196 protein-coding genes, 7 tRNA genes, 3 rRNA genes, 2 pseudogenes and 1 riboswitch (2 of these 209 only partly in view) are annotated in these 230,686 nt (G+C 53.9%); of the genes and pseudogenes, 111 read left to right on the forward strand and 97 right to left on the reverse strand.

From position 1 onward, the window contains the following. The 8 genes from ACJ9Y9_RS00290 to ACJ9Y9_RS00325 form a co-directional block, all read left to right on the forward strand. Nucleotides 1-39: the 3' portion of a GNAT family N-acetyltransferase gene (locus ACJ9Y9_RS00290; RefSeq protein WP_028017816.1), read on the forward strand. Its footprint begins 381 nt before the window's first position; 39 of the gene's 420 nt are visible here — the last part of the coding sequence; its start codon lies beyond the left edge, outside the window; the stop codon is at nt 37-39. A 138-nt stretch (nt 40-177) separates the two neighbouring features. Then, the gene (nlpA, locus tag ACJ9Y9_RS00295; protein WP_028017817.1) at nt 178-978 is read left to right on the forward strand and encodes a lipoprotein NlpA; all 801 of its coding nucleotides are present in this window, start codon (nt 178-180) and stop codon (nt 976-978) included. Nucleotides 979-1,102: 124 nt separating this feature from the next. Continuing rightward, the gene (locus ACJ9Y9_RS00300; protein ID WP_028017818.1) at nt 1,103-1,882 is read left to right on the forward strand and encodes an MBL fold metallo-hydrolase; all 780 of its coding nucleotides are present in this window, start codon (nt 1,103-1,105) and stop codon (nt 1,880-1,882) included. Between the two features lie 26 nt (nt 1,883-1,908). Beyond that, nucleotides 1,909-2,862 carry a GlxA family transcriptional regulator gene (locus tag ACJ9Y9_RS00305; RefSeq protein ID WP_028017819.1) on the forward strand — a complete coding sequence of 318 codons (954 nt, stop codon included), beginning with the start codon at nt 1,909-1,911 and terminating at the stop codon, nt 2,860-2,862. Between the two features lie 182 nt (nt 2,863-3,044). Further along, nucleotides 3,045-4,742 (forward strand): ShlB/FhaC/HecB family hemolysin secretion/activation protein, encoded by a 1,698-nt coding sequence (locus ACJ9Y9_RS00310; protein ID WP_152546597.1) that lies wholly within the window; start codon nt 3,045-3,047, stop codon nt 4,740-4,742. A gap of 14 nt (nt 4,743-4,756) precedes the next feature. Beyond that, the gene (cdiA, locus tag ACJ9Y9_RS00315; protein ID WP_032666854.1) at nt 4,757-16,891 is read left to right on the forward strand and encodes a contact-dependent inhibition toxin CdiA; all 12,135 of its coding nucleotides are present in this window, start codon (nt 4,757-4,759) and stop codon (nt 16,889-16,891) included. Between the two features lie 8 nt (nt 16,892-16,899). Continuing rightward, nucleotides 16,900-17,526: an SMI1/KNR4 family protein gene (locus ACJ9Y9_RS00320; RefSeq protein WP_200871038.1), complete on the forward strand. Its 627-nt coding sequence runs from the start codon at nt 16,900-16,902 to the stop codon at nt 17,524-17,526. 460 nt (nt 17,527-17,986) lie between these two features. Then, nucleotides 17,987-18,265, forward strand: a complete 279-nt coding sequence (locus ACJ9Y9_RS00325) for a hypothetical protein (RefSeq protein WP_154231559.1) — start codon at nt 17,987-17,989, stop codon at nt 18,263-18,265. Nucleotides 18,266-18,305: 40 nt separating this feature from the next. Here the strand turns inward: ACJ9Y9_RS00325 and ACJ9Y9_RS00330 are convergent, their stop codons facing one another. The 4 genes from ACJ9Y9_RS00330 to ACJ9Y9_RS00345 all read right to left on the reverse strand — a co-directional run bounded on the left by ACJ9Y9_RS00330 (nt 18,306) and on the right by ACJ9Y9_RS00345 (nt 21,836). Continuing rightward, the gene (locus ACJ9Y9_RS00330) at nt 18,306-19,394 is read right to left on the reverse strand and encodes an AAA family ATPase (RefSeq protein WP_028017823.1); all 1,089 of its coding nucleotides are present in this window, start codon (nt 19,392-19,394) and stop codon (nt 18,306-18,308) included. 145 nt (nt 19,395-19,539) lie between these two features. Next, the gene (locus tag ACJ9Y9_RS00335) at nt 19,540-20,499 is read right to left on the reverse strand and encodes a DUF523 and DUF1722 domain-containing protein (protein ID WP_028017824.1); all 960 of its coding nucleotides are present in this window, start codon (nt 20,497-20,499) and stop codon (nt 19,540-19,542) included. A 101-nt stretch (nt 20,500-20,600) separates the two neighbouring features. After that, nucleotides 20,601-21,011, reverse strand: a complete 411-nt coding sequence (uraH, locus tag ACJ9Y9_RS00340; RefSeq protein ID WP_028017825.1) for a hydroxyisourate hydrolase — start codon at nt 21,009-21,011, stop codon at nt 20,601-20,603. A 99-nt stretch (nt 21,012-21,110) separates the two neighbouring features. After that, nucleotides 21,111-21,836, reverse strand: a complete 726-nt coding sequence (locus tag ACJ9Y9_RS00345; RefSeq protein WP_028017826.1) for a MerR family transcriptional regulator — start codon at nt 21,834-21,836, stop codon at nt 21,111-21,113. 117 nt (nt 21,837-21,953) lie between these two features. Between ACJ9Y9_RS00345 and ACJ9Y9_RS00350 the strand changes: the two genes are divergently transcribed. The 3 genes from ACJ9Y9_RS00350 (at nt 21,954) to ACJ9Y9_RS00360 (ending at nt 24,098) form a co-directional block, all read left to right on the forward strand. After that, the gene (locus ACJ9Y9_RS00350) at nt 21,954-22,478 is read left to right on the forward strand and encodes a lipocalin family protein (protein WP_028017827.1); all 525 of its coding nucleotides are present in this window, start codon (nt 21,954-21,956) and stop codon (nt 22,476-22,478) included. Between the two features lie 77 nt (nt 22,479-22,555). Then, nucleotides 22,556-23,554 carry a class I SAM-dependent methyltransferase gene (locus ACJ9Y9_RS00355; RefSeq protein ID WP_028017828.1) on the forward strand — a complete coding sequence of 333 codons (999 nt, stop codon included), beginning with the start codon at nt 22,556-22,558 and terminating at the stop codon, nt 23,552-23,554. Nucleotides 23,555-23,654: 100 nt separating this feature from the next. Beyond that, entirely contained in the window at nt 23,655-24,098 is a 444-nt protein-coding gene (locus ACJ9Y9_RS00360) for an acetyltransferase (protein WP_028017829.1), read from the forward strand. A gap of 33 nt (nt 24,099-24,131) precedes the next feature. Here ACJ9Y9_RS00360 and ACJ9Y9_RS00365 read toward each other — a convergent pair whose 3' ends face one another. The 5 genes from ACJ9Y9_RS00365 to ACJ9Y9_RS00385 form a co-directional block, all read right to left on the reverse strand. Continuing rightward, nucleotides 24,132-24,719: a hypothetical protein gene (locus ACJ9Y9_RS00365; protein WP_229255535.1), complete on the reverse strand. Its 588-nt coding sequence runs from the start codon at nt 24,717-24,719 to the stop codon at nt 24,132-24,134. Then, nucleotides 24,716-25,081: a tlde1 domain-containing protein gene (locus ACJ9Y9_RS00370; protein ID WP_072032702.1), complete on the reverse strand. Its 366-nt coding sequence runs from the start codon at nt 25,079-25,081 to the stop codon at nt 24,716-24,718. Before ACJ9Y9_RS00370 ends, ACJ9Y9_RS00365 begins: the two co-directional genes overlap by 4 nt. Nucleotides 25,082-25,090: 9 nt before the next feature. Continuing rightward, complete coding sequence (locus ACJ9Y9_RS00375) at nt 25,091-25,576, reverse strand: type VI secretion system tube protein TssD (RefSeq protein WP_028017831.1); 486 nt, start codon at nt 25,574-25,576, stop codon at nt 25,091-25,093. A gap of 244 nt (nt 25,577-25,820) precedes the next feature. Further along, entirely contained in the window at nt 25,821-26,849 is a 1,029-nt protein-coding gene (locus ACJ9Y9_RS00380) for a virulence RhuM family protein (RefSeq protein WP_028017832.1), read from the reverse strand. Between the two features lie 58 nt (nt 26,850-26,907). Beyond that, the gene (locus ACJ9Y9_RS00385) at nt 26,908-27,249 is read right to left on the reverse strand and encodes a SymE family type I addiction module toxin (RefSeq protein ID WP_028017833.1); all 342 of its coding nucleotides are present in this window, start codon (nt 27,247-27,249) and stop codon (nt 26,908-26,910) included. A 128-nt stretch (nt 27,250-27,377) separates the two neighbouring features. On the opposite strand from ACJ9Y9_RS00385, the gene ACJ9Y9_RS00390 reads away from it, so the two are divergent. From ACJ9Y9_RS00390 to ACJ9Y9_RS00400, 3 genes are all read left to right on the forward strand, one after another. Then, nucleotides 27,378-27,539: a YlcI/YnfO family protein gene (locus ACJ9Y9_RS00390; RefSeq protein WP_072032703.1), complete on the forward strand. Its 162-nt coding sequence runs from the start codon at nt 27,378-27,380 to the stop codon at nt 27,537-27,539. A 182-nt stretch (nt 27,540-27,721) separates the two neighbouring features. Further along, entirely contained in the window at nt 27,722-28,462 is a 741-nt protein-coding gene (locus ACJ9Y9_RS00395; protein ID WP_407226044.1) for a hypothetical protein, read from the forward strand. Further along, complete coding sequence (locus tag ACJ9Y9_RS00400) at nt 28,459-30,744, forward strand: DEAD/DEAH box helicase (protein WP_028017835.1); 2,286 nt, start codon at nt 28,459-28,461, stop codon at nt 30,742-30,744. The genes ACJ9Y9_RS00395 and ACJ9Y9_RS00400 overlap by 4 nt, the downstream gene beginning before the upstream one ends. A 198-nt stretch (nt 30,745-30,942) precedes the next feature. On the opposite strand, the gene ACJ9Y9_RS00405 is transcribed toward ACJ9Y9_RS00400, so the two are convergent. From ACJ9Y9_RS00405 to ACJ9Y9_RS00430, 6 genes are all read right to left on the reverse strand, one after another. Beyond that, on the reverse strand, nt 30,943-31,755 hold the full coding sequence (locus tag ACJ9Y9_RS00405; protein WP_003844494.1) for a hypothetical protein: 813 nt from the start codon (nt 31,753-31,755) through the stop codon (nt 30,943-30,945). Nucleotides 31,756-32,248: 493 nt separating this feature from the next. After that, on the reverse strand, nt 32,249-34,582 hold the full coding sequence (locus tag ACJ9Y9_RS00410) for a primase-helicase zinc-binding domain-containing protein (protein WP_407226045.1): 2,334 nt from the start codon (nt 34,580-34,582) through the stop codon (nt 32,249-32,251). Between the two features lie 13 nt (nt 34,583-34,595). Next, complete coding sequence (locus tag ACJ9Y9_RS00415; RefSeq protein ID WP_023338730.1) at nt 34,596-34,916, reverse strand: DUF5375 domain-containing protein; 321 nt, start codon at nt 34,914-34,916, stop codon at nt 34,596-34,598. Beyond that, nucleotides 34,913-35,140, reverse strand: a complete 228-nt coding sequence (locus tag ACJ9Y9_RS00420) for a hypothetical protein (RefSeq protein WP_023261439.1) — start codon at nt 35,138-35,140, stop codon at nt 34,913-34,915. Before ACJ9Y9_RS00420 ends, ACJ9Y9_RS00415 begins: the two co-directional genes overlap by 4 nt. Further along, nucleotides 35,137-35,688: a host cell division inhibitor Icd-like protein gene (locus ACJ9Y9_RS00425; protein ID WP_023338729.1), complete on the reverse strand. Its 552-nt coding sequence runs from the start codon at nt 35,686-35,688 to the stop codon at nt 35,137-35,139. Before ACJ9Y9_RS00425 ends, ACJ9Y9_RS00420 begins: the two co-directional genes overlap by 4 nt. After that, nucleotides 35,685-35,951 carry an AlpA family transcriptional regulator gene (locus tag ACJ9Y9_RS00430; protein WP_023165627.1) on the reverse strand — a complete coding sequence of 89 codons (267 nt, stop codon included), beginning with the start codon at nt 35,949-35,951 and terminating at the stop codon, nt 35,685-35,687. Before ACJ9Y9_RS00430 ends, ACJ9Y9_RS00425 begins: the two co-directional genes overlap by 4 nt. Nucleotides 35,952-36,488: 537 nt before the next feature. On the opposite strand from ACJ9Y9_RS00430, the gene ACJ9Y9_RS00435 reads away from it, so the two are divergent. From ACJ9Y9_RS00435 to ACJ9Y9_RS00455, 5 genes are all read left to right on the forward strand, one after another. Beyond that, nucleotides 36,489-37,232, forward strand: coding sequence for a capsid protein (locus tag ACJ9Y9_RS00435; RefSeq protein ID WP_407226046.1), 744 nt, complete (start codon nt 36,489-36,491; stop codon nt 37,230-37,232). A gap of 2 nt (nt 37,233-37,234) precedes the next feature. Next, complete coding sequence (locus tag ACJ9Y9_RS00440) at nt 37,235-37,453, forward strand: ogr/Delta-like zinc finger family protein (protein WP_045408790.1); 219 nt, start codon at nt 37,235-37,237, stop codon at nt 37,451-37,453. 28 nt (nt 37,454-37,481) lie between these two features. Next, nucleotides 37,482-38,045 (forward strand): phage polarity suppression protein, encoded by a 564-nt coding sequence (locus ACJ9Y9_RS00445; protein WP_407226047.1) that lies wholly within the window; start codon nt 37,482-37,484, stop codon nt 38,043-38,045. A gap of 305 nt (nt 38,046-38,350) precedes the next feature. Beyond that, nucleotides 38,351-39,433, forward strand: a complete 1,083-nt coding sequence (locus tag ACJ9Y9_RS00450; protein ID WP_407226048.1) for a hypothetical protein — start codon at nt 38,351-38,353, stop codon at nt 39,431-39,433. A 12-nt stretch (nt 39,434-39,445) separates the two neighbouring features. Continuing rightward, the gene (locus ACJ9Y9_RS00455; protein ID WP_407226049.1) at nt 39,446-39,967 is read left to right on the forward strand and encodes a hypothetical protein; all 522 of its coding nucleotides are present in this window, start codon (nt 39,446-39,448) and stop codon (nt 39,965-39,967) included. Between the two features lie 46 nt (nt 39,968-40,013). Here the strand turns inward: ACJ9Y9_RS00455 and ACJ9Y9_RS00460 are convergent, their stop codons facing one another. Beyond that, nucleotides 40,014-41,201, reverse strand: a complete 1,188-nt coding sequence (locus tag ACJ9Y9_RS00460; RefSeq protein WP_407226050.1) for a tyrosine-type recombinase/integrase — start codon at nt 41,199-41,201, stop codon at nt 40,014-40,016. A gap of 162 nt (nt 41,202-41,363) precedes the next feature. After that, nucleotides 41,364-41,458: transfer RNA gene (locus tag ACJ9Y9_RS00465), tRNA-Sec, on the reverse strand. A gap of 290 nt (nt 41,459-41,748) precedes the next feature. Between ACJ9Y9_RS00465 and ACJ9Y9_RS00470 the strand changes: the two genes are divergently transcribed. Both ACJ9Y9_RS00470 and yicI read left to right on the forward strand, forming a co-directional pair. Then, nucleotides 41,749-43,140 (forward strand): glycoside-pentoside-hexuronide family transporter, encoded by a 1,392-nt coding sequence (locus tag ACJ9Y9_RS00470; RefSeq protein WP_028017836.1) that lies wholly within the window; start codon nt 41,749-41,751, stop codon nt 43,138-43,140. A gap of 12 nt (nt 43,141-43,152) precedes the next feature. Further along, a complete protein-coding gene (gene yicI, locus ACJ9Y9_RS00475; RefSeq protein ID WP_028017837.1) occupies nt 43,153-45,471 on the forward strand; it encodes an alpha-xylosidase in 2,319 nt (772 codons plus the stop codon). Between the two features lie 84 nt (nt 45,472-45,555). Here yicI and ACJ9Y9_RS00480 read toward each other — a convergent pair whose 3' ends face one another. Both ACJ9Y9_RS00480 and xanP read right to left on the reverse strand, forming a co-directional pair. Beyond that, nucleotides 45,556-47,250, reverse strand: coding sequence for an AsmA family protein (locus ACJ9Y9_RS00480; RefSeq protein WP_028017838.1), 1,695 nt, complete (start codon nt 47,248-47,250; stop codon nt 45,556-45,558). Between the two features lie 119 nt (nt 47,251-47,369). After that, on the reverse strand, nt 47,370-48,761 hold the full coding sequence (gene xanP / locus ACJ9Y9_RS00485) for a xanthine/proton symporter XanP (protein WP_014881972.1): 1,392 nt from the start codon (nt 48,759-48,761) through the stop codon (nt 47,370-47,372). 225 nt (nt 48,762-48,986) lie between these two features. Here xanP and gltS point away from each other — a divergent pair, with 225 nt between their 5' ends. Beyond that, nucleotides 48,987-50,189 (forward strand): sodium/glutamate symporter, encoded by a 1,203-nt coding sequence (gene gltS / locus ACJ9Y9_RS00490; protein WP_028017839.1) that lies wholly within the window; start codon nt 48,987-48,989, stop codon nt 50,187-50,189. A 2-nt stretch (nt 50,190-50,191) separates the two neighbouring features. On the opposite strand, the gene recG is transcribed toward gltS, so the two are convergent. The 5 genes from recG to gmk are packed head-to-tail and all read right to left on the reverse strand — an operon-like array spanning nt 50,192 to nt 56,058. Beyond that, nucleotides 50,192-52,273: an ATP-dependent DNA helicase RecG gene (recG, locus tag ACJ9Y9_RS00495; protein WP_028017840.1), complete on the reverse strand. Its 2,082-nt coding sequence runs from the start codon at nt 52,271-52,273 to the stop codon at nt 50,192-50,194. A gap of 3 nt (nt 52,274-52,276) precedes the next feature. Next, on the reverse strand, nt 52,277-52,966 hold the full coding sequence (gene trmH / locus ACJ9Y9_RS00500) for a tRNA (guanosine(18)-2'-O)-methyltransferase TrmH (protein ID WP_028017841.1): 690 nt from the start codon (nt 52,964-52,966) through the stop codon (nt 52,277-52,279). A gap of 4 nt (nt 52,967-52,970) precedes the next feature. Further along, on the reverse strand, nt 52,971-55,085 hold the full coding sequence (spoT, locus tag ACJ9Y9_RS00505; RefSeq protein WP_028017842.1) for a bifunctional GTP diphosphokinase/guanosine-3',5'-bis pyrophosphate 3'-pyrophosphohydrolase: 2,115 nt from the start codon (nt 55,083-55,085) through the stop codon (nt 52,971-52,973). 19 nt (nt 55,086-55,104) lie between these two features. After that, nucleotides 55,105-55,380: a DNA-directed RNA polymerase subunit omega gene (rpoZ, locus tag ACJ9Y9_RS00510; RefSeq protein WP_000135058.1), complete on the reverse strand. Its 276-nt coding sequence runs from the start codon at nt 55,378-55,380 to the stop codon at nt 55,105-55,107. 54 nt (nt 55,381-55,434) lie between these two features. Further along, nucleotides 55,435-56,058: a guanylate kinase gene (gmk, locus tag ACJ9Y9_RS00515; protein ID WP_028017843.1), complete on the reverse strand. Its 624-nt coding sequence runs from the start codon at nt 56,056-56,058 to the stop codon at nt 55,435-55,437. Nucleotides 56,059-56,309: 251 nt separating this feature from the next. On the opposite strand from gmk, the gene ligB reads away from it, so the two are divergent. Next, nucleotides 56,310-57,980 carry an NAD-dependent DNA ligase LigB gene (gene ligB / locus ACJ9Y9_RS00520; RefSeq protein WP_028017844.1) on the forward strand — a complete coding sequence of 557 codons (1,671 nt, stop codon included), beginning with the start codon at nt 56,310-56,312 and terminating at the stop codon, nt 57,978-57,980. Between the two features lie 2 nt (nt 57,981-57,982). Here ligB and ACJ9Y9_RS00525 read toward each other — a convergent pair whose 3' ends face one another. Together ACJ9Y9_RS00525 and ACJ9Y9_RS00530 are read right to left on the reverse strand one after the other, a co-directional pair. Beyond that, nucleotides 57,983-58,600, reverse strand: a complete 618-nt coding sequence (locus ACJ9Y9_RS00525; protein WP_028017845.1) for a trimeric intracellular cation channel family protein — start codon at nt 58,598-58,600, stop codon at nt 57,983-57,985. Nucleotides 58,601-58,806: 206 nt separating this feature from the next. Further along, the gene (locus ACJ9Y9_RS00530; RefSeq protein WP_028017852.1) at nt 58,807-59,670 is read right to left on the reverse strand and encodes a YicC/YloC family endoribonuclease; all 864 of its coding nucleotides are present in this window, start codon (nt 59,668-59,670) and stop codon (nt 58,807-58,809) included. Between the two features lie 125 nt (nt 59,671-59,795). Between ACJ9Y9_RS00530 and rph the strand changes: the two genes are divergently transcribed. Both rph and pyrE read left to right on the forward strand, forming a co-directional pair. Beyond that, the gene (rph, locus tag ACJ9Y9_RS00535) at nt 59,796-60,512 is read left to right on the forward strand and encodes a ribonuclease PH (protein ID WP_028017853.1); all 717 of its coding nucleotides are present in this window, start codon (nt 59,796-59,798) and stop codon (nt 60,510-60,512) included. Between the two features lie 67 nt (nt 60,513-60,579). Continuing rightward, nucleotides 60,580-61,221 (forward strand): orotate phosphoribosyltransferase, encoded by a 642-nt coding sequence (pyrE, locus tag ACJ9Y9_RS00540; RefSeq protein ID WP_028017854.1) that lies wholly within the window; start codon nt 60,580-60,582, stop codon nt 61,219-61,221. Nucleotides 61,222-61,262: 41 nt separating this feature from the next. On the opposite strand, the gene slmA is transcribed toward pyrE, so the two are convergent. The 3 genes from slmA to coaBC form a co-directional block, all read right to left on the reverse strand. Continuing rightward, complete coding sequence (gene slmA, locus ACJ9Y9_RS00545) at nt 61,263-61,859, reverse strand: nucleoid occlusion factor SlmA (RefSeq protein ID WP_028017855.1); 597 nt, start codon at nt 61,857-61,859, stop codon at nt 61,263-61,265. Between the two features lie 120 nt (nt 61,860-61,979). Next, nucleotides 61,980-62,438 (reverse strand): dUTP diphosphatase, encoded by a 459-nt coding sequence (gene dut / locus ACJ9Y9_RS00550; RefSeq protein ID WP_015570042.1) that lies wholly within the window; start codon nt 62,436-62,438, stop codon nt 61,980-61,982. Then, on the reverse strand, nt 62,416-63,627 hold the full coding sequence (coaBC, locus tag ACJ9Y9_RS00555; RefSeq protein ID WP_028017856.1) for a bifunctional phosphopantothenoylcysteine decarboxylase/phosphopantothenate--cysteine ligase CoaBC: 1,212 nt from the start codon (nt 63,625-63,627) through the stop codon (nt 62,416-62,418). The genes dut and coaBC overlap by 23 nt, the downstream gene beginning before the upstream one ends. 170 nt (nt 63,628-63,797) lie before the next feature. Between coaBC and radC the strand changes: the two genes are divergently transcribed. The 4 genes from radC to mutM all read left to right on the forward strand — a co-directional run bounded on the left by radC (nt 63,798) and on the right by mutM (nt 65,993). Next, nucleotides 63,798-64,466 (forward strand): DNA repair protein RadC, encoded by a 669-nt coding sequence (gene radC / locus ACJ9Y9_RS00560; protein WP_028017857.1) that lies wholly within the window; start codon nt 63,798-63,800, stop codon nt 64,464-64,466. Nucleotides 64,467-64,684: 218 nt separating this feature from the next. Next, the gene (gene rpmB, locus ACJ9Y9_RS00565) at nt 64,685-64,921 is read left to right on the forward strand and encodes a 50S ribosomal protein L28 (RefSeq protein WP_002436699.1); all 237 of its coding nucleotides are present in this window, start codon (nt 64,685-64,687) and stop codon (nt 64,919-64,921) included. A 22-nt stretch (nt 64,922-64,943) separates the two neighbouring features. Beyond that, nucleotides 64,944-65,111: a 50S ribosomal protein L33 gene (gene rpmG, locus ACJ9Y9_RS00570; protein ID WP_003024094.1), complete on the forward strand. Its 168-nt coding sequence runs from the start codon at nt 64,944-64,946 to the stop codon at nt 65,109-65,111. Nucleotides 65,112-65,183: 72 nt separating this feature from the next. Next, entirely contained in the window at nt 65,184-65,993 is an 810-nt protein-coding gene (gene mutM / locus ACJ9Y9_RS00575; RefSeq protein WP_028017858.1) for a bifunctional DNA-formamidopyrimidine glycosylase/DNA-(apurinic or apyrimidinic site) lyase, read from the forward strand. 2 nt (nt 65,994-65,995) lie between these two features. Here the strand turns inward: mutM and coaD are convergent, their stop codons facing one another. The 4 genes from coaD to ACJ9Y9_RS00595 form a co-directional block, all read right to left on the reverse strand. Beyond that, complete coding sequence (gene coaD / locus ACJ9Y9_RS00580) at nt 65,996-66,475, reverse strand: pantetheine-phosphate adenylyltransferase (RefSeq protein ID WP_028017859.1); 480 nt, start codon at nt 66,473-66,475, stop codon at nt 65,996-65,998. Between the two features lie 3 nt (nt 66,476-66,478). Beyond that, nucleotides 66,479-67,249 carry a glycosyltransferase family 2 protein gene (locus ACJ9Y9_RS00585; RefSeq protein WP_028017860.1) on the reverse strand — a complete coding sequence of 257 codons (771 nt, stop codon included), beginning with the start codon at nt 67,247-67,249 and terminating at the stop codon, nt 66,479-66,481. After that, a complete protein-coding gene (waaA, locus tag ACJ9Y9_RS00590) occupies nt 67,249-68,523 on the reverse strand; it encodes a lipid IV(A) 3-deoxy-D-manno-octulosonic acid transferase (protein ID WP_028017861.1) in 1,275 nt (424 codons plus the stop codon). Before waaA ends, ACJ9Y9_RS00585 begins: the two co-directional genes overlap by 1 nt. A gap of 66 nt (nt 68,524-68,589) precedes the next feature. Further along, a complete protein-coding gene (locus tag ACJ9Y9_RS00595; RefSeq protein WP_028017862.1) occupies nt 68,590-69,573 on the reverse strand; it encodes a glycosyltransferase in 984 nt (327 codons plus the stop codon). Between the two features lie 157 nt (nt 69,574-69,730). Between ACJ9Y9_RS00595 and ACJ9Y9_RS00600 the strand changes: the two genes are divergently transcribed. Further along, the gene (locus tag ACJ9Y9_RS00600) at nt 69,731-70,834 is read left to right on the forward strand and encodes a glycosyltransferase family 4 protein (RefSeq protein WP_028017863.1); all 1,104 of its coding nucleotides are present in this window, start codon (nt 69,731-69,733) and stop codon (nt 70,832-70,834) included. Here the strand turns inward: ACJ9Y9_RS00600 and ACJ9Y9_RS00605 are convergent. The 5 genes from ACJ9Y9_RS00605 to rfaD are packed head-to-tail and all read right to left on the reverse strand — an operon-like array spanning nt 70,813 to nt 75,993. After that, the gene (locus tag ACJ9Y9_RS00605; protein ID WP_028017864.1) at nt 70,813-71,922 is read right to left on the reverse strand and encodes a glycosyltransferase family 4 protein; all 1,110 of its coding nucleotides are present in this window, start codon (nt 71,920-71,922) and stop codon (nt 70,813-70,815) included. The genes ACJ9Y9_RS00600 and ACJ9Y9_RS00605 overlap by 22 nt on opposite strands. Then, nucleotides 71,919-73,022 carry a putative lipopolysaccharide heptosyltransferase III gene (gene rfaQ / locus ACJ9Y9_RS00610; RefSeq protein WP_028017865.1) on the reverse strand — a complete coding sequence of 368 codons (1,104 nt, stop codon included), beginning with the start codon at nt 73,020-73,022 and terminating at the stop codon, nt 71,919-71,921. The genes ACJ9Y9_RS00605 and rfaQ overlap by 4 nt, the downstream gene beginning before the upstream one ends. Then, nucleotides 73,015-74,001: a lipopolysaccharide heptosyltransferase RfaC gene (gene rfaC / locus ACJ9Y9_RS00615; protein ID WP_028017866.1), complete on the reverse strand. Its 987-nt coding sequence runs from the start codon at nt 73,999-74,001 to the stop codon at nt 73,015-73,017. Before rfaC ends, rfaQ begins: the two co-directional genes overlap by 8 nt. Nucleotides 74,002-74,004: 3 nt before the next feature. Further along, a complete protein-coding gene (gene rfaF, locus ACJ9Y9_RS00620; protein ID WP_028017867.1) occupies nt 74,005-75,051 on the reverse strand; it encodes an ADP-heptose--LPS heptosyltransferase RfaF in 1,047 nt (348 codons plus the stop codon). Between the two features lie 9 nt (nt 75,052-75,060). Next, the gene (gene rfaD / locus ACJ9Y9_RS00625; protein WP_407226051.1) at nt 75,061-75,993 is read right to left on the reverse strand and encodes an ADP-glyceromanno-heptose 6-epimerase; all 933 of its coding nucleotides are present in this window, start codon (nt 75,991-75,993) and stop codon (nt 75,061-75,063) included. A gap of 214 nt (nt 75,994-76,207) precedes the next feature. Here rfaD and kbl point away from each other — a divergent pair, with 214 nt between their 5' ends. The 6 genes from kbl (at nt 76,208) to ACJ9Y9_RS00655 (ending at nt 83,368) form a co-directional block, all read left to right on the forward strand. Further along, nucleotides 76,208-77,404 carry a glycine C-acetyltransferase gene (kbl, locus tag ACJ9Y9_RS00630; RefSeq protein ID WP_028017869.1) on the forward strand — a complete coding sequence of 399 codons (1,197 nt, stop codon included), beginning with the start codon at nt 76,208-76,210 and terminating at the stop codon, nt 77,402-77,404. 9 nt (nt 77,405-77,413) lie between these two features. Further along, nucleotides 77,414-78,439 carry an L-threonine 3-dehydrogenase gene (tdh, locus tag ACJ9Y9_RS00635; protein WP_028017870.1) on the forward strand — a complete coding sequence of 342 codons (1,026 nt, stop codon included), beginning with the start codon at nt 77,414-77,416 and terminating at the stop codon, nt 78,437-78,439. A 176-nt stretch (nt 78,440-78,615) separates the two neighbouring features. Beyond that, nucleotides 78,616-80,196 carry a phosphoethanolamine transferase gene (locus tag ACJ9Y9_RS00640; protein WP_028017871.1) on the forward strand — a complete coding sequence of 527 codons (1,581 nt, stop codon included), beginning with the start codon at nt 78,616-78,618 and terminating at the stop codon, nt 80,194-80,196. Between the two features lie 61 nt (nt 80,197-80,257). Continuing rightward, complete coding sequence (locus ACJ9Y9_RS00645) at nt 80,258-81,520, forward strand: O-antigen ligase family protein (RefSeq protein ID WP_309240487.1); 1,263 nt, start codon at nt 80,258-80,260, stop codon at nt 81,518-81,520. Between the two features lie 38 nt (nt 81,521-81,558). Next, nucleotides 81,559-82,449, forward strand: coding sequence for a glycosyltransferase (locus tag ACJ9Y9_RS00650; protein ID WP_229255536.1), 891 nt, complete (start codon nt 81,559-81,561; stop codon nt 82,447-82,449). Between the two features lie 7 nt (nt 82,450-82,456). After that, complete coding sequence (locus ACJ9Y9_RS00655) at nt 82,457-83,368, forward strand: capsular polysaccharide synthesis protein (RefSeq protein WP_229255537.1); 912 nt, start codon at nt 82,457-82,459, stop codon at nt 83,366-83,368. A 36-nt stretch (nt 83,369-83,404) separates the two neighbouring features. Here ACJ9Y9_RS00655 and ACJ9Y9_RS00660 read toward each other — a convergent pair whose 3' ends face one another. From ACJ9Y9_RS00660 to gpmM, 3 genes are read right to left on the reverse strand one after another with little or no spacing between them, the layout of a single operon-like run. Further along, nucleotides 83,405-84,337 carry a divergent polysaccharide deacetylase family protein gene (locus ACJ9Y9_RS00660; RefSeq protein ID WP_028017875.1) on the reverse strand — a complete coding sequence of 311 codons (933 nt, stop codon included), beginning with the start codon at nt 84,335-84,337 and terminating at the stop codon, nt 83,405-83,407. Between the two features lie 3 nt (nt 84,338-84,340). Then, nucleotides 84,341-85,600 (reverse strand): murein hydrolase activator EnvC, encoded by a 1,260-nt coding sequence (envC, locus tag ACJ9Y9_RS00665; RefSeq protein WP_028017876.1) that lies wholly within the window; start codon nt 85,598-85,600, stop codon nt 84,341-84,343. Between the two features lie 33 nt (nt 85,601-85,633). Then, complete coding sequence (gpmM, locus tag ACJ9Y9_RS00670; RefSeq protein WP_028017877.1) at nt 85,634-87,178, reverse strand: 2,3-bisphosphoglycerate-independent phosphoglycerate mutase; 1,545 nt, start codon at nt 87,176-87,178, stop codon at nt 85,634-85,636. 248 nt (nt 87,179-87,426) lie between these two features. On the opposite strand from gpmM, the gene ACJ9Y9_RS00675 reads away from it, so the two are divergent. The 5 genes from ACJ9Y9_RS00675 (at nt 87,427) to cysE (ending at nt 90,538) form a co-directional block, all read left to right on the forward strand. Further along, on the forward strand, nt 87,427-87,858 hold the full coding sequence (locus tag ACJ9Y9_RS00675) for a rhodanese-like domain-containing protein (RefSeq protein WP_028017878.1): 432 nt from the start codon (nt 87,427-87,429) through the stop codon (nt 87,856-87,858). Nucleotides 87,859-87,869: 11 nt separating this feature from the next. Then, entirely contained in the window at nt 87,870-88,121 is a 252-nt protein-coding gene (gene grxC / locus ACJ9Y9_RS00680) for a glutaredoxin 3 (RefSeq protein WP_014068373.1), read from the forward strand. Between the two features lie 32 nt (nt 88,122-88,153). After that, nucleotides 88,154-88,621: a protein-export chaperone SecB gene (secB, locus tag ACJ9Y9_RS00685; protein WP_003860835.1), complete on the forward strand. Its 468-nt coding sequence runs from the start codon at nt 88,154-88,156 to the stop codon at nt 88,619-88,621. After that, nucleotides 88,621-89,640, forward strand: coding sequence for an NAD(P)H-dependent glycerol-3-phosphate dehydrogenase (gpsA, locus tag ACJ9Y9_RS00690; protein ID WP_028017879.1), 1,020 nt, complete (start codon nt 88,621-88,623; stop codon nt 89,638-89,640). Before secB ends, gpsA begins: the two co-directional genes overlap by 1 nt. Before the next feature lie 76 nt (nt 89,641-89,716). Next, complete coding sequence (gene cysE / locus ACJ9Y9_RS00695; protein ID WP_008502718.1) at nt 89,717-90,538, forward strand: serine O-acetyltransferase; 822 nt, start codon at nt 89,717-89,719, stop codon at nt 90,536-90,538. Here the strand turns inward: cysE and trmL are convergent. The 9 genes from trmL to ACJ9Y9_RS00740 form a co-directional block, all read right to left on the reverse strand. After that, nucleotides 90,535-91,008: a tRNA (uridine(34)/cytosine(34)/5-carboxymethylaminomethyluridine(34)-2'-O)-methyltransferase TrmL gene (gene trmL / locus ACJ9Y9_RS00700; protein WP_028017880.1), complete on the reverse strand. Its 474-nt coding sequence runs from the start codon at nt 91,006-91,008 to the stop codon at nt 90,535-90,537. The genes cysE and trmL overlap by 4 nt on opposite strands. Nucleotides 91,009-91,053: 45 nt before the next feature. Continuing rightward, nucleotides 91,054-92,394: an aromatic acid/H+ symport family MFS transporter gene (locus ACJ9Y9_RS00705; RefSeq protein WP_028017881.1), complete on the reverse strand. Its 1,341-nt coding sequence runs from the start codon at nt 92,392-92,394 to the stop codon at nt 91,054-91,056. 180 nt (nt 92,395-92,574) lie between these two features. Continuing rightward, a complete protein-coding gene (gene lldD / locus ACJ9Y9_RS00710) occupies nt 92,575-93,762 on the reverse strand; it encodes a quinone-dependent L-lactate dehydrogenase (RefSeq protein ID WP_028017882.1) in 1,188 nt (395 codons plus the stop codon). Further along, nucleotides 93,759-94,532 carry a transcriptional regulator LldR gene (gene lldR / locus ACJ9Y9_RS00715; RefSeq protein ID WP_028017883.1) on the reverse strand — a complete coding sequence of 258 codons (774 nt, stop codon included), beginning with the start codon at nt 94,530-94,532 and terminating at the stop codon, nt 93,759-93,761. Before lldR ends, lldD begins: the two co-directional genes overlap by 4 nt. Next, nucleotides 94,529-96,184, reverse strand: coding sequence for an L-lactate permease (gene lldP, locus ACJ9Y9_RS00720; RefSeq protein ID WP_315959232.1), 1,656 nt, complete (start codon nt 96,182-96,184; stop codon nt 94,529-94,531). The genes lldR and lldP overlap by 4 nt, the downstream gene beginning before the upstream one ends. 278 nt (nt 96,185-96,462) lie before the next feature. Next, nucleotides 96,463-96,825 carry a YibL family ribosome-associated protein gene (locus ACJ9Y9_RS00725; RefSeq protein ID WP_024906604.1) on the reverse strand — a complete coding sequence of 121 codons (363 nt, stop codon included), beginning with the start codon at nt 96,823-96,825 and terminating at the stop codon, nt 96,463-96,465. Between the two features lie 58 nt (nt 96,826-96,883). Beyond that, entirely contained in the window at nt 96,884-97,474 is a 591-nt protein-coding gene (mtlR, locus tag ACJ9Y9_RS00730; protein ID WP_028018221.1) for a mannitol operon repressor MtlR, read from the reverse strand. Then, complete coding sequence (gene mtlD, locus ACJ9Y9_RS00735; RefSeq protein WP_028018222.1) at nt 97,471-98,619, reverse strand: mannitol-1-phosphate 5-dehydrogenase; 1,149 nt, start codon at nt 98,617-98,619, stop codon at nt 97,471-97,473. Before mtlD ends, mtlR begins: the two co-directional genes overlap by 4 nt. A gap of 109 nt (nt 98,620-98,728) precedes the next feature. Then, nucleotides 98,729-100,636: a PTS mannitol transporter subunit IICBA gene (locus ACJ9Y9_RS00740; RefSeq protein ID WP_028018223.1), complete on the reverse strand. Its 1,908-nt coding sequence runs from the start codon at nt 100,634-100,636 to the stop codon at nt 98,729-98,731. A 657-nt stretch (nt 100,637-101,293) separates the two neighbouring features. Here ACJ9Y9_RS00740 and ACJ9Y9_RS00745 point away from each other — a divergent pair. The 7 genes from ACJ9Y9_RS00745 (at nt 101,294) to aldB (ending at nt 109,773) form a co-directional block, all read left to right on the forward strand. Then, nucleotides 101,294-101,650, forward strand: coding sequence for a DUF3302 domain-containing protein (locus tag ACJ9Y9_RS00745; RefSeq protein WP_028018224.1), 357 nt, complete (start codon nt 101,294-101,296; stop codon nt 101,648-101,650). Between the two features lie 2 nt (nt 101,651-101,652). Next, nucleotides 101,653-102,789 (forward strand): HlyD family secretion protein, encoded by a 1,137-nt coding sequence (locus ACJ9Y9_RS00750; RefSeq protein ID WP_028018225.1) that lies wholly within the window; start codon nt 101,653-101,655, stop codon nt 102,787-102,789. Nucleotides 102,790-102,879: 90 nt separating this feature from the next. Next, the gene (locus ACJ9Y9_RS00755) at nt 102,880-103,488 is read left to right on the forward strand and encodes a glutathione S-transferase (RefSeq protein WP_028018226.1); all 609 of its coding nucleotides are present in this window, start codon (nt 102,880-102,882) and stop codon (nt 103,486-103,488) included. 103 nt (nt 103,489-103,591) lie between these two features. Then, the gene (selA, locus tag ACJ9Y9_RS00760) at nt 103,592-104,977 is read left to right on the forward strand and encodes an L-seryl-tRNA(Sec) selenium transferase (RefSeq protein WP_028018227.1); all 1,386 of its coding nucleotides are present in this window, start codon (nt 103,592-103,594) and stop codon (nt 104,975-104,977) included. Beyond that, the gene (gene selB, locus ACJ9Y9_RS00765; protein WP_028018228.1) at nt 104,974-106,818 is read left to right on the forward strand and encodes a selenocysteine-specific translation elongation factor; all 1,845 of its coding nucleotides are present in this window, start codon (nt 104,974-104,976) and stop codon (nt 106,816-106,818) included. Before selA ends, selB begins: the two co-directional genes overlap by 4 nt. 179 nt (nt 106,819-106,997) lie before the next feature. After that, nucleotides 106,998-108,149: an L-threonine dehydrogenase gene (gene yiaY / locus ACJ9Y9_RS00770; protein ID WP_028018229.1), complete on the forward strand. Its 1,152-nt coding sequence runs from the start codon at nt 106,998-107,000 to the stop codon at nt 108,147-108,149. A gap of 85 nt (nt 108,150-108,234) precedes the next feature. Beyond that, nucleotides 108,235-109,773 carry an aldehyde dehydrogenase AldB gene (gene aldB, locus ACJ9Y9_RS00775; RefSeq protein WP_028018230.1) on the forward strand — a complete coding sequence of 513 codons (1,539 nt, stop codon included), beginning with the start codon at nt 108,235-108,237 and terminating at the stop codon, nt 109,771-109,773. On the opposite strand, the gene ACJ9Y9_RS00780 is transcribed toward aldB, so the two are convergent. Then, nucleotides 109,770-110,735 carry a LysR family transcriptional regulator gene (locus ACJ9Y9_RS00780; RefSeq protein ID WP_072032716.1) on the reverse strand — a complete coding sequence of 322 codons (966 nt, stop codon included), beginning with the start codon at nt 110,733-110,735 and terminating at the stop codon, nt 109,770-109,772. The two genes, aldB and ACJ9Y9_RS00780, sit on opposite strands and share 4 nt — an antisense overlap. 117 nt (nt 110,736-110,852) lie before the next feature. Between ACJ9Y9_RS00780 and ACJ9Y9_RS00785 the strand changes: the two genes are divergently transcribed. Beyond that, nucleotides 110,853-111,593, forward strand: a complete 741-nt coding sequence (locus ACJ9Y9_RS00785) for a MipA/OmpV family protein (RefSeq protein ID WP_028018232.1) — start codon at nt 110,853-110,855, stop codon at nt 111,591-111,593. A gap of 69 nt (nt 111,594-111,662) precedes the next feature. Here the strand turns inward: ACJ9Y9_RS00785 and ACJ9Y9_RS00790 are convergent, their stop codons facing one another. Beyond that, a complete protein-coding gene (locus ACJ9Y9_RS00790) occupies nt 111,663-113,612 on the reverse strand; it encodes a glycoside hydrolase family 127 protein (protein WP_028018233.1) in 1,950 nt (649 codons plus the stop codon). A gap of 10 nt (nt 113,613-113,622) precedes the next feature. Continuing rightward, entirely contained in the window at nt 113,623-115,023 is a 1,401-nt protein-coding gene (locus ACJ9Y9_RS00795; protein ID WP_028018234.1) for an MFS transporter, read from the reverse strand. A gap of 223 nt (nt 115,024-115,246) precedes the next feature. On the opposite strand from ACJ9Y9_RS00795, the gene ACJ9Y9_RS00800 reads away from it, so the two are divergent. After that, on the forward strand, nt 115,247-116,056 hold the full coding sequence (locus ACJ9Y9_RS00800) for an AraC family transcriptional regulator (RefSeq protein WP_028018235.1): 810 nt from the start codon (nt 115,247-115,249) through the stop codon (nt 116,054-116,056). Here the strand turns inward: ACJ9Y9_RS00800 and araD are convergent, their stop codons facing one another. The 8 genes from araD to yiaK are packed head-to-tail and all read right to left on the reverse strand — an operon-like array spanning nt 116,057 to nt 123,613. Next, nucleotides 116,057-116,752, reverse strand: coding sequence for an L-ribulose-5-phosphate 4-epimerase (gene araD / locus ACJ9Y9_RS00805; RefSeq protein ID WP_028018236.1), 696 nt, complete (start codon nt 116,750-116,752; stop codon nt 116,057-116,059). Next, nucleotides 116,746-117,606 (reverse strand): L-ribulose-5-phosphate 3-epimerase, encoded by an 861-nt coding sequence (locus tag ACJ9Y9_RS00810; RefSeq protein ID WP_028018237.1) that lies wholly within the window; start codon nt 117,604-117,606, stop codon nt 116,746-116,748. The genes araD and ACJ9Y9_RS00810 overlap by 7 nt, the downstream gene beginning before the upstream one ends. Before the next feature lie 2 nt (nt 117,607-117,608). Further along, nucleotides 117,609-118,262, reverse strand: a complete 654-nt coding sequence (ulaD, locus tag ACJ9Y9_RS00815; protein WP_028018238.1) for a 3-keto-L-gulonate-6-phosphate decarboxylase UlaD — start codon at nt 118,260-118,262, stop codon at nt 117,609-117,611. Beyond that, nucleotides 118,259-119,764 carry an FGGY-family carbohydrate kinase gene (locus ACJ9Y9_RS00820; protein WP_028018239.1) on the reverse strand — a complete coding sequence of 502 codons (1,506 nt, stop codon included), beginning with the start codon at nt 119,762-119,764 and terminating at the stop codon, nt 118,259-118,261. Before ACJ9Y9_RS00820 ends, ulaD begins: the two co-directional genes overlap by 4 nt. A 56-nt stretch (nt 119,765-119,820) precedes the next feature. Then, nucleotides 119,821-121,140 carry an MFS transporter gene (locus tag ACJ9Y9_RS00825; RefSeq protein ID WP_028018240.1) on the reverse strand — a complete coding sequence of 440 codons (1,320 nt, stop codon included), beginning with the start codon at nt 121,138-121,140 and terminating at the stop codon, nt 119,821-119,823. A 43-nt stretch (nt 121,141-121,183) separates the two neighbouring features. Continuing rightward, on the reverse strand, nt 121,184-122,110 hold the full coding sequence (locus ACJ9Y9_RS00830) for a DUF4862 family protein (protein ID WP_028018241.1): 927 nt from the start codon (nt 122,108-122,110) through the stop codon (nt 121,184-121,186). 26 nt (nt 122,111-122,136) lie between these two features. Further along, a complete protein-coding gene (locus tag ACJ9Y9_RS00835; protein ID WP_028018242.1) occupies nt 122,137-122,604 on the reverse strand; it encodes a YhcH/YjgK/YiaL family protein in 468 nt (155 codons plus the stop codon). Nucleotides 122,605-122,614: 10 nt separating this feature from the next. Continuing rightward, nucleotides 122,615-123,613, reverse strand: a complete 999-nt coding sequence (gene yiaK / locus ACJ9Y9_RS00840; RefSeq protein WP_028018243.1) for a 3-dehydro-L-gulonate 2-dehydrogenase — start codon at nt 123,611-123,613, stop codon at nt 122,615-122,617. A gap of 226 nt (nt 123,614-123,839) precedes the next feature. On the opposite strand from yiaK, the gene yiaJ reads away from it, so the two are divergent. Continuing rightward, complete coding sequence (yiaJ, locus tag ACJ9Y9_RS00845; RefSeq protein ID WP_021242452.1) at nt 123,840-124,658, forward strand: IclR family transcriptional regulator YiaJ; 819 nt, start codon at nt 123,840-123,842, stop codon at nt 124,656-124,658. A gap of 3 nt (nt 124,659-124,661) precedes the next feature. Then, a complete protein-coding gene (locus ACJ9Y9_RS00850) occupies nt 124,662-125,117 on the forward strand; it encodes a 4Fe-4S dicluster domain-containing protein (protein ID WP_028018244.1) in 456 nt (151 codons plus the stop codon). 4 nt (nt 125,118-125,121) lie between these two features. On the opposite strand, the gene avtA is transcribed toward ACJ9Y9_RS00850, so the two are convergent. Beyond that, nucleotides 125,122-126,375, reverse strand: coding sequence for a valine--pyruvate transaminase (gene avtA / locus ACJ9Y9_RS00855; protein ID WP_028018245.1), 1,254 nt, complete (start codon nt 126,373-126,375; stop codon nt 125,122-125,124). Between the two features lie 193 nt (nt 126,376-126,568). Continuing rightward, nucleotides 126,569-128,596, reverse strand: a complete 2,028-nt coding sequence (locus ACJ9Y9_RS00860) for an alpha-amylase (protein WP_028018246.1) — start codon at nt 128,594-128,596, stop codon at nt 126,569-126,571. 314 nt (nt 128,597-128,910) lie between these two features. On the opposite strand from ACJ9Y9_RS00860, the gene ACJ9Y9_RS00865 reads away from it, so the two are divergent. Continuing rightward, the gene (locus ACJ9Y9_RS00865) at nt 128,911-129,735 is read left to right on the forward strand and encodes a protein bax (protein ID WP_032666887.1); all 825 of its coding nucleotides are present in this window, start codon (nt 128,911-128,913) and stop codon (nt 129,733-129,735) included. A 38-nt stretch (nt 129,736-129,773) separates the two neighbouring features. Here ACJ9Y9_RS00865 and xylR read toward each other — a convergent pair whose 3' ends face one another. The 4 genes from xylR to xylF all read right to left on the reverse strand — a co-directional run bounded on the left by xylR (nt 129,774) and on the right by xylF (nt 134,751). Continuing rightward, a complete protein-coding gene (xylR, locus tag ACJ9Y9_RS00870) occupies nt 129,774-130,952 on the reverse strand; it encodes a D-xylose utilization transcriptional activator XylR (RefSeq protein ID WP_028018248.1) in 1,179 nt (392 codons plus the stop codon). Between the two features lie 33 nt (nt 130,953-130,985). Then, nucleotides 130,986-132,167, reverse strand: coding sequence for a xylose ABC transporter permease XylH (gene xylH / locus ACJ9Y9_RS00875; RefSeq protein WP_028018249.1), 1,182 nt, complete (start codon nt 132,165-132,167; stop codon nt 130,986-130,988). Beyond that, on the reverse strand, nt 132,145-133,686 hold the full coding sequence (locus tag ACJ9Y9_RS00880; RefSeq protein WP_028018250.1) for a xylose ABC transporter ATP-binding protein: 1,542 nt from the start codon (nt 133,684-133,686) through the stop codon (nt 132,145-132,147). Before ACJ9Y9_RS00880 ends, xylH begins: the two co-directional genes overlap by 23 nt. A gap of 72 nt (nt 133,687-133,758) precedes the next feature. Further along, entirely contained in the window at nt 133,759-134,751 is a 993-nt protein-coding gene (gene xylF, locus ACJ9Y9_RS00885; RefSeq protein WP_028018251.1) for a D-xylose ABC transporter substrate-binding protein, read from the reverse strand. A 372-nt stretch (nt 134,752-135,123) separates the two neighbouring features. On the opposite strand from xylF, the gene xylA reads away from it, so the two are divergent. From xylA to ACJ9Y9_RS00905, 4 genes are all read left to right on the forward strand, one after another. Then, nucleotides 135,124-136,446 (forward strand): xylose isomerase, encoded by a 1,323-nt coding sequence (gene xylA / locus ACJ9Y9_RS00890; RefSeq protein ID WP_014830210.1) that lies wholly within the window; start codon nt 135,124-135,126, stop codon nt 136,444-136,446. A gap of 60 nt (nt 136,447-136,506) precedes the next feature. Continuing rightward, nucleotides 136,507-137,961: a xylulokinase gene (gene xylB, locus ACJ9Y9_RS00895; RefSeq protein WP_028018252.1), complete on the forward strand. Its 1,455-nt coding sequence runs from the start codon at nt 136,507-136,509 to the stop codon at nt 137,959-137,961. Between the two features lie 101 nt (nt 137,962-138,062). Continuing rightward, nucleotides 138,063-138,602, forward strand: coding sequence for an isochorismatase family protein (locus ACJ9Y9_RS00900; RefSeq protein WP_028018253.1), 540 nt, complete (start codon nt 138,063-138,065; stop codon nt 138,600-138,602). Next, nucleotides 138,602-139,522 carry a GlxA family transcriptional regulator gene (locus tag ACJ9Y9_RS00905; RefSeq protein WP_028018254.1) on the forward strand — a complete coding sequence of 307 codons (921 nt, stop codon included), beginning with the start codon at nt 138,602-138,604 and terminating at the stop codon, nt 139,520-139,522. Before ACJ9Y9_RS00900 ends, ACJ9Y9_RS00905 begins: the two co-directional genes overlap by 1 nt. Here the strand turns inward: ACJ9Y9_RS00905 and ACJ9Y9_RS00910 are convergent. Further along, nucleotides 139,515-140,510, reverse strand: coding sequence for an acyltransferase (locus tag ACJ9Y9_RS00910; protein ID WP_028018255.1), 996 nt, complete (start codon nt 140,508-140,510; stop codon nt 139,515-139,517). The genes ACJ9Y9_RS00905 and ACJ9Y9_RS00910 overlap by 8 nt on opposite strands. Nucleotides 140,511-140,693: 183 nt before the next feature. Here ACJ9Y9_RS00910 and ACJ9Y9_RS00915 point away from each other — a divergent pair, with 183 nt between their 5' ends. The 3 genes from ACJ9Y9_RS00915 to glyS all read left to right on the forward strand — a co-directional run bounded on the left by ACJ9Y9_RS00915 (nt 140,694) and on the right by glyS (nt 144,150). Further along, nucleotides 140,694-140,999 (forward strand): YsaB family lipoprotein, encoded by a 306-nt coding sequence (locus tag ACJ9Y9_RS00915; RefSeq protein WP_028018256.1) that lies wholly within the window; start codon nt 140,694-140,696, stop codon nt 140,997-140,999. 160 nt (nt 141,000-141,159) lie between these two features. Further along, nucleotides 141,160-142,071, forward strand: a complete 912-nt coding sequence (gene glyQ / locus ACJ9Y9_RS00920) for a glycine--tRNA ligase subunit alpha (RefSeq protein WP_003860141.1) — start codon at nt 141,160-141,162, stop codon at nt 142,069-142,071. 9 nt (nt 142,072-142,080) lie between these two features. Then, a complete protein-coding gene (gene glyS / locus ACJ9Y9_RS00925; protein ID WP_028018257.1) occupies nt 142,081-144,150 on the forward strand; it encodes a glycine--tRNA ligase subunit beta in 2,070 nt (689 codons plus the stop codon). Between the two features lie 93 nt (nt 144,151-144,243). Here the strand turns inward: glyS and ACJ9Y9_RS00930 are convergent, their stop codons facing one another. Continuing rightward, complete coding sequence (locus ACJ9Y9_RS00930) at nt 144,244-144,693, reverse strand: hypothetical protein (RefSeq protein WP_028018258.1); 450 nt, start codon at nt 144,691-144,693, stop codon at nt 144,244-144,246. Next, nucleotides 144,660-144,806 (reverse strand): annotated as a pseudogene (locus ACJ9Y9_RS00935) (HAD family hydrolase); the annotation flags it as partial. The gene ACJ9Y9_RS00930 and the pseudogene ACJ9Y9_RS00935, both read right to left, overlap by 34 nt. Nucleotides 144,807-145,603: 797 nt before the next feature. Here ACJ9Y9_RS00935 and ACJ9Y9_RS00940 point away from each other — a divergent pair. Continuing rightward, on the forward strand, nt 145,604-147,223 hold the full coding sequence (locus ACJ9Y9_RS00940; protein ID WP_028018259.1) for an ABC-F family ATP-binding cassette domain-containing protein: 1,620 nt from the start codon (nt 145,604-145,606) through the stop codon (nt 147,221-147,223). A gap of 38 nt (nt 147,224-147,261) precedes the next feature. Here ACJ9Y9_RS00940 and ACJ9Y9_RS00945 read toward each other — a convergent pair whose 3' ends face one another. Continuing rightward, nucleotides 147,262-147,549, reverse strand: coding sequence for an HTH-type transcriptional regulator (locus ACJ9Y9_RS00945; protein WP_028018260.1), 288 nt, complete (start codon nt 147,547-147,549; stop codon nt 147,262-147,264). 330 nt (nt 147,550-147,879) lie between these two features. Here ACJ9Y9_RS00945 and ACJ9Y9_RS00950 point away from each other — a divergent pair, with 330 nt between their 5' ends. Continuing rightward, a complete protein-coding gene (locus ACJ9Y9_RS00950) occupies nt 147,880-148,590 on the forward strand; it encodes a DUF3053 domain-containing protein (RefSeq protein WP_028018261.1) in 711 nt (236 codons plus the stop codon). Between the two features lie 246 nt (nt 148,591-148,836). Beyond that, on the forward strand, nt 148,837-149,049 hold the full coding sequence (cspA, locus tag ACJ9Y9_RS00955) for an RNA chaperone/antiterminator CspA (protein WP_003860775.1): 213 nt from the start codon (nt 148,837-148,839) through the stop codon (nt 149,047-149,049). Nucleotides 149,050-149,107: 58 nt separating this feature from the next. Here cspA and ghrB read toward each other — a convergent pair whose 3' ends face one another. From ghrB to ACJ9Y9_RS00985, 6 genes are all read right to left on the reverse strand, one after another. Continuing rightward, nucleotides 149,108-150,082, reverse strand: a complete 975-nt coding sequence (ghrB, locus tag ACJ9Y9_RS00960; RefSeq protein WP_028018262.1) for a glyoxylate/hydroxypyruvate reductase GhrB — start codon at nt 150,080-150,082, stop codon at nt 149,108-149,110. Nucleotides 150,083-150,108: 26 nt separating this feature from the next. After that, on the reverse strand, nt 150,109-151,389 hold the full coding sequence (locus tag ACJ9Y9_RS00965; RefSeq protein WP_028018263.1) for an MFS transporter: 1,281 nt from the start codon (nt 151,387-151,389) through the stop codon (nt 150,109-150,111). Between the two features lie 82 nt (nt 151,390-151,471). Further along, nucleotides 151,472-152,410, reverse strand: coding sequence for a sugar kinase (locus ACJ9Y9_RS00970; protein ID WP_028018264.1), 939 nt, complete (start codon nt 152,408-152,410; stop codon nt 151,472-151,474). Nucleotides 152,411-152,413: 3 nt separating this feature from the next. Further along, a complete protein-coding gene (locus ACJ9Y9_RS00975) occupies nt 152,414-153,163 on the reverse strand; it encodes a sugar phosphate isomerase/epimerase (protein ID WP_028018265.1) in 750 nt (249 codons plus the stop codon). A gap of 103 nt (nt 153,164-153,266) precedes the next feature. Continuing rightward, on the reverse strand, nt 153,267-154,283 hold the full coding sequence (locus ACJ9Y9_RS00980; protein WP_028018266.1) for a LacI family DNA-binding transcriptional regulator: 1,017 nt from the start codon (nt 154,281-154,283) through the stop codon (nt 153,267-153,269). Nucleotides 154,284-154,380: 97 nt separating this feature from the next. Beyond that, nucleotides 154,381-155,043 (reverse strand): OmpA family lipoprotein, encoded by a 663-nt coding sequence (locus tag ACJ9Y9_RS00985; protein ID WP_028018267.1) that lies wholly within the window; start codon nt 155,041-155,043, stop codon nt 154,381-154,383. A 211-nt stretch (nt 155,044-155,254) separates the two neighbouring features. Here ACJ9Y9_RS00985 and ACJ9Y9_RS00990 point away from each other — a divergent pair, with 211 nt between their 5' ends. Next, complete coding sequence (locus ACJ9Y9_RS00990; protein WP_050482923.1) at nt 155,255-157,534, forward strand: molybdopterin guanine dinucleotide-containing S/N-oxide reductase; 2,280 nt, start codon at nt 155,255-155,257, stop codon at nt 157,532-157,534. Here ACJ9Y9_RS00990 and ACJ9Y9_RS00995 read toward each other — a convergent pair. Then, complete coding sequence (locus tag ACJ9Y9_RS00995) at nt 157,497-157,943, reverse strand: N-acetyltransferase (protein WP_028018269.1); 447 nt, start codon at nt 157,941-157,943, stop codon at nt 157,497-157,499. The two genes, ACJ9Y9_RS00990 and ACJ9Y9_RS00995, sit on opposite strands and share 38 nt — an antisense overlap. Beyond that, the gene (tag, locus tag ACJ9Y9_RS01000; RefSeq protein WP_028018270.1) at nt 157,921-158,502 is read right to left on the reverse strand and encodes a DNA-3-methyladenine glycosylase I; all 582 of its coding nucleotides are present in this window, start codon (nt 158,500-158,502) and stop codon (nt 157,921-157,923) included. Before tag ends, ACJ9Y9_RS00995 begins: the two co-directional genes overlap by 23 nt. Nucleotides 158,503-158,664: 162 nt before the next feature. Here tag and ACJ9Y9_RS01005 point away from each other — a divergent pair, with 162 nt between their 5' ends. The 9 genes from ACJ9Y9_RS01005 (at nt 158,665) to dppF (ending at nt 169,249) form a co-directional block, all read left to right on the forward strand. Beyond that, the gene (locus ACJ9Y9_RS01005) at nt 158,665-159,363 is read left to right on the forward strand and encodes an autotransporter domain-containing protein (RefSeq protein WP_028018271.1); all 699 of its coding nucleotides are present in this window, start codon (nt 158,665-158,667) and stop codon (nt 159,361-159,363) included. 238 nt (nt 159,364-159,601) lie between these two features. After that, a complete protein-coding gene (locus tag ACJ9Y9_RS01010) occupies nt 159,602-160,804 on the forward strand; it encodes an MFS transporter (RefSeq protein ID WP_028018272.1) in 1,203 nt (400 codons plus the stop codon). Nucleotides 160,805-161,064: 260 nt separating this feature from the next. Then, entirely contained in the window at nt 161,065-162,756 is a 1,692-nt protein-coding gene (gene eptB, locus ACJ9Y9_RS01015; RefSeq protein WP_028018273.1) for a kdo(2)-lipid A phosphoethanolamine 7''-transferase, read from the forward strand. A gap of 91 nt (nt 162,757-162,847) precedes the next feature. Next, nucleotides 162,848-162,924, forward strand: a tRNA-Pro gene (locus tag ACJ9Y9_RS01020). A gap of 621 nt (nt 162,925-163,545) precedes the next feature. Next, nucleotides 163,546-165,153, forward strand: a complete 1,608-nt coding sequence (gene dppA, locus ACJ9Y9_RS01025; RefSeq protein ID WP_028018274.1) for a dipeptide ABC transporter periplasmic-binding protein DppA — start codon at nt 163,546-163,548, stop codon at nt 165,151-165,153. A 160-nt stretch (nt 165,154-165,313) separates the two neighbouring features. After that, a complete protein-coding gene (gene dppB / locus ACJ9Y9_RS01030) occupies nt 165,314-166,333 on the forward strand; it encodes a dipeptide ABC transporter permease DppB (RefSeq protein WP_028018275.1) in 1,020 nt (339 codons plus the stop codon). 9 nt (nt 166,334-166,342) lie between these two features. Beyond that, entirely contained in the window at nt 166,343-167,245 is a 903-nt protein-coding gene (gene dppC, locus ACJ9Y9_RS01035) for a dipeptide ABC transporter permease DppC (protein WP_028018276.1), read from the forward strand. Between the two features lie 10 nt (nt 167,246-167,255). Continuing rightward, nucleotides 167,256-168,239, forward strand: a complete 984-nt coding sequence (dppD, locus tag ACJ9Y9_RS01040) for a dipeptide ABC transporter ATP-binding protein (protein WP_013094994.1) — start codon at nt 167,256-167,258, stop codon at nt 168,237-168,239. Continuing rightward, the gene (gene dppF / locus ACJ9Y9_RS01045; protein WP_028018277.1) at nt 168,236-169,249 is read left to right on the forward strand and encodes a dipeptide ABC transporter ATP-binding subunit DppF; all 1,014 of its coding nucleotides are present in this window, start codon (nt 168,236-168,238) and stop codon (nt 169,247-169,249) included. Before dppD ends, dppF begins: the two co-directional genes overlap by 4 nt. Nucleotides 169,250-169,293: 44 nt before the next feature. Here dppF and coaA read toward each other — a convergent pair whose 3' ends face one another. Further along, nucleotides 169,294-170,244, reverse strand: a complete 951-nt coding sequence (gene coaA, locus ACJ9Y9_RS01050) for a type I pantothenate kinase (RefSeq protein ID WP_028018278.1) — start codon at nt 170,242-170,244, stop codon at nt 169,294-169,296. 317 nt (nt 170,245-170,561) lie between these two features. Between coaA and ACJ9Y9_RS01055 the strand changes: the two genes are divergently transcribed. The 13 genes from ACJ9Y9_RS01055 (at nt 170,562) to rpoC (ending at nt 184,632) form a co-directional block, all read left to right on the forward strand. Continuing rightward, nucleotides 170,562-170,637: transfer RNA gene (locus ACJ9Y9_RS01055), tRNA-Thr, on the forward strand. 8 nt (nt 170,638-170,645) lie between these two features. After that, nucleotides 170,646-170,730, forward strand: a tRNA-Tyr gene (locus ACJ9Y9_RS01060). 117 nt (nt 170,731-170,847) lie between these two features. Further along, a tRNA-Gly gene (locus ACJ9Y9_RS01065) sits at nt 170,848-170,922 on the forward strand. A gap of 6 nt (nt 170,923-170,928) precedes the next feature. Then, nucleotides 170,929-171,004 (forward strand) — tRNA-Thr (locus ACJ9Y9_RS01070). 118 nt (nt 171,005-171,122) lie between these two features. Then, complete coding sequence (gene tuf / locus ACJ9Y9_RS01075; protein WP_014830236.1) at nt 171,123-172,307, forward strand: elongation factor Tu; 1,185 nt, start codon at nt 171,123-171,125, stop codon at nt 172,305-172,307. Between the two features lie 229 nt (nt 172,308-172,536). Further along, nucleotides 172,537-172,920 carry a preprotein translocase subunit SecE gene (gene secE / locus ACJ9Y9_RS01080; protein ID WP_013094999.1) on the forward strand — a complete coding sequence of 128 codons (384 nt, stop codon included), beginning with the start codon at nt 172,537-172,539 and terminating at the stop codon, nt 172,918-172,920. A gap of 1 nt (nt 172,921) precedes the next feature. Continuing rightward, nucleotides 172,922-173,467, forward strand: coding sequence for a transcription termination/antitermination protein NusG (nusG, locus tag ACJ9Y9_RS01085; RefSeq protein ID WP_003862341.1), 546 nt, complete (start codon nt 172,922-172,924; stop codon nt 173,465-173,467). A gap of 156 nt (nt 173,468-173,623) precedes the next feature. Beyond that, a complete protein-coding gene (gene rplK / locus ACJ9Y9_RS01090; RefSeq protein WP_008503452.1) occupies nt 173,624-174,052 on the forward strand; it encodes a 50S ribosomal protein L11 in 429 nt (142 codons plus the stop codon). A gap of 3 nt (nt 174,053-174,055) precedes the next feature. Then, complete coding sequence (gene rplA, locus ACJ9Y9_RS01095) at nt 174,056-174,760, forward strand: 50S ribosomal protein L1 (protein WP_013095000.1); 705 nt, start codon at nt 174,056-174,058, stop codon at nt 174,758-174,760. A 291-nt stretch (nt 174,761-175,051) separates the two neighbouring features. Beyond that, nucleotides 175,052-175,549 carry a 50S ribosomal protein L10 gene (gene rplJ, locus ACJ9Y9_RS01100; RefSeq protein ID WP_004097644.1) on the forward strand — a complete coding sequence of 166 codons (498 nt, stop codon included), beginning with the start codon at nt 175,052-175,054 and terminating at the stop codon, nt 175,547-175,549. Nucleotides 175,550-175,615: 66 nt separating this feature from the next. Continuing rightward, nucleotides 175,616-175,984: a 50S ribosomal protein L7/L12 gene (rplL, locus tag ACJ9Y9_RS01105; protein WP_014882064.1), complete on the forward strand. Its 369-nt coding sequence runs from the start codon at nt 175,616-175,618 to the stop codon at nt 175,982-175,984. Nucleotides 175,985-176,303: 319 nt separating this feature from the next. Next, nucleotides 176,304-180,332 carry a DNA-directed RNA polymerase subunit beta gene (gene rpoB, locus ACJ9Y9_RS01110; protein WP_014882065.1) on the forward strand — a complete coding sequence of 1,343 codons (4,029 nt, stop codon included), beginning with the start codon at nt 176,304-176,306 and terminating at the stop codon, nt 180,330-180,332. Between the two features lie 76 nt (nt 180,333-180,408). Further along, entirely contained in the window at nt 180,409-184,632 is a 4,224-nt protein-coding gene (rpoC, locus tag ACJ9Y9_RS01115; RefSeq protein WP_028018476.1) for a DNA-directed RNA polymerase subunit beta', read from the forward strand. A gap of 55 nt (nt 184,633-184,687) precedes the next feature. Here the strand turns inward: rpoC and ACJ9Y9_RS01120 are convergent, their stop codons facing one another. From ACJ9Y9_RS01120 to ACJ9Y9_RS01165, 10 genes are all read right to left on the reverse strand, one after another. After that, on the reverse strand, nt 184,688-185,005 hold the full coding sequence (locus ACJ9Y9_RS01120) for a PTS lactose/cellobiose transporter subunit IIA (RefSeq protein WP_028018475.1): 318 nt from the start codon (nt 185,003-185,005) through the stop codon (nt 184,688-184,690). Further along, a complete protein-coding gene (locus tag ACJ9Y9_RS01125) occupies nt 185,005-185,313 on the reverse strand; it encodes a PTS sugar transporter subunit IIB (RefSeq protein WP_010425948.1) in 309 nt (102 codons plus the stop codon). The genes ACJ9Y9_RS01120 and ACJ9Y9_RS01125 overlap by 1 nt, the downstream gene beginning before the upstream one ends. A gap of 179 nt (nt 185,314-185,492) precedes the next feature. Beyond that, nucleotides 185,493-187,034 carry a sensor domain-containing diguanylate cyclase gene (locus tag ACJ9Y9_RS01130; protein WP_028018474.1) on the reverse strand — a complete coding sequence of 514 codons (1,542 nt, stop codon included), beginning with the start codon at nt 187,032-187,034 and terminating at the stop codon, nt 185,493-185,495. Between the two features lie 318 nt (nt 187,035-187,352). Continuing rightward, the gene (gene thiH, locus ACJ9Y9_RS01135) at nt 187,353-188,486 is read right to left on the reverse strand and encodes a 2-iminoacetate synthase ThiH (RefSeq protein WP_028018473.1); all 1,134 of its coding nucleotides are present in this window, start codon (nt 188,484-188,486) and stop codon (nt 187,353-187,355) included. Continuing rightward, entirely contained in the window at nt 188,483-189,253 is a 771-nt protein-coding gene (gene thiG, locus ACJ9Y9_RS01140; RefSeq protein ID WP_028018472.1) for a thiazole synthase, read from the reverse strand. The genes thiH and thiG overlap by 4 nt, the downstream gene beginning before the upstream one ends. A 1-nt stretch (nt 189,254) precedes the next feature. Beyond that, a complete protein-coding gene (gene thiS / locus ACJ9Y9_RS01145; protein WP_028018471.1) occupies nt 189,255-189,455 on the reverse strand; it encodes a sulfur carrier protein ThiS in 201 nt (66 codons plus the stop codon). Then, complete coding sequence (thiF, locus tag ACJ9Y9_RS01150) at nt 189,439-190,194, reverse strand: thiazole biosynthesis adenylyltransferase ThiF (protein ID WP_028018470.1); 756 nt, start codon at nt 190,192-190,194, stop codon at nt 189,439-189,441. The genes thiS and thiF overlap by 17 nt, the downstream gene beginning before the upstream one ends. After that, a complete protein-coding gene (gene thiE, locus ACJ9Y9_RS01155; protein ID WP_028018469.1) occupies nt 190,187-190,822 on the reverse strand; it encodes a thiamine phosphate synthase in 636 nt (211 codons plus the stop codon). Before thiE ends, thiF begins: the two co-directional genes overlap by 8 nt. Further along, the gene (thiC, locus tag ACJ9Y9_RS01160; protein ID WP_028018468.1) at nt 190,822-192,717 is read right to left on the reverse strand and encodes a phosphomethylpyrimidine synthase ThiC; all 1,896 of its coding nucleotides are present in this window, start codon (nt 192,715-192,717) and stop codon (nt 190,822-190,824) included. The genes thiE and thiC overlap by 1 nt, the downstream gene beginning before the upstream one ends. A gap of 78 nt (nt 192,718-192,795) precedes the next feature. Continuing rightward, a riboswitch (TPP riboswitch) is annotated at nt 192,796-192,909 on the reverse strand. 54 nt (nt 192,910-192,963) lie between these two features. Beyond that, nucleotides 192,964-193,461 (reverse strand): Rsd/AlgQ family anti-sigma factor, encoded by a 498-nt coding sequence (locus ACJ9Y9_RS01165; protein WP_028018467.1) that lies wholly within the window; start codon nt 193,459-193,461, stop codon nt 192,964-192,966. A 95-nt stretch (nt 193,462-193,556) separates the two neighbouring features. On the opposite strand from ACJ9Y9_RS01165, the gene nudC reads away from it, so the two are divergent. The 6 genes from nudC to ACJ9Y9_RS01195 all read left to right on the forward strand — a co-directional run bounded on the left by nudC (nt 193,557) and on the right by ACJ9Y9_RS01195 (nt 197,909). Next, the gene (gene nudC, locus ACJ9Y9_RS01170) at nt 193,557-194,330 is read left to right on the forward strand and encodes an NAD(+) diphosphatase (protein ID WP_028018466.1); all 774 of its coding nucleotides are present in this window, start codon (nt 193,557-193,559) and stop codon (nt 194,328-194,330) included. A gap of 38 nt (nt 194,331-194,368) precedes the next feature. After that, on the forward strand, nt 194,369-195,433 hold the full coding sequence (gene hemE, locus ACJ9Y9_RS01175; protein ID WP_028018465.1) for a uroporphyrinogen decarboxylase: 1,065 nt from the start codon (nt 194,369-194,371) through the stop codon (nt 195,431-195,433). 9 nt (nt 195,434-195,442) lie between these two features. Beyond that, a complete protein-coding gene (gene nfi, locus ACJ9Y9_RS01180; protein WP_028018464.1) occupies nt 195,443-196,114 on the forward strand; it encodes a deoxyribonuclease V in 672 nt (223 codons plus the stop codon). A 41-nt stretch (nt 196,115-196,155) separates the two neighbouring features. Further along, nucleotides 196,156-196,746 carry a YjaG family protein gene (locus ACJ9Y9_RS01185; protein WP_028018463.1) on the forward strand — a complete coding sequence of 197 codons (591 nt, stop codon included), beginning with the start codon at nt 196,156-196,158 and terminating at the stop codon, nt 196,744-196,746. A 186-nt stretch (nt 196,747-196,932) separates the two neighbouring features. Continuing rightward, nucleotides 196,933-197,205, forward strand: coding sequence for a nucleoid-associated protein HU-alpha (gene hupA / locus ACJ9Y9_RS01190; protein WP_002445246.1), 273 nt, complete (start codon nt 196,933-196,935; stop codon nt 197,203-197,205). 11 nt (nt 197,206-197,216) lie between these two features. Further along, entirely contained in the window at nt 197,217-197,909 is a 693-nt protein-coding gene (locus ACJ9Y9_RS01195) for a DUF1481 domain-containing protein (protein ID WP_028018462.1), read from the forward strand. A gap of 57 nt (nt 197,910-197,966) precedes the next feature. On the opposite strand, the gene purD is transcribed toward ACJ9Y9_RS01195, so the two are convergent. Together purD and purH are read right to left on the reverse strand one after the other, a co-directional pair. Then, a complete protein-coding gene (gene purD, locus ACJ9Y9_RS01200; protein ID WP_028018461.1) occupies nt 197,967-199,259 on the reverse strand; it encodes a phosphoribosylamine--glycine ligase in 1,293 nt (430 codons plus the stop codon). A gap of 15 nt (nt 199,260-199,274) precedes the next feature. Further along, nucleotides 199,275-200,864: a bifunctional phosphoribosylaminoimidazolecarboxamide formyltransferase/IMP cyclohydrolase gene (gene purH, locus ACJ9Y9_RS01205; protein WP_028018460.1), complete on the reverse strand. Its 1,590-nt coding sequence runs from the start codon at nt 200,862-200,864 to the stop codon at nt 199,275-199,277. Between the two features lie 565 nt (nt 200,865-201,429). Between purH and ACJ9Y9_RS01210 the strand changes: the two genes are divergently transcribed. From ACJ9Y9_RS01210 to aceK, 8 genes are all read left to right on the forward strand, one after another. Beyond that, nucleotides 201,430-202,959: ribosomal RNA gene (locus ACJ9Y9_RS01210) — 16S ribosomal RNA — on the forward strand. A gap of 85 nt (nt 202,960-203,044) precedes the next feature. Then, nucleotides 203,045-203,120, forward strand: a tRNA-Glu gene (locus ACJ9Y9_RS01215). A gap of 192 nt (nt 203,121-203,312) precedes the next feature. Continuing rightward, nucleotides 203,313-206,211, forward strand: a 23S ribosomal RNA gene (locus tag ACJ9Y9_RS01220). 72 nt (nt 206,212-206,283) lie between these two features. Further along, nucleotides 206,284-206,399: ribosomal RNA gene (gene rrf / locus ACJ9Y9_RS01225) — 5S ribosomal RNA — on the forward strand. Together the 16S, 23S and 5S rRNA genes with 1 tRNA gene alongside form the textbook arrangement of a ribosomal RNA operon. 177 nt (nt 206,400-206,576) lie before the next feature. Further along, the gene (gene metA / locus ACJ9Y9_RS01230) at nt 206,577-207,506 is read left to right on the forward strand and encodes a homoserine O-succinyltransferase (protein WP_028017990.1); all 930 of its coding nucleotides are present in this window, start codon (nt 206,577-206,579) and stop codon (nt 207,504-207,506) included. A gap of 270 nt (nt 207,507-207,776) precedes the next feature. Next, nucleotides 207,777-209,378 carry a malate synthase A gene (gene aceB, locus ACJ9Y9_RS01235; RefSeq protein WP_028017989.1) on the forward strand — a complete coding sequence of 534 codons (1,602 nt, stop codon included), beginning with the start codon at nt 207,777-207,779 and terminating at the stop codon, nt 209,376-209,378. A 31-nt stretch (nt 209,379-209,409) separates the two neighbouring features. After that, entirely contained in the window at nt 209,410-210,714 is a 1,305-nt protein-coding gene (gene aceA, locus ACJ9Y9_RS01240) for an isocitrate lyase (protein WP_028017988.1), read from the forward strand. Between the two features lie 51 nt (nt 210,715-210,765). Further along, nucleotides 210,766-212,529: a bifunctional isocitrate dehydrogenase kinase/phosphatase gene (aceK, locus tag ACJ9Y9_RS01245; RefSeq protein WP_028017987.1), complete on the forward strand. Its 1,764-nt coding sequence runs from the start codon at nt 210,766-210,768 to the stop codon at nt 212,527-212,529. On the opposite strand, the gene iclR is transcribed toward aceK, so the two are convergent. After that, nucleotides 212,483-213,310 (reverse strand): glyoxylate bypass operon transcriptional repressor IclR, encoded by an 828-nt coding sequence (iclR, locus tag ACJ9Y9_RS01250; protein WP_075204663.1) that lies wholly within the window; start codon nt 213,308-213,310, stop codon nt 212,483-212,485. The two genes, aceK and iclR, sit on opposite strands and share 47 nt — an antisense overlap. A gap of 193 nt (nt 213,311-213,503) precedes the next feature. Here iclR and metH point away from each other — a divergent pair, with 193 nt between their 5' ends. The 5 genes and pseudogenes from metH (at nt 213,504) to rluF (ending at nt 220,477) form a co-directional block, all read left to right on the forward strand. After that, on the forward strand, nt 213,504-217,187 hold the full coding sequence (gene metH / locus ACJ9Y9_RS01255) for a methionine synthase (protein WP_028017985.1): 3,684 nt from the start codon (nt 213,504-213,506) through the stop codon (nt 217,185-217,187). A 116-nt stretch (nt 217,188-217,303) separates the two neighbouring features. Then, nucleotides 217,304-218,935 carry a Na/Pi cotransporter family protein gene (locus ACJ9Y9_RS01260; protein WP_028017984.1) on the forward strand — a complete coding sequence of 544 codons (1,632 nt, stop codon included), beginning with the start codon at nt 217,304-217,306 and terminating at the stop codon, nt 218,933-218,935. A gap of 95 nt (nt 218,936-219,030) precedes the next feature. Beyond that, the gene (locus tag ACJ9Y9_RS01265) at nt 219,031-219,324 is read left to right on the forward strand and encodes a type II toxin-antitoxin system CcdA family antitoxin (RefSeq protein ID WP_028017983.1); all 294 of its coding nucleotides are present in this window, start codon (nt 219,031-219,033) and stop codon (nt 219,322-219,324) included. A gap of 7 nt (nt 219,325-219,331) precedes the next feature. Beyond that, a pseudogene (locus ACJ9Y9_RS01270) lies at nt 219,332-219,550 on the forward strand (CcdB family protein); the annotation flags it as partial. A gap of 54 nt (nt 219,551-219,604) precedes the next feature. Continuing rightward, nucleotides 219,605-220,477: a 23S rRNA pseudouridine(2604) synthase RluF gene (gene rluF, locus ACJ9Y9_RS01275; RefSeq protein ID WP_028017982.1), complete on the forward strand. Its 873-nt coding sequence runs from the start codon at nt 219,605-219,607 to the stop codon at nt 220,475-220,477. Here rluF and ACJ9Y9_RS01280 read toward each other — a convergent pair whose 3' ends face one another. The 3 genes from ACJ9Y9_RS01280 to lysC all read right to left on the reverse strand — a co-directional run bounded on the left by ACJ9Y9_RS01280 (nt 220,478) and on the right by lysC (nt 223,185). After that, nucleotides 220,478-220,750, reverse strand: coding sequence for a DUF3811 domain-containing protein (locus tag ACJ9Y9_RS01280; RefSeq protein ID WP_028017981.1), 273 nt, complete (start codon nt 220,748-220,750; stop codon nt 220,478-220,480). It lies immediately after the preceding gene. A 50-nt stretch (nt 220,751-220,800) separates the two neighbouring features. Next, entirely contained in the window at nt 220,801-221,745 is a 945-nt protein-coding gene (gene panS / locus ACJ9Y9_RS01285; RefSeq protein ID WP_028017980.1) for a ketopantoate/pantoate/pantothenate transporter PanS, read from the reverse strand. 90 nt (nt 221,746-221,835) lie between these two features. Next, nucleotides 221,836-223,185 carry a lysine-sensitive aspartokinase 3 gene (gene lysC, locus ACJ9Y9_RS01290; protein WP_028017979.1) on the reverse strand — a complete coding sequence of 450 codons (1,350 nt, stop codon included), beginning with the start codon at nt 223,183-223,185 and terminating at the stop codon, nt 221,836-221,838. A 375-nt stretch (nt 223,186-223,560) separates the two neighbouring features. Here lysC and pgi point away from each other — a divergent pair, with 375 nt between their 5' ends. The 6 genes from pgi (at nt 223,561) to psiE (ending at nt 229,883) form a co-directional block, all read left to right on the forward strand. Next, nucleotides 223,561-225,210, forward strand: coding sequence for a glucose-6-phosphate isomerase (gene pgi / locus ACJ9Y9_RS01295; protein WP_028017978.1), 1,650 nt, complete (start codon nt 223,561-223,563; stop codon nt 225,208-225,210). A gap of 366 nt (nt 225,211-225,576) precedes the next feature. Beyond that, on the forward strand, nt 225,577-225,819 hold the full coding sequence (gene yjbE / locus ACJ9Y9_RS01300; protein WP_028017977.1) for an exopolysaccharide production protein YjbE: 243 nt from the start codon (nt 225,577-225,579) through the stop codon (nt 225,817-225,819). Nucleotides 225,820-225,881: 62 nt separating this feature from the next. Next, nucleotides 225,882-226,520, forward strand: a complete 639-nt coding sequence (locus ACJ9Y9_RS01305) for a YjbF family lipoprotein (protein ID WP_028017976.1) — start codon at nt 225,882-225,884, stop codon at nt 226,518-226,520. Continuing rightward, nucleotides 226,517-227,254 (forward strand): capsule biosynthesis GfcC D2 domain-containing protein, encoded by a 738-nt coding sequence (locus ACJ9Y9_RS01310; protein ID WP_028017975.1) that lies wholly within the window; start codon nt 226,517-226,519, stop codon nt 227,252-227,254. Before ACJ9Y9_RS01305 ends, ACJ9Y9_RS01310 begins: the two co-directional genes overlap by 4 nt. Then, on the forward strand, nt 227,254-229,350 hold the full coding sequence (locus ACJ9Y9_RS01315) for a YjbH domain-containing protein (protein ID WP_028017974.1): 2,097 nt from the start codon (nt 227,254-227,256) through the stop codon (nt 229,348-229,350). The genes ACJ9Y9_RS01310 and ACJ9Y9_RS01315 overlap by 1 nt, the downstream gene beginning before the upstream one ends. A 122-nt stretch (nt 229,351-229,472) precedes the next feature. Then, the gene (gene psiE / locus ACJ9Y9_RS01320) at nt 229,473-229,883 is read left to right on the forward strand and encodes a phosphate-starvation-inducible protein PsiE (protein ID WP_000202963.1); all 411 of its coding nucleotides are present in this window, start codon (nt 229,473-229,475) and stop codon (nt 229,881-229,883) included. 97 nt (nt 229,884-229,980) lie between these two features. Here the strand turns inward: psiE and malG are convergent, their stop codons facing one another. Next, nucleotides 229,981-230,686 carry the 3' portion of a maltose ABC transporter permease MalG gene (gene malG, locus ACJ9Y9_RS01325; RefSeq protein WP_014830272.1) on the reverse strand. The gene runs 185 nt beyond the window's last position, so 706 of the gene's 891 nt are visible here — the last part of the coding sequence; the start codon falls outside the window, past its right edge; it ends in the stop codon at nt 229,981-229,983.

A 230,686-nucleotide genomic window follows, 5' to 3' on the forward strand; every position in this document is an offset into this window, starting at 1 on the left:
CCGGGCATGCAGCGGCATTATCTGGCGAAAGCGCTTTAAATCCTGAATCTGTAGGCAGGGTAAGCCCGGCAATCGACCGCATATAACTTATCCTTCTTATTGATTCTTTTTCGGTTTTTAGCTCATCGCCGCGTTGTCGATATAGTCATCAAAACGTTTATCAAAAGGAACTGTATCGTGAAACTCCGATTGGGTGTGCTTCTTCTGACCGGCCTGCTGCTGGCGGGTTGTGACCAAAGTGGCAATGATGTTAAGCACATTAAAGTGGGCGTCATCAATGGCGCCGAACAGGACGTGGCGGAAGTTGCCAAAAAGGTGGCGAAAGAGAAATATGGCCTGGATGTGGAGCTGGTGGGCTTCAGCGGGTCGCTGCTGCCCAACGATGCCACCAACCACGGTGAACTGGATGCCAACGTCTTCCAGCATCGCCCATTCCTTGAAGAAGATAACAAGGCGCACGGCTACAAACTGGTCGCCGTGGCGAACACCTTTGTTTTCCCGATGGCCGGGTATTCCCGCAAGATCAAATCCGTGTCCGATCTGAAAGATGGCGCGACCATTGCTATTCCGAACGACCCGACTAACCTCGGCCGCGCGCTGTTGCTGCTGCAAAAAGAGAAGCTGATTACCCTCAAGCCAGACGTTGGCCTGCTGCCGACGGCGCTGGATATCACGGCAAATCCCAAAAACCTGAAAATTATGGAGCTGGAAGGGGCGCAGCTGCCGCGCGTGCTGGATGACCCGAAAGTTGATGTTGCCATCATCAGCACCACCTATCTCCAGCAAACCGGGCTGTCGCCAGTGCATGACGGCGTATTTATCGAAGACAAAGATTCACCGTACGTGAACATTGTGGTGACGCGTGAAGACAACAAAGACGCAGAAAACGTGAAGGAGTTTATTCAGTCGTATCAGTCACCTGAGGTGGCGAAAGCGGCGGAGACGATCTTTAACGGTGGGGCGGTACCAGGCTGGTAAGCATGCTGGCGGGGAAACCCGCCTTTTCCTATTGGCCCGATTCCATCGATCATTGCCCTTTAGCCCACATCGCAAAACTGCCCCTCTGGCTATTCTCCTTATCACACCAACCGGAGGATACCCTATGAACATCACCCAAATTCGCAATGCCACTCAGCTGATTACCTACGCCGGAAAACGTTTATTAATTGACCCAATGCTGGCACCAAAAGGCGCGTATCCCGGTTTTCCGGGCACGGCGCGTGCAGACATTCGCAACCCGATGGTCGACCTGCCCGTTGACGTAAAAACGCTGCTGGATGCCGATGCCGTGATTGTCACCCACACCCATGACGATCACTGGGATCAAACGGCCATTGAGCTGATCGCCAAAGACAAACCGGTCTACGTGCAAAACGACAGCGACGCCGCGTTGCTGCGCACCCAGGGGTTTACCCACCTGACGGTGATGACCGAAGAGACTCGCTTTGGCGATATCCGCATCACGAAGACCCACGGTGGCCAGCACGGTACCGATCGTGCTTATGCGGTGCCAGAGCTGGCAGAACGTCTGGGCGAAGCCTGCGGTGTGGTGTTGCGCCATCCTGATGAGAAGACGTTGTACATCGCAGGCGATACCATCTGGCGCGAAGAGGTGGCGACCGATCTGCAAAAACACCAGCCGGATGTGGTAGTACTGAATGCCGGTTACGCGCATGTGCTGGGTTTCGGGCCGATTATCATGGGCGAGCAGGACGTGCTGAACGTCCATTTCCTGCTGCCGCAGGCACAGATTGTGGCGGTCCATATGGAGGCGATCAACCACTGCCTGTTAACCCGCCACGCACTGCGTGAGTACGCCGAAGCCAACCAGTTCAGTGATGCGCTGAGCATTCCACAGGATGGCGAAAGCGTTATATTCTGAGTGTTTAAAGGGGATGGGAGAGACAGATGCCGCCAGTAAACGTCGCGATTGTTGCGGTGGACGGGTTTAGCCCGTTCCACTACTCCGTTCCCTGCATTCTGTTTGGTGATACGGTATCCGGTGAAAAGCGCTTTAACGTGACGATCTGCGCCGAAACGCCGGGTTTTCTCACCTCAAAAGACGGATTTGCCCTCAACGCCACGCAGGACTACACCGCTATTGGTCAGGCCGATATTGTTGTCGTTCCCTACTGGCAGCATGTCCTTGAACGCCCGCCTCAGGTGCTGCTCGACAGCCTGGCGCAGGCAAGAGACAACGGCGCGGAAATCGTCGGGCTTTGTCTGGGATCATTTGTGCTGGCCTATGCGGGCATTCTCGACGGCAAACGTGCGGCCACGCACTGGGAGTTTGAGCACCAGTTCCAGTTGCTTTTCCCGAACGTTCAGTTGGATATCAACGCCCTCTACGTGGATGACGACAACATCATCACTTCAGCGGGCACCGCCGCTGCGCTGGATTGTTGTTTGTACATTATCCGCCAGCGCTTTGGCAGCGTGGTCGCGAACCAGATTGCCCGGCGGATGATTGTGCCGCCGCACCGTGAAGGCGGACAGGCGCAGTTTATTGCCCAGCCGGTGCCAAAAGACACCCGCGATGCGCGGATTAACTGCCTGATCGATTATCTCCAGCAGCACATTACCGAGCCGCATAATCTGGACTCGCTGGCGGAGGTGGTTTCCATGAGCCGCCGCACCCTGACCCGCCATTTTATTAACGCTACGGGGATGAGCGTCGCCGACTGGCTAACTGCGGAACGGTTGCGACGCAGTCAGATATTACTGGAAGCCGGAAATATACCGATTGAACGCGTGGCAGAACAGGTGGGATTTGTGTCGGCGGTGACGTATCGCCAGCAGTTTAAAGCGCGTTTTGGGGTCAGCCCGGCGGAATGGCGAAAAACCTTCCGTCTTCACTGCTAGTGTATTAGGGCTTACTCAAGATTTAAGGGTTAGTTAAATCATTTCGTATTTATTCTTAATACCCTTCTCACTTTTCTGAAAGAAAGATTTATTTTAGGTTCCCTAACGTAAATCACATATACTCACTTTAGGAATACTCTTATATTACTAAAATAATAATTTCGAACATTTTTGTGGCATGGATGAATAGCTCCGGAATAAAAAATAGAATAATTTCATTAGTAAATTATGCTGCTGCTATCTTATTAGCTGTGTTTTTTTTAGCGAGCGCAAATGCTGCGCCGCTGTCGCCAGCCGATCGCGACTCCATTCAACAGCAACAGCAGCAGCTTTTATTACAAAACCAGCAACAGCGTGAAGAACTGGAGCGCAGTATTCCTCGCCCCGCGCCTGCCAGACCGCTACCTGTTACCGGATCCGGGCCCTGTTTCACCATTCATACCATTACCCTTTCCGGTGCGACCTTAATCTCCCCGAAAACCCGTCAGACCCTTGTCGCACCGTGGCAGGGGCGGTGTCTGGATATGGCGAAAATAACGGAACTTCTCGCCCATATTTCTGACTGGTATATCAGCCGGGGATATATCACCAGCCGGGCTTTTCTTACCGAGCAGGATCTCTCCGGCGGCCAGCTGAATATTGTTGTGCTGGAAGGCAGACTGGAAGCGATCCGTCTGGAAGGCGAAACGCCGCGTATGCTGAAAATGGCGTTTCCGGGACGGGTGGGGGGCATTCTTAATTTACGCGACATCGAACAGGGCATGGAGCAAATTAACCGTTTGCGCACCGAACCGGTTCAGATCGAAATTCTTCCGGGGACGCAGGCCGGATATTCCATCGTTAATCTCACGGCAAAACCGGAATTTCCCTTAAGTGCATCCGTAAGCCTGGATAATAGCGGGCAGAAGAGTACCGGGGAAGATCAGCTGAGTGGCGTGCTCACCGCCAATAATATGCTGGGGCTGGCGGATAAATGGTTTGTCAGCGGCGGGCGCAGCAGTGATTTTGCCAGCGCGTACGATGCACAGAATTTCCAGGCGGGCGTCAGCGTGCCGTTTGGTTACGGATTACTGGACTACAGCTACGCCTGGAGTAACTACCGGACCACCATCAGTAACCAGGGGTTCAACTGGCTCTCCACGGGCGATACCAAAACCCACCGCGTTAACGCGTCATGGGTGGTCTTCCGCAACGGGGATGTCAAAACCGGCATTGCGGCAGGCGTGGTTCAGCGCTCCAGCCGCAACTGGCTTAACGACGCGCCGCTTCAGAGCAGCACGCGTAACCTCTCCAGCCTGGTCCTGGGAATTACCCACACGCAAAAAATGCTGGGCGGTGTGGCGACCTTCAACCCGACCTGGAGCCACGGTATGCCGTGGTTCAATGCCGAAACCGACGAAGATAAGTCCGGGGATATGCCGCGCGCTGAATTCCGCAAATGGAGCCTGAACGCCAGCTTCCAGCGGCCGATTACCCGTAACGCCTGGTGGCTGACCAGCGCCTACGGCCAGTGGTCTCCCGACCGCCTTTACGGCTCCGAGCGCCTGACGCTCGGCGGTGAAAGCTCCGTGCGCGGTTTTAAAGAGCAGTACCTGTCCGGGGACAACGGCGGCTACTGGCGTAACGAGCTGGGGTATTCCCTCTTCACCCTCCCGGTGCTTGGTGCGGTGAGCGCAACGCTCGCCGTTGACGGCGGCTGGCTGGAAAAAGACCGTCAGGACCGCTTTGCCTCCGGCACGTTATGGGGTGGTTCGGTGGGGCTGAGCAGCGCAGGGCGCTGGTACAGCAGCCAGATTTCGGTCGGTACGCCGTTGCACTATCCCGACTGGCTCGGCCCGGATCATGTGAGCGTTAACTGGCGCATTGCCTTCATGCTTTAAGAGACTCTACGACTATGGATACCCGTCACCCACCCGTTCGTTTCTCGCAGCGTCTGATCAGCTGGATTGTCTGCGGCCTGATGGTCTGGCAGCCGATGGCACCTGCCGTCGCGGCGGCGCTTACGCCGACCGGGCAAACCACGGTCGATCGGGCGGGGAACGGGGTGCCGGTCGTCAACATTGCTACGCCGAACGGGGCGGGTATTTCGCATAACCAGTTCGGTGAGTATAACGTCGGCAAAGAGGGGCTTATCCTCAACAACGGTACGGACCGTTTAACCCAGACCCAACTCGGCGGGCTTATCCAGAACAACCCCAACCTGCAGGCCGGGCGGGAAGCGAAAGGCATCATCAACGAAGTTACGGGGGCAAACCGCTCCCAACTGCAGGGCTATACGGAAGTTGCCGGCAAGGCGGCAAACGTCATGGTGGCCAACCCGTACGGCATCACCTGTAACGGGTGCGGATTTATCAACACCCCGAACGTCACCCTGACCACGGGGAAACCGCAGTTCGACGCCAGCGGTAACCTGCAGGCGCTGGAGGTGACGAAAGGCGCCATCACGGTTGAAGGCCAGGGGCTGGATGCCAGTAAAAGTGACGCGCTGACGCTGATTGCGCGCGCGACGGAAGTGAACGCCGCGATACATGCGAACGACCTGACGGTAACGGCAGGGGCGAACCGCGTGGGCGCAGACGGCAGCGTCAAACCGATTGCCGGTGAGGGCGCCGCGCCCGTGGTGGCGGTGGATACCGGCGCGCTCGGTGGGATGTATGCCAACCGTATCCGCCTGGTCTCCAGCGAGACGGGCGTGGGGGTGAACCTCGGTAACCTGAATGCGCGCCAGGGCGATATTCAGCTGGACGCGGGCGGGAAACTGACGGTCACCAACAGTCTGGCCAGCGGTTCTATCGCCGCAAATGGTGCGGGGGTGACCCTCAACGGCAGCCATCAGGCCGGGGGCGCGCTGAATGTAACCAGCTCGCAGGATGTGGAACTCAATAACAGCACGCTCGCCAGCCAGGGCGATATGCGCCTTTCCGCTGCGGGGAAAGTGCAGACGACGGGCGGCGGGACAAACAGCGCGGGCGCGCTGTCGGTGAGCAGCGGGCAGGGGATGACGCTCAGCAATACCTCCCTGGTCTCCCGCAGCGCGGCGACGCTGGACAGTAAAGATACCCTGACCGTAAACGGCGGCGGCGTGTCGGCACAGGGTGGGGCGCTAACCGTCACGAGCAAACAGGGAATGGCGCTTGCGGATGCAACGCTGACGGGTCAGGCCGACACTACGCTGTCCACCGACGGCAGCCTGACGCAGCGCGGCGGCAGCGTCACCAGCAAAGGCGCGCTCAGCGTGGCGGCCGGGAAGGATATCGCGCTGACGAATACCCGCAGCGGTAGCGATACCCGCGCGACGCTCAGCAGCGGCGGTACGCTGACATCCACGGCCAGTGCGGTCTCGGCAGGGGAGAGTCTGGCCCTGAGCGGCGGACAGCTGGTGATGGACGGCCAGAGCCGGGCCGATGCCACGGGCGATGTCCGCCTGACGGGCAGCACCGTCAGTAGCCAGGGGCAGGTGAATGCAGGGCGCGACATTGCGCTCTCCGGCAACAGTGTGTCCAACAGCGGCCAGCTGGCGGCGAAAGGCCACCTTGACGTGAACGCAGGAGAGCTGACAAACGGCGGCACGGTGCAGGGTAATGACGTCACCCTGAAGGGGCAGACGGTTACCAATAGCGGCACCTTGCAGAGTGTCGGCAACCTGGCGTTAAGCGCCGGAACCCTGGAGCAGCGGGGCACGCTGAGCGCGAAAGGCAATGCAAACGTCACGGTGCAGCAGACCCTGCGTAACGGCGGCAGCCTGCTGGCTGACGGCGCGATGAGCGTGACGGCAGACGCGCTTGAACAGAATGGCACCCTTTCCGGCGCGACGGCGCTGACGGCGCAGGCCGGTACTCTGACCAGCGGTCAGGCGTCCCATACCACCAGCCAGGGTAACGTACAGATTACCGCGACCCGCAGCGCCAGCCTGAACGGGCAGACGGACGCGGCGGGGGCAGTCACCGTCAGTACCGGCGACCTGACCACTGGCCAGGATGCGCATCTGCAGAGCGGGCAGGGGCTCACTCTGCAGGCGCAGAATGCCGCGCTGAACGGCACGCAGGCGGCGAAGGGCGCCCTGTCGGTGACGGCGGGCGCGATTGCGCATACCGGGAAATCCACCGGTAACGCGCTGAGTTTTAACGCGACCGGCGACCTGAACAGCGGCGGAGAGCTTACCGCCAGCGCCATCGCGCTCAGCGGACAGAACATCCTCCAGTCCGGCGTCGCAAAAGCGGACCGCATGACCCTGACGGCTCCTGAACGCATCACCAACAGCGGTACGCTGGTTGCCGGTACGCTGGCGCTGGACGCTGCCTCGGTGGAGAACAGCGGGCTGCTGCAGGGGACCACCCTGCTCGGCCTGAAGACCGGGTTACTCACAAACCTCGCGGGCGGATCGGTCTACAGCACGCAGGATTTAACGCTGAACGTCCCAACGCTGGCTAACAGCGGGCTTATCACCACCGACGGCGCGCTGCGCCTCCGGGGCGACACGCTGACAAACCAGGGCGAAATCAACGGCGTCAGCCTGAGCAGCGACTACCTCAGCCTGACCAACACCGATACCGGACGCCTGCTGGCGGACGACCGGCTCACCCTGAACGGCACTGCGTTTACTAATGCGGGCAATATTGCGGCCAGCGACCTGCACATCACGGCGGACAGCCTGCAGAACCAGGGCACCGTCGAGGGGGACTTGGCGCTGACGCTCGGCGTAACAGACCTCACTAACCGTGGCGCGCTGCGCAGCAGCGGAACGCTGACGCTCGGCGGTGAAACGCTTGGCAACAGCGGCGAGCTCAGCGCCACCGCGCTGCTGCTGAACCTGACCCGCCAGGCCAGCAACGATGCCGACGGGCGGGTGATTGCCCGGGACGGCCTGACGCTGACCGCCGCCAGCCTGACGAACAGCGGGCTGATGGCCGGTACCGACGCGCAGTTTAACAGCGCGTCGGTGACCAACGACGGCACGCTGCAGGGGACACATTCCCTGACGGCGACAGGGGCACAGCTCAGCAACCAGCAGGCGGGCATGCTACTCTCCGGCGGCGCGCTCGACCTGCACCACACCACCCTGAACAACGCCGGGCTGCTGCAGGGCAACACCCTGAACCTCGCTACCGGCGAGTGGATTAATACCGGTAACGCGCTGGGGGAAACGGGCGTGACGGCGGCGGTGACCGGCATGCTGACCAACAGCGGTAAGGTGCTCAGCCAGCTGGCGCTGGACGTCCAGGCTGGCAGTAGCGATAACCGTGGCCAGCTGCTGGCGAAAGTGCTGACCCTGCGGGGTGACCTGCAGAACAGCGGCCTGCTTCAGGGCAGCAGCACGCTGGCCTGGTCCGGGAACACCTTCGCGAACCAGGCTCAGGGGCAGGTGACGGGAGGCGAAACCCTGACCCTGAGCGGACAAACCCTCAGCAACGCGGGCAGCCTTCAGGCGCGCAGCGCGACGCTTGAGGCAGGGAGCCTGAATAACCAGGGCAGCGTTCAGACGCTGGACGGCCTGACCCTTTCCACGACCGGCAGGCTGGATAACACAGGTGCACTGCTCAGCCAGAACCTGTTTACGCTGACGGCGGCGCAGCTGTTCAACGACGGCCAGCTGGCCGGGAAAGCCCTCACGGTGAAGGCTGCGCAGCTGAACAACACCGGGATTCTTCAGGGCAACGACACGCTGGCGCTGACCACCCGCGCGCTGAGCAACGGCGCCACCGGGCAACTGGTGAGCGGCAGCCCTCTGGATTTATCCCTCGACACGCTCGATAACGCTGGTCTGCTGCTGGTGAACGGCGGGTTCACCCTGCGGGGCAGCGACCTGACGAACCGGGGCGATATTCAGGCGCAGAGCCTGGATTTGGGCCTGAGCAAGGCCCTGACCAATACGGGGAACATCGTTGCCACCGAAGATGCTGCACTTAACGCAACGACGCTGACCAGCAGCGGCACGGTGGCGGGCAAAACGCTGACAGCAGGCGGTACTGAGCTGCGCAACAGCGGCCTGATGCAGGGCAGCAACGCGGTTAACGTCACCGCCGACCGCTTTATCAACGAGCTGAACGGTAAATGGCTCTCCGGCGGCGGCTTCACGCTGACCGGCGGACAGCTGACGAACGCCGGTACGCTGCAGGGCGCCACGTTGGGCATGACCGGCACCGCCCTCACCAACAGCGGCACGGTAAACGGGCAGACGGGACTCAGCGGCACGCTCAGTGGGGCGTTAACCAATACCGGGCTGCTGCAGAGCGGCGGCACGACCACCTTCACCGCGGACACCCTGGCGAACCCGGGGCGCATCACGGGCGGTACGCTGTCCCTCACTGCCCGCGATATGAACAACGGCGGGCTGATGCAGGGAACGAACGGTCTGGCGCTCACCGGCACCACGCTGACCACGGGCGCGACCTCGCGCACCCTCTCCGGCGGCATGCTGACGCTGGATGCAGGCCATCTGACCACGCAGGGCACGCTGCAGGGGAACGGCGCGGACATCAGCGCCAGCGACTGGACGCACGGCGGGTCTCTGCTCAGCCAGGGAACGCTGACGGCCACGACCGGCGGCACGCTGACCTCAACCGGCTCGCTGATGAGCCAGGGCAGGGCGGATATCACCGCACAGACGCTGGATAACCGCGGGCAGCTCCTCAGCGAGGGCGATGTGACGCTCGGCGGCAGCACGCTTAAAAACAGCGGCACCGTGCAGGGGAACACCCTCGCGCTGCATCAGAACAGCACTAACAACCAGGGTACCTTAACCGGTCTGCAGAGCCTGACCCTGCAGGGGCAGCAGCGGCTGATGGCGCGCATGGCAATGGCCGCGCCGCAGCAGGAACTGATTAACGGCGCAGGCGGTAAGCTGCTTACCCAGGGCACCCTGACAATGACATCCGGCACGGTGACCAATGCCGGCAGCTGGCAGGCACAGAACATCCTGCTTAACGCCCGGTCGCTCACCAACAGCGGCGCGGTGCAGAGCGCCGACGCGCTGCAGATGACGCTGACCGATACGCTCACCGGAACCGCAGGCAGCAGGATCACCGCGCTGGGTGCGGCAACGCTGCAGGCCGCAACGCTGGCGAACCAGGGGCAGTGGGCGGCGAAAAACCTGACGCTGACAGGCGGCACGCTCAGCAACAGCGGCGCCATCAGCGGCGTGAATGGCCTGACCCTCAGCCAGACCGGCGCGGTCAGCCAGCAGTCTGGCGGCACCCTGCTGTCCGGCGGGGCGCTGAACGTCACGGCGGCCTCCGTCACCAGCGACGGCAAAATGCAGGGGGGCACGCTCGGCATCACCACCGGGGCGCTCACCAACAGCGGACGTCTGCAGGGCGATAACGGCGCGACGCTGGCCCTCAGCGGGACGCTGACCAACAATAGCGGGGGCGAAATCGTCAGCCGCGATGCGCTGACGCTGACCACGCCCACGCTGTTTAACTACGGCCTGATCCAGGGCGGCGGCGAGACGCGCGTGACCGCCTCCTCCCAGGCGCGTAACGACGGCAGGCTCCTCTCCGGTGCGCGCCTGACGCTCGGCACGCCGCAGTTCACCGGCACCGGCTGGCTGCAGGCCACCGACCTGATCCTGAATGCGGCAAACGCCACCAACGGCGGCACGTGGGTGGCCGATCGCGCCACCCTGACCGGCACCACCTTCGCCAGCCAGGGCACCACCCAGGCGGGACAGCTGACGGTTAACTACGGCCAGCTGAACAACAGCGGCACGCTGCTCGGCAACACGCAGCTGAATATTGGCGCGGACCAGGTAACCCAGAGCGCGGGCGGCAAGCTGCTGAGCGGTGGCAACCTGTGGCTGCAGAGCCGGGGGCTGGACCTTACCGGCCAGCTGGTGTCCCTGGGGGACTTAACGCTGCAGCTGACGAACGCGTTTACCAGCCGGACCGCCGTGGCGGCAGGCAGAACCCTGACCATCAACAGCGGCGGCGACATCGATAACCGCAGCGTGCTGCAGGGGCAGGCGGTCAACCTGAACGCGGGCGGGCAGCTCAGCAACAACGGACAAATCACCACCGGCGGCGGCACGAGTACGCTCTCCGGCAGCAGCGTGGCGCTGAATGCCGCGGGTTCGGTGCAGGGCGGAGGTGACATCACCGTTGCCAGCCGGAGCAATATTACCGTGGACGGCTTCACCGGCACGCGCGGCTCGCTGACCCTGAGCGCGCCGGGCGCCATCGTCAACACCGCGCTGCTGTACGCTGCGAATAATCTGGCGCTGTTTGCCGACAGCATCACCAACCAGCGCGGCGACATCATGGCGGGGAACAACCTGTGGATGCAGCGGGATGCGGCGGGCAATGCCAACAGCCAGGTGGTGAATACGTCAGGGAATATTGAGACGCAGAATGGCGATATTGGGATCAGAACGGGGCATTTGCTGAATGAACGTGATGGACTGAATATCAGTAGCTATGAAAATAAATACTCGAATGCTTTACCCGACACGTCTAAGTATCTGAGCCGTGTTTATTATGTGAAAGATAAGCCGGATTTTGAAATTAGCCTGGAGGAATGGAAGAACAATGGAGAGCAGGTTGTTTATCATTCATGGCAAAATTGCACGGGAGCAATGAATGAACACTGTCGTGATGTAATCGAATATCGTCTGTCTGGCGAAGATACCAGACGATTTATTCTTAGTGATTCCGTCGTTCAGGTTTCAGCTAACGGGGGTGCGGCTCGCATTGCCGCTGGGCGCGATATTAATATTAATGCTGGCTCAATGGAAAACAAAGCTAGCAATATCCTTGCAGGACGGGATATAGCACTCTCCGGTTCAACTTTAAATAACCTTTCCGCAGAAGGTGGGCGTAAAGTTGAATATGTTGAGGCAAATTATCGTTGTGAATGGTTCTACCAGGATTGTGGTAGTGATTATTGGCAACCATTGGAGAAGCTTAGTAATAATAAATGGTATTGGTGGGATGAAGATGAATTAAAATACCGCAGTTATGTTCCTTATCGGTTAGGTGAACATAAGACGGAATTTACTACTGATGGAGCTGCATACCGCGCCGTCATCCAGGCGGGCGGTAACGTCACAGCAAACTTCACCAGTAACATCAGCAACACCAATACCACTGCGAACGCGGGCGGCGTTAGCAACGTCATCTCCACCCCGTCGCTGAACACCCTCAGCAACCAGAGTGTCGGCAGCGGCGTACAAAAACAGGGGCTGAGCAATACCGGCACCGTGGCGGTGAACTCGCCGCAGTGGAACGATCAGCTTCAGGGGGCGCTGCAGCAGCTTAACGGTGGCGGTGCGCTGGAAAACGGCGGCGCGTCCGGCACGCCTCTCAGCAACATTGGCACCACGCAGAAAGGCAACGCGAACCTCGGCCAGCTGGGCGCGCTGGCGAATGCCGGGGTCACCACTGCCGATCTCAGAACCGCTCAGGGCGGTACCGTCGGGCATTATCAGGGCCAGCGCGTCGATACCAGCGCTTACCCGCTGCCGTCGGGCAACAACGGCTATTTTGTTTTCTCCGACAATCCGAAAAGCCCGTATCTGATCAGCATCAACCCGAAACTGAACGGTCTCGGACAGCTTGATCCCGCCCTGTTTGCCGACCTGAACGCGATGCTCGGGGTCAAACCATCGTCCACGGCGCCGCAGGAGACGCGGCTGGCGTTTACCGACGAGAAGCAGTTCCTCGGCTCGTCTTACATGCTCGGCCGCCTCAACCTGAACCCGGATTACGATTACCGCTTCCTCGGCGATGCGGCGTTCGATACCCGCTATGTCTCCAACGTGGTGCTCAACCAGACCGGTAACCGCTACCTGAACGGCATCGGCTCCGATCTGGATCAGATGCGCTATCTGATGGACAACGCCGCGGCGGCGCAGCAGTCGCTGGGCCTGCAGTTTGGCGTCTCGCTGACCGCCGATCAGATTGCCGCACTCGATCACAGCCTGCTGTGGTGGGAGAAAGCCACCGTCAACGGCGAAACCGTGATGGTGCCGAAACTCTACCTGTCGCCGAAGGACGTCACCGTCAATAACGGCAGCGTGATCGCGGGTAACAACGTTACCCTGAAGGGCGGCGACATCACCAACAGCGGCAGCTCGCTGCTGGCGAAAAACAGCCTGACGCTCGACAGCCAGAACAGCATCAGCAACCTCAACAATGGCCTGATGAAAGCGGGCGGCGACCTGAACCTGAGCGCCATCGGCGATATCAATAACATCAGCTCCACCATCAGCGGCAAAACGGTCGCGCTGGAGAGCCTGGACGGCAGCATCAACAACCTGACCCAGGTTGAGCAGATTGATATCAACGCCGGAGGGAAGTACGGCAAGATCGGCCTGAAAGACACCCTGCTGGGCAACACGGCGTCCATTTCCGCGCAGGACGGCCTGTCGCTTGAGGCGGGGAAAAATATCACCGTCACCGGGGCGAACCTGGCCTCCGGCGGCGATATGCTGCTGAACGCGTGGGGCGATATTGCCGTCAACGCGAATCAGATCAACGACGCATTCAGCTCCAGCCGGGAGAAAACCAGCCGTTCGTCCGTCACGTATCAGGGCAGTAACGTCACCGCGGGCGGCAACCTACTGGTGAACGCTGGGCATAATCTTGACGTGACCGCCAGCGACCTGAAGGCGGGCGGCAGCGCGGGGCTGAGCGCGGGCAACGATCTCAATCTGAACGCGGCACAGACCAGCGAAAGCAGCCGTAAAGGGAAAAGCGAGTCCCACAGCACCGGGCTAGACCGCACCACGATTTCCGCAGGTGATAACCTGGTGCTGAAGGCCGGGCAGGATATCAACGCCCAGGCCGCCGCGCTGGCGGCGGAGAAAAGCGTCGGGCTGCAGGCGGGCCGCGACGTGAATCTGGCGGCGGAAGAGACCACGCAGGGCGATAGCTATAAGTCAGGCAAGAAAACCGTCATCAACGAATCGGTACGCCAGCAGGGAACCGAGATCGCCAGCGGTGGTGATACCCAAATCCTCGCCGGGCGCGATGTCACTACCGAAGCCGCGCAGGTGACGGCGAAGGGCGATATCGGCGTGGCGGCGGGCCGCGACGTCAATCTCAATACCGCAACCGAAAGCGATTATCACTACAAAGAGCAGACCAAAACCAAAAAAGGGTTCCTGAGCAAGAAAACCACCCACACTATCGAGGAGAACAGCGCGACGCGTGAATCCGGCTCATTGCTGAGCGGCGACAACGTGCAGGTGGTGGCGGGCAATAACCTGCAGGTGTTCGGTTCCGCCGTGGCGGGCGATGGCGACGTGAAGCTTAAGGCGGGCAACAACGTCGATATCGTAGCGGCCACTAACAGCGATACCTCCTGGCGCTTTAAGGAAGAGAAAAAATCCGGCCTGATGGGCTCGGGCGGGATTGGTTTTACCATCGGCAGCAGTAAAAGCACCCAGGATCTTCGTGAGAAAGGGACTACCCAGAGCCAGAGCTTCAGTACGGTGGGCTCGACGGGGGGGAGCGTTGATATTGCCGCCGGTAATCAGCTGCATGTCGGCGGCGCGGATCTGGTGGCTGGCAAAAATATGGCGCTCAGCGGCGACAGCGTGACGATCGAGCCGGGTCATGACAGGCTCACCAGCGATCAAACCTTCAAGCAGAAAAGCAGTGGCCTGACGATTGCCCTCTCCGGCGCGGTGGGTGACGCGGTGAACACTGCGGCCAGTACGGCAATGGCGGTGAAAGACCAGAGCGATGGCCGTCTCGCCGCTCTGCAGGCGACCAAAGCGGCGCTGTCGGGTGTTCAGGCCGTGCAGGCCAACCGTCTCGCTGAAGCGACTAACGGCAGCGACCCCACTAGCAATGGTGCGTTTGGCGTGATGGCCTCCATTGGCGGACAGTCCTCTAAATCCACCTCGCACTCGGAGCAGGATAAAACGACAGGCAGCACGCTGAATGCCGGGGGTAACCTCGCCATCACGGCGACAGGTCAGGGAAAAACGGCCAACAGCGGTGATATTACCGTGGCGGGCAGTCAGCTGAAGGCTGGCAAGGATCTGACGCTCAATGCGGCTCAGGATATCAACCTGACGAGTGCAGCCGACACCAATAAACTGACGGGCAGTAACTCCAGCAAGGGTGGCTCAATCGGGATCGGTATTACCGCCGGTCCGAATGGCGCGGGCATCACCGTCTCTGCCAGCGTAAACGCCGCCAGAGGCAGCGAAAAAGGCAATGGAACCTCCTGGAACGAAACGACGCTGGATGCCGGACAGAACGTCAGCCTGACCAGCGGCCGCGATACGGTGCTTAAAGGCGCGCAGGTCAACGGCGATAAGGTCACGGCGGATGTCGGGCGCGACCTGACCCTCAGCAGCCTGCAGGATAGCGACAAATACAACAGCAAACAGCAGAGCATGAATGCGGGTGCAAGCTACACCTGGGGAGCGGGCGGCGGTAGCGGCAGCTTTAGCGTCAGCCGCGATAAGATGAAGAGCAACTACGACTCGGTGCAGGAGCAGACCGGGATCTTCGCAGGCAAAGGCGGCTTTGATATTAACGTTGGCAACCATACGCAGCTGGACGGTGCGGTGATTGCCAGCCGTGCTGATGCAGACAAAAACCGCCTTGAGACCGGCACGCTGGGCTTTACGGACATCAACAATAAGGCGGAGTATAAGGTTGAGCATCAGGGTGTGGGCTTCAGTACTGGCGGCGGGGTTGCGGGTAATCTGGTTAGCAACATGGCCAGCACAATGCTGGCAGGAATGGGCGGCAGCGGCCATGCTGAAGGGACCACGCAGTCAGCGGTAGCCGACGGTGCTATCATTGTTCGCGACCAGGCTAACCAGAAGCAGGACGTCAGCACGCTCAGCCGTGACACTGACCATGCCAACGGCAGCATCGGCCCGATCTTTAACAAAGAGAAAGAGCAGAAACGCCTGCAAACCGCGCAGATGATTGGCGATATCGGCAATCAGGTTGCGGATATTGCGCGCACCAACGGCAAGATTGCGGCCACGGAAGCGGCCAACGAGAAGATGAAAACCGCTGGCGGCGATGCGCGTAACGCCGCCATCAGCCAGCTGAAAAAAGACGGTAAAGAGATTACCGATCAGGCGATTCATGACCAGATGTACCAGACCTTCTATAACGAAGCGTTTAACAAGTCTGGTATGGGTACGGGGCAGAGCACCCAGCGGGCCATCACGGCAGCAACGGCAGCGGTTCAGGCGCTGGCAGGCGGAGACATTAAAGCCGCGATTGCGGGCGCTTCCGCGCCGTATATCGCCAATGCCATCGCGAATGCCATCCCGGATACGGATCTTAAGGGACGCGTGCTGGCCCATGCGGTTGTCAACGCCGCGCTTGCAGCGGCTTCCGGCAGAGATGCGGCGTCCGCTGCAGCGGGTGCGGCGGTGGGTGAGCTTGTCGGTAAAATTGCGGTAGACAAGCTGGCCGGTAAGATTGCGGTTGACGGCTTTGGCAAACCGGTCAGCGAACTGAGCGAGGAAGATAAACAGACGGTATCTGCGCTGGCGACACTGGCTTCTGGCCTGGCTGGCGGGCTGGTGGGAGACAGCAGCGCGAATGCGTTAACGGCGGCTCAGGCGGGCAAGACGACGGTTGAGAATAACACGCTGAGTCCTGGCCATGATGAAGAGAAAATTGAGAAAGAACACGGCAATTTCCCATTAAAAGTTTATCCAATTAATCCTCTGAAAATGGGGGTGGTAGATGATGATGGTATTGTCCAGGGGGCCGGAGGTAAGGTAATAATTATTAATAAATCGAAGTACCCCGAATCTGCTAAGCATATTGAAGATGCTCAGGCTGCAGGGCAGCCAGCTGTTTTAACTATTGATCGTGGCGGTGCAGCTCAGAGACGGCGGGAGTCATTAAAGGATACACCCCCAGTGAAAGGTATGGATAGAGATGAATATCCGCCGGCAATGTTTAAAGAAGGTGGCACCGGCGCTTCGGTTAGGCCCATCACATCTTCTGATAATCGTGGTGCTGGTGCTTGTATTGGTGCACAATGCCGAAATTTACCAGATGGTACATCTGTAACTATAAAGACAGATGGGGATATTAAGAAATGAGTACTTTTATGAAAAAATTACTATCTATTAGTGGTGATGAATTATCATCAAATCAATCGGTTAAGGATTGCTCTGTATTGTTCAACTCGCCAATCGCAGCTCAATTAGATGAGTTGTTGAGGGAAAAAAATGGGTTTTATGGTTTTGAGTCAGCATTACACGTTTTCCCTTATGAAACGACAGATAAAGAGATAGGGTTGCTGGACTGGAATGAAAAGGAGTTATGGATTTCCGCTTATGAAGATATGGCTTTAGATGCATTGTATTTTGCAGAGGATATCTTTGGTGGACAATTTTGTTTAAAAGATGATGGTGTTTATTATTTCGATCCAGAAACGGCAAATGTAGATAAATTAGCTAATACCATAAATGAGTGGAGTAAGTTAATTCTATCAGATTATAGGGTTATAACTGGTTATCCTTTGGCACATTCATGGCAATTGATTAATGGTCCCATTCCTCCAGGATGTCGTTTAGTACCAAAAATCCCATTTATAGCAGGCGGATTATATGAACTTAGCAATCTATACATGTGTACCTCACATGAATCATTGAAAATAAGAGCAAATATTGCATTGCAGGTTCGAGATATTCCTGATGGTAGCAATATCCAGATAATTATTAGCGATGAATAAATATCTGTTATGCAAAGGAATTTTGTAACCCAGTGAGTGAAAAGATAAAGTTGTGTAGGCAGCAGAAGCCACTCAATCAAATTTTTCCGGAAATTTCGCTAAGCTTGTTAGATGGATATCAAGTCCAACTGTACGAAATTATTTGCTAAGTGCAATTTTTAATGAGCTATAATTAATAATATTAATATAAAAGATGCTTTTGCAAAAACCGTTAGGTTGTTGTAAAGTGTGGTCTACTTATTTTATTGATGTTTGATTTTTCCTCTCGAATTTTGATTGTAATTAAATTAATTATCAGTCATGTGGTTTTTATGGTTGGAGATTAAACGGATGCCAGTACAAATGTTATTGCATCAATCGTGGCAATCGTGGCAATCGTGGCAATCGTCAGGTAGTCGAGATAGACAATCTTCAATGTAAGCGCTGAGAAGAGGTCTATACGTATCTCGACGTACGGCCAATGATGAGTACTAAATATTACGAAAGGAATGATGGACGATTATTCAAAATGATGATTAATCCGCGATTAAAACTTTTCTTGTTACTGGTCTTACTCTGGATGTCTGGCCTCTTTATCACTATGGCTGGTGGCCGTCTGCTGATTGCAGCGGCCTCGTATCTCTTCATAAATGATTTTGATTTCAAGTGGAGCGACTTGATTACTGCGCTCAAAATCTCTGTAGGCGCAGGGTTCATCATTGGAGGGGGGCAGTCCCTGCAGGTGAAAGAGAAAAAATGAAAATTTCATTTTACTGGACTTCAAAGGAAGAGAATGCGGCTTACCCCAGCCTCTCCACCCTCGTCTCCCCCTCCACCATCGACAGCTGATACAGCGAAAACGACCTCTGCTTCTCAATCAACTTTGCCAGCTCCGGCGAGTGGCTGGTGAGCCAGATCTGCGAGTAGCGGCTGGCTTCGGCGATTAAGCTCGCCAGGGCTGGCAACATCTGCGGGTGCAGGCTGTTTTCCGGTTCGTTCAACGCGATAAACGCTGGCGGGCGCGGGCTTAACAGCGCTACCGCCAGGCACAGAAAGCGCAGGGTGCCGTCGGAGAACTCCGCCGGTTCCAGCGGCCTGCTCAGCCCTTCGCGCTGCATCATCATGCGAAAACGTCCGCCGGTGTTGTCGCTGTAAAACACGCAGCCGGGGAAGGCCTGGTCGAGGATGCGCATCAGCAGCAGCTCGTCGCCAATCTCGACAATGGTCTGAAACGCCGCCGCCAGGTTAGCGCCGTCGCTGGCCAGCACCGGGGAGCGGAAACCGACCTGCGGGGCCCGCATCGCCGAGCCGATTGATACAGAAAACTCATGATAAAAGCGCCAGTTACGCAGGGACTCGCGCATCTGCGACACTTCCGGGTAAAGATGCGGTTCGCCGAGCTGCCCGAACACCGATTCGTTCTCGTACAGCGTGCCGCTGTGGGTCACTTTCTCGTGATGCACATTGTTCAGAAACACCGCCTGGTTCTTACGCTTCATCAGCTGTGACGAAGGACGACGGTGCTGGCCGCTCAGCCAGATGGACTCTTCTTTGATCACCGGGTCGAGCTGAAACTGCGAGGGATAGGGCAGCTTCTCCACAAACCCGACCTGCAGCTCGTATTCGTAGGTCCCTGTTTCCACCGCCAGATTCATCCGCCGCAGCTGGTCGCTGCGGGTTTTGCCTGCCCAGAATACTTTCAAAATTCCACCTTCATTCGCCAGCGCCTGGGAAAACTGCCCCTGCGCGGCGCAGTGCATCAGGTGTATCGCCTTGTAGATATTCGATTTTCCGGTGCCGTTCGGCCCGAAGACGATATTGAGCTGCTCCAGCTCCAGCGACATCTCGCGGATGGAGCGGTAGTTTTGAATGTGCAGGGTGTTGATCACAGGCAGGCCCCTTTTGCAGAATAAGCCTGTATATAATCACAGTCTTTGAGATGAAATGCAAAAAAGAGACGACAGTGAGGATGTCGTCTAAACGGGGTACTGCTTTGGGCCTCTAAGGGTCAATGGGGCCTTCGCATTTTTATGATCACTTGACTGCCAGACGCAGACCCAAATCATCAGGATAGGGATCAAAGTAGTTTTGCGTCATCAGATACCGGTCGGGGTATTCGGCCAGGTAATGCTTCAGCAGCGTTATCGGGGCGAGAATAGGCAACTGTCCGTTGCGATAGTGCAGGATTACGTCGCGCAGCTCGCCGCGCTGGCGGGTGTTGAGCTGGCGACGGAAATACCCCTGAATATGCATCAGCACGTTGGTGTGATTCTTACGCGAAGCGGGTTTTTTCAGGATGGTCATCAGCTTTTCCCGGTACGCCACGAAGAAGGCGTCCAGGTCTTCCCACTCGTGCAGCGAGGCAACGAACGGGCCGATTTCACGGTAGCCCGCCTGATGGTGCGCCAGCAGCTGGAGTTTGTAACGGCTGTGGAAGTCCAGCAGCGCGCGGCGCGTGAGGCCATTTTTACGCAGCGTGTTCAGTTCGTGCAGGGCAAAAACACGTTCGACAAAGTTTTCCCGCAGAACCGGGTCGTGCAGCCGTCCATCCTCTTCCACGGGCAGCCACGGCCAGGTTTCAAGGAGCGCGGCGGTGAACAGCCCGACACCCTCCTTGCGGCCCCGGTTGCCGTTTTCGTCATACAGCCGCACGCGTTCCATGCCGCAGCTTGGGGATTTTGCACAGACAATGAACCCCGCCAGATCGCCGATTTTCGACAGATAATCTGTCGTAAAGTCAGCCATTTTCTGCGTGAGATTGTCATGAGGTGGCTTGCTGAAGCGCAGCTGAGTTTCACCGCTTTCTGCCAGCGTTAAACGAATGGCAGGGCGTGGCGTAGGCAGCCCAATCGCCATTTCAGGGCAGACCGGCTTGAAGCTTACCCACTGGGCCAGTTCGTCCATGACAAAACCCATACGTTTATGCCCGCCGTCAAAGCGAACGGCGGAACCGGTCAAACATCCGCTAATACCCAGCACAGGTTTTTTTGTCATGGTGTGGTCCTCCCATTCTCCCTTTAAAAATTACACAACATTCGTAATTTGTCCAAGTATTAGCGTAAGTATTTTTTATATTCCTTTAAAATCAATGAGTATTAACTTCCCTTGTAGGTCGAGTAACCGTACTGGCTCAGCAGGAGTGGGATGTGCAGTTTTTCGTTGGTGCGGGTCACGGTAAACAGCACCGGGATCTCCGGGAAGAAGGAGTCCAGCTTTTTGCCGTGGAAGTAATCTGCGGTTTTGAAGGTCACTTTATACACGCCAGGCTGCATATCCTGATCCTGCGGATAAAGCGATTTGATACGTCCGTCGTGGTCGGTTTTACCGCTGGCAACCTGGGTCCATTTGTCCTGCTGCTGTTTTTCCAGCGTGACGGTAACGTCGGATGGCGGCATCCCGGTTTGCTGGTCAAGAACGTGTACACTCAGCGTGCCGACAGGGGCACTAAATACAGCCGGAGCAAAGGCCAGGGTGGTCAGCATCAGCAAAGGGGCGGTTTTTTTCATGGTGTTTTCCTGTTGGGTTATTCGTCACAGGAAAACGTTAGCATCTGCGGTGCGAAAAAATATTCAACTTTTCGTGAAGATTCCCACAGGAGAAAATCGTCAGAGGATAATCACTTCAAGCGATACCTGCTGCTGCCACTGCTCCACCTGCTTTTTCCGTGCAGCGGTGAGTTTACCGCTGGTGACCAGAAGCCATTTACGATCCGGGAATATTTCCGGTGCCAGCGCGGCAGGAGGCGAGGGCAGAATGTCGATCCGGTGACCTTGCCCGGTGCGCGTTAAGGCTTCGAGCCAGATCTCGCACGGGTCATTCAGATGCCAGCCACTGAGCAGAATATTATCGCCAGGCGCTTTTTTATCTCCCTCGAGACAAAACGAGGTGTAGGCGATGATGATGCCATCGAGGATTTCACGCAGGGTCATGGCAGCAGCGACGTTAGCGGAGACCTGACTACGCAAGGGGCGCAGTACGTTCGCGACCAGCTCTGGCCGAGGGTATTCGCGTCCGGCGTCGTAAATCATCTGGCGCAGGGACTCGACTTTACCGTCCTGCAGGCGTTGCAGCATGTTCTGTTGCAGGGTTTGCCAGTTGTTGGTCCGACCCGGTGTCGGGCGTTCCAGCAGGGGTTTGACCTGGCCAATCGGGACCCCTTTTTTTACCCAGTCGAGGATTTTTAGCGCCTGCTGGACGTCTTCATCGCTGTACTGGCGGTGACCGCCATCCGTGCGCTGCGGCTTGAGTAAACCATAGCGACGCTGCCACGCCCGCAGCGTGGTGGCGGTGATGCCGCTGAGTCTGGCGAATTCGCCGATGGAGTAAGCCATGCCCGTGTCCAGAGTGGAGGAATATTCTCAATATACTACGAATTTTCCCGGACGGGATGAAGCGTCGAAACGGTGCACTACAATTAACGTCCAATCATGCAAATGAAAGGAGTTCTCATGAAGGTATGGCCTGTTGTGACCGGTGTCGCCATCGCTCTGACACTGGTCGCCTGTAAATCTCCTACGCCGCCGAAAGGCGTACAGCCCATTTCAGGCTTTGATGCCAGCCGCTATCTCGGCAAATGGTACGAAATCGCTCGCCTGGAAAACCGCTTTGAACGCGGGCTGGAGCAGGTGACTGCCACCTACGGCAAACGCAGTGACGACGGCATTAGCGTGCTAAACCGGGGTTATGACCCGGTGAAGAAGACGTGGAATGAGAGCGAAGGCAAAGCGTATTTTACCGGTGAACCGACCACGGCGGCGCTGAAGGTGTCGTTCTTCGGCCCGTTCTACGGCGGCTATAACGTGATCAAGCTGGACGATAAGTACCAGTACGCGCTGGTGAGCGGCCCGAACCGCGATTACCTGTGGATTTTGTCGCGTACCCCGACAATCCCGGATGCCGTGAAACAGGATTACCTGAATACCGCGCGCGGTTTGGGTTTTCGTGTTGATCAACTGGTGTGGGTGAAGCAGTGAAGATCGTGCTTTCTTCGTAGGGTATTACTGGTCTGCCTGGATAGACTTTCGTTATTAGCGTAACGGGAGACAACGAGATGAACTGGCAGCCTTTTCGCGGCGACGCGCCGGAAAATATGACGATTTTCAGTGCGTCATTTCCCGATGTCAGCGACCAGTGGCCGATGAAAGACGATGCTGCCCGTGAGATCGCTGCGCTTGACCGGGCGCTGAAAGCCGAGCCAGCGCTCCGGCCCCCGCTGATTGAATACGAAGAAGGCGGGCAGGCCGTGCTTGTCCCTCAGAACCGTTATTCCGAACAGGCTTTTCGTAACCGGCCGGCGCTTACCGCGTGGCGAACGCGACTGGTGCCCTCCGCGCTGGCGTTGTTTGTGGTGCAAAACCCGCTGGAAGACCGTCTGCCTGACGGTACAAAAATGGACAGCGACAGCCGCCAGTGGTTTATCCACGCTAACGATGCGGTTGGCGTGCGCTCCCGTGCCAAAGTACTGGCCGCGCTGGTGGAAAAGTACATTCATAACGAAAGTGAGAACAACTGGGTCAGCCTGGCGAGTGGGGCCGCTATTCCGGTGCTTGAGGCGCTGCGCGAGGCAAAGCTCGACGGTCAGCAGGTTTTTCTCACGCTGGTGGACAAAGACCCCGTGGCGCTCAGCTGGGCCGAAACCATGGCGGCGCAGGAAGGCATTGTGGTGGGCGAACAGCTTACGCTGCTCAGGCGCAATCTGCTCCATACGCTGATACGTAACGAGGACTTACTGCTGGAGCTGGGCGAGCAGCAGGCCGAGCTTGTCGATGCACTGGGGATTTTCGAATACTTCAATGATGCCGATGCGGTGATTTTCCTCCAGCGCGCGCTGCGGATGGTAAAGCCCGGCGGAGCGGTTATTGTGTCGAACATGTTGACCAGCAGCCCGCAAATTGACTTTGTGCTGCGGGGTATCGGCTGGGAGGATATTCACCCGAGGTCGTTACAGCAGCTGCAGGATATTCACCTCGCGGCGGGCGTGCCGGTGGAAAACGTCACCGTGGTGGTACCGAAGGACGGGGTGTATGCGGTGATGGAAATTAAGGTTTAGCACGGTCGGTTCCCTCTCCCTGTGGGAGAGGCCAGGGTGAGGGGGAAAGGAATGTACGGAGTGACTTGAATTAACTTACTTATCCGCACATGATCCCACGATGAAAATAGAAACCGCACACCCCTCACACTTCGAACGTCTGGTCGCGATCTGGGAATCCTCCGTTCGCGCCACCCACCACTTTTTACAGGAAAGCGATATTGCGGCGCTGCGCCCGCTATTGCTCAACGCTTATTTACCTAACCTCAAGGTCGTGATTGCTGAAGATAACGCAGGCGCTATTCACGGCTTTTTAGGCGTTGATGAAAATCGCATTGAAATGTTGTTTGTTGATGATGAGAGCCGGGGGAAGGGCGTCGGGAAATTGCTTCTGCAATACGCCATCGCAGAGTTTGGCGTGAATGAAGTGGATGTGAACGAGCAAAACCCGCAGGGGGTGGAATTTTATCGCCATATGGGGTTTGAGCAGGTTGGCCGCTCAGAGCTGGACGGGCAGGGGAATCCGTTTCCGTTGTTGCATTTGCGGTTGGGTGGGCAGGCTTAACGCCCTATCCCTGTGGAAGAGGGCGTCTGCAAGCTAGTTACTGGTAATTTGTCCAATAATAACGCCACGCACTTTTTCGCCATCGAAGTAATAAGAGACCGTATTACTCTGGATGAATCCATTCTTTACTGGCGTCTCATGATAAAAAAACATCGCTTTCTTTTTTGCGATCTCTTTCTTGCCGAACAATTCAACTAAATTCCCGTAAGTAGCATTCAACAATGGAACATTAGCGACTGAGACGCTGACAGGTTCCGTTGTTTTAGCACACTCTTCATGGATGCCATCCCTGGATATGACTAGCGCAGTTAACAATCCTGCACCCATTTCGTTATCCGAGATGAACCAGTAATTCGTGCCATCGTCGTCATGAAGGCATACCCAACGAGCGGAATTGTCTTTGTTAACTGATGTGCTGGAGATATCTGATAGGTGAGTAACCTCCATTTGCACGGTTTTCTTACCAATGGTAATGATTGGGGTGAGGGCCAATGTTGTTGAAATTTCCGTCAGCGGTCCGTCATCCCGGTAATACTGAGTTGCGAAGCCGGTCATTTCCGTTGCTGATACTTGCGAACTGACTGCAACGACTAATGGCAATAAACAAAATAAACGCTTCATTTGACAATCAATACCGTATCGTTGCTTTTCCAGATACTCCTTCTGGCACTCAGAGGAGCAATGATACAACCTTCTGAAGAGTCATCAGGATGCAAACTGCTTTTACCATGAATTTTAAATGAGTCCCTACCACACATATCATTTGTCGAGTAGGGCGTGAGGCTGAGAGTATATTTCCCAGTGTGGGCAGAATTATGAGGGGATCCAATTGTGTAGGTACCTCGTGGTAGAGGTCCGCTGTTTTTTACACATTCTTGCGAGGGATCGTTTTTGTAACCAGTTGCTCCTGCGTAATCCGCATCGAATTGATAGACTCCATCGAGATAAAATTTGTGTTCTTTTACATCATATTCCCAGGACATACTTTCTCCTTAAGCGCGTACTTTCCATGTGTCGGAGTAAATGATGTTTCCATCAATGTAGTGCCATGTTATTTTTTCATAGGTCAGATCTACATATTCATGGTGTGTATTGCGTTCGTTTTTCGGGTGTTTTATATCAAACATGATAGGTTCAATTTGCACTACTTTTACGTTGTCTAAAATAGTCTTAAAGTAAGCGTCTTCAATTCCGTTATAGTTGATTCTGTAAAATATAAATTCCGCTTTTTTTAGTGTTTGTCCCGTACTCAATGCTTTATATAGATAAGTGGATGAGGAATCGATCTCTTTCATGAACGCATAAGTACTACAAATACGTTTTGCTGTTATTTTCCCTGTGAGTTTATCGATGGGTTGCTCAATAGAGTGCATAAACTCAATCACTTCTATTGAACCTTCGCGATCTTTTACATCAACAGACCCTTGAACCCTGCGGCCTTTATCGTCTTCAAGCCATAAGTAAACAGGTATAGCCATTTCAATCTCCTTTTTATCGATTGAGGAAACTACACTGTATTAATGATTTAAATTGTGACTTACATTTCAAAATAGAAATGATAAAAGTTCGGATTGGTGAAATGAAAAAATATCGTTGCGAAACATGGATGGTGTGAATAAATTTTTGAAGATTATATAATTGATTTATGGCTGTTCTTAAATCGTAGGACAATGATAACTGAAAAATAGTATCAAGTATTGAAATGATGAACCTGTGCCGGAATTAGCGTTTAGCCTGCTTATCCCATTTTAATAAGCCGATGATATCTTTTTCACCTTTGGCTTCTTTCAGCAAGCGCTGTTTTTTTTCAAACTCAACGTATTCTGAGCACGCCTTTTCATCAGCCGCTTTCTTGCTGATTTGACCAGCCCCTTCTAAAACATCCCTGTCGTTAAATTGCAGGAACTGATCGAGTTTGGTTTGCCAGTCGCGTAAAAATACCTGCTGGCGGCGTCTGGCCTGATCTTCGGCAAAATCCAACCACATATTCACAACGCGATTAAGTTCCCTTACTTCATCCTGAGACAGATAATTTTTTGCGGTGGTGACATCGCTTTTACGGACTTCTTCGCCTTTATAGCTGGTCAGCCCCATATGCGGTTGAGTGGCGTCCGCACGTTGGTGAATCAACTCAGCAGCGGTATGACCCGTGCAGGCAAAATGCAGTTTATTCTGGATAGTCTGGAAGAATTGCGTAGTTTCTTTGAGAGACGGCTGATAATCGGCAGCTAGCGCAAAAATCTCTTTCACGCGGAGATAGACCCGGCGTTCGCTAGCCCGTATATCGCGAATGCGTTCCAGCATTTCATCGAAATAGTCAGGCACGGCGGATGATCCGACAGGTGGATTTTTCAGGCGTTCGTCGTCCATCACGAAGCCTTTGACCAGGTATTCCTGTAGCGTTTGGGTGGCCCACTGTCGGAACTGTGTGCCTCGCGTGGAGCGGACGCGATAGCCGATAGCTAGAATGACGGGAAGGCTAAAATATTGAACGTTATATACTTTACCATCGCTGGCAGTTGTTCGGTAAAACCGAACAACTGAATTTTCGACCAGCTCACCCTCATCAAAAATGTTCTTGATATGCCCACTGATCGTTGCTTTGGCTTTGCCGTATAACTCACAGATCGTGGCCTGTGAGAGCCACAACGTATCGCTTTCGAAGCGGCATTCAATGCGAACTTTTCCATCCTTGCTGGCAAACATGACGAACTCACCGGCTGGTGAATTTATTAATTCTTCATATGTCATGCTGTCTCCGCGTCATAAGGTTGATGCCTGTAAATTCGTAGTATGCCAGAAACAGCCGCTAAGCCAGGTGGTTTGTATTTGATTTTGCGAGGCGTTTTCCAGGACGCGGAGCTTGGATCGCTGCGAGGGCGTCCTCTATCTCAACGAGCTTTGCTTTCGTCCTTTTATAATCATCCTGCAATCGCTGCTCCTGCTCGTTATATGCCACCAGAACGATGCAACCCTTCATCACCTTCACCGTGACCTGATGTCCGGTATCAAACCCCGCCGCTCGCAGCCATTTGCCGGAAAGAATGATATTGGGCGTGGATTTGTCGAAAACATTCGGGCGGTATCCCACAATTAACGAACGCTCGGTTCCGGATTGGTCGGCGTCTGGGGTAGAATGCGAATCAGCCATAATCAACTCCTTGATAGTTGGTGAGGTTAGACGCCCTTTAGTGCTCCAACACTACTGGGCGTTGTTAGAATTTCAAATCCATGTGGTAGGTACCATATGCTGATAAATTAACCGAAGTGGTACCTACCATGCAAGAGAAAAAGAAACCAAATTTTGACCGTACCAAAAGCACTATGAAGAACATCCGGTTCGAGGATGAGCTTTTACAACAGATTGAGAAGGTTGCGGGGAAAGGGAATTTTAGTAAGTGGGTGAAGGAGGCTTGTAAATTAAGGCTCAACAAGCAATAGAGTATGTATCTATAACTGGTATGAATAAGTCTTTCGGTGAAGTGCTGTTTATTTAAACAGCATTGTTACTCATCTCTAATCGTTGTAAATTAATCAATTAACAATTAATTCTTTGTTTCAGATTTATATTTATTTTCACGTAAACAGTTATTCAATATTCCTAAGGATAAGGGCTGAGTTATATGAATAATAAAAACATTATTAGAACACGGGATGATGTTGATTGGGGATGTTACCATGATGAATTAACCAGCGCTGAAGTAATGGTAAAAATATGTGTAATAAGAATAAAAACTATAAATAAAATTGCAGAAGAATTAACAAAAATAGTTTTGGATAAATCATGGGTGATGGATTTAGATGCTCGTACACAAAGATGTTATAGGTATACTGTAGAGGAAACTTCGGAATTATTAGTTGATATATTCAACAAAATAAAAGCTCAATCTTCATCTGAAAAGGATATTGGCGTTGAATTTGGTGAGATAATGGTTTCAATGGGAGCGTCAAGGGCATTAAATAAACTTTTTAATCATGTTTCTCTTCCAATTGCAGAGCTTTGGAAACCTCAAAAAAAACAGAATGAAGGATTTGATTTTCATACTGTTTGCCCTCAAAAAATGGTCAATTTTGGTGAGGCAAAGTATTCAGGTACTTCTAATCCTCATGGTGATGCTTTAACACAAATTATTGATTTTATAAATGTAGAAAAGCATCTAAGAGATGTGCTTCATTTGGAAAAATTGGCTGGAGAAGAAGCTTGTGACAACCTAGATAAAGAGTCTTTCGGTGTGGTTGCTGCATTTTCTATAAACTCTGAAAACTATGATCTTATTATTAGAAATGCTTTAGAAAGTGTGATGCAAAAAAATCTCTTAAGTAAGTGCAGTATAGTATATCTTGTGGGGGTGATTTATAAATGAAAACAGCTATTCTGAAGATAAAAGAAGATGTAAATCCCAGCGAGAGCATTGAATCTTTGCTTATGCAGTTACATACAAAAGGTCCAATAGACAACAAATTATTAGAAAAGTTAACCTATTATAAATTATTCCATAAAAAAGATTTTTCTTTCTATGAAGATAGGATAGTTTTGGAGTTAGGGTTGTTTTATAAAAACACTAAACCAGATGATTTGTTTTCATTTATTTTGTCAGGGATTGGGAGAACAAACCATAGACTTTTTAAGGAATACTTAACGCCTGTCCAGGCTAGTATAAGGTTAGCGATTCAAGAAGAAAAGTATGTTTCTATTTCCGCGCCAACAAGTGCAGGAAAGTCATTCTCTGTAAAAGACTACATTGAAGAATTAAAAGGGGATGTTGTTATAATTGTTCCTTCGAGGGCTTTAATTGCTGAGTATATAAATAATCTCCGTGATAAATTTGGCAAATCAAAGAATATAATGATATCCTCTTTCGCTGACATGATATTCAACAGCAGAATAGGTTTGCGACACATTTTTGTTTTAACCCCTGAAAGAGCAAGAGATTTATTCCCAATCCGAAATAAGTTAAAAATAGATCTATTTTTCTTTGATGAAGCACAAGTATGTGAAGAAAAGGAAAGAGGAGTTACATTTGATGCTCTGGTAAGAAGAATAAAGTCAAATTTTGAAAAGGCGAAATTGGTTTTTGCTCATCCATTTGTTGAAAATCCTAATGCACAAATGCAAAAACATGGATTGGATCTAAGCAAGTCTTATTCACACGCTTATCCGCATAATACTGTTGGGAAAATTTTTGTTTTTAAGCATTCGAATGAGAAAGACTATTACTTCTCTCCATATATAAAAAAAGGACATTTGCTTGATAAAGCTGTTCCTTTCGATGGATCATTTGAGGACTTTGCTTTTGATGGTTCAAAATCTGTACTGGTATATGTTTCAAAAGCTTCATTATACAATGGTCATTTCAAAAAGGATTTTGAAAAGTTTATAAATCGCTTTAATACTATATCTAATAAAAATGCTCTAAGTATTATATCTAAAGTTGAAGAGTTATTGGGCGCCAATAACCACGGTCATAAATCAACCTTAGTAGATTTGCTTAAGATTGGGGTCGTGATTCATCATGGTTCAGTTCCACTGGAAGTACGGTTTCTTATTGAAGATTTTATCAGGAGCGGATATGCAAAAATCTGCTTTGCTACAAGCACATTAGCTCAGGGCATAAATATGCCGTTTGATATTATTTGGCTAGTGAACATGCGAATCCAGGCTGATAATGATGAAGAACGAGGGTTAGCATTTAAAAATCTAATAGGAAGAAGTGGGAGGTTAACCAAAGAAAATGTATTTGATTATGGTTATGTATATACAAAAAACCCAGAGTTGCTTGCTCAGAGAATAAATTCAACATTTAAAATGAGTGAAAATTCAATTTTGGAAAATGTTCTAGACGATCCCAATCATGACATGAATGAGTTTGTTTCTTCAATTTTTGATGGTTCATTTGATGAGAATTATAATCTTCCAGTTTCACGAATAAATAGAATGTCTGGAATGAACGTTATTGGTTGCATTAAAGAGGCATTAGATATTATATTTGAATATGCCGATGGTGGTTCTCTCAAAGGTGAACGCAATAAAATAAAAAGAGATATAGTTCGTTCAAATCTAAAACTTGTTTTTGAGTCTTATATCGGCAGGGATTTATTGAAGGGAGAAAGTAACGTATTTGATAATGCAATAACGATCCTCTTTTACCTTATCCAAGGTAAATCTTTTAAGGAAATAGTTGGGATGAGATATAGCTATGCTTCTAATCGTGATGAAAATAAAAATGGTTATGCTCCATTTATACAGCCAGCGAGTAAAATACCAGATGTTAATTTAGAAAATGCATTCCCAATGTTCAACAATATTAAAGCTAAGAATGTAAGTTATGATAGAATTGTATTCGACACGTATGACTATTTAGATACTGTAATCTCTTTTTCACTTACGGATGCGTTTATGGGAGCTTTCCGCGTTTATTATGAAAAGACTAAAGATAATAATGCCATGAAAATGATGGGATTGCTAAAATATGGAACATTAAATCCTATTCATACTTTATTGCTTAGATATGGTTTTTCTCCTGAAAATATTGATTTGGTTGAAGAGCATATTAAATATATTAGTGAGTATGATATTGTTTTTAATAAATTAGAAAATATCCCTATTGACATACAAGATAAGATTTCGTGGTATCTACCTGAATAACAGGGCGAAGTTTATGATATAAAGTTTGTGAATAAAGGATAAAATTAACTGAGTAGAAACTTTGGCGGAAGATCACAGGAGTCAATGTTGAGTTGTAACTTCATGTTTTATATTGTTATTTTTACTGCACTATGATGTTTTTATACGCATTGCTATACACATGTGCTGTGGCACAGTGTATAGCAATTTAACTCCGGCTCAATCCAGCTTGGTCACTACTTCATTCATTGTATAGTGCACAAATTGCTTTCCTAGTTCGGTCAGTACATAAGATTTTGTGTTCTCGAAAGCAGACTCAAGCGTTGATGTGCCACGCTTGGCTTGCGGGGCATGTCTTTGTTTTAAGAACTGACCATCTTCTGTGGTATTACGTGCTTGCCTAATCACTCCACCTGTTGACAGATCTCTAATTAACATTTTGTAGAGATCAGCCTCAGCCGAATCTTCGCGCGGAATTATTTCATGCAATTCCATCCATATTTCATAACGGGTTACGCCTGGATTTTGATAAATAATTCTGATGACTTGAAAATGCACTTCGTGATAAATATTAAGCCAATCTATAAATAAACGAATAATATCATCAGAACATATTTTAGAACTGACAGCATTAGTTATCATATTAGAGACTAGCTGTCTTTTTTCTTGTGTATCAGCATCATTCCATACACGAAAACTTTTGCGGACTAAATCAAGATACTCCTCAGACTCAAGTCTTTCATTGATATCCTCGCCTAGTTGTTCAAATCTCTTTGCTATAACATTTAAAGTTGAATTTAAATTTTCTAGTTTTTTATGATGTTCTTCAAGCCACTTTGTTTGTAATGAGTTTAATTTTATATTGCCTTCTTCGCTTTTAAAATTTGCAATAGCACCTAAAAAACCTCCAATCCAAGGTATGCTCCCTAATGCTGCAAGAGCGAACTGTTCTGCTAATCTTTTTTTATTAGAAGGATTTAAACTATCTATTTCATTTCTAAAGTCAATAATATCGAAATTATCATCATCCATCTGAATGATTCCTTATATGTTGCATGATAATACTTAAAATATATGCTTGTTTAACATAAGGATGAATCGATTTTTGAGATTTCTATCAAGGATTAACATTTTAGTTACTATGGGCACGCAGTACTTTCCATTCAAGCGCTAGTTTCGACTATAACTACAAAAAAGTTTTTTTGCATTTAACTGTTCACACTGTTCACCTTGCCATTTTTCTTTTTAATATCATAGCGATAAGTGATGAATAGTTGGTGAAGAGTGAACAGTCGACTCTTCACCTTTGTGATTTTTGATCGTCTGGATGAGTCCGGTCAGGTGATGCGCGGGGGGATAAAAAAATTTTTTTGGGTTTGACTGTTCACACTGTTCACCTCTGGTTTTTTATTAATAATTTCATGGTGATACAGGGTGAATATACGGTGAAGGGTGAACAGTGGATTGTTCACCCTATGAAAATGGTCAGAAAGGAAAAGACCGGCTGTTGCCGGTCTGGAGTTGGTTATGTCGCTGCAGGGTCATCGCATTTCGGCAGCCAGTCGCCGTAGCTTTCTTCTTTCAGCGACAGGTTAGTTTGTATCCCCTGCTTTGTGTGCCGCTTTTCATAATTCAGGCCGTACTCTTTCAGCATCATGGGCAGCCCCAGCCCGAACATTTTCAGGCTGAGCACGTTCCTGTATCCGTTAGCCTCCATATAGGCCAGATACGCGTGATAGAGATATTTACGGTAATTACGCGGGACGATGCTGGCATTGCCCATAAACATCCCGTTAGTCTGCGGCAGCATTTCCAGATAGCCGCAAAAATCAAACGTCGGGTCAGCATCACGCTTGATACTGAGCGCCTCGTCGGAGTTCTGCTGCGACTGGAGCAGTGCGCGCGCGGTCATCGGGTCGCTGAATTTCTGCATAAGCTGGCGCACGATGACGGCCAGCTCTCGCGCAATTTTATCCCTGAGCTGCGGGTCGCGTTCCTCCGGGGCAATCTGCTCCGGGAAATGAATAATCACCCGGCGACGTGACACACCGCCGCTGCGGTCGGTGAAGCGCATCGGGTTATTGTTCACGGCCAGAATGACCGCCGGAATATGCGTTGAATAAGGGTTCTGGTATTTCGGGTCAACCGAGACCGCATCGCCGCCGGTGATGGCCTTGAGTCCTGCACCGTCACCGCTCCATTTTTCCTGGTCAGGCAGACGTATCAGCGAGAAGCCAATCAGGGAGGCACGCTTGCGCGGGTCTTCCAGCGTGTCGATATCGGCCGACGTGGCGTTATCCTCTCCGGCAAGCAGGGTCGCAATTTCGGCCAGAATACTTTTCCCGCTACCGCCGGGACCGGTGACTTCGAGAAAGAGTTGCCAGTCGTAACGGTTCGCCAGCACCATAAACAGCGCGGCCAGAATTACATCGCGTTTTTCTGGTCTGCTACCGGCAGCACGGTCGAGCCAGCGCCAGAAATTCGGGGCATGGGTCTCCAGCGTTTCCCCCTCAACAGGCGGGGTAAAATCCACGTCGCACAGCGTGCGCAACCAGTGAGATTTGCTGTGCGGGCTGAACAGGCCGCTCCGGGTATCGAGTACCCCGTTGCGAAAGCCAATCAGACGGCGTGCCGGTGCGGCCTGCTGAGGAATAATCAGCTTCAGCGTCTCAACCACTGAGGTGATTCTCCCCGACGAGAACGGGGCGCGCAGGCGCTGGAAAAGCCCGGCTACGTCGCGTTCGAAACTGGACGGCTGAACGACTTTCCATATCCCTGCTTCATAACGGGACAGGAGCTGGCCGTTCGCATCCACCGCCAGCGCTTCGCCGTAATGCTCATGTACCCGCCAGGCCTTGTCGCTGGCGCTCATGGCGGTAAATTCCGCCTCGCTCATGATGTCGAACGGACTTTGCGCCGGTGGCCGGATGGCGTCATATATCGCTTTCCGCGTGGCCTCCCCGCCGTTCTGCATAAACGCATCATTCCAGTCACCGAACACCGGCGGTAGTGCAACAATGCCCTCACAGGATTCTGCGGCCGCAGCGGCTTTGTTCTGGCCGTCGCCGCTCAGGTCACGGTCGGCGGCGAGCACAATCTGACAGGCCGGGTGTTTCTGACGGACAAGGCTCGCCAGAGAAAGGAGGTTCACGGACGACAGCGCCACCATGACGGTTTCCCCGGTCAGGTGATGCACGGTGAGCGCGGTCGCATAGCCCTCCGCAATCCACAGACGTTTTCCGGCCTGTTTTTTCCCTTCGATGACATGACATGCCCCTTTAACCTGACCGCCTTTCAGGGTGCGTTTGAGACCGTCAGAACTGATAAGCTGAAGGTTAACCAGTGCGCCGGTACCGTCATACAGCGGGACAACCACATCACCGGCGCGGAACGTCACGCCGCCGGTTTTGTGTGTGGCCGTCAGCATGAGACATTCATGTCCGGGAAAACCCTTGCGGTTCAGATAGGCGTTGCCGCTGGCCGTGCGGGTTTTCTCGATGAGCCTGACGGCCAGCGCGGCCGCCGCTTTACGGTCGGCCTCTGTTTCAGTCTCTGCGGCCGCAATCACTTCCGGGGCAACCGGCGGCAGGTTGCCGGTCACGGCGTTCACCTTCCCGGCAGCCTCTGATGCGTTCACGCCGAACACCTTTTCGACCAGCTTAAGCCCGTCACCCGCGCCGCACTGGTTACAGAACCACGTCCCGCGCCCCTCTTTATCGTCAAAGCGGAAGCGGTCAGAGCCGCCGCACACCGGGCAGGCCTGATGGCGGTTTTTAATGACCTTCACACCCAGCGCCGGGAGAATGCGCGGCCAGTGGCCGCACGCCTGTTTTACGGTTTCCGTTACGTTCATTTTCATCTTTTTTTCTCCCTCAGTGCACAACAGGCGATTGAATGTGACGGGCGCAGAGTTCATCCATCACTGCGAGCCCGAGAAAGGACAGTGAGGGCGCGGCCTTGAGTGGTCCGTCTTCCATTAAATCTTCCAGCAGTGCACAGGCAATCTGACGGCCTTTTTCCTCGCCGTGCTGGCGCAGGTAGAAGCCCTCCAGCTCGTCGGCAATCGCACTTTCCAGCGCGTCGAGGGTGAGTTGCGGGTAGCGGTGCTGGCGTTCGCACAGGGTCAGCCATGCACAGGCCACGGCGCGACGATACAGCGCGGCGCGTAATACGGGCGGTAATGGCTTTTTCATACGTTGCCCTCCCCGGTCAGCCAGCGCTGATTGCAGCGTTCGACCACGCCGTCGAGCTGGGCGGTCATGAGGTAAATCACGGAGGTGAGCTGTAACTGCTGCGCAGGGTCACGACGAACGGTGGCGCAGTCCTGCACCTGCATCAGCTCATTGACGAGCTGGCCGACGTTGCGCATGTGCTCAAGGCATTCGAGGTCACGGGCGGTAATGGTGGTGTGTCTCATGCGCGCACCTCCGCAACCGGCAGACGGCCGGCAAACGAGAGGACGTAATCGCGAACAAGAGAAAGGCGTGCGGCGTGTTCATCACCGGCAACGGTGCGAAGCATACAAATGCGGGGTTTAAGGTCTGCGCGACGAACGGCGGCAAACACAAATACAAACTGCGGGTGTGATGAGGTGAGGGTCATAGCCATAGTGGCAACCTCCATTGAGTAGCGGTTATTGCCACCACCGGAGTTCCTACGCTCATGGGTGGTGACCCGAACGGGGGTAGGAATACCGGCCTCAATGAATACCGGCCAGCCCGAAGGCTGCCCCGCCCGGATCACCATTATCTGACAGGGGCTAAGGTGTAAACACCACAGCCCGAAAAATGGGTGTGCCTGAGCAACGACGTAAAAAAAGACGCATGGCGCGTCCGGTGTCGCCATTGAGTAACTCGGGTTCCTACGCCCGGCTGCCGATTTTGCGACAGCGGGAAAACTATACCTGGAAACGGCGAAAAGAAGCAAGCCAGAAAAAGGGGTTGTTTGCTGAACGGTCATCATCATGCGTCATAGCCCCGGTTGCGTTCGGCAATACGATCCGCCATCCATGCCGTGATTTCAGACTGCGCCCACGCCACGTTTTTGCCGCCCAGGCTGATTTGTTTCGGGAAAGCCTCCCGGCTGATGAGGTCGTAAATGGTTGACCGGGACAGGCCGCACAGATGCATCACTTCAGGCAGGCGGATAAAGCGCTCCTGAACGGCATCAGAGACCGGCATCAGTGGTGCGGCAGGGGCAGAAGACGGGGAAGAAAAAGCGGTGTGCATCGGGCTACCTCACAAAGTCCATACAGTGCCGGTCATGTCCGTCCGGCTTCGGGTAGCTCCTTATTATGTCTATATTTTTCCTCAGGTCATGTGAGATTTTTGGGGAAACAAACATTGACTTTTCGCCGTGGCAAACAAAGGAAAACGCTGGCAAACATATGCAAATCACTGCATTACAATGCAGCAATTTCTATTGCTTTTAGTTATACATTTTTCATTTTTAATCGAAATAAAGTCTAAGTGGTATAGACAGAGCAAAACAGGTGGGTGAACAGTGGTGAACAGACGGTGAACAGTCATGCCCTCAACTGTTCACCCTTTATCTTACTGTATTTCTTATATTTTTATTTAAGGTGAACAGTGGTGAATAGTTATCAGTAAAAAAACAAACGATGAGCAAGGTTTTGCTGAGACCTTTCTCTGGCAAGCCGGGTTTTGAGTGCTGTTTGTGCCAGAACTGCCACAACTGCAATCAATCGAGATGTTGTGTGATGAAGGGCAGAATCATTTCAGGTTGAACACACGGAGAGCCTGAACATGAAACCCGAAACAGTCATTACCCCCCTGCAGAATGTAGCCGCCCAACAGTCCGCAGAGAGCAGCCAGCTCACCACAGACAAGCTGAGCGCATTCACTGCGGCCAGAGACACCCACCTGGCCAGCATGCAGGAACTGAAAGAGATTGATACGTCCATTGAACGCTGTAAGCAGGAGCGGCAGACCGCCCTCAGTGAGAGTGCAGAGGCGGAGCAGGACTGGCGCAGTCGCTTCCGCACCCTGCGCGGCAGTCTCACCCCTGAAATGAAAGCTGAGCACAGCAAGCGTATCGCCAGTCGCGAGCTGGCCGACGAATTCACCGGCCTGATTGCGGAGCTGGAAACCGACCGGACACGCGCCATGCTGAATGCCTGCTCCACTGCCAGTAAATACCTGTCAGCGCATGACGATGCCTTTACCGCTTATGCCGGTGCGGAATGGGCTCAGGCGGTCAACACGCTCCCCGTCGCGCTCATACGTGCTTTCCTGCTGCGCATTCGCGCCCTCGAAATGAAGGGAGACAGTGCACCGCAGCCCGTGGCCATCGGTGAGCTGCGCGATGCGCTGAGCCGTCAGGGCAGCCTGTATCACTTCGATATGAAGCAGGAGCCGGTATTGTCCGTGACGGGCATGCACCGGCCGCAGATAACCGGTGTGGATACGGAGTTGTTACGCAGCCCGGCGAAGAGAATGAAGCTCGCCAGAAAGCTGTCTGAAAATGACGGCACTAAGGCGGAGGCATAAGTATGTTTCACTGTCCGTTCTGCAAAACCAGTGCACACGCCCGCACCAGTCGTTATCTGTCAGAGAACGTTAAACAGCGCTATCACCAGTGCGTGAATATCGAGTGCTCGGCAACTTTCCGCACGCTTGAATCCGTTGACGGGATTATCTGTTCGCCGCCGACAGAGCCGGTCATTCCTGCGTCCGAACCGGCAGCCACCGTTAACCGTGCCGGTGCGTAAGCACGACCAGTCATCAGGAGAAACTTACATGACCACACTGACGCTACAGAAAGCCTTTGAGGCCTGTCAGACAAATAAATCCGCCTGGCTGCAACGCAGGGAAGAACTGATGCAGGCCGAACAGGCATACCGCGAACAGCTTGCCGGTAGCGGCCACAGCGGCCGGAGCCTGCAAACACTGCGCGAGATTATCTACGTGAAAAAGTGGGAAATAAATCAGGCTGCCGGGCGTTATATCCGCTCGCATGAGGAGGTGCAGCGCATCAGCATACGTAACCGTCTGAATGATTTTATGCAGGCGCACGGCGCGGAGCTGGCCGCCGCCCTTGCCCCGGAGCTGATGAATTATTCCGGGCAACATTCCGCCGTTCAGCGCTGCGCCATGCAGCACTCACTCGACTATCTGCGTGAAGCGCTGCAGGTCTGGCTGGCCGCCGGAGAAAAAATTAATTATTCGGTGCAGGATAATGACATTTTAACGGCCATTGGATTCAGGCCTGACGCGGCCTCGCGCGATGATAGTCGTGAAAAATTCACACCTGCACAGAACCTGAATTACACCTGCCGCCGTGCAGAACTGGCTGCGCAGTAGTCCTTTCAAAAATCCCTGAAAATCCCGCCATTTTTACGTAAAAAAGCCATGCATGCATAAGGTGCATGGTTTTGCATGCGTTTTACCGACACTGAATCCCCCGCCAGCACCAGCACTGACGAGCTCAGAGGCCGGTCATGCACCTGCATTAAAAGCGCCCCCTTAAGCGGGCAGGCGGGGCGGGGAGAGCATTGCGCGCGAAGGTTGCATTAATTTAAGGACATGATTAAATGTTCATCACGCATCTTCTTCTGATTAGATTTCTCCTAAAATCAAAGTATTCAACCTCAACTAATGGTGAGCAAATGAGCGAAGGACTGGTCACTTTTTTCAAATATAAACAATTAGGATTCCATAAGAGAGGTGATTCATATTATGAGCCATTGATGATGGCCGATATGCTGGATTCCTTACATACTTGGTTCTCAAGTAGGACCTCATTGGCAGATACATTGCCTTGGGATGACAATACCCCCGGTTATTCTTCAAGGAAAAAAGTTTACTTGAAGGGAATTGAGCGTAACGAGAGCACTGGTGATTATGTTGTAATTTTATGGCGAGCAATTGGGAATGGGAATGGAGTTTATGGTATTCGCTCTGACTCTGCCTTAAGTGATGATCGTTTGTATAGTGCTGATGAAGAGTTAGATGGTGAAAATGTTATATGGGGGGAGCCTGCTTATTATTGGTTTGTTCCTTCTTTAAATATTTTTGCATCAATAAAATTTCATAGTTCAATTTCAGATACAGAACTGATGAATAAATATCTTCGTGATTTCATGACACTGCATAGTGATATTAAAACAAAGCGTCGAGAAACGAAGGAAGGTAAAAGTGGTAATTATTTAAGTATATCTTTTGTTTCTGCTTCTGGCGAGAACTTGTGGCTTAGGATATATAGTGAACAATATACAAAATTAACAAATGAAGCCGACTTAGATAGAATCGCAAACCAGATAACGCACTTCGTCAAACGAGATGTGATTAGCGCATCAGTTCAGCCAGATGCTGGCTGGACAAGGTATTTTAGAGGTCTTCCATTCATTTCTAGTGAAGTAACAAGAGATACTCGAAAAATTGAATTAACTATAGAAGCCTCTCCTACAGGAGAAGAGTTGCGCTCCATTTTTGAAACGTACAATGAAGACTATAATGTTAGTGCTGGTGATTGGGCCAACTTAGGTTTTAGAAAAGAAGGAGTAGGGGGAACATGTTGGTTAAACGAGTTCGTTGTAAGGAATACATTATTAGTTAGTGATATAGGTCAGTATGATGATTCAGGGTTTTATACGACTAGTAGAATTTTGAATGCCTTGCACTTAACTAGAGATAATTTACTGGCTGCCTTTACAAGTTCTCCGGACTCCGAAGAACAGGCGAATTCTTGATTGGTGATGTTTATGAAAGATCAAACTCGAGAGCGTCTTAAATATCTTCATATCATTCCATTGGTTGCTATTGTTTGGGCTAGTTTTGCATATCGATCTGATATTACAAGTCAGGATTTAGACCCATTAATTTCTATTCTACAAAATGTTTCTGTAATGGTTTTCACTATAATGGGAATATGGATAGCATATCTATATCCTAATGCAATATTGAGGATTACGCAGCCATCAAAAGTGGATGCTATTTTTTCAGATGAGGATAGTGAGCGAGTCAAGATCATTGTTGGTGTTGTAGTTCTATCCGCAATAGTGTTATCTCTTCTTTTAATAGGGGTTGTTTTAAAACCGTTCATCATTAAATCTTGGCTGTTTATTCATGCCCCAAGTTTTTTTGTCGCCATTGGTATTTTTTCTTTGCTAATATTGAGTTATTTACAACTTATAGCTCTTTATATTGTGATTGCATCTAATGTTAACTTTATAATTGAACTGAAAAATAAAAAAAATAAACATAACCTTAATAGTAGATTGTAATATTGTAATCACTGGCAGTCTTATTGTTAGACTGCCAGTCCATATTTTATAATGAAATATTAGAGTGAGGGGAAAGTATTCTATCTGCATACCACTGCAACATACATCTTCTTTTTTCTATATACTGAGCATGATTATAGGTACCTCGAATGCTATTCTTGTCAACATGAGCTAATTGCATTTCAATCCAGGCGCTATCAAATCCTTGCTCATGAAGTATGGTCGACATAGAATGCCGAAACCCATGACCAGTAGCCCGTCCTTTATAACCAAGCAACTCAATTACTTGTGAAACGCTTTCTTTCGAGATTGGTTTACTACGGTTATTTCTGCCAATAAAAATATAGGGATAATGTCCCGTGATAGGTTTCAGTTGCTTGAATAGTTCTGTTACCTGAGCTGATAACGGCACAAGATGAGTTCTGCGCATTTTCATTCTTTCTGCTGGGATTTCCCATATACCTTTCTCAAGATCAACCTCATCCCACGTAGCAAAGCGCATCTCTTGGGTTCGTACACCGGTAAGCAAAACTATTTTAGTCGCATTTTTCGTAATGATACTGCCGGTATACGCTTCCAGATCCCGAATGAAATGAGGTAACTCTTCGGCAGATAAAAAAGGATGGTGTTTCTGCTTAGGCACTGCCAGAGCGATTGCCAAATCAGGTGCTGGGTTGTATTCAGCGCGGCCAGTGATAATTGCGTAGCGATAGACCTCGCCGCACCTTTGGCGCACTTTTCTGGTCTTCTCCAGCGCTCCACGCTTTTCTATTCGTCGTAGTACCTCAAGCAGTTCCAGCGGTTTAATCTCACTTATATGGCGCTTACCGATGTATGGGAAAACATCTTGCTCAAATGTTTTAATGATTTCTTCGCGGTAGGCCACTGTCCAGCGATCGGCTTTGTTTGAATGCCACTCCCGACATATGGCTTCGAATGAGTTTTCTGTGGAGAGCTGCTGTGCCAGCTTTTGAGCTTTACGTTCTTCGACTGGATCAATGCCATTTGCTACCTGCTTGCGTGCTGTTTCGCGTTTGTCGCGAGCCTCTGCAAGCGAGACGAGACTGTAGGAACCAAATGACATTAACCGGGCTTTACCTGCAAACCGGTAGCGGAACCTCCATCCTTTGCTCCCGTCGGGATTTATGAGCAAGGATAAACCTTGTCCGTCATTAAGAGTGTAGGGCTTGTCTTGTGTCTTAGCGCGTCGGATTTGTATGTCTGTAAGTGGCATGTGTATAAGTGAAATCTGTGTATAAAAAAATTATACACAACACTATACATATTTTTCGTGGATTTAGGGAGATTCCCTCGGACTGATACGGACGCCTTTATTAGATAACTTGCTGTAAATAATGGATTTAAAGGACTTTATCGGACATGGGGAGATGATATTTGGCGGAAGATCACAGGAGTCGAACCTGCCCGGGAACGCTGGCGTCCCCAACTGGATTTGAAGTCCAGCCACCTCACCGGAGATGACGATCTTCCGCGCCTGCATTGCTACATGGAGGCGGGGCGCATTATAGCTACTTTCAGGCATTTACCACATACCCCACACCACTTTTTTCACCTCTCTTTTGACCTGTACACCCTTGTTTCAGGTAATTCCTAAGAAAATCCTCATGTTAGCCCTCCGCTCTCCCGGACATTTACCGCGATCACAAAAAACAAGAAACGTAATCTGCTAACCAGAAATCGCAATACCCGCCTTTGAAACAATGGTTTAAAACCAATGTAACCGGTCTCAGCGCCCCCTACAGCGTGAAGGATATAAAAAGATGAGCGAAGTATTGTCAGTAAAAGAGAAGATTGGCTACGGCATGGGAGACGCTGCCAGCCACATCATTTTTGATAACGTCATGCTGTACATGATGTTTTTCTACACCGATATCTTCGGCATCCCTGCCGGGTTTGTCGGGACGATGTTCCTGCTGGCGCGCGCGCTGGATGCTATCTCCGATCCGTGCATGGGGCTGATTGCCGACCGCACCCGCAGTCGCTGGGGCAAGTTCCGACCGTGGATATTGTTTGGCGCCATCCCGTTTGGCATCGTCTGCGTGCTGGCCTACACTACGCCGGACCTCAGCCTCAACGGTAAAATGGTTTACGCCGCCGTTACTTACACCCTGCTGACCCTGCTCTATACAGTCGTCAACATCCCCTACTGCGCGCTGGGCGGCGTGATCACCAACGACCCGACGCAGCGTATCTCCCTTCAGTCCTGGCGCTTTGTGCTGGCGACCGCGGGCGGAATGCTCTCCACGGTGCTGATGATGCCGCTGGTGAACCTGATTGGCGGCGACGATAAAGCCTTTGGATTCCAGGGCGGGATCGCCGTGCTGTCGGTGGTCGCGTTCCTGATGCTGGCGTTCTGCTTCTTTACCACCAAAGAGCGCATCCAGGTCCCACCGAGCACCACCTCCATGCGTGAAGACCTGCGTGATATCTGGCGAAACGACCAGTGGCGCATTGTTGGCGTGCTCACCATCCTCAACATCCTTGCCGTCTGCGTGCGCGGCGGGGCGATGATGTACTACTGCACCTGGATCATGGGCTCGCCGGAGGTGTTCGTCGCCTTCCTTACCACCTACTGCGTTGGCAACCTGATTGGCTCCGCGCTGGCAAAACCGCTCACCGACTGGAAGTGCAAGGTCAGCATCTTCTGGTGGACCAACGCCGCGCTGGCGGTGGTCAGCGTGGCGATGTTCTTCGTGCCGATGCATGCCACCGTCCTGATGTTCGGCTTCATCTTCGTTATCGGCGTGCTGCACCAGCTGGTGACGCCGATTCAGTGGGTAATGATGTCCGATACCGTCGACTACGGCGAATGGACCAACGGCAAGCGCCTGACCGGCATCAGCTTTGCGGGCACGCTGTTCGTGCTGAAGCTCGGCCTGGCGCTGGGTGGGGCGATGATCGGCTGGATGCTGGCAGGCGGCGGCTACGACGCGGCAGCCAAAACCCAGAACAGCGCGACCATCAACATCATCATCGGCCTGTTTACCCTGGCACCGGCGATCTGCTACGTGCTGAGCGCCATTATCGCCAAACGCTACTACACGCTGAAAACCCCTTTCCTGACCAAAATCCTGGGCGAGCTGGCGCAGGGCGCGCGCCGCAATCAGCAGGAGTTTGAAAACCTGCCGGTCAGCAAAGAATTGCAGAACTAAGAGGACGAGAGTATGAAAATCAGTGATGGAAACTGGCTTATTCAACCGGGCCTGAACGTGACCTATCCGGTGCAGGTGTTCGATGTGGAGCAGCAGGGCAATGACCTGGTGGTGTATGTGGCGCCGCGCGACGTGCGCGAACGCACCTGGCAGCTCGACACGTTGATGTTCACGGTGCGCCTGTTTGCCCCGCAGGAAGGAATCGTCGGGGTGCGCATCGAGCACTTCCGGGGCGCACTGAATAACGGCCCGCACTATCCGCTGAACGTGCTGAAAGACGTGAAGGTAGAGATTGAAAACAACGCCGAATTTGCCGAGCTGAAAAGCGGCAGCGTCAGCGTGCGCGTCACCAAAGGCGAGTTCTGGGCGCTGGATTTCCTGCGTCACGGCCAGCGTATTACCGGCAGCCAGCTGAAAAACAACGGCTACGTGCAGGATACCAACACCAACCGCAATTACATATTCGAACGTCTGGATCTGGGCGTGGGTGAAACGGTCTATGGCCTGGGTGAACGCTTTACCGCCCTGGTGCGCAACGGGCAAACGGTCGAAACCTGGAACCGCGACGGCGGCACCAGCACCGAGCAGTCCTACAAAAATATCCCGTTCTACCTGACCAACCGCGGCTACGGCGTGCTGGTGAATCACCCGGAAAACGTCTCGTTTGAAGTCGGCTCCGAGAAGGTCTCCAAAGTGCAGTTCAGCGTGGAAGGGGAATATCTCGAGTATTTCGTGATCGACGGCCCGACGCCGAAAGAGGTGCTGAACCGCTATACGCAGTTCACCGGGCGTCCGGCGCTGCCGCCTGCCTGGTCGTTCGGCCTGTGGCTGACCACCTCGTTCACCACCAACTACGACGAAGCGACGGTAAACAGCTTTATCGACGGCATGGCCGAGCGCGACCTGCCGCTGCACGTCTTCCACTTCGACTGCTTCTGGATGAAGGCCTTCCAGTGGTGCGATTTCGAGTGGGACCCGGTGACCTTCCCGGATCCGGAAGGGATGATCCGCCGCCTGAAAGAGAAAGGGCTGAAGGTCTGCGTGTGGATCAACCCGTACATCGGCCAGAAATCCCCGATCTTCCGGGAGCTGAAAGAGAAGGGCTACCTGCTCAAGCGCCCGGACGGCTCGCTGTGGCAGTGGGACAAATGGCAGCCGGGGCTGGCGATCTATGACTTCACCAACCCGGAAGCGTGCCGGTGGTATGCCGACAGGCTGAAAGGTCTGGTGGAGATCGGCGTCGACTGCTTCAAGACCGACTTCGGCGAGCGTATCCCGACCGACGTTCAGTGGTTCGACGGGTCCGATCCGCAGAAGATGCACAACCACTACGCCTACATCTATAACGAGTTGGTGTGGAACGTGCTGAAAGAGACGGTGGGGGAGGAAGAGGCGGTGCTGTTTGCTCGTTCGGCGTCCGTGGGTGCGCAGCAGTTCCCGGTGCACTGGGGCGGCGACTGCTACGCCAACTATGAATCCATGGCCGAAAGCCTGCGCGGCGGGCTGTCGATTGGCCTGTCCGGCTTCGGGTTCTGGAGCCACGATATCGGCGGGTTCGAAAACACCGCTCCGGCGCACGTCTACAAACGCTGGTGCGCGTTCGGGCTGTTCTCCAGCCATAGCCGCCTGCACGGCAGCAAATCCTACCGCGTGCCGTGGGCGTACGATGACGAGTCCTGCGACGTGGTGCGCCACTTCACGCAGTTGAAGTGTCAGCTGATGCCGTATCTGTATCGTCAGGCGGCGCTGGCGCGCGAGTTCGGCACGCCGATGCTGCGCGCGATGATGCTGGAGTTCCCGGACGATCCGGCGTGCGATTATCTCGACCGCCAGTACATGCTGGGGGATTCGGTGATGGTGGCACCCGTGTTCTCCGAGGCGGGGGACGTGCAGTTTTATCTGCCGGAAGGACGCTGGACACACCTGTGGCACAACGACGAAATTCAGGGCAGCCGCTGGCATAAGCAGCAGCACGATTTTATGAGCCTGCCGGTCTACGTGCGCGATAACACCCTGCTGGCGCTGGGCAGCAACAACCAGAAGCCGGACTACGCGTGGAACGAGGGGACGGCCTTCCAGCTGTTTAACCTGGACGACGGCGCAACGGCGGTGAGCGAAGTGCCTGCGGCGGACGGGTCAGTGGCGTTTACGCTGAAGGCGTCACGTCGGGGCGATATCGTGACCTTTACCGGTGCGGGAGACGCACAAAACTGGTCGGTGTGCTTGCGCAACGTGCAGAAGGTGAGCGGCGTGAAGGGCGGTTCACTCGCGGGCAGCGAGTGGGGTGTGGTGGTGAAAGCCGAGGGGGATGAGGTGGTGGCTCACTTCTGAGCTGGAAAAATGCCCGGTGGCGCTTCGCTTACCGGGCCTACATGGGATCGTAGGCCGGGTAAGGCGAAGCCGCCACCCGGCTATTTACTGTGCCGGAGCCACCGTCGACACTACACCGCCCGTCATCGTCTGCTGCACCTGCTGCTTATCCATATTCACTGCATTCAGTTTCCCGTTAACGGTTGGCTTCAGCGGGGCTTTGTCCTGCACGCTGCCGCTGGCGGTGAGCTGAATATTGCCGTCACCCGCAATCGGCAGCGCTGGCCAACCCCAGTGCTCGATCACGTTCAGCGGCACACCGCGCCCGTTCAGGCTAACAGTGGTTTGCCGTTGCGGCAGTTGTGAAACCGTCGCCGTGGCTTCCAGAATGCCTTTCTCAGTAAACGCGCTCAGGTCAGTAATATTCACCGTGGCAGCATTGGCATTCAGTGCCAGTGACGGGCGACGTACATCCACGCGGTTAAAGGTTGCCGCCGCGCCATTCAGGGTTGCGCTACCGCCCCAGACGCCCCACTGGCGATCTTTCACCAGTTGCAGGTTCGCGCCATAGCCATCAAGAGAGGTGATCTGCCACGGGAAGGTCGGATCGATGTCGATCACCAGGTTGCGGCTCAGACCGAATTTTTGCAGCGTCACGCTGTTCAGCCATTCCGGCAGAGGCTCCATCCACAGCGTTTTCCAGTTCTGCTGCAGGGTATATTCCAGCCCGGCGATGGCGACATCGTCCAGCACCAGCGCTTTACCGTCGCGCTGCCAGTTGCCAGAGGTGCGCACCATGCCGCCTTCCCAGCGGGAGGTTAGCTGGCGCAACGCCACGCCCTGCGGAGAGAATTCCGCATTCAGGATTGGGTCAAACAGATGCAGCGAACCGTAGATGAATTCGCTGGCGTTCATGGATAAACGCCCTTCCTGGCTCTGCCAGTCGCCTTTACTCAGCGTCAGGTTGCGCAGGCTTAAATCAAGGTCAGTAACTGCCCAGTCCGGGCCCTGCAGGCGGGCATCGGTCACGTCCAGGCGGCCAATCTGCAGAGAGGGGATGGTGGTCAGCGGTGCGAAGAAATCCATCAGTGTTTTATCGCTCTGCAGGCGGATCTCGTTCAGACGCAGGGTGTCGATGATCCAGCTTCCGTCAGCGTTACGCAGGGCGGAGCCGGTGAGTGAACCGCGGGCCATATCGGCACCGATGGTGTTCAACACCACTTCCTTGCCGTTCAACTGACCCTCGATCAACACGTTGGTGGACGGCACGCCGTTCAGGGTGAGCGATCCTGCGCTCATCTGGATCTGCGCATTTTTACCCAGCACGTTGCCTGCTTCTGGTTGCCATGGGCTGACACCCCCCGTGACTTTCTGGGCACTTAAATCCCACTCCGTATTGGGGCTGTTAAAGGCCATGTTGTTCAGTTGCAGACGGTCTGCCTGGAAGGGCAGCGGCGCAGTCTGAGGAGAAAGGTTCAGCGTGCCATCGAACAGGGAGATGGTGTCCATATGCAGCGGATCGGTAACCTGTCGGCTACTGAGGCCAATATCGACTTTTTTGGCAACCAGCGTGGCGGGTTTGCCATCCCGGCCAAAGGTGACGTTTTCCAGAATGATGTGGGAAGGCGACGAAAAGCGGTGATTCATCTTGTCGAAACTGAGCTCGTAGTCGGTATTTACCGTCACCCAGTTGCTGACCTGACTCGCACCCCAGCGGGTCTGGAGCAGGATATAGAGCGCCAGAACCACAATCAGCACGGCTACCAGAAGATAGACGAGTAGCTTTCCAATAAATTTCATGGTCTTCCATCCCGCAAAACGCACATAAAGGAGTTATGCACGATTTATGCGCAATCCTCAAGGCGGGAATGGTGTAATAAGATGTCACGGCAGGCATTGACTGCCTGCCGTGAGAGAGATCAATTTTTCTCAGGCGGGAATACGAGGTTCAGCACGATAGCGGTGATACCGCCCGCGGCAATGCCGGAAGAGAGCAGATTTTTCACCCAGTCCGGGGCAAACTGCAGGATCAGCGGCTGCTGAGACACACCCAGACCCACGGCCAGCGACAGCGCGATAATCATAATTGCACGGCGGTTCAGCGGTTCGCGGGAAACGATACGTACGCCGGAAGCGGCAATTGTGCCAAACATCACCAGCGTTGCGCCGCCCAGTACCGGCTCAGGAATGTGCTGCACAAAGCCGCTTACCGCCGGGAACAGACCGAGAACAATCAGCATCAGCGCCACCACAAAACCGACGTAGCGGCTGGCAACGCCAGTCAACTGGATCACGCCGTTGTTCTGGCCGAAGCAGGAGTTCGGGAAGGTATTGAATACCGCAGAGACAAACGAGTTCAGGCCGTTCGCCAGCACGCCGCCTTTCAGGCGCTTCATGTACAGCGGGCCGGAAACCGGCTGCTCGGAGACGTCTGACGTGGCAGTGATATCGCCGATGGTCTCCAGAGAGGTGATCATAAAGACCAGCATCAGCGGCAGGAGCAGGCCCCAGTCAATGCCCAGGCCGTAGTAGAGTGGTGTTGGAACGGTGATCAGCGCGCTGTTGGTCGGCGCGGTGTTCTCTGGCAGCATGCCCAGCGCCCACGCCAGCAGATAACCCGCCGCCATGGCAATCACCAGCGAGGCGACGCGCAGATACGGGTTGCGCTGACGGTTAAGCAGAATAATGATCGCCAGCACGACACCCGCCAGCAGCAGGTTTTTCGGCGCGCCGAAGGTGTGGTCGCTCATTGCGGCATAGCCGCCGCCGATGGAGGTGAGGCCCACCTGGATCAGCGACAGGCCGATAATCATCACGACGACGCCAGACACCAGCGGGGTGATGACGCGGCGAGCCAGATGCAGAACGCGGGAGATGACCATTTCAGTGCAGCTTGCCAGCATCAGCGTGCCGAACAGCGCTGCCATCATCGTCGGCACATCCGCACCGCCGGTTTTCAGCGCTGTACCACCCATGATCAGTGGCGCCACGAAGTTAAAACTGGTGCCCTGAATCGACAATAAACCCGACCCCACCGGACCCCACGCTTTAATTTGAATAATCGAGGCCACGCCAGAGGCAAAGAGAGACATGCTGATGATGTGCTGAGTGTCCTGAGCCGGTAAACCGAGCGCCTGGCAGATCAGCAGCGCCGGGGTGATCACCGCAACAAACATCGCCAGAAGATGCTGGCAGGCGGCGAAAAGCGTTTGCGGCAGCGGCGGGCGGTCTTCAAGGCGGTAAATCAGTTCGCTATTTTGCTTCTGCGCAATCGGTTGCGCATCAGGCGACTCTATGGTGTTAACGGACATCGGCGGCAATCCCACGGTGGAAAAGCGGGCATTTTATCTGACCATCTGGTAAAAGCAAACGATTGCCAGCAAAAAAAAGGAAGAAAATCTGCCGCTTTGAGCAGGTTTTCTACAACGTATCGGGAAAAAAAATTACACTTTTTGCGCCGGTGGCTCATGAAGAGCGAAAACCGGCCCAGGATAACGCCGCGTGTGTATGGAACACGCGCAATACAGGAGCCTTCTATGATTCATCTCGATACGTTGTCGACCCTTGTTGCCGCAACGCTGGTCTTACTGCTTGGCCGTAAGCTGGTGCATAGCGTTTCCCTTCTGAAGAAATACACCATTCCCGAACCTGTCGCCGGTGGCCTGCTGGTAGCGCTGGCCCTGCTGGTGTTGAAAAAGAGCATGGGCTGGGAAATTGATTTTGATATGTCCCTGAAAGACCCGCTGATGCTGGCCTTTTTTGCCACCATCGGCCTGAATGCCAACCTCGCGAGCCTGCGGGCAGGGGGTAAAGTACTCGGCGTATTTCTGATTGTGGTGGTTGGGTTGCTGCTGATGCAAAACGCTATCGGCATCGGAATGGCGACGTTGCTGGGGCTGGATCCGCTGATGGGGTTGCTGGCCGGGTCAATTACATTGTCTGGTGGACACGGTACCGGCGCGGCGTGGAGCAAGCTGTTTATCGAGCGCTATGGCTTTGAAAACGCAACTGAAGTGGCGATGGCCTGTGCGACCTTTGGCCTGGTGCTGGGTGGACTGATTGGTGGCCCGGTGGCGCGTTATCTGGTGAAGCACTCCACCACGCCGGACGGCAGGCCGGACGATGAGCTGGTGCCGACCGCATTCGAAAAACCGGATGTCGGGCGCAGCATTACTTCACTGGTGCTGATTGAGACCATCGCAATGATTGCCATCTGCCTGACGGTGGGGAAAGTGGTTGCGCAATGGCTGGCAGGTTCCGCGTTCGAACTGCCGACGTTTGTCTGCGTGCTGTTTATCGGGGTGATCCTGAGCAACGGTCTGGCGCTGATGGGTTTTTATCGTGTGTTCGAACGTGCGGTTTCAGTGCTGGGCAACGTTTGTCTGTCGCTGTTCCTCGCAATGGCTCTGATGAGCCTCAAACTGTGGGAGCTGGCCTCGCTGGCGCTGCCGATGGTGGCCATTCTGGCGGTGCAGGCACTGTTTATGGCGTTGTACGCGATGTTTGTTACCTGGCGCATGATGGGCAAGAACTACGATGCGGCGGTGCTGGCAGCGGGTCATTGCGGGTTTGGTCTGGGGGCAACCCCAACGGCGATTGCTAACATGCAGGCGATCACTGAACGCTTTGGCCCATCGCATATGGCGTTTCTGGTGGTACCGATGGTCGGTGCGTTCTTTATTGATATCGTCAACGCGCTGGTGATTAAGCTGTACCTGATGCTGCCGATATTTGCCTGAGGTCAGGCGTTGGAATAACGTTCGGTTTCCGGCATCCAGCGCTCTATTAACGCTGCCGCCTGTTCGGGGTAGCGTTCATGAATGTGGCGGGCCAGGCGTTGAACTTCGGGGATCATCGCCTGATCGCGCAACAAATCCGCCACTTTGAATTCAGCATTCCCCGTCTGCCGCGTGCCCAAAAGTTCTCCCGGGCCACGTATCTCAAGGTCTTTTTGCGCAATAACAAAACCGTCGTTGCTGTCGCGCAGCACCTGCAACCGCATCTGGGCGGTTTTTGACAGTGGGGCTTTATAGAGCAGTACGCAGTGGGACGCCACCGCGCCGCGGCCAACGCGCCCGCGCAGCTGGTGGAGCTGGGCAAGGCCCAGACGCTCCGGGTTTTCGATGATCATCAGGCTGGAGTTTGGCACGTCCACGCCGACCTCGATCACCGTGGTGGCGATTAGCAGGTGTAAATCGCCCTGTTTAAACGACTGCATTACCGCCTGCTTTTCGGCGGGCTTCATACGTCCGTGAACCAGACCCACGTTCAGTTCCGGCAGCGCCAGCTTGAGCTCTTCCCACGTGGCTTCTGCAGCCTGCGCTTCCAGCAGCTCGGACTCTTCAATCAGCGTACACACCCAGTAGGCCTGACGCCCTTCATGCGTGCAGGCGTTGCGCACGCGGTCGATGATATCGCTGCGACGCGTGTCAGGAATGGCGACCGTGGTGACCGGGGTACGACCCGGCGGCAACTCGTCGATGGTGGAGGTATCCAGATCGGCGTAGGCGGTCATTGCCAGGGTGCGGGGGATCGGCGTCGCGGTCATGATCAGCTGATGCGGGTGGAAACCCTGCTGCAAACCTTTCTCCCACAGTGCCAGACGCTGATGCACACCAAAGCGGTGCTGCTCGTCGATAATCACCAGCGCCAGGCCGTTAAACTGAACCTGTTCCTGGAAGATGGCATGTGTGCCAACAATCATTTGTACCTGACCGCTGGCAATTGCGTCCTGTTGTGCAAGGCGGGCTTTGCCTTTTTGCTTCCCGGCAAGCCAGCCCACTTCAATGCCCAGCGGCGCAAACCAGGCGCGGAAATTGTTGGCGTGCTGTTCGGCCAGCAGTTCCGTCGGTGCCATCAGCGCCACCTGTTTGCCGTGGGCAATGGCGCGCAGGGCGGCCAGGGCGGCAACCAGCGTTTTTCCGGAGCCTACATCACCCTGCACCAGGCGCATCATCGGTACATCAAGCGCCATATCGCGTTCGATCTCGGCGGTGACGCGCGCCTGTGCACCGGTGGGTTTAAACGGCAGCGAGGCCAGCAGCTTATCTTTGAGCTCATCATGCGGGCTTAAGGGCTGGGCATGGAAACGTTGCGCACCCGCACGAAGCGCCAGCATGCTCAGGTTATGCGCCAGTAATTCCTCAAGGATAAGACGCCGTTGGGCGGGGTGTTTGCCGCTTTCTAAATCGCTGAGCTGGAGCGATGGTGGTGGACGGTGAAGAGTACGCAGCGCCTCGGGCAGACTCATCATGCCCTGCGCCAGCTCTGGCGGCAGCAGCTCGGTGATGGCGCAGGTATCCAGCAGCTCCAGGGCCTGATCGGTGAGCTTACGCAGCGTCGCTTGCTTGATGCCTTCCGTCGTCGGGTAAACCGGGGTGAGCGTCTCCTGCAGCTCCGGCGTGCTGAGATCGCCCTGTACGCGGTATTCCGGGTGGATCATCTCTGCGCCGTATTTTCCGCGTTTGGCTTCGCCATAGGCCAGCACTCTGCGACCTGTCGCCAGGCTGTTTTTCATTGCCGCGTTGAAGTTGAAAAAGCGCATGGTGAGAATACCGGTGCCGTCGCTGATCTGACAGGTCATCATCCGGCGTCCACCAAACGTGATATTGCAGTTCAGGACTTCGCCTTCAACGGTGGCATAAATGGCAGGCAGCAAATCGCCAATTTTGTACAGCTGGGTGCGGTCTTCGTAACGCAGAGGGAGGTGGAGCAGGAGATCCTGCACGGTGTGCAGGCCGATTTTAGCCAGCTTATTGCTTTGCGCCGCGCCCACGCCCGTCAGGCTATTGAGCGGGATGGCATCCAGCAGGCGGCCTTTCATCGGTTACCCGGCGTACTGCATGGTGGCCCACCACTCGGCATCGGCTTCAATTTCGCCCTGCGCGTTGACGTGGGGGTAAGGCAATTTTTTCTGCTTCGCAACGCGAGCCAGCACCGGATAACCACCTTCGAACAGCAGGCGCTGCTGTTCATCTTCCGGCAGCATACTGTTGCTGCGTTTGTACATTCCGGCATTCTGACGCTGGCGCTGCGCTTCATAAAGAATAAGCGCGGAGGCCACAGAAACATTGAGGGACTGAACCATACCGATCATCGGAATGATAATGTCCTGATCCGCCAGATCCAGTGCTTCCTGAGTGATCCCGGTTTTCTCCTGACCCATCAGAATACAGGTCGGACGGGTGTAGTCGATCTCGCGGAAATCTACGGCTTTAGCGGACAGGTTAGTGGCAAGTACCTGCATACCGCGCCCTTTCAGGTGGGTTACGGCTTCGCCTATGCTCTGGTGGTGTTTGACAGAAACCCAGCTGTTACTGCCTGCAGCGGCAGATACCATGGTTCGCATGCGGGAGCCCGGCCAGACAGCGTGCACTTCATGCACGCCGACGGCGTCTGCAGTACGGACAATGGCAGAAACGTTATGGGGCTTATGAACCTGCTCCATGCAGACCGTCAGGTCTGGTTGACGCCTGGCGAGCATCTCGCAGATACGTGCATAACGTTGTGCATTCATAAAACTAGTTTCTGTTTCGGGTGACTTTAATCACGTCCGGCATGACGCGGATCTTGCGCATAATGTTCGCCAGATGCACGCGGTCGCGGGCGGTCAGACGAATAAAGGCGCTGTATACGCGACCATCTTTTTCTTCCGTATTCAGACTCTGAATGTTGGAAGAGGCCGTGTTGATCGCTGCCGTCAGGTTCGCCAGGGCACCCTGATGGTTGAACATATCCACCTTAATTTCGGTGATAAATTCCTGTGCGGTCTCTTTATCCCACTCGACCGCCATAAACTTCTCGGCTTCTTTCTGGTAGCCGCGAATGTTACGACAGGATTCGTGGTGGATAACCAGCCCTTTGCCCGGGCTGACGTGCGCAATAATCGGGTCGCCAGGGATTGGACGGCAACATTTTGCGAAAGTGATAAGCACGCCGTCTGCGCCTTTGATAGGCAAATGACCGTGGCTTTGCGTAGCGGGCTGCGCAACGGAGGCATCCCCCTGTTGCAGGTTTTTCGCTACCACTACACTCATGGCGTTACCGAGGCCGATCTCTGCCAGCAGGTCATCAAGCGAGGCGAGTTTCATGCGCTCCAGCTCACGCTGAATGTTCTCTTGCGGGATTTCAGCCAGCTTACGGCTGCCGCCCAACGCGTGGTTGAGCAGACGACGTCCCAGACTGACCGAATCATCGCGCTTGAGGTTTTTCAGCAACTGGCGAATTTTGGCGCGTGCTTTAGAACTCACGACAAAGTTCAGCCAGGCCGCATTCGGACGTGCGCCCGGTGCGGTAATAATTTCCACCGTCTGGCCGCTGGAGAGCGGCTGAGACAGCGGGTAAGGCTGTCTGTCGACGCGTGCACCCACGCAGGCGTGCCCGATATCGGTATGCACGGCGTAAGCGAAGTCGACCGGTGTTGCCCCAGCAGGCAGTTCGACAATGCGACCTTCTGGGGTGAAAACGTAAATCTCATCCGGGAAGAGATCGGATTTAACGCTCTCGATAAATTCAAACGAGCTGCCCGCACTCTGCTGAAGCTCCAGCAGGCTCTGCATCCAGCGCTGGGCGCGGATTTGAGCGGTCGTGCTGCTTTCACCACCGTGCTCTTTATACGCCCAGTGTGCGGCCACACCCATTTCTGCCATCTGGTCCATATCTTCGGTGCGGATCTGCACTTCGACAGGTACACCGTGTGGACCGATCATTGAGGTATGCAAAGATTGATAGCCGTTCGCTTTTGGAATGGCGATGTAATCTTTCATGCGCCCCGGGCGCGGTTTGTAGAGGCTGTGCATCTGCCCCAGCACGCGATAGCAGGTATCGGAGTCGTGGACGATCACGCGGAACGCGTAGATATCCATAATCGAATGAAAACGCTGCTCTTTGAGCACCATTTTGCAGTAGATGGAGTACAAATGTTTTTCACGACCGCTGACGCGGCACGGAATTCCCGCTTCCTGTAAACGCCCTTCGATTTCCGAGAGGATCTTTTGAATCATCTCTTTACGGTTACCGCGTGCGGCTTTCACCACCTCTTTAATCACACGATAGCGGTTCGGGTACAACGCTTCAAAGCCCAGCTCTTCCAGCTCGGTTTTAATGTGATGGATACCTAAACGGTGCGCCAGTGGACTGTAGATTTCGAGGGTTTCACGGGCAATGCGGCGACGTTTATCCGGGCGAAGTGAGCCCAGCGTGCGCATGTTGTGGGTACGGTCAGCGAGTTTGATAAGAATGACGCGGATATCTTGCACCATCGCCATAATCATCTTGCGGAAGTTTTCGGCTTGCGCCTCTTTCTTGTCGCGGAAATTCAGCTTATCAAGCTTAGAGACCCCTTCCACCAGTTCGGCAACGCTTTTGCCAAACAGCTGTTCCATGTCCTGGTAAGTGGCAGGGGTATCTTCAATCACGTCATGCAGCAGAGCGGCCATCAGTGTTTCGTAGTCGAGTTTCATCTCGGCCAGAATACAGGCTACCGCTACCGGGTGCGTGATATAGGGTTCACCGCTTGAACGTGTCTGGCCCTCGTGAGCGTCACGTGCAACGAGATACGCCTGCTGAAGACGCTTAATCTGGTCTTCAGGCAGGTAGGTTTGAATCAGTTGATTCAGGCTTTCAAACAGATACAAGGGCGACCCGCAGGTTTAATTAACGACGACCTTCAGCAATAGCGGTTACGGCCTGCAGTTCTGCGGCTTCCTGCTCTTGCTGCTCCTGGCGCTCACGCACGTCGAGAATCTGGTTGTTAATCAGACCTTCTTCGATTTCGCGAAGCGCGATAACGGTAGTTTTATCGTTTTCTTCCGGTACCAGCGGATCTTTACCGCCTACCTGCATCTGACGAGCGCGACGCGCGGCGACCAGCACCAGGTCAAAACGGTTACCAATTTTCTCTACAGCGTCCTGAACAGTTACGCGTGCCATACTTAAAATGCTCCACAGGTGAAGAAATGACTGGGCATGATACTGAAAGTGGGTTCAGTCTGCCAACAGTTTGGTGATTAATGCGTCATGTCGCTGCTTCTGGCGGCTCATACGCAGACGTTCTGCGCGAAGAATGGTTTTGAGATCGCTCAGCGCGGCATCAAAATCATCATTCACAATAAGGTAATCATATTCCGCGTAATGGCTCATTTCTGCAACTGCCTGTTCCATACGCTTTGCGATCACTTCTTCGCTGTCCTGGCCACGACCGCGCAGGCGGCGATCCAGCTCATCTTTCGATGGCGGTAAAATAAAGATGCTGCGTGAGTCAGGCATCTTCTTGCGAATCTGCTGTGCGCCCTGCCAGTCGATATCCAGGAATACATTTACGCCAGTTGCCAGAACCTGCTCAATGGTTTCACGCGAGGTGCCGTAATAGTTACCGAACACTTCTGCGTGTTCAAGAAACGCGTCTCTGCCAATCATCGCTCTGAATTCGTCGTGATTCACAAAGAAATAGTGTTCACCATGTACTTCACCCGGACGCGGCGCTCGCGTGGTGTGAGAAACAGAAACCTGTGTGTCGTACAACGGTTGGGTTTTTAACAGTGCCTGAATAAGGCTGGATTTACCCGCGCCACTAGGGGCAGAAACAATATAAAGCGTGCCTTGAGCCATGAGAGTCTTTTGTATGTGTTAGCGAAGAAGTCCTACATACGGGCTTATTATACACGTCACCGCTCTGTGACGTAGCCTTTGTCACACTTTTTCCCCTCGAATATTGAATTTTGCGTGCCGTTTTCAGGTTTTATCTGTGGTTTTCAGCAACCAAAAGAAATACCGGACAGCGTCTCGCATTGTGAAACGTTGACGTTAGCGTTGTTTCAGGCATCCGGGTATACCTCCTGCAACACAAAGGAGGAGTGGCGATGTGGCAATGGATAAGCGGGTTAATGCTGTTGTGGTGTGGTTATGGGGTTGCTGTGTGTCCGGTGTGGTCACAGGCAAAAGCAGAGAAAGAAATTGCGTCCTTAAGTGCGCAAATCAAACGCTGGGATGATGCCTACTGGAAACAGGGCGTTAGCGAGGTCAATGATGAGGTGTACGACCAGCTTAGCGGCCGGTTAAAACAGTGGCAGCACTGTTTTGGCAGTGAATCACTGGATGCCGCCATTCCTGCCCTGACGGGAAATATCAAACATCCTGTCGCCCATACCGGGGTCCATAAAGTGGCCAGTAAAGAGGCGCTTCGCACGTGGATGCATGCCCGGCACAATCTCTGGATGCAGCCAAAAGTCGACGGCGTGGCGGTGACGCTGGTCTATCGTGACGGAAAGTTAATTCAGGCCATCAGTCGTGGTAATGGCCTTAAAGGTGAGGACTGGACTGCACAAGTACGTTTGATCCCGTCAGTCCCTCAAAACGTGTCGGGTGCGCTGGCAAACAGTGTCCTGCAAGGGGAGCTTTTTTGGTTGCGCAAAAACCACATTCAACAACAGATGGGCGGAATGAATGCGCGCGCAAAAGTGGCGGGTGCGATGATGCGGCAAAAGGACAACGCGCTTCTGAAACAGACAGGGATATTTATCTGGGCCTGGCCGGATGGACCCAAAGATATGCAAAACATGTTGTCTGAACTTTCCAGTGCAGGGTTTCCTCTGACGGCGCGCTATACCTTGCCAGTTGAGACTGTAGAAGGCGTCGAGAAACAGCGTTCAACGTGGCAAAACACGGCATTACCCTTTGCCACGGATGGCATTGTGGTGCGATCCGCAGATTCTCCCCAGGGTGAAAACTGGTTGCCCGGGGAAGGTAACTGGGTTGTCGCGTGGAAATATTCCCCTGCAACACAGGTAACAGAGGTCAGTGATATCCGTTTTACCGTGGGGCGAACGGGCAAAATTTCCGTTGTAGCAGCGCTTGAACCGGTGCTACTGGATGATAAACAGGTGCAGCGAGTGAGCCTGGGAACGGTCGGTCGTTGGCAGAGGCTGGATATTGCCCCGGGCGATCAGATACAGGTTAGCCTGGCCGGTCAGGGTATCCCCCGGTTTGATAAGGTGGTTTGGCGAGGAACGGACCGACAAAAACCACTCCCTCCGCCCTCGCGTTATCATTCAATGAGCTGTTTTTATGCTTCACCGGAGTGTATGGAACAATTCTTTGCGCGGTTGACGTGGCTCAGCTCAAAGCAGGTATTCAACATTGAAGGTTTAGGAGAATCAGGATGGCGGGCACTCTGGCAAGCTCATCATTTTGAACATCTCTTCTCATGGCTGTTATTAACTCAGTCGCAGCTGCAGTCTACGCCGGGGTTTTCCTCTGCGCGTGGGTTAGCGCTCTGGCATCGCTTTAATCTGGTGCGTGAGCAACCTTTTATTCGCTGGCTTATGGCGTTGGGTGTGCCGCTGACACAGGCCTCGCTGAAGGCGATGGGGGACATGTCCTGGCAGAAGATGAGCGCGCGTAATGAAAAGGACTGGCAGTCCTTGCCGGGAACGGGAGAGGAGAAAGCGCGGCAAATCGTTAACTGGATGCACGCGCCTCAGGTAGATGTGCTGGCAAAGTGGCTAGCGGAGCAGCACATCAAGGGATTTTGACATTAATGAGCGCTGTGTTTGTAGTGAAAAACAGGCAGTCCAAGCTTCAGCCGCAGCGCCAGCATGCGCGCTGTAAAGCCGAACAGCAGCGTGGAGATGACCACCACATCATGGTTCGACACGTAATGTTGCAGGGCGATATACAGCACTGCTGCTGCGAAGGATATGCCTGCATACAGCTCTTTTTGAAAGACCAGAGGAATGCGTTTGCAGAACATATCGCGCAGCACACCTCCGAATACGCCCGTGATCACCGCGGCAATGGTGGCAATAACAGGCCCTTCACCCATATCGAGCGCGATTTGTGCTCCGATGATCGAAAAGACGATCAGCCCCAGTGCATCAAGCACCAGGAACAAGCGGCGTAGATGAGGCATAACGGGTGCCACAATGGTGGTGAGTACGGCAGCCGTCGCCACGATAATCACGTACTCAGGGTGTTTAACCCAACCGAGTGGGTAATGACCAAGCAGGATATCGCGTACAGAACCGCCGCCCAATGCGGTAGCAGTGGCGATAATGATCACACCGAAGGTGTCCATCCGGCGACGTCCGGCGGCGAGTGCGCCAGTCATGGCCTCTGCGGTGATACCAATAATATAGAGAATGTGAAGCAACATATAACCTCCGGAGTGAACGTGGGGAGGTTAGCGATTTGTGCGCAAGATCACGATTGAGATTTTCTAAGGCGATTCAGTTTGCCATATAAAATATTATCAAGCCATTACCGTAAATGGCTTATGAATGGTGGTGAGATGAGAAATCCAGGCATGTAACGGATTAGAAATAATAATGGATGGCGCCATCCGACGCCATCCGGAAGGTGTTACTCGATATTCTGGATCTGCTCGCGCATTTGCTCAATCAGAACCTTAAGTTCAATCGCTGAGTTAGTTACCTCGGCATTGATCGACTTAGACGCCAGGGTGTTCGACTCGCGGTTGAACTCTTGCATCATAAAGTCCAGACGACGGCCCACAGCTTCTTTCTTCTTCAGGATGTTGTAGGTCTCTTTGACGTGCGCTTCCAGACGATCCAGCTCTTCAGCTACGTCAACGCGCTGCGCCATCAGCACCAGCTCTTGTTCCAGACGGTTATTTTCCAGCTGAACTTCGGCTTCTTCCAGTTTGGCGACCAGGCGCTCGCGCTGCCATTGCAGCACTTCCGGCATATGGGTGCGCACTTTCGCTACTTCAGTGCTAACGCCTTCAAGACGCTGCTCAATCATCGCCTTCAGTGCCTGACCTTCGGTTTCGCGGGCAACGATAAAGTCATCCAGGGTGCTGTCAAGGGCACTGAGAATTTCAGCGGCAATGGCATCCAGGTCCTGCTCACCGGCGGCCATGACGCCTGGCCAGCGCAGAATATCAACCGGGTTGATTTCGCCTTCATCGCTCTGCATTTTGACCCAGTTCGCTGCATTAACGAGCTGTTTTGCCAGTTTTTCGTTCAGGATCAGTTCGCCCTGCGCGCTGGCATCAGGCTCAAAACGCAGGTTACATTCCACTTTACCGCGTGTCAGACGCGTACGGATACGCTCACGTACGACGGGTTCAAGGCTGCGGAACTGCTCCGGCATACGGAAATAGGTTTCCAGATAGCGCTGGTTTACCGAGCGCATTTCCCAGGTAGCGCTACCCCAGCTACCCTTGATTTCACGCCGGGCGTAGGCGGTCATACTGCGGATCATAGATATTCCCGTTTTTAAAGGAGAGATGGGGGGATTATAGCTTTCGGGGGCTTCTCAGGATAGGAATAAGCGTCCTTTATCCGTATAATGCGCAGCCACATTCGTTTCAAGCCGGAGAATTCATCATGCGTCCAGCAGGTCGTAGCGCCAATCAGGTGCGTCCCGTCACCCTGACCCGTAACTATACAAAACACGCTGAAGGCTCCGTGCTGGTTGAGTTTGGTGACACCAAAGTACTGTGTACTGCATCTATTGAAGAAGGTGTTCCGCGCTTTCTGAAAGGTCAGGGCCAGGGCTGGATCACGGCTGAATACGGCATGTTGCCGCGTGCGACCCATACCCGTAATGCCCGCGAAGCGGCAAAGGGTAAACAGGGTGGACGTACCATGGAGATTCAGCGTCTGATCGCGCGTGCGCTGCGCGCTGCCGTTGACCTGAAAACCCTCGGTGAATACACCATTACCCTTGACTGCGACGTGATTCAGGCAGACGGCGGTACGCGTACGGCGTCGATTACTGGCGCGTGTGTTGCGCTGGCCGATGCCCTGAATAAACTGGTTGCAGCCGGTAAGCTAAAAACCAATCCAATGAAAGGGATGGTTGCAGCCGTTTCCGTGGGTATCGTTAACGGTGAAGCGCTTTGCGATCTGGAATACGTGGAAGATTCCGCTGCCGAGACGGACATGAACGTGGTGATGACCGAAGACGGTCGCATCATTGAGGTGCAGGGCACTGCAGAAGGTGAGCCATTCACCCATGAAGAACTTCTTACCTTGCTGGCTCTGGCCCGAGGGGGAATCGAATCTATCGTAACGACGCAGAAGGCGGCGTTAGAAAATTGATTTTAAAGGCGACCAATGAGTCGCCTTTTTTTTGCCTGTAAGACAGAAAAACCAAAGGAGCAAATCCATGAAATCGTATCAGCGCCAGTTTATTGAGTTTGCGCTTAACAAGCAGGTACTTAAGTTTGGCGAATTTACGCTGAAATCCGGGCGTAAGAGCCCCTATTTCTTCAACGCCGGGCTGTTTAATACCGGGCGCGATCTGGCATTGTTAGGCCGTTTCTATGCCGAAGCGCTGGTGGATTCCGGGATTGATTTTGACCTGCTGTTTGGCCCGGCCTATAAAGGCATTCCGATTGCGACCACCACAGCGGTGGCGCTGGCAGAACATCATGACCGCGACGTGCCATACTGCTTTAACCGCAAAGAGGCCAAAACCCACGGTGAAGGTGGGAATCTGGTCGGCAGCGCGTTGCAGGGTCGCGTCATGCTGGTCGATGATGTGATCACTGCAGGCACAGCAATTCGTGAATCTATGGAAATTATCCAGGCCAATGGCGCGACGCTTGCAGGCGTGCTGATTTCTCTGGATCGTCAGGAACGTGGTCGCGGAGAGATCTCTGCCATTCAGGAGGTGGAGCGCGATTACAACTGTAAAGTGACGTCGATTATCACCCTGAAAGATCTGATTGCGTATCTGGAAGAGAAGCCTGAGATGGCGGACCATCTTGCAGCGGTACGCGCATATCGAGAAGAGTTTGGCGTGTAATGTTATTGCCCGGAAGCGCTACGCTTACCGGGCCTACGGCGTTACTGCAATTGGGCAGCCACTAACGGCCAGCGGGCGTCAAAATCGTCCGTTGGACGGTATTTGAATTCGCTACGTACAAATCGGGAGAGCATCCCTTCGCAAAACGCCAGAATCTGGCTTGCCAGCAGCGTCTCATCCGTGTTGTACCCTTCCCCTTCACGCATTTTCTTCTCACGCAGAACCTGGCGCAGTTGCGCTTCAATACGCTCGAAAAGCTGGTTAATGCGGCCCTGCAGTCTGTCCTGCTCAAACATCAGTGCGTGACCGGTCAGGATACGGGTTAAGCCCGGATTGCGTTCACCAAAGCCAAGGATTAACAGCACAATCAGACGCAGACGCGCAGTGGTGTCTTTTTCGTCTTTCAGAATCAGGTTGATGCGAGTGATCAGGCTGTCTTCGATAAATTCGATCAGGCTGTCGAACATCCGGGTTTTGCTGGGAAAATGACGATACAGCGCCGCCTCAGACACGCCTACAGAAGCGGCCAGTTTCGCGGTGGTGATGCGTTGACTGCCATCGCTGGATTCAAGCATCAGAGCCAGAGATTGAAGTATTTCTTCGCGACGATTCCTTTTCGCGGTTTGTTTTTCTGCCATGTTACAAAATACCCCTGAAAATAAGCACTTGCCAGGCTGGCATCCACACAGCGACCGCAAACTGAGGCTTGCGGTTTGTTATTGCATTATGGCGCTGTGGGACGCGTATTTATTGGGCGATTATTTACGCCCGGAATGGCCGAAGCCGCCTTCGCCACGGTCGGTGGCGTCAAAGTCTGCCACCAGGTTAAATTCTGCCTGTACCACCGGTACGAAGACCATCTGCGCAATACGCTCGCCAGGTTCAATGGTGAAGCTGTCCTGACCACGGTTCCAGACGGAGACCATCAGTTGACCCTGGTAGTCGGAGTCGATCAGGCCGACCAGGTTACCCAGCACAACGCCATGCTTATGGCCCAGGCCAGAACGTGGCAGGATCACTGCGGCGAGTGATGGGTCAGCAATGTGGATCGCCAGACCCGTCGGGATCAGCGTAGTGGCACCCGGAGCCAGTTCTACGGCGTCATCGAGACAGGCTCGCAGGTCAAGTCCGGCAGAGCCGGAGGTGGCATAGGTTGGCAGCGGAAATTGCTCGCCAACACGCGGGTCCAGAATCTTAACGTCGATTTTTTTCATCATAACGGGTAACGATCTCGTCCAGTAATTGTTGGCCCAGGAGTTCCTTGCGCTCAAGCGGTAAGACTTTATCTCCATCCTGCCAGAAAAGGTGCAGTGCGTTGCTGTCGCTGTTAAATCCTTGCGTGGCCAGCGATACGTCGTTCGCGCAAATCAAATCGAGGTTTTTGCGGGTACGTTTTTGCCGGGCATATTCTTCCACATTATTTGTTTCTGCGGCAAACCCAACAACGTAAGGTCGATGGCTTTTGAGTGCGGCGACACCGGCAACGATATCCGGGTTTTTCACCATTTTTATTGTTAATTCATCACCTTGCTTTTTGATTTTAGCCTCTGCGATGGTCTCGGCGCGATAATCTGCGACGGCCGCACAGCCGATAAAAATCTGTTGGTTTTGCGCATGTGCTTGTACTGCGGCTTCCATTTCCAGCGCGGTAGTCACATCAATGCGCTGAACAAACGGCGGTGTAGGTAATGAGACCGGGCCGCTCACCAGCGTAACGTTTGCACCGCGCTTTGCTGCCGCTGCCGCAATCGCAAAGCCCATTTTACCGGAGCTGTGGTTAGTGATGTAACGCACCGGATCCAGCGGTTCACGCGTTGGGCCCGCGGTAATCATGATATTGAGATGTTGCAGATCGTTGACAGGGGAAAAATGGGCTGCAGCCATATCAACGATAGTCAGCGGGTCGAGCATACGTCCTGGGCCGATATCACCACAGGCCTGACTGCCGCTATCCGGTCCCCAAATTAACAGGCCACGAGCGGCCAGCGTCTCCAGATTATGCTGGGTGGCGGCATTGCGATACATCTGCTGGTTCATCGCGGGTACGACGGCGACGGGGGCAGGCGTGGCCAGGCAAATGGTTGAGACCAGGTCATTTGCCATGCCGGCCGCCACACGAGCGATTAAATCTGCCGTGGCAGGGGCAAGAATAACCAGGTCAGCCCATTTCCCAAGCTCAATATGGCCCATCGCAGCTTCGGCTGCCGGATCAAGCAGGCTGTCAGATACCGGGTATCCTGAAACGGCCTGCAGGCTCAATGGAGTGATAAAGGCTTTACCGCCTTCGGTGATCGCGACCCGCACATCGGCTCCACGCTCACGCAGACGACGCACCAGTTCCGGCGCTTTATAAGCAGCAATACCGCCGCTCACGCCAAGAACGATTTTTTTACCGGCCAGGCTCATCATGATTCTTTCCTGTTGGGGTTCACCAGAGAGCGGGCATTTTATCACAATCCCTAATATGGGGTGATTTTGTCCTTCGGACACTTTGCGAGGCGTTACGCAAGACTGCAACGTCGCCGTCGAGCGCCTGTCTGGCTTGTGGCAGCATGAGAGGAAAAGGGAGAAAGAGCATGGAAGAAGAGGATGAGCAGTTGCTGCCGCGCGAAAAACTGCTGCGTTATGGAGTAACCCTGTTAAAAGACGATGAGCTCCTGGCGCTCTTTTTACGTACCGGCACACCCGGAAAAACGGTATTTACGCTGGCAAAAGAGCTGATAGGGCATTTTGGTTCACTGTATGGCTTGTTGACTGCCGACCTGGCTCAGTTTAAGCACGTCGAGGGGATCGGCGTGGCGAAATATGCTCAATTGAGGGGCATTGCCGAGCTTGCACGGCGTTTTTACAATGTCCGTCTGGAAGAAGAGGATCCAGTTCTGACCCCAGAAGGCGCGCGTGAATTCCTGCAAAGCCAGCTGGCGGATGCGGAACGCGAGATCTTTATGGTGATCTTTCTCGACAACAGAAACCGGATACTGAAACATAGCCACCTCTTTTCGGGCACATTGAGCCACGTTGAGGTACATCCGCGTGAAATTGTGCGCGAAGCGATAAAAGTGAATGCAGCCGGCGTGATCCTCGCGCATAATCACCCCTCTGGCTGTGCACAACCGAGCAGAGCTGACAAAGAAATTACCGAACGCATTATCAAATGCTGTCAATTCATGGACATTCGTGTGCTGGACCATCTGATAATTGGCCGCGGAGAGTACATTTCTTTTGCAGAACATGGCTGGATTTAGGCTATTTCTCGCGATCCATCGGGATCTTTGTCTGTTCGGGACTTGAGCACACCGCCGAGTCAGCGTATACTACGCCACCTTTGAGAATCTCGGGTTTGGCATTTGGGCCTGGCAATCGAGAGTTCACTTAGAACTATGCGATGACCGGGCTGTAAAGCCTGACGAGGCGCCGATACCCCATACGAAGCTCGAGCTAATTTGATTTTTGGAGAATAGACATGTCCCGAGTCTGCCAAGTTACTGGCAAGCGTCCGGTGACCGGTAACAACCGTTCCCACGCACTGAACGCGACTAAACGCCGTTTCCTGCCGAACCTGCACTCTCACCGTTTCTGGGTTGAGAGCGAGAAGCGTTTTGTCACCCTGCGTGTATCTGCTAAAGGTATGCGTGTAATTGATAAGAAAGGCATCGATACAGTTCTGTCTGAACTGCGTGCCCGTGGCGAAAAGTACTAAGTACTTAAAGAGGAAATAAATCATGGCTAAAGGTATTCGCGAGAAAATCAAGCTGGTTTCTTCTGCTGGTACAGGTCACTTCTACACCACCACGAAGAACAAACGTACTAAGCCGGAAAAACTGGAACTGAAAAAATTCGATCCAGTTGTACGCCAGCACGTACTGTACAAAGAAGCTAAAATCAAATAATTTTAGTCTCCTTGTATTGAAAAACCCCGCAACTGCGGGGTTTTTTGCATTCTGTATCTCAACGGAGGAACCATGCCAGAATTACCAGAGGTAGAGACTAGCCGCCGCGGTATTGAGCCGCATCTGGTCGGTGCGACTATTCTTCATGCGGTTGTCCGTAATGGGCGTCTTCGCTGGCCGGTTTCCGATGAGATCCATGCGTTAAGCGACAAACCGATCCTCAGCGTGCAGCGTCGCGCCAAGTATCTGCTGCTGGAGCTGCCCGACGGCTGGATTATTATCCATTTGGGGATGTCCGGGAGCCTGCGTATCCTCACTGAAGAACTGCCAGCGGAAAAGCACGACCACGTCGATCTGGTCATGAGTAACGGCAAAGTGCTGCGTTACACCGACCCAAGACGCTTTGGCGCATGGTTGTGGACTAAAGAGCTTGAAGGTCACAGCGTGCTGGCGCATTTGGGGCCAGAGCCGCTCTCAGACGCGTTTAATGCGGAATACCTGAAAGAGAAGTGTGCGAAGAAGAAAAGCCCGATTAAGCCATGGCTGATGGATAACAAGCTGGTGGTCGGCGTGGGGAATATCTATGCCAGTGAATCACTGTTTGCTGCCGGGATCCATCCCGATCGGCTGGCCTCTTCGCTGTCTGCGCAAGAGTGCGAGCTGCTGGTGAGGGTGATTAAAGCGGTGCTGCTGCGTTCCATTGAGCAGGGCGGAACAACGCTGAAGGACTTCCTGCAGAGTGACGGTAAGCCCGGTTATTTTGCTCAGGAGCTACAGGTATATGGCCGTAAAGGTGAGCCATGCCGCGTGTGCGGAACGCCGATTATCGCAACGAAGCATGCCCAGCGCGCCACGTTTTATTGCCGTCAGTGCCAGAAATAGGGCTACTTTAACTTTTCCATCAACGCCTGATGGACGTTAACCGGCAGGAAATGGGTCACATCGCCGTGATGCCGTGCAACTTCTTTCACCAGCGTGGAAGAAATAAATGACCACTCTTTGGAAGGCATCAGAAACACGCTCTCCAGCTCCGGCATCAGGTGGCGGTTCATGTGCGCCAATTGCATCTCGTACTCAAAATCTGCCACTGCGCGTAAGCCGCGGATCAGGATATTAGCCTGCTGGGCGCGGGCGAAATTAGCCATCAGGTCACTGAAGCCCACCACCTCAACGTTCGGCAGATGTGAGATCGCATCGCTGGCGAGCTGTACGCGCTCGGGCAGATCGAACATCGGTTTCTTACTGGGGCTGGCGGCTATCGCCAGAATCACCTTGTCAAACATACTCGCCGCACGGGTGATAATATCAAGATGACCGTTAGTGATGGGATCGAAGGTACCCGGATAAATCGCTTTTGTGCTCATGGCTCACGTTTTCTCTGAGTAGCCGCGGCTAAGCGCCCACAGCTCGGTGTATTTGTTGAAAGTATACTGGGCATTCACCACCGCCAGTAACCAGCCCTGTTTACCATCCAGAACGCCGCCACGTAGCAGCAGCGTTTTCAGAAACGCGCCCAGCGTGTGGGTGAAGATACCGGTCAACGTGGCCTTCTTGCCGCGCTGATGACGTTCCTGCGCCCATGCGGTGGCATAGTTGAGCTGTTTACGCTGGAAGCTGGCGAAATCGCGGCAGGTCAGGTGCAGTAAATCACCGTTTAAGGCGACTACCGGGGCGGTTTCGCAGGCCAGGGATTCATGCACCAGGTTATCGTTGTACTGATAACGCTCGCGCTCGTACAGGCGCATCACGCGATCAGGATACCAGCCGCTGTGGCGCATAAACCGGCCGAGAAAGTAGTTACGACGCGCGATGCTGTACACCGCACCTGGCTGCGGCGCAGAGAGCACACTCTGAATCGCCTGCTGGAGTTCTGGCGTGATGCGCTCGTCGGTATCGAGCATCAGGACATAATCACCAGTGGCGTGTCCCTGCGCGCGCTGGCGCTGGATGCCATAGCCTTGCCAGTCTGTGTCGATAAAGACCTTTGCGCCCGCTGCACGGGCAACATCCACCGTGTTGTCCGTGCTGCCGGAATCAAGCACGACAATTTCGTCGGCCCAGGCGACAGAGGCCAGGCAATCGGGAAGCAGGTCGGCGGCGTTTTTGGCGATCATTACGACCGACAGACGCTGAGACATTAGTGGCTCCGCTGAGGCAGATAAGGTTGCAGAAGCTGCAGCAGACGGGTCAGTGCGCCCTGGTTCTGATGCAGCACTTCGACAGCATGGCGACCGTACCACAGACGGTAATCTTCGTCGGTCAGTAAGGTCGAAACCTCTTTGACCACTGAGTCCGCATCGGTCACGGTAATTAAACCATCGGCTTGCTGCAATTTAGCGCAGATATCTTTGAAATTAAATGTATGCGGCCCCATCAGCACCGGAATCGCATGCGCCGCTGGCTCCAGCGGGTTATGACCACCGCGCTCGACCAGGCTGCCGCCGACAAAGGCGAGGTCGGCAATGCCGTACAGCAGCATCAGTTCGCCCATCGTATCGCCAATCACCACCTGGGTGCTGCTGGACGGGATCTCGCCGCTGCTACGCAGGGTGAAACTGAAACCGCCTTTTTGCACCATCTCGCGGGCGTCTTTGAAACGTTCCGGGTGACGAGGCACCAGAATGAGCAATAAATCCGGGAATTTTTCCAGCAGCTTACGGTGTGCTTGCAGGATAATCGCTTCTTCGCCGTCGTGGGTACTGGTCGCAATCCAGACCTGACGACGCGGCGCCCACTGGCGGCGCAGTGTCACCGCTCGGGCAGCGAGTTCAGGTGTGACCGAAATATCGAATTTCAGACTGCCGGTTACCGCGAGCTGATTGCGCTTAAGACCAAGAGAGACAAAGCGTGCGGCATCTTCTTCGTTTTGCGCGGCAATTAGCGTGATCTGGCTCAGCAGGCGGCGCATAAATTTGCCCAGCTTGCCGTACCCTTTCGCCGAGCGTTCTGACAGGCGCGCGTTGGCAATGACCAGCGGAATTTTACGGGCGTGCAGGGCGGAAATCATGTTTGGCCACAGCTCGGTTTCCATCACGATCACAAGCTTTGGGCGAACAGTTTCGAGGAAACGGTTCATGGCGCAGGGCAGGTCGTAGGGCAGATAGACGTGATGCACGTCTTTACCAAATGCGGACATCACGCGCTCAGAGCCGGTTGGGGTCATGGTGGTGACGGTGATCGGCAAAGAGGGATAACGATGGCGCAGGGCGCGTACCAGCGGAATAGCCGCCAGCGTTTCGCCAACGGAAACGGAATGCAGCAAAATACCGTCCGGCGCGACTTTATTGCGGCAGAAGCCATAGCGCTCAGCCCAGCGTTTACGATACGCAGGTGCTTTACGGCTACGAAGCAACAGTCTCAGCCACACCAGTGGCTGAATGATGTAGAGCAGGGCGGTATACAACAATTCCAAGCGATTATCCGTTTTTTTAGTTTCGGCGGGCAAATTCTAAGCATTTAAGCCAGGTAAAGCTATCTCTTATGCCAGATACCGCTTTAAACGGAAATAACGGCGACCCAGTCGCCAGTGCTGGCGAAGCCCACGGGCGTTTTTCCAGATAAGCGTCCAGATCCCGCGATCGAACAGTTCCTGAATAATTTCACGCTTTTTGGTGGCATCACCAATGTTGTTAATCGCGTGCAGAATACCCAGACCCTCTTTCGCGATTTGCCACTGGCAGGCGGGCACGCGGCGTACGGCATCCGGGTAGCGCTGGTTGATAACGTCCAGCATCTCAAGGATTTTCATATAGTGACGCGCGTTACGCATCCGCGTGTCATCCGTGCCTGGCGTGTGTGATACCGAGGCGGAATGGATGAGATAGTCGTAGAACGTTTCGTCGGTGTACTGAACGCGTTTTGCGGTAAGCAGCACTTCGGTCGTCCACGGGATATCCTGATGACGCAGTCCATGCTCAAACGTGAACCCCTGCGCTTTAATAAAGGCGTGGCGGTAAATATTCAGCCAGGTCACGTGGAGGAATTTACGCGAAGCCAGCGCGCGCTGAAGCCAGGTTGGGCCGTCCAGCACGTCGGTAGATTGCAGCTTGTCGGACGGGAAGATTTTTTTCGACGGTCTGCCGTCATCGTAAATATAGGTGCCGTTACAGGTGGCAACGTCGAGATCGTTTTTCTTCGCCATCTCAAGCAGGCGTGGGTACATTCCCGGGTAGATCACATCGTCGATGTCCGGAAACGCGATATATTCGCCAGTTGCCTCTGCCAGACCGGTGTTACGGGCGGCAGAGACGCCCTGGTTGGCCTGTTCGATAACCTTGTAATACGGGAATTCACTGGCATATTGCGCAATGATGGCCGCAGAGTTATCACTTGACCCATCGTCCACAACGACCAGTTCCAGACTGTCCAGATGTTGAGCTTTGATGCTGTCGAAAAATGCACTCAGGAATTTTTCACCGTTATAGACGGCGACTACAAGGCTCAATAAAGGTGTGTCGGACATGCTTTCTCCGTTGTGTTCAGGGCAGGCCACCCATGTTGGTGGTACCATTCGTGCTGTATTATATCCGGTGGATACTAAAAACATATGCCTGGAGGGACAAAGATCCCCTCAGGCGGCAAATTAGCGTCATGCTGGCGAGATTCTTAACAGGAAATGTATGCATATTGTTCACACTGAAGCAGACGGCGGCAAAGGCGGACAGCCTCTGCGCATTATTAACGAATCGCTCGGGATGATTCAGCGTGGCCATCAGGTGACCCTTCTTTGCCCGGAAACTGCACCGCTGCATACGCTGGCGCGTGATGCTGGGTTGACGGTTGTCACGATGCCGTTGAAACGTAAGAACCTTAAAAACCTGCAGTTGCTGCGCCGCTGGCTGAAGGATAACCGCCAGTCTATTGATGTCATCAATAGCCATAACTCGGCGGATACCTGGCTGGTGGCACTGGCGAATCTGACGCTCTCTAATCCTGTGCCACTGGTCCGTACCCGCCATGCTTCAGGTGTACCGCGTAACAACTGGACGACGCGCTGGCTGTTCCGTAAAGCCTGTGCGCATATCGTCACGACTGGCGAAGCGCTGCGTCATCAGGTGGCGAATATTGGTGTCCCGATGTCCCAGAGTACGTCGGTGCCGAGCGGTGTGGATACGCAGCGTTTCCGCCCGGGAGATAAGCACGAAGCCCGTGCGCATTGTGGTTTGTCGCAGGAGGATTTCTGGCTGGGTGTGGTGTCGCATCTGCGTCCGAACAAAGGCCATAGCGTACTGCTGCGCGCCCTGGCGAAAATCGACAATCCGCAGATTAAGCTGACGATCGTCGGTGAAGGTCCGCATAAAGCGACGCTGGAACAGGAAATTGTCGCGTTGGGATTACAGCAGCGTGTAGTGATGGCGGGGCATCAAAGCGATCCGGAGAGCTGGTTCCCGGCGTTTGATATTGCGCTGAGCCCTTCACACGATATGGAAGGTGTACCCCAGGGCGTCCTGCAATCGCTGGCATCTCGCATTGCCACCATCGCGACCGATGCCGGCGGGACGGGTGATGCGGTGATTGATGGCCAGACGGGGATTCTGGTCGCACAGCGTGATGAAAATGCGTTGCACGATGCCATCGTTAAGCTGTATGACGACGCATCCCTTCGCGAGAAGCTGGCGCAGCAGGGTTATGATTACCTGAGCACCCACTTTACTCGCGAATGTATGCTGGACGCGATGGAGAAAGTCTTCTCTGAAGCGGCTCAGCGCAGCAGATCGAGATAAAGCGCCTGTAGCTCTTTTGCCATTCTGTCCAGGGTGTAGGGTTCAGCTGTTGCGCGCGCCGCCGCTGAATAATCAACGCCCTGGTCACGGCCTTTCAGCCACTGGGCGATAGCCTGCTGGTAGCCTTCACTGTCCAGCGCATCACGCACCCAGCCGTTCTGTCCTTCAGTTATCCACTCTGCCGCGCCGCAGCCGTGGCTGGTGAGCAGCGGCAGACCGCAGGCCAGCGCTTCCACGCAGACATTCGGGAACGGATCGTAGAGCGTCGGCAGAATAAGTGCGTCCGCCGTACCGTAAACTTCCCGCACATCCGCAACCGGCCCCAGGAAACGCACGCGTGATGCCACGCCGAGCGTCTGCGCCAGCTTTTCAAATTTGCGTGCGTGTTTATCGCGACCGGCAACCAGCAGCCAGACGTCAGAATGCGGGACAATGGCCCGTAGCGCGGTGGCCACGCCTTTACGGCTAAAGCCAGACCCGACATACGCCAGCACTGGCGCATCCTCTGGGATGCCGAGCGCAGTACGCTGCGATAACGAGCGGACATTCGGGCTGAAATGCGCCGTATCCACGCCGTTGTAGATAACGGTCAGTTTGTCATCCGTCAGCGCGAAGCGGCGGGCGATGTCATCGCGTACCATCTTTGAGTTACAGATCACCTTGCGCAGTTGCGGATGGGTAAACATCTGCGCTTCAGCCTGCAAAATATAGCGGTGGTAACGGCTGAATGACTGCGCCCAGCGCGCCAGCGGCGACAGAATGCGGCCATACTGCTCAAGCCAGGTGGCGTGTACGCCGTCGCCTGCGCGGAAAATAGTTGCCCCGGGAATACGCTCATGGCTTTGCACAATATCGAACTGAGCAAAATGCGAGGCCGCTTCCACCGCAAACCCGGATTCACGGGCGATACGGTTACGAAACGGCGGATTTACCGTCAGCGTTTTCCAGCCTGACGCATCTTCCCACTGGCGGGCAATCAACGTGACATCCAGGGTGGTGTCCTGGGCCAGCACGTTTAAGGCGCGGGAAACGAAACGCTCCGCACCGCCGTTGGGGTTGTAGGTCTGTCGGACGATCGCCAGTTTCATGCCGGATATTCCAGCAGCAGGGTATCAATGGCGCTCAGCACCTGTTGCGGGGTAATAGCGGTGATGCAGTCGGAAACGCCACCGTCACCGCAACCCGCTTTGCCGCAAGGCTGACAGGTAAATCCGGCGGTGATCACACGATAATTCACCCCCCACGGTGCCCACTTGATTGCCCCGGTTGGGCCAAAGATAGCCACAGTAGGGGTTCCCACGGCACTGGCGAGGTGCATTGGCATGGAGTCAACGCCGAAATAAATACGCGCGTGTTTCATCAGGGCGCCCAGCTCTTTCAGGTTCAGCTGACCGCTTAAATCAAACACCGGCTGGGTAAGCGCCGCACGCAGCTCATCCATATACGCGGTTTCTTCTTTCGACGGCGCGGCTGAGAGGATAATCGGCAGGCCGCGAGCCGCCAGGTTATCAATGGTTGCCGCCAGCTTTTTGATATCCCAGGCTTTAAACATCCAGCGCGACGTCGGGTGCACCAGAATGTAGGATTTACTCTCCAGGCCAAACCCGGCCAGTTTCTCTGCGACGGAGGCTTCCGCCGCATCGCCCGGTACAAACAGAGTATTTTTGTCTTCAGCAGACTGTGGGTGGATCCCGATCCGGCGCAGGGCGTCCAGGTTCACTTCCACCATATGACGGCTATTGTCCTGAATTGCCGGGTAGAGCGTGGTGAAGGATTTCACCCAGCGACGACGGGCCAGCCCACCGCGTTTATCCGGCTTAAAGCCGACGGAGACGCGCGGCTTCAGCCGACGCGCCAGACGCGCGCCGTGCCAGTGTTCGGTCAGGTTAATCAGCACATCGTACTGACGTCCTTTTAGCGTATTGACCAGAGCGCGATACAGACGAAACTGTTCGAGCCAGCCCTTTTTGCGCCAGTTTCGACCAATGGTATGCACCTGATCGATATGCGGATGGCTGGTCAGCATCGCCTGCGTGTCGTCGTAGACCAGCGCGTCGACTTCAACGTTTGGCCAGTTCTTTTTCAGTACGGTAAAGACCGGTGAGGTAAGCAGCACGTCACCGTGGTGACGCAGCTTAATGATCAGCACGCGCTTCGGTGGGCGCTCCGCTGAGAAAAAATCAGACATAGGCTCTCTCTGCTGCCAGCAAAGGCTCTAATTGTGCAAATACCGCAGCGGCACTAAGGTCGCTCAGCTGCGATGAATGTTCCGGGCGGCAGATATGTTGATTTTTTCCGTAGCCGCCGATAAGACCCGGGTCCGTTGGGCCGTAAAGCGTAATATTAGGTCTATCCAGCGCGGCCGTCAGGTGGCTCAGGCCAGTATCAACCGATACCACTGCCGTAGCACCCGCCAGCTCTTGTGCCACGCGGTCGAGCTTCATGCGTGGCAAGACGTCCACATAATCAAATCCTTCCGCCAGGCGTCTGGCGCGCGCTTCTTCATGCGGTGCCCCCCACGGCAGTTTGATGCGCAAACCTGCTGTGCCCAGTAAACCAATCAGCTCACGCCAGTGGGTTTCCGGCCAGTGTTTGTCATCCCGGGTAGTGGCATGGAGGAAAATGAGATAAGGGGAACTATTTTGCCGTGAATTGTGAAGAAAATGCTGTGAAATGGCGTAATCACCCTGCACTTCAGGTTTTGTATAGCCCAGGCTTTTGGCAAACAGTTCACGGGTGCGTTCCACCGCGTGCTGCTGCTTTGCGATAGCGTGGCGACGGTTATAGAACAGGCTCGCCAGCGGTTCACGGGCGCTGTGCCAGTCCATGCCGTGCTTGACGCCGTGTGCCAGTCGTGTTACCAGCGCAGCGCTTTTGACCAGCCCTTGCGCGTCGATAATGGCATCGTACTGCTGGGCCTGCACCGCATCACGAAACGCTTTGCGTTCGGCTTTAATCGGTGCCGAGAACCACGCCTTACGCCAGCGGCGGATAGCCACCGGGATCACACGGTCGACCGCTTCATGCCAGGTGGGGATCTGCGCGAAGCCTTCTTCCACCACCCAGTCAAAACGAATGCCGGGAATGGCCTGCATGGCATCCGTCAGCGACGGCAGCGTATGCAGAACATCGCCCATCGAAGAGGTTTTAACGATCAATACCCGCATCCGTTATCCTTCTTCGCTCAACAGCAGTTCGTTAAGCTCTTCCAGCACGCGCTCTGGCGTAATGTCGATCAGGCTCTGGTGATAGCCTTCCGCCGCATCGCCTTTACGCACTTTGTGGTAGCCGGTGATCAGGCGAATGACACGCGCTTTGTGGGACAGCGGCGGGGTAAAGTCCGGGCTGCTTGGGCCATACAGCGCAACCAATGGGCGATTTAGCGCCGCGGCGACGTGCATCAGACCGGAATCATTAGTGACCACGGCTTTACAGGCAGCAATCAGAATAACCGCTTGCTCCAGCTGGGTTTCCCCGGCCAGGTTGCGGCACCAGGCCTGCTGTTCTGTGCTCAGCGTGGCAAGGATTTCGTTACCGGCGTCGTGATCTTTTGCCGAACCGAACAGGACAATCTGGTAGCCTTCGTCAATCAGCTGTTTTGCCAGCTCCGCATAGTGATAGTGCGGCCAGCGTTTTGCCGGGCCGAACTCTGCGCCAGGGCAGAAGCCGATCATCGGACGTTCGGCCGAAATGCCAAACGCGTTACAGGTCTGGGATTTTTCACCGTCGTTAACCTGAAGCTGCGGCCACAGCAGCGGCTGCGGCAGATCTTTCGCGCTGCGCATCACGCCTTTGTCATAGGCCAGCGCGACATAGCGCTCTACCATCAGCGGCCAGGCCTCTTTATCCAGCACGCGGGCGTCGTTCAGCAGACCGTAACGCATTTCACCGCGCCAGCCTGTACGATGAGGCACGCCTGCAAAGAAAGGTACCAGGGCAGATTTGAAGGAGTTGGGCAGCACGTAAGCGCGATCGTAACGCTTTTCGCGCAGGCTGTGGCCGAGCTTGCGGCGTTCGCCGATTTCCAGCGCCCCATGGCCGAGCGGCATTGGGATCGCCTCGTTAACTTCCGGCATACGCGATAACAACGGACGGCACCATGCAGGTGCCATCACGTCGATTATCGCCTGGGGATAGCGCGCCTTGAGCGTGCGATAGAGACTTTGCGACATCATCATGTCGCCCACCCATGACGGGCCGATCACCAGTATCTTCATGCTTGTTTCTTACGCGTCGCGGTTCAGCCAGACCATATATTCCGTTACGCCTTCCGCAACGGTCTTGAACGGCTTGTCATAACCTGCTGCGCGCAGGTTGGTCAGATCAGCCTGAGTGAACGCCTGATAGCGGCCTTTCAGTTTATCCGGGAACGGAATGTACTCAATGCTGCCTTTTTTGTGGTACGCCAGAGTCGCGTCTGCAACAGCCTGGAAGGATTCCGCACGGCCCGTACCCAGGTTAAAGATGCCAGACACGCCGTTTTCCCAGAACCACAGATTCACTGCGGCAACGTCGCCTACGTAGACGAAGTCACGCTTGAAGCCGTCGCTGCCTTCAAACAGTTTCGGACTTTCGCCGTTATTCAACTGGGTGTTCAGGTGGAAAGCCACGCTCGCCATGCTGCCTTTGTGCCCTTCGCGCGGCCCGTAGACGTTGAAGTAGCGGAAGCCCACAATCTGGGAGTTCGCTTCAGGCAGAACCTGACGCACGTATTCGTCGAACAGGAACTTAGAGTAACCGTAGACGTTCAGCGGCTGTTCATATTCGCGGGATTCGATGAAGTCTGACGTGCGACCGCCGTAGGTTGCTGCAGAAGAGGCATACAGGAACGGAATTTCACGCTCCAGGCAGTAGTGAAGGATCTCTTTAGAGTACTGATAGTTGTTTTCCATCATGTACTTGCCGTCCCACTCGGTGGTGGAAGAGCACGCACCCTCGTGGAAGATAGCTTCGATTTCGCCGAACTCTTCACCTGCCATAATCTGGATAAGGAAGTCTTCTTTATCCATATAGTCAGCGATGTTCAGATCCACCAGGTTGACGAACTTGGTGCCGTCTTTCAGGTTGTCAACCACCAGGATGTCGGTGATGCCTTTGTCGTTGAGAGCCTTAACAATATTGCTGCCGATAAAGCCTGCGCCGCCGGTAACGATGATCATAACTGTACCTTTGAAGTGTGGGGGCCGGGGACAATCCCGGACGCTAATGTGCTTATCATATCATTAGTATGGCTGCCCTTCAGCCATTCACCGACATAGCACAAGGGTACACGTGATTTATGCTGCAAAAACGAGAAGAGATAATGTGTCATCTCGTCATGAACTATAGGTTTGGGTAATATGTCCCGAAATTTGCCGAGTCTGGAGAATTGCAATGCGTGGTGATTTTTACAAACAGTTAAATAGCGACCTCGAAACTGCACGTGCAGAAGGGTTGTTCAAGGAAGAGCGTATTATCACGTCTGCTCAGCAGGCGGACATCACCGTTGCCGATGGCAGCCATGTGATCAACTTTTGTGCGAACAACTACTTAGGTCTTGCGAATCACCCTGAGCTGATTGCCGCTGCGAAAAACGGCATGGACACCCACGGTTTCGGCATGGCTTCCGTCCGCTTTATCTGCGGTACCCAGGACAGCCATAAGCAGCTTGAGAAAAAGCTGGCGAGCTTCCTCGGAATGGAAGACGCCATTCTGTACTCCTCCTGCTTCGACGCCAACGGAGGTCTGTTCGAGACCCTGCTCGGCGCAGAAGATGCGATTATCTCCGACGCACTGAACCATGCTTCCATTATTGACGGCGTTCGTCTGTGCAAAGCGAAGCGTTTCCGTTACGCCAACAACGACATGGTTGAGCTGGAAGCGCGCCTGAAAGAAGCGCGTGAAGCGGGCGCTCGCCACGTGCTGATCGCCACCGACGGCGTGTTCTCCATGGACGGCGTGATTGCCAACCTGAAAGGCGTGTGCGATCTGGCGGATAAATACGATGCGCTGGTGATGGTTGATGACTCTCACGCGGTCGGTTTTGTCGGCGAAAATGGTCGTGGTTCCCACGAATACTGTGACGTGATGGGGCGTGTGGACATCATCACCGGTACGCTCGGTAAAGCACTGGGCGGTGCGTCTGGTGGCTATACCGCTGCGCGTAAAGAGGTGGTTGAGTGGCTGCGTCAACGCTCCCGCCCGTATCTGTTCTCCAACTCCCTGGCGCCGGCCATTGTTGCCGCCTCCATCAAGGTACTGGAGATGGTGGAGTCTGGGGCGGCGCTGCGTGACCGTCTGTGGTCCAACGCCCGTCTGTTCCGTGAAAAAATGAGCGCCGCAGGCTTTACCCTGGCCGGTGCTGACCACGCCATCATCCCGGTCATGCTGGGTGATGCGGTAGTCGCACAAAACTTTGCCCGCGAACTGCAAAAAGAAGGGATTTACGTCACCGGGTTCTTCTTCCCGGTGGTGCCAAAAGGTCAGGCGCGTATCCGCACCCAGATGTCTGCGGCGCATACGCCTGAACAAATTGAACGTGCGGTGGAAGCCTTTACCCGCATCGGAAAACAGCTGGGCGTAATTGCCTGAGGACGTGTGATGAAAGCGTTATCCAAACTGAAAGCGGAAGAAGGGATTTGGATGACCGACGTGCCGGAGCCGGAAGTCGGTCATAACGATCTGCTGATCAAAATTCGTAAAACGGCTATCTGCGGTACTGACGTTCACATCTACAACTGGGACCAGTGGTCGCAGAAAACCATTCCGGTACCGATGGTGGTGGGTCACGAATATGTCGGCGAAGTGGTGGGTATCGGCCAGGAAGTAAAAGGCTTCAAAATTGGCGACCGCGTCTCCGGTGAAGGCCATATTACCTGCGGTCACTGCCGTAACTGCCGCGGTGGGCGTACGCACCTGTGTCGTAATACCATTGGCGTGGGCGTAAACCGTCCGGGCTGCTTCGCGGAATACCTGGTGATCCCGGCGTTTAACGCGTTCAAAATCCCGGATAATATCTCTGACGATCTGGCCTCCATCTTCGACCCGTTCGGCAACGCGGTACACACGGCGCTTTCATTTGACCTGGTCGGTGAAGATGTGCTGGTTTCCGGCGCAGGCCCAATCGGGATTATGGCGGCAGCGGTGGCGAAGCACGTTGGTGCGCGAAATGTCGTGATTACCGATGTGAATGAATACCGTCTGTCACTGGCACGCAAAATGGGCGTGACCCGCGCGGTAGATGTCTCTAAAGAGAGCCTGAGCGACGTAATGGAAGAGCTGGGCATGACCGAAGGCTTCGACGTAGGCCTGGAGATGTCCGGCGCGCCACCGGCGTTTCGCACCATGCTGGATACCATGAACCACGGTGGTCGTATTGCCATGCTGGGTATTCCACCGTCAGACATGTCTATCGACTGGAACAAGGTTATCTTCAAAGGGCTGTTCATCAAAGGCATCTATGGCCGTGAGATGTTTGAGACCTGGTACAAGATGGCTGCACTGATCCAGTCTGGCCTGGATCTGTCGCCAATTATCACTCATCGTTTCTCCATTGATGAATTCCAGCAGGGCTTTGACGCAATGCGTTCAGGCCAGTCCGGGAAAGTTATCCTGAGCTGGGATTAACCTGCTCTCAGGCACCCGTTTTTACGGGTGCCCTTACACTTTTTAGCGGTTTGACTTTCCAGGGGTTACTTGTTAACTTCTGGCGAATTTTTCTCCACAGAGTCTTCTCCGCGCGTTCATTCTTGCAGTCATAATGATTACGTCAGGAAAGATTTTGCCAGGCTAATCAGGCTATTATGTCCACATTGTTTTCGCAGAAGTTGGTTAACACCCCTCCACGGCTTGCCGCTTTTTTAACGGTAGTGATTTCTCTGCTAATAGTCATTGGCGTTAATATTATCCATGCCAAATATAATGCGGTGATTAACCGTACGCTGGTTTTTGCACTGATATTGCTGACACTGAAATGTTTAAACAATAAATTAATCAGAAATGTACTGGCGATTATTTTATTAATTCCGGTTGCGGCAGATATTACTTTACAGTTATACGCATGGAATAATTTCAATTCAGCGTTTAGCTATGGGTTTGCCCTGAGCGTACTCAACACGACACCAGGTGAAGCAAGTTCGATGCTCGGCTTGTACTGGCGCGATTGCCTGACCTTTATTGCCCTGTCTGCATTATTTATTTATACCGCCAATACCGGCATGTGGCCTGTCGCACCGCGTTTTCGTCGCTGGCCAGCCATCGTACTTGTCGTCACGCTGCTGTCTTTTTATGGTCAGGCGTTACAGCACCAACTCCGGAAAAGCAGTGTTGAAAGTCTGGCGCAGCGTGTGGTTCAGGCAACGCCTGTTAGCACGGCAAAAGTTTTCATGCAGGCGATTGAAGATAATGCAGTAGTCGCCAACATCGGTAATAACATCCCTGATTATAAGATCGCGCTAACCGAAACCGGCATCGAAAATTATGTGCTGATCATCGGCGAGTCCGAGCGTACGGCAAATATGGGTATCTATGGTTATCAACGAGATACTACACCGGAGCTGGAGAAGCAAAAATCGCAGCTTTTACTGTTCCGTAATGCTGTGACGCCAGCACCGGTTACAATTATGGCCGTGCCACTGGCGTTGACCGCTGATGCCGTGAATGCGCGCGATCCGAAAAAATATGGCGATAACGTCATCAATATCGCGAATAAGGCGGGATATGATACTTACTGGTTTAGTCGTCAGGGCAAGGGTGGGGCGCATAACAACGTCATCACCGGAATTGCCATGAACACCAGACAGCATGAATGGATTGATGGCGGCTACGATGAAGACCTGCTGCCTCTGTTGCAGAATGCGCTTAAAACACCGGGCAAAAAACTGGTCGTCCTGCATTTATATGGGAGCCATGAGCCTTCCTGTCGACGTTTCCCGGCCAGTGAGGCGGTGTTACACGGTGATAATGAAGCCGATGATTGTTATGACAACTCGGTGCGCTATACGGATAAGTTGATGGGCAAGGTGTTTAGCTTGCTGGAAAACTCGCGCTCTTCGGTCATGTATTTCTCCGATCATGGCCTGATTCGCGATCCGAAGCGCGCTGTGGCTTACTCCCATGGCAACGTTAATCCTCCGCGAGAAGCTCTGCATATCCCGGCGTTTATCTGGTATGGACAACAGGTTGATTCGGATAAAAAGTATACCGGAGATTACAATACTGTTTGGTCTGCTGATGACGTTAATACGCTTGCTGAACTGTGGCTTGGGATCCACCGTCAGGGAGAGCCTGTTCAGACGGTACAGTCCTGGCTTGCGGGTTACAATAAGGATGTTACCGTGCTGGACACAACCGGGAAGTCCTATGACTGGCGTAATATTCGTTAACACTGGTGCGATAAACTTGTTTTTAGCGGTGTGCTAGCCTGCTTTACTTTTAGTAAATGGAATGATGATGATTAATGTAGAACGAGATAAGGTCCAGTTTGCATTGTTGCAATTACTCTTCGGACTGTGCGCGTTTGCTTTTGGTTGCGTCGTGGTTTCACCTAATTTATCCGCGAAAATTTTGGGGCTGGCGGGTATAACCGCATTAGTGATTTTCTTGTTGGATATTAAAAACTTCAGAAAGAATGATGCATTCTGGCTTTGTCTGGTTCTGCTGATCATCGGGGTTTGCGATCTGATCTGGTACCGGATGTATAAGGTTGATAGCGAAGCGATCAACTCGTATCGCGCTTACCTTGAAGTCGGGAAAATCTGCCTGTTTGGGGCTTTCTCCATTTTTGTGTTTGTAAACCGTAATCAGCTCAAAGTAGGCTGCAATAAGATCCATATGTTACTGGTCATCGCATTGCAATTGATGATTGTGGTCTACGCAGGATATCAACATCTGTTTCTTGAAAACCAAAGGGTAACGCTTTCCCTTGCCGGCGGTGCGGATGCGACAGGGGCTGCCTACACCATCGCATTTATCTCGTTCTACACGATTCTGGTCCTGCAACACAGTTCAAGCAGATGGAAAGAGTTTTTTATCCTCGGACACTTTTTTATTACCTTCCTGATACTGGTGGCGACAGAAACGCGTGCCGCCATTCTGACCTATCCGATTATTTTCTTCGGTTTGCTGGTGGTGAAGCTGTACAAGGAAAAGCATATTCCGTGGAAGGGGGTTTCTGTTTTCCTGATCGCATTGTTGGCTGGCGCATTTATGATGAAAGACAACCTGATTCAGCGTTATAACGACTTTAACAGCGACATTGTTTCCTATGATAAAGCAAACAGTGTCACTTCGGTTGGTGCCCGTTTCGTTATGTGGAAGTCGGGACTGATAGCATCTAAAAATAATTATTTGTGGCAGTCTACAGATGAGCGGAACACCATAATCCGGGAAGAAATAAAAAAGGATCCAAGCTTGTCAGGTGCATTGGATTACATCCGTGGTCATCTTCATAATGAAATCGTTGAAACACTCTCTGTAAAAGGCCCTTCTGGCGTTATTCTTTATATCCTGTTTGTAATATCGCTTGGCTGGTATGCACTGTGTAAACGTAAAAGTATTATTCTTTTCGCTTTCCTTGTTTCGATAGTTATGTTTGGAGTGGGCGGCGTAATGTTCTATTCTAAAACAACGCCTGTAGCCTGGATGCTGACACTTATAATGTCGATCGTTTTCCTGGAACAAAACAAACATCGAACGGTCATTAAGTAATCATTTTGATTCTCCATCGGGAAAAAGGTATTCTCCCGATGGAGAAATATCTTTTACCAGACGAGCGCGCCATGAACGAACTGATTTCAGTAATCATCACTACTTACAACAGAGAGGAGTTGCTGGAACGCGCAATTCGTTCAGTTATTGCTCAGACATATCCTGCCGTAGAACTGGTTATTGTTGATGACTGTTCTAATGAAAAAACCGCGCAACTTATTGAGCGTATGCGCGCGGAGTGTGAGGCGCGCTTCGTGCATTTCACCTACGAACGTAATGAGAAGAACAGCGGTTCCAATTTCAGCCGCAACCGGGGTTACGCACTCTCGCACGGCGTGTTTGTCACCGGTCTGGATGACGACGACTATTTCCTCCCTGAGCGTTTATCAAAGCTGGTTTCGCGCTACGATGAAAACTATGCCTTTGTCACGGATACGCCTGCCCGACTGGACAAAACTCACCGCACCTATCCAGATACCAACGATAAAAGAATAATTGGTTTACAGGATATCCTCTGTGAAAACGTGGTGGGTAATCAGGTACTAACAACAAAAGAGAAACTGTCTGGTGTGGGTGGTTTTTCCCCTGAGATTAAACAACAGCAGGATCGCGATGTCTGGATTAAATTAATCCTGAAATATGGTCCTGGTATTAAATACAGTTTTAGCACTGCCATGGTGGATGCTGAGCACGGCAGTAACCGAATTACCTCGCAAATTAAAAAATATAATGCTTACCGGAAGCTCTATTTTAAATATCGTGAGCATATGTCCGATGAAACCAAAAGCAACAACCTGTTCCAGCTGATGTCTTTCCGTGGCTTTAAATCTTCTCGCATGAACTGTTTATTACGCGGGCGTAAAAAAGATGCCAAGCTGAGAATGAAACTGCTGCGCCGGACATTAAAAGAGATGTTCAGGGGCGCATAAGGGCGGAATGATGAATCTCAATCTAATCAATAAACTCATCAAAAAAACACGGCGCTGGCAGAAGAAAACCGGTTTATCTCTTTTCCAGCGTGCGGCTGAGCACTTTGAGCAGAAGAAGAAAGAAACGCTGTTTGACGTTATTGATGCGCTAAAAATTCAGCCGGAATCCGCGAGTAACACTGAACCTGAACAGTCGCGCATCATCTGGGTCTGCTGGTTTCAGGGGCTGGAAAGCGCGCCAGATCTGGTTAAACGTTGCATCGAATCCGTGCAACGTAATACGCCAGATGCTCAGGTTGTCATCCTGACGGATGACAATATTCCTGACTACCTCTCATTACCGGATCACATTAAAGTCAAATATCAGGCCGGGCTAATCAGCAAAGCGCAGTATTCCGATATTGTTCGCTGCTCTTTACTGTATCAGTATGGTGGGATCTGGATGGATGCCACCGTCTTTATGACGAAAGCCGTGCCTGAGTCTTTCTATGAAAATAGCTTCTCATCGCTGCGTTTTGACTCGGGTGAAAATGCGACAAGCCAGGGATTCTGGACGGCTTATTTTCTTGCCTCACAAAAGGGCAATACCCTGGTGAAACTGGTCAGGGATATCCTTTATCACTACTGGCAACATCACGATATCCTGCTCGAATATTTCTTAATTGATTACAGCTTCTTGTATGCACGCGAACGTTATCCTCAGTTTCGCGAGCTCATGAACGCACAGCCGGTGACGGGAAATAATCGCTTTTTGATTCGCCAGTTTATCTCTGCCGCACCTGATGCTGCGGCAGTAGAGACACTGAATCGCGATCCTGTGGGTATCTATAAACTCTCCCACAAGGAACAGTATCGTACTGCGGATAACGGTAAGCCGACGCTGTACAGCCAGATCCTCGACGATACCTTCCGTCTGTAATAACAAAAAGCCACCCTTACAGGTGGCTTTTTGTTATCAGGATTTCTTACCCCATCCCTGCCATTGCTGCTGAACGTATTTCACCAGCGTGCTTTCTCCAATGCTTTCGCCAATCACCGAGAAGAAGCGGGTCGCGTAGACCGGCGCTGGCGGCTGTTTTGGTTTGCAACTCTTCACGCCACGGAACGGATTACGTGGAGCTGTCGGAGCGGGCTGGGCCGAATTCGGTGTAGAGGTGTCCACCTGCGGTTCATTCAGCAGGTCGCTCGGGCGTACCAGCGTGATGTCAGACGGTAATGTCGGCAGCATCTGTTGCAGAACACGGACGGTAGACGGATGCGGGTGACCGATAGCAATAGCTGAGCCATTGCGTCTTGCCAACTGCACGGCACGATTGAACTGGACGCGAATGTCCGCTTCGTTTTGCGTATCATCCAGGAATACCTTGCGCTTAATCACCTTCACACCCGTTCCCTGAGCGGCGCGCATCGCCTGGCTGTTACCAATCGTCATGCTATCGAGGAAGTAGAGGTTGTAGCGCTCTAGCGCCTGCATCACTTTGAGCATCCCATACAGGCTCGATGTCATCGCGCTGCCCATGTGGTTGTTCAGCCCTACGGCATACGGCACTTTGTTGTAGGCGTCGCGGATGATGCGCTCGATCTCATCGCTGCTCATATCCGGGCGCAGGGTATCTTTTTCCAGTGGCTGCTTGCTGAGCGGTGCCATCGGCAGATGGATGAGAACCTGATGTCCACTGTTATGGGCTTTGGTCGCCATTTCGCGCGCGTGAGGCGCATTGGGGAGGACGGCAACAGAGATGGCTGACGGCATGGCCAGCACCTGGTTTTCAGTTTGCGGACGATAACCGAAGTCATCAATCACAATGGCGAGTTTACCGGCGTATACCGGTGCAGCCAGCGCCAGTACGCTGGCGACGGAGAAAACAATTCGACGAAATTGAAGCAAAACTTATCTTCCCAACCACGGCTGTGGATTGACCGCCTGACCCTGGCGACGAATTTCGAAATAGAGTGACGGGCGGCCCTGACCGCCACTGCTGCCCACAAGGGCGATGGGTTGGCCGGCGCGCACCTGCGTGCCGACGCTGACCAGTGCGCTCTGGTTGTAGCCGTAAAGACTCATATCACCTTTACCGTGTTCGACCACCACTACCAGCCCGTAACCCTGCAGCCAGTCGGCCAGAATCACGCGGCCATCGGCAATGGCTTTCACTTCGCTACCTTCAGACGCACCGATAACTATCCCTTTCCAACGTAGCTCACCCTGCAGCTGTTCGCCATAACGGTGCAGAATTGAACCACGTACGGGCCAGTACGCCTGGCCGCGAGGAGAGCCCAAACCGCCGGTACGCGACATCAGGGAACGTTCGCTCTCGCTTGGCTTGTAGGTGGTCCCTTTGCGGGACGCTTCCTGCTGCTTGTCGCGAACGGCCTGCGCCTCGCGCGCCTCTTTTTCGGCGCGCGCTTTCGCCGCCGCTTCCGCACGGGCGATGCTGTTACGCAGTTTTGATTCGTTGGCGCGCATTTCGCTCAACTGGCTCTGCCCTTCCTGAATGGAGGACTCAAGGCCAGAAAGCGTTTTCTTACGCTCGTTACGTGCCTGCTCGAGTTTTGCCTGCTGGGCCTGCTGATCGTAGAGCAGCGTCTGCTGCTGGCTCTGCTTTTCTTCCAGCTCGGCTTTTTGCGTGGTGACCTCTTCGCGCGTCTGTTTCAGCTGCGCGATAGTCTCCTGACGCGCCTGGTTCAGGTAGCCAAAGTAAGCCTGCAGGCGCTGACCACGCTGGCTCTCTTCACCGCTGAGGATTAGCTGAAGGCCGGTGTGCTCACCCTGGCGGAATGCGGCATCAAGCTGCGCCGCAAGGTTGCGTTCCTGCGCATCACGCTGACGTTCCAGTTTGGCAATCGACGCGTTCATCTCGTCGATTTGCTTATTCAACTGGGCGAGGGTGTTTTGCGTTTCACGGAGTTTACGCGTGGCGGCGGAGATCGCCTCTTCCTGCTGTTTAAGCTGGGCGAGCAGTGCGGAGCGTTGCTGTTGTTGCTGACGTACCGCACGCTCTTTGGCGGCGATATCGGCCTGAATAGATTTGAGCTGGTCGCGGTCATCCGCGTGGGCGGATGCAGCGCACAGCAATACGCCAGCGCTGAGTGCGCTGGCGTAAAACAGAGGTCTGACTGATAACCTAAGCGGCTTCACGACCCATGTGATTGAAAAAATCGCCTTTCCCCTCATGGGGAGCGATTATTCCACGATGAACAGCGGCTTACCAGTCATCTCTTCAGGGATCGGCATACCCATCAGCGACAACATGGTTGGCGCGATGTCAGAAAGCTTGCCGCCTTCAACTGCTTTCAGGGCTTTATCACCGACATAAATCAGTGGAACAGGCAGGTTGGTATGGGCGGTGTGCGCCTGGCCGGTTGCCGGGTCGCGCATCTGTTCAGCGTTACCGTGGTCAGCGGTGATCAGGAGCTGACCACCAACAGATTCAACGGCTTTCGCGACCTGATCAACACAGTGATCCAGCGCTTCAACTGCTTTTACCGCCGCTTCCATGACCCCGGTATGGCCAACCATATCGCCATTTGGGTAGTTACAGATGATGGTGTCGTACTTGCCGCTCTCGATGGCCGCAACCAGTTTTTCGGTCAGTTCCGCAGAGCTCATTTCTGGCTGCAGATCGTAGGTGGCCACTTTCGGCGAGTTGATCAGAATACGGTCTTCGCCTTTGAACGGCTCTTCCACACCGCCGTTGAAGAAGAAGGTCACGTGTGCGTATTTTTCAGTTTCGGAAATACGCAGCTGCGTTTTATCGTTCTTCGCCATCCACTCACCAAAAGTATTGGCCAGCGAGGCTGGTGGATATGCGCATGGGGCTTTGATGTCTGCAGCGTATTCAGTCAGCTGGATGAAATCGAGGTTGACCACTTTCTTACGGGCAAAACCGTCGAAATCGCTGTTAACGAACGCACGGGTGATTTCACGCGCGCGGTCAGCACGGAAGTTCATGAAGATCAGCGCGTCGCCATCTTCCATGGCGGCATCAGCCTGGCCTTCAGCACGAATGACGGTCGCTTTCACGAATTCGTCGTTTTCATCACGCGCGTAAGCGGCTTCCAGACCCTCAACAGCGGTGGCGAACTGGAATTCACCTTTCGCCAGGGTCATCAGGTCATAGGCCTGTTCAACGCGATCCCAGCGATTGTCGCGGTCCATCGCGTAGTAACGACCAATAATGGACGCCACACGGCCTTTACCCAGCGCGGCGAATTTCTCTTCGAAGGCTTGCAGAGAGCCTTTTGCGCTGCGTGGTGGCGTATCGCGACCGTCCAGGAAGGCGTGCAGATAGATTTTTTCCGCACCGCGCTCAGCGGCCAGTTCAACCATCGCCATGATGTGATCTTCGTGGCTGTGAACGCCGCCAGCAGAGAGCAGGCCCATGATGTGAACGGCTTTGCCTGCAGCCACGGCTTTATCGACCGCGCCAGACAGAACAGGGTTGGAGAAGAAGGTACGTTCTTTGATTTCAACGTCCAGGCGGGTCAGATCCTGATACACGATACGGCCCGCGCCCAGGTTCACGTGACCCACTTCGGAGTTACCCATCTGGCGATCCGGCAGACCGACTTCCAGGCCGGATGCGTCAATCAGGGTATGGGGACGTTTTGCCCACAGTGCATCCATGACCGGGGTTTTGGCGTTGAAAATGGCGTTATCCTGTTGATCTTCACGGTAGCCATAGCCATCCAGAATCACCAGTACCATAGGTTTTTTAGAAACCGACATTGCGACAACCTCATGCTCAAGAGACGAAAGATTTGCGTAATTTTACTACAGCTGAATCGATCAAATAGCCGCAGAAGATCAAAGAATGCGTAGGGGTAAGGCGCTTCTCTGGTCATTTTGAGGCTTTTTTTTCGTGGCATGCCGCAGAAAATGGATTAGCTTAATGTCGCTGGCTGTATTTGCCACAACGCACAGGTATACTCCTGTCCTGGTTTTTTTAATCACTTAGTCGGGAGTTGTTACCCCCCATGCAAGAAATTATGCAATTTGTTAGCCGCCACCCGGTTCTGAGCATCGCGTGGATTGGCCTTCTGGCCGCTGTGCTGTTCACTACCTTTAAAGGGCTGACGTCTAAAATTAAGGTGATCACCCGTGGTGAAGCCACGCGCCTGATCAACAAAGAAGACGCTGTGGTTGTCGATCTCCGTCAGCGTGATGATTTCCGCAAAGGCCACATCGCAGGTTCTATCAACCTGCTGCCTGCTGAAATCAAAGCGAACAACGTTGGTGAGCTGGAAAAGCATAAAGCCCAGCCAATTATCGTCGTGGATGGTACTGGCATGCAGGCGCAGGAATCGGCTAACGCACTGCACAAAGCAGGTTTCGAAAACGTAACGGTACTGAAAGAAGGTATTTCCGGCTGGAGCGGGGAAAATCTTCCTTTGGTTCGCGGTAAATAAGGAGTTCAGTGATGGCCAATATTGAGATCTACACCAAAGCAACCTGTCCGTTCTGCCATCGTGCGAAAGCACTGCTTAACAGCAAAGGCGTCACGTTCCAGGAATTGCCAATCGATGGTGACGCGACAAAACGCGAAGAGATGATTCAACGTAGTGGTCGCACGACGGTTCCGCAGATTTTTATTGATGCGCAGCACATTGGCGGCTGTGATGACTTGTATGCGCTCGACGCACGTGGTGGACTCGATCCCCTGCTGCGCTAAGAGACTTTAGGACAATTAAAAAGGGTTTTTCCATGTCAGAACAAAACAACACCGAAATGACTTTCCAGATCCAGCGCATCTACACCAAGGATGTCTCTTTCGAAGCGCCAAATGCGCCACACGTTTTCCAGAAAGATTGGCAGCCAGAGGTTAAACTTGATCTGGATACCGCATCCACCCAACTGGCGGATGATGTGTATGAAGTCGTACTGCGTGTGACTGTTACCGCTTCTCTGGGCGAAGAAACGGCTTTCCTGTGTGAAGTACAGCAGGGCGGCATCTTCTCCATCGGCGGCATTGAAGGCAACCAGATGGCGCATTGCCTGGGTGCATACTGCCCGAACATCCTGTTCCCGTATGCGCGTGAATGCATCACCAGCCTGGTTTCTCGCGGTACATTCCCGCAACTGAACCTTGCGCCAGTAAACTTTGATGCGCTGTTCATGAACTATCTGCAGCAGCAAGCTGGCGAAGGTGCTGAACAACATCAGGATGCCTGATGAGCACTGTTAATGCGTCAATGACTGTGATCGGTGCCGGCTCATACGGCACCGCTCTTGCCATCACACTGGCAAGAAATGGTCACGATGTGGTCCTGTGGGGCCACGATCCAAAACATATCGCGACGTTGCAACATGACCGCTGCAACGTGGCGTTTCTCCCTGACGTTCCGTTCCCAGATACCCTGCACCTGGAAAGCGATCTTGCGACCGCACTGGCGGCCAGCCGCAACATTCTGATTGTGGTTCCGAGCCATGTATTTGGCGACGTGCTTCGTCAGATTAAGCCGCTGATGCGCCCGGATGCGCGCATTGTCTGGGCGACCAAAGGACTGGAAGCCGAAACCGGACGCCTGCTGCAGGACGTTGCCCGCGAAGCGCTGGGTGATGAGATCCCGCTGGCGGTCATCTCCGGCCCGACTTTTGCCAAAGAGCTGGCAGCTGGCCTGCCGACGGCGATTTCGCTGGCTTCCACCGATCAGGCCTTCTCCGACGATCTTCAACAGCTGCTGCACTGCGGCAAGAGCTTCCGCGTCTACAGCAACCCCGATTTTATCGGCGTGCAGCTGGGCGGCGCGGTGAAGAACGTGATTGCGATTGGCGCCGGGATGTCAGACGGCATTGGTTTTGGTGCCAATGCGCGTACGGCGCTGATCACCCGAGGGCTGACCGAAATGTCCCGCCTGGGCGAAGCGCTGGGTGCCGATCCGGCGACCTTTATGGGGATGGCAGGTCTGGGCGACCTGGTGCTGACCTGTACCGACAACCAGTCGCGTAACCGCCGCTTTGGCATGATGCTCGGACAGGGCAGCGATGTAAAAGGCGCGCAGGAGAAGATTGGTCAGGTGGTTGAAGGTTACCGCAATACCAAAGAAGTTCGCGAACTTGCGCATCGGTTTGGCGTTGAAATGCCAATAACCGAGGAAATTTATCAGGTATTGTATTGCGGAAAAAATGCGCGCGAGGCAGCATTGACCTTATTAGGTCGTGCGCGCAAGGACGAGCGCAGCAGCAACTAGTCGCAGGGAACCGTTGTCACCCAACGATACGGCCAGCAGAGACTGGCCGATCGTACTATTACGTCTGGAGTAAGCAATGCCGTGTGAAGAACTGGATATCGTCTGGAACAATATTAAAGCCGAAGCCCGGGCGTTGGCCGACTGCGAGCCTATGCTGGCCAGTTTCTACCACGCGACGCTACTCAAGCACGAAAACCTCGGCAGCGCCCTGAGCTATATGCTTGCCAACAAACTGGCCTCCTCAATTATGCCTGCCATCGCCATTCGCGAAGTGGTAGAAGAGGCCTACGCCGCAGATCCGGAAATGATCGCCTCTGCCGCCTGTGATATCCAGGCTGTGCGCACGCGTGACCCGGCTGTCGATAAATACTCTACACCGCTGCTGTACCTGAAAGGCTTCCATGCGCTTCAGGCCTACCGCATTGGTCACTGGCTGTGGAACGAAGGCCGCCGCGCGCTGGCCATCTTCCTGCAAAACCAGGTGTCTGTGACCTTTCAGGTTGATATCCACCCGGCGGCGAAAATTGGCCGTGGGATTATGCTCGACCATGCCACCGGCATTGTTGTCGGTGAAACGGCGGTAATTGAAGATGACGTCTCTATTCTGCAATCGGTCACGCTGGGCGGTACGGGCAAAACCAGCGGCGATCGTCACCCGAAGATCCGTGAAGGGGTGATGATTGGCGCAGGTGCCAAGATCCTCGGGAATATCGAAGTAGGGCGCGGGGCGAAGATTGGTGCGGGTTCAGTCGTGCTTCAGCCAGTTCCGCCGCACACCACCGCCGCTGGCGTACCGGCACGTATTGTCGGCAAGCCAGACAGCGATAAACCGTCAATGGATATGGATCAGCACTTCAACGGTATCCACCATACTTTCGAGTATGGGGACGGTATTTAACTTCTGAGAATGGCGCCCGGGTATCCCAACTGGCGCCATGCTTCATACACAACCACTGACACCGCATTTGACAGGTTCATGCTGCGACTGTCCGGCATCATTGGAATACGGATTTTTTGCTCAGCGGGCAGGGCGTCCAGGATGATTGCGGGCAGGCCACGGGTTTCCGGGCCAAACATCAGATAATCCCCTTCCTGATAGCTCACTGCGCTGTGTGCAGGCGTCCCTTTCGTGGTCAGGGCGAACATACGCTGTGGCTTTTCGCTTTCCAGAAACGCGGCGTAATCATGATGACGCACCACGGCAGTAAATTCATGATAATCCAGCCCCGCACGTCGCAGACGTTTGTCGTCCCACGTAAAACCCATTGGCTCAATGATATGCAGGCGAAAACCGGTGTTCGCACACAAGCGGATGATATTGCCGGTATTCGGCGGGATTTCTGGTTCGAATAAAACGATGTTAAGCATGCTGCCCCCTTAATTGCGGGGGCAGAATAGCAGAAAAGAAAGGAACTACGCGACGCCGGGTTCCTGCGAGCGGCTATACAGCATTTTGTAGACGGTTGCCGCGGCGGCCACCATGGCGGGTACGCTGAGGATCATTAAAATACTGTCTGCCTGCCACTGCATGGAAAGAAGCTGGGCGCTGGTCATGGTTCCCGCTACGCCGCCAAAGCGGCCGATGCCCTGCATCCAGGCGATACCCGTCGCGCGGCACTCGGTAGGGTAAAAGGTCGCGGCCAGGGTTTGCATGCCCGATTGCGCACCGTTCATTGCGATCCCCATCAGGAAAATGAGTCCGCCAAACAGGGCGATATGGTTATGCTCAAGGCCGAGTAACAGGATCAGTACCATTGTCAGGACAAATCCCCCTGCGACCACCTTGTGCGCTTCCCAGCGGTCCATCATCCAGCCCGCGAGCAGAATGCCTGCGGTACCGCCGAAGGTGAACAGCGAGGTGAGCCAGGCGGATTCCGCCAGAGCATAACCCATCCCCTGCATCAGCGTCGGCATCCAGCTCAGCAGGACGTAGTAAATGACCAGCCCCATAAAATAGGTCACCCACAGCATCAGGGTACCGGGCAGCCAGGGCATAGAAAACAACTGCGCCACGCTCCCTTTTTTAGACACGACTTTCTCCTCCGCCAGGAAAAAGCCCGTGACGCTCTCCAGCGTGCTGCTGGCGAATCGGCTGGCGATACGGCGGATCTGCATGACGTCTTTCCCGCGCTGTACCAGAAACTTCACTGACTCCGGTAACAGCAGCGCCAGCAGCAGCGTTAAAATCAGCGGAGCAATCGCGCCGGTCAGCAGCACGCTTCGCCAGCCGTGGTGGGGGATAAGCCAGGAAGAGATCGCGCCGCCGCCAGCCGCACCCAGAGGGAAGCCGCAGTACATGGTGTTAATTGCCATGGCGCGGCAGCGCTGGGGGGCAAACTCGGAGATCAGCGTGATGGCATTGGGCATTGCAGCGCCGAGGCCCAGACCCGTCAGAAAGCGCCACAGCGTGAGCGTATTCAGACTTTGCGCCCAGGCCGTTCCCAGGCTCGCAAGACCGAAGAACAGACACGAAAAGACCAGTACGCGCTTGCGTCCCATCCGGTCCGATACCGGACCGGCGATAAGTGCCCCCAACGACAGCCCCAGCAGCGCTGCGCTCAGCACCGGCCCCAGATCCTGTTTGTGTATCCCCCATTCTGCCGACAGCGTAGGCGCGATGTAACCCATCGCCGCCGTATCAAAACCATCGATCGCCAGAACCAGAAAGCCCAGCACGATAAGAAGCCAGTGAAACCCTGAAAAGGGACTCTCATCGATCACCTGCTGAATATCCACCTTACCTGAATATGTCATACGCTCCCCTCTGATGTGATGTTGTTTTTGTGTTCTTGTATTTGCTTGTCTATACAATTGCGCGCGGCAGGTTGATGTCAAATTTTCTTATCCAATATGTTATCTGGATGTTATTTTTGGCATAAAAAAGCGCCCGAGGGGGAATCGGGCGCGTGAAAAAGAGGTGTTAATGGGGAAGACTCAGGCTGCGTTTCCCTGAGCAAGCGGAGCCAGCGCCGCCGGTAATTTGCTTAACTCCTGCACCAGGGAATCCTTACTGATTTCACTAATCGTTTTCGCGCCAGTTAACGTCATCGCCACCTTCATCTCTTTTTCGATCAGGTTCAGCAGGTTTGCCACACCCGCCTGGCCCGCCGTCGCCAGCGCATACAGATACGCACGGCCCAGCAGTACGCTGTCAGCGCCCAGCGCGATCATACGCACCACGTCCAGCCCGCTGCGGATGCCGCTGTCGGCCAGGATAGCGATGTCGCCTTTCACTGCATCGGCAATGGCAGGCAGGGCTCGTGCGGAAGAGAGCACACCGTCAAGCTGGCGTCCGCCGTGGTTAGAAACCACAATCCCGTCAGCGCCAAAGCGTACTGCGTCGCGGGCATCTTCCGGGTCGAGGATCCCTTTGATCACCATCGGGCCGTCCCAGAAATCGCGGATCCACTCCAGGTCTTTCCAGGAGATGGACGGGTCGAAGTTATTTGCCAGCCAGCCGATGTAATCTTCCAGTCCGGTAGGTTTACCAAGGTAAGCCGAGATGTTGCCCAGATCGTGTGGACGGCCGTTCAGACCGACATCCCAGGCCCATTGCGGATGCGTCACCGCCTGCCAGTAACGGCGCAGGGCGGCATTCGGTCCGCTCATGCCTGAGTGAGCATCACGGTAGCGTGCGCCGGGGGTTGGCATATCGACGGTAAAGACCAGCGTTGAGCAGCCCGCCGCTTTGGCACGCTCCAGCGCATTACGCATAAACCCGCGATCGCGCAGAACGTACAGCTGGAACCACATCGGGCGCTTGATGGTTGGAGCGACTTCTTCAATCGGGCAGACGGAAACGGTGGAGAGGGTAAACGGAATGCCTTTGGCATCTGCAGCCGCGGCCGCCTGTACTTCGCCACGACGGGCGTACATGCCGCACAGGCCTACGGGGGCGAGGGCGACCGGCATGGAGAGCGTTTCATTGAACAATTTCGTCTCAAGGCTCAGGTCAGACATATTCTTCAGCACGCGCTGGCGCAGAGCCACTTCCGACAGGTCTTCCACGTTGCGACGCAGGGTGTGCTCGGCATAGGCCCCGCCGTCGATATAGTGAAACAGGAAAGGTGGCAAAATGCGCTGTGCCGCGGCGCGATAGTCACTGGCTGCTGAAATAATCATGCTTTGTTCTCCCTGGAAATATCACTGTCGCCAGGCAGACGGGTAATACGCGCCTGTCGGGCCTGATCTTCATCGAATCGTTTAATGGTGGTGTGTACGAAGCCCAGATGCGCCATCATCGCTTTTCGCGCGGCCTCGGCATCACCGGCCAGAATGGCGTTAAGCACCGCCTCGTGTTGTTCGGTCAACTGGGCAAACACCGGTGGAACCAGATACATACGCTGGCGGCTCTGCTTCACGGAGGATTGCAGCAAGTCGAAGAAACCGCGCATGGTCTGCAGCAGAACCACGTTGTGTGATGCCTCGGCAATTGCCAGGTGAAAGCGCACGTCCGCCTGGGAGGCGATATCCGGGTCACTGCTCTGCGTGGCCTCAAAACAGGCTCTTAGCTTCTCTTTATCGGCCTCGGTTGCCCGCATGGCTGCATGCCAGGCGGTACTGGTTTCGATGGCATGACGCGCTTCAAGGATGTCGAAGCTGTAGTCCGGGTCGTTCTCCATCAGCGTTTTCAGTGGCTGAACGATGTTTTGCTCAGACCAGTCATCATGCTGCCAGCGGACAAACGTGCCACCACCGCGGCGGCTTACCAGTACCCCTTCGCTGACCAGTGTCGCCAGTGCCTCACGCAGCGAATTACGTGATACACCCAGCTGGGCGGCGAGCTGGCGTTCGGCGGGCAATTTCATGCCCGCTTCCAGCTGTTGTTCTTCAATCAGCGCCCGCACGCGAGAGGCTATCTCGTCGGACAGGCGTCTGGGCATCACTATCATGGAATCATCCAGGTTAAGACATAGGCCTGCAGGGTGGTGATCACCCCGACCATGCAGGTGAATATCAGGCTGTGTTTCACGGTAAAGCGGAACAGGTCCGACTCTCTACCCACCAGTCCCACCGCAGCACAGGCAATGGCGATAGATTGCGGGGAGATCATTTTCCCGGTCACGCCGCCAGTGGTGTTAGCTGCCACCAGAAGGACATCTGACACACCAATCTGTTGGGCCGCCGTTGCCTGCAGAGCAGCAAACAGGGCGTTAGACGAGGTATCTGAACCGGTCAGGAACACCCCCAGCCAGCCGAGGAACGGCGAGAAGAAGGTGAAGGCGTGGCTGGTATGCGCCAGCGCCAGAGCCAGCGTTGATGACAAACCGGAATAGTTCGAGATAAACGCGAACGCCAGCACCATGCCGATGGAGTAAATCGGCAGCATCAGCTCTTTAATGGTCGCCGCAAAGGTCTGTACTGCAGCGACAGGCTTCATGCGCAGCCAGACAACAGAAAGGATAGCGGCGAACAGAATCGCCGTACCGGTCGCGGAGAACCAGTCGAATTTGTATACCGCGGCATACGGAGTTGCGGTGTGGACCACTGGCGGCATACGGGCGACCATCTTGTCGAGGAACGGCACGGAGATGTTAATCACCATGTCGTACAGTGCGCCACCCGGTGCGAAGAGGGCTTTAAACGGTGGGATGCTCCACAGCGTCACCGTTGCGGTCAGGAACAGGAACGGCGACCAGGCACGGATCACCTGTCCTGCCGTATAGCCTGTACGCGCCAGGGTTTGATCGACCTGAGAGGCGCCCATATCGGCAAAACGGAAAATACGTACCGGCTGCCAGCGCTTCAGGAACAGCGTCAGACAAACCAGCGAAACCAGCGAAGAGATAATGTCCGGCAGTTCAGGGCCGAGGAAGTTGGAGCTGAGATACTGGGCGATGGCGAACGAACCACCTGCCACCATCACCGCAGGCCAGGTCTCCTTCACGCCGCGCCAGCCGTCCATAATCGCCATGATCCAGAACAGCACGATAATGGTCAGGAACGGCAGTTGGCGGCCCACCATCTGGCCAATCTCGAAGCTGTCCAGCCCGGTGACCTGTCCGGCCACCAGAATTGGAATACCCATCGCGCCAAACGCCACCGGCGCGGTGTTCACAATCAGGCACAGACCCGCGGCATACAGCGGGTTAAAGCCCAGACCGACCAGCAGCGCGGCGGTGATCGCCACCGGTGCGCCAAAACCTGCAGCCCCTTCCAGGAACGCCCCAAAGGAGAAGCCGACAATCAGCATCTGCAGGCGCTGGTCCGGCGTGATGGAGAGGATTGACGAGCGAATGATGTCGAACTGCCCGGTTTTCACCGAGATTTTATAGACAAAGACCGCGGCGATGATGATCCACGCAATCGGCCACAGGCCATAGAAGAAACCGTAGACCACAGAGGCCAGCGCACGGTCAACCGGCATTTTGTAGAACAGCAATGCCACCATCAGCGCGATAGCAACGGTATACGTCGCGGCGAGGTAGCCCTTCAGCTTGAGCTTAATCAGCGCAAAGAAGAAGAACAGGATCGGAAGCGATGCGATCAGGCTCGACAGCCAGATATTTCCGGCCGGGTCGTAGTTTTGTTGCCAGAGGCTCATGCAGGTCTCCTGGGGACCAGACAGCCTGCGCTGCGGGTGAGTCTCCGCTCAACTCTGCGTCACAGGTTGTGTAAAAGTGGTCCTGCCAATGTTGTGTTGTAGGGTTAATGACAATGAATGGTTAACCAGATGTTATGAGCTGGCAATGGTTTTGTGAGCAGAAATGATGGATTTGTGAAGCGGGGAAGAAAGAAACAGGGGATTGGTTGGGCCAATTTGAGTGGGGTAAGGTCTGTTGCCCTCACCCCGGCCCTCTCCCTGTGGGAGAGGGGGAATGATCAGAACGCGGTCTTACAAAAACCCGTCATCTCTTTCAGGCCCATTTCACGGCCCAACTCGGTCATCGGGTGCACCACCACCAGACCACGAACGCTTTTCTTCAGCTTGCCCATGTCGGCCTGCTCTTTTTTGGTGATCGCACGGCGGTGCGGCATGTTCATCAGCTTCTGCGCTTCTTTGCTCAGCTTCTGGCCTTTGACTTCGCGCAGGCGCTCGATTTCGGTTTCCAGTGTGGCGACCTCTTTTTCCAGCTCAGCGTACTTCTCGGCGGAATCGACCAGTGACAGGCCAGCCATCTGGTGGCGGATCAGATCCAGACGGTCGCTCAGGCGTTTAATTTCGTTCTTTTCGACTTCTTTCATGACAAATAACTCTGAAAACGGGGAATTTACAGGGAAGGATACACCAATGTGAGCAGGCTTACTTCTGAAACGCTTTTTTTAAGCTGATTCGGGAAATCAGCTCAGTCAGGGAGAGGACCATTGTGGAGCGAACAACCTGTTGATAACGCAGCTTTTGCATCGCGTATAGCTCAGGATCGCTGTTATCAAACTGAGGTGCCGGGGGAAGGGCAGTGACGCAATGCAACTCGCCGAAAGGTCCAAGGATCTCATCATCGGTAAAGGTGTACTCATTACCGTCATGATTTAACTCTTCGCGCAGCGCCATCAACAGCTCAGCGTCTTCATACTCTGGCCTGCTCAGCACGCCAAGGCCATAAATCAGCTTCAGACGCACTGAGAGATCGCCCAGCGGTCCGTCTCCGTCCAGTAACGGTTCTACAGCATATTTTACCGCGTAGTCGTCTTTGCGAAACACCTGAAGCACCAGGATATTCACCGCCTCGGTTAGCAACTCGACGGCGGCAATCAGGAAACTTCGTACGGTTTTGCCAGCATTCAGACGCTCAAGCACACGATTTTCAAAGGCCTGGGTTTGTTCCATTATTGCCTGCATATCTGACAATCTGTAATCAGGGCGCAGGGTTACCTGCGCCACACTCTGCATCATTTGGTTGCGTTATATGCGTTAACCGCCTCCACAACCACGTCGCTGTTGGCATCCAGACCTGAAATCTGCGCCAGCGCAGCCTGCGCGCCTTTATCGTCAATCAGTTGAGCCAGTTCCTGCGCCTGCGGATCCTGCTCGCTGCGGTAGTGCATTGCGGCGGCAATCCCTTTCACCAGGTTGGCGTGCGGCAGACCGTATTCCAGCGTGCCCAGCAGCGGTTTAATCAGGCGATCGCCCGCGCTCAGCTTGCGCAGGGGCTGACGGCCAACGCGCTCAACGTCATCTTTCAGATACGGGTTTTCAAAACGACCGAGGATTTTCTGGATGTATGCTGCGTGTTTATCAGCATCAAAACCGTAGCGTTTGATCAGCACCGCGCCGCTCTCTTCCATTGCCCCTTTTACCACAGCGCGGATGTTCTCATCGAGAATCGCGTCACGGATGGTCTGATGACCGGCCAATTTTCCGAGGTACGCGGTTATAGCATGCCCGGTGTTCAGCGTGAAGAGTTTGCGTTCGACAAATGCCATCAGGTTATCAGTTAATTCCATCCCCGGGATGGTTGGCAGCGTGCCTTTAAACTGCGTTTTATCGACGATCCACTCGCTGAAGGTTTCAACGGTCACTTCCAGCGGGTCGTGGGTGGCGGATTCAGACGGCGGGACGATACGGTCAACGGCGGAATCAACAAACCCCACGTGCGCTTCAACCCAGGCTTTATCTTCGTCGGCAACAGCGGCGAGCACATGGCCTTTCAACTGCGTGGTGCCGCGCACCATGTTTTCACAGGCGATGATGTTCAGCGGGGTATCAATGTTCTGCGCTTTACGTTTTGCGAGGCCTTTCGCCACTGCAGGAGCGATACGCTCAAGCACGACCGGACCCACGGCGGTGGTCACCAGATCGACGCTGGCAATAAGGTCGATAACGTCGTCGCCAATGCTGCTTACGGCATTCACACCTGAAACCGTTTCAACCTGCTCGTTTTCTCCAACCACGTGTACCTGGTAGCTATGACGGGCATTCAGGGCGTCTAGCACCACCTGGTTCACATCGGCGAATGTCAGCGTAATGCCCGCGTCTGCCAGCAGTTTGCCGATAAAGCCACGACCAATATTACCTGCGCCAAAATGTAATGCTTTCATAGTGTTAACCTTCATCAATGTTTTTTACCCGAGAGGGCTGGGGTGAGGAACCGCATAACTTTCCCCTCACCCTAGCCCTCTCCCCTGTGGGGAGAGGGCGGAAATGGGCTTACTTGTTCAGCAGCGCCAGTACTTCTTCCACGCTGGTGGTGCTGGCCAGACGCTCAATGACAGACTCATCATCCAGGGCGTTAGTCAGGCTGGTAATCACCTGAATGTGCTCGTTATTGCGAGCGGCGATACCAATCACCAGACGGGCGATGTCGTCTTCTTCTTCACCGAAGCGCACACCCTGCGGATACTGACAGAATACGACGCCGGTTTTCAGCACGCGATCTTTCGCTTCAACCGTACCGTGCGGAACCGCGATGGATTCACCCAGGTATGTTGGCGTCAGTTTTTCACGTTCCAGCATCGCATCAACGTATTCAGGTTGAACGTAGCCACCTTTCACCAGTTGCTCACCGGCAAAGCGAATCGCCTCTTCTTTGGTAGCAGCAGTACGACCGAGGAAGATGTTCTCCGCACCCAGTTTGAACAGGTGGGCGTTGCTCTCGTCGAAACTGTCCTGCAGGCTGGAGCGCACTTTCACTTCGTTGTCTTCGTGACGCTGCGCGGCAACCAGACGCTCGGTCAGGCTGGTGTACAGGCCGCTGTCGAGGAAGTTGGTCAGCGAAATATGCTGTGCCTGCGGAACCTGACGCATGGCGCGTTCGGTCAGATCGCGGTGCGTGATAACCAGGTCCACATCCGGTGGCAGACTGTTGATGGCGCTGTTGGTCACAGAGATGTTAGTCAGACCCGCATCCTGCACTTTCTTACGCAGCACACCTGCACCCATTGCGCTGGAACCCATACCGGCGTCACAGGCAACGATGATTTTACGCACGTGGCTCAGGTCGTTAGAGACATCACCAGCCGCCAGCGGTGTAGCACCTTTGGATTCCGCTTTCATGTCGTGCATACGACGGGTAGCCGCTTCGATATCATCATCTTCTTTCACTTTGCTGGTTTTCAGCAGGATAGAAGAGACCACGAAGGAGACCGCCATTGCTGCACAGATAGCCGCGATGTTTGCGAAGTAAGCCCCTTTTGGCGTCATCGCCAGTACCGCCAGGATAGAACCCGGAGACGCCGGAGAAACCAGACCACCGCCCAGCACGCTCAGTGTGAACACACCGGTCATACCGCCGAGGATAACGGCCAGGATCAGACGCGGATTCATCAGCACGTACGGGAAGTAAATTTCGTGGATACCACCCAGGAAGTGAATGATAGCCGCACCGCCCGCAGACTGCTTCGCGCTACCGCGACCAAAGAACATGTACGCCAGCAGAACACCCATACCCGGGCCCGGGTTCGCTTCAATCAGGAAGAAGATGGATTTGCCAAGCTCATGAGACTGCTGAATACCCAGCGGTGAGAAGATACCGTGGTTGATGGCGTTGTTAAGGAACAGGATTTTCGCCGGTTCAACAAAGATAGACGCCAGCGGCAGCATGTCGTGCGCAACCATGAAGTTAACGCCTGCTGCCAGAATTTTGGACAGCACTTCAACCGCAGGGCCAATGCCGAGGAACGCCAGAATCGCCAGGATCATACCAATGATGCCTGCGGAGAAGTTGTTCACCAGCATTTCGAAGCCAGAGCGAATCTTACCGTCTACCCAGGAATCAAAGTGTTTGATTGCCCAACCGCCCAGAGGACCCGCAATCATTGCGCCCAGGAACATTGGCATATCCGCACCGACAATCACACCCATGGTTGTGATTGCACCCACTACACCGCCACGGTCACCGCCCACCAGACGACCACCGGTGAAACCGATGAGCAGCGGCAGCAGATAAGTAATCATTGGGCCAACAAGTTTCGCCAGCGTTTCGTTAGGCAACCACCCTGTCGGAATGAATAATGCGGTGATGATACCCCACGCGATAAACGCGCCGATATTTGGCATCACCATGTTGCTGAGGAAACGACCAAAGCTTTGTACTTTGATCTTGAAATCGGATGACATAAAACACCCCTTCTTCTGTTTACGCTTAGGCTTGCGGCCCGAGGTTTATTGTTAATGTGAGGCGGCAGAGGTAGCCGGGCCCTGTTCATGCTGTGAAATCTGGCACTGAATCGTTCAACTGTCCAGATGACGAAAATTTGTGTGATGCGTGTCACGTAAATGTAGGGGGTGTGGATATCAATGTGGTGATCTGAATCACAAAGTAAGTGGGCAAAAAAAATACGATGACGAAAAATAGAGCAGAAACGACCCTTTTTTGTGATTTTTGTCACATTTGATCCTGGCGGATTTGTCTCTGTATTGTGACTTATTTCACAAAATATTTTTATGCAGAATTCTCCGGCTGTGATCCTTAACAAATTCTGTCTTGCGATTTAGCGTCAGGATGGCATGGGGCGACACAGAAAGCTAAAAAACCACTTTTCATATGTGGTATGGCGAAAAGTTAAAACGTGGATTACTCTCATATTGTAAGGTTAAGTCTATTATTATTCAGGTTATATTTTGACACGTTTATAAACTTGCATGGAGATATTATAAAAATCCATACTCCCCGGCTGCTGAAATAGCAAGTGATTACTGTTCCTATAAAAAATTAATTAGGTTGCGTACCGTTTTATTAATTTAATGAGTTGACGTTGTTTAAGTGAGGAGAATATGTTTCTCAACTATTTTGCGCTGGGCGTATTGATTTTCGTATTCCTGGTCCTTTTTTACGGCGTCATAGCCATTCATGACATCCCGTATAATATGGCCAAAAAACGTAACCATCCCCATGCCGATGCGATTCATACGGCAGGATGGATTAGCCTGTTTACGCTCCATGCTATATGGCCGTTCCTGTGGATCTGGGCCACGCTTTACCGTGAAGATCGCGGCTGGGGGATGCAAAACCACATCTCGAAGCCTGATGAGGTACCGGGCATGGATGCACTGACTAAACGCGTGGCGGAGCTTGAACAAAAGCTGGCAGCGGCACAACCCACAGCTGATAAGAACACGCTGGAGCGCTAATCATGGATCTGTTGATTGTTCTGACCTATGTGGCATTTGCCTGGGCCATCTTTAAAATATTCCGTATTCCCGTTAACCAGTGGACGCTCGCCACCGCGACATTAGGCGGGATATTTATTGTCGCCGGACTTATCCTGCTAATGAACTATAACCACCCGTATACCTTTACGGCTCAAAAGGCGGTTATTTCTATTCCGATTACGCCGCAGGTTACCGGGGTGGTCAGTGAAGTGACTGATAAAAATAATCAGCTCATTAAAAAGGGTGAAGTGTTATTTAAACTTGATCCAGGCCGCTACCAGGCGCGTGTAGACAGACTCCAGGCTGACCTGGTGACTGCGACGCACAATATCGACAACCTTAAGGCACAACTGTCGGAAGCGGTAGCCAACACCACGCGGGTGTCTGCGGAACGCGATCGTCTGTATAAAGATTATCAGCGCTATCTGAAAGGCAGTCAGGCAAAGGTTAACCCGTTCTCTGAAAGCGATATCGACAATGCGCGCCAGAACTATCTGGCACAAGACGCGTTGGTTAAAGGCTCTGTCGCCGAACAGACGCAAATTCAGACTCAGTTAGACAGCATGGTTAACGGTGAGCAATCTCAGGTTGCCTCTCTGCGCGCCCAGCTTGCCGAAGCCAAATACAACCTGGAACAGACCGTAGTGCGTGCGCCAAGCAATGGCTATATCACCCAGGTACTGATTCGTCCGGGGACGTATGCCGCCGCGCTGCCTCTGCGCCCGGTGATGGTCTTTATCCCGGAACAAAAACGCCAGATTGTGGCGCAGTTCCGTCAGAACTCGCTGCTGCGTCTGAAACCGGGCGATGAAGCTGAAGTGGTGTTCAACGCGCTGCCGGGTCAGGTCTTCTCCGGTAAGCTCACCAGCATTCTGCCGGTGGTGCCGGGTGGATCATATCAGGCTCAGGGTGCGCTGCAGTCTCTGACGGTGGTTCCGGGTACGGATGGCGTGCTGGGGACTATCGAGCTTGACCCGAATGCCGATGTCGATGCACTGCCAGACGGTATTTATGCTCAGGTGGCGGTTTATTCGGACCATTTCGCCCATGTTTCGGTGATGCGTAAGGTGCTGCTGCGTATGACCAGCTGGATGCACTACCTCTACCTCGATCACTAATCCTTTCAGGGCAGGAATGCGACATGCAGACCTGCCCTTTTTTCGTCGCTTGATCCATACTGATTTTTTTCCGGCATCAAGGATCAGGCAATGAAACTCATCGGTAGCTACACCAGTCCCTTCGTGCGAAAAATCTCTATTCTCCTGCTGGAGAAAGGGATTGAATTTGAATTCGTCAATGAACAGCCTTACAACGCCGAAAACGGCGTCGCGCAGTACAACCCGCTAGGTAAAGTCCCGGCACTGGTGACGAACGAGGGTGAATACTGGTTTGATTCCCCGATTATTGCGGAGTACATCGAGCTGCTGGGCGTCGCCCCGGCAATGCTACCGGCTGACCCAAAAGCCGCGCTGGCTGTGAAGCAAATTGAAGCCCTGGCCGATGGCATTATGGATGCGGCGTTAACTTCCGTACGCGAGCAGGCAAGACCCGCCGCCCAACAGTCGGAAACAGAACTGCTACGCCAGCGTGAAAAAATCAGCCGCAGCCTGGATATGTGTGAGCAGCTCATCCAGGAGGGAAAAATCCAGCCTGACAGAGTGGATCTGGCGACAATAGCGATCGCCTGCGCCATCGGTTATCTCAACTTCCGTCATGTTTCCCCTGGCTGGTGTGTCGATCGCCCGTTGCTGGTAAAACTTGCCGAAACGCTGTTTAGCCGTGAGAGTTTTGCCCGCACCGAACCGCCAAAGGCTTGATACGGGTTATAACACTTCGCTGCCGGAGGCGGTACAATCCCTCCACATGTTAACTCCCTCTCCCGTCGGGAGGGGGGATGATATTTACTCGCCAGGCGCTTTCATGACTACTCATCATTCGCTGTACAGCCAAATTCCCGCTACCGACCGTCTTCTTCGCGAGCCTCGCATTCATGCTGCTGTTGAGCGTTTCGGCCATACCGCGACGGTTGAGATGTTACGGTTGCTTCAGGATGAAGCCCGACGCCAGATTCAGGCAGAAAACGCCTTGCCTGACTGGTGCGCGGCGTGGGAGCAAGAAGTTGAAAAGCGGCTGGATGAGAAAACGCAAAGTGCACTTCGTCCGGTGATTAACCTGACGGGTACGGTACTGCACACCAACCTGGGGCGCGCGCAACAGGCGGAAGAGGTGGTTGCTGCGGTCGTGCAGGCCATGCGAATGCCTGTGACGCTGGAGTACGATCTGGACGGTGCAGGGCGCGGACATCGTGACCGGGCACTGGCGGACCTTCTCTGCCAGCTGACCGGCGCGGAAGATGCCTGCATTGTGAATAACAACGCCGCCGCGGTGCTGCTGATGCTGGCGGCCACTGCCAGCGGCAGAGAGGTGGTGGTTTCCCGCGGTGAGCTGGTTGAGATTGGCGGCGCGTTTCGCATTCCGGACGTGATGCGTCAGGCGGGCTGTTCGCTGCATGAAGTGGGCACCACTAACCGCACTCATGCGAAAGATTATCGCGCGGCGGTGAATGAAAATACCGCCCTGCTGATGAAGGTTCATACCAGCAATTACCATATTGAAGGTTTCACCAAAACCGTTGAAGAAGCTGAGCTGGCAGCGATTGGACGCGAGCTGAATATACCGGTGATTGCCGATCTCGGTAGTGGTTCCCTGGTCGATCTCAGCCAGTACGGTTTGCCAAAAGAGCCGATGCCACAAGAGATGATTGCGGCGGGTGTCAGCCTGGTGAGCTTTTCCGGCGACAAACTGCTGGGGGGGCCGCAGGCGGGGATAATAGTGGGTAAGCGTGAGCTGATTGCGCAGTTGCAGCAGCATCCGCTCAAGCGAGCCCTGCGCGCGGATAAAATGACGCTCGCGGCACTGGAAGCGACATTGCGGCTCTATCTGCATCCGGAGAAACTGGCTGACCGCCTGCCCACGCTGCGTTTGCTAACCCGGGATGCCGCTTCAATTCGTGCACAGGGTGAATTGCTGCTACCCCGAGTTGCCCCTCATTACCCTGATTTTGACGTTCGCATTGAACCCTGCCAGTCGCAGATTGGCAGCGGTTCACTGCCAGTGGACAGACTGCCGAGTGAAGCGCTCACGTTCACCCCGCGTGACGGGCGCGGTAGCCACCTTGAAACCCTGTCGTCGCGCTGGCGCGCGTTGCCGACGCCGGTTATCGGGCGGATTTACGACGGCAGAATGTGGCTGGATCTACGCTGCCTTGAAGATGAAGAGCGATTTCTGGAGATGTTGTTGAAATGATTATTGCCACCGCCGGTCACGTCGACCACGGAAAAACCACGTTATTGCAGGCGATTACAGGTGTAAATGCCGATCGTCTTCCGGAAGAGAAAAAGCGCGGCATGACCATCGATCTGGGCTATGCCTACTGGCCGCAGCCTGATGGTCGCGTGTTGGGCTTTATTGATGTTCCGGGGCATGAAAAGTTTCTGTCCAACATGCTGGCGGGCGTGGGGGGGATCGATCATGCCCTGCTGGTGGTGGCCTGCGATGACGGCGTGATGGCGCAAACGCGCGAGCATCTGGCGATCCTGCAGCTGACGGGCAACCCGCAGCTAACCGTTGCGCTGACCAAAGCCGATCGCGTGGATGAGGCGCGCATCAGTGAAGTGCGCGAAACGGTACAGGCGACCTTACGGGAATATGGTTTTGCCGATGCGCCGCTTTTTGTCACCGTAGCGACTGAAGGTCGTGGTATCGACGATCTTCGCCGCCATTTGCAGCAATTGTCGTCGCGCGACCACGCCAGCCATCATCGTTTCCGTCTGGCGATTGACCGGGCGTTTACCGTTAAAGGTGCGGGTCTGGTCGTCACGGGTACGGCGCTAAGCGGCGAAGTGAGAGTGGGTGACAGTTTATGGCTGACGGGCGTTAACAAACCGATGCGTGTGCGCGGTTTACATGCGCAAAACCAGCCCGTAGAGCATGCTCATGCCGGGCAGCGAATCGCACTCAATATTGCCGGTGATGCGGAAAAAGACCAGCTTAACCGTGGTGACTGGCTGTTGGCTGATACCCCTCCAGAACCGTCTGAGCGTGTGATCGTCTCCCTGCAGACGCACATGCCGCTGACTCAATGGCAACCGCTGCATATTCATCACGCGGCCAGCCATATTACCGGACGCATCTCGCTGCTGGAAAACGACCTTGCCGAGCTGGTTTTTGATTCACCACTCTGGCTTGCGGATAATGACCGTCTTGTTCTGCGCGATATTTCAGCGCGGGAAACGCTGGCCGGGGCGCGAGTGGTGACACTTCACTCACCGCGACGTGGCAAGCGTAAACCTGAGTATCTGCAATGGCTGTCTGCTCTGGCGCAGGCGACGGATGATAAAACAGCGCTGCTGGTTCATCTCGAGCGCGGTGCGGTGAATCTTGCTGACTTTGCATGGGCTCGCCAGTTGAGTGAGGAAGGTTTACGTCAGCTGACCCAGGAGCCGGGCTTTATTCAGGCTGGCAACAGCCTGCTGAATGCCCCGGTGGCGGCGCACTGGCAGCGTAAAATATTGAACACGCTTGCGACTTACCATGAACAGCATCAGGATGAACCGGGCCCCGGCCGCGAGCGTCTGCGCCGCATGGCGCTGCCGATGGAAGACGATGCTCTGGTGCTGCTGTTGATTGAAAATATGCGCGAAACGGGGGCGATTAAAAGTCACCACGGTTGGCTGCATCTGCCGGATCACAAAGCCGGGTTTACCGCTGAGCAAGAGGCAGTATGGCAAAAAGTGGCATCACTGTTTGGCGATGAGCCATGGTGGGTTCGCGATCTGGCCCGCCAAACGAATACTGACGAGCAAGTGATGCGCCAGGTATTGCGCCATGCGGCGCAGCAGGGGCTTATCGTCGCGATCGTGAAAGATCGTTATTACCGTAACGATCGCATTGTTGCGTTTGCCAACCTGATCCGTGAGCTGGATCAGGAACGAGGCTCTACCTGTGCAGCCGATTTCCGCGACCGTTTGAATGTTGGCCGCAAGCTGGCGATCCAGATCCTGGAATATTTCAACCGTATCGGGTTTACCCGCCGTCGCGGAAATGATCATTTATTACGCGATTCACTATTATTTCCGCAAACATAAAACAGGAATTAATACAAAAATAGAATAGATAGAAAGAGATTTAAATATTAATTCACACCTTCGCAGGGTTAAATTTATTCAACCTGCGAAGGTCTTCGCAAAATCATATTTTTGATCATGTTTTTTGAGTAATCTTTACCTTATGCTGCAGACAATTTTTATCTCTTTGAGGAAATATCATGGCTGCATCTGTATTTTATATTCCTTCCGTGAATATTATTGGTTCTGATTCATTAAACACCGCAATGGATACCATGCGCGACTACGGCTGGCGCCGCGCGCTGATTGTCACCGATACCATGCTGAGCAAGCTGGGTATGGTCTCCAGTATTCAACATGCTCTGAAAGAACGTGATATTTCCAGCGTTGTGTATGACGGCACGCACCCTAATCCGACGACAGCAAATGTGGCGGCAGGTCTGGAAATATTAAAAGCAAATCAGTGTGACTGTATTATTTCACTGGGTGGTGGTTCACCTCACGATTGTGCAAAAGGTATTGCGCTGGTGGCAGTGAACGGCGGTGATATTCGTGATTATGAAGGTGTCGATCGCTCTGCAAAGCCCCAATTGCCGATGATTGCGATTAATACTACCGCGGGTACGGCTTCGGAAATGACGCGATTCTGTATTATTACTGATGAGACGCGTCATATTAAAATGGCGATAGTGGATAAGCACGTTACGCCAGTACTGTCCGTTAACGATTCCTCGCTCATGTCAGGAATGCCACCCTCACTGACAGCGGCAACCGGTATGGATGCCCTGACGCATGCGATTGAAGCGTATGTGTCTGTGGCGGCCACACCTATTACCGATGCCTGCGCGCTGAAAGCGGTGACGATGATTAGTGAAAACCTGGTACATGCCGTTGAAGATGGCAGTAACGCTCAGGCGCGTGAAGCGATGGCCTATGCACAATTCCTCGCTGGAATGGCGTTTAACAATGCTTCACTAGGCTATGTACACGCGATGGCGCATCAGTTGGGTGGCTTCTACGATCTGCCGCATGGCGTCTGTAATGCTGTACTGCTTCCACACGTTCAGGTGTTTAACAGCAAGGCTGCGGCGGGGCGTCTGCGCGACTGTGCAAAAGCCATGGGCGTGAATGTGAGTGAGATGACCGACATGCAGGGAGCCCAGGCCTGCATCGTTGAGATCCGTGCGCTGGCCCGCAAGGTCAATATCCCGGCGGGCCTTCGCGAACTGAACGTCAAAGAGGAAGATATTCCGGTCCTGGCAACCAATGCGCTGAAGGATGCCTGTGGGTTCACCAACCCGGTTCAGGCGACCCATGAAGAGATAATGGAAATTTACCGCGCCGCGATGTGACCCTTGTCGTAAACCCGTCACCGGCTGGCGAGAAAATCGTCAGTCGGGACTACCCTTGTTGTACACCAACAGCAAGGAGACGGTCATGACAAACAATCCTCCCTCATCGCGTATCCAGCCTGGCGAGTATGGTTTTCCCCTCAAGCTGAAACCCCGTTATGACAACTTTATTGGCGGTGCCTGGGTGGCTCCCGTCGACGGCGAATACTATTCCAACCTGACCCCCGTCACCGGTCAGCCGCTTTGTGAGATAGCCAGCTCCGGCAAGCGTGATATCGATCTGGCGCTGGATGCGGCGCATAAAGCGAAAGATAAATGGGGCCATACTTCCGTCCAGGACCGTGCGGCCATATTGTTCAAGATTGCCGACCGGATGGAGCAAAATCTGGAGCTGCTGGCGACGGCGGAAACCTGGGATAACGGCAAGCCTATCCGGGAAACAATGGCGGCAGATGTGCCGCTGGCCATTGACCACTTCCGCTATTTTGCTTCCTGTATTCGTGCTCAGGAAGGCGGAATCAGTGAGGTCGACAGCGATACCGTGGCGTATCACTTCCACGAACCTTTGGGCGTGGTGGGGCAAATCATTCCGTGGAACTTCCCGCTGCTGATGGCGAGCTGGAAAATGGCACCTGCGCTGGCAGCAGGGAACTGTATTGTCCTCAAACCGGCGCGCCTGACCCCGCTGTCGGTCCTGTTGTTGATGGAAGTGATTGGCGATCTGCTGCCACCGGGGGTGGTCAACGTGGTGAACGGTGCCGGAGGTGAAATTGGTGAATATCTGGCGACCTCAAAACGTATCGCCAAGGTGGCATTTACCGGGTCGACGGAAGTGGGTCAGCAGATCATGCAGTACGCGACGCAGAACATCATTCCGGTAACGCTGGAACTGGGCGGTAAGTCTCCGAATATTTTCTTTGCCGATGTGATGGATGAAGAAGATGCCTTCTTCGATAAAGCCCTGGAAGGGTTTGCTCTGTTTGCCTTCAATCAGGGGGAAGTGTGCACTTGCCCGAGCCGGGCGCTGGTTCAGGAGTCAATTTACGAGCGCTTTATGGAGCGCGCGATCCGTCGTGTGGAGTCTATCCGCAGCGGTAACCCGCTTGATAGTGTCACCCAGATGGGGGCGCAGGTTTCTCATGGACAACTGGAAACGATCCTCAACTATATTGATATCGGCAAGAAAGAAGGGGCAGATATCCTGACCGGTGGCCGCCGTAAAGTGCTCGGTGGGGATCTGCAGGAAGGGTATTATCTTGAGCCGACGATCCTGTTCGGTAAGAACAATATGCGAGTCTTCCAGGAGGAAATTTTCGGACCGGTGCTGGCAGTGACGACCTTCAAAACGATGGAGGAGGCACTGGAAATTGCGAATGACACACCGTATGGCCTGGGGGCGGGTGTCTGGAGCCGCAACGGTAATCTGGCTTATAAAATGGGAAGAGGCATTCAGGCCGGGCGCGTATGGACTAACTGCTACCATGCCTATCCGGCGCATGCGGCATTTGGTGGTTATAAGCAATCGGGCATCGGGCGTGAAACGCACAAGATGATGCTGGAGCATTACCAGCAGACAAAATGTCTACTGGTCAGTTATTCCGATAAACCTTTGGGACTGTTCTAATCACTCCGCTCAGGCCGTCCATTGACGGCCTGAGCAATTTGCTGGCGCAGGCAGTTTAGTACGCCATCCAGGACGTATTGCACACGCCAGGGTTGATATTCGCGCTTGCGGAATATGGTCGTCAGGTCGAGCCACCACTCCTCCTGATGCGGGAAGCAAGGGACCAACATTCCCTGTGTTAATTCTTTTTTCAGGCTCTCTTTGGGAGCAAAAACAATTCCAAGGTTATTTCTTGCCAGTTCCAGGGCCGTCTGCGTATTGTCGCAAATATAGTTCCCGGTCACTCTATAATCATGGATCTCATCGCTGCCATGCACGCGGAAACGCCAGATGTTTGCATCATCAACCAGCATGGAGTCTATAAGAATACAGGAGTGGTTAATTAAATCTTCAGGTCCCGTTAAGGGGTTTTTATTTAAATACTCTTTGGTTGCAAATGCTGTGACCGAATATTTTGTTAAAACACTCGCAACCAGACTTTCGTCTTTCGGTTGCGCATAGGTGATTAAAATATCGCAGTCATCAGGAAAGGAAACACCTTCTGAATATTCATTCCGATCCAGGTTGTACGTTTTCAGGGAGATGCGGATATCACCGATGTCCTCTATCTTGTGGATCACGTGTCGCGCGAGGTAGGTCACAATGCCCGTAGGGGCATAGATTGTCACTTTTCCACGTTTTTCGTGCTTATAATCAGCAATGAAATTAACAAGTTGGCTGTTTTTGTCCAGCGAGGCGTTAATGTAAGGGAGTAATGCTTCACCGAACTGGGTCAGGGCCAGCTGGCGCGTGGTGCGCTCAAAAACCTTAAGTCCAACCCGTGTTTCAAAATCAGAGAGATATTTACTGACGTTGGCCTGCGCCATGCTCAGCAGGGCGGCGGCATCGCCAATACTGTGGGTTGCTGCGATGACGGATATAATTTTTAATTCGCGTGGCTTTAGTTGTAATTTACTCATCATGCACACCAATCTATATGATTTTATATATAATATTATATAAAGCGCAGCGTTGCATTGACAAATTTGTAACCATTATTATTCGCCTCGCTTGTTTGGCGTTTAAATGGATTACATGTAATGACTATTAAATACAATTTACTCATCGCTGCCACGTTATTTGCAACATCATCTGCAATGGCCGGTGACTTTTCACTTGGAGCGGGGGCTGTATTTAATGAGTCTCCTTACAAAGGATATAATGAAAATACAACGGCAGTACCGTTAATTAGCTACGAAAGCGATCGTTTCTATGTGCGCCAGACCACAGGAGGGTGGATCCTGTGGAAAGATGCCAAAAATGAATTCAGCCTGACCGCATCCTGGATGCCGCTCCATTTTGATCCTGATGACAACGACGACCATCAGATGAAAAAGCTTGATGAGCGAAAAGCCTCTGCCTTCCTCGGTGGCGCATACTACCGCCATGAAAACTGGGGTTCGCTGAAAGTGGCGGTCTCTGGTGATGCCACGGATGAAAGCGGCGGTGTGATCGGTGAGGTATCCTACTTCCATCCAATCCGTATGGAACGCCTGACTCTGACGCCATCTGTCGGTATTTTCTATAGCGATGAGAGCTATAACGACTACTACTACGGTGTATCCGGCAGTGAGTCTCGTCGCTCAGGCCTGGACGAATACACCGCAGGTGACAGCTGGACGCCATACGTTGGTCTGGCGGCTAAATATCAGTTAACCCAGAAACTGTTCCTTAACGCCAGTGCGGTTTATACCGTGTTACCTGATGACGTGAAGAACAGCCCGATGATCGACCGTGACGACAGCTTCGCGCTGATGACCGGCCTGACCTGGCGTTTCTGATGCGGTAAAGCCTCTTTCATCCCTCTCCCGTGGGAGAGGGTTGGGGTGAGGGCAACAGGCCGCAGAAATTCAGCCTTCATCCACCCAAATCCGCATTTCTCCTTCTCCCCGGTTAGCCCAACTAAACCAGGGAATAAAGGTCAGCGTCTGGGGCTGACGTTGTACCGGCGAGCGGTCATACTGCCACAGCGCATCCTTGTCCTTCACGTGACAGCCAATCCCCTCTGCCTGTATCAGCATCTTGTGCGCGAAAATCCCTTTCCCTTCAAAGACCCGGAACTCGCTGTCTTGCGGCAAGGAAAGGTTATGCAGATTGGCACCGTTATCCGCTTCTTCCAGGCAGTAAACCAGCGGTCCGCGCTGTAGCGCGACTTTCCCTGCCTGCTGGCGTACCTGCGGGTTCCCATACACCCGGCGAACGGGCATCGGTAGCGTCAGCGTGACGACATCTCCTTCTTGCCAGTTTCGGGTCAAGTAGAGATATCCCCGTGAAATTTCTCCTGTAGTGTCTTCACCGTTCAACGATACGCCAGGCGCCGCGCACCAGTCCGGCAGCCGCAGGGCTAGCGTATGCGTGACGGGAACAGGTGAGGTAATTTCGATTTTTACCTGTTCATGCCACGGGTAGTTACCGCTAATCCGCAGCGCCAGGGTTTCATCGCCAACCGGAATGATGACATCGTTGCCGACGTAGAGATTAATAAAAAGCGCATCCTGGCGAACGGTATAAATGTAATGCCCCAGCGACGTCAGTACGCGGGCGATATTCGGCGGGCAACAGGCGCAGCCAAACCAGCGCTGGCGGACGGGTTTCACGTGATCGTAGATATGGTTGAACGTCAGGGTTTTCGGATGTACTTCCAGCGGGTTTACATAGAAGAAGTGCTTACCGTCCAGCGCCATGCCGCCGAGTACCGTGTTATATAGCGCGCGCTCCATCACGTCGGCGTAGTGACCGTCGGCCTCCATTTCCAGCATCCGGCGGGCAAACATCATCAGACCGATGGAGGCGCAGCTTTCGGCATATACCGTATCGTTGGGCAGATCGTAATCGCTGCTAAAGGCTTCCCCGCTGCTTTGCGACCCAATCCCGCCGGTAATGTACAGCTGGCGCTGGGCCATGTTGTTCCACAGCCGCAGGCAGTCCTGGCGTTTTCCTTCGTCATGACTCAGGCGCGCCAGATGCGCCATGCCCGCCATCAGGTAGACAAAACGCACCGCGTGGCCGATGGCCATTTGTTGTTCAGCAAGTGGCTGATGCGCCTGGCTGTAGGCTTTGTCCTTGACCATCCAGGCGGGCCCGTAGGTGTTCCAGTATGATGTTCTGCCGCGCTTCTCGTATTCGATATCATAGAAGTGAGGCTGGACACCGCGTTGTTCGATGAAATATTTCACCAGTGCCAGGTAGCGTGGCTCCTGCGTGATGTCGTACAACCGCATCAGCGCCAGCTCTATTTCCGGGTGACCCGGATAACCGTGTAGCTGGTTCTCGCCGGGGCCAAACACGCTGTCGATGTGATCGGCCAGTTTGCACACCACCTCCAGCAGACGGCGTTTTCCGGTTCCCTGAAAATATGCCACGCCAGCCTCAATCATGTGTCCGGCACAATACAGCTCGTGGCATTCAGCCAGATTCGTCCAGCGCGCTTCAGGGGCTTTCACCGTGAAATAGGTGTTGAGATAACCGTCTTCGCATTGTGCCGCCGCAACCAGCTCAATTACCTCATCAGCAGTTTTTTCCAGGTCTGAGTCAGGCTTCTGACACAGGGACCACGCTACGGCTTCCAGCCATTTTGCTACGTCACTGTCCTGAAACACCATGCCGTAGAATTCGCCTTTCTCCAGACCCGCCGCAATACGGAAGTTGGTGATGGCGTGGCTGGGTTCGGCTTCCGTCACGCGATCGTTCAGCGCATCCCACTGGTAGGGGATCACCACATCGCGTACCAGCCGTTGATATTGCCCGAGAAACGGGTCGTTAATTTTCAGTTTATGCAGGTCGGCTTCCATTATGGACATCTTGTTCTCCTCAGGACTGTACGTGACGCTGGCGCAGGTCGGTGGCAATGCGCGACATCATTGGATTGTTGAGTCTGCACCAGCGAATTGAGACAGCCAGCAGCAGGTGGAAAAGAGCAGGGAGTAATGTCTCCATGGCGGTGATACCTTGCAGAGATGCCGGCGTCTGGTTACCGGCACCAGGTTGATAGGCTACGGCGATAAACACCAGGCTGATGATCCCGGCGCTGGAAGCCCATGCGAGCTTGATGAAAAACAGGTTAAAGGCGAAGTTCATGCCCGACGAGCGCACGCCGTTTTTCCATTCGCCGTAGTCGTCGGCGAAGGCCATCAACGAGAAGTGCAGCGGCAGCGTAAAACCCAGGATGACGCCGTTGCTCAGGATCACAATCAGCCAGAGCGTCTGGTAATTTGGTCCGCCGGGCAGGAACCACATTCCCGCCGCGAGCACGGCCAGCACCAGGTTGGTGTAATAGTAAAGTTTGACCGTATCAAAACGGCGGGACAGCGGGTTAACGATCACCGCCCCAAGAATGGCCGCAAAGGTCACCATGGTAAAAAACAGCGAGGTGTAGGCGGTGCTGCCCTGAAGCACGTAGGTGATGAAATACATGTACCCGCTGCCGCGGATGTTAAAAACGTTGATCAGCAGGAAGGACATCACCAGCATTAACAGCAGTTGGTCGTTTTTACGCAGGCCGGCCAGGTGCTCGCGCAGAGTGAATTTACCCATCAGTGCCAGCGGGACACGCTCACGTACCCAGAAAAAGCAGCACAGGAACATCACCACGGCGACGGTGCACAGCACGCCCACGCCAAGCTGATAACCCTTCGCGGCATTACCCTGGCCTAATACGGATACCAGCCACGGCAGACCAACAGACACTAAAAATCCGGCAACGCCGCACAGCACAAAACGCCATGACTGGCAGGAGATCACCTCGTTGTGTCGGGTTGTCATGGTGTTGATCAGCGCACAGTAGGGCACGTTGATGGCGGTATAGCCTACGGATAACAGTAAATAGGTACCGAACGCCCAGGTAATTTTTACTCCCATGCTGGCTTCCGGGACGGTGAAGGTCAGTACGGCGATGATCCCAATCGGGAACGCGACCCACAGCTGCCAGGGGCGAAAACGTCCCCACCGGCTTTGCGTGCGGTCAGCAATCACGCCCATTACCGGGTCGGAGATGGCATCAAACACGCGTAATGCAATAAACAGCGTGCCAACAAGGGCGGGCGTCAGACCAAAGATATCGGTATAGAAAAAGGTGAGAAAGTTCATGATAAGACAGGTAATGACCGTGCCGCCCGCGTCACCCAGGCCGTAGCCTATTTTTTCGCGAACTGAAAGGCGGTCATCTATTGCCGGTTGTACAACGTCAGATTCTGTAATCGGTGTGGAAGTCATGAGGTAACTCCTCGGTAATCGATTTTTATCGTATTTATGCAAGTACCCCATTTATTCTGCACCGAACGACAAGGCCAACAAGGGAAGGGAAAAGTATAAAAAGATGACAATTCCGACCTGATGCTAAAAATGTGAGTTGGATCGGGAAGGGATATTAATATTTATTAATAATCAATGGATAAACTCAATTTCCATGACGATAAAAGCGGGATAGTGAATACCGATGCTTGAATTATCCATAGCGCTTCCGATTAAGGTACAAAATGGCGGGTTATTTATTTCCCGGGGAGTGGGCCGTCATCCGGCGCGAAAGCTGGCGTCGTGGGAAATTATTTTTGTCGAAAAAGGGACGTTAACGATCCTGGAGGAAAATACCCTTTTTGAGGTGAAGGCTGGAGAGAGTTTATTGCTTTGGCCGGATCGGCGGCACGTTGGTGTGGAGGCTTTCCCGGCAGAGCTCAAATTCTACTGGCTGCACTTCGAAGTGGAAAACACAGGGCAGAGCTCCCCCTCTCTGGCAATAGAACAGCATTGCAGCGTCAGGGATGCGCAATATGTCATTTCTCTGTTCCGTCAGTTTCTGAGTGAGCAGGAAAAATTACAGCGCAGTATGGCGCTGGAGCTCCTTTTACTCCTGATTTTGCAGCAAGTTTCGCTCTCTTCGGGGTATGAGGACAAAATGGATGAGGCTGGAGCCGCAATGGCGTGGAAGGCGAAACAGCTTATTCGCACACAATTTCATTTACCTCTCTCTACTTCGAAGCTCGCCAGAGAGTTGCACTGTAATGCCGATTATCTGGGGCGCGTGTTTCGTCGCACTTTTCATTTAACCCTGACGGAGGCGATACATCGCCAGCGCGTCAGGGCGGCGGAAAAGCTGTTGCTGGATGGCTCTGCATCGCTCACCGAAGTGGCAACCCGCTGCGGGTTTAATGACGTGGGCTATTTCCGGCAGATATTTACCAAACACACGGGCTTAACACCCGCCGTCTGGAAACGGCGGTACTGTAAGGAGCACATCAATTCCGGGTGACTACTGCCCGTAATAGGCATTCGCCCCGTGCTTGCGCAGATAGTGCTTATCCAGTAACTCCTGTTGCATCACCGGTAGCTGCGGTGCCAGCTGACGTGAAAACAGGCCCATACAGGCGCACTCTTCCAGCACCACCGCGTTGTGTACTGCATCGGCCGCATTTTTTCCCCAGGCGAACGGACCGTGAGAATGGACCAGCACTGCCGGAATTTGCATCGGGTTTAAGTCGCGCTCCTCGAAGGTTTTGATGATCACTTCCCCCGTCTGATATTCGTATTCCCCGGCTATTTCAGCCGTGGTCATCAGCCGTGTGCAGGGGATCGCGCCATAAAAGTAGTCGGCATGCGTGGTGCCCCAGGCTGGTAAATCCAGCCCCGCCTGCGACCAGATAGTGGCGTGGCGGGAATGCGTATGGACGATGCCGCCAATCTCAGGGTAACGGCGATACAATGCAAGATGCGTTGGCGTGTCGGAGGAGGGCTTTTTGCTGCCTTCGACTACCGCACCCGTGGCAAGATCAACCACCACCATGTCGTTTGCGGTCATCACGTCATACTCTACGCCGGAGGGTTTGATCACCATTAGCCCGCTTTCGCGATCGACCGCGCTGACGTTGCCCCAGGTAAATGTCACCAGCTGGTGGGCGGGAAGCGCCAGGTTTGCTGCCAGTACTTCAGCTTTGAGTTGTTCTAACATGTCATGCCTCCTTCCTGCATACGGGCTTCAATCCAGCGACGTGCCTGGATGATTTCCAGTACGGGCTCTTTTGCTTTTTCAGTCCACATTTCAATCAGAAACGCGCCGCGATAGTTCAGTTGGTTCAGCGTGTTAAACACGCCGACAAAATCAACGCAGCCTTCGCCAAACGGCACATCGCGGAACTGTCCCGGGCTGTTTTCAGTGACGGGTTGGGTATCTTTCAGGTGGATTGCGGCAATACGGTCAATGCCCAACGTCAGCTCTGCGGTGACATCGTTGCCCCACGCGCTCAGGTTGCCGACATCCGGGTAAACGCTAAACCACGGTGAAGCGAGCATGTTGTCCCACTTTTTCCATTTGCTGATCGAGTTCATAAAGGCGGTATCCATGATCTCCACTGCCAGCATCACCTGTGCCGCAGCGGCTTGTTCCACCGCCCACGCCAGCCCTTCTGCGAAGCGCTGCTGGGTGCCCTCGTCGTGTTCTTCGTAGTAAACGTCATAGCCAGCAAGCTGAATGGTGCGGATACCTAAATCACGCGCCAGCCTGATGGCTTTGGTCATGATTTCGCGGGCGCGCTCGCGCACGGCTTCATCGCGGCTGCCAAACGGGAAACGACGGTGGGCAGATAAGCACATGGATGGAATCGACACGCCGGTTTCCAGCATGGCTTCAACCAGCGATGCACGCTGCGTGGTGCTCCACTCAAGACGTGACAAACGTTCGTCAGTTTCATCAACCGACATTTCGACAAAATCAAACCCGCAGCTTTTCGCCAGCACCAGACGTTCCGGCCAGGTGAGATCTTTCGACAGCGCTTTTTCGTAAATACCTAACGGATGCTGACGCATGGTTACTCTCCCCAGATGTCGCGGATTTGTGAATGGAATGCCTGTGCCACCTGCGGTGGCTTTTCAGCACCAGCCAGCGCGCGGCCGGCAATAAAGGCTTTGACGTTTATCTGCTTAAACAGCGGCAGGTCGGCAGGAGTGATCCCGCCGGTAATCGAAAGCTGTAAACCGATGTCGGAGAGTGCTTTCATTTTCGCGAGATCCGCTTCGCCCCACTGCTGACCACTCGCCTGCGCGTCGCGCCCGCGGTGATAGATGGCCTGTTTCACCCCGATGTGGTGCCATGCGCGTGCATCTTCCAGCGTCCAGTTACCAAACAGCTCCATCTGGATTTCGCCGCCGCAGCGTTGAGCGACGTCATGGCCTTTTTTAACGGTCGCCAGCGGTGCCGCGCAGATGATGGTCATCCAGTTCGCGCCTGCACCGAACGCCTGTTCTGCCAGCGTTTCTCCAGCGTCGGCTACTTTCCAGTCCGCCACGATGATTTTGTCCGGGCACTGTTCACGAAGGGCACGCACGGCCTGTAAACCCTCGGTCAGACACAGAATGGTGCCCGCCTCGACGATATCAACGTGATCCGCAAGCAAAGCGACATCGCGCTGTGCGGCCTGAAGTGAGGTATGGTCGAGCGCCAGTTGAAGTAATGGACGGCTCATAGGTCGAACTCCTTAACACGGGCGTGATAGCCCTGTAGTGCGGTAATCAGTAACTGGTAGCGGTGATATTTGCGCTGGTAGGCAGCATGGGCGCGCATATCGGGTTCAATGACCCTGGTGTCGTGTCGCAGGGCACGCTGAGCGGCGTGGAAATCGGTATAGATGCCCGTACCGACAAGTGCTGCCAGCGCCGCACCGGAGCAACCGGTCTCTTCCACCTGCGGTAGTTCTATTGCCAGACCGCTGACATCTGCCAGCATTTGCATCCACACGTCTGAATGAGTGGGGCCACCCGTGACGCGCAGCGACGTCACGTGTGTAAAGCGTTCCAGCATGCGGTTCAGGTGGGTCATGTGGCTAAAGACCACGCCCTCATAAACCGCCTGCAACAGATGGGCCCGGGAGTGGAGTGCCTGCATTCCGTAAAAGCCGCTGGTCATCTCCAGACCAGCGTTGCTCCCATAGAGGAACGGCAGGAAAAACACATCGCTTTCTGCCTTCGGTAAGCTGGCAACGGCATCGTTAATCTCACTGAACGAGACGTCACCCCATTGCGCTGTCAGCCACTCCAGGTTGCCGGATGAGGTCGGGCTGGCTTCGTGCACGATGTACTGCTGCGGGTGCACATAGCGGCCATACACATAAGGAAAGGGTTCGTTATCGCGAATGCCGTTGGCGATCCCGCTGGTCACGGCCCAGGTTCCCATCACCGCGTTAAGCGTGTTGTCATCATGGAGTCCGGCGCAGATCGCGGTGGAAACCACATCAAACAGCCCGCCAACGACGGGAGTACCCGCCGCCAGACCGGTAAGCGAGGCTGCCTGAGCGGTGATTTCCCCGCAAATTTCTGCGGAGCCGACAATCGGCGGTAGTGCACCGTCAATTTCGCTGATATCAAGCCAGCGTGTGAGCTGTGGATCGTACTGAGCAGTGCTCATGTTGTAGAGATTGGACTCCGAGATATTGCTCTCTTCGCAGCCTTTTTCCCCCGTCAGACACCAGCGCAGGTAGTCGTGCGCCATCATCACGCAGCCAATCTGCTGATACCGCTGTGGTTCGTTCTCTTTAACCCAGCGCAGGAGCGAAGTCGGATGCCCGGTCCATAGCGTCTGGCGAGTATGCGGGTACAGTTTTTCGGGAATGCCGTCCTGCTGCCAGCGCTGCACAATCTCCAGTGCCCGACGGTCAGAAGAGAGCATGGCGTTTCCCAGCGGTTGATCCTGTTTATCAAGCAGAAACAGCCCTTTGCCCTGAGCCGAAATACCGACACCTTTGATCTGCTCGCCATCGACCCTGGCATTTTTGAGCAGCAGTGCGACGGTCGTGTGGCAGTGCTGCCAGAGCTGGTGCATATCCCGCTCAGCATAGCCAGGACGTGGGCTGAGAGTGGCAACCGAACGGCGCTCAATACAGACCTCTTTTCCCTGACGGGTGTATAAACCGGCTTTCAGATAAGTACCGCCACAATCGATACCCAGCCAGAAGGGCTCTTTTTCACTCATCTTTGATTCTCTTGTGTTGCTCCCTCTCCCTGTGGGAGAGGGCTGGGGTGAGGACATCAGGCCGCACGTTTATGTGGATTCACCGTGGGATTCGGCTCAGAGCCGGCATCGCATTTCGCCGGTAACAGCAGGGCCAGCAGCGAGGCCAGCGCCAGAGATACCGCCAGGCAGTAAACCCCTGCGTCTTTGCTGTACAGCGTGATAAGCACGCCAACCGCATAAGGGCCGCAGAAGCCACCGAGATTACCCAGGGCGTTAATCACGCCGCGCGCACCGCCCGCCATTTCGGCGCTAAACAGACGCGCCGGAATAGTCCAGAACACACCCGCAGCGGATTGCAGGAAGAAGCCGCAGCCCACCAGCGCGGCATAGGCCAACCAGGTGTTCTCTTTTAGCGCCACAGAAAGGAACATGCAGAGCGCGAAACCTATCAAGGGCAGGGAGACAAACAACTTGCGCTTGCCGGTACGGTCAGAAAGAGACGAGAACAGGAACATGCCCGCAATCGCGCCGATGTAAGGCAGAATGGCGAGCATCCCTACCTGGCCGATACTGGTATGCGTCAGCTCTTTCAGGATGGTTGGCAGCCAGAGGGTGTAACCATAAATTCCGGTCTGGTAGAAGAAGTTCAGGGCGATCAGCTGCCACATGGTTTTGTCGGACAGCACTGCGCTGAGCGAGGCATTTTTCACCTCTTTACCGGCAATCGCCAGCTGTTCCGCCGCCAGCGTTTTCACCAGGTAGTTTTTTTCGGCTTCCGATATCCAGCGGGCTTCTTGTGGACGGTCATACACGGTGAATGCCCAGAGCACCAGCACCACAACGGACATCAGCCCTTCAATAATGAACAGCCAGCGCCAGTCGAGCGCGGTGATGATCCAACCCGACAACGGTGCTGTGATGATCCCTGCAATGGGCACAAACATAATCACAATCGCGTTGGCGCGACCTCGCTCGGCATCCGGGAACCAGTTACTGATCATGGTGAGCACAACGGGCAGCATCCCGCCCTCCGCCACGCCGAGTAAGAATCGCAGCACCAGAAGCTGATACTGATTCGTCACGAGACCCGTGAGTACCGAGATCACCGCCCAGGCGACCAGCGACCAGCCGATAAACTTCTTACCACTACCATGAACAGCAATTTTGCCACCGGGAACCTGCAGGAACAGATAGCCGATAAAGAAGATACCGCCCGCCAGGCCAGCCATTGTGGCGGATATACCTAATTCTTCATCCATACCACCTGGCATCGCAAATGCAATATTCACTCGGTCCATATAAGAAATAATGCAGGCGATAAGAATAGGGGGGATGATTCTTAGCCAGCGCTGGCGCGGAATATCCGCATGTAGAGCTTGAGAAGTCGTGTTCATATTTAATGTCTCAGTAAATGTAACCGGAATAAGATTTTTATTTTTATTGTGTCGCTTTTTTCATGGCGCTAATGCCGTCGCGCAAAATGGCAATGCGATGGCTGACGTCAGCATTAGCATTTATTTCCAGCAATTTAATACCGGAGAATTTTAATGTTGCGGCGCTCGCCGCAGTAAAGAGTGTTTTTGCGTGTTCAGTGGTCAGTAAACTGTCGGCGCAGAATGAAGAAAATGGTGCATGGAGATCCTGCCAGTCACCGTATTCACCGGTTGCTGTTGTCCCGGAGAACATCAGCGCGCCAAGCTTTCCGGCGTTGAGTGCGGTCTGAACATGCTCAAGCGGAAGGGCGGTGTTACGACCTTCGATGGCCGAACGTGCCCAGTTGATGCAGACGCTGATATCCGTATCTTTCACCACTTCCAGTACCTGCTCCAGGGGTAAAAACCCCTTACGCGGAGCGAGTCCGGTCATAGCATCGCAGTGCTCAAGAATCAGATCGCATGACCAGTCCCAGTCTGCTATTTCACGAATGGAGCGAGAGAATGCCTCGGTGGCGTGTTCGACAGAGGCATTACCTGCCTGCGGTGCTGCCTGCATCTCCAGGGCGATCACTTTCCCGGGGTAACGGGCATTCACGGCGTCAATTTTCTGGTGCAGATGGCGATAGAATTCGACGCAGGCCTTACGCTGTTGCTCGTCGGCGGAGGCCAGACCGAACGCGCCGTTGGTACCACGGCGGCGCATGGTTTCCATCACTGCCGTCACCACGATTTGCCAGTCCCCTGGCGTATGACGGAACAGCCATTCATCACCAAACGGATGCAGGTTTTCAAGGCAAGGTTGTTCCAGCCCGCGGATGTTGGGCGTGTCGGAAAGTTCCCGCCAGAAGGTTTGTTCTTCTTGTTCACCTTTCTGGTGAAACGAAGGTGCGCAGGGGTACGCACCAATAATAAAACCGGTGTTGGTCATTTCGCATTCCTGTATTTATCAGAAAATTAATTCAATTCACTGATTGCCACTTTCACCACAATTTTACGAATTGTGGATTCTTTGCTCTTAATACAGGCAGGACGGTGGACGTCCTGCGGGAAAAATATGGCATAGCTGCCGGGTATCATTTCAATAAATGATTCGTTTTCGCTGGCGTGATAAAAAATAATATCCCGCTGTTCCAGTAATGATTCGCTTATTTTGTTAGTACCGGTATCTATAGCGATACCAATTTTCTCTTCACCCCAAGCCAGAAACTGGATATCCAGATAACGTCGGTGTACTTCCGGGCGATTCTCATGCCACGCTTTGGTGGTGAGATCGAGCACCTGGGCAAAGATGTTGCGTCCCTCAATTTCAACAACGCCCGGCTCCAGTGCCGTGAAGTCCGTGGTGCGCAGAAAATCGAGCGCCTTTTCAATCGCCTGTGGGAGACGGCACGGATTTGGCTGTGAAATATGTCCGAATATCATCGTCCACTCCTTACAGGGCCTGGATTTTCGCCCACACGCTGTCATCAACCGTGATGCCGTTACGGCGGTTCTCTTCCTGCAGGCGGGTGAATTCATGCCCCGGCAGACGGATGGCGACGTTTTCGTCTGAGCGCTCAGCGTTGGTGATGAAATCCATAATGCGCTGAAGTTTGGCATCGCGGGTTGGGCCGTCGATCAGTTTATCGACCTCAATGGCGATAAAGATCTGCGATACACCGTACTCGTCGCTGTTGTCCTGAGTGACTTCCGCCACGGAAGAACCGTTGGAAAGCAGTGTCGCGATCATATCCAGTACGATAGACAGGCCGGACCCTTTCCAGTAGCCCATTGGCAAAATGCGACGGTTTTTCTCAATGACGCCGGGTTCACGGGTGAGATTACCCTCGTCGTCAAACCCGCCATCAACCGGCAACTCGCGCCCGGCCAGGCGATTTACTTCCAGCATGCCGTAGGAGAACATCGACATCGACATGTCGACCATGGTGATTGGGTTGGAGGGAATCGCAACGATCAGTGGGTTGGTGCCGATGCAGCATTCTTTTGATCCCCACGCGGGCATCACAGCAATGGAGTTGGTCCAGCAAATTCCAATATAACCCTTCTCCGCCGCCTGCCAGCCGTAGCTGCCGCCGCGCATCCAGTGGTTTGCGTTACGCAGAGCCACCAGGCCGATCCCATGATCGGATGCCAGCTCCGTGGCGCGATCCATCATTTTCTTCGCTGTCAGGTTGCCGATGGCGCGCTGAGCATCCCACTGCTCAATGGCACCTAATGACGTTATCCGTTTTGGCAGAGCGTCAGGAATGATGTCGCCAGCGTCAAGTTGCTGAATAAAACGCGGGAAACGGTTCACGCCGTGTGAATAGACGCCGGATTCTGTAGTGCGGGCAAACATCTCCGCACAGGCATCTGCGGCGTCAGCTTTTACGCCGCGGTCGATCAGGACCCGATTAAACGCCGCTTTCAACTCTTCAAAGGTCACTTTCATCCCTGTTCTCCTGTTCATTTTAGGTGTCAGTGCGAGTGCTTTTTTATCGTTAAATTTCACTATGCGAAATCTGATTTCAAATATAACGATCAAAATTTGTCAGATCAACGACATTCATGTTTTTCAAAAATCATTAAAATCAACTGGTTGTGTTTTTTCTGTTGAGATCGTGAACTAAACCACACTTTGCGCTACCATCAGGAGCGCGATAAAAAGGAGCCATTTAATGAGCATGAAAGAGAGCGAAATGACGCAAGAAAAAGAGAGGCCAGCAGGTAGCCAGAGCTTGTTTCGCGGCCTGATGCTGATTGAGATCCTCAGCAACTATCCGAACGGGTGCCCGCTCGCGCATTTATCGGAACTGGCTGGTTTGAATAAGAGCACCGTGCACCGGTTACTCCAGGGGTTACAGTCGTGCGGGTACGTTACCCCGGCGCCTGCGGCGGGCAGTTACCGTCTGACCACCAAATTTATCGCCGTCGGGCAAAAGGCGCTGTCGTCGCTCAATATCATCCACGTGGCGGCGCCACACCTTGAAGCGCTGAATATTGCTACGGGTGAAACGGTGAACTTTTCCAGCCGGGAAGACGACCACGCGATCCTGATTTATAAACTCGAGCCGACAACCGGTATGCTGCGCACGCGTGCTTATATCGGTCAGCATATGCCGCTTTACTGCTCAGCGATGGGCAAGATCTACATGGCGTTTGGTCACCAGGACTATGTGGCGAGCTACTGGGAAAGCCATCAGGAACAGATCCAACCTTTGACCCGCAACACCATCACAGAATTGAGTGCCATGTATGATGAGCTGGCGGAAATTCGCGATCGCAGCATGGCGATGGACAAAGAAGAGAACGAGCTGGGTGTCTCCTGTATCGCCGTGCCGGTGTTTGATATTCATGGCCGCGTGCCGTATGCGATCTCCATATCGCTATCGACATCACGCATGAAGCAGGTGGGCGAGAAAAACTTGCTTAAACCACTGCGCGAAACGGCAGAGGCTATTTCAAAAGAACTGGGTTTTAACGTACGCGAGGCGTAACAGATGAACCGATTTATCATGGCGGATGCGGAAAAATGCATCGGGTGCCGCACATGCGAAGCGGCCTGTGCGGTCTCGCATCAGGATTCCGTATCCGCACATGCCTTTACACCACGCATTCGTGTGGTTAAAGGGGGGTCATATACCACGGCGGTTGGCTGTCACCAGTGCGAAGACGCACCCTGCGCCAATGTCTGCCCAACCCATGCCATTCGCCGCTCGGCGGGAGCGTGGCTCGTTGATCAGACGCGCTGCATTGGTTGCAAAAGCTGTATGCTGGCGTGCCCGTTTGGGGCGATGCAGGTTCGGCTTGAGGGGAATAAGGCACATGCGCTGAAGTGTGATTTGTGCCTGCATCGCGAAGGCGGACCGGCCTGTGTGGAGGCCTGTCCAACCCACGCGTTGCGCTGTGTTGATACCGCCAGATTACGTACGGAACGACAGCATCATCTGGTGTAAAACCTTAACCCTCTTCGCGCCAGGCTTTTTCGATTTCTTCGGCCAGAATTTTGACACCCGCTTCGATTTTTTCCGGATCGGGCACGTAGTTCATACGCATGCACTGGTGCGTATGCGGCCACGGTTTATCCAGGCCTGGGAAGAAGTAATCGCCCGGTACCATCAACACGCCGCGCTTCTTCAGGCGTTGATAGAGCAGTTCGGTGGTGATGGGTAGATCCTTAAACCACAGCCACAGGAAAATCGCCCCTTCAGGTTTGTGGATCAGGCAGCGTTCTTCCGGTAAATAGCGGCGAAGTGTCGCAATTGTCTCCTGAACACGCAGGTAATAGAACGGCTTAATCACCTCATTGGACAGACGCAGCAGGTCGTTGCGCTTAATCATTTCGCACATCATCGCCGGGCCGATACCGCCCGGTGAAAGGCTGATAATGCCGTTCATGTTGGTAATGGCGGTGATGATTTTTTCATTCGCGATGATAATCCCGCAGCGGCTACCCGGCAGGCCCAGCTTAGAGAGGCTCATGCACAGGACAATGTTCGGGTTCCACAGCGGACGTGCTTCGCTGAAGATAATGCCCGGGAACGGTACGCCATAGGCGTTATCGATCACCAGCGGAATGCCGTGCTGATTCGCCAGCGCATCCAGTTTCATCAGTTCGTCATCGGTGATCACGTTGCCCGTTGGATTCGTCGGACGCGATACGCAGATCATGCCCGTCTCTTCACCAATATGCAGGTGTTCAAAATCGACGTGATATTTGAACTGGCCTTCCGGCAACAACTCGATATTCGGGCGCGCGGAGACGAACAGATCCTCTTCCAGGCCGGAATCGGCGTAGCCGATATACTCCGGTGCCAGCGGGAACAACACCTTTTTGGTGGTGCCGTCGGCGCGACGCCCTGCGAACAGGTTAAACAAGTAGAAAAACGCGCTCTGGCTGCCGTTTGTCAGTGCAATATTCTGTGGTTCGATATCCCAGCCCAGCTCGTCACGCAGCATTTCGGCGAGGAGTGCCAGCAGTTCGGTTTTACCCTGCGGGCCGTCGTAATTGCAAAGCGCATCGGTTGCTTTGCCGCTTTCCAGCATCTGAGCGAGCAGCGTCTGGAAATAGGTATTCATCTCCGGGATTTGAGCCGGGTTTCCGCCGCCGAGCATGATTGCGCCCGGTGTGCGCAGCCCGTCGTTGAGGTCCTCCATCAGGCGAGTAATGCCTGAATGGCGGGTGAATTTGTCGCCGAAAAGTGAAAACGTCATAGCAGGTGATCTATCGAGCTTATTTTGAAAGTGGGTAACCATAACGCTAGCACCGTGCTGGTGCAAATCGGGTGGCGTGGTCGGATTTGTTGTTTTATGTGGCAGGAATGGATTTATGTAGTGAATAGTTCTGTTGATTTTTCCCTCACCGTAACCCTCTCCCGCAGGGAGAGGGTACTGGAGTGAGCCGTTCTTAATTACCTGCCCATACTACCATCACCTTATCGCCATTATGCTCGCGCACGAAGCCATATCCCTCTTTCAGCGACAGCGTGGTTTGTTTGCCTTCACCAATCGCCGGATGGCGTGCGCGGAACTGACCCAGCGTTTGCCAGTGGGCGACGGTTAAGGACTGTTTGCCCGTGACGTCCTGCCAGTTCATATCCGAACGGGTACCTTGTAACGGGTCTGAACCTGTTGGCCCAAATGGACGTTCAGATTCATCTCCGTAATAGATTTGTACACTACCCGGTGCTAACAAGAGCAGTTCAGCTGCGCGTTGACCCCCTTCACGGAACAGGCGCGTGTCATGCGAAGAGAGATAGCTCAGGACGTTGAAACTTTGCAGTTTTTCCGCCATCTGCTGCCAGGTGAGGTCGATATCCGCCAGACAGTTCACCGCTTTTGCCGCCTGCTCCTGATAATCAAAGTTAATCATCCCATCGAAACCGTGGCGGTAATAATCACTCTGCATGACGCCGTGGCCCCAGGATTCCCCGGTCATCCAGAATGGTGCATTGTCGAGCTTTTTGTCCGGGTGAGCACCTTTCCAGGCCGCCAGCGCCTGGCTGGCCTGGTCTTTCAGCTGTTGCCAGGCCGCAAGCTCAACGTGTTTGGCCGTATCAACCCGGAAACCATCAATACCGTAGTCACGCACCCACTGGCTGAGCCAGTGGGTCAGGTAATCACGCGGGGTATACCCGGGGATGGCTTTCGCATGGGTATCAGGCTTGTGTTGATAGAAGTTTGGCAACCCGGAAGGTGTGGTGGATTCCGTTTTCAGGTCGGGTAAAAATGCCAGCGACATGGTTAAATCATCAAAGCCGGGGTTGTCGTAATCACCGATATCAGTGCGGATCCACTTTTTCCCCCACCATTTATCCCATGCGGCTTTGTCGCTAAAGTTGATGTAGTCGTTAAAGCTGTGCCAGCTTTGGCCTGCGCCCGGCTTCCAGTCCGTCCAGCGTTCTCCCAACGTCTTTTTCAGCTCATCACCCTGCAGATACAAGGCGCCAAACTGATACTCCTGCATGTCCGCAAGCGTCGCGTAACCCGTGTGGTTCATGACGATATCGAACAGGATACGAATGCCACGTTTATGCGCTTCATCGACCAGATGACGTAAATCATCTTCGGTGCCCATGTTAGCGTCGAGCTTCGTCCAGTCCTGAGTGTAATAGCCATGATAGGCGTAGTGTGGGAAATCACCTTTGGTGCCACCGCCGACCCAGCCGTGGATCTGCTCCAGCGGCGAGCTAATCCACAGCGCGTTCACCCCCAGCTGTTGTAAATAGTCGAGCTTGCTGGCGAGCCCCTTGAGATCTCCACCGTGGAAGGTACCAATCTCCTGCATTCCGTCTTTGTGACGGCCATAGCTGTTGTCGTTGCTCGGGTCACCATTCACAAAACGGTCGGTCAGCACAAAATAGACAGTGGCGTTCTGCCAGCTAAACGGCGCAGGCTTGTCGGTTTCGGCGCGCTCAAGCAGCAGCAGGCCGTTGCTGTTGGCGGCCGGTTGCAGAGTGATTTTTCCATTCTGCACCGTCACCGTCTGCTTACTGTAGTAGTCGCGTACGACGGAGCCTTCCGGGAAGGTATGGCTGACGTCCAGCGTCAGCGGTTTACCGTCCCACTTCGGGCACTGGTGGATAACGTTGGTAACCGGCTGTTCTGCGGCACTCCGGATGGTCAGCATCAGGGTGGGTGTGCCGGATCGGGTATCAATCCGCATCTGGTATTCACCGTCGCGGAAAAGACGCCACTGCGGCGGCGTGCCGTTACAGGGTTTGAGCGACAGCATCTCGTTGAGTTTTATCGCATCTGTTGGCTGCCAGCACGTCTTGTCAAAACTTAGTGTAAGAGGACGCGTACCCTTCGCGAGCTTTGTCTGGCTGGTGAAAATCCCGGTGCCTTCGGTGTTAAATGCAGTAAACCCCGGTGATGACCAGCCTGCATGTGCCAGTGCGGGTAACATCAGAAAGGCTATTGCGGTGCGTTTCATTCCATTTTCCTGTCGCGGCATTTTTGACCAGTGTGCCACCAGGCTGAGGGTAAAAACTCATCCCTTATCGCTTTCTGCCAGGAGGACGCGAGAGGATGAGTGATCTCGCGCAAAATTAAGCAGTTATCTGCGATACCGCACACATTTTTTCGGGAATGGTGTTTTTGTGAGCAAGTTTTAGATGACATAGTTTCGGAATTGGACTATTTCTATACGTGCTCTTGAAGTCTATTTTTGATATGATTTGAGATTCCGCTCTCAAATTTGTGAAAAAAATAAGGTGTTAGGATGATTACATCCGACCAGGAGACCTAATGATATCGACTCCCATTCGACGATATGGGGCTGCGATACTCATGTTACTCACCACGGCATTTTCGGGTGAGGTGCTTGCGAAGACGCACACGGATACAACGAGTAAGAAAGCCCACGTTATAAAGACGACAAGTAGTAAGGTTAGCAGTAAACAAGAGTATTCTCGCAATAGTGCAAAGAGTAGTTCACTTCCTGATTTGCGAAAATACCCTTCCGGAACACCAAGGAAAAAAGCGTTTCTCCGGACGGTAATGCCTTACATCACGAGTCAAAATGCCGCGATTACTGCGGATCGTAACTGGCTGATTTCCAAACAGTACGATAGCCGCTGGTCGCCGTCAGAACGCGCGCGTCTGAAAGATATCACGAAGCGCTACAAGCTGAGCTGGAACGGTAACACACGTCGTGTGCCGTGGAATTCTCTGCTGGAGCGTGTGGATATCATCCCGAATAGCATGGTTGCGACCATGGCGGCAGCCGAAAGCGGCTGGGGCACGTCAAAGCTGGCGCGTAGCAACAACAACCTTTTCGGCATGAAATGTGTGAAAGGTCGTTGTAACAATGCGCCTGGTAAGGTGAAAGGCTATTCGCAGTTTGAATCCGTGAAGGATTCCGTGAGTGCCTACGTGGTGAATCTGAACACGCATCCGGCCTATTCATCGTTCCGTAAATCACGCGCACAGCTGCGTAAAGCGGATCAGGAAGTGACGGCCACCACGATGATCCACAAGCTGAAAGGTTATTCGACGAAGGGACAGAGCTATAACAACTATCTGTTCGCCATGTACCAGGATAACCAGCGCTTAATCGCCGCCCATATGTAATCTCAAAAAAACGCCTTCCACTGGAAGGCGTTTTTTTTCTATATCAGCACCTCACTGTAGCGATCCCGGTACTCTTTTGGCGTGGTGTCGTACTCTTTGCGAAACACCGAATAGAAATATTGCAGAGATGGGTAGCCGCACATCTGCGAGATTTCGTTAATCGACAGTGACGTGGAGATGAGCAAGCTGCGCGCTTTCTCCAGCTTTTCAGCATGGATGACGGCATGAATGGTTTCGCCCACTTCTTCTTTGAAGCGTTTCTCCAGATTCGAACGCGAAATACCCACCGAATCCAGCACCTGATCGACCTTAATTCCCTTGCAGGCGTGGTTGCGAATAAAGTGCATGGCCTGAATGACGGCCGGGTCGCTTAAGGAGCGATAGTCGGTTGAGCGACGTTCAACGACGCGGACAGGAGGCACAAGCAACCGCTGAAGCGACAGGGATTCTTTATCCAGCAGACGATGCAGCAGCTTCGCTGCCTGATAACCCATCTGACGCGTCCCTTGTGCAACGGAGGAGAGCGCCACGCGAGACAGATAGCGGGTGAGTTCTTCGTTATCAATGCCAATCACGCACAGTTTTTCCGGTACCGGGATGTGCAAATGTTCGCATACCTGCAAAACGTGGCGTGCGCGGGCGTCCGTGACGGCAATAATCCCGGTTTGCGGTGGCAGCGTTTGCAGCCAGTCAGCCAGACGGTTTTGCGCGTGCTGCCAGTTTTCAGGGGCGGTTTCCAGCCCCTGATACACTACGCCACGGTACTTCTCCTGCGCGACCAACTGGCAAAACGCGTGTTCACGCTCAACGGCCCAGCGCTTGCCGCTGGTGGCGGGTAAGCCATAAAACGCGAAGCGATGGACGCCTTTCTCTTTTAAATGGAGAAAGGCTGCCTCCACCAGGGCATGGTTATCGGTGGCAATATAGTGAACCGGCGGATAGTGTTCGGGGGAATGGTAAGAGCCGCCGACGCCCACAATCGGGACGTCGACGTCTGTCAGCAGTTGCTCAATGACGGGATCGTCATAGTCGGCGATAACGCCATCACCCAGCCAGTCTTTGATGTTCTCCAGACGGGTACGAAAATCTTCCTCAATAAAGATATCCCATTCGGATTGCGACGCCTGCAAATATTCACCAACCCCTTCAACAACCTGACGGTCATAGGCTTTATTGGCATTGAATAACAACGTAATGCGGTGACGCTTTTCGAACATGGCTCTCTTCCCAATTAAGTCATCATACTGTTATCAGGCCCGTCGTTTGGTAGCCGAGTCCATCCAGACGGCGAGTAAAAGAATGGCCCCCTTGACGATATACTGCCAAAACGTCGGGACGTCCATCATACTCATCCCGTTATCCAACGACGCCATGATAAATGCCCCCATGACCGCGCCCGCCACGCTACCGATACCACCCGCGAGGCTGGTACCACCAATTACGCAGGCGGCGATGGCATCCAGCTCGGCGATGTTACCGGCGGAGGGAGAACCCGCCCCCAGACGTGAGCTGAGGATCAACCCGGCGATAGCCACCATCAGACCGTTAATGGCGAACACCGCGAGTTTGGTACGCTCGACATTGATCCCGGAGAGGCGAGCGGCCTCCAGATTGCCGCCGATGGCGTAAATGCGGCGGCCAAACGCGGTGCGCGTGGCCATAAACATGCCACCCAGCAGTAACAGTGCCAGCAGCAATACAGGAGTCGGGACGCCACGGTAGTCGTTCAGAAGCCAGATTGCGCCTAGCACAATAACCGCCGTAAGGGCCTGACGCCCCGCCACGGACGTTGATGCAGGAGAAGCCAGCCCCAGCGCCTGACGGCGCATGCGCCCACGCCACTGCCACGCGACAAACGCCAGCAAACCTACCACGCCAATCGTAAAGCCCACGCTATCGGAGAGGTAACTCTGACCAATCTGCGACATCGCCGCGCTGGTGGGGGAGACGGTGGTGCCGTTGGTAATGCCGATTAAGATCCCGCGGAAGGCCAGCATCCCTGCCAGAGTGACAATGAACGACGGGACTTTACGGTAGGCAACCCACCAGCCGTTCCAGGCACCGAGTACAAGTCCCAGCACCAGCGTCACCGCAACGGTCAACGGCAGCGGCCAGCCAAGCCAGACGTCAAAAATGGCCGCCACGCCACCGAGTAAACCCATCATCGAACCGACTGACAGGTCGATCTCCGCTGAGATAATCACGAACACCATGCCCACAGCCAGAATGCCGGTGATGGCCGTCTGACGCAGCAGGTTAGAGACGTTACGCGCACTTAAGTACGAGCCATCGGTCATCCAGGTAAAGAACAGCATGATGACGATAATCGCCGCGATCATCACGAAAACTTGCAGATTCAGCGCTTTTAGCCCCGCAAATGATCCGGGCGTCGGAACCGCGACTTTGATATCAGACGGATTGCTTTTCGACATGACGTTCGCTCCTTAAAGCGGCTTCCATCACCTGCTCCTGCGTCAGGTTCTGGTTAATCAGGTTGGCTTTCAGTTTTCCCTCGTGCATTACCAGCACGCGGTCACTCAGACCGAGCACTTCGGGTAATTCAGACGAGATGACAATGACGGCAATCCCTTGCTGTACAAGCTGATTAATCAGTTTGTAGATTTCATATTTGGCGCCGATATCAATCCCGCGCGTTGGCTCATCAAGGATTAATATGCGTGGATTGAGAAGCAGGCAGCGCGCCAGAATCGCCTTCTGCTGATTGCCCCCACTCAGACGGCCAATGGCCAGTTCCGGAGAGGATGTTTTTACCTTCAGTCGGGCGAGCGACTGAAGAATACACTGCTGCTCAGCGGCATCATCCAGGCTGCTCAGGGTGCCGGAGAACTGATCAAGAGCTGCAAGGGTGATGTTTTTACCCACAGCCATGACCGGTACGATGCCGTCTTTTTTGCGGTCTTCCGGCACCATGGCAATGCCGCGGGCAATCGCCTGTTGGCAGTTGTCGATTTTCACCGGCTGACCGTCGATATATATCGTGCCCTCCCAGCGCCCCGGCCACACGCCAAACAGACACTGTACGGCTTCGGTGCGCCCGGCGCCGACTAACCCGGCAATACCGAGAATTTCGCCGCTGTGCAGAGAAAACGAGACGTTATTTACACGCTTGATGTGGCGGTTAACGGGATGCCACGCGGTCAGGTTTTCCACGCGCAACACTTCATCGCCGGTTGCATGAGGTTCATTCGGGTAGAGCGCCGTCAGCTCGCGGCCTACCATCATGGTGATGATGTCATCTTCACTCATGCCTGCGGCTTCGCGCGTGCCGATGTGTTGCCCGTCGCGGATCACGCAGATGGTGTCAGAAATGGCTTTGACCTCATTCAGCTTGTGCGAAATGTAGATGCAGGCGATGCCGTGGTTTTGCAGATCGCGGATGATATTGAGCAGTACCGCGGTTTCCTGTTCGGTGAGCGACGCCGTTGGTTCATCAAGGATCAGCAGCCTGACCTGTTTATTAAGCGCTTTCGCAATTTCGACCAGCTGCTGCTGCCCCAGACCAAGATCGCCCACGCGGGTATCCGGTGAAATGCTGAGACTCACCTGCGCCAGCAGCTTTTCACAGCGCAGCGTCATGGTGTCGTAGTCCAGCACGCCGTGGCGGGAAATCTCAGCCCCAAGGAAAATGTTCTCCAGCACGGTGAGATGCTTCACCAGTGCCAGCTCCTGGTGGATGATGGCGATGCCTTTACGTTCGGTATCGCGAATGTGTGTCGCCTGGATGACTTCACCGGCAAAGACGATTTCGCCTTCGTAGCTACCGTACGGGTAGATCCCGCACAGCACTTTCATCAATGTTGATTTGCCCGAACCGTTTTCACCACACAGCGAAACCACTTCGCCGGGGTTCAGCCGGAGACTGACGTTGTCGACGGCTTTCACCGTACCGAAGCGCTTAGTGATGCTTTTCATTTCAAGTAAATAAGACATAACTGCTCCACGTAACCCGAGGGAAGAACAGTACAACGTGATGCGCCCCTGCAGAGCAGGGGCTGCGTAAGGTTACAGTTCGCTCTTCTTGTGGAAACCGTCTTTAATGACAGTGGCGTCAATGTTCTCTTTATTGACTTCAATCGGTGTGAGCAGGCGAGCCGGAACATCCTTCAGCCCGTTATTCAGCGTTGCGTCTGCTTTAGGCTGCTTACCATTACCCAGCTCTACGGCGATTTCCGCAGCCGTATTGGCAAGCTGGGTAATGGGTTTGTAGACCGTCATGGTTTGGGTGCCTGCGATAATGCGTTTTACACCGGCCAGATCGGCATCCTGACCCGATATCGCGACTTTACCGGCCAGCCCCTGGGCGCTCAGTGCCTGGATAGCACCGCCTGCGGTGGCATCGTTGGAGGCCACAACCGCATCAATTTTGTTATTGTTGGCAGTGAGTGCGTTTTCCATAATTTTCAGCGCGTTTTCTGGTAGCCAGCCGTCGGCCCATTGATCGCCAACCACTTTAATTTTTCCGTCGTCGATGTAAGGTTTAAGGACTTTCATTTGCCCTTCGCGGAACAGTTTGGCGTTGTTATCCACCGGAGAACCGCCCATCAGGAAATAATTACCCTGAGGCACCTTGTCGATCAGGCTTTGCGCTTGTAATTCACCGACTTTTTCATTGTCGAACGAAATATAATAATCAATGTCCGCATTATTAATCATACGGTCATAGGCCAGGACTTTTATGCCTTCTTGTTTAGCTTCTTTCACCACGTTACTTAATACCTGGCCGTTATAGGGGATAATGACCAGGACATCGACGCCACGGTTGATCATATTCTCAATTTGCGACATTTGCGTTTCTTCATTGCCGTTAGCCGACTGAACAAACACGCTTGCGCCGAGTGATTCTGCTTTTTTAACAAAAATATCGCGATCTTTTTGCCAGCGCTCCAGACGCAGATCGTCAATCGCCATACCGATTTTCACCTCCTTCGCATGTCCGGCAAAGCTTGCCAGGAGGAGAGTTGTGCATAGAGTAAGGGTCAGGTTCTTTATCTTCATAATTATTAGGCCTTTTTGTAGGGGTATGTGTTGCTGAGATAAAAGAAACATTCACTACTGAGACGCAGCAAATTCTTAACGGGGAAAGGCGGGCTGGCAATTACAGATTTTTATCTTCTCATTATGATATTTGGTTTATTTCTGAATTTATGACCGCGATCGGATTTTAAAATACGTAACGTCTTAATTGCATTTGATTCTGGAATGCACACCGAAAAATAGTTTGCTTGCACATTATTTTGCGAGCCAGTGCACAGTTGTGCATTCTCTCAATAGCAGTGTGAAATAACGTAATTGAGCAACCCAGAATGTCTATTCACTATTACTCCTGTATCTATGACTCACCGCATACCCCTGATTATGGAGCTCAATATGCAAGCTTATTTCGACCAACTCGATCGTGTTCGTTACGAAGGCCCAAAAACGACCAATCCTTTAGCATTTCGTCACTACAACCCGGATGAGCTGGTGCTGGGTAAGCGCATGGAAGATCATCTGCGCTTTGCCGCCTGTTACTGGCATACCTTCTGCTGGAATGGTGCCGATATGTTCGGTGTGGGTTCCTTTGACCGCCCGTGGCAGCAACCTGGTGAGGCCATCGAGCTGGCGAAGCGTAAAGCCGATGTGGCGTTTGAGTTCTTCCACAAGCTGAACGTGCCGTACTACTGCTTCCATGATGTCGATGTGTCACCGGAAGGCGCGTCGCTGAAAGAGTACCTGAACAATTTTGCGCAGATGGTGGATGTGCTGGCGGCGAAACAGCAGCAAAGCGGCGTGAAGCTGCTGTGGGGCACGGCAAACTGCTTCACCAACCCACGTTACGGTGCGGGCGCGGCAACCAATCCGGATCCGGAAGTGTTTAGCTGGGCGGCTACGCAGGTTGTGACAGCAATGAACGCCACGCATCAGTTGGGTGGTGAGAACTATGTTCTGTGGGGCGGTCGTGAAGGCTATGAAACCCTGCTCAACACCGATCTGCGCCAGGAACGCGAGCAGATTGGCCGCTTTATGCAAATGGTTGTCGAGCATAAGCACAAAATCGGTTTCCGCGGGACGCTGCTGATTGAACCGAAACCGCAGGAACCGACGAAGCATCAGTATGACTACGATGTGGCGACCGTGTACGGCTTCCTGAAGCAGTTCGGCCTGGAAAAAGAGATTAAAGTTAACATTGAAGCCAACCATGCCACCCTGGCGGGTCACTCTTTCCATCACGAGATTGCCTCTGCTATTGCGCTGGGCATCTTCGGCTCTGTTGATGCTAACCGGGGCGATGCACAGCTGGGCTGGGATACAGACCAGTTCCCGAACAGCGTGGAAGAGAATGCGCTGGTGATGTATGAAATTATCAAAGCGGGTGGTTTCACTACGGGTGGCCTGAACTTTGACGCCAAAGTGCGTCGTCAGAGTACCGATAAATACGATCTGTTCTATGGCCACATTGGCGCGATGGACACGATGGCGCTGGCGCTGAAAGTGGCCGCGCGTATGATTGAAGACGGTGAACTGGATAAACGCGTGGCGAAGCGTTACAGCGGCTGGAACAGTGAGCTGGGCCAGCAAATTTTGAAAGGTCAGTTATCACTTGCGGAAATCGCGAAGTACGCTGAACAACATCAACTGGCACCGCAGCACCAGAGCGGGCACCAGGAGTTGCTGGAAAATCTGGTCAATCACTATCTGTTCGATAAATAACAGCATCCAGGCCCGGTCGGCGCAGCGCCACCGGGCATTTCTGTTAAAGGAGTCACCGGAATGTATATCGGGATCGATCTTGGCACATCGGGTGTGAAAGCCATCCTGTTAAGCGAGCAAGGCGATGTGGTCGCAACACAGACAGAAAAGCTGCAGGTTTCACGTACGCACCCGCTGTGGTCGGAACAGGATCCGGAGCAGTGGTGGCAGGCGACGGATCGTGCAATACAGGCCTTAAGTGAACAACACAGTCTGCGTGACGTGAAAGCGCTGGGGATCGCCGGGCAAATGCACGGCGCTACGCTGCTGGATAGCCAGCAGCGCGTGCTTCGTCCAGCGATCCTCTGGAACGATGGCCGCTGTGCAGAAGAGTGTGCGCTTCTTGAGGCGCGCGTGCCCACATCCCGCGACATCACCGGCAACCTGATGATGCCCGGTTTTACTGCGCCCAAATTACTGTGGGTGCAGCGACACGAGCCGGAGATTTTCCGTCAGGTGGCGAAAGTCCTGCTACCGAAAGACTATCTGCGCTTTCGTATGACGGGCGATTTTGCTTCCGACATGTCTGATGCCGCCGGTACCATGTGGCTCGACGTGGCGAAACGTGACTGGAGCGAGGCGATGCTGGATGCCTGCCATTTGACCCGCGAGCATATGCCCGCACTGTTCGAAGGCAGCGAAATTACCGGTACATTGCTGCCGGCCGTTGCTGAACGCTGGAATATGCCTGCCGTACCGGTGGTGGCAGGTGGCGGTGACAACGCGGCGGGTGCCGTGGGCGTCGGCATGGTTGAGGCGGGACAGGCGATGCTTTCTCTGGGAACGTCTGGCGTCTATTTTGCCGTCAGCGACGGGTATCGCAGCAATCCTGAAAGTGCGGTACACAGCTTCTGCCATGCCCTTCCGGGGAAATGGCATTTGATGTCGGTCATGCTCAGTGCGGCGTCTTGCCTGGACTGGGCGGCGAAGCTGACCGGCATGGCCGACGTTCCGGCGCTCATTTCTGCGGCGCAGCAGGCGGATGACGCTGCGGGTACCGTCTGGTTTTTACCGTATCTTTCCGGCGAGCGTACGCCGCACAACAACCCGGAAGCGAAAGGGGTGTTCTTCGGTTTAACCCATCAGCATGGCCCGGCAGAACTGGCGCGTGCGGTGCTGGAAGGTGTGGGCTATGCGCTGGCTGACGGAATGGACGTGGTGCATGACTGCGGTCTGAAACCGGCAAGCGTCACCCTGATCGGCGGTGGTGCGCGAAGCCCTTACTGGCGACAGATGCTGGCGGATATCAGTGGATTGCAGCTGGATTTTCGCACCGGTGGCGATGTCGGGCCAGCACTTGGTGCCGCGCGTCTGGCACAGATAGCCATCAACCCTGAAAAGCCGCTTTCGCAGCTGTTGCCGCAGCTTACGCTTGAACAGGCGCATTTACCTGACGCGTCACGCCATGCGCGGTACGCGGAAAGACGCGACGTGTTCCACAAAATCTATCAGCAGCTGCTGCCGCTGATGTCGTAAATACGCTTGTCCTGGATAGGCACGAGGATGTCCTTTTTTGGTCTGTGCGTGCCTTCCTTTCCTTGCCAGTATGGTGTCACACCCACTGGCGAGGAAATCTCATGTCACGCATTGCATTAATCAATATTGATACGCAGCAGTCGTTCCATCATCGCTATTACTGGCGGGAGGACGACATTCCTGCCTTTCAGCAGGCGATGCTGGGGCTGATTGAAGGCTGCCAGGCGCGCGGTATTCCGGTCGTGGATATTTTCCATGTCGATGAAGACGGCCCTTTTACCCTGCAAAGCGGCTTTGTCAAACCAATGGCCTTTTTGCGTCATCAGCCGGATGTGGTTTTCCAGAAACACGTCCATAATGCCTTCACGGATACCGGGCTTGACCGCTGGTTGCGCGAGCGTGATATCAATCAGCTTATTATCTGCGGCATTCGCACTGAACAATGCTGTGAAACCACGGCACGCGTGGCATCCGATCTGGGTTATGCTGTGACCTTTGTTAGCGAGGCAACGCTTACATTTCCAATGACCTACAAGGGCATTACCCTTAGCGCAGCGGAAATTCGCCACCGTACCGAGACGGTGCTGTCCGGGCGTTTTGCCGAGATTAAAACGGTAGCGGAGACGCTGGAGTCATTGTAATGCGCATCGACGTCTGGTTCGTGATGTTGCCCGGGGTGCTGTCATTAGATATGACGGGCCCGGCGGAGACCTTTGTGCTGGCTGGCGACGCGTTTCGTCTGCATTACATTGGCCCGCAACCGGACGTTCCGACGTCGATAGGTCTGACGATGAGCGGCATCCAGCCCTTGCCGGAAAACCTGCCTCCAGGCAGTCTAATGGTCCTGCCGGGGGTGAGCGACTCCCGCAGTCAATTCTCAACGCCACAGGCGCAGCAGATCCAGCACTGGATGATGCGCCTGCAACCGCAGATCCAACGCCAGGATATTACCGTGATGTGCGTCTGTTCAGGGGCGTTGCTGGCAGCAAAATCAGGCCTGCTGAATCACCGTCAGTGTACAACCCATCATGATGTTATTAACCGTTTACGCACTGCGGCTCCCACGGCGACGATTAAAGAAAACCGGATATTTGTGCAGGATGAGAATATCTGGACCAGCGCAGGGATCACCTCTGGCATCGATCTGGCACTGCATATGATTAACCGCCTGTGCGGCCCGGAAAAGGCGCTGGCCGTGGCACGTGAGATGGTGGTCTGGTTCCGCCGCTCCGGCGATGACCCCCAGTTATCCCCGTGGTTGCGCTACCGTAATCATCTTCATCCGGCCATCCATCGGGCGCAGGATGCGCTCACCGCCGAGCCGCAAAAAACATGGAATTTGCCTGAGATCGCCGCCGTGGCGCATGTCAGCCCACGTCATCTAACCCGGCTTTTTCAGTCGCATTTAGGGATTAGCGTTCGCGATTATCTGGAGCAGTTGCGTCTGGCGGTGGCGGAGCAGTGGTTGCTGCAGGGGCGCGGTGTGGAGCAGGCTTCACTGGCGGCAGGGTTTTCCTCCCCGCGCCAGTATCATCGCGCCCGGCAGCGAAGCGTTAACTGACGAAGCGGCGCGTGTCTATTTTTTGCAGCAGCATCGACAGCAGCAGGCTGACAACCAGCGTGGCGACAAAAATCCAGATAATATCCAGCACCGGCCAGCTTTTCAGCTCAACGCCCCTCGTTCGTAGCGCGTGGATGATCAGCGCGTGAAATCCATAAATCCCCAGAGAATGCCGCGAGATAACGCTCAGCATGGGCAGAGGACGCGTATTCAGGGTATTTTTGGTAAGCGTGAGGAGCGATACGGCACAGATAAAGACTATTGGTCCGCAATACAGATACCAGGTATCGGCAAAATTGCCACGCCACTGCAACTCGTGCAGCGTCCCGCGTGAAATCACCGCCACGCCAGCGATAAACAACGCCCCACACAGCCAGTTCATACCGCGTTTTTGAGTATCCATCATCCCAATGGCGCGCCCCAGCATGCCATATAGCACGTAGTAAAAAGTATCGCCGCTGATATAGAGGTTGACCGGCAACCACTCAAATCCGTCGATTTTCTGTGAGACTGTATTCGGGTTGGCGATAATGCCAATCACCACCATCAGAGCCAGGAGCATTTTGCCGCTGACGTTTTTCACCTGAATGAGCGGAGAGACCAGATAGATAACGATAATGGCGAAGAAGAACCACAGATGGTAGAACACCGGTTTTTGCAGCACGTATTTCAGCGATAACCCGGCATTAATGGAAGTGAACAGGGTGATATAGAGCAAGGCAACGGCGCTGTAAAATCCCAGGCAGGCGGCGATGCGGATGAAGTGCTTTGGTTGCGCACTACGCTCTCCAAAAAAGAGAAAGCCGGAAATCATAAAGAATAGCGGCACGCTGACGCGCGAAGCCGCGTTGAGAATATTGGCGATATCCCAGTTAACAGGAGTGATGCTGTGCGGATTCGTGACATACCAGGTCGTCGTGTGGATCATCACCACCATCAGACACGCTATTCCTCGCAGGTTATCAATCCAGTTAATTTTTGACTGCATCAGTTCCTCGTATTCCCTGTAAATTGAGTATGACTGTCATTTTCCAGAAGTCTTCTTCTGGAAAAATCTGAGTTTTATTCAGAAGGCTTGTAGGGAGGCCGCGAGATTCGCAGAATGCCGGACCGTAATCTATAAAAGCTTTGATACTAAAAATAACAGCCACTGACCAGGGCGGTGATAAAAATGATGATGAAGCGTGTGGCGTCACTCTTTCTGCTGTTCATGCTGGCAGGGTGCAGTGCCCCACAAGAAGCCCCTGTGCAAAAAGCGCAGCAGGGGAAAATAAGCCCGGAACGTTCGCTGAATATGGAACAGCTCTGTAAGGGGCAGGCGGCCCGACGCTATAACTCGGACGTGCAGAAAATTGATGTCACCGGGTTTGAGCGCTTTCAGGGAAGTTATGAGCTGAGGGGTTATACATCCCGTAAAGAGGGCTTTATCTGCTCGTTTGATGCGGACGGCCAGTTTTTACACCTCTCTATGCGTTAGCCTGCTCGTATAATCTACAGCCAGACGCCATCAGCGCTCTGGCTCGACGGCTTATTTCCCAATTTTCCCTAAACAAACCCGTTTCATACTGTATATCTTGCAGCCAGCGGGTATACTGGTCCCTTCCATTTAAAACCACACGTATCCAGCACGAAATACTATGCAAAAGTTTGATACCAAGACCTTCCAGGGCCTGATCCTGACCTTACAGGATTACTGGGCTCGTCAGGGCTGTACCATTGTTCAACCTTTGGACATGGAAGTCGGCGCAGGCACTTCACACCCGATGACCAGCCTGCGCGCGTTGGGGCCAGAGCCAATGGCGACCGCGTATGTGCAGCCTTCCCGTCGTCCGACCGATGGTCGCTACGGTGAGAACCCGAACCGTCTGCAGCATTACTATCAGTTCCAGGTGGTGATTAAGCCATCACCAGACAATATTCAGGAACTGTACCTCGGGTCACTGAAAGAGCTGGGTATGGATCCAACCATTCACGACATTCGTTTCGTGGAAGACAACTGGGAAAACCCAACGCTGGGTGCCTGGGGTCTGGGTTGGGAAGTGTGGCTGAACGGTATGGAAGTGACCCAGTTCACCTACTTCCAGCAGGTTGGTGGTCTGGAATGTAAACCGATTACCGGTGAAATCACTTACGGTCTGGAACGTCTGGCCATGTATATTCAGGGCGTAGACAGCGTTTACGACCTGGTCTGGAGCGACGGCCCGCTGGGTAAAACCACCTACGGCGACGTGTTCCATCAGAACGAAGTGGAGCAATCCACCTATAACTTCGAATACGCGGACGTGGACTTCCTGTTCACCTGCTTCGAGCAGTACGAGAAAGAAGCGCAGCAGTTGCTGGCGCTGGAGACTCCGCTGCCGCTGCCTGCTTACGAGCGTATTCTGAAGGCCGCCCACAGCTTCAACCTGCTGGACGCCCGCAAAGCCATCTCCGTGACTGAACGTCAGCGCTACATTCTGCGTATTCGTACCCTGACCAAAGCCGTTGCAGAAGCTTACTATGCGTCCCGTGAAGCCCTTGGCTTCCCGATGTGCAATCGAAACAAATAAGAGGCGGCCATGTCTGAGAAAACTTTCCTGGTGGAAATCGGCACTGAAGAGCTGCCACCAAAAGCCCTGCGCAGCCTGGCTGAATCTTTTGCTGCGAACGTGACTGCCGAGCTGGATAACGCTGGCCTGGCACACGGTAAAATTGAGTGGTTTGCTGCACCGCGTCGTCTGGCGCTGAAAGTGGCAAATCTGGCGGCGTCTCAGCCGGATCGCGAAGTCGAAAAACGTGGCCCGGCCATTGCCCAGGCGTTTGACGCCGAAGGCAAGCCGAGTAAAGCGGCTGAAGGTTGGGCGCGTGGTTGCGGTATTACCGTTGACCAGGCTGAGCGTCTGACCACCGACAAAGGTGAGTGGTTGCTGTATCGTGCCCATGTGAAAGGTGAAAGCGCAGAAGCGCTGCTGCCTGACATGATTGCCACTTCCCTGGCCAAGCTGCCTATTCCAAAACTGATGCGCTGGGGTGCGTCTGACGTGCACTTCGTGCGTCCGGTTCACACAGTGACCCTGCTGTTGGGCGATACCGTTGTTCCTGCCACCATTCTGGGCGTAGCGTCCGATCGCGTGATCCGTGGCCACCGCTTTATGGGCGAGCCTGAGTTCACCATCGACAATGCCGATCAGTACCCAGAGATCCTGCTGGAACGCGGTAAAGTCATTGCTGACTACGAACAGCGTAAAGCCAAAATCAAAGCGGACGCGGAAGACGCGGCGCGCAAGATTGGCGGTAAAGCCGATCTGAGCGACAGCCTGCTGGAAGAAGTGACTTCACTGGTGGAATGGCCGGTTGTACTGACCGCGAAATTCGAAGAGAAATTCCTGGCCGTTCCGGCTGAAGCACTGGTGTACACCATGAAGGGTGACCAGAAGTACTTCCCGGTTTATGCCAACGACGGCAAACTGCTGCCAAACTTCATCTTCGTTGCCAATATCGAATCCAAAGATCCGATCCAGATTATCTCGGGTAACGAGAAAGTGGTTCGTCCACGTCTGGCGGATGCGGAGTTCTTCTTCAACACCGACCGTAAAAAACGTCTGGAAGATCATCTCCCACGTCTGCAGACCGTGCTGTTCCAGCAGCAGCTGGGTACGCTGCGTGACAAAACTGACCGTATCGCGGAGCTGTCTGGCTGGATCGCGCGTGAAATTGGTGCGGACGTAAACCACGCCACTCGTGCTGGCCTGCTGTCCAAGTGTGACCTGATGACCAACATGGTGTTCGAGTTTACCGACACCCAGGGTGTGATGGGCATGCACTACGCGCGTCACGATGGCGAAGCGGAAGATGTGGCAGTTGCCCTGAACGAGCAGTATCAGCCGCGCTTTGCGGGTGACGAACTGCCGTCTAACCCGGTGGCTTGCGCCGTCGCGATTGCCGATAAGATGGACACCCTGGCGGGTATCTTTGGCATTGGTCAGCATCCTAAAGGCGATAAAGACCCGTTCGCGCTGCGTCGTGCTGCATTGGGCGTGCTGCGTATCATCGTTGAGAAGAACCTGAACCTGGATCTGCAGACCCTGACTGAAGAAGCGGTGCGTCTGTATGGCGACAAGCTGACCAACGCGAAAGTCGTGGATGACGTGATCGACTTTATGCTCGGTCGTTTCCGCGCGTGGTATCAGGACGAAGGCTACACCGTCGATACCATTCAGGCGGTACTGGCGCGTCGTCCAACCCGTCCGGCCGATTTCGATGCACGTATGAAGGCGGTGTCCCACTTCCGTACGCTGGAAGCGGCATCAGCCCTGGCGGCGGCCAACAAGCGTGTATCCAACATTCTGGCTAAGTCTGATGAAACGTTGAACGAGCGCGTGAACGCCGCGACCCTGAAAGAGCCGGAAGAGATCGCTCTGGCAATGCAGGTTGTGGTGCTGCGTGACAAGCTCGAGCCGTTCTTCGCCGAAGGTCGCTATCAGGAAGCGCTGGTAGAACTGGCGGAACTGCGTGACGTTATCGACGCCTTCTTCGAGAAAGTGATGGTGAACGTAGAAGATAAAGAACTGCGTATTAACCGTCTCTCTATGCTCGAAAAACTGCGTGAGCTGTTCCTGCGCGTGGCGGATATTTCGCTGCTGCAGTAATGTGCCCGTTGCTACAAATGCTAAAAACCCGCTTCGGCGGGTTTTTTTATGGGGCTTTTGTAGGCCGGATAAGCGTAGCGTCATCTGGCAGGTTTAGCCGATCGCGATTGTGCCTTCGTCTGTCTGCAGCCAGCGCGGTGCCTTCAGCGTATCGGCAAAGTAGCTGACCAGCTCGCACAGCAAATCTTCCATAACGATTTCAGATTGTCGCGGCAGTGTGCCGTTCATCAGCAACTGCGTAATCTCCTGACAGTAGCGCCCCAGCTGATCGCTCTCGGGTTCGAAAGCTGGAACGCGTGACGGGAGTTCCTTCACGGTCAGGCTGGCTTTTAAAGCGTCCAGAACAGGATCCAGAAGCGTGGGTTGCAGAAGATTCAGGCAGGCATAGAGTCTGCCGTAAAGCGCCATTTTTGGGGTGGGTTCTTCGCAATCTACCAGTGCGTCGGTAAAACGTTCGCAGTTATCCGCCAGTTCGGTGAATTCGGTGGCGTGGTTGAAGGGCAGAGTGATTAAAGAATGAACTTGGGTTGGGGTAGTAGCCATATTGGCAGCCTCCGATAAGTGATAAAGCTTCCACCATCGGAAATGCTAATTTCGCTGGTGGTGGACTGAACAGAGTTAGCATTACCGGCCTTATCGGATACCGGCGCATCTTTCGATGCCCCTGCTCAGCCCACCATTGAGATGTAGCAAAGCATGCTGCACAAAATGTGCCGCCGATAAGATAAGCCAGGATGCTAAACCCGGCACCTGATTTTGCAGGTGCGAAGAGAACTTACTGCTCATCAAAACAGGCGGCAACAGATTTGAGCTATACCACTGAGGATATTACCATTTCTGGAAAGAGACTCGCAAAATTACCGCAATGAAAAGCATACTGCGGGCAGAGGTCTTACAGCGACGCTATGGTCCGGCTGTAAATCGCTGAGGCGTTTCCTGTAGGCCGGGGCGAGGCGCATGGATGCGCCGAGAGGGCGGGCTTTACAGGGATGTTACCTCCGCCCGTCCCCGATAAGCCGGAAGGAATAAGCCGAAGGTACCGCGTAGCGGCGATTTACCGCCGGGAGCCCGGGTAGCCAGGGTGGTGGCGACTGAGCCACCCTGGCACGTTCACAGGTATTGTCGTTACAGAGTAGCAAGGAACATAAAGTGAACGGAATGACCACCAGAGCCATATGCTCCCCCTCACCCTAACCCTCTCCCCAAAGGGGCGAGGGGATTGTTCACTGCTCGCATTAATTTGTGGGGATCCCTCAGCCCAAAGGGAGAGGGAGTATAAGTCGTCCAAAATTTAACCTTGAAATGTTCAACGCATTCCCGCTATCCTTGTCCCCGTTAAATTTCTCCCTCAGGAGCGCCCCCCAAAAATGAACAAACACGACTGATGAATTTCGATCCTTGCTAAACGCCACCGCGTCGGCAGGGGATGTTTTGATTTCATTCAGGAGTGCTTATGGCTCATTTTGCGCAGTCCCCTTCTTTTATTTTGCATCAGGTCACCTGTCAGTTTGCGACGGGCGATACCCTTTTTGGTCCGCTGAATTTTTCTCTGGAACCGTCTTTGTGCGCACTGGTTGGCCGCAACGGCAGCGGGAAAACGCGTCTGCTGCGCTTGCTTGCAGGGCTTGATGAGCCCGCAAGCGGGCATATCGAACGTACAGGAACACGCGTCTATGTGGCTCAACAGCAGGATATTTTGCCGCATACTACGCTGGCTGAGCTGCTCGGATACGAGGCAATCTTCGCGGCGCGATCGCGTATCGACAGCGGGGACTATCAGCCTGAAGATCTGGAAATGCTCGACGGGAACTGGGATTTAGCAGAACGCCTGAGCGAGGCGTTTATCCATGCGAAATTGCCACCGTTTGACCCCGATAAAATAGCCAGCGAATTCAGCGGCGGTGAGCGCATTCGCGCCCTGCTGTGCGGCGCATTCACAGCACAAGCAGATTATCTGTTGCTGGACGAACCCACCAACCATCTTGATCGACAAGGCCGGACGTGGCTCTACGACCGGCTCAGTTGTTTCCAGGGAGGCGTGCTGGTGGCCTCTCATGACCGCGAACTTCTGGAGCAGGTGCCGCGTATCCTTGAACTGAGCGCCTCGGGTCTGCGCAGCTACGGCGGGAATTACGCGGACTATATCCATCAGCGCGATTCCGAACAGCAGGCGGCCCGTGCGGCGCTGGAACATGCGGCGACGGAGCGAAAACGCACCCGAGCGCGAATGCAAAAAGAGCATGACGACAGCCAGCGGCGTTCGGCAAAGACATTGCGCACCGTCGATACCCTGAATATCGCGTCGTTCGAGCGGGTCAAATATAAAGGCGCGGCAAAGGAGCGGATCGGCTCCTGGAAAAAACAGCACAGCGATCAAAATGAAGCCCTGAACGCCGCGGTGAACAAGGCTCGCGAACGGGTTGAAGCGGATAATCCGGTGATGTTTACCTTGCCTGGAAGTCAGATTCCCGAAGGGAAACAGGTGCTGGTTCTGGAGGATCTTGTGTTGCCGCATGTGAATATCTCACCGCTCAACTGGCGAATGGTCGGACCGATGCGCGTGGCGTTGAAGGGACCGAACGGCTGCGGAAAGTCGACATTGTTAAAAGCGATCCTCGGTAAAAATACCCCTCGTTCCGGTGCCTGTAAGGTATCTGTAAGCTGTGCTTATCTCGACCAGCATCTGTCTCAGCTCGATCTTTCGCAGTCGGTCATGACGCATCTCAATCTGGGGAATACACCGCTGGATGAGGGCGTGATACGAACCCGTTTAGCCCAGCTTCAACTGGGTGCCGACAAGGTCACGCTCCCGCTGGCAGAGTTGAGCGGCGGCGAACGTCTTAAGGCTGCCCTGGCCTGCGTACTGTGGCGCGCGGAGGCTACGCAGCTCCTGCTGCTGGATGAACCGACCAACCATCTGGATCTTGCATCAGTCCAGGCGATTGAATCGGCACTGGCTGGCTTCCCCGGTGCGCTGCTGGTGGTGTCACACGATGAGGCATTTTTAAAAGGGTTAATGTTGACGCATGAGCTGGTGTGGGAAGAGGAGGGTTGGCGCTGTGAAAGTCTTTAAACACAAGCCCCCGCAGAGGCGGGGGCATTCGAACGTTATTACGCTATCTGTTTGCTGAATGCAGGGCTGGCCTGAATCAGGCGCATCAGCTTTAACTCGGTTGGCGTGGGTTTTTCACGTTTTGACTCCCACTCCTGTACCATCGCCACGCTGACACCCATTGCTCTGGCGAATTCTTCGGTTTTCAGTCCTGTCCCTTTGCGCAATTGCTCATATTCTGTAAAGGGATTGGACTTTTGTTGCAGGGTAATCGTCTGCGGTACATCTTTAAAAATAATCTGTTCCAGACTGCTCAGCAGCTCAAACTCAGGATCTTTATATTCCATTGAGAACTCCTCTTAAATCACACATCGGGATCAAGAACATCAGAGAGCCAATTAAGGATAGTCTCTAATACAAACGAGGGATCGTCATGGTTGTGATTAATCGTGCGGAAAAGATCGCTTTACCCGTATCAACGATATGGATAGTTATGCTAATTAACTGATTACTCATATGTCGGCGTCGTCAGGCATTTTTTGTAAAGGCTAAGAAATAAAACGGCAATAGCCGTTTTGATTGAAAAGAGTATCTTGCAAGGCTGACCTGGACTATCCTTGTCAGCGTTGGGCACGCGTGTGCCGGTGTGCGCTTTTTTGGGTGAAAGGAGTAATAAAATGGCGACAGGAAAGTCCTGCTCTCGCTGGTTTGCGCCTATTGCGGCGTTGTTGATGGTTGTTAGCCTGAGTGGGTGTTTTGATAAAGAAGGCGATCAGCGCAAAGCGTTTATCGATTTTCTGCAGAATACAGTGATGCGCAGCGGCGAGCGGTTGCCGACGCTGACTGCGGATCAGAAAAAACAGTTTGGCCCCTTCGTGTCCGATTACGCCATTCTTTATGGTTATTCACAGCAGGTGAGCCAGGCGATGGATTCCGGTATTCGTCCGGTGGTGGATAGCGTGAACGCCATCCGCGTGCCGCAGGATTATATGACCCAGCGTGAACCGCTGCGCCAGTCCAACGGTGCTCTCGGCGTGCTGAGCCAGCAGCTGCAGAATGCGAAAATGCAGGCTGATGCGTCACGTTCAGCGCTGAAGCAGGGCGACGATCTCAAACCGGTCTTCGACAAAGTGTATGAGAAAGTGGTGACGAAACCTTCTGAAGCGCTGCAGCCGTTGATTCCGGCCGCACAAATTTTCACGCAGCAGTTGGTCCAGGTGGGTGACTTCATCTCCCAGCAGAATACGCAGGTGAGCTTTGTCGCTAACGGTATTCAGTTCCCAACCTCGCAGCAGGCAAGTCAGTACAATACGCTGATTGGGCCGCTGGCCTCCCAGCATCAGGCCTTTAGTCAGGCGTGGACTGCAGCGGTCACCGCCACAGAATAAACTGAAAAACCCCGCCTCAGGCGGGGTTTTTTTATTCCTGCTTAAAATAACGCTTGTCATTCCTCTGGCACATCGGTATAACTGTTCCCGTCGGTTTGTTACACAGACCTAAAGCAGTTTAGTAAAGCAGTCCAGATTGTTATCCATAGATACCCTTCGTAGTGACCCTTCCTTCATCGCTTAAAAATCTGTAACGCAATCCATCAAGCCGGAAGGCACAATATATTTGTTAATAAGGTAATTTCTATGTCTGCTAAAATGACTGGTCTGGTAAAATGGTTCAACGCTGATAAAGGTTTCGGCTTCATCACTCCTGACGATGGCTCTAAAGACGTGTTCGTACACTTCTCTGCTATCCAGAACGATGGCTACAAATCTCTGGACGAAGGTCAGAAAGTTTCCTTCACCATCGAAAGCGGCGCTAAAGGCCCAGCAGCTGGTAACGTTGTAAGCCTGTAAGCTTCCAACCCAGTAGCAAAGAATTTAAAAACCCGCCTTCTGGCGGGTTTTTTCGTTTCTACTGTTGTATCTGCGGGTTGACGCAGTTTAGCTCCACTTTTCCGCTGAGTGCGGCGATCAGGTTATCTACCGCCGTGGCCGCCATATTGTAGCGTGTTTCATGGGTGGCTGAGCCGATGTGGGGCAGGGCAACCACGTTAGGCAGCGAAAGCAGGGGAGAATCCACCGGCAGCGGCTCCTGTTCAAATACATCCAGACCTGCGGCATGGATCTCACCGTTTTGCAGGGCTTCAATCAGCGCCTTCTCATCCACCACCGGGCCACGACCCGCGTTGATGAAAATGGCTGATTTCTTCATTTTCGCGAATTCCTCTTTGCCAATCAGATGATGCGTTTCTTCCGACAGCGGCAGGATCAGGCAAACATAATCGGCTTCCTGCAGCAACGTATCCAGCTCGCAATAGCGCGCGTTAAAGCGCTCTTCAGCTTCACTGTGATGGCGGCGCGCGTTATACAGAATCGGCATGTTAAAACCAAAATGTGCGCGCTGCGCCAGTGCCAGCCCGATACGTCCCATGCCAACAATGCCCAGCGTTTTGCCGTGAACATCTACGCCGAACCAGTCCGGACCAATGCTCTTTGTCCATTCGCCCGCTTTGACGCGTTCAGCCACTTCCACCACGCGACGGGCCGTGGTGAGTACCAGCGCCATCAGCGTGTCGGCCACGGTTTCCGTCAGGGCATGTGGCGTGTGCATCAACAGGATCTTGCGGGCGTTAAGAGCATCCACATCGAAGTTGTCGTAACCCACGGAAACGGTAGAGGTAGCACGAAGCTTCGGCATTTTTTCCAGCAGAGTGACATCCACTTTTTCGCTTGAACCCAGCAGGCCTTCGGCGCTGGCGAACGCTTCGGCGTGCTGTGCCACGGTCTCCGGGCTCAGGTTCTTCACCTGCGTGACGGTGAAGTGTTCTTCAAGACGTTTCTGCAGATCTTCCGGCAGGGCTTTATACAAAATGACGGACGGCTTCATGCTAATCTCCGTTGATTTCTAAGGATTCAGGCGTGGCGTGCGCCGACGGGGTGTTGTTGATTGTTAGCAGGCTTAACAATCAGAGTAAGCCACACGGAGGCGAAAAGCGCTACCCCCATAAAGATGTATGATGCGGATGGACTGCCCGTAGCACCGTTCAGATAACCGACAAACCAGGAGCCGCAGAACGAACCCAGCGCACCCATACTGTTAATCAGCGCCATCGCGCCACCTGCCACGTTACGCGGCAGCATTTCCGGAATGATGGCAAAGAACGGACCGTACGGGGCGTACATGGCTGCACCGGCAATGACCAGCAGAGCGTAAGAGGCCCAGAAGTGATTCGCACCTACGGCCCAGGAGCCAATGAAAGCAAAGGCAGCGATCAGCAGCAGCGGCCAGACAAACAGCTTACGGTTCTGCAGTTTATCCGATGCCCACGATGCGACGATCATGGCGATGGTTGCCGCCAGATACGGCACGGAAGAGAGCCAGCCTACCTCTACCATGCCGAGGTTTTCGCCACCGCTGCGGATAATCGACGGCAGCCACAGCACAAAGCCGTACACGCCAATACTCCAGGTAAAATATTGCGCACAAAGCAGGATCACGTTACGCGAGCGGAAGGCTTCACCATAGTTACGTACGGCCTTCAGACCTTGTTGTTCTTTATCCAGCTGTGCCTGCAGCGCCGCTTTTTCGTCTTCGGAAAGCCATTTCGCCTGAGCCGGTTTATCTTTCACCAGCACCCACCAGCAGAAGGCCCAGATAACCGCGGGTACCCCTTCGATGATAAACATTTCGCGCCAGCCGAAAGACTGGATCAGGTAGCCGGAAACTACCGACATCCACAGTACCGTGACCGGGTTACCGAGGATCAGGAAGGTATTCGCGCGGGAGCGTTCAGATTTAGTAAACCAGTTGCTGATGTAGATCAGCATCGCCGGCATGACGGCCGCCTCAACGACGCCGAGGATAAAGCGAATGGCGGCCAGGGCAGGAATATTGTTCACCACGCCGGTCAGTGATGCGCAGGCACCCCACAGGATCAGACAGATGAAGATCAGCTTACGCACGCTGCGGCGTTCGGCGTAGATAGCGCCGGGGATCTGGAAGAAGAAATAACCCAGGAAGAAAAGGGCACCCAGCAGGGAGGAGATACCTTTGGTGATCCCAAGGTCTTCGGTGATCCCCGCCGCGGACGCGAAACTGAAGTTGGCACGATCAAGGTACGCCAGGCTGTACGTGATAAACACGATTGGCATGATGTACCACCAGCGTTTCACTGCATTGGTCGAACTGTTCATAGGCTTGCCTCTGTTGTTGAGGTTGTTACCGCCGTTGTCTGTAGGGTACACGGTGGTTTGTTTTGTTGGGTGAGGGGAATGTTTATTCGTTAAGCTCTGCTCGGGTTGGTAATCCTTCGCTATCGCCTTGTACCTGAATAGCCAGCGAGCCTATCCTGTTGCCCCACGCGACGGCTTGCTGCAGTGGTTTACCTTCCAGCAGAGCGCTAATGACTCCCACGGCAAAGCCATCGCCCGCGCCGACGGTGTCGACCACGTTTTCAACTTTTACCGCAGCGACCGCACCTTGTTCACCTTCGGCGGTTTTAAACCATGCGCCATCGGCACCGGTTTTCAGCACCACTGCTTTTACCCCTTTATTCAGGTAGAAGTCGGCGATGCCTTCAGGCGTGCTTTCACCGGTAAGGATCATCCCTTCTTTCACTCCCGGCAGAACCCAGTCAGCCTGGAATGCCAGATGGTTAAGTTTCTCCACCATTTCCGCTTCACTTTTCCACAGCACCGGCCGCAGGTTAGGATCGAAAGAGATCGTTTTGCCCTGTGCCTTCATGGTAGATGCAGCATGATCCAGCAATGCGTATGAGCTGGCTGAGAGCGCTGCCGCCACGCCGCTCAGGTGCAAATGGCGTGCAGAGGCAAAATAGTCGGCGTGGTAATCTTCCACTGAGAGATGGCTTGCCGCCGACCCTTTACGGAAATACTCCACAATGGGATCGGTTCCATTTTCGACCTTAGATTTAAGCTGAAAGCCAGTCGCGAAGCGTCCGTCGAGCGTCACGCCTGCCGAATCAATCCCTTCTTTTTTCAACGAGTCGAGAACGAAATGACCAAAGCTATCGTTCCCTACGCGGCTGACCCAGCCCACGTTCAGGCCGAGACGCGCCAGGCCGGTCGCGACGTTCAGCTCTGCGCCAGCCACGCGTTTGATGAAATGCTCTACCGCGCTCAGCTCGCCGGTTTCGGTAGCGACAAACATCGCCATGGCCTCGCCGATCGTAATGACATCCAGCGTCTTGTGCATGGTTTACTCCTCGCGCAGCAGGTTGACGTAATGGCGGGTAACGGTGGTTAAATCCGTCCCTTCCAGCGGAAACTCGATACCTCGCGGGGCATCGGCGGGTAACTGGCAGAGCAGATCCAGCCAGCGCGCATCAGCACGATCCGGTGCCACGGCGCGGAAATTATCCTTATGCGGAACGGCGGCTTTAACGTGGATATAGCTCACAGCAGGGGCCAGATGACGGGCGGCTTCTTCAGGGGAGTCGCCGACCCACAGCCAGTTACCCATATCGAAGGTTAGCGTAACGGGCAGTGCCCTCTCCCGGCAGGCAGCTTTAAAGCGCTGCATTGGCGCAAGCTGGCCGCAGTCGGTCTGGTCGTTTTCCACCACCAGCGCCATGCCGCTTTTATTCAGCAGGTTCCGCAGGGCTTCAAGCGGCTGGGTGTCGCTGAAATACCCGAGTGAAACTTTCAGCCACAGCGCATTCAGGGTGCTGGCCTCGGAGAGATAGCGGGGCAGATCCGGGTTGAGGGTACCGTCAGGCATAAACAGGGCGGCGGGGGCGGAGTAACACGCCAGCAGGCCCAACAGTTCAATAGATTCACCCAGCGCAGGCAGTGCCAGTAACTCTTCGCTGTTGAACAGCTCGCGGCGGATCTCCACGCCGTCAGCTCCTGCACCCGCAATCACGGGAAGCATTGCCCGTTGACCGCCTGCCTGTCGCACCTGTTCTGCGCCGTACGCGGCGGTGACCACCATGATTTTCCTGCCCATCTTCGGACTCCATCGCAACATATCAATGTTATTACGCTAGATGGAACCGGTTCCAAAGGAAAGTTCAGGATGTTGAAATTATGATCGGTATCACAAGGGAAAATTAACGCGCGGTGGAGCCGCGAACGATCAGCTCGCCGGAGAAGACCTGCTCGCGTACGGCATCACTGGTGCCTTCAATACGACTAACCACTTGTTCTACAGCAGCATAGCCAATCTGCCAGGTGGGCTGTTTGAGGGTGGTGATACCGACGCCCGCCAGTTCTGCCCACTCCAGTTCATCGAACCCCAGCAGACCAATATCGCTGCCCCAGTGCAGGCCAATCCGCTTGAGCGAGCGGGCGACTTGCAGCGTCAGTGCCCCGTTGGCGGAGATGACGGCTTTGCGCATCCCACGATGCCGGGTGTGGAACCGGCGCAGGGTGTTGTCGAGTTGATCGGCTTCGTGTAATGGGGTTTCGGCATTTTCGGCGATCACGCCGGGATAACGCTCCAGCGTGGCGCGAAACGCGCTCAGACGCTCGCGACGCGTGTTAACCATTCCCAGTGGTTCGCTTAGAAACAGAATAGCTTCAAAACCCTGTTCGATCAGATGCTCGGTGGCGGTAGTGGCGGCCTGGGTGTTATCCAGCCCGACGACATCGCAGGCAAATTCAGGGATTTTACGGTCGATAAGAACCATGGGAAGAGACGATTGCTGCAGGCGGTTTAACCCCTCTTCACGCATGCCCACGGCGTTAACCACAATCCCTTCCACCTGGTAGCTACGCAGCAGATCGAGATAATGCAGCTCCTGGTCGACTTCGTTGTTGGTGTTACAGACCAGCGGCGTAAAACCTTTCTCACGACAGGCGGCTTCAATACCGCTCAGCACGTTTACGGAGTAGGGGTTGGTGATATCGGCGATGATAAGCCCGATAAGGCGGGTACGCCCCCGCTTGAGCCCGCGCGCCATGATGCTGGGGCGGTAATCGAGATCGGCAATGGCCTGTTCAATACGAGCCAGCAGCGCATCGGACAACAGGTGTTTTTCGCCGTTGAGATAGCGCGAAATGCTGGTTTTACCGGTTTTGGCTGCTTTCGCCACGTCGCTGATGGTGGCCCGGGCTGGTTTGCTCATCGCTGATTTCCCTGAATTTAGTGAGAATACCTTAGCGGGAAAATCAACGATGGCAAGTGGTTCATACCCTCTCCTGCGAGGAGAGGGGGAAATGCGATTACTGCACAGGGCTTAACGTAATCTCAACGCGGCGGTTCTGCGCTTTGCCTTCCGCCGTGCTATTGCTGGCGATCGGGTTGGCAGGACCCATTCCGCTGGTGCGGATGCGGTTCGCTTCAACGCCCTGAGTGATCAGCGAGCTGGCCACGGAATCGGCGCGCTGTTGAGACAGACGCATGTTGAGATCCTGGCTGCCGGTGCTGTCGGTGTAGCCAATCACGTTCACGGCGGTTTTGTTATACTCTTTCAGCACCATTGCCACACCAGTCAGGGTGTTCGCACCCGCAGGTTTCAGCGTTGCGCTGCTGCTGTCGAAGGTAACATTGTTCGGCATGTTCAGAATGATGTTGTCGCCACTACGCGTCACACTCACGCCGGTTCCCTTCATTTTGTCGCGCAGTTTCGCTTCCTGCACGTCCATGTAATAGCCGACGCCACCGCCCAATGCTGCTCCCGCCGCTGCACCAATCAGTGCGCCTTTACCACGGTCTTTCTTGGAGGAGGAGAGCGCGCCAACGCCAGCACCTACCAGCGAGCCGATCCCCGCGCCGATGCCGGATTTACCCGCCTGGCTTTCACCGGTGTAAGGGTTAGTTGTGCAGCCAGAAACAGCCAGTGCACCGCTCACCAGAGCGGCAATAACGAGTACGCGTTTTTTCATCTTCTTTCCTTAATCCTTTTTATTCTTTGCCACGGCGAGCGTGGCAGTTGATTATGACGTCCAGATACGGAGAAAATTCCGGGTATTACTCTGAAATTTGTGACAAACCATAAACTGCCTCAACAAGAAGGCGGTAAACCTGCACGCAACCAGGAGCGCACGCTTGAGCACCTCAACGAAAACCATTCTGACCGCCGCCCACTGGGGGCCGATGCTGGTCGAAACCGATGGCGAAAATGTTCTGTCGTCCCGCGGGGCATTGCCAACCCAACATCCCAACTCGTTACAGACCACCGTTCGCGATCAGGTGCATAGCAAAACGCGCGTGCGCTGGCCGATGGTGCGTAAAGGTTTTCTGGCCTCGCCGGACAAACCGCAGGGAATCCGTGGTCAGGATGAGTTTGTTCGCGTGAGCTGGGATGAGGCGCTGGCGTTGATTCACGCCCAGCATAAGCGCATTCGCGATACCTGGGGACCGTCGTCCATTTTTGCCGGGTCTTACGGCTGGCGTTCTAACGGCGTGCTGCACAAGGCCTCGACGCTGCTGCAGCGCTATATGAGCCTGGCGGGGGGCTACACAGGTCATCTGGGGGATTACTCCACCGGCGCGGCGCAGGCGATCATGCCGTACGTGGTGGGGGGAAACGAAGTTTATCAGCAACAGACCAGCTGGCCGCTGGTGCTGGAGCATACCGACGTGGTGGTGCTCTGGAGCGCTAACCCTCTCAACACATTGAAAATTGCCTGGAATGCCAGCGACGAACAGGGTATTGGGTATTTCGATGCGCTGCGCAAAAGCGGCAAGCGCATCATCTGCATTGACCCGATGCGCTCTGAAACCATGGATTTCTTCGGCGACAGTGCCGAGTGGATTGCCCCGCATATGGGCACCGACGTGGCGATGATGCTGGGTATCGCCCATACGCTGGTCGAAAACGGCTGGCACGATGGCGAATTCCTGAGGCGTTGTACCACTGGCTTCGATAAATTCGCTGAATACCTGACGGGCCAATCCGATGGGGTAGCGAAAACGGCAGAGTGGGCGGCAAATATTTGCGGCGTTACTGCGGATAAAATCCGCGAACTGGCGGCGTTATTCCATAAAAACACCACGATGTTAATGTCCGGCTGGGGAATGCAGCGCCAGCAGTTTGGCGAGCAGAAGCACTGGATGCTGGTGACGCTTGCCGCAATGCTTGGGCAGATCGGCACGCCGGGCGGGGGTTTTGGTCTCTCTTATCACTTCGCCAATGGCGGTAACCCTACTCGCAAAGCTGCCGTGCTGGCGTCTCTGCAAGGCTCAGTGCAGGGCGGTGTGGATGCCGTGGATAAAATCCCGGTGGCGCGTATTGTTGAAGCCCTGGAAAACCCCGGTGGGTTTTATCAGCACAACGGTCTGGACTGCCACTTCCCGGATATTAAATTTGTCTGGTGGGCGGGCGGGTCGAACTTCACGCACCATCAGGATACCAATCGCCTGATCCGTGCCTGGCAGAAACCAGAGCTGGTGGTGATCTCAGAGTGCTTCTGGACAGGTTCGGCTAAGCATGCCGACATCGTGCTGCCAGCGACAACCTCGTTTGAGCGTAACGATCTCACCATGACCGGTGACTACAGCAACCAGCATATGGTGCCAATGAAGCGCGTTGTGTCCCCGCGTGATGAAGCGCGGGATGATTTCGAGGTGTTTGCTGAACTGAGCGAGCTGTGGGAAGCAGGTGGCCGCGAGCGTTTTACCGAAGGTAAAACCGATCTGCAGTGGCTTGAGACGTTCTACCAGATAGCCAGCCAGCGCGGTGCCGCTCAGGGTGTGACACTCCCACCGTTTACTGAATTCTGGGAAGCAAACCAGATATTCGAGATGCCCGAGAGTGAACAGAACGCGCAGTTTGTTCGTTTCGGAGACTTCCGCCGCGACCCGGAGAGCCACCCGCTGAAAACCGAAAGCGGGAAGATTGTCATCTACAGCGAGCGCATAGCCAGCTTTGGGTATGTCGACTGCCCGCCGCACCCTACGTGGCTTGAGCCGGACGAATGGCACGGCAATGCCCAGCCGGAGCAGCTCCAGGTGTTGTCTGCCCACCCTGCGCACCGCCTGCACAGCCAGCTTAACTATACTTCGCTGCGCGAACGGTATGCGGTTGCCGGGCGAGAACCGATCACGTTGAATACCCTCGATGCCAAAGCCCGTGGGATTGTAGACGGTGACGTGGTACGCGTCTGGAACCAGCGGGGACAGGTCCTGGCCGGTGCGGTGGTCAGTGACGGGATTAAGCCGGGAGTGCTGTGTATTCACCAGGGGGCATGGCCAGATCTTGAGCCGGCCGAAGGCGGTATCTGTAAAAACGGGGCGGTTAACGTGCTGACCAAAGATCTCCCCAGCTCGAAGCTGGGGAATGGTTGTGCAGGGAATACGGCACTGGCATGGGTCGAAAAGTATGAGGGACCCGAGCTTACCTTAACGGCGTTTGATCCGCCTGCCAGCTCATGATCCAGGTCGGATGTTGGGTGTCATCCTGCCAGGCGCTGTCTTCGATGCGAAAGCCCTGAGCATGGTAGAAATTCACCGCCCGGACATTTTTCTGGTACACCTCCAGGCTTAAATACGGGAAGTGCTGTTGAACATGGTTCAGCAGCGCTTGCCCGATGCCTTTCCCGATGTATGCCGGTGCGACAAACAGTGCCCCAACAAACTTAGACTGCATCACGCTGATAAATCCGCAGGGTTCGCCATCCTTTTCCCAGACCCAGGTTTCAGCCGAAGGCAGGTAAACGTCCCGCACCATCGCCTCGTTCTCTTTCCAGTAACTCGCCTCGATAAACGGATGTGCTTCTGTGGTGCTTTCAAGCCATAGGCTCAGAAGTGGCGCGGTATTCTCATTTTGCCATTTGCGGATCATGATGGCCTCCCGGATGACAGAAGCAGCCGGTAACGTGGTCGTTGACCAGGCCACAGGCCTGCATAAAGGCGTAGCAGATGGTGGAGCCGACAAATTTAAAACCGCGTTTTTTCAGGGCCTTAGAGAGTGCATCTGATTCAGGCGTCGATGCCGGGATCTCTGCCAGCGTGGCGGCGTGGGTGATTTGCGGAGCGTTATTCACAAACGACCAGACAAAGTCTGAGAATGATTCGCCGTTTTGTTCCATCGCCAGCCAGGCGCGTGCATTGCCGATGATGGCCTGAATTTTACCGCGATGGCGGATGATACCGGCATCCTGCACCAGTCGTTCCACGTCCTCGTCGGTCATGGCGGCGACGGCGACAGGATCAAACTGGTGGAAGGCATTGCGGTAGTTTTCGCGTTTCTTGAGCACCGTAATCCACGATAACCCCGCCTGCTGGCCCTCAAGGCAGATCATCTCAAAGAGTTTTTTACCATCCTTCTCCGGCACGCCCCATTCCTGGTCGTGATAGTCGATATAAAGCTGATCCTGGCTTACCCAACCGCAACGTTCCATCTGTCATCTCCCTTAATGATACTGATTTCGCAAAATTTTCATCCAGACTGGCTTGACGTGTTTACTATAAAGACAATAGTTAATACAGGGCCATATGCTCTATAAGCTCTTCCTGAATAACGACAAATATCGCCGAATTCGGCTCTCTCTGGGGTCGCGTTGATGATGATAAAAAAAATCAGTGGTCGCCATGCTGCTTCTGGCCTGGTGGGAATTTCAGCCTGCCTGTTTTTTTGTAATACAGCGTCTGCCTGGCAACAGGAATATATCGTTTCAGACGCCCAAAATCATACGGCGGAACGCTATACATGGGACGCGGATCACCAACCGCGTTATGAGGATATTCTTGCTGAGCGTATTCAGACTTCACAAAATGCGCCAGGTCTTGCCCTGAATGTACCGTCTGGCAGTACGACAGAGGGGGCAATGAGCGTGGGCTGGAATTTTCCCGTTTCAGCGCATATCACTACCGGCCCTGTCGTGGCGTGGCGGTACGACGGCACGGCTCCCATGATGATCAACGAATTTGGTGATAGCGCGTCGACACAGTCAGTCACTGACCCGCTCTGGCATGCCAGTGTTAGCACGCTGGGCTGGCGCGTGAATACCCAGTACGGCGATCTTCGTCCGTGGGCACAGATCAGCTATAACCAGCAGTTTGGTGAAAACCAGTGGAAATCTCAGTTTGGCATGCCGCAAACCCCAGCCCCGGTACAAAACGGGAGCTGGATGGATGTGACGGTCGGTACGGATATTCCGTTTAACACGCATGTAGCGGCCTATGCGTCGCTCGCTCAAGGGGAACGCGCCACCACAGGTGAGGAATTTATGTACACCCTGGGCGTGAGTGCGAATTTCTAGAGTTGTTACTTTTTTAAACGTTACGGTAACATCTCAAATACAATAGCTATAGGGGTTGTAGCGATAGCAGGTACTAACACGCTATCGCTTCATTCCCCCACAAGGTCATTCATTCCTGATTCCAGGCATTTCATTCCATTCTTCCTGCATTTCATGCCGTTTTACCCCAGGTCTTTTAAGGTTTTGTTTATCGTTGTCCTCAGCGAACTTCCTTAATTTCTCTTGCAGGACAACTGCCATGAACACATCAACTTATAACCGTACGCGCTGGCTAACGCTCTTTGGTACCATCGTCACCCAGTTTGCGTTGGGTTCGGTCTATACCTGGAGCCTGTTTAACAGCGCACTTTCCGATAAGCTCGGCGCACCGGTCAGCCAGGTTGCATTCTCCTTTGGGCTACTGAGTCTCGGGTTGGCGCTCTCGTCTTCCGTCGCGGGCAAGCTGCAGGAGCGTTTTGGTGTGAAGCGTGTGACCATGGCGTCCGGCATTCTGCTGGGCGTGGGTTTTTTCCTGACGGCACACTCCAGCAACCTGATGATGCTGTGGTTGAGCGCCGGGGTACTGGTGGGGCTGGCAGATGGTGCAGGTTACCTGTTGACACTCTCGAACTGCGTGAAGTGGTTCCCGGAACGTAAAGGCCTTATCTCTGCGTTTGCCATCGGTTCTTATGGCCTGGGCAGCCTCGGTTTTAAATTTATCGATTCTCATCTGCTGGCTTCCGTTGGTCTCGAAAAAACCTTCATGATCTGGGGGGTTATCGTTCTGGTCATGATCCTCTTTGGTGCTACGCTGATGAAAGATGCGCCTCAGCAGGAGGTTAAATCCGTGAACGGTGTGGTGGAGAACGATTTCACCCTGGCGCAATCTATGCGTAAACCGCAGTACTGGATGCTGGCGGTGATGTTCCTGACGGCCTGCATGAGTGGTTTGTACGTCATCGGTGTGGCGAAAGATATCGCTCAGGGAATGGTGAAACTGGATGCGGCAACGGCTGCGAATGCGGTGACCGTGATCTCCATTGCCAACCTTTCCGGGCGTCTGGTGCTGGGTATTCTGTCTGACAAAATCGCCCGTATCCGTGTGATTACGATTGGCCAGGTTGTTTCGCTGGTGGGCATGGCGGCGCTGCTTTTCGCACCTCTGAATGAAGCGACCTTCTTCGCGGCGATTGCCTGCGTTGCGTTCAACTTCGGTGGCACCATTACGGTCTTCCCGTCACTGGTGAGCGAATTCTTTGGTCTTAACAATCTCGCGAAAAACTACGGTGTTATTTATCTTGGCTTCGGGATCGGCAGTATCTGCGGTTCGCTGATTGCCTCACTGTTCGGTGGGTTCTATGTGACCTTCTGCGTGATCTTCGCCTTGCTGATCATTTCGCTGGCGCTGTCTACGACGATTCGTCAGCCGCAGCGGGAAGTCTTTAAAGAAGCGCATGCCTGACAGCGAAGAAAAAGGCCGGACATCCGGCCTTTTTCTTATCGAACAATACTGCCTTTAGACGCATTTGTCGGATTCTGGGTCTGCTTTTTTGTAAAAAACTGTACCGATCACACTCTCTGCTGCCACTTTTTCCCTTCCCTGTGGTCTACTTACCACGCTTGTAGTCGTTTCATTGAACGATCCCCTGAGCGTATGTCTAATCTGTCCACTTTTTATATTGAGGTGGGCGGCTGTACTGTCCCTTTTTCCGGGTAGATTGCATGAAATACATTAAATCGATGGCGCAACAAAAGCTGTGCTTTTTGCTGGCGTTGTACATCGGCCTGTTTATGAATGGCGCAGTGTTTTTCCGTCGGTTCGACGGTTACGCGCAAGATTTTACCGTCTGGAAAGGAATTGCAGCGGTTGTCGAATTGGTCGCTGCTGTACTGGTCACCTTCTTTTTATTCCGTATTCTTACGCTGTTTGGCCGTCGCGTCTGGCGAGTGCTGGCGACGTTTATCGTGCTGTGCTCGGCAGGGGCCAGCTATTACATGACCTTTATGAACGTTGTCATTGGCTACGGCATTATCGCCTCGGTGATGACCACGGACATCGATCTCTCTAAAGAAGTGGTTGGGCTGCATTTTGTACTCTGGCTGGTGGCCGTGAGTGCCCTGCCGCTGCTCCTTATCTGGAGCAACCGTTGCCGGTATACGCTGGTTCACCAGATCCGCACGCCGGGAAAACGTTTCAGAAGCGTGGCGATAGTTCTGCTGGCCGGCCTGATGGTCTGGGGACCTATTCGTCTGCTGGAAGTAAAACAGAAATATGATGAGCGTACCTCTGGCGTGGATCTGCCAAGCTACGGTGGTGTGGTCGCCAACTCTTATTTACCGTCTAACTGGATCTCCGCGCTGGGGTTATACGCGTGGGCGCAGGTGGATGAGTCTTCTGATAATAAATCGTTGATTAACCCGGCGAAGAAATTCACTTATGTCGCGCCAAAAGATATCGATGATACCTATGTCGTCTTTATTATCGGGGAAACTACGCGCTGGGATCATATGGGTATTCTCGGCTATGACCGCGATACCACACCAAAAATGGCACAGGAGAAAAACCTGATTGCCTATCGCGGTTATTCCTGCGACACCGCCACCAAGCTCTCCTTACGCTGCATGTTCGTACGTGAGGGTGGTGCGAGCGATAACCCACAACGTACCCTGAAAGAGCAAAACGTCTTCTCGGTGCTGCATCAGCTTGGGTTTACGTCTGACCTCTATGCGATGCAGAGCGAGATGTGGTTCTACAGCAACACCATGGCCCAGAACATTTCTTATCGCGAGCAGATTGGTGCGGAGGCGCGTAACCGTGGCAAGCCTGTCGATGACATGCTGCTGATTGACGAGATGAAACTGTCTCTGAACGGAAATCCTGATGGTAAGCATATGATCATTCTGCATACTAAAGGGTCGCACTTTAACTACACCCAGCGTTACCCGCGTAGCTTTGCCAAATGGACGCCGGAGTGCGTTGGTGTGGATAAAGACTGTTCTAAAGCGCAGCTGATTAACTCCTACGACAACTCAGTGATGTATGTGGATCACTTTATTGATACGGTGATTGACCAGGTCCGCGATAAGAAAGCGATTGTTTTCTATGCTGCGGACCACGGTGAATCCATCAATGAGTTCGAGCACCTGCACGGTACGCCACGTAAGATGGCTCCGCCGGAGCAGTTCCGCGTGCCAATGATTGTGTGGATGTCTGACAAGTATCTGGAAGATCCGGAGAAAGCGAAGATGTTTGCTCAACTGAAGAAAGAAGCTGATATGAAGGTACCGCGTCGTCATGTTGAGCTGTACGACACCATTTTAGGTTGCCTGGGTTACACCTCACCAGATGGCGGTATTAACGAAAATAACAACTGGTGCAAACTCCCTGACCGCACCTCCAAAGCCGCGCAGTAGCTCGCCTGGCGAGAATATCGCCAGTTGAATGGCTTTTTGAAAATAAGGGATTGACGGGGGCGCACCTCAGCAGTAAGATGCGCTCCGCATTCGGCGAGTAGCGCAGCTTGGTAGCGCAACTGGTTTGGGACCAGTGGGTCGGAGGTTCGAATCCTCTCTCGCCGACCACATTCTAAAAAAGGGCTAACCGTAAGGTTAGCCCTTTTTGCATTAGAGCCTTAACCCGTCAGATTACCCAAAACGCCTCTTATCCCTGCTTCTCCCTGCCTGTTAACGATTTTGTGACATAATCCATTGTATTTTTTTATATATAGATTGATCTTTTTTCGCGTTGCTTATGGATAACCTCAGCATTTTTCGCTGTGCGTTTTAACGTTCGTGGAATTTAGTGCTCAGATAATCACCATTCTGTAAGAAAATTTACCCATTCTGAATAAAAGTTAATCACTGATTGTTGCGAAATATGAAGATATTTGTGCTGCAAGATAGCGAGTAGCATAAATTTCCCTGCTGAAAACTGGCATGCATAGTTTTTTTAATCTTTGTTTGCGGTTTCTCACACTCAGCGTAAATCCCCGCCACCTGTATTGACGTTTTCACATTCTGTTGACAGATTGTAGGGCATGAGGGGCATTTCAGGGACGATCTGCGCTGCAACTCAAACGCTCTTCTGAAAGGATTCTCCATCCCTTTAACGCCTTAGGGCATCACCGACCGGACCGGGTAAAAAATAAATAAAGGTCAGGCGGCGTAACACAACAAAGCAAAACATCACATTGGAGCAGAATAATGAGTATTTCCTTGAAGAAGTCAGGGATGCTGAAGCTTGGTTTGAGCCTGGTGGCGATGACCGTGGCAGCAAGCGTACAGGCAAAAACCCTGGTTTACTGTTCTGAAGGCTCGCCGGAAGGCTTTAACCCACAGCTCTTTACCTCTGGTACGACGTACGACGCAAGCTCTGTACCGATCTATAACCGTCTGGTTGAATTCAAAACCGGTACCACGGAAGTTATTCCTGGTCTGGCTGAGAAGTGGGACGTCAGCGAAGACGGTAAAACCTATACCTTCCACCTGCGCCAGGGCGTGAAGTGGCAGGACAGCAAAGAATTCAAACCCACGCGCGACTTCAACGCCGATGACGTGGTGTTCTCCTTTGACCGTCAGAAAAACGCTCAGAACCCGTACCACAAAGTGTCTGGCGGCAGCTATGAATACTTCGAAGGGATGGGGCTGCCAGATCTGATCTCTGAAGTGAAAAAAGTTGACGATAAAACCGTGCAGTTCGTGCTGACTCGCCCGGAAGCTCCATTCCTGGCTGACCTGGCGATGGACTTCGCGTCTATTCTGTCTAAAGAATATGCAGATAACATGCTGAAAGCCGGTACGCCGGAAAAAGTGGACCTGGATCCAATCGGTACCGGCCCATTCCAGCTGCTGCAGTACCAGAAAGATTCTCGCATTCTGTACAAAGCGTTCCCGGGCTACTGGGGTACGAAACCTCAGATCGACCGTCTGGTGTTCTCCATCACGCCTGATGCGTCTGTGCGTTATGCAAAACTGCAGAAAAACGAATGCCAGGTTATGCCATACCCGAACCCGGCTGATATCGCCCGCATGAAGCAGGATAAGAATATCAACCTGCTGGAGCAGGCTGGTCTGAACGTGGGCTATCTATCCTTTAACACCGAGAAGAAACCGTTTGATGATGTGAAAGTGCGTCAGGCGCTGACTTACGCGGTGAACAAAGAAGCGATCATCAAAGCCGTTTACCAGGGCGCTGGCGTAGCCGCTAAGAACCTGATCCCGCCAACAATGTGGGGCTACAACGACGACGTTAAAGACTACAGCTACGATCCTGAGAAAGCGAAAGCACTGCTGAAAGAAGCAGGCCAGGATAAAGGCTTTACCGTTGAACTGTGGGCGATGCCGGTACAGCGTCCGTATAACCCGAACGCACGCCGTATGGCGGAAATGGTTCAGGCTGACTGGGCGAAGATTGGCGTACAGGCCAAGATTGTGACCTACGAGTGGGGCGAGTACCTGAAGCGCGCCAAAGCGGGTGAGCACCAGGCGGTAATGATGGGCTGGACCGGTGATAACGGGGATCCGGACAACTTCTTCGCCACCCTGTTCAGCTGTGCTGCTGCGAAAGACGGTTCCAACTACTCTCGCTGGTGCTACAAGCCGTTTGAAGACCTGATCCAGCCGGCGCGTGCGACCGACGATCACAACAAACGTATTGAACTGTACAAGCAAGCTCAGGTTGTTATGCACGATCAGGCTCCGGCGCTGATTGTTGCTCACTCCACCGTTTACGAGCCAGTGCGTAAAGAAGTGAAGGGCTACGTGGTTGATCCACTGGGCAAACACCACTTCGAAAACGTATCGGTTGAATAATAAGTAGGGTGTTCTCCCTCTCCCCCGGGAGAGGGCAGGGGTGAGGGACGTGCATGCATCCCCTCACCCTAACCCTCTCCCGACGGGAGAGGGAATTTACATTTGTGAGCAATACAGACGTCACGCCATTGGTCGTGCGTCATCAGAGAGAATCCGGGTTATGTTGCAGTTCATCCTCCGACGTCTGGGACTTGTTATCCCCACGTTTATCGGTATCACCCTTCTCACTTTTGCCTTCGTCCATATGATCCCCGGCGACCCGGTAATGATTATGGCGGGCGAGCGTGGTATTTCCCCTGAGCGCCATGCACAGCTGCTGGCTGAGCTTGGTCTGAACAAGCCGCTGTGGCAGCAGTATCTCAACTATATCTGGGGCGTGTTGCACGGTGATTTGGGTATTTCGCTGAAAAGCCGTCTTCCGGTGTGGGATGAGTTCGTGCCGCGTTTCAAAGCGACACTCGAACTTGGCGTCTGCGCCATGATTTTCGCCACTGCGGTGGGTATTCCTGTCGGGGTACTGGCTGCCGTCAAGCGTGGCTCTATTTTTGACCATACTGCCGTTGGCCTGGCGCTGACCGGCTACTCCATGCCTATCTTCTGGTGGGGCATGATGCTGATTATGCTGGTATCGGTGCAGCTTAACCTGACGCCGGTCTCCGGGCGCGTCAGTGATATGGTCTTCCTCGATGATTCCAACCCGTTGACCGGCTTTATGCTGATTGATACGGCTATCTGGGGCGAAGAGGGCAACTTCATTGATGCTGTCGCGCACATGATCCTGCCTGCAATGGTGCTCGGTACGATTCCTCTGGCGGTGATTGTGCGTATGACCCGTTCATCCATGCTGGAAGTACTGGGTGAGGATTATATCCGTACCGCGCGCGCCAAAGGCCTGACGCGTATGCGTGTCATCATCGTTCATGCGCTGCGTAACGCCATGCTGCCGGTGGTGACCGTTATCGGTCTGCAGGTGGGTACGTTGCTGGCAGGTGCGATCCTGACCGAAACCATCTTCTCCTGGCCAGGCCTGGGACGTTGGCTGATTGACGCGCTGCAACGCCGTGACTATCCGGTCGTGCAGGGCGGTGTGCTGCTGGTTGCGACGATGATTATCCTCGTTAACCTGCTGGTCGATTTGCTGTACGGCGTGGTGAACCCGCGTATTCGTCATAAGAAGTAAGGGGCCATCATGTCACACGTTTCTGAAAATAAAGTGGTTGCTGCACCGGTTCCAATGACGCCGCTGCAGGAATTCTGGCACTACTTCAAGCGCAACAAAGGCGCGGTAGTGGGGCTGGTCTATGTCTCTATCATGATCCTGATTGCGGTGTTTGCGAACGTCCTGGCACCGTATAACCCGGCGGATCAATTCCGTGATGCCCTGCTGGCACCTCCTGCGTGGCAGGACGGTGGTAGCCTGGCGCACCTGTTAGGTACCGATGATGTGGGTCGTGACGTGTTGTCGCGTCTGATGTACGGTGCACGTCTGTCGCTGCTGGTCGGCTGCCTGGTGGTGGTGCTTTCCCTGATCATGGGGATTGTACTGGGTCTGGTTGCCGGTTACTTCGGTGGTATCGTTGATAACATCATCATGCGTATCGTCGATATTATGCTGGCTCTGCCAAGCCTGCTGCTGGCACTGGTGCTGGTGGCGATCTTCGGCCCGTCGATTGGTAACGCTGCGCTTGCATTGACCTTCGTGGCGCTTCCCCACTACGTACGTTTAACGCGTGCGGCGGTGCTGGTGGAAGTGAACCGGGATTACGTCACGGCGTCTCGCGTGGCGGGTGCAGGCGCTATGCGTCAGATGTTTGTCAATATCTTCCCTAACTGCCTTGCGCCGCTGATTGTTCAGGCGTCGCTCGGTTTCTCTAACGCCATTCTTGATATGGCCGCTCTTGGCTTCCTGGGCATGGGTGCGCAGCCGCCAACACCGGAGTGGGGCACCATGCTCTCCGATGTGTTGCAGTTCGCACAAAGCGCCTGGTGGGTCGTCACCTTCCCGGGTCTGGCGATCCTGCTGACGGTGCTGGCATTTAACCTGATGGGTGATGGTCTGCGTGATGCACTTGATCCCAAACTGAAGCAGTAAGAGGCACGAGATGGCGTTATTAAATGTAGATAAATTATCGGTGCACTTCGGGGATGAAGGCACACCGTTTCGCGCCGTGGACCGCATCAGCTACAGCGTAAATCAGGGCGAAGTGGTTGGCATCGTAGGGGAGTCTGGTTCCGGTAAGTCAGTAAGCTCGCTGGCGATTATGGGGCTGATTGATTATCCGGGCCGCGTGATGGCGGAAAACCTGCAGTTCAACGGTCAGGATCTGAAGCGCATTTCCGAAAAACAGCGCCGCCAGTTGGTAGGCGCGGAAGTGGCGATGATTTTCCAGGACCCAATGACCAGCCTGAACCCCTGCTACACCGTCGGTTTCCAGATTATGGAAGCGATTAAGGTGCATCAGGGCGGGAATAAGAAAACCCGTCGTCAGCGGGCGATCGATCTGCTGAACCAGGTCGGGATTCCTGACCCGGCATCGCGTCTGGACGTATACCCGCACCAGCTCTCTGGCGGCATGAGCCAGCGCGTGATGATTGCGATGGCCATTGCCTGTCGGCCAAAACTGCTGATTGCGGATGAACCGACGACGGCGCTGGATGTGACCATTCAGGCGCAAATTATCGAGCTGCTGCTGGAACTGCAGCAGAAAGAGAATATGGCGCTGGTGCTGATTACGCACGACCTGGCGCTGGTGGCCGAAGCGGCGCACAAGATCATCGTGATGTATGCAGGCCAGGTGGTGGAGACCGGAAGTTCCCACGATATCTTCCGCGCACCGCGCCACCCGTATACTCAGGCTCTGCTACGTGCACTGCCGGAGTTTGCCCAGGACAAAGCGCGGCTGGCGTCACTGCCGGGCGTGGTGCCGGGCAAATACGACCGACCACAGGGCTGTCTGCTGAATCCGCGTTGTCCGTATGCGACGGACAAATGCCGGGCAGAAGAGCCAGAGCTGAACCAGCTTGCTGACGGTCGTCAGTCGAAATGCCACTACCCACTCGATGATGCCGGGAGGCCAACACTATGAGTACGCAACAGGCCACCACGCAACAACCGCTGTTGCAGGCTATCGACCTGAAAAAACACTACCCGGTGAAGAAGGGGATTTTTGCCCCTGAGCGACTGGTGAAAGCGCTGGATGGCGTCTCCTTTACCCTCGAACGCGGTAAAACGCTGGCGGTGGTCGGGGAATCGGGCTGCGGTAAATCGACGCTGGGCCGTCTGCTGACGATGATTGAAACGCCAACCGGTGGTGAGCTTTACTATCAGGGGCAAGATCTGCTCAAGCATGATCCGCAGGCACAGAAACTGCGTCGCCAGAAAATCCAGATTGTGTTCCAGAACCCGTATGGCTCTTTGAACCCGCGTAAAAAAGTGGGACAGATCCTGGAAGAGCCGTTGCTGATTAACAGCAATCTGAGCAAAGAGCAGCGTCGGGAAAAAGCGCTGGCGATGATGGCGAAAGTTGGCCTGAAAACTGAACATTACGACCGCTACCCGCATATGTTCTCCGGTGGACAGCGTCAGCGTATCGCTATTGCACGTGGTCTGATGCTCGACCCGGATGTGGTGATTGCCGATGAACCGGTTTCGGCACTCGATGTTTCCGTCCGCGCGCAGGTGCTGAACCTGATGATGGACTTGCAGCAGGAGCTGGGGCTCTCTTACGTGTTCATCTCGCACGACCTTTCAGTGGTGGAGCACATTGCTGATGAAGTGATGGTGATGTATCTGGGGCGTTGCGTGGAGAAGGGGACGAAAGATCAGATCTTTAATAATCCTCGTCACCCGTATACCCAGGCACTGCTTTCCGCGACGCCGCGTCTGAACCCGGACGATCGTCGTGAGCGTATTAAGCTGACGGGCGAGTTGCCAAGCCCGCTGAATCCGCCTCCGGGGTGTGCATTCAACGCCCGCTGCAGTCGTCGCTTCGGTCCTTGCACCCAGCTCCAGCCACAGCTGAAGGATTATGGTGGTCAACTGGTCGCCTGCTTTGCAGTCGATCAGGATGAAAATGGCGAAAAGCCACATGCTTAAAACAAAAAAACCGGCGTTAAGCCGGTTTTTTTATCTCTGCGCTATTATTTCCGCAAGCGAATCTGGTCGACAGCGTGCTTCTCGCTCTTGGTGAGGATTAAGCTCGCACGCTCGCGCGTTGGCAGGATGTTCTCTTTCAGGTTCACGTAGTTGATCTCGTTCCACAGCCCTCTTGCCACATTAACCGCTTCTTCTTCAGAAAGCTGGGCGTAGTGATGGAAATAGGAGTCCGGATCAGTGAATGCCCCCTCACGGAACTTCAGGAAGCGGTTGATATACCAGTTCTGGAGTAAATCTTCCGGCGCATCGACATAAATAGAGAAATCGACAAAATCGGAGACAAACACATGATGCGGATCGTGAGGATAGTCCATTCCGCTTTGCAGAACGTTCAGCCCTTCCAGAATCAGGATATCCGGCTGGACCACCGTTTTATCTCCGTCCGGGATGCGATCGTAGATCAGGTGTGAATACACCGGCGCAGTCACGTGAGGCACGCCCGATTTCAGGTCAGAAACAAATTTCACCAGACGGTGCATATCATAAGAGAGCGGGAAGCCTTTCTTCTTCATCAGCCCGCGTTCTTTTAGTACTTCGTTTGGATGCAGGAAGCCATCGGTAGTGATCAGCTCCACGCTACGGTGCTCCGGCCAGCGGCTCAGCAGCGCCTGCAGGACACGCGCAGTCGTGCTTTTACCTACGGCCACGCTACCCGCAATACTAATGATATAAGGAATGCGTTGACCATTCGTCCCAAGGAACTGTTCCAGCACCGCCTGACGGCGCAGGTTGGAACTTATATAGAAGTTAAGCAAGCGAGAGAGGGGGAGATATATTTCTGCGACCTCTTCCAGGGACAGGTCTTCGTTTATCCCTTTTAACCGTGCGATTTCACCTTCCGTCAGCGTCATAGGGACGGAATCACGCAGGGCAGCCCACTGGCTGCGGTTAAAATGAAGATAAGGTGTCATTAACGATTGCTCTTTTTTGCTCATAAGCATGCTTCAGTGAGCCAGCACAATACTGCCGGATCATGGCTCATCACACAGTTAATTTTGGACAATGGGCAGGAGGTTAACACCAGATGACAGGAATAATAAGAAAAAAGATGGAAAGCGCTGCGTTACGCGTAAGCCGTCACGCTACGGTGTATACCGTGCAAATCAGCGTGATATGTTGAATATTTGACCTCGAATGACTACTTTTACAGCGTTCAGCACGCCGTTCGCATAAAATGTGAGCGAAAGAACGTTTTATGCAAATTTTTAGTTGCATGACTGCGCAGGTATCCATAGAATGCGCGCTACTTGATGCCGACTTAGCTCAGTAGGTAGAGCAACTGACTTGTAATCAGTAGGTCACCAGTTCGATTCCGGTAGTCGGCACCATCAAGTCCGGTGGGGTTCCCGAGCGGCCAAAGGGAGCAGACTGTAAATCTGCCGTCACAGACTTCGAAGGTTCGAATCCTTCCCCCACCACCACTTTCTGGCAGCGTTAATGCCGCCGGAGCTGGTTGGAAAAATTAACCAGCTCAAACTTAAAAAGAGAGAAATCTCTTTTTTTGTTACAGAAAGAACTGGGTAGCCGAGTTTCAGGATGCGGGCATCGTATAATGGCTATTACCTCAGCCTTCCAAGCTGATGATGCGGGTTCGATTCCCGCTGCCCGCTCCAATACGTGCTGATATGGCTCAGTTGGTAGAGCGCACCCTTGGTAAGGGTGAGGTCCCCAGTTCGACTCTGGGTATCAGCACCACTTCACTTCTCCTTCCCGTTTCTCTCTGTTTCAATTTTACTGTATTCAACAATTCAGGCATTTCGCCTGGTTGATGTGGTGATATCACCGATTTATCCGTGTCTTAGAGGGACAATCGATGTCTAAAGAAAAGTTTGAACGTACAAAACCGCACGTTAACGTCGGTACTATCGGCCACGTTGACCATGGTAAAACAACGCTGACCGCTGCAATCACTACCGTTCTGGCAAAAACCTACGGTGGTTCTGCTCGCGCATTCGACCAGATCGATAACGCACCAGAAGAAAAAGCTCGTGGTATCACCATCAACACCTCTCACGTTGAGTACGACACCCCGACTCGCCACTACGCACACGTAGACTGCCCAGGCCACGCCGACTATGTTAAAAACATGATCACCGGTGCTGCGCAGATGGACGGCGCGATCCTGGTTGTTGCTGCGACTGACGGCCCAATGCCTCAGACCCGTGAGCACATCCTGCTGGGTCGTCAGGTAGGCGTTCCTTACATCATCGTGTTCCTGAACAAGTGCGACATGGTTGATGACGAAGAGCTGCTGGAACTGGTAGAGATGGAAGTTCGTGAACTGCTGTCTCAGTACGATTTCCCAGGCGACGATACTCCAATCGTTCGTGGTTCTGCTCTGAAAGCGCTGGAAGGCGACGCAGAGTGGGAAGCGAAAATCATCGAACTGGCTGGCTTCCTGGATTCTTACATCCCAGAACCAGAGCGTGCGATTGACAAGCCATTCCTGCTGCCAATCGAAGACGTATTCTCCATCTCCGGTCGTGGTACCGTTGTTACCGGTCGTGTAGAGCGCGGTATCATCAAAGTTGGTGAAGAAGTTGAAATCGTTGGTATCAAAGAGACTGCGAAGTCTACCTGTACTGGCGTTGAAATGTTCCGCAAACTGCTGGACGAAGGCCGTGCTGGTGAGAACGTTGGTGTTCTGCTGCGTGGTATCAAACGTGAAGAAATCGAACGTGGTCAGGTTCTGGCGAAGCCAGGCTCAATCAAGCCACACACCAAGTTCGAATCTGAAGTGTACATTCTGTCCAAAGACGAAGGCGGCCGTCATACTCCGTTCTTCAAAGGCTACCGTCCACAGTTCTACTTCCGTACTACTGACGTGACCGGTACCATCGAACTGCCAGAAGGCGTAGAGATGGTAATGCCAGGCGACAACATCAAGATGGTTGTGACTCTGATCCACCCAATCGCGATGGACGACGGTCTGCGTTTCGCAATCCGTGAAGGCGGCCGTACCGTTGGCGCGGGCGTGGTTGCTAAAGTTCTCGGCTAATTGCTGATAACATTTGACGCAATGCGCAATAAAAGGGCATCATTTGATGCCCTTTTTGCACGCTTTCACGTCAGAACCTGGCTCATCAGTGATTATTTTTGTCATAATCATTGCTGAGACAGGCTCTGCAGAGAGCGTATAATTCGAAAAGCGAATTAGCATTTCGATTTGGTTTGCCTCGCGATCGCGGGGTGAAAATGTTTGTAGAATACTTCTGACAGGTTGGTTTATGAGTGCGAATACCGAAGCTCAAGGGAGCGGGCGCGGCCTGGAAGCGATGAAATGGGTAGTGGTAGCCGTTTTGCTGATCGTAGCGATTGTTGGCAACTACCTTTATCGTGACATTATGCTGCCGCTACGTGCGCTTGCAGTGGTAATTCTGATTGCTGCAGCAGGTGGTGTCGCGCTGTTGACGACGAAAGGCAAAGCGACCGTCGCTTTTGCTCGCGAAGCGCGTACCGAAGTCCGCAAGGTAATTTGGCCGACTCGCCAGGAAACATTGCACACCACGCTGATTGTAGCGGCGGTTACCGCTGTAATGTCACTGATCCTGTGGGGACTGGATGGTATTCTGGTTCGCCTGGTATCCTTTATCACTGGCCTGAGGTTCTGAGATGTCTGAAGCCCCTAAAAAGCGCTGGTACGTCGTTCAGGCGTTTTCCGGTTTTGAAGGCCGCGTAGCAACGTCGCTGCGTGAGCATATCAAATTACACAACATGGAAGAGTTATTTGGCGAAGTTATGGTTCCGACCGAAGAAGTGGTCGAGATCCGTGGCGGCCAACGTCGCAAAAGCGAGCGTAAATTCTTCCCGGGTTACGTGCTGGTTCAGATGGTTATGAACGACGCGAGCTGGCACCTTGTGCGCAGCGTACCGCGTGTGATGGGCTTTATCGGCGGCACATCTGACCGTCCGGCGCCAATCAGCGACAAAGAAGTTGATGCGATTATGAACCGCCTGCAGCAGGTGGGTGATAAGCCGCGTCCGAAAACGCTGTTTGAACCGGGTGAAATGGTTCGTGTTAATGACGGTCCATTTGCTGACTTTAATGGTGTGGTTGAAGAAGTGGACTACGAGAAGTCCCGCCTGAAAGTCTCTGTTTCTATCTTTGGTCGTGCGACCCCGGTAGAACTGGACTTTGCCCAGGTCGAAAAAGCCTAAGCAGCGATCAAAAAAGCGACGATTTAATCGTTGCACAGGGCGCGAGATTGGAATACAATTTCGCGCCTTTTGTTTTTATGGGCAACGGCCCGTAAAACGAATTTTATTCACGGGGAGCCTCACTGAGGCGTTATTACCCAATCAGAGGATTTTAGAATGGCTAAGAAAGTACAAGCCTACGTCAAGCTGCAGGTTGCAGCTGGTATGGCGAACCCAAGTCCACCAGTTGGTCCAGCTCTGGGTCAGCAGGGTGTGAACATCATGGAATTCTGTAAAGCGTTCAACGCAAAAACTGAATCCCTGGAAAAAGGTCTGCCAATCCCAGTCGTAATCACTGTTTACGCTGACCGTTCTTTCACTTTCGTTACCAAAACCCCTCCAGCAGCAGTTCTGCTGAAGAAAGCGGCTGGTATCAAGTCTGGTTCCGGTAAACCGAACAAAGACAAAGTGGGTAAAATTTCCCGCGCTCAGCTGCAGGAAATCGCGCAGACCAAAGCTGCCGACATGACTGGTGCCGACATTGAAGCGATGACTCGCTCCATCGAAGGTACTGCACGTTCCATGGGCCTGGTAGTGGAGGACTAAGAAATGGCTAAACTGACCAAGCGCATGTCCGTGATCCGTGACAAAGTTGATGCGACCAAACAGTACGACATCAACGAAGCTATCGCTCTGCTGAAAGAACTGGCTACTGCTAAGTTCGTTGAAAGCGTTGACGTTGCTGTTAACCTGGGCATCGATGCTCGTAAATCTGATCAGAACGTTCGTGGTGCAACTGTACTGCCACACGGTACTGGCCGTTCCGTTCGCGTAGCTGTATTTACTCAGGGTGCAAACGCAGAAGCTGCTAAAGCTGCTGGGGCTGAACTGGTAGGTATGGAAGATCTGGCTGACCAGATCAAGAAAGGCGAAATGAACTTCGACGTTGTTATCGCATCTCCAGATGCAATGCGCGTTGTTGGCCAGCTGGGCCAGGTTCTGGGTCCACGCGGCCTGATGCCAAACCCGAAAGTGGGTACCGTTACTCCTAACGTTGCTGAAGCGGTTAAGAACGCTAAAGCAGGTCAGGTTCGTTATCGTAACGACAAAAACGGCATCATCCACACCACCATCGGTAAAGTGGACTTCGACGCTGACAAACTGAAAGAAAACCTGGAAGCTCTGCTGGTTGCGCTGAAAAAAGCAAAACCAACTCAGGCGAAAGGCGTGTACATCAAGAAAGTTAGCATCTCCACCACCATGGGTGCAGGTGTTGCAGTTGACCAGGCTGGCCTGAGCGCTGCTGCAAACTAATGCCTTTACGTGGGCGGTGATTTTGTCTACAATCTTACCCCCACGTTTGCTAACGAAAGTTAGCGGCTAAAAGATTTGTTCGTTGGAGCCTGGCCTATCCAGGCCTCCGTCGAAGACCGCAGGTGTTTCGTAAGAGACTTAATCCCCTGCGTAGACGGTGACAGAACGCTAAGATTATTTTTTGAATACTCTGGCTTGTTTCTGCTCACCGTATTTAGACGCTCTTCCCGTTGGGTCGAGTGAAGTGAGTTCCGGAACATGAGTTCCGGCAAACATCCAGGAGCAAAGCTAATGGCTTTAAATCTTCAAGACAAACAAGCGATTGTTGCTGAAGTCAGCGAAGTAGCCAAAGGCGCGCTGTCTGCAGTAGTTGCGGATTCCCGTGGCGTTACTGTAGACAAAATGACTGAACTGCGTAAAGCAGGTCGTGAAGCTGGCGTATACATGCGTGTTGTTCGTAACACCCTGCTGCGTCGCGTAGTTGAAGGTACTCCATTCGAGTGCCTGAAAGACACGTTTGTTGGTCCGACCCTGATTGCATACTCTATGGAACACCCGGGCGCTGCTGCTCGTCTGTTCAAAGAGTTCGCGAAAGCGAATGCAAAATTTGAGGTCAAAGCTGCAGCCTTTGAAGGTGAGTTGATCCCGGCATCGCAAATCGATCGCCTGGCAACCCTGCCGACCTACGAAGAAGCAATTGCACGCCTGATGGCAACCATGAAAGAAGCTTCGGCTGGCAAACTGGTTCGCACTCTGGCTGCTGTTCGCGATGCGAAAGAAGCTGCTTAATCGCAGTTGTCTTTATAAAGCATTTGCTTACGTATAAACTTATTCTGATTTTCAGGAACAATTTAAATGTCTATCACTAAAGATCAAATCATTGAAGCAGTTGCAGCTATGTCCGTAATGGACGTTGTAGAACTGATTTCTGCAATGGAAGAAAAATTCGGTGTTTCTGCTGCTGCCGCTGTAGCTGTTGCTGCTGGCCCAGCTGCTGACGCTGCTGAAGAAAAAACTGAATTCGACGTAATTCTGAAAGCTGCAGGCGCTAACAAAGTTGCTGTTATCAAAGCAGTACGTGGCGCAACTGGCCTGGGTCTGAAAGAAGCTAAAGACCTGGTAGAATCTGCTCCAGCTGCGCTGAAAGAAGGCGTGAGCAAAGACGACGCAGAAGCACTGAAAAAATCTCTGGAAGAAGCTGGCGCTGAAGTTGAAGTTAAATAAGCCAACTTTTCTGGTTGCAGCCTAAGTAATTAGGCTGATGGCTGGTGACTTTTTAGTCACCAGCCTTTTTGCGCTGTAAGGCATCAGTAGCATTTCACACTGTTTGACTGCTGGTTGTCCTGACAATGCTTGTTTCTATCGACGACTTAATATATTGCGACAGGGTGCTCGCTCTGTGTAAATCGCAACGAAATGGTTTAAGCGTGATAGCAACAGGTATTGCGGAAAGTATTCGATTTTCCGGTCCACAAAATGGTGTTGCACAAACTGTCCCTTCGTCGGACAGATGGGTCGACTTGTCAGCGAGCTGAGGAACCCTATGGTTTACTCCTATACCGAGAAAAAACGTATTCGTAAGGATTTTGGTAAACGTCCACAAGTTCTGGACATTCCATATCTCCTTTCTATCCAGCTTGACTCGTTCCAGAAGTTTATCGAGCAAGATCCTGAAGGGCAGTACGGTCTGGAAGCAGCCTTCCGTTCCGTGTTCCCGATTCAGAGCTACAGCGGTAATTCCGAGCTGCAGTACGTCAGCTATCGCCTTGGCGAGCCGGTGTTTGACGTTCAGGAATGTCAGATCCGTGGCGTGACCTATTCCGCACCGCTGCGCGTAAAACTGCGTCTGGTGATCTATGAGCGCGAAGCGCCAGAAGGCACCGTAAAAGACATTAAAGAACAAGAAGTCTACATGGGTGAAATTCCACTCATGACAGACAACGGTACTTTCGTCATCAACGGTACTGAGCGTGTTATCGTTTCCCAGCTGCATCGTAGCCCGGGCGTCTTCTTCGACAGCGATAAAGGTAAAACACACTCTTCCGGTAAAGTACTGTATAACGCGCGCATCATTCCTTACCGTGGTTCATGGCTGGACTTCGAGTTCGATCCAAAAGACAACCTGTTTGTCCGTATCGACCGTCGTCGTAAACTGCCTGCAACCATCATTCTGCGTGCGCTGCAATATACCACTGAGCAGATCCTGGACCTGTTCTTTGAGAAAGTGATCTTTGAAATCCGCGACAACAAGCTGCAGATGGAGCTGGTGCCGGAACGTCTGCGTGGTGAGACCGCGTCGTTCGACATCGAAGCCGACGGCAAAGTGTATGTGGAAAAAGGTCGCCGTATCACCGCGCGCCACATCCGCCAGCTGGAAAAAGATGATATCAAACACATCGAAGTTCCAGTTGAATACATTGCAGGAAAAGTAGCCGCGAAAGATTACGTTGATGAATCAACTGGCGAGCTGATCTGCCCGGCGAACATGGAGCTGAGCCTGGATCTGCTGGCTAAGCTGAGCCAGTCTGGCCACAAACGTATCGAAACGCTGTTCACCAACGATCTGGACCATGGTCCATACATCTCTGAGACTATCCGCGTCGACCCAACGACCGATCGTCTGAGTGCGCTGGTTGAAATCTACCGCATGATGCGTCCTGGTGAGCCACCAACTCGCGAAGCGGCTGAAAGCCTGTTCGAGAACCTGTTCTTCTCCGAAGACCGCTACGATCTGTCCGCGGTTGGACGTATGAAGTTCAACCGTTCTCTGCTGCGTGATGAGATCGAAGGTTCCGGTATCCTGAGCAAAGACGACATCATCGAAGTGATGAAGAAGCTCATCGATATCCGTAACGGTAAAGGCGAAGTGGATGATATCGACCACCTCGGCAACCGTCGTATCCGTTCCGTTGGCGAAATGGCGGAAAACCAGTTCCGCGTTGGCCTGGTACGTGTAGAGCGTGCGGTGAAAGAGCGTCTGTCTCTGGGCGATCTGGATACCCTGATGCCTCAGGATATGATCAACGCCAAGCCGATCTCTGCAGCAGTGAAAGAGTTCTTCGGTTCCAGCCAGCTGTCTCAGTTCATGGACCAGAACAACCCGCTGTCTGAGATCACGCACAAGCGTCGTATCTCTGCACTCGGCCCAGGCGGTCTGACCCGTGAACGCGCAGGCTTCGAAGTTCGAGACGTACACCCGACTCACTATGGTCGCGTATGTCCAATCGAAACGCCTGAAGGTCCAAACATCGGTCTGATCAACTCCCTGTCCGTGTACGCACAGACAAACGAATACGGTTTCCTTGAGACGCCGTACCGTAAAGTGACTGACGGTGTTGTAACCGACGAAATTCATTACCTGTCTGCTATCGAAGAAGGCAACTACGTTATCGCTCAGGCGAACTCCAACCTGGATGACGAAGGCCACTTTGTAGAAGATCTGGTTACCTGCCGTAGCAAAGGCGAATCCAGCTTGTTCAGCCGCGACCAGGTTGACTACATGGACGTATCCACCCAACAGGTGGTATCCGTCGGTGCGTCCCTGATCCCGTTCCTGGAACACGATGACGCCAACCGTGCATTGATGGGTGCGAACATGCAACGTCAGGCCGTTCCGACTCTGCGCGCTGATAAGCCGCTGGTTGGTACCGGTATGGAACGTGCTGTTGCCGTTGACTCCGGTGTTACTGCGGTTGCTAAACGTGGCGGTACTGTTCAGTACGTGGATGCCTCTCGTATCGTTATCAAAGTTAACGAAGACGAGATGTACCCGGGTGAAGCAGGTATCGACATTTATAACCTGACCAAATACACCCGTTCTAACCAGAACACCTGTATCAACCAGATGCCTTGCGTATCTCTGGGTGAGCCAGTTGAGCGCGGCGACGTGCTGGCAGACGGTCCGTCCACCGACCTCGGTGAACTGGCGCTCGGTCAGAACATGCGCGTAGCGTTCATGCCGTGGAACGGTTACAACTTCGAAGACTCCATCCTCGTCTCCGAGCGTGTGGTTCAGGAAGATCGTTTCACCACCATCCACATTCAGGAACTGGCATGTGTGTCCCGTGACACCAAGCTGGGGCCAGAAGAGATCACCGCTGACATCCCTAACGTGGGTGAAGCTGCGCTCTCTAAACTGGATGAATCCGGTATTGTTTACATCGGTGCGGAAGTGACCGGCGGCGACATTCTGGTTGGTAAGGTAACACCGAAAGGTGAAACCCAGCTGACGCCAGAAGAGAAACTGCTGCGTGCAATCTTCGGTGAGAAAGCGTCTGACGTTAAAGACTCTTCTCTGCGCGTACCAAACGGTGTTTCCGGTACGGTTATCGACGTTCAGGTCTTCACTCGTGATGGCGTTGAAAAAGATAAGCGTGCGCTGGAAATCGAAGAGATGCAGCTCAAACAGGCTAAGAAAGACCTGTCTGAAGAACTGCAGATCCTCGAAGCAGGTCTGTTCAGCCGTATTTATGCGGTGCTGGTTGCCGGTGGCGTTGAAGCTGAGAAGCTCGACAAACTGCCACGCGATCGCTGGCTGGAACTGGGCCTGACCGACGAAGAGAAACAAAATCAGCTGGAACAACTGGCTGAGCAGTATGACGAACTGAAACACGAGTTCGAGAAAAAACTCGAAGCGAAACGCCGTAAAATCACTCAGGGCGACGATCTGGCACCAGGCGTGCTGAAGATTGTTAAGGTATATCTGGCTGTTAAACGTCAGATCCAGCCTGGTGATAAGATGGCAGGTCGTCACGGTAACAAGGGTGTTATCTCTAAGATCAACCCGATCGAAGATATGCCGCACGATGCTAACGGTACGCCGGTAGATATCGTACTGAACCCACTGGGCGTACCGTCTCGTATGAACATCGGTCAGATTCTGGAAACCCACCTGGGTATGGCTGCAAAAGGTATTGGCGACAAGATTAACGCCATGCTGAAACAGCAGCAGGAAGTCGCGAAACTGCGCGAATTCATCCAGCGTGCCTACGATCTGGGTACCGATGTGCGTCAGAAAGTCGACCTGAACACCTTCAGCGATGAAGAAGTGCTGCGTCTGGCAGAGAACCTGCGCAAAGGTATGCCAATTGCAACGCCGGTATTCGACGGTGCAAAAGAAGCTGAAATTAAAGAGCTGCTGCAACTGGGTGGTCTGCCAACGTCTGGTCAGATTACGCTGTTTGACGGCCGTACCGGTGAACAGTTCGAACGTCCGGTAACCGTAGGTTACATGTACATGCTGAAACTGAACCACCTGGTCGACGACAAAATGCACGCTCGTTCTACCGGTTCTTACAGCCTGGTTACTCAGCAGCCGCTGGGTGGTAAGGCACAGTTCGGTGGTCAGCGCTTCGGGGAGATGGAAGTGTGGGCGCTGGAAGCATACGGCGCGGCATACACCCTGCAGGAAATGCTCACCGTTAAGTCTGATGACGTGAACGGTCGTACCAAGATGTATAAAAACATCGTGGACGGCAACCATCAGATGGAACCGGGCATGCCAGAATCCTTCAACGTACTGTTGAAAGAGATTCGTTCGCTGGGTATCAACATCGAACTGGAAGACGAGTAATTCTCGCTCAAACAGGTCACTGGTGCCGGGTTAACCCCCGGCACCAGATTGTGCTAACTCCGACGGGAGCAAATCCGTGAAAGATTTATTAAAGTTTCTGAAAGCGCAGACTAAAACCGAAGAGTTTGATGCGATCAAAATTGCTCTGGCTTCGCCAGACATGATCCGTTCATGGTCGTTCGGTGAAGTTAAAAAGCCGGAAACCATCAACTACCGTACGTTCAAACCTGAGCGTGACGGCCTTTTCTGTGCGCGTATTTTCGGGCCAGTAAAAGATTACGAGTGCCTGTGCGGTAAGTACAAGCGCCTGAAACACCGTGGTGTGATCTGTGAGAAGTGCGGCGTTGAAGTGACCCAGACCAAAGTGCGCCGTGAGCGCATGGGCCACATCGAGCTGGCATCTCCAACCGCTCACATCTGGTTCCTGAAATCTCTGCCGTCCCGTATCGGTCTGCTGCTGGATATGCCGCTGCGCGATATCGAACGTGTTCTGTACTTCGAATCTTATGTGGTTATCGAAGGCGGGATGACGAATCTGGAACGTCACCAGATCCTGACTGAAGAGCAGTATCTGGACGCGCTGGAAGAGTTCGGTGACGAATTCGACGCGAAGATGGGTGCGGAAGCTATTCAGGCCCTGCTGAAGAGCATGGATCTGGAGCAAGAGTGCGAGCAACTGCGTGAAGAGCTGAACGAAACCAACTCCGAAACCAAGCGTAAAAAGCTGACCAAGCGTATCAAACTGCTGGAAGCGTTCGTTCAGTCTGGTAACAAACCAGAGTGGATGATCCTGACCGTTCTGCCGGTTCTGCCGCCAGATCTGCGTCCACTGGTTCCGCTGGATGGTGGTCGTTTCGCGACTTCTGACCTGAACGATCTGTATCGTCGCGTCATTAACCGTAACAACCGTCTGAAACGTCTGCTGGATCTGGCTGCGCCGGATATCATCGTTCGCAACGAAAAACGTATGCTGCAGGAAGCGGTAGATGCCCTGCTGGATAACGGTCGTCGCGGTCGTGCGATCACCGGTTCTAACAAACGTCCTCTGAAATCTTTGGCCGACATGATCAAAGGTAAGCAGGGTCGTTTCCGTCAGAACCTGCTCGGTAAGCGTGTTGACTACTCCGGTCGTTCTGTAATCACCGTAGGTCCATACCTGCGTCTGCATCAGTGCGGTCTGCCTAAGAAAATGGCACTGGAGCTGTTCAAACCGTTCATCTACGGCAAGCTGGAGCTGCGTGGCCTGGCCACCACCATCAAAGCCGCTAAGAAAATGGTTGAGCGTGAAGAAGCTGTCGTTTGGGATATCCTGGACGAAGTTATCCGCGAACACCCGGTACTGCTGAACCGTGCACCAACCCTGCACCGTCTGGGTATCCAGGCATTTGAGCCAGTCCTGATCGAAGGTAAAGCTATCCAGCTGCACCCGCTGGTTTGTGCGGCATATAACGCCGACTTCGATGGTGACCAGATGGCTGTTCACGTACCGCTGACGCTGGAAGCCCAGCTGGAAGCGCGTGCGCTGATGATGTCTACCAACAACATCCTGTCTCCAGCGAACGGTGAACCTATTATCGTTCCTTCTCAGGACGTTGTATTGGGTCTGTACTACATGACCCGTGACTGTGTTAACGCCAAAGGCGAAGGCATGGTGCTGACTGGCCCGAAAGAAGCTGAGCGTATTTATCGCGCTGGCCTGGCCTCTCTGCATGCGCGCGTTAAAGTGCGTATCACCGAATACGAAAAAGATGAAAACGGCGAGTTCGTTGCGAAAACCAGCCTGAAAGACACGACCGTTGGCCGTGCCATTCTGTGGATGATCGTACCGAAGGGTCTGCCTTTCTCCATCGTCAACCAGGCGCTGGGCAAGAAAGCGATCTCCAAAATGCTGAACACCTGTTACCGCATTCTGGGTCTGAAGCCGACCGTAATCTTCGCTGACCAGACAATGTACACCGGCTTTGCTTATGCAGCGCGTTCAGGTGCATCTGTTGGTATTGATGACATGGTCATCCCAGAGAAGAAACACGAGATCATCTCTGAAGCGGAAGCCGAAGTTGCTGAGATCCAGGAGCAGTTCCAGTCTGGTCTGGTAACCGCGGGCGAACGCTATAACAAAGTTATCGATATCTGGGCTGCGGCGAACGATCGTGTATCCAAGGCGATGATGGATAACCTGCAGACCGAAACCGTGATTAACCGTGACGGCGTTGAAGAACAGCAGGTTTCCTTCAACAGCATCTACATGATGGCCGACTCCGGTGCGCGTGGTTCTGCTGCACAGATTCGTCAGCTGGCAGGTATGCGTGGTCTGATGGCGAAGCCAGATGGCTCCATCATCGAAACGCCAATCACCGCGAACTTCCGTGAAGGTCTGAACGTACTCCAGTACTTCATCTCTACTCACGGTGCTCGTAAAGGTCTGGCGGATACCGCACTGAAAACAGCGAACTCCGGTTATCTGACGCGTCGTCTGGTTGACGTTGCGCAGGATCTGGTTGTAACCGAAGACGATTGTGGCACCCTCGAAGGTATCACCATGACCCCGGTTATCGAGGGTGGTGATGTTAAAGAGCCACTGCGCGATCGCGTACTGGGTCGTGTAACCGCGGAAGACATTCTGAAGCCGGGTACTGCAGACATTCTGGTTCCACGCAATACGCTGCTGCACGAACAGTGGTGTGACCTGCTGGAAGCAAACTCTGTTGACTCAGTGAAAGTACGTTCCGTTGTATCCTGTGACACCGACTTTGGTGTATGTGCGCACTGCTATGGTCGTGACCTGGCGCGTGGCCACATCATCAACAAAGGTGAAGCAATCGGTGTTATCGCGGCACAGTCCATCGGTGAGCCGGGTACACAGCTGACGATGCGTACGTTCCACATCGGTGGTGCGGCATCTCGTGCGGCTGCTGAATCCAGCATCCAGGTGAAAAACAAAGGTAGCATCAAGCTCAGCAACGCGAAGTCTGTTGTTAACTCCGCAGGCAAGCTGGTTGTGACCTCTCGTAACACCGAGCTGAAACTGATCGACGAATTCGGTCGTACCAAAGAGAGCTATAAAGTACCTTACGGTGCGGTTATGGCTAAAGGTGATGGTGAGCAGGTTGCCGGCGGTGAAACCGTTGCAAACTGGGATCCACACACCATGCCAGTTATCACCGAAGTAAGTGGTTTCATCCGCTTCACTGACATGATCGACGGCCAGACCATTACTCGTCAGACTGACGAGCTGACTGGTCTGTCTTCTCTGGTGGTTCTGGATTCCGCAGAGCGTACTACTGGCGGTAAAGATCTGCGTCCTGCACTGAAAATCGTTGATGCTCAGGGTAACGACGTTCTGATCCCGGGTACCGATATGCCTGCGCAGTACTTCCTGCCAGGTAAAGCGATTGTACAGCTGGAAGATGGCGTACAGATCAGCTCTGGTGACACCCTGGCGCGTATTCCTCAGGAATCCGGCGGTACCAAGGACATCACCGGTGGTCTGCCACGCGTTGCGGACCTGTTCGAAGCACGTCGTCCGAAAGAGCCGGCAATCCTGGCTGAAATCAGCGGTATCATTTCCTTCGGTAAAGAGACCAAAGGTAAACGCCGTCTGGTTATCACTCCAGTAGATGGCAGCGAGCCGTACGAAGAGATGATTCCTAAGTGGCGTCAGCTCAACGTGTTCGAAGGTGAACGTGTAGAACGTGGTGACGTGGTTTCCGACGGTCCAGAAGCGCCGCACGATATCCTGCGTCTGCGTGGTGTGCATGCTGTTACTCGTTACATCGTTAACGAAGTACAGGACGTATACCGTCTGCAGGGCGTTAAGATTAACGATAAACACATCGAAGTTATCGTTCGTCAGATGCTGCGTAAAGCAACCATCGAAAACGCAGGTAGCTCTGAGTTCCTGGAAGGCGAGCAGGTTGAATACTCTCGCGTTAAGATCGCTAACCGCGATCTGGAAGCGAACGGCAAAATCGGTGCGACCTTCGCACGCGATCTGCTGGGTATCACCAAAGCGTCTCTGGCAACCGAGTCCTTCATCTCTGCAGCATCGTTCCAGGAAACTACGCGTGTCCTGACCGAAGCGGCTGTTGCAGGTAAACGTGATGAACTGCGCGGTCTGAAAGAGAACGTTATCGTGGGTCGTCTGATCCCGGCTGGTACCGGTTATGCGTACCATCAGGATCGTATGCGTCGTCGTGCTGCGGGTGAACTGCCAGCTGCACCGCAGGTCACTGCTGAAGATGCATCCGCGAGCCTGGCAGAACTGCTGAACGCAGGTCTGGGTGGTTCCGACAACGAGTAATCGTTGATTCAGCTAATAAAAAACCCGCTTCGGCGGGTTTTTTTTATCTCTTTTTTCAGTTAATCAGCGGTAGCCGACGGTACAGCTCTATCATATCGCCCGCCAGGTCCTGAATGACCATCGCGTTCATCAGGTGATCCTGAGAATGGACGGTGATCAGGTTAACCGGTAGCTTCCCGGTACCTTCATCAAGACCAATAAGCTGCGTCTGAATCGTGTGCGCATGCTTCACATATTCGCGCGACTCTTCCATCGCCTTTTCGGCTTCGGCAAAGTCACCTTTACGTGCCATCTGTAACGCCGTAAGGGCAGCACTGCGTGCTGCACCTGCGTTGACGAGCAGTTCCATGATTGTGGTTTCTAAGTCTTCCATTATGACTCCAGCAGTTTGAGCGCTTTTTCCAGTACGGCATCGCCTTTCATCATGCCGTAATCCATCATGTCGATCACCGCGACCTTTTTACCCAGTGGATCGGCCTGTGCCTGTAGTTTAGCCTGCTCGTATTTAACCTGTGGCCCCAGTAATACGATGTCGGCCGTCGCGATGTTGTCTTTAAACTCCGCAACCGGAACGGCTTTAATGGTGACTTCAACCCCTTTTTTCTGTGCGGCATCTTTCATACGTTGAACCAGCATGCTGGTTGACATTCCCGCTGCACAGCATAAAACGATGTTCTTCATAATCAGCCTCGATCTACATGTGTTTATTGATAATTATCCCGTGCAGAACGCTTCAACAACCGCTTTACCGTGATTGTGTGTGAGGCATCACAAAGAAACCGACGATTTTCTGAAACCGGTTACAATTTTGCATTGGTGAGCAGCTTACCCGCCGAAACGGGCAGGCTGAAAGTTGAGGATTAGCTGATGGACGTGCGGATAATGCGATTTTTTCCCTGCTGCTTGGCGTTGTAGAGGGCGTTATCAACGCTCCCTACAAATTGCTCCAGCGGTTCGTGGTGCCATTCTCCCAGACCACCACTGAACGTTACCCGCAGGTTTTCTTCTCGCCAGACGCGTTTTTCAACGGCGGTACGCCACGTTTCAAGTAATGAAAGTGCGGAAGCAATTTGTTCGGCCTGGAAGACCACCGCGAATTCTTCCCCACCATAACGGTAAACCGAGACGTGATGCGGCTGCATTATCTGGATCCCTTCTCGGGCGACGCTGCGCAGGACAATATCACCGGTCAAGTGGCCCAGCGTATCGTTAATCGATTTGAAGTTATCAATGTCCACCAGCGCCATTGCAAAAGACTGGTGTGCATCCATCAGTTCCGCCACATCGCTATCGAATGCGCGGCGGTTTTTGCAGCCCGTCAGTGCATCGTGCGTTGCCTGGCGCACATACGCCATTTCGCGCTCTTTATTGGACTGGATAGTGTGGCTCAGCATCGCTTCCAGACGTGGAACCTGGCCGACATCACCGGTTTTGATTGCATTGATAATGTGCATCAGCACGGTACGCGATGCATGGCGCAGATATAAACCAAAGAGAATGATGATGATAGCCGCCAGGGCAAACCCCCAGCCAACAATCGTTGTTTCGTGGCGAGTGATATCGGTGAGTGTTGCCCCCGATACCCGGTAGATAACAAACCAGTCCGGGTTGGTAAACGAGTAATAGTAATACCAGGCGTTACTTTTATTGTCGTAAAGATGGCCTTCGCCGCTGGTCATTTTGTCCATCAGCGCTTCGCTCACGTACTTTTTGAAGAGCGCGCCGGTATCCGGGTGCAGCACCACAGCACCGTCGCGTTCGACGATAAAGAATTCCCCCTGAACGGGAGCTACCATCTGACGCAGGGTATAGCCCATTGACGTCAAATCGAGATCAAAAGCGATGGTTCCCTTCAGTCTGCCTTCAGGTGAAATCAAGGGCTTATAGAGTGTTATCGTCGGATGGCCAGTGAAGTAGTCCATATAGGGGCTTGTATAGTGGCTGAAGATACTGGCTTCCGCCTGGGCGACAAACCACGGCCGAGTTCGGGGATCGAAAGTTTTGCTCTTATCCGTAGGGAGCACTTCCGGTGCTCGCAGATAATTCCCCTGCGTGTCGGCCAGCGAAACGGAGGATACGGTCGGCATCAGGTTCTGCAAATACATCATCATCTGCAGTCCCTGTGTTGGGTTGACGTTTAACGTCTCGTTTAGCTTGTTGTCGCGCGCGAAGTACATTGCGGAACGGCCAAGGATATAGTCATTTTCACGCAGGATAGATTCGGTGTAATTCACCGCCAGGTTATGCGTGAAATTGCTATTAATCTTGTGATAATCCTCAAGAAAATCCTTTCTCTGCGAAAGCGTCACCGCGACTGCGATCAGCACAAAACTGCACAGGATCCCCGCGAAGCTGAGCATAATTGGCCGGGTGAAAGAGAGTTTTTTACTGTGAAGTGCCATGAGTTGTACATCGATCCTGATGGTGAATGCTTTTTGTCTGCCGATATCCTCTCAGCATAGTCGCTGTCCTGCGATTGGCTGTGAATTATACGATGTACGGTTTCAGACGAGATGATTTATATTAAGAATCACTAAGAAATTACTTATGAACATTCTGGATTCAGGTAGAGGCAGGGCGAAACGAGGAAGAAGCTTTTTCGCCCTGGCCAGCGTCCGTTGCTGGCCTTGAGACAATAAAAAACCGGTCGATTGCTGACAATCATCCGGTTTTGCCTTTTCGTCGCGTCTCGACAATTTTTTAACGTGTTGCAGTGCGTTTCAACGCAATTGCGAGGCTCTTCCCAGCCAGCTGTCCCAGTCTTTCCAGACAGGCTGTAGACCCTGTTCAGTCAGAGCGGCAGCGACGGCTTCCGGACGTCGCCCGTCATGTGGCGCAAACTGCTCCAGTTCCGGATGGTCGTCGGCGTAGCCGCCGGGCTGCGTTTTGGAAAATGCGCTAACGTTGTTGATCGCAAGTGGGATCACGCGATCGCGAAACGCCGGGGACTCGCGCGTTGAGAGAGACAACTCAACCTCCGGAGCAAGCAGGCGGAATGCACAGATGGTTTGCACCAGTTGACGCTCATCCATCAGAGAAGCCGGTTCAACCCCTCCCGTGCAAGGCCGCAGCCGGGGGAAGGAGATAGAGTAACGGCTCTGCCAGTAGCGTTGCTGGAGCCATAGCAGATGTTCTGCCACCATGTAGCAATCTACCCGCCAGCTATCCGATAGCCCGATCAGCGCCCCCAGACCGATTTTGTCGATCCCGGCGCGTCCCAGTCTGTCCGGTGTCTCCAGCCGGAAAAAGAAGTCCTGTTTCTTTCCCTTGAGGTGATGCCGGGCATATGTCGCCTCGTGGTAGGTTTCCTGATAGACCATGACCCCGTCCAGCCCGAGCGTTTTTAACTCCGCGTATTCCTCCTGCGACAGGGGCTGCACTTCCATTTGCAAAGAGGCAAACTGACGACGAATGGCGGGGAGGTGCTGACGAAAATAGTCCATCCCAACTTTCCCCTGATGTTCACCCGTGACCAGCAGAAGATGCTCAAAGCCCATTTCACGAATGGCCGCACACTCACGTGCAATTTCACTCTCATCGAGCGTTTTCCGCTTGATGCGGTTGCTCATGGAGAAGCCGCAATAGGTGCAGTCATTGGCGCACAGGTTAGAGAGGTAAAGCGGGACGTAAAAACTCACCGTGTTGCCAAAGCGCTGGCGTGTCAGCCTCTGAGCACGCTGTGCCATCGGTTCAAGATATGCACTGGCTGCCGGAGAGAGCAGGGCCATCAAATCCTCGCGGGTGAGGTGACGGGCATTTAATGCTCGCTCCACGTCAACAGCCGTCTTGCTGTTGATGCGCAGGGCAATGTCGTCCCAGTTAAGCTGCCGCCAGCGCTCGGTAAACGTGCTCATGAGATTGCCTCCAGAAAACCGGTCAACGGGCTGGTGGCCTGAGCCTGAAAACTGCGCGAGCCGGGGCCGGACGCCCTTGCCAGCATGCCGGCCTCTACGGCCATGCGGAACGCGCGCGCCATCATGACCGGGTCATCAGCTACCGCGATGGCCGTGTTCACCAGCACGGCGTCTGCACCCATCTCCAGCGCCTGCGCAGCATGGCTTGGCACACCAATGCCCGCATCCACAACGACGGGCACGGTGGCCTGCTCAATAATGATTTCAAGCATCGCACGGGTTTCCAGTCCCTGATTGGAGCCGATAGGGGCACCCAGTGGCATGACGGCGGCACAGCCGACCTCTTCCAGACGCTTGCACAGTACGGGGTCGGCTCCGCAGTAAGGCAGAACGATAAACCCCTGCTGAACCAGTTTTTCGGCTGCTTTCAGCGTTTCGATAGGGTCAGGCAGCAGCCAGCGGGCATCCGGGTGAATTTCCAGCTTCAGCCAGCGGGTGCCGAGCGCTTCTCGCGCCAGTTGTGCGGCAAAAATCGCCTCCTCTGCCGTTTTCGCGCCGGACGTATTGGGCAGCAGCGTAACGCCTGCTTCCAGTAAAGGTGCCAGAATGGCATCGCTGTGGTGACGCAGGTCCACGCGCTTCATGGCCAGCGTCACCAGCTGGCTGCCGCTTTCCCGGATGGCCTCCACCATCAGCTGTGGGGAGGCGAACTTTCCGGTTCCGGTAAACAGATGTGAATCAAAGACTTTATCGGCAATACGTAACATCTTAGCCCCCTGCGATAACCTGAAACAGCAGGATCTGATCACCTTCATTGACCTGCTGAAGCTCCCACTGCTCGCGCGGCAGGATCTGTTGATTGAGCGCCAGCGCTGTGCCTGGTTTAAGCTGACGTAATTTATCGAGCAAAACGGCAACGGTAAGCCCGTCGTCGCAACTCATCGGCTCATCGTTAAACAGAATGCGCATCGTGGCCTCCGCATACCGGGCAGTGGCTGGCACGGTGAAGTGCCAGATGCCGCCAGCCGCTGGAGCGGGCATCAAACAAGCGCAGCGTATTGCGTTCCGTCTCCATGCCGCTAAGCAGCTTGATAGCTTCCAGCGCCTGCATTGTGCCCATCACGCCGACCACCGGACCAAGAATGCCCGCCGTCCGGCAGTTGCGCGTTGGCTCGGCATCATCCGGCCACAGACAGCGATAGCAGCCCTGCGACCACGGCGGAGTCAGGACCATCATCTGCCCGCCGAAACCCACCGCGCTGGCGGTGATAAGCGGGGTATTATTTGCCACGCAGGCGGCGTTGATCGCCTGACGCGTCGCCATATTGTCGGTGCAGTCCAGCACCACGTCGGCCAGGGCAACTTCGCGTTGCAGGCTTTCACCGCTGAGCCGTTGCTGTAGGGCAATCAGTTCGATGTCCGGGTTAAGCTGGTTCAGCCGCTGGCGGGTGATTTGCGCTTTAGGCTGGTTAATATCCTCGGTGGTAAAGAGAATTTGCCGTTGCAGGTTGCTGAGGTGAACCTCGTCGTCATCGGCCAGTACCAGCGTGCCGATGCCCGCCCCTGCCAGATAGAGCGCGGCAGGGGCACCTAACCCGCCCAAACCCACAATCAGAACCCGGCTGGCGAGCAGCTTTTGCTGCCCGTCAATGGCGATATCCTCCAGCAGAAGCTGACGGCTGTAGCGCATAAAATCACGATCATTCATCGCCTGCTCCTGCCAGCCGTAACAGCTTCTCGGTAGCCGACTGCCAGTCTGCGGCCTGGGTAATGGCGCTGACGACGGCAATGCTGCCGACCCCGGTCTCCAGCACCGCCGGGGCACGTTCAAGGCTAATGCCGCCGATGGCAACGGTGGGATAATCGGCAAGGCGTTCAACGTGGCTCGCCAGCTGCGCCAGACCTTGCGGTGCGGAGGGCATCTGCTTGGTTTGCGTCGGGAATACGTGGCCGAGGGCGATGTAAGAGGGGCGGGCGGTCAGCGCGACGTCGATTTCCATATCGTCATGCGTTGACACCCCCAGACGTAGCCCTGCGTCGCGGATCGCATTGAGGTCGGTTGTCTCAAGGTCTTCCTGACCCAGATGTACGCCGTAAGCCTGATGTTTGATCGCCAGTCGCCAGTAGTCGTTGATAAACAGGCGAGCGTCATAGCGACGCCCCAGCGCGATGGCAGAAACCACATCCGCCTCTACCTCTTCATCGTGTTTATCTTTAATGCGTAGCTGGAGCGTACGAACGCCCGCCGCAAGCAGGCGCTCTATCCATTCCACGCTATCCACCACCGGATAGAGCCCTAAACGAAAGGGCACAGGTGGAAAATCGGGCTGGTACATTACGCCTCCTCTTTTTTGAGGTAGATTTCACCGCCTTTGGCGCGGAAGGTTTCTGACATATCCGCCATGCCCACTTCAATGGTTTGTGCGGCAGCGTAGTCACGTACCTCCTGGCTGATTTTCATCGAGCAGAATTTCGGCCCGCACATGGAGCAGAAGTGTGCCACTTTGCCTGATTCCTGCGGCAGTGTTTCGTCGTGATAGGCGCGAGCAGTGAATGGGTCGAGCGCCAGGTTGAACTGATCTTCCCAGCGGAATTCGAAGCGTGCTTTCGACATGGCGTTATCACGGATTTGCGCGCCCGGGTGGCCTTTCGCCAGATCGGCTGCGTGGGCGGCAATCTTGTAGGTGATCAGACCCTGTTTTACATCTTCTTTGTTTGGCAGGCCGAGGTGCTCTTTCGGCGTGACGTAGCAGAGCATGGCGCAGCCGAACCAGCCAATCATTGCCGCACCAATCCCGGAGGTGAAATGGTCATAGCCCGGCGCGATATCGGTGGTCAATGGCCCGAGGGTGTAGAACGGCGCTTCGTGGCAGTGCTCCAGCTCTTCAGTCATGTTGCGACGGATCATCTGCATTGGCACATGTCCCGGGCCTTCAATCATCACCTGTACGTCATATTCCCAGGCGATTTTGGTGAGTTCACCCAGCGTGTGCAATTCGGCAAACTGCGCTTCGTCATTGGCATCGCGGATGGAGCCAGGACGCAGACCGTCGCCCAGCGACAGAGAGACATCGTACGCGGCGCAGATTTCGCAAATCTCACGGAAGTGTTCGTAGAGGAAGTTTTCCTGATGATGGGACAGACACCACTTCGCCATGATCGAACCGCCGCGCGAGACGATGCCGGTCAGACGTTTCGCCGTCATCGGCACGTAGCGCAGCAGTACACCTGCGTGAATAGTGAAGTAGTCTACGCCCTGTTCAGCCTGTTCCAGTAACGTGTCGCGGAAGGCCTCCCAGGTAAGATCTTCGGCAATGCCATTGACCTTCTCCAGCGCCTGATACACAGGCACCGTCCCGATTGGTACCGGGCTGTTACGCAGGATCCATTCGCGGGTTTCGTGAATATAACGGCCAGTGGAGAGGTCCATCACCGTGTCCGCACCCCAGCGCGTCGACCACACCAGTTTTTCCACCTCTTCTTCGATAGACGAAGTAACGGCCGAGTTACCGATGTTAGCGTTGACCTTCACCAGGAAATTACGGCCAATAATCATTGGCTCAGATTCCGGGTGGTTGATGTTGGCAGGGATAATCGCGCGGCCAGCGGCGACTTCATCACGCACAAATTCCGGCGTAATGTTTTCCGGCAGGCGCGCGCCAAAACCTTCTCCAGGATGCTGGTGGCGCAGAATTTCGCTACGGATGCGCTCACGGCCCATGTTTTCGCGGATGGCGATGAACTCCATTTCGGGGGTGACGATCCCCTGACGCGCGTAGTGCAACTGGGTCACGCATTTGCCCGCTTTAGCGCGTTTCGGTGTCAGCAGGCCGGTGAAGCGCAGCTCGTCCAGACCGTCGTCGGCCAGGCGCTCTTTGGTATAGGCAGAACTTTGCTCGTTTAGCTCCTCGCTGTCCAGGCGGGCGTCGATCCACGGTTGGCGCAGCTTATCCAGGCCTTTCTGAACGTTGATGGCAATTTCAGGGTCACCGTAGGGACCGGAGGTGTCATACACCGGCACAGCTTCGTTGTCTTCATACTGTGGGTTATCTTTGCTGCCGCCGATAAGCGTTGGGCTAAGCTGAATTTCACGCATCGGCACGCGGATATCCGCCTGAGAGCCGGTGATGTAGATGCGTTTAGAGTTCGGGAAAGCGGTGCCTTCCAGGGTATCAATGAAGTGTTGGGCGTGTGCGCGCTGTTCGCGGCGGGTCAGTTTAGTGGTAGACATAGCTCATTCCAAAAGTGAAGGACATGGCTTGTCAGACGACGGATGAAGCAAGAGAAGATCGCCCGCAGGCGATACAACAGCAGTGTGACTCTTGTTCCCTTCGCAGGTATTAGCCTGATCAGGTTCCGCGGATCCCGAATTAACGGTCTCAGCCCGCGTTTTTGCAAACGCTGGGCACTCCGACAAGAAAAATCCCCCTCGTGAGAGGGGCGAATGTTTGTAAATTACTCGTTAACGATTAAGAACTCAAGCAGGGCGCGCGATGTTATCTTCGTTGCTGGCACTGAGATTGCTATCCAGCACGAGGGCGATCAGCTTATCTTCCAGTGTGAATCGTTCTTCCAGCGCTTCGCCAAGGTCGGAAAGCGCCTGCTGAAACTCAAGATAGTTATCGTGATCGATCGCATTCTCAAGCGTGGAATCGTAGTAGTCCATAATCTGCTGGGTATTGGCTTCCAGCAGCGGATAGAGTTTGCTGGCCGCTAAATACGGCGTAGTCCCTTCCATTTCGCGGATAATGCGTTCATAAATATTGAAATGGCCGTCGGACAGGTAGTCGACCAGGCTCTGACAAAAATCATCCAGCGCTTTTTCATTCAGACGCATAAACGATTCTTTGCCAGGCTTAATACCGACCAGATTGTAATAAGCCACGAGTAGATGCTTGCGCACATGTAGCCAGCGATCCACCAGTTTGTTACTTCCTCTAACGCGCTCAGTCAGGCTTTCTAGCTGGTTTAACATGTTCGACTCCGCAAAGTTTAGAATTGAATCTGCTTATCCAAAATGTAACCACAATGCTAACAACATGTCAGTGAAGCGAAGGTAGTGCAATAGATATGGATCGTATTATTGAAAAATCAGATCTTGGTTGGTGGATCGTCAGTCACGAACAAAAATTATGGCTCCCCGTCGGGGAAATTCCCTATGGTGCGGCGGAAAAATTCGATCTTGTTGGTCAACCTGCACTGAGGATCGGTGAGTGGCAGGGCGATCCCGTGTGGATGGTCCAGCAGGCTCGACGTCAGGACATGGGATCGGTTCGTCAGGTGCTGGATCTGGATGTGGGGCTGTTCCAGCTGGCGGGCCGTGGTGTACAGCTGGCGGAGTTTTATCGTTCGCATAAATACTGCGGTTACTGCGGGCATACCATGCACCCGAGCAAAACCGAGTGGGCGATGCTCTGCAGCCACTGCCGTGAACGCTACTATCCGCAGATCGCGCCGTGCATTATCGTCGCTATCCGTCGCGAGGATTCCATCCTGCTGGCGCAGCATACCCGTCACCGCAACGGCATTCACACTGTGCTGGCCGGGTTTGTCGAAGTGGGCGAAACGCTGGAGCAGGCGGTGGCGCGCGAAGTGATGGAGGAGAGCGGGATTAAAGTGAAGAACCTGCGCTATGTTACCTCCCAGCCGTGGCCGTTCCCGCAGTCATTAATGACGGCATTTATGGCCGAATATGATAGCGGGGACATCGTCATCGACCAGAAAGAGTTACTGGAAGCGAACTGGTATCGGTATGACGATTTACCTCTGTTACCGCCGCCAGGTACGGTGGCGCGTCGGCTAATAGAAGATACTGTGGCAATGTGTCGGGCTGAGTATGAGTAGTGTTACACTGAGGCCATGACGCTTAAGGAACTGCAAAAATGACCGAACTGAAGAACGATCGTTATCTGCGTGCGCTGCTGCGCCAGCCCGTTGATGTCACCCCGGTGTGGATGATGCGCCAGGCGGGACGCTATCTGCCAGAGTACAAAGCCACGCGCGCGCAGGCAGGCGATTTTATGTCGCTGTGCAAAAACGCTGAGCTGGCCTGTGAAGTGACGCTCCAGCCGCTGCGCCGCTTCCCGCTGGATGCTGCGATCCTCTTCTCGGATATTCTGACCATCCCGGATGCGATGGGCCTTGGGCTCTATTTTGAAACCGGTGAAGGTCCACGTTTCACCTCCCCAATCAAAAGCAAAGCCGACATCGACAAGCTGCCTGTTCCCGATCCTGAAGATGAACTGGGCTATGTGATGAATGCCGTGCGCACCATTCGCCGTGAGCTGAAAGGTGAAGTGCCGCTGATCGGTTTCTCTGGCAGTCCGTGGACGCTGGCGACTTACATGGTTGAAGGTGGCAGCAGCAAGGCTTTCACCGTGATTAAAAAGATGATGTACGCGGAGCCGCTGGCGTTGCATGCGCTGCTCGACAAGCTGGCGAAGAGCGTCACGCTCTACCTCAACGCACAGATTAAAGCGGGCGCACAGTCGGTGATGATTTTCGACACCTGGGGCGGCGTACTCACCGGACGCGATTATCAGCAGTTTTCGCTCTATTACATGCACAAGATCGTTGATGGCCTGCTGCGTGAAAACGAAGGCCGCCGCGTGCCGGTGACCTTGTTCACCAAAGGCGGCGGTCAGTGGCTGGAGGCGATGGCTGCAACGGGATGTGACGCGCTGGGTCTCGACTGGACAACCGATATTGCCGATGCGCGCCGTCGCGTGGGTGACAAGGTGGCGCTGCAGGGCAATATGGATCCGTCCATGCTTTATGCACAGCCGGCTCGCATTGAAGAAGAGGTGGCAACCATTCTCGCCGGTTTCGGCCAGGGCGAAGGACACGTCTTTAACCTCGGGCATGGTATTCATCAGGACGTGCCGCCAGAACACGCTGGCGCGTTTGTGGAGGCGGTACACCGACTCTCTGCGCAATACCACAAGTAAGGAATCGCTATGGATCTCGCGTCATTACGCGCCCAACAAATTGAACTGGCTTCATCCGTGATCCGCGAGGATCGTCTGGATAAGGATCCCCCGCAGTTTATCGGTGGAGCTGACGTCGGGTTTGAGCAGGGTGGGGACGTGACGCGAGCGGCGATGGTGGTACTGAAATATCCCTCGCTTGAGCTGGTGGAGTACAAAGTGGCGCGTATTGCCACCACCATGCCGTACATCCCGGGCTTTCTCTCCTTCCGCGAATACCCCGCGCTGCTGGCAGCGTGGGAACAGCTCTCGCAAAAACCTGACCTACTGTTTGTCGATGGGCACGGTATTTCGCATCCGCGCCGTTTAGGCGTGGCCAGCCACTTTGGCCTGCTGGTGGATGTTCCCACCATCGGCGTAGCTAAGAAACGCTTGTGCGGCGCGTTTGAACCGCTTTCTGCCGAGCCTGGCGCGCTGGCGCCGCTCATTGATAAAGGTGAACAACTGGCGTGGGTATGGCGCAGCAAAGCCCGCTGTAACCCGCTGTTTATTGCCACCGGACATCGGGTGAGCATGGATAGCGCTCTGGGGTGGGTGCAGCGCTGTATGAAGGGTTACCGGTTACCAGAGCCGACGCGCTGGGCTGATGCGGTGGCTTCTTCACGCCCAGCTTTTGTTCGTTGGCAGGAAATTCAGCGATGATTCAGGTAAACTGCGCCTAATTTTCGATTCGAGAGATCATCATGTTACAAAACCCGATTCACCTGCGCCTTGAGAAGCTGGAAAGCTGGCAGCACGTCACCTTTATGGCTTGCCTGTGCGAGCGCATGTATCCCAACTATGCCGCGTTCTGCAAGCAGACGGGCTTTGGTGATGGTCATATTTATCGCCGAATTCTGGATCTGATCTGGGAAACGCTGACGGTGAAAGACGCGAAGGTGAATTTCGACTCTCAGCTCGAAAAGCTGGAAGAGGCGATTCCGGTTGCGGATGATTTTGACCTGTACGGTGTCTATCCGGCGATCGATGCCTGTGTGGCGTTAAGCGAGTTGATTCACTCCCGCCTGAGTGGTGAAACGCTGGAGCATGCTATCGAAGTCAGTAAGGCATCGATTACGACCGTTGCGATGCTGGAAATGACTCAGGAAGGTCGTGAAATGACCGACGAAGAGCTGCGTGCTAACCCGGCGGTAGAACAAGAATGGGACATTCAGTGGGAAATTTTCCGCCTGCTGGCAGAGTGTGAAGAGCGCGATATTGAGCTGATAAAAGGGCTGCGCGCGGACTTACGTGAGGCCGGTGAGAGCAATATTGGTATAATTTTTAACCAATGAGACAATAAAACTTGAGATAACGCCCGTTTTGTCGCTCCTCGACTCTTCCCTTTCGCCCCTTGTCTGGTCTACATTTGGGGGGCGAAAAAAAGTGGCTATCGGTGCGTGTATGCAGGAGAGTGCTTTTTTGGCATTTTCGTCGCACTCGATGCTTAGCAAGCGATAAACACATTGAAAGGATAACTTATGAACAAGACTCAACTGATTGATGTAATTGCGGACAAGGCTGATCTGTCTAAAGTGCAGGCTAAAGCTGCTCTGGAATCTACCCTGGCTGCAATTACTGAGTCTCTGAAAGAAGGCGATGCTGTACAACTGGTTGGTTTCGGTACCTTCAAAGTGAACCACCGTGCTGAGCGCACTGGCCGCAACCCGCAGACCGGTAAAGAAATCAAAATCGCCGCAGCTAACGTGCCAGCATTCGTTTCTGGTAAAGCTCTGAAAGACGCTGTTAAGTAAGACGCGTGGCAGTGAACAGTTTTAACGAAGGGGCGGTAACGCCCCTTTTGTCTGTCTGGCGTGGTGCGCTCGCGCTGGCCGGCGTGCTGTTGCTGTCTGCCTGTAGTCATGACTCCACTCTACCACCGTTTACCGCCAGCGGCTACGCTGACAACCAGGGGGCAGTCAGAATATGGCGCAAAGATTCCGGCGGTGAAGTCCATCTGCTTTCTGCTTTTAGCCCGTGGCATAACGGCAATACCTCGACCGCGGAGTATCGCTGGCAGGGCGATGACCTGTCGCTGATCGAACTGAACGTCTACAGTAAGACCCCTGAACATGTGAAAGTGCGTTTTGATGACCATGGCGAGCTGAGCTTTATGCAGCGTGAAGTGAGCGGTCAAAAACAGCAGCTTTCCAGCGATCAAATTGCTCTCTATCGTTATCGTGCTGAACAGATCCGCCAGACCAGCGATGCGCTGCGTCAGGGACGCGTTGTACTGCGCCAGGGGCGCTGGCACGCCGATGGGACGGTAACAACTTGCGAAGGGCAGACAGTGAAGCCTGAGCTTGAATCCTGGGCAACCGAACATATTGAACGTCGTCAGCGTCATTCATCTATGGAGGTGAGTGTGGCGTGGCTTGAAGCACCGGAAGGTTCTCAACTGCTGCTGGTGGCGAACGAAGACTTCTGCACCTGGCAGCCGACAGAAAAAAGTTTCTGACGTAAATCCCCTCTCCCTTGAGGGAGAGGAGTTGGGTGAGTGTAACAGACGGTTCCGTTACTCCCCTTGCTCACGCGCAATCGCGCGATAGCCGATATCCTGACGGCTAAAGCTACCGTTCCAGTGAATATCCGCCATCAGCGCATAGGCGCGCTTCTGTGCTTCTGCAACGCTATGACCCAACGCGGTCGCACACAGCACGCGGCCACCGTTGGTCAGTACGCGATCGTCGTCAGACAGTTTCGTACCCGCATGGAACACTTTACCGCCTTCGAGCTCTTCCAGCGGCAGACCGTGGATCTCATCTCCGGTGTTGTAATTGCCCGGATAGCCGCCAGCGGCAATCACCACGCCCAGAGATGCACGTTCGTCCCACTCGGAAGTTTTCTCATCCAGCTTACCTTCACAGGCTGCCAGGCACAGATCGACCAGATCGGATTTCATGCGCAGCATGATCGGCTGAGTTTCTGGATCGCCAAAGCGGCAGTTGAACTCGATGACCTTAGGGTTACCCTGTTTATCGATCATCAGACCCGCATAGAGGAAACCAGTGTAAGTGTTCCCTTCGGCTGCCATACCTTTTACGGTTGGCCAGATGATGCGATCCATCGTGCGCTGATGTACTTCGTCAGTCACGACCGGAGCGGGTGAGTAAGCGCCCATACCGCCGGTGTTCGGGCCGGTATCCGCATTGCCTACGCGTTTATGATCCTGGCTGGTAGCCATCGGTAGAACGTGCTCGCCGTCGACCATTACAATGAAGCTCGCCTCTTCACCATCGAGGAACTCTTCGATCACGATGCGATGGCCTGCGTCGCCGAATGCGTTGCCTGCCAGCATGTCCTGCACCGCGGCCTCCGCTTCTTCGAGAGTCATCGCCACGATAACGCCTTTACCGGCAGCCAGGCCGTCGGCCTTAATGACAATCGGCGCGCCTTTTTCACGCAGATAAGCCAGGGCTGGCTCAACTTCCGTGAAGTTCTGATATTCCGCCGTCGGGATGTTGTGACGCGCGAGGAAATCTTTGGTGAAGGCTTTGGAGCCTTCGAGCTGTGCTGCACCTTCGGTTGGCCCGAAGATTTTAAGGCCGGCTGCGCGGAACGCATCCACCACGCCAATCACCAGCGGCGCTTCCGGGCCGACGATGGTCAGATCGATTTTCTCGTTCTGGGCAAAGCTCAGCAGTGCTGGAATATCGGTCACGCCGATAGCCACGTTCTGCAGCGCAGGCTCCAGCGCCGTACCGGCGTTGCCCGGTGCCACAAAGACGGTTTTCACCAGCGGAGACTGTGCCGCTTTCCACGCCAGCGCGTGCTCGCGTCCGCCGTTACCAATCACTAATACTTTCATTTTCTGCTCCGGGAATTAATGGCGGAAGTGACGCATGTCGGTGAAGATCATCGCAATACCGTGTTCATCGGCAGCGGCAATCACTTCGTCATCACGAATGGAACCGCCAGGCTGGATCACACAGGTGATACCTACTGCTGCGGCAGCATCGATACCGTCACGGAACGGGAAGAAGGCGTCAGACGCCATGGCGGAGCCTTTCACTTCCAGACCTTCATCACCTGCTTTAATCCCGGCAATTTTTGCAGAGTAGACACGGCTCATCTGGCCCGCACCTATCCCGATGGTCATGTTCTCTTTCGCGTAGACAATGGCGTTGGATTTCACGAATTTCGCCACTTTCCAGCAGAACAGCGCGTCACGCAGTTCCTGCTCGGTTGGTTGACGTTTGGTCACCACGCGCAGGTCGGCTTCTGTCACCATACCCAGGTCGCGGTCCTGAACCAGCAGACCGCCGTTCACGCGTTTGAAGTCCAGGCCTGGTACACGCTCAGCCCACTGGCCGCAAACCAGCACGCGCACGTTCTGTTTTGCAGCGGTGATTTTCAGCGCTTCTTCGGATGCGGATGGCGCGATGATCACTTCGACAAACTGACGGGAGATGATGGCCTGTGCCGTTTCAGCATCCAGCTCGCGGTTGAAGGCGATAATACCGCCGAACGCGGAGGTCGGGTCGGTTTTGTAGGCGCGATCGTAGGCATCCAGAATAGAACTACTTACCGCGACGCCGCATGGGTTGGCGTGCTTGACGATAACGCAGGCAGGCTCACTGAACTCTTTCACACATTCCAGCGCAGCATCGGTGTCAGCGATGTTGTTATAGGAAAGCGCTTTGCCCTGAACCTGTTGAGCGGTAGCAACCGAGGCTTCTTTGACCTCTTCTTCTATATAGAAGGCTGCCTGCTGGTGGCTGTTCTCACCATAACGCATATCCTGCTTCTTAATGAAGTTCAGGTTCAGGGTGCGCGGGAAGCGGCCTGAAGGATCTTTGCTTTCACCGTGGTAAGCCGGCACCAGGCTACCGAAGTAGTTGGCGATCATGCTGTCGTATGCAGCGGTGTGTTCGAATGCTTTGATGGCGAGATCGAAACGCGTTTGCAGAGTCAGTGACCCTTCGTTGGCATCCATCTCATTAATAATGGTGTTGTAGTCGCTGCTCTTCACCACGATAGCCACATCTTTATGGTTCTTGGCAGCGGAGCGCACCATGGTCGGGCCGCCGATATCAATATTCTCTACGGCATCTTCCAGCGAGCAGCCTTCGCGGGCAACAGTCTGAGCGAACGGATAGAGGTTAACGACGACCATGTCGATTGGTGCGATATCATGTTTTTCCATAATGGCGTCGTCCTGACCGCGGCGCCCAAGAATTCCGCCGTGGACTTTCGGATGCAGGGTTTTGACGCGTCCATCCATCATTTCCGGGAAACCGGTGTAATCGGACACTTCGGTTACCGGCAGACCTTTATCTGCTAACAGGCGAGCGGTACCGCCTGTGGAAAGCAGCTCCACACCACGTGCAGAAAGTGCCTGAGCGAATTCGACGATACCGGCTTTATCAGAAACACTGAGCAGAGCGCGGCGGACTGGACGACGTTGTTGCATGGTAAATCCCCTGGATTTCACGATTACAGAGAGCGTTAGATGAATTTTCCAGCGAAAAACTCATCTAACACACCTGACAGGGCATCCTTGTTAAGCGCGAGCATTTTAACGAAAACGTTTGCGCAACGCTCGCACATTTTCACTTTTTCGTATCATTGTGGATAAGTCTGTGTGTAAATGGGTATAAAGCGGGGTTTTGCTGGGGAATGCAGCAGTCAGTCATTTTTTTGCAACTTTTCGGTTGCGGCCTGCGGAGAACTCCCTATAATGCGCCTCCATCGACACGGCGGATGTGAATCACTTCACAAACAACCCGGTCGGTTGAAGAGAAAAAATCCTGAAATAACGGGTTGACTCTGAAAGAGGAAAGCGTAATATACGCCACCTCGCAACGGTGAGCTGAAAGCCGCGTTGCAACTGCTCTTTAACAATTTATCAGACAATCTGTGTGGGCACTCAAAGTGACATGGATTCTTAACGTCCTCGGACGAAAAATGAATACCAAGTCTCAACGAGTGAACACGTAATTCATTACGAAGTTTAATTCATTGAGCATCAAACTTTTAAATTGAAGAGTTTGATCATGGCTCAGATTGAACGCTGGCGGCAGGCCTAACACATGCAAGTCGAGCGGTAGCACAGAGAGCTTGCTCTCGGGTGACGAGCGGCGGACGGGTGAGTAATGTCTGGGAAACTGCCTGATGGAGGGGGATAACTACTGGAAACGGTAGCTAATACCGCATAACGTCGCAAGACCAAAGAGGGGGACCTTCGGGCCTCTTGCCATCAGATGTGCCCAGATGGGATTAGCTAGTAGGTGGGGTAACGGCTCACCTAGGCGACGATCCCTAGCTGGTCTGAGAGGATGACCAGCCACACTGGAACTGAGACACGGTCCAGACTCCTACGGGAGGCAGCAGTGGGGAATATTGCACAATGGGCGCAAGCCTGATGCAGCCATGCCGCGTGTATGAAGAAGGCCTTCGGGTTGTAAAGTACTTTCAGCGGGGAGGAAGGTGCTGAGGTTAATAACCTCAGCAATTGACGTTACCCGCAGAAGAAGCACCGGCTAACTCCGTGCCAGCAGCCGCGGTAATACGGAGGGTGCAAGCGTTAATCGGAATTACTGGGCGTAAAGCGCACGCAGGCGGTCTGTCAAGTCGGATGTGAAATCCCCGGGCTCAACCGGGAACTGCATTCGAAACTGGCAGGCTAGAGTCTTGTAGAGGGGGTAGAATTCAGTGTAGCGGTGAAATGCGTAGAGATCTGGAGGAATACCGGTGGCGAAGGCGGCCCCGGACAAAGACTGACGCTCAGGTGCGAAAGCGTGGGGAGCAAACAGGATTAGATACCCGGTAGTCCACGCCGTAAACGATGTCGACTTGGAGGTTGTGCCCTTGAGGCGTGGCGGAGCTAACGCGTTAAGTCGACCGCACCCGGGAGTACGGCCGCAAGGTTAAAACTCAAATGAATTGACGGGGGCCCGCACAAGCGGTGGAGCATGTGGTTTAATTCGATGCAACGCGAAGAACCTTACCTACTCTTGACATCCAGAGAACTTTCCAGAGATGGATTGGTGCCTTCGGGAACTCTGAGACAGGTGCTGCATGGCTGTCGTCAGCTCGTGTTGTGAAATGTTGGGTTAAGTCCCGCAACGAGCGCAACCCTTATCCTTTGTTGCCAGCGGTCCGGCCGGGAACTCAAAGGAGACTGCCAGTGATAAACTGGAGGAAGGTGGGGATGACGTCAAGTCATCATGGCCCTTACGAGTAGGGCTACACACGTGCTACAATGGCGCATACAAAGAGAAGCGACCTCGCGAGAGCAAGCGGACCTCATAAAGTGCGTCGTAGTCCGGATTGGAGTCTGCAACTCGACTCCATGAAGTCGGAATCGCTAGTAATCGTAGATCAGAATGCTACGGTGAATACGTTCCCGGGCCTTGTACACACCGCCCGTCACACCATGGGAGTGGGTTGCAAAAGAAGTAGGTAGCTTAACCTTCGGGAGGGCGCTTACCACTTTGTGATTCATGACTGGGGTGAAGTCGTAACAAGGTAACCGTAGGGGAACCTGCGGTTGGATCACCTCCTTACCTTAAAGAACCTGCCTTTGTAGTGCTCACACAGATTGTCTGATGAAAAGTAAATAGCAAGGCGTCTTGCGATTGAGACTTATACGTCCCCTTCGTCTAGAGGCCCAGGACACCGCCCTTTCACGGCGGTAACAGGGGTTCGAATCCCCTAGGGGACGCCACTTGCTGGTTCGTGAGTGAAAGTCACCTGCCGTCATATCTCAAAACTGACTTGCGAGTCATGTTTGAGATATTTGCTCTTTAAAAATCTGGATCAAGCTGAAAATTGAAACGACACACATGTTATGTGTGTTCGAGTCTCTCAAATTTTCGCAAGTCGATGATGAATCGAAAGAAACATCTTCGGGTTGTGAGGTTAAGCGACTAAGCGTACACGGTGGATGCCCGGCAGTCAGAGGCGATGAAGGACGTGCTAATCTGCGAAAAGCGCCGGCGAGGTGATATGAACCTTTGACCCGGCGATGTCCGAATGGGGAAACCCAGTGCAATTCGTTGCACTATCGTTAACTGAATACATAGGTTAACGAGGCGAACCGGGGAACTGAAACATCTAAGTACCCCGAGGAAAAGAAATCAACCGAGATTCCCCCAGTAGCGGCGAGCGAACGGGGAGCAGCCCAGAGTCTGAATCAGCTTGTGTGTTAGTGGAACGGTCTGGAAAGTCCGACGGTACAGGGTGATAGTCCCGTACACGAAAATGCACAGGCTGTGAACTCGAAGAGTAGGGCGGGACACGTGGTATCCTGTCTGAATATGGGGGGACCATCCTCCAAGGCTAAATACTCCTGACTGACCGATAGTGAACCAGTACCGTGAGGGAAAGGCGAAAAGAACCCCGGCGAGGGGAGTGAAAAAGAACCTGAAACCGTGTACGTACAAGCAGTGGGAGCACCTTCGTGGTGTGACTGCGTACCTTTTGTATAATGGGTCAGCGACTTATATTCTGTAGCAAGGTTAACCGTATAGGGGAGCCGAAGGGAAACCGAGTCTTAACTGGGCGTTAAGTTGCAGGGTATAGACCCGAAACCCGGTGATCTAGCCATGGGCAGGTTGAAGGTTGGGTAACACTAACTGGAGGACCGAACCGACTAATGTTGAAAAATTAGCGGATGACTTGTGGCTGGGGGTGAAAGGCCAATCAAACCGGGAGATAGCTGGTTCTCCCCGAAAGCTATTTAGGTAGCGCCTCGTGAACTCATCTTCGGGGGTAGAGCACTGTTTCGGCTAGGGGCCATCCCGGCTTACCAACCCGATGCAAACTACGAATACCGAAGAATGTTATCACGGGAGACACACGGCGGGTGCTAACGTCCGTCGTGAAGAGGGAAACAACCCAGACCGCCAGCTAAGGTCCCAAAGTCATGGTTAAGTGGGAAACGATGTGGGAAGGCACAGACAGCCAGGATGTTGGCTTAGAAGCAGCCATCATTTAAAGAAAGCGTAATAGCTCACTGGTCGAGTCGGCCTGCGCGGAAGATGTAACGGGGCTAAACCATGCACCGAAGCTGCGGCAGCGACACTATGTGTTGTTGGGTAGGGGAGCGTTCTGTAAGCCGTTGAAGGTGTCCTGTGAGGGGTGCTGGAGGTATCAGAAGTGCGAATGCTGACATAAGTAACGATAATGCGGGTGAAAAGCCCGCACGCCGGAAGACCAAGGGTTCCTGTCCAACGTTAATCGGGGCAGGGTGAGTCGACCCCTAAGGCGAGGCCGAAAGGCGTAGTCGATGGGAAACAGGTTAATATTCCTGTACTTGGTGTTACTGCGAAGGGGGGACGGAGAAGGCTATGTTAGCCGGGCGACGGTTGTCCCGGTTTAAGCATGTAGGCGGAGGTTCGGGAAATCCGGTACCTTATTAACGCTGAGGTGTGATGACGAGGCACTACGGTGCTGAAGTAACAAATGCCCTGCTTCCAGGAAAAGCCTCTAAGCATCAGGTAACATCAAATCGTACCCCAAACCGACACAGGTGGTCAGGTAGAGAATACCAAGGCGCTTGAGAGAACTCGGGTGAAGGAACTAGGCAAAATGGTGCCGTAACTTCGGGAGAAGGCACGCTGATATGTAGGTGAAGCCCCTGCGGGTGGAGCTGAAATCAGTCGAAGATACCAGCTGGCTGCAACTGTTTATTAAAAACACAGCACTGTGCAAACACGAAAGTGGACGTATACGGTGTGACGCCTGCCCGGTGCCGGAAGGTTAATTGATGGGGTTAGCGGCAACGCGAAGCTCTTGATCGAAGCCCCGGTAAACGGCGGCCGTAACTATAACGGTCCTAAGGTAGCGAAATTCCTTGTCGGGTAAGTTCCGACCTGCACGAATGGCGTAATGATGGCCAGGCTGTCTCCACCCGAGACTCAGTGAAATTGAACTCGCTGTGAAGATGCAGTGTACCCGCGGCAAGACGGAAAGACCCCGTGAACCTTTACTATAGCTTGACACTGAACACTGGTCCTTGATGTGTAGGATAGGTGGGAGGCTTTGAAGCGTGGACGCCAGTCTGCGTGGAGCCGCCCTTGAAATACCACCCTTTAATGGCTGGTGTTCTAACGTAGACCCGTAATCCGGGTTGCGGACAGTGTCTGGTGGGTAGTTTGACTGGGGCGGTCTCCTCCCAAAGAGTAACGGAGGAGCACGAAGGTTAGCTAATCTGGTCGGACATCAGGAGGTTAGTGCAATGGCATAAGCTAGCTTGACTGCGAGAGTGACGGCTCGAGCAGGTGCGAAAGCAGGTCATAGTGATCCGGTGGTTCTGAATGGAAGGGCCATCGCTCAACGGATAAAAGGTACTCCGGGGATAACAGGCTGATACCGCCCAAGAGTTCATATCGACGGCGGTGTTTGGCACCTCGATGTCGGCTCATCACATCCTGGGGCTGAAGTAGGTCCCAAGGGTATGGCTGTTCGCCATTTAAAGTGGTACGCGAGCTGGGTTTAGAACGTCGTGAGACAGTTCGGTCCCTATCTGCCGTGGGCGCTGGAGAATTGAGGGGGGCTGCTCCTAGTACGAGAGGACCGGAGTGGACGCATCACTGGTGTTCGGGTTGTCATGCCAATGGCATTGCCCGGTAGCTAAATGCGGAAGAGATAAGTGCTGAAAGCATCTAAGCACGAAACTTGCCCCGAGATGAGTTCTCCCTGACTCCTTGAGAGTCCTGAAGGAACGTTGAAGACTACGACGTTGATAGGTCGGGTGTGTAAGCGCAGCGATGCGTTGAGCTAACCGATACTAATGAACCGTGAGGCTTAACCTTACAACGCCGAAGCTGTTTCGGCGAAGAGAGACAGAAGATTTTCAGCCTTGATACAGATTTAACAGAATTTGCCCTGGCGGCTTTAGCGCGGTGGTCCCACCTGACCCCATGCCGAACTCAGAAGTGAAACGCCGTAGCGCCGATGGTAGTGTGGGGTCTCCCCATGTGAGAGTAGGGAACTGCCGGGCATCAAACAAAAAACCCCGTACCGTAAGGTGCGGGGTTTTTTGCTTTGGATCTTACACATTCCCTCCTTGAAACTTTCTCACCTTTCACTTGCAGACTCGACATTCAGATCATTTCTGGTTATCGTTAGCTGTCTGGATGTCTAAACGTTTATACGTATGCTGTGAGGATATAAGGTTATGCCGATTCGGGTGCAGGACGAGCTACCAGCCGTCAATTTCTTACGTGAAGAAAATGTCTTTGTCATGACGGCTTCACGCGCTACAGGTCAGGAAATTCGCCCGCTGAAGGTGCTTATTCTCAATCTGATGCCAAAAAAGATCGAAACAGAAAACCAGTTTCTTCGTCTGCTTTCGAACTCCCCGCTTCAGGTTGATATCCAGCTGCTACGAATTGATGCCCGTGAGTCGCGAAATACACCTTCTGAGCATCTGAACAATTTCTACTGTAACTTCGATGACATCCGCGATGAAAACTTCGATGGACTGATTGTAACGGGAGCACCACTGGGCCTGGTTGAATTCAATGATGTTGCCTACTGGCCGCAGATAAAACAGGTGCTGGAGTGGGCAAAAGATCACGTCACCTCCACGCTTTTTGTCTGTTGGGCGGTCCAGGCGGCACTGAATATCCTGTATGGCATTCCAAAGCAAACCCGCACTGAAAAGCTCTCTGGCGTATATGAACATCATATTCTGCATCCACACGCATTACTGACGCGCGGATTTGATGACACTTTCCTTGCCCCACACTCTCGCTATGCCGATTTCCCGGCACAACTGATCCGCGATTACACCGATCTGGAGATCCTGGCTGAAACGGAAGATGGTGATGCCTACCTGTTTGCCAGCAAAGATAAGCGTATTGCTTTTGTCACTGGGCATCCCGAGTATGACCCAAACACCCTCGCGGCTGAGTTTTTCCGTGACGTCGAAGCGGGTCTGAATCCGGATGTTCCGTACAACTATTTCCCGAAAAACGATCCGCAAAACAAACCGAGAGCAACCTGGCGCAGCCACGGGAATTTGCTGTTTACGAACTGGCTCAACTATTACGTCTACCAAATCACACCATACGATCTGCGTCACATGAATCCGACGCTGGAGTAATCTTCTGCACTAAACGATCCTAAAGCGTTTCAGCTATTCAGATCAGGCACCTTCGGGTGCCTTTTTTATTTCCGAAATGCCACTCACCACTCAATAAAACTTTAATTTCAATTAAATCAATAAATTGAATCTAAAATTAAATTAAAATGGAAATTGTTTTTGATTTTGGAAAAAATATAGATAGTCTTAATTCTGCTGAGCGAAAACTACACAACGATCTTTCGTTCGCATTGGGGATGTGAATTTGGATCTTTGATGAGGAGCAGAGTGATGACTCAACAGGCAACGACGGTCGATGAACTGGCCTTTACCCAGCCGTATGGCGAGCAAGAACAGCAAGTTTTGACGGCGGAAGCGGTAGAATTCCTGACTGAACTGGTAACGCGCTTTACGCCACAGCGTAATAAGCTGCTGGCAGCGCGCATTCATCAGCAGCAGGAAATTGACGATGGCAAGTTGCCTGGTTTTATTTCGGAAACCGCTTCCATTCGCCGTGGCGAGTGGAAAATCCGTGGCATTCCTGAAGATTTGCAGGATCGCCGGGTTGAGATCACGGGGCCGGTAGAGCGCAAAATGGTGATCAACGCCATGAACGCGAACGTTAAAGTCTTTATGGCTGATTTTGAAGATTCTCTGGCACCGGACTGGCGTAAGGTCATTGAGGGGCAGATCAATCTGCGCGACGCCGTGAACGGCACCATCAGCTATACCAACGAAGCCGGCAAAATTTACCAGCTCAAACCGAACCCGGCGGTGCTGATATGCCGCGTACGCGGGCTGCACCTGCCTGAAAAACACGTCACCTGGCGTGGGGAAGCCATTCCGGGCAGCCTGTTTGATTTCGCGCTCTATTTCTTCCACAACCACAAAAACCTGCTGACAAAAGGTAGCGGCCCTTACTTCTATCTGCCGAAAACACAATCCTGGCAGGAAGCGGCCTGGTGGAGTGAGGTGTTTAGTTATGCGGAAGATCGATTCAACCTGCCGCGCGGCACCATCAAAGCCACGCTGCTTATTGAAACGCTGCCTGCCGTGTTCCAGATGAATGAAATTCTGCATGCCCTGCGCGATCACATTGTCGGCCTGAACTGCGGGCGCTGGGACTACATTTTCAGCTACATCAAGACCCTGAAGAATTATCCCGATCGCGTACTGCCGGATCGTCAGGTTGTCACCATGGATAAACCGTTCCTGAGCGCCTACTCGCGTCTGCTGATCAAAACCTGCCACAAGCGTGGTGCCTTTGCGATGGGCGGCATGGCCGCGTTTATTCCAAGCAAAGATGCGGAGCGTAATAGCCAGGTACTCAACAAGGTGAAAGCCGATAAAGAACTTGAAGCACGTAATGGTCATGACGGGACGTGGATTGCACACCCGGGCCTGGCCGATACCGCGATGGAGGTATTCAACCGCGTGCTTGGCGACAATAAAAACCAGCTGTTTGTCACCCGCGAAGAGGATGCGCCAACAGCCGAAGAGCAACTGCTGGCACCGTGTGCGGGTGAACGCACCGAAGAGGGCATGCGTGCCAATATTCGCGTCGCCGTGCAATACATCGAAGCGTGGATCTCCGGCAACGGCTGTGTGCCTATCTACGGCCTGATGGAAGATGCCGCGACGGCGGAGATCTCCCGTACCTCCATCTGGCAGTGGATCCACCATCAAAAAACGCTCAGCAACGGTAAGCCGGTAACCAAATCCCTGTTCCGCCAGATGCTGGCCGAAGAGATGCGGGTGATCCAGGACGAGCTGGGCGAACACCGCTTCAGCAGTGGACGTTTTGACGACGCTGCGCGCCTGATGGAGCAAATCACCACATCAGATGACTTAATCGACTTCCTGACCCTGCCGGGCTACCGCTTCCTGGCGTAACTCACCACATAACAATATGGAGCATCTGCACATGAAAACCCGTACCCAACAAATCGAAGAATTAAAGAAAGAGTGGACACAACCTCGCTGGGAAGGCATCCGCCGTCCGTACAGCGCGGAGGAAGTGGTGAAATTACGCGGCTCGGTCAATCCGGAATGCACGCTGGCGCAAAATGGCGCGGCGAAAATGTGGAAGCTGCTGCACGGTGGTTCCAAAAAAGGTTACATCAACAGCCTTGGCGCGCTGACGGGCGGTCAGGCACTGCAGCAGGCAAAGGCGGGGATAGAAGCCATTTACCTGTCCGGCTGGCAGGTCGCGGCGGACGCTAACCTGGCCTCCAGCATGTACCCGGATCAGTCGCTCTATCCGGCTAACTCCGTACCGTCGGTCGTGGATCGGATCAACAACACCTTCCGCCGTGCGGATCAGATCCAGTGGGCGGCAGGCATTGAGCCAAACGATCCGCGCTTTATTGATTACTTCCTGCCGATAGTTGCGGATGCGGAAGCGGGTTTCGGTGGCGTGCTGAACGCCTTCGAGCTGATGAAATCGATGATTGAGGCCGGTGCAGCGGCCGTTCACTTCGAAGACCAGCTGGCGTCAGTGAAGAAATGCGGACATATGGGCGGCAAAGTGCTGGTCCCGACCCAGGAGGCGATTCAGAAACTGGTTGCGGCGCGTCTGGCTGCTGACGTGCTCGGCGTGCCGACATTGGTCATTGCCCGTACGGATGCGGATGCCGCTGACCTGATTACCTCAGATTGCGACCCGTACGACAGCGAGTTCATTACCGGTGAACGTACCAGCGAAGGGTTCTATCGTACCCATGCCGGTATTGAGCAGGCGATAAGCCGTGGTCTGGCGTACGCTCCTTATGCGGACCTGGTCTGGTGCGAAACCTCCACGCCGGATCTGGCTCTGGCAAAACGCTTTGCCGATGCCATTCATGCGAAGTACCCGGGCAAACTGCTGGCCTACAACTGCTCACCGTCCTTCAACTGGCAGAAAAAACTGGACGACAAGACAATCGCCAGCTTCCAGCAGCAGCTGTCCGACATGGGCTACAAATACCAGTTCATTACTTTGGCAGGCATCCACAGCATGTGGTTCAACATGTTCGACCTGGCGCACGCCTATGCGCAGGGTGAGGGCATGAAGCACTACGTTGAGAAGGTGCAGCAGCCGGAATTTGCCGCGGGTAAAGATGGCTACACCTTCGTGTCTCACCAGCAGGAGGTGGGAACTGGCTACTTTGATAATGTGACCACGATTATTCAGGGCGGCACCTCCTCCGTCACCGCCTTAACGGGATCAACCGAAGAAGCACAGTTCTAAACTTTTCCCCCTCTCCCCCCTCGGGGAGAGGGTTGGGGTGAGGGGGGATATATGTCGCGTGGTCTGGAATTACTGATTGCCCAAACTATTTTGCAGGGCTTCGATGCCCAGTATGGCCGTTTTCTGGAAGTGACCTCCGGCGCGCAACAGCGCTTCGAACATGCAGACTGGCATGCGGTTCAGCAGGCCATGAAGCAGCGTATCCATCTCTACGACCACCATGTGGGTCTGGTGGTGGAGCAGTTGCGCTGTATCACCGACGGTAAAAGTCCAGACGCGGAATTTTTACTGCGCGTGAAAGAGCACTACACCCGTTTGTTACCCGATTACCCGCGCTTCGAGATTGCGGAGAGCTTCTTTAACTCCGTCTATTGTCGGTTATTTGACCACCGCTCATTATCTCCTGAGCGGTTATTTATTTTCAGCTCCCAGCCCGAGCGGCGTTTTCGTACTATTCCTCGTCCGCTGGCGAAAGATTTCTTTCCCGATCGCGGGTGGGAAAAGCTCCTGCACCGCGTGTTAACAGACTTGCCGCTGCGTTTACCCTGGGAGAATAAAACCCGGGATATCGGCTATATCCACGCGCATCTCACTGAAACCTTCGGCGAGGACGTTCTTGGGCACAGCCATTTGCAGGTCGCCAATGAACTGTTCTATCGCAATAAAGCCGCCTGGTTGGTGGGCAAACTGGTTACGCCGGCAGCCATCGTGCCGTTTCTGTTACCGATCCACCGCACCGACGACGGCGAACTGTTTGTCGATACCTGTCTGACCACCAGCGCCGAAGCCAGCATTGTGTTTGGCTTCGCCCGTTCCTACTTTATGGTCTACGCGCCGTTACCTGCCGCGCTCGTGGAATGGTTGCGCGAGATCCTGCCGGGCAAAACCACCGCCGAGCTGTATATGGCGATTGGCTGTCAGAAGCACGCCAAAACGGAAAGCTATCGGGAGTATTTGCGCTATGTCACCACGGCGGATGAACAGTTTATCGAAGCACCGGGCATTCGCGGTATGGTGATGCTGGTCTTCACCCTGCCGGGTTTTGACCGCGTCTTTAAGGTGATTAAAGATAAATTCGCGCCGCAGAAAGAGATGACGGCTGCACATGTCCGCGCCTGCTACCAGCTGGTTAAAGAGCACGACCGTGTTGGACGCATGGCCGATACCCAGGAATTCGAAAACTTTGTGCTGGATAAGCAGCAGATCGATCCAGCACTCATGGCGCTTTTAATGCAGGAAGTACCCGGCAAAATCACCGATATTGGTGACAAAATTGTGATTAGCCATCTCTACATTGAACGCCGTATGGTGCCCCTGAACATCTGGCTGGAGCAGTCCGAAGGTCAGGCGCTTCGCGATGCCATTGAAGAGTATGGCAATGCGATTCGCCAGCTTGCTGCCGCCAATATCTTCCCGGGGGATATGCTGTTTAAAAACTTTGGCGTCACCCGTCACGGACGCGTCGTGTTCTACGATTACGATGAAATTTGTTACATGACCGAGGTGAATTTCCGCGACATCCCGCAGCCCCGCTATCCGGAAGATGAACTCTCCGGTGAGCCGTGGTACAGCGTCTCGCCGGGTGATGTATTTCCTGAGGAGTTCCGCCACTGGCTGTGCGCTGACCCGCGAATTGGGCCATTATTCGCAGAGATGCACGACGATCTGTTCCACGCCAGCTACTGGCGTGGATTGCAAACGCGAATTAAGAATGGGCATGTGGAAGATGTGTATGCCTATCGACGTAAGCAGCGGTTTTGCGTGCGGTTTAACGAATCCCACCATACGCCAGCGTCACCTCTTTCGCTGCCTTAATCACCAGCGCGCCCAGCTCAGTCACGCGATCATCCGTCATGCGTGAAATCGGCCCGGAGATGGAGATGGCGGCAAACGGCTCGCGGTGTTCGTCAAAGATACAGGCTGCAATGCAACGCAGGCCCAGAGCATGTTCCTCGTCATCAAACGAATAGCCGCGTTTGCGGGTCAGGGCCAGATCCTCTTTAAGATGCACCGGCGAAACCAGCGTTGCGTGGGTGTAGGCGTGCAACCCTTTACGGTGCAATAACCCCGTCACCTGCTCTTCGCTCAGTTGCGACAGAAACGCTTTCCCCGCCCCGGAGGCGTGCATAGGGAGCTTGCCGCCAATGGGGGCCGACATACGCATCAGCTGCGTACACTGTACCTGGTCGATGATGATCGCCTGATGGTCGCTCTGGTCGAGTACCGCCAGGTTTACCGTCTCGCCGGAATCTTCCATTAGCTTGCGCAGAATAGGGTGCACAATGGCCAGCAAGTTACGGCTTTGCAGGAAGCTACTGCCGACGATAAACGCATGTGCGCCTACAGCCCAGTGTCCCAGCTCACCGACCTGACGGACAAAGCCCAACTGCTGCATGGTGGTCAGCAGTCGATGCGTTGTGGAGTTAGGCAGGCCAGCCTGCTGAGCCAGCTCCGTCAGGGCCACGCTATTGTGCGACTCGGCTATCCACTCCAGCAGCTTCAAACCGCGCGTGAGCGATTGAACCTGTCCGCCCTGTTGTGCGGCGGTGGTAGCAGCAGGTTTTCTGCCGCGTTTAGCGGGAACGGTCGCGACCATGACGATCTCCTTTTTCTGTATCGTGGAAATCATTTTCGTTTTATTTGGTGAATTTGCAACCGTTATCCTGACTGATCGGAGGAGTGATAGTGAACATGTCTCATGTTACTCCTGTGTGACTTTTCCACCCTGCGAGATTATGCCAGTATGGAATGCAGCCTTTTGGCCTTGTTGAGCGTTGTCGGGAGCAAGTGTGAGCAGCAAAGTAGAGCAACTGCGTGCGCAGTTAAATGAACGAATTCTGGTACTGGACGGCGGCATGGGCACCATGATCCAGGGCTATCGTCTGAGCGAAGACGATTTCCGCGGTGAGCGCTTTGCCGACTGGCCATGTGACCTGAAGGGTAATAACGACCTGCTGGTGCTCAGCAAGCCGTCGGTTATTAAAGATATCCACAACGCCTACTTTGAAGCGGGTGCGGATATCATTGAAACCAACACCTTTAACTCGACAACCATCGCCATGGCGGATTACCAGATGGAATCCCTGTCGGCGGAAATCAACTTTGAAGCCGCGAAGCTGGCGCGCGCCTGCGCCGACGAGTGGACGGCCCGCACGCCGGACAAGCCGCGCTACGTTGCCGGGGTGCTTGGCCCTACCAACCGCACCGCGTCGATTTCACCGGACGTGAACGACCCGGCGTTTCGTAATATCACCTTTGACCAGCTGGTTGCCGCCTACCGCGAATCGACCAAAGCGCTGGTGGAAGGGGGTTCCGATCTGATCCTGATTGAAACCGTATTCGATACCCTCAACGCCAAAGCCGCGATTTACGCGGTGAAAGAGGAGTTCGAGGCGCTGGGCGTTGACCTGCCGATCATGATTTCCGGCACCATTACTGACGCCTCCGGCCGTACCTTATCCGGCCAGACAACCGAAGCCTTTTATAACTCTCTGCGCCACGCTGAAGCGCTCTCCTTCGGCCTGAACTGCGCGCTGGGGCCAGATGAACTCCGCCAGTACGTACAGGAACTGTCGCGTATTGCGGAATGTTACGTCACCGCGCACCCAAACGCCGGTCTGCCGAACGCGTTTGGTGAATACGATCTCGATGCCAACACCATGGCGGCGCAAATCCGCGAGTGGGCCGAGTCTGGCTTCCTGAACATCGTCGGTGGCTGCTGCGGCACGACGCCTGAGCATATCGCGGCCATGAGCAATGCGGTGGCCGGGCTGCCGCCGCGAAAATTACCTGAGCTGCCTGTTGCCTGTCGTCTCTCCGGCCTTGAGCCGTTGACCATCGGCGACGACAGCCTGTTTGTGAACGTGGGTGAGCGTACTAACGTCACCGGTTCAGCAAAGTTCAAGCGTCTGATTAAAGAAGAGAAGTATAGCGAAGCGCTGGACGTCGCCCGCCAGCAGGTTGAGAGCGGTGCTCAAATTATTGATATCAACATGGATGAGGGGATGCTCGACGCCGAAGCGGCGATGGTGCGTTTCCTCAACCTGATTGCCGGTGAACCGGACATCGCCCGCGTGCCGATCATGATTGACTCCTCTAAGTGGGAAGTCATCGAGAAAGGGCTGAAATGCATTCAGGGTAAAGGCATCGTTAACTCCATCTCGATGAAAGAAGGCGTTGATATCTTTATCCATCACGCGAAGCTGGTACGCCGTTACGGCGCGGCCGTTGTGGTTATGGCCTTTGATGAAGTGGGTCAGGCAGACACCCGCGAGCGCAAAATCGAGATTTGCCGCCGTGCGTACAAAATTTTGACCGAAGAGGTAGGCTTCCCCCCGGAAGACATCATCTTTGACCCGAACATTTTCGCTGTGGCGACCGGGATTGAAGAGCACAACAACTACGCCCAGGACTTTATCGGCGCGTGTGAAGACATTAAGCGCGAGCTGCCGCATGCGCTGATCTCCGGCGGTGTATCGAACGTATCGTTCTCGTTCCGCGGTAACGATCCGGTGCGTGAAGCTATTCACGCCGTGTTCCTCTACTACGCCATCCGTAACGGGATGGATATGGGGATCGTTAACGCCGGACAACTGGCGATTTACGACGACCTGCCTGCAGAACTGCGCGACGCGGTAGAAGACGTGATCCTGAACCGTCGTGACGATGCCACCGAGCGGATGCTGGATCTTGCGGAGAAATACCGTGGCAGTAAATCGGATGAAGCAGCCAACGTTCAGCAGGCCGAGTGGCGTTCCTGGGATGTGAAAAAGCGTCTGGAATATTCGCTGGTGAAAGGTATTACCGAGTTTATCGAACTGGATACCGAAGAAGCGCGTCTTCAGTCCGCACGTCCGATTGAAGTGATCGAAGGGCCACTGATGGACGGCATGAACGTGGTTGGCGATCTGTTCGGTGAGGGCAAAATGTTCCTGCCGCAGGTAGTGAAATCCGCCCGCGTGATGAAGCAGGCGGTGGCCTACCTTGAACCGTTTATCGAAGCCAGCAAAGAGAAAGGCTCCAGCAACGGGAAAATGGTGATCGCCACCGTGAAGGGCGATGTTCACGACATCGGCAAGAATATCGTCGGCGTGGTGCTGCAGTGTAATAACTACGAGATTATCGATCTTGGCGTGATGGTACCCGCGGACAAAATCCTCAAAACCGCACGTGAAGTGAATGCCGACCTGATTGGCCTCTCCGGGCTGATCACCCCGTCGCTTGATGAGATGGTCAACGTGGCGAAAGAGATGGAGCGTCAGGGCTTTACCATTCCGCTGCTGATTGGCGGGGCGACCACCTCAAAAGCGCACACGGCGGTGAAAATCGAGCAGAACTACAGTGGTCCAACGGTCTACGTGCAAAATGCCTCGCGAACGGTAGGCGTGGTGTCCGCGCTGCTCTCTGACACCCAGCGCGACGAGTTTGTTACGCGCACCCGCAAAGAGTACGAAACCGTCCGTATTCAGCACGGTCGCAAGAAACCGCGCACACCGCCTGTTACGTTGCAGGCGGCACGCGATAACGATCTGGCGTTTGACTGGTCGAGCTATACGCCGCCGGTCGCGCATCGTCTGGGCGTGCAGGATGTGACTGCCAGCATCGAGACGCTGCGCAACTACATCGACTGGACGCCGTTCTTTATGACCTGGTCGCTGGCGGGCAAATATCCGCGCATCCTTGAAGATGAAGTAGTCGGTGAAGAAGCACAGCGCCTGTTTAAAGATGCGAACGAGATGCTCGACAAACTGAGTGTGGAGAAAACCCTCAACCCGCGTGGCGTGGTGGGGCTGTTTCCGGCGAACCGCGTGGGCGACGATGTTGAAATCTATCGCGATGAAACCCGCACTCACGTGCTGGCGGTGAGTCACCATCTGCGTCAGCAAACCGAGAAAGTGGGTTTCGCGAACTACTGCCTGGCCGATTTCGTTGCGCCGAAGCTTTCTGGTAAAGCCGATTACATCGGCGCATTTGCCGTAACCGGTGGTCTGGAAGAAGATGCCCTGGCGGATGCGTTCGAAGCTCAGCACGATGATTACAACAAAATCATGGTCAAAGCGATTGCCGACCGCCTGGCGGAAGCCTTCGCAGAGTACCTGCACGAGCGCGTACGTAAGGTACTCTGGGGCTACGCGGCCAATGAGAACCTCAGCAACGAGGAGCTGATCCGCGAAAACTATCAGGGTATTCGTCCGGCACCTGGCTACCCGGCCTGCCCCGAACACACCGAAAAGGGAACCATCTGGAAGCTGCTGGATGTTGAAGCGCATACAGGGATGAAACTCACCGAGTCGTTCGCCATGTGGCCAGGGGCGTCCGTTTCCGGCTGGTATTTCAGCCATCCTGACAGCAAGTACTTCGCCGTGGCGCAGCTGCAACGCGATCAAATCGAAGATTACGCCCTGCGCAAAGGTATGAGTGTCTCTGAAGTGGAGCGTTGGCTAGCGCCGAATTTAGGCTACGACGCGGACTGACGTCACTTTTCCTTACAACAAACAGGGCGCTCATTGGGCGCCCTGTCTCTTTATTACGTTTAAACCCTTATACTGAACCAAGGGAAAACGAATAACGATAAGGAGGAACATCTTCCGTGCTGATTCTGTTACATCTGCTCTCCGCAGTCGCACTTCTGGTATGGGGCACCCATATTGTCCGTACCGGCGTGATGCGCGTATTTGGTGCCCGTTTACGTACCGTTCTCAGCAGCAGCGTTGAGAAGAAACCGCTCGCCTTCTGCGCGGGTATTGGCGTAACGGCACTGGTTCAGAGCAGCAACGCCACGACGCTGCTTGTCACCTCGTTTGTGGCGCAGGATCTGGTGGCGCTGGCCCCGGCGCTGGTAATTGTACTGGGTGCTGATGTGGGTACCGCGTTGATGGCGCGTATCCTGACCTTTGATCTCTCCTGGCTGTCGCCGTTGCTGATTTTCATTGGCGTCATCTTCTTCCTTGGCCGCAAACAAACGCGGGCCGGACAGCTCGGACGCGTAGGGATTGGCCTGGGGCTTATCCTGCTGGCGCTGGAACTGATTGTGCAGGCGGTTACTCCCATTACCGAGGCTAATGGTGTTCAGGTCATCTTCGCTTCGCTGACCGGCGACATCATGCTGGACGCGCTGATCGGTGCAGTGTTTGCCATCGTCAGTTACTCGAGCCTGGCCGCAGTATTGCTGACGGCAACACTCACCGCTGCAGGGGTGATCTCCTTCCCGGTCGCGTTATGTCTGGTGATCGGGGCTAACCTCGGCTCTGGCCTGCTGGCGATGCTCAACAACAGCGCCGCCAATGCTGCCGCCCGTCGAGTGGCGCTCGGCAGCCTGCTGTTTAAGCTGGTGGGGAGCCTGATTATCCTGCCCTTTATCCATCCGCTGGCGAACCTGATGGATAGCCTCCCGCTGCCAAAAGCGGAGCTGGTGATCTATTTTCACGTTTTCTATAACCTGGTGCGCTGCCTGGCGATGGTACCTTTTGCTGAGCCGATGGCCCGTTTCTGTGAACGACTTATTCAGGATGAACCGGAGCTGGATGCGCGTCTGAAACCTAAGCATCTGGATACGTCTGCGCTGGACACCCCTGCACTGGCGCTGGCGAATGCTGCCCGTGAGACGCTGCGCATAGGCGATGCGATGGAAACCATGCTCGAAGGGCTGCAAAAGGTGATGCACGGCGAGCCGCGTGAAGAGAAAGAGTTGCGCAGACTGGCGGACGACATCAACGTGCTCTATACCGCCATCAAGCTCTATCTTGCGCGTATTCCGCAGGATGAACTGGCGGAGGAAGAGTCCCGCCGCTGGGCGGAAATTATCGAGATGTCGCTTAACCTGGAGCAGGCCTCGGATATCGTTGAGCGCATGGGTAGCGAGATTGCCGACAAATCCCTTGCCGCGCGTCGCGCATTTTCAGGTGAAGGCCTGAAGGAGCTGGAGGCGCTGCACGAACAGCTGGTCAGCAACCTCAAGCTGGCGATGTCGGTGTTCTTCTCCAGCGACGTGCCGAGTGCGCGCCGCCTGCGCCGCAACAAGCATCGTTTCCGTATTCTGAACCGCCGCTACTCGCACGCCCACGTTGAGCGTCTGCATCAGCAGAACGTGCAGAGTATCGAAACGAGTTCGCTGCACCTGGGGCTGCTGGGGGATATGAAACGTCTCAACTCGTTGTTCTGCGCGGTGGCGTACAGCGTGATGGAACAGCCGGATGAAGACGACGAGCGGGATGAATATTAATCTCTGAAAGCGCCTCGCAAAACCGTTTTGCGAGGCGTGACACCTTATAAAGCGCCATTTACTCTTCAGACCTTACATTTTTAAGGGAATAGAAAATGCTCGTTTATTACGCTACTCTTCGCCAATTCATGCGCATTCCGATGGGGGTTATCATGCGCACTACTCAAGGCATTAAAAAATCAGTTAATGTGTCGTTAGCACCAGAAATTCTTGAAGAGGCGCGACGGCTTAAACTTAATCTATCTGCTGTACTCACGGCTGCGCTGCAGGAGCAGTTTCGAGCGCATCAGCGCGCCGAGTGGTTAGCAGAAAATAAAGCTTCTATCGAGGCCATTAACCAGTGGGTTGATGAAAACAGCTCTTTTAGTGACTTTCAGAGGTCGTTCTGATGGAGCAGTCCTGGTCGCCCCCGCAGTTGAGCTTAGCCACCTGGGAGACATTCAACCGCCTGCGAAAGTGTGCCCTGTCGTTGAGATAGCGGGTAAGCCCTGCGTGGTCATGATGCACATGATGGCAGGCATATCGCCAAAAGAGTTAGGCGAGCGTGTCGCCGATCTTACGCAAAACCGGGCTTCATTGCGGGATGCACTCGATTTTTTGATCAACGGTTACTAACACTTTTTTGTCAGCCGCAAGGTAAGGTATATTTCGCCCTTCACAGGAGAAACTATGCTGCCAACTCAATCAACCCGATTAAACAAATACATTAGCGAGAGCGGGATCTGCTCACGTCGCGAGGCTGACCGTTACATTGAACAAGGTAATGTGTTTCTTAACGGCAAACGCGCCACCATCGGCGATCAGGTGGCCCCTGGCGATGTGGTTAAAGTGAATGGTCAGGTCATCGAACCGCGCGATGCTGAAGACCTGGTGTTTATCGCGTTGAACAAACCGGTTGGGATTGTCAGCACCACGGAAGACGGTGAGCGGGACAACATCGTTGATTTCGTGAACCACAGCAGCCGAATCTTCCCGATTGGCCGTCTGGATAAAGACTCTCAGGGGCTGATTTTCCTCACCAACCACGGCGATCTGGTCAACAAAATCCTGCGTGCCGGTAACGACCACGAGAAAGAGTACATTGTGACGGTGAATAAGCCGGTCACGGACGAATTTATTCGCGGCATGGGCGCCGGTGTGCCGATCCTCGGTACCGTCACGAAGAAGTGTAAGGTCAAGAAAGAAGCACCGTTCGCGTTCCGCATTACCCTGGTGCAGGGCCTGAACCGCCAAATCCGCCGCATGTGCGAGCACTTCGGTTATGAAGTGACGAAGCTGGAGCGCACGCGCATCATGAACGTCAGCCTGTCCGGTATCCCGCTGGGCGAGTGGCGCGACTTAACGGATGACGAGCTGATTGAACTGTTCAAGCTTATCGAGAACTCGTCGTCTGAAGCGAAGCCAAAAGCTAAAGCCAAACCGAAAACCCAGGCGATTAAGCGCCCGGTGGTGAAGGCGCCGCAGGCGGAAGAGAAAGGACGCGGCAAACCGGCCAACGGGAAACGCTTTACCCAGCCTGGCCGTAAAAAGAAAGGGCGCTAATCAGCGCCTTCCACGAGTCGATGTGTTGGCAGACCACGAGAAGGTCGCCTCCGCATCGGGTTTATAAGCCTGCTGCTTTTTCAGTTTGCGGGCTTTTTTCGCCTCAGCCTCACGCTGTGTCATCAATTTGTCGATGTACTCTTTTTTAACCTGGTTCGTTTCGGCGTTCGTCAGCGTGCGGCCATGTGCGATACGGGCGCGGTCGAGAAGCGTTTTCAGTTCGCGCTGCTCGGCTTCCGTCATGTCTTTCTGGGTCAGTCGTGGTGTAGCCATTGCTGAAGCCTCCTGATGGGGAGGCTTCAGTGTAAAGCAAGCCGCGTAAATTAACTCTGCTTCACCGCATCTTTTTTGGGTTGTTCATCAATCGGCTTACCGGACCAGTAGCCCGCCAGCAGCGAACCGGACAGGTTATGCCAGACGGAGAACAGTGCGCCAGGTAGGGCCGCCAGTGGTGAGAAGTAAATCTTACCGAGTGCTGCTGCCAGACCGGAGTTCTGCATTCCCACCTCGATTGCCAGCGTGCGGCAAGTGGACTCGTCAAAGCCAAACAGCTTCCCGCCCCAGTAACCACCGAGTAATCCAATGGTGTTATGCAGCACTACCGCGACGATCACCACAAAGCCTACAGAAGCAATGTGTGAGGCGGAACCCGCCACCACGGCGCTGATGATCGCCAGAATGCAGACCATCGAGAACGCCGGCAGATACGGTTCAACCGTTTTCACCACGCGCGGGAAAAGATGGTGAATGACCAGTCCCAGCGCAATCGGGATCACCACGATTTGCAGGATGCTAAGCAGCATGCCCATCACGTCCACCTGAATATGTGCGTCCACATATAAGCGCGTTAACAGCGGGGTAGCAATTACGCCAACCAGCGTGGAAACGGAAGAGATAGTGACGGAGAGTGCCACGTCGCCTTTCGCAAGGTAGATCATGACGTTGGACGCCGTGCCGCTGGCCACGCTGCCCACCAGCACCATCCCGGCGGAGAGATCGGGCGGCATCTTAAAGGCCATCGCCAGTAGCCACGCCGCGAGCGGCATCACCAGGTAGTGCAGGAATATACCTGCAGCGACGGGGGCCGGGCGCGACAGCACGCGTTTAAAATCGTCGATTTTCAGATGAACGCCCATACCGAGCATGATCAGCATCAGCAGGGTGGTGACCCACGGACCAATGCCGGTGAACGAGGTGGGCGTGTAATACGCGACTACAGAGAGCAGCAGCGCCCATAACGGGAACAGCCGTGTGATGGCGGATAACATAGGTATTTCCTTGCGATTGTGTTGTGTTTAGTTATGAAAAAGCCGGGTCTGTGCCCGGCTTATCGTTATTGTTTATCGTGCTAACGAATTTTATTCAAACAAATTCTGATGAAGTTTCTGCACCACCTGCTCCGCCTGATCGGCAGGGACCAGGAAGCAGAGGTTATAGCTGGACGCACCGTAGCAAATCATGCGGATGTTGAACGGGTCGAGCACGCCAAACACCTCTTTCCCTACGCCGCAGGCACGCGACAGCTTGTTTCCGATGATGGCAACCAGCGCCAGATTTTCTTCTACTTCCACGCGGCACAGTTCAGAAAGCTCAATCAGCAGTGACTGTGTCAGCAGGGTGTCACCAGTGGAGGTGGAACCGGTGGTGTCCAGCGTCAGCGCGATGCTCACTTCGGAGGTGGTGATCAAGTCTACAGAGATGTTATGGCGCGCCAGAATGCCAAACACTTCCGCCAGGAAGCCACGGGAGTGCAGCATATTGTGGCTGTGCAGCGTGACCAGCGTCTGGCGACGGCGCAGGGCCAACGCGCGGAACAGTGGTGGATTTTCCGTTTTCTTGCAGACCAGCGTCCCGCCCGCTTTCGGATCTTTACTGGAGCCGACGAAGACCGGAATATCGCTACGTACGGCTGGCAAAAGGGTTGCCGGATGCAGCACCTTCGCACCGAAGGTGGCCATTTCAGCCGCTTCTTCAAAGGCGATCACATCAATACGTTTAGCCGCAGAAACAACGCGCGGGTCGGTGGTGTAAATGCCCGGAACGTCAGTCCAGATATCCACGCGCGTTGCATGCAGGGCTTCGCCCAACAGTGCGGCGGTGTAGTCGCTGCCGCCACGGCCAAGCGTGGTGGTGCGGCCTTTCGCTTCACTGCCGATAAAGCCCTGGGTGATCACAATACCATCTGCCAGACGGGGAGCCAGCTGCTGGTTGGTCAGCTCCGCCAGCGCTTCAACGTCCGGCTCGGCGCGGCCAAAGCGATCGCTGGTACGCATCACTTTACGCACGTCAAACCACTGCGCCTGAATGTTACGCTCGCGCATGATTTCCACAAACAGCAGAGTCGACATCAGTTCGCCATGACTGACCAGCTCATCGGTCAGGGCGGTGGAGGTGGCCAGAGAAGCCGCTTCTGCCAGCGTGGTGATATTTTCCAGCAGGCGTTCCACTTCTTCGCGGATGACATTCGGGTTCTGCAGACGTTCAAGGATGTCGAACTGAATTTTGCGCAGTGCATCCAGCTTAACGAAACGCTCGGTCGCTTCCAGTCCTTCAGACAGAGAAACCAGCAGGTTCGTCACGCCAGCAGAGGCAGAAAGCACCACCAGGCGGGTATTCGGATCGGCTAGCACCACATCGGCGCTGCGGTTCATGGCATCGTAATCGGCCACACTGGTGCCGCCAAATTTGGCGACCACAAAACTCGTCATAACAACCTCGTGTCAGGGAATGAATAAAGCGACCTTGGCACAAGAATGAAACGAAAACAGGTGCAGGCGCAAAATACGGCCCTATAAATAAAATGCGGGGGAGGTCCTGTCAATGCCGGGATTATGCGGATTTTTCATGGGGGGGTACCCCTGAGAAACAGGACTTATAACAGGGCCATATTTTATGCTTCATTTTACCCGGTTTTGACCGACATTTCGCCGCCGCAGGAGCGCTCTCCAGCAGCTATACTTTTCGGGTCTTTTCACCTGCGTTTGATGCAGGCCAGGGCAATGGCATAAAAACCATCACAATTTTTATTTGCAGGCGCTACAATCGACCGCAGTCACAATTCTCAAATCAGAAGAGTATTGCTAATGAAAAACATCAACCCAACGCAGACCGCTGCCTGGCAGGCACTACAAAAACATTTTGATGAAATGAAAGACGTCACTATCGCGGAGCTGTTCGCGAAAGATGCCGATCGTTTCAACAAATTCTCCGCGACCTTTGATGACCTGATGCTGGTGGATTTCTCCAAAAACCGCATTACCGAAGAGACGCTGGCGAAACTGCAGGATCTGGCAAAAGAGACGCAGCTTGCTGACGCCATCAAATCAATGTTCTCCGGTGAGAAGATCAACCGCACCGAAGACCGTGCCGTGCTGCACGTGGCGCTGCGTAACCGTAGCAATACGCCAATCATCGTTGACGGCAAAGATGTGATGCCGGAAGTGAACGCGGTGCTGGAAAAGATGAAAGCCTTCTCCGAAGCGATCATCTCTGGTAGCTGGAAAGGCTACACCGGCAAAGCCATCACCGACGTGGTTAACATCGGTATCGGCGGTTCTGACCTCGGTCCATTCATGGTGACCGAAGCGCTGCGTCCATATAAAAACCACCTCAACATGCACTTTGTCTCTAACGTCGATGGTACCCACATCGCCGAAGTGCTGAAGAACGTGAACCCGGAAACCACTCTGTTCCTGGTCGCATCTAAAACCTTCACCACTCAGGAAACCATGACCAACGCCCACAGTGCGCGCGACTGGTTCCTGAAGACTGCAGGCGACAACAAGCACGTGGCGAAACACTTCGCGGCGCTGTCCACCAACGGCAAGGCAGTTGGCGAGTTCGGGATTGATACCGCGAACATGTTTGAGTTCTGGGACTGGGTTGGCGGCCGTTACTCTCTGTGGTCTGCAATCGGTCTGTCCATCATCCTGTCTGTCGGCTTCGACAACTTCGTTGAGCTGCTCTCCGGCGCGCACGCGATGGATAAACACTTCTCCAGCACCGCACCAGAGAAAAACCTGCCTGTGCTGCTGGCGCTGATTGGTATCTGGTACAACAACTTCTTCGGCGCTGAAACCGAAGCGATCCTGCCATACGATCAGTACATGCACCGTTTCGCGGCCTACTTCCAGCAGGGTAACATGGAATCTAACGGTAAATACGTTGACCGTAACGGAAACGCCGTGGATTACCAGACCGGTCCAATCATCTGGGGTGAGCCGGGCACGAACGGTCAGCACGCGTTCTACCAGCTGATTCACCAGGGCACCAAAATGGTACCGTGCGATTTCATCGCCCCGGCTATCACCCATAACCCACTGTCCGACCACCATCCGAAGTTGCTGTCTAACTTCTTCGCCCAGACTGAAGCGCTGGCATTTGGTAAATCCCGCGAGGTGGTAGAGCAGGAATACCGTGACCAGGGTAAAGATCCGGCAACCCTGGATCACGTTGTGCCGTTCAAAGTGTTCGAAGGCAACCGTCCAACCAACTCCATCCTGCTGCGCGAAATCACGCCGTTCAGCCTGGGGGCGCTGATTGCCCTGTACGAGCACAAAATCTTCACGCAGGGCGCGATCCTGAACATCTTCACCTTTGACCAGTGGGGCGTTGAGCTGGGCAAACAGCTGGCAAACCGTATCCTGCCAGAGCTGGGTGACGATAAATCGATTGCCAGCCATGACAGCTCGACAAATGGTTTGATCAACCGTTATAAAGCATGGCGTGCGTAATTAAAATGTCATGAAAAATGCCGGCGATATGCCGGCATTTTTTTATCGGATAATTCCTGATGTCTGTTAGTTAACTCAAATTCTGGATCTGAGTTTAATCCGAAAAAGACGCTTAACCCGTTAATTGCTGCGGTTTATTTTAAGAAAATACGCACTAAGCTGTTAATATGTATATATTATAAATTATTGATTTTCATTGATTATATATTTATTTTATTTTTATTCTATTTCCATTTTAACCATTATTCCGAAAACCCTACCCCTATTTCCCCTTACGGCAATCCCACGGCAGTAGTTGTGTATACTCGATTCCGCCTGAAATTCTTATCGGGCAAATCTCCATTCATTCATTGAAGGGAAATTGTTATGAAAAAAGTACTGTATGGCATTTTTGCCATATCTGCGCTTGCGGCGACATCTGTCTATGCAGCTCCGGTTCAGGTCGGGGAAGCGGCAGGGTCGGCTGCGACGTCTGCGTCTGCGGGAAGTTCTACCGCAGCCAGCGCCAGCACCGTAAGTTCAGCCGTGGGTGTCGCGCTGGCGGCAACCGGTGGCGGTGATGGCTCCAATACCGGAACCACGACCACCACAACGACCAGCACCCGATAATTCCGGGTGTTTTAATCATAACCACACTTCGGTGTGGTTATTTCGCCCTTCGGAGAAGAGTCGTGAAGCGACCTGCAATCATCATGATTTGCCTGCTCTTGCAGGCGTGCTCAGCCACCACCAAAGGGCTGGGGAACTCACTGTGGGACAGCATGTTCGGCACACCGGGTGTACATCTGACCGATGATGAACTTCAGAACATGCCGTATGCCAGCCAGTACATGCAGTTAAACGATGGCCCGCAACTGTTTGTGGTGCTCGCTTTCGATGAAAACGGGCAGCAGAAATGGGTGACGCAGGATCAGGCCACCATCGTGACGCAGCATGGACGTCTCGTGAAAACCCTGTTGGGCGGAGACAACCTGCTTGAGGTGAACAATATCGCTGCCGACCCGCTTATCAAACCCAACCAGATCACCGACGGCGCAAGCTGGACGCGCACGATGGGCTGGACCGAGCATAAACAGGTGCGTTACGCCACCGCACGCTCTACCTTCCGCTGGGACGGCATCGACAGCGTGAAAGTCGGTAGCGACGAAACCCAGGTTCGCGTGCTCGATGAAGAAGTGATCACCGACCAGGCCACGTGGCATAACCGTTTCTGGGTCGACGATGACGGACAAATCCGTCAGTCCCTGCAGTATCTCGGTGAGGGATTCTTCCCGGTCAAAACTACGCTTATCAAGGCCGCGAAATCATGAAAACACTTATTCGCGTTGCGCTGATCGCCAGTTTTGCCGCGCCGCTTGCCTGGTCTGCCGGAACGGTGAAGGTCTATATCCCGGACAGCACGCAGCCCAAAACACTGACCAACGCCGGGCATCTGATCGATCTCGTCGGCCAGCCCAGACTGGCGAACAGCTGGTGGCCTGGCGCGGTGATCGCTGAACGCCAGAAAACCGCTGAAGCGGAACAACAGTACAAGGCGCTCCTCGCCAGGCTGACGGGGTTAGCGGAGCAGGAAGAGGGTGACGATGCGGCGGCGATTAACAGCGTTCGCCAGCAGGTTCAGGCACTGAAAATCACCGGTCGGCTACCAGTGAACCTCGATCCGGATGACGTGCGCGTGTCGGAGAACGGTAACCCGGCTCTGGAAGGGGAATACACGCTCTGGCTGCCTGCACAACCCTCAACCATCACCGTTTTTGGTCTTATCAGCCACCCCGGGAAAAAGCCCTTTACACCCGGTCGTGACGTGGTGAGCTATCTCGACGAGCAGAGCCTGTTAAGCGGTGCGGATAACAGCTATGCCTGGGTGGTTTACCCTGACGGGCACACACAAAAAGCGCCAGTGGCCTACTGGAACAAACGCCATATCGAACCTATGCCTGGCAGCATCATTTTTGTCGGTTTTGCCGACCATTTCTGGACGAAGGGGTATGACGGACTTAACGCCGATATCCTTCGCTCCCTGATACAGCGGATTCCGGAATAATGAAAAGAACCTATCTCTACAGCATGCTGGCACTTTGTGTGAGTGCCGCCTGCCATGCAGAAACGTATCCGGCACCTATTGGCCCGTCCCAGTCAGACTTCGGTGGCGTCGGTTTACTGCAAACGCCCACCGCACGTATGGCGCGTGAGGGTGAGTTGAGCCTTAACTATCGCGATAACGATCAATACCGCTACTACTCCGCGTCGGTGCAACTGTTTCCGTGGCTTGAAACCACGCTGCGCTATACCGACGTGCGTACGAAACAGTACAGCAGCGTAGAGGCGTTCTCCGGCGATCAGACCTACAAAGATAAAGCCTTCGACCTCAAAGTACGTCTGTGGGAAGAGAGTTACTGGATGCCCCAGGTCTCCGTTGGCGCCAAAGATATCGGCGGTACCGGTCTGTTTGATGCGGAATACATCGTTGCCAGTAAAGCCTGGGGACCGTTTGATTTCTCACTCGGTCTGGGCTGGGGTTATCTCGGTACCAGCGGCAACGTCAAAAACCCGTTTTGCTCGTACAGCGATAAATACTGTTATCGCGATAATAGCTACCAGAAAGCGGGTTCGATCAACGGCGACCAAATGTTCCACGGACCTGCGTCGCTGTTTGGTGGCGTCGAATACCAGACACCCTGGCAGCCGCTGCGCCTGAAGCTGGAGTATGAAGGGAATGACTACTCGCAGGATTTCGCTGGCAAGATTGAACAGAAGAGCAAGTTTAACGTCGGCGCCATTTATCGCGTCACCGATTGGGCCGACGTTAACCTCAGCTACGAGCGTGGCAATACCTTCATGTTTGGCTTCACGCTGCGCACTAACTTCAACGACATGCGCCCGCACTACAACGATAACGCACGGCCTGCATACCAGCCGGAGCCGCAGGACGCCATCCTGCAGCACTCGGTGGTGGCAAACCAGCTGACGTTGCTGAAATATAATGCTGGCCTGGCGGATCCGAAAATTCAGGTAAAAGGCGATACGCTGTACGTTACCGGCGAGCAGGTGAAATACCGCGACTCACGTGAAGGGATCGAACGCACCAACCGGATCGTCATGAACGATCTCCCGGATGGGATCCGCACGATCCGCGTGACGGAGAACCGTCTCAACCTGCCGCAGGTGACGACGGAAACGGACGTCGCCAGCCTCAAGCGCCATCTGGAAGGTGAACCGCTCGGGCATGAAACCGAGCTGGTGCAAAAACGCGTAGAGCCGATCGTGCCAGATACCACCGAGCAGGGCTGGTATATCGACAAGTCGCGCTTCGATTTCCATATCGATCCGGTGCTGAATCAGTCCGTCGGCGGGCCAGAGAACTTCTACATGTATCAGCTGGGCGCGATGGCGACAGCGGATCTGTGGCTCACCGACCACCTGCTGACCACCGGTAGCCTGTTTGGCAACATTGCTAACAACTACGACAAGTTCAACTACACCAATCCGCCAAATGACTCGACGCTGCCGCGCGTGCGCACCCGCGTGCGTGAGTATGTGCAGAATAATGTCTATGTGAACAACCTGCAGGCCAACTACTTCCAGTACTTCGGCAACGGCTTCTACGGCCAGGTGTACGGCGGATATCTGGAAACCATGTTCGGCGGCGCTGGGGCAGAAGTGCTTTATCGTCCTGTCGACAGCAACTGGGCGTTCGGGATTGATGCCAACTATGTCAAACAGCGTGACTGGCGCAGCGCCCAGGACATGATGAAGTTCACCGACTATAGCGTCAAAACGGGTCATCTGACCGCCTACTGGACACCGTCATTTGCCCCTGACGTACTGGTGAAAGCCAGCGTCGGCCAGTACCTGGCGGGTGATAAGGGCGGCACGCTGGATATATCTAAACACTTTGACAGCGGCGTCGTGGTGGGCGGTTATGCCACCATCACCAACGTCTCGCCGGACGAATATGGGGAAGGGGACTTCACCAAAGGCGTATACGTGTCGATTCCGCTGGATCTGTTCTCGTCAGGCCCAACCCGCAGCCGTGCGGCGATTGGCTGGACACCGCTGACGCGCGACGGTGGCCAGCAGCTTGGGCGTAAGTTCCAGCTGTATGATATGACCAGCGATAAAAACATTAACTTCCGCTGATGCCTGACCAGCCCGGTGGTACTTCACCACCGGGCGATCGCGCGAAATATAAACAAAAAATATAGATCTCCGTCACATTTTTGCGTTATACAGGAACCTCGCCCCGGAGAATGAGGTGCTGTATGACATCCCTGACTCGCCCGCGCGTTGAGTTTATCTCAACTATCCTCCAGACCGTGCTGAACCTCGGTCTGTTGAGCCTTGGACTGATACTGGTCGTCTTTTTGGGAAAAGAGACGGTGCATCTGGCGGATGTGCTGTTTGCCCCTGAACAAACCAGCAAATATGCGCTGGTGGAAGGACTGGTGGTCTACTTTCTCTACTTTGAATTTATCGCCCTGATTGTGAAGTACTTTCAGTCCGGCTTTCACTTCCCGCTGCGTTATTTCGTCTACATTGGGATCACCGCGATAGTGCGGCTGATCATCGTCGATCATAAATCCCCGCTCGACGTGCTGATCTACTCGGCGGCGATCCTGCTGCTGGTAATCACCCTCTGGCTGTGTAACTCGAAGCGGCTGAAACGCGAATAAAAAAATGGCGGCCCGGAGGCCGCCTAATAACAGTCACAAGTTGGGTCAATACAATACGTCTAAAGTTGAGGGTTGCAGTGGCATAACAAAATGAAACTTAACCTTTCACACCGCCCGCCGTCAGGCCATTCACCAGCCAGCGCTGCGCCAGCAGGAATACCACGGTAATCGGGATGGCGGAGAGCACGGCCGCCGCGGCAAAGTCGCCCCACAGGTAGTTTTGCGGGTTGAGGTATTGCTGCATACCGACGGCCAGGGTGTAGCTATTCACATCACGCAGTAACAGAGAAGCGACGGGCACTTCGGTGATGGCGGCGATAAACGACAGGATAAACACCACCGCCAGGATAGGCACCGACAGCGGCAGCAGCACCAGACGGAACGCCTGCCACGGGGTTGCACCATCCAGTGCCGCAGCTTCTTCCAGCGAGCCGTCGATGGTTTCGAAATAGCCTTTGATGGTCCACACATGCAGTGCGATACCGCCAAGATAGGCGAAGATTACGCCACCGTGGGTGTTCAGGCCGATAAACGGCACGTACTGGCCCAGACGGTCAAACAAGGCATACAACGCGACCAGCGACAGTACCGCCGGGAACATCTGGAAAATCAGCATCCCTTTCAGCAGTGAGGCCTTGCCCGGGAACTTCATACGGGCGAAAGCGTACGCACACGTGGTGGAGAGCGTCACGATACCTATCGCGGTGATCCCGGCGATTTTCACCGAGTTCCATAGCCATAACAGCACCGGGAACGGCGGCGGTGTGACGCGACCATCCGCGTGCTCTACGCTGAAGCCCAGC

This window comes from Enterobacter sp. CPE_E1241 (assembly GCF_045618265.1).
Taxonomy (GTDB): domain Bacteria; phylum Pseudomonadota; class Gammaproteobacteria; order Enterobacterales; family Enterobacteriaceae; genus Enterobacter; species Enterobacter adelaidei.

What these genes read in the sequence shown, in the direction of transcription:
- ACJ9Y9_RS00300 (WP_028017818.1), top strand. Translation starts at nt 1,103, where the DNA reads ATGAACATCACCCAAATTCGCAATGCCACTCAGCTGATTACCTACGCC.
- ACJ9Y9_RS00305 (WP_028017819.1), top strand. Translation starts at nt 1,909, where the DNA reads ATGCCGCCAGTAAACGTCGCGATTGTTGCGGTGGACGGGTTTAGCCCG.
- ACJ9Y9_RS00310 (WP_152546597.1), top strand. Translation starts at nt 3,045, where the DNA reads ATGAATAGCTCCGGAATAAAAAATAGAATAATTTCATTAGTAAATTAT.
- cdiA (WP_032666854.1), top strand. Translation starts at nt 4,757, where the DNA reads ATGGATACCCGTCACCCACCCGTTCGTTTCTCGCAGCGTCTGATCAGC.
- ACJ9Y9_RS00320 (WP_200871038.1), top strand. Translation starts at nt 16,900, where the DNA reads ATGAAAAAATTACTATCTATTAGTGGTGATGAATTATCATCAAATCAA.
- ACJ9Y9_RS00325 (WP_154231559.1), top strand. Translation starts at nt 17,987, where the DNA reads ATGATGAGTACTAAATATTACGAAAGGAATGATGGACGATTATTCAAA.
- ACJ9Y9_RS00335 (WP_028017824.1), bottom strand. Translation starts at nt 20,499, where the DNA reads ATGACAAAAAAACCTGTGCTGGGTATTAGCGGATGTTTGACCGGTTCC.
- uraH (WP_028017825.1), bottom strand. Translation starts at nt 21,011, where the DNA reads ATGAAAAAAACCGCCCCTTTGCTGATGCTGACCACCCTGGCCTTTGCT.
- ACJ9Y9_RS00345 (WP_028017826.1), bottom strand. Translation starts at nt 21,836, where the DNA reads ATGGCTTACTCCATCGGCGAATTCGCCAGACTCAGCGGCATCACCGCC.
- ACJ9Y9_RS00350 (WP_028017827.1), top strand. Translation starts at nt 21,954, where the DNA reads ATGAAGGTATGGCCTGTTGTGACCGGTGTCGCCATCGCTCTGACACTG.
- ACJ9Y9_RS00355 (WP_028017828.1), top strand. Translation starts at nt 22,556, where the DNA reads ATGAACTGGCAGCCTTTTCGCGGCGACGCGCCGGAAAATATGACGATT.
- ACJ9Y9_RS00360 (WP_028017829.1), top strand. Translation starts at nt 23,655, where the DNA reads ATGAAAATAGAAACCGCACACCCCTCACACTTCGAACGTCTGGTCGCG.
- ACJ9Y9_RS00365 (WP_229255535.1), bottom strand. Translation starts at nt 24,719, where the DNA reads ATGAAGCGTTTATTTTGTTTATTGCCATTAGTCGTTGCAGTCAGTTCG.
- ACJ9Y9_RS00370 (WP_072032702.1), bottom strand. Translation starts at nt 25,081, where the DNA reads ATGTCCTGGGAATATGATGTAAAAGAACACAAATTTTATCTCGATGGA.
- ACJ9Y9_RS00375 (WP_028017831.1), bottom strand. Translation starts at nt 25,576, where the DNA reads ATGGCTATACCTGTTTACTTATGGCTTGAAGACGATAAAGGCCGCAGG.
- ACJ9Y9_RS00380 (WP_028017832.1), bottom strand. Translation starts at nt 26,849, where the DNA reads ATGACATATGAAGAATTAATAAATTCACCAGCCGGTGAGTTCGTCATG.
- ACJ9Y9_RS00385 (WP_028017833.1), bottom strand. Translation starts at nt 27,249, where the DNA reads ATGGCTGATTCGCATTCTACCCCAGACGCCGACCAATCCGGAACCGAG.
- ACJ9Y9_RS00390 (WP_072032703.1), top strand. Translation starts at nt 27,378, where the DNA reads ATGCAAGAGAAAAAGAAACCAAATTTTGACCGTACCAAAAGCACTATG.
- ACJ9Y9_RS00395 (WP_407226044.1), top strand. Translation starts at nt 27,722, where the DNA reads ATGAATAATAAAAACATTATTAGAACACGGGATGATGTTGATTGGGGA.
- ACJ9Y9_RS00400 (WP_028017835.1), top strand. Translation starts at nt 28,459, where the DNA reads ATGAAAACAGCTATTCTGAAGATAAAAGAAGATGTAAATCCCAGCGAG.
- ACJ9Y9_RS00405 (WP_003844494.1), bottom strand. Translation starts at nt 31,755, where the DNA reads ATGGATGATGATAATTTCGATATTATTGACTTTAGAAATGAAATAGAT.
- ACJ9Y9_RS00410 (WP_407226045.1), bottom strand. Translation starts at nt 34,582, where the DNA reads ATGAAAATGAACGTAACGGAAACCGTAAAACAGGCGTGCGGCCACTGG.
- ACJ9Y9_RS00415 (WP_023338730.1), bottom strand. Translation starts at nt 34,916, where the DNA reads ATGAAAAAGCCATTACCGCCCGTATTACGCGCCGCGCTGTATCGTCGC.
- ACJ9Y9_RS00420 (WP_023261439.1), bottom strand. Translation starts at nt 35,140, where the DNA reads ATGAGACACACCACCATTACCGCCCGTGACCTCGAATGCCTTGAGCAC.
- ACJ9Y9_RS00425 (WP_023338729.1), bottom strand. Translation starts at nt 35,688, where the DNA reads ATGATGATGACCGTTCAGCAAACAACCCCTTTTTCTGGCTTGCTTCTT.
- ACJ9Y9_RS00430 (WP_023165627.1), bottom strand. Translation starts at nt 35,951, where the DNA reads ATGCACACCGCTTTTTCTTCCCCGTCTTCTGCCCCTGCCGCACCACTG.
- ACJ9Y9_RS00435 (WP_407226046.1), top strand. Translation starts at nt 36,489, where the DNA reads ATGAAACCCGAAACAGTCATTACCCCCCTGCAGAATGTAGCCGCCCAA.
- ACJ9Y9_RS00440 (WP_045408790.1), top strand. Translation starts at nt 37,235, where the DNA reads ATGTTTCACTGTCCGTTCTGCAAAACCAGTGCACACGCCCGCACCAGT.
- ACJ9Y9_RS00445 (WP_407226047.1), top strand. Translation starts at nt 37,482, where the DNA reads ATGACCACACTGACGCTACAGAAAGCCTTTGAGGCCTGTCAGACAAAT.
- ACJ9Y9_RS00450 (WP_407226048.1), top strand. Translation starts at nt 38,351, where the DNA reads ATGAGCGAAGGACTGGTCACTTTTTTCAAATATAAACAATTAGGATTC.
- ACJ9Y9_RS00455 (WP_407226049.1), top strand. Translation starts at nt 39,446, where the DNA reads ATGAAAGATCAAACTCGAGAGCGTCTTAAATATCTTCATATCATTCCA.
- ACJ9Y9_RS00460 (WP_407226050.1), bottom strand. Translation starts at nt 41,201, where the DNA reads ATGCCACTTACAGACATACAAATCCGACGCGCTAAGACACAAGACAAG.
- ACJ9Y9_RS00470 (WP_028017836.1), top strand. Translation starts at nt 41,749, where the DNA reads ATGAGCGAAGTATTGTCAGTAAAAGAGAAGATTGGCTACGGCATGGGA.
- yicI (WP_028017837.1), top strand. Translation starts at nt 43,153, where the DNA reads ATGAAAATCAGTGATGGAAACTGGCTTATTCAACCGGGCCTGAACGTG.
- ACJ9Y9_RS00480 (WP_028017838.1), bottom strand. Translation starts at nt 47,250, where the DNA reads ATGAAATTTATTGGAAAGCTACTCGTCTATCTTCTGGTAGCCGTGCTG.
- xanP (WP_014881972.1), bottom strand. Translation starts at nt 48,761, where the DNA reads ATGTCCGTTAACACCATAGAGTCGCCTGATGCGCAACCGATTGCGCAG.
- gltS (WP_028017839.1), top strand. Translation starts at nt 48,987, where the DNA reads ATGATTCATCTCGATACGTTGTCGACCCTTGTTGCCGCAACGCTGGTC.
- recG (WP_028017840.1), bottom strand. Translation starts at nt 52,273, where the DNA reads ATGAAAGGCCGCCTGCTGGATGCCATCCCGCTCAATAGCCTGACGGGC.
- trmH (WP_028017841.1), bottom strand. Translation starts at nt 52,966, where the DNA reads ATGAATGCACAACGTTATGCACGTATCTGCGAGATGCTCGCCAGGCGT.
- rpoZ (WP_000135058.1), bottom strand. Translation starts at nt 55,380, where the DNA reads ATGGCACGCGTAACTGTTCAGGACGCTGTAGAGAAAATTGGTAACCGT.
- gmk (WP_028017843.1), bottom strand. Translation starts at nt 56,058, where the DNA reads ATGGCTCAAGGCACGCTTTATATTGTTTCTGCCCCTAGTGGCGCGGGT.
- ligB (WP_028017844.1), top strand. Translation starts at nt 56,310, where the DNA reads ATGTGGCAATGGATAAGCGGGTTAATGCTGTTGTGGTGTGGTTATGGG.
- ACJ9Y9_RS00525 (WP_028017845.1), bottom strand. Translation starts at nt 58,600, where the DNA reads ATGTTGCTTCACATTCTCTATATTATTGGTATCACCGCAGAGGCCATG.
- ACJ9Y9_RS00530 (WP_028017852.1), bottom strand. Translation starts at nt 59,670, where the DNA reads ATGATCCGCAGTATGACCGCCTACGCCCGGCGTGAAATCAAGGGTAGC.
- rph (WP_028017853.1), top strand. Translation starts at nt 59,796, where the DNA reads ATGCGTCCAGCAGGTCGTAGCGCCAATCAGGTGCGTCCCGTCACCCTG.
- pyrE (WP_028017854.1), top strand. Translation starts at nt 60,580, where the DNA reads ATGAAATCGTATCAGCGCCAGTTTATTGAGTTTGCGCTTAACAAGCAG.
- slmA (WP_028017855.1), bottom strand. Translation starts at nt 61,859, where the DNA reads ATGGCAGAAAAACAAACCGCGAAAAGGAATCGTCGCGAAGAAATACTT.
- dut (WP_015570042.1), bottom strand. Translation starts at nt 62,438, where the DNA reads ATGATGAAAAAAATCGACGTTAAGATTCTGGACCCGCGTGTTGGCGAG.
- coaBC (WP_028017856.1), bottom strand. Translation starts at nt 63,627, where the DNA reads ATGAGCCTGGCCGGTAAAAAAATCGTTCTTGGCGTGAGCGGCGGTATT.
- radC (WP_028017857.1), top strand. Translation starts at nt 63,798, where the DNA reads ATGGAAGAAGAGGATGAGCAGTTGCTGCCGCGCGAAAAACTGCTGCGT.
- rpmB (WP_002436699.1), top strand. Translation starts at nt 64,685, where the DNA reads ATGTCCCGAGTCTGCCAAGTTACTGGCAAGCGTCCGGTGACCGGTAAC.
- rpmG (WP_003024094.1), top strand. Translation starts at nt 64,944, where the DNA reads ATGGCTAAAGGTATTCGCGAGAAAATCAAGCTGGTTTCTTCTGCTGGT.
- mutM (WP_028017858.1), top strand. Translation starts at nt 65,184, where the DNA reads ATGCCAGAATTACCAGAGGTAGAGACTAGCCGCCGCGGTATTGAGCCG.
- coaD (WP_028017859.1), bottom strand. Translation starts at nt 66,475, where the DNA reads ATGAGCACAAAAGCGATTTATCCGGGTACCTTCGATCCCATCACTAAC.
- ACJ9Y9_RS00585 (WP_028017860.1), bottom strand. Translation starts at nt 67,249, where the DNA reads ATGTCTCAGCGTCTGTCGGTCGTAATGATCGCCAAAAACGCCGCCGAC.
- ACJ9Y9_RS00595 (WP_028017862.1), bottom strand. Translation starts at nt 69,573, where the DNA reads ATGTCCGACACACCTTTATTGAGCCTTGTAGTCGCCGTCTATAACGGT.
- ACJ9Y9_RS00600 (WP_028017863.1), top strand. Translation starts at nt 69,731, where the DNA reads ATGCATATTGTTCACACTGAAGCAGACGGCGGCAAAGGCGGACAGCCT.
- ACJ9Y9_RS00605 (WP_028017864.1), bottom strand. Translation starts at nt 71,922, where the DNA reads ATGAAACTGGCGATCGTCCGACAGACCTACAACCCCAACGGCGGTGCG.
- rfaQ (WP_028017865.1), bottom strand. Translation starts at nt 73,022, where the DNA reads ATGTCTGATTTTTTCTCAGCGGAGCGCCCACCGAAGCGCGTGCTGATC.
- rfaC (WP_028017866.1), bottom strand. Translation starts at nt 74,001, where the DNA reads ATGCGGGTATTGATCGTTAAAACCTCTTCGATGGGCGATGTTCTGCAT.
- rfaF (WP_028017867.1), bottom strand. Translation starts at nt 75,051, where the DNA reads ATGAAGATACTGGTGATCGGCCCGTCATGGGTGGGCGACATGATGATG.
- rfaD (WP_407226051.1), bottom strand. Translation starts at nt 75,993, where the DNA reads ATGATCATCGTTACCGGCGGCGCAGGCTTTATCGGCAGCAATATTGTT.
- kbl (WP_028017869.1), top strand. Translation starts at nt 76,208, where the DNA reads ATGCGTGGTGATTTTTACAAACAGTTAAATAGCGACCTCGAAACTGCA.
- tdh (WP_028017870.1), top strand. Translation starts at nt 77,414, where the DNA reads ATGAAAGCGTTATCCAAACTGAAAGCGGAAGAAGGGATTTGGATGACC.
- ACJ9Y9_RS00640 (WP_028017871.1), top strand. Translation starts at nt 78,616, where the DNA reads ATGTCCACATTGTTTTCGCAGAAGTTGGTTAACACCCCTCCACGGCTT.
- ACJ9Y9_RS00645 (WP_309240487.1), top strand. Translation starts at nt 80,258, where the DNA reads ATGATGATGATTAATGTAGAACGAGATAAGGTCCAGTTTGCATTGTTG.
- ACJ9Y9_RS00650 (WP_229255536.1), top strand. Translation starts at nt 81,559, where the DNA reads ATGGAGAAATATCTTTTACCAGACGAGCGCGCCATGAACGAACTGATT.
- ACJ9Y9_RS00655 (WP_229255537.1), top strand. Translation starts at nt 82,457, where the DNA reads ATGATGAATCTCAATCTAATCAATAAACTCATCAAAAAAACACGGCGC.
- gpmM (WP_028017877.1), bottom strand. Translation starts at nt 87,178, where the DNA reads ATGTCGGTTTCTAAAAAACCTATGGTACTGGTGATTCTGGATGGCTAT.
- ACJ9Y9_RS00675 (WP_028017878.1), top strand. Translation starts at nt 87,427, where the DNA reads ATGCAAGAAATTATGCAATTTGTTAGCCGCCACCCGGTTCTGAGCATC.
- grxC (WP_014068373.1), top strand. Translation starts at nt 87,870, where the DNA reads ATGGCCAATATTGAGATCTACACCAAAGCAACCTGTCCGTTCTGCCAT.
- secB (WP_003860835.1), top strand. Translation starts at nt 88,154, where the DNA reads ATGTCAGAACAAAACAACACCGAAATGACTTTCCAGATCCAGCGCATC.
- gpsA (WP_028017879.1), top strand. Translation starts at nt 88,621, where the DNA reads ATGAGCACTGTTAATGCGTCAATGACTGTGATCGGTGCCGGCTCATAC.
- cysE (WP_008502718.1), top strand. Translation starts at nt 89,717, where the DNA reads ATGCCGTGTGAAGAACTGGATATCGTCTGGAACAATATTAAAGCCGAA.
- trmL (WP_028017880.1), bottom strand. Translation starts at nt 91,008, where the DNA reads ATGCTTAACATCGTTTTATTCGAACCAGAAATCCCGCCGAATACCGGC.
- ACJ9Y9_RS00705 (WP_028017881.1), bottom strand. Translation starts at nt 92,394, where the DNA reads ATGACATATTCAGGTAAGGTGGATATTCAGCAGGTGATCGATGAGAGT.
- lldD (WP_028017882.1), bottom strand. Translation starts at nt 93,762, where the DNA reads ATGATTATTTCAGCAGCCAGTGACTATCGCGCCGCGGCACAGCGCATT.
- lldR (WP_028017883.1), bottom strand. Translation starts at nt 94,532, where the DNA reads ATGATAGTGATGCCCAGACGCCTGTCCGACGAGATAGCCTCTCGCGTG.
- lldP (WP_315959232.1), bottom strand. Translation starts at nt 96,184, where the DNA reads ATGAGCCTCTGGCAACAAAACTACGACCCGGCCGGAAATATCTGGCTG.
- ACJ9Y9_RS00725 (WP_024906604.1), bottom strand. Translation starts at nt 96,825, where the DNA reads ATGAAAGAAGTCGAAAAGAACGAAATTAAACGCCTGAGCGACCGTCTG.
- mtlR (WP_028018221.1), bottom strand. Translation starts at nt 97,474, where the DNA reads ATGATGCAGAGTGTGGCGCAGGTAACCCTGCGCCCTGATTACAGATTG.
- mtlD (WP_028018222.1), bottom strand. Translation starts at nt 98,619, where the DNA reads ATGAAAGCATTACATTTTGGCGCAGGTAATATTGGTCGTGGCTTTATC.
- ACJ9Y9_RS00740 (WP_028018223.1), bottom strand. Translation starts at nt 100,636, where the DNA reads ATGTCATCCGATTTCAAGATCAAAGTACAAAGCTTTGGTCGTTTCCTC.
- ACJ9Y9_RS00745 (WP_028018224.1), top strand. Translation starts at nt 101,294, where the DNA reads ATGTTTCTCAACTATTTTGCGCTGGGCGTATTGATTTTCGTATTCCTG.
- ACJ9Y9_RS00750 (WP_028018225.1), top strand. Translation starts at nt 101,653, where the DNA reads ATGGATCTGTTGATTGTTCTGACCTATGTGGCATTTGCCTGGGCCATC.
- ACJ9Y9_RS00755 (WP_028018226.1), top strand. Translation starts at nt 102,880, where the DNA reads ATGAAACTCATCGGTAGCTACACCAGTCCCTTCGTGCGAAAAATCTCT.
- selA (WP_028018227.1), top strand. Translation starts at nt 103,592, where the DNA reads ATGACTACTCATCATTCGCTGTACAGCCAAATTCCCGCTACCGACCGT.
- selB (WP_028018228.1), top strand. Translation starts at nt 104,974, where the DNA reads ATGATTATTGCCACCGCCGGTCACGTCGACCACGGAAAAACCACGTTA.
- yiaY (WP_028018229.1), top strand. Translation starts at nt 106,998, where the DNA reads ATGGCTGCATCTGTATTTTATATTCCTTCCGTGAATATTATTGGTTCT.
- aldB (WP_028018230.1), top strand. Translation starts at nt 108,235, where the DNA reads ATGACAAACAATCCTCCCTCATCGCGTATCCAGCCTGGCGAGTATGGT.
- ACJ9Y9_RS00780 (WP_072032716.1), bottom strand. Translation starts at nt 110,735, where the DNA reads ATGATGAGTAAATTACAACTAAAGCCACGCGAATTAAAAATTATATCC.
- ACJ9Y9_RS00785 (WP_028018232.1), top strand. Translation starts at nt 110,853, where the DNA reads ATGACTATTAAATACAATTTACTCATCGCTGCCACGTTATTTGCAACA.
- ACJ9Y9_RS00790 (WP_028018233.1), bottom strand. Translation starts at nt 113,612, where the DNA reads ATGTCCATAATGGAAGCCGACCTGCATAAACTGAAAATTAACGACCCG.
- ACJ9Y9_RS00795 (WP_028018234.1), bottom strand. Translation starts at nt 115,023, where the DNA reads ATGACTTCCACACCGATTACAGAATCTGACGTTGTACAACCGGCAATA.
- ACJ9Y9_RS00800 (WP_028018235.1), top strand. Translation starts at nt 115,247, where the DNA reads ATGCTTGAATTATCCATAGCGCTTCCGATTAAGGTACAAAATGGCGGG.
- araD (WP_028018236.1), bottom strand. Translation starts at nt 116,752, where the DNA reads ATGTTAGAACAACTCAAAGCTGAAGTACTGGCAGCAAACCTGGCGCTT.
- ACJ9Y9_RS00810 (WP_028018237.1), bottom strand. Translation starts at nt 117,606, where the DNA reads ATGCGTCAGCATCCGTTAGGTATTTACGAAAAAGCGCTGTCGAAAGAT.
- ulaD (WP_028018238.1), bottom strand. Translation starts at nt 118,262, where the DNA reads ATGAGCCGTCCATTACTTCAACTGGCGCTCGACCATACCTCACTTCAG.
- ACJ9Y9_RS00820 (WP_028018239.1), bottom strand. Translation starts at nt 119,764, where the DNA reads ATGAGTGAAAAAGAGCCCTTCTGGCTGGGTATCGATTGTGGCGGTACT.
- ACJ9Y9_RS00825 (WP_028018240.1), bottom strand. Translation starts at nt 121,140, where the DNA reads ATGAACACGACTTCTCAAGCTCTACATGCGGATATTCCGCGCCAGCGC.
- ACJ9Y9_RS00830 (WP_028018241.1), bottom strand. Translation starts at nt 122,110, where the DNA reads ATGACCAACACCGGTTTTATTATTGGTGCGTACCCCTGCGCACCTTCG.
- ACJ9Y9_RS00835 (WP_028018242.1), bottom strand. Translation starts at nt 122,604, where the DNA reads ATGATATTCGGACATATTTCACAGCCAAATCCGTGCCGTCTCCCACAG.
- yiaK (WP_028018243.1), bottom strand. Translation starts at nt 123,613, where the DNA reads ATGAAAGTGACCTTTGAAGAGTTGAAAGCGGCGTTTAATCGGGTCCTG.
- yiaJ (WP_021242452.1), top strand. Translation starts at nt 123,840, where the DNA reads ATGAGCATGAAAGAGAGCGAAATGACGCAAGAAAAAGAGAGGCCAGCA.
- ACJ9Y9_RS00850 (WP_028018244.1), top strand. Translation starts at nt 124,662, where the DNA reads ATGAACCGATTTATCATGGCGGATGCGGAAAAATGCATCGGGTGCCGC.
- avtA (WP_028018245.1), bottom strand. Translation starts at nt 126,375, where the DNA reads ATGACGTTTTCACTTTTCGGCGACAAATTCACCCGCCATTCAGGCATT.
- ACJ9Y9_RS00860 (WP_028018246.1), bottom strand. Translation starts at nt 128,596, where the DNA reads ATGAAACGCACCGCAATAGCCTTTCTGATGTTACCCGCACTGGCACAT.
- ACJ9Y9_RS00865 (WP_032666887.1), top strand. Translation starts at nt 128,911, where the DNA reads ATGATATCGACTCCCATTCGACGATATGGGGCTGCGATACTCATGTTA.
- xylR (WP_028018248.1), bottom strand. Translation starts at nt 130,952, where the DNA reads ATGTTCGAAAAGCGTCACCGCATTACGTTGTTATTCAATGCCAATAAA.
- xylH (WP_028018249.1), bottom strand. Translation starts at nt 132,167, where the DNA reads ATGTCGAAAAGCAATCCGTCTGATATCAAAGTCGCGGTTCCGACGCCC.
- ACJ9Y9_RS00880 (WP_028018250.1), bottom strand. Translation starts at nt 133,686, where the DNA reads ATGTCTTATTTACTTGAAATGAAAAGCATCACTAAGCGCTTCGGTACG.
- xylF (WP_028018251.1), bottom strand. Translation starts at nt 134,751, where the DNA reads ATGAAGATAAAGAACCTGACCCTTACTCTATGCACAACTCTCCTCCTG.
- xylA (WP_014830210.1), top strand. Translation starts at nt 135,124, where the DNA reads ATGCAAGCTTATTTCGACCAACTCGATCGTGTTCGTTACGAAGGCCCA.
- xylB (WP_028018252.1), top strand. Translation starts at nt 136,507, where the DNA reads ATGTATATCGGGATCGATCTTGGCACATCGGGTGTGAAAGCCATCCTG.
- ACJ9Y9_RS00900 (WP_028018253.1), top strand. Translation starts at nt 138,063, where the DNA reads ATGTCACGCATTGCATTAATCAATATTGATACGCAGCAGTCGTTCCAT.
- ACJ9Y9_RS00905 (WP_028018254.1), top strand. Translation starts at nt 138,602, where the DNA reads ATGCGCATCGACGTCTGGTTCGTGATGTTGCCCGGGGTGCTGTCATTA.
- ACJ9Y9_RS00910 (WP_028018255.1), bottom strand. Translation starts at nt 140,510, where the DNA reads ATGCAGTCAAAAATTAACTGGATTGATAACCTGCGAGGAATAGCGTGT.
- ACJ9Y9_RS00915 (WP_028018256.1), top strand. Translation starts at nt 140,694, where the DNA reads ATGATGATGAAGCGTGTGGCGTCACTCTTTCTGCTGTTCATGCTGGCA.
- glyQ (WP_003860141.1), top strand. Translation starts at nt 141,160, where the DNA reads ATGCAAAAGTTTGATACCAAGACCTTCCAGGGCCTGATCCTGACCTTA.
- glyS (WP_028018257.1), top strand. Translation starts at nt 142,081, where the DNA reads ATGTCTGAGAAAACTTTCCTGGTGGAAATCGGCACTGAAGAGCTGCCA.
- ACJ9Y9_RS00930 (WP_028018258.1), bottom strand. Translation starts at nt 144,693, where the DNA reads ATGGCTACTACCCCAACCCAAGTTCATTCTTTAATCACTCTGCCCTTC.
- ACJ9Y9_RS00940 (WP_028018259.1), top strand. Translation starts at nt 145,604, where the DNA reads ATGGCTCATTTTGCGCAGTCCCCTTCTTTTATTTTGCATCAGGTCACC.
- ACJ9Y9_RS00945 (WP_028018260.1), bottom strand. Translation starts at nt 147,549, where the DNA reads ATGGAATATAAAGATCCTGAGTTTGAGCTGCTGAGCAGTCTGGAACAG.
- ACJ9Y9_RS00950 (WP_028018261.1), top strand. Translation starts at nt 147,880, where the DNA reads ATGGCGACAGGAAAGTCCTGCTCTCGCTGGTTTGCGCCTATTGCGGCG.
- cspA (WP_003860775.1), top strand. Translation starts at nt 148,837, where the DNA reads ATGTCTGCTAAAATGACTGGTCTGGTAAAATGGTTCAACGCTGATAAA.
- ghrB (WP_028018262.1), bottom strand. Translation starts at nt 150,082, where the DNA reads ATGAAGCCGTCCGTCATTTTGTATAAAGCCCTGCCGGAAGATCTGCAG.
- ACJ9Y9_RS00965 (WP_028018263.1), bottom strand. Translation starts at nt 151,389, where the DNA reads ATGAACAGTTCGACCAATGCAGTGAAACGCTGGTGGTACATCATGCCA.
- ACJ9Y9_RS00970 (WP_028018264.1), bottom strand. Translation starts at nt 152,410, where the DNA reads ATGCACAAGACGCTGGATGTCATTACGATCGGCGAGGCCATGGCGATG.
- ACJ9Y9_RS00975 (WP_028018265.1), bottom strand. Translation starts at nt 153,163, where the DNA reads ATGGGCAGGAAAATCATGGTGGTCACCGCCGCGTACGGCGCAGAACAG.
- ACJ9Y9_RS00980 (WP_028018266.1), bottom strand. Translation starts at nt 154,283, where the DNA reads ATGAGCAAACCAGCCCGGGCCACCATCAGCGACGTGGCGAAAGCAGCC.
- ACJ9Y9_RS00985 (WP_028018267.1), bottom strand. Translation starts at nt 155,043, where the DNA reads ATGAAAAAACGCGTACTCGTTATTGCCGCTCTGGTGAGCGGTGCACTG.
- ACJ9Y9_RS00990 (WP_050482923.1), top strand. Translation starts at nt 155,255, where the DNA reads ATGCTGGTCGAAACCGATGGCGAAAATGTTCTGTCGTCCCGCGGGGCA.
- ACJ9Y9_RS00995 (WP_028018269.1), bottom strand. Translation starts at nt 157,943, where the DNA reads ATGATCCGCAAATGGCAAAATGAGAATACCGCGCCACTTCTGAGCCTA.
- tag (WP_028018270.1), bottom strand. Translation starts at nt 158,502, where the DNA reads ATGGAACGTTGCGGTTGGGTAAGCCAGGATCAGCTTTATATCGACTAT.
- ACJ9Y9_RS01005 (WP_028018271.1), top strand. Translation starts at nt 158,665, where the DNA reads ATGATGATAAAAAAAATCAGTGGTCGCCATGCTGCTTCTGGCCTGGTG.
- ACJ9Y9_RS01010 (WP_028018272.1), top strand. Translation starts at nt 159,602, where the DNA reads ATGAACACATCAACTTATAACCGTACGCGCTGGCTAACGCTCTTTGGT.
- eptB (WP_028018273.1), top strand. Translation starts at nt 161,065, where the DNA reads ATGAAATACATTAAATCGATGGCGCAACAAAAGCTGTGCTTTTTGCTG.
- dppA (WP_028018274.1), top strand. Translation starts at nt 163,546, where the DNA reads ATGAGTATTTCCTTGAAGAAGTCAGGGATGCTGAAGCTTGGTTTGAGC.
- dppB (WP_028018275.1), top strand. Translation starts at nt 165,314, where the DNA reads ATGTTGCAGTTCATCCTCCGACGTCTGGGACTTGTTATCCCCACGTTT.
- dppC (WP_028018276.1), top strand. Translation starts at nt 166,343, where the DNA reads ATGTCACACGTTTCTGAAAATAAAGTGGTTGCTGCACCGGTTCCAATG.
- dppD (WP_013094994.1), top strand. Translation starts at nt 167,256, where the DNA reads ATGGCGTTATTAAATGTAGATAAATTATCGGTGCACTTCGGGGATGAA.
- dppF (WP_028018277.1), top strand. Translation starts at nt 168,236, where the DNA reads ATGAGTACGCAACAGGCCACCACGCAACAACCGCTGTTGCAGGCTATC.
- coaA (WP_028018278.1), bottom strand. Translation starts at nt 170,244, where the DNA reads ATGAGCAAAAAAGAGCAATCGTTAATGACACCTTATCTTCATTTTAAC.
- tuf (WP_014830236.1), top strand. Translation starts at nt 171,123, where the DNA reads ATGTCTAAAGAAAAGTTTGAACGTACAAAACCGCACGTTAACGTCGGT.
- secE (WP_013094999.1), top strand. Translation starts at nt 172,537, where the DNA reads ATGAGTGCGAATACCGAAGCTCAAGGGAGCGGGCGCGGCCTGGAAGCG.
- nusG (WP_003862341.1), top strand. Translation starts at nt 172,922, where the DNA reads ATGTCTGAAGCCCCTAAAAAGCGCTGGTACGTCGTTCAGGCGTTTTCC.
- rplK (WP_008503452.1), top strand. Translation starts at nt 173,624, where the DNA reads ATGGCTAAGAAAGTACAAGCCTACGTCAAGCTGCAGGTTGCAGCTGGT.
- rplA (WP_013095000.1), top strand. Translation starts at nt 174,056, where the DNA reads ATGGCTAAACTGACCAAGCGCATGTCCGTGATCCGTGACAAAGTTGAT.
- rplJ (WP_004097644.1), top strand. Translation starts at nt 175,052, where the DNA reads ATGGCTTTAAATCTTCAAGACAAACAAGCGATTGTTGCTGAAGTCAGC.
- rplL (WP_014882064.1), top strand. Translation starts at nt 175,616, where the DNA reads ATGTCTATCACTAAAGATCAAATCATTGAAGCAGTTGCAGCTATGTCC.
- rpoB (WP_014882065.1), top strand. Translation starts at nt 176,304, where the DNA reads ATGGTTTACTCCTATACCGAGAAAAAACGTATTCGTAAGGATTTTGGT.
- ACJ9Y9_RS01120 (WP_028018475.1), bottom strand. Translation starts at nt 185,005, where the DNA reads ATGGAAGACTTAGAAACCACAATCATGGAACTGCTCGTCAACGCAGGT.
- ACJ9Y9_RS01125 (WP_010425948.1), bottom strand. Translation starts at nt 185,313, where the DNA reads ATGAAGAACATCGTTTTATGCTGTGCAGCGGGAATGTCAACCAGCATG.
- ACJ9Y9_RS01130 (WP_028018474.1), bottom strand. Translation starts at nt 187,034, where the DNA reads ATGGCACTTCACAGTAAAAAACTCTCTTTCACCCGGCCAATTATGCTC.
- thiH (WP_028018473.1), bottom strand. Translation starts at nt 188,486, where the DNA reads ATGAGCACGTTTACCGAGCGCTGGCGGCAGCTTAACTGGGACGACATT.
- thiG (WP_028018472.1), bottom strand. Translation starts at nt 189,253, where the DNA reads ATGTTACGTATTGCCGATAAAGTCTTTGATTCACATCTGTTTACCGGA.
- thiS (WP_028018471.1), bottom strand. Translation starts at nt 189,455, where the DNA reads ATGCGCATTCTGTTTAACGATGAGCCGATGAGTTGCGACGACGGGCTT.
- thiF (WP_028018470.1), bottom strand. Translation starts at nt 190,194, where the DNA reads ATGAATGATCGTGATTTTATGCGCTACAGCCGTCAGCTTCTGCTGGAG.
- thiE (WP_028018469.1), bottom strand. Translation starts at nt 190,822, where the DNA reads ATGTACCAGCCCGATTTTCCACCTGTGCCCTTTCGTTTAGGGCTCTAT.
- thiC (WP_028018468.1), bottom strand. Translation starts at nt 192,717, where the DNA reads ATGTCTACCACTAAACTGACCCGCCGCGAACAGCGCGCACACGCCCAA.
- ACJ9Y9_RS01165 (WP_028018467.1), bottom strand. Translation starts at nt 193,461, where the DNA reads ATGTTAAACCAGCTAGAAAGCCTGACTGAGCGCGTTAGAGGAAGTAAC.
- nudC (WP_028018466.1), top strand. Translation starts at nt 193,557, where the DNA reads ATGGATCGTATTATTGAAAAATCAGATCTTGGTTGGTGGATCGTCAGT.
- hemE (WP_028018465.1), top strand. Translation starts at nt 194,369, where the DNA reads ATGACCGAACTGAAGAACGATCGTTATCTGCGTGCGCTGCTGCGCCAG.
- nfi (WP_028018464.1), top strand. Translation starts at nt 195,443, where the DNA reads ATGGATCTCGCGTCATTACGCGCCCAACAAATTGAACTGGCTTCATCC.
- ACJ9Y9_RS01185 (WP_028018463.1), top strand. Translation starts at nt 196,156, where the DNA reads ATGTTACAAAACCCGATTCACCTGCGCCTTGAGAAGCTGGAAAGCTGG.
- hupA (WP_002445246.1), top strand. Translation starts at nt 196,933, where the DNA reads ATGAACAAGACTCAACTGATTGATGTAATTGCGGACAAGGCTGATCTG.
- purD (WP_028018461.1), bottom strand. Translation starts at nt 199,259, where the DNA reads ATGAAAGTATTAGTGATTGGTAACGGCGGACGCGAGCACGCGCTGGCG.
- purH (WP_028018460.1), bottom strand. Translation starts at nt 200,864, where the DNA reads ATGCAACAACGTCGTCCAGTCCGCCGCGCTCTGCTCAGTGTTTCTGAT.
- metA (WP_028017990.1), top strand. Translation starts at nt 206,577, where the DNA reads ATGCCGATTCGGGTGCAGGACGAGCTACCAGCCGTCAATTTCTTACGT.
- aceB (WP_028017989.1), top strand. Translation starts at nt 207,777, where the DNA reads ATGACTCAACAGGCAACGACGGTCGATGAACTGGCCTTTACCCAGCCG.
- aceA (WP_028017988.1), top strand. Translation starts at nt 209,410, where the DNA reads ATGAAAACCCGTACCCAACAAATCGAAGAATTAAAGAAAGAGTGGACA.
- aceK (WP_028017987.1), top strand. Translation starts at nt 210,766, where the DNA reads ATGTCGCGTGGTCTGGAATTACTGATTGCCCAAACTATTTTGCAGGGC.
- iclR (WP_075204663.1), bottom strand. Translation starts at nt 213,310, where the DNA reads ATGGTCGCGACCGTTCCCGCTAAACGCGGCAGAAAACCTGCTGCTACC.
- ACJ9Y9_RS01265 (WP_028017983.1), top strand. Translation starts at nt 219,031, where the DNA reads ATGCTCGTTTATTACGCTACTCTTCGCCAATTCATGCGCATTCCGATG.
- rluF (WP_028017982.1), top strand. Translation starts at nt 219,605, where the DNA reads ATGCTGCCAACTCAATCAACCCGATTAAACAAATACATTAGCGAGAGC.
- ACJ9Y9_RS01280 (WP_028017981.1), bottom strand. Translation starts at nt 220,750, where the DNA reads ATGGCTACACCACGACTGACCCAGAAAGACATGACGGAAGCCGAGCAG.
- panS (WP_028017980.1), bottom strand. Translation starts at nt 221,745, where the DNA reads ATGTTATCCGCCATCACACGGCTGTTCCCGTTATGGGCGCTGCTGCTC.
- lysC (WP_028017979.1), bottom strand. Translation starts at nt 223,185, where the DNA reads ATGACGAGTTTTGTGGTCGCCAAATTTGGCGGCACCAGTGTGGCCGAT.
- pgi (WP_028017978.1), top strand. Translation starts at nt 223,561, where the DNA reads ATGAAAAACATCAACCCAACGCAGACCGCTGCCTGGCAGGCACTACAA.
- yjbE (WP_028017977.1), top strand. Translation starts at nt 225,577, where the DNA reads ATGAAAAAAGTACTGTATGGCATTTTTGCCATATCTGCGCTTGCGGCG.
- ACJ9Y9_RS01310 (WP_028017975.1), top strand. Translation starts at nt 226,517, where the DNA reads ATGAAAACACTTATTCGCGTTGCGCTGATCGCCAGTTTTGCCGCGCCG.
- ACJ9Y9_RS01315 (WP_028017974.1), top strand. Translation starts at nt 227,254, where the DNA reads ATGAAAAGAACCTATCTCTACAGCATGCTGGCACTTTGTGTGAGTGCC.
- psiE (WP_000202963.1), top strand. Translation starts at nt 229,473, where the DNA reads ATGACATCCCTGACTCGCCCGCGCGTTGAGTTTATCTCAACTATCCTC.